The sequence below is a fragment of the Oricola sp. genome (genome assembly GCF_022763245.1).
Taxonomy (GTDB): domain Bacteria; phylum Pseudomonadota; class Alphaproteobacteria; order Rhizobiales; family Rhizobiaceae; genus Oricola.
In genome coordinates, this window is the sequence record NZ_JALEGV010000040.1 from 115344 (window position 1) to 338815 (window position 223472).

At 64.8% G+C, this 223472-nt stretch carries 219 protein-coding genes and 5 tRNA genes (2 of these 224 cut by a window edge); 76 read left to right on the forward strand and 148 right to left on the reverse strand.

Going from position 1 to position 223472, the window contains the following annotated elements; translation table 11 throughout:
- Both MRY80_RS17950 and MRY80_RS17955 read right to left on the reverse strand, forming a co-directional pair.
- Positions 1-4070 carry the start of an autotransporter outer membrane beta-barrel domain-containing protein gene (locus MRY80_RS17950; protein WP_293292439.1) on the reverse strand. Its footprint begins 9304 nt before the window's first position, so only the first 4070 of its 13374 coding nucleotides appear in the window; its start codon is at positions 4068-4070; its stop codon lies beyond the left edge, outside the window.
- Between the two features lie 385 nt (positions 4071-4455).
- Positions 4456-6000: a winged helix-turn-helix domain-containing protein gene (locus MRY80_RS17955; protein ID WP_293292440.1), complete on the reverse strand. Its 1545-nt coding sequence runs from the start codon at positions 5998-6000 to the stop codon at positions 4456-4458.
- Positions 6001-6191: 191 nt separating this feature from the next.
- Between MRY80_RS17955 and MRY80_RS17960 the strand changes: the two genes are divergently transcribed.
- The 7 genes from MRY80_RS17960 to MRY80_RS17990 all read left to right on the forward strand — a co-directional run bounded on the left by MRY80_RS17960 (position 6192) and on the right by MRY80_RS17990 (position 14178).
- A complete protein-coding gene (locus MRY80_RS17960) occupies positions 6192-7559 on the forward strand; it encodes an extracellular solute-binding protein (protein WP_293292441.1) in 1368 nt (455 codons plus the stop codon).
- Positions 7560-7638: 79 nt separating this feature from the next.
- A complete protein-coding gene (locus MRY80_RS17965) occupies positions 7639-8952 on the forward strand; it encodes a sugar ABC transporter permease (protein WP_293292442.1) in 1314 nt (437 codons plus the stop codon).
- A gap of 9 nt (positions 8953-8961) precedes the next feature.
- The gene (locus MRY80_RS17970; protein ID WP_293292443.1) at positions 8962-9789 is read left to right on the forward strand and encodes a carbohydrate ABC transporter permease; all 828 of its coding nucleotides are present in this window, start codon (positions 8962-8964) and stop codon (positions 9787-9789) included.
- The gene (locus MRY80_RS17975) at positions 9789-10844 is read left to right on the forward strand and encodes an ABC transporter ATP-binding protein (RefSeq protein WP_293292444.1); all 1056 of its coding nucleotides are present in this window, start codon (positions 9789-9791) and stop codon (positions 10842-10844) included. Before MRY80_RS17970 ends, MRY80_RS17975 begins: the two co-directional genes overlap by 1 nt.
- Complete coding sequence (locus MRY80_RS17980; RefSeq protein ID WP_293292446.1) at positions 10844-12316, forward strand: glycerophosphodiester phosphodiesterase family protein; 1473 nt, start codon at positions 10844-10846, stop codon at positions 12314-12316. Before MRY80_RS17975 ends, MRY80_RS17980 begins: the two co-directional genes overlap by 1 nt.
- Before the next feature lie 59 nt (positions 12317-12375).
- Positions 12376-13368 (forward strand): LacI family DNA-binding transcriptional regulator, encoded by a 993-nt coding sequence (locus MRY80_RS17985; protein WP_293292447.1) that lies wholly within the window; start codon positions 12376-12378, stop codon positions 13366-13368.
- 9 nt (positions 13369-13377) lie between these two features.
- Positions 13378-14178 carry an inositol monophosphatase gene (locus MRY80_RS17990; RefSeq protein WP_293292448.1) on the forward strand — a complete coding sequence of 267 codons (801 nt, stop codon included), beginning with the start codon at positions 13378-13380 and terminating at the stop codon, positions 14176-14178.
- Positions 14179-14226: 48 nt separating this feature from the next.
- On the opposite strand, the gene MRY80_RS17995 is transcribed toward MRY80_RS17990, so the two are convergent.
- The 7 genes from MRY80_RS17995 to MRY80_RS18025 form a co-directional block, all read right to left on the reverse strand.
- Positions 14227-15372: an iron-containing alcohol dehydrogenase gene (locus MRY80_RS17995; RefSeq protein WP_293292449.1), complete on the reverse strand. Its 1146-nt coding sequence runs from the start codon at positions 15370-15372 to the stop codon at positions 14227-14229.
- Positions 15369-16754 carry an aldehyde dehydrogenase family protein gene (locus MRY80_RS18000; protein WP_293292450.1) on the reverse strand — a complete coding sequence of 462 codons (1386 nt, stop codon included), beginning with the start codon at positions 16752-16754 and terminating at the stop codon, positions 15369-15371. Before MRY80_RS18000 ends, MRY80_RS17995 begins: the two co-directional genes overlap by 4 nt.
- 2 nt (positions 16755-16756) lie before the next feature.
- Positions 16757-18133: a glutamine synthetase family protein gene (locus tag MRY80_RS18005; RefSeq protein WP_293292451.1), complete on the reverse strand. Its 1377-nt coding sequence runs from the start codon at positions 18131-18133 to the stop codon at positions 16757-16759.
- A gap of 21 nt (positions 18134-18154) precedes the next feature.
- Positions 18155-19477 (reverse strand): TRAP transporter large permease subunit, encoded by a 1323-nt coding sequence (locus MRY80_RS18010; RefSeq protein ID WP_293292452.1) that lies wholly within the window; start codon positions 19475-19477, stop codon positions 18155-18157.
- Positions 19477-20094 (reverse strand): TRAP transporter small permease subunit, encoded by a 618-nt coding sequence (locus MRY80_RS18015; protein WP_293292453.1) that lies wholly within the window; start codon positions 20092-20094, stop codon positions 19477-19479. The genes MRY80_RS18010 and MRY80_RS18015 overlap by 1 nt, the downstream gene beginning before the upstream one ends.
- A 75-nt stretch (positions 20095-20169) precedes the next feature.
- Positions 20170-21228 carry a TRAP transporter substrate-binding protein gene (locus MRY80_RS18020; protein WP_293292454.1) on the reverse strand — a complete coding sequence of 353 codons (1059 nt, stop codon included), beginning with the start codon at positions 21226-21228 and terminating at the stop codon, positions 20170-20172.
- Positions 21229-21293: 65 nt separating this feature from the next.
- Positions 21294-22067, reverse strand: a complete 774-nt coding sequence (locus MRY80_RS18025; RefSeq protein ID WP_293292455.1) for an SDR family oxidoreductase — start codon at positions 22065-22067, stop codon at positions 21294-21296.
- A gap of 217 nt (positions 22068-22284) precedes the next feature.
- Here MRY80_RS18025 and MRY80_RS18030 point away from each other — a divergent pair, with 217 nt between their 5' ends.
- Complete coding sequence (locus MRY80_RS18030; RefSeq protein WP_293292456.1) at positions 22285-23133, forward strand: helix-turn-helix transcriptional regulator; 849 nt, start codon at positions 22285-22287, stop codon at positions 23131-23133.
- Positions 23134-23155: 22 nt separating this feature from the next.
- Here MRY80_RS18030 and MRY80_RS18035 read toward each other — a convergent pair whose 3' ends face one another.
- Positions 23156-23971 (reverse strand): N-formylglutamate amidohydrolase, encoded by an 816-nt coding sequence (locus tag MRY80_RS18035; protein ID WP_293292457.1) that lies wholly within the window; start codon positions 23969-23971, stop codon positions 23156-23158.
- A 122-nt stretch (positions 23972-24093) separates the two neighbouring features.
- On the opposite strand from MRY80_RS18035, the gene MRY80_RS18040 reads away from it, so the two are divergent.
- The gene (locus tag MRY80_RS18040) at positions 24094-24939 is read left to right on the forward strand and encodes a MurR/RpiR family transcriptional regulator (RefSeq protein WP_293293026.1); all 846 of its coding nucleotides are present in this window, start codon (positions 24094-24096) and stop codon (positions 24937-24939) included.
- Between the two features lie 38 nt (positions 24940-24977).
- Here the strand turns inward: MRY80_RS18040 and MRY80_RS18045 are convergent, their stop codons facing one another.
- The 7 genes from MRY80_RS18045 to MRY80_RS18075 all read right to left on the reverse strand — a co-directional run bounded on the left by MRY80_RS18045 (position 24978) and on the right by MRY80_RS18075 (position 30771).
- Positions 24978-25292, reverse strand: a complete 315-nt coding sequence (locus tag MRY80_RS18045; protein WP_293292458.1) for an antibiotic biosynthesis monooxygenase — start codon at positions 25290-25292, stop codon at positions 24978-24980.
- A gap of 45 nt (positions 25293-25337) precedes the next feature.
- The gene (locus tag MRY80_RS18050; protein WP_293292459.1) at positions 25338-26459 is read right to left on the reverse strand and encodes a TonB family protein; all 1122 of its coding nucleotides are present in this window, start codon (positions 26457-26459) and stop codon (positions 25338-25340) included.
- The gene (locus MRY80_RS18055) at positions 26456-26848 is read right to left on the reverse strand and encodes a biopolymer transporter ExbD (RefSeq protein WP_293292460.1); all 393 of its coding nucleotides are present in this window, start codon (positions 26846-26848) and stop codon (positions 26456-26458) included. The genes MRY80_RS18050 and MRY80_RS18055 overlap by 4 nt, the downstream gene beginning before the upstream one ends.
- Before the next feature lie 9 nt (positions 26849-26857).
- Positions 26858-27235 (reverse strand): biopolymer transporter ExbD, encoded by a 378-nt coding sequence (locus MRY80_RS18060; RefSeq protein WP_293292461.1) that lies wholly within the window; start codon positions 27233-27235, stop codon positions 26858-26860.
- Positions 27225-27941 carry a MotA/TolQ/ExbB proton channel family protein gene (locus tag MRY80_RS18065; protein WP_293292462.1) on the reverse strand — a complete coding sequence of 239 codons (717 nt, stop codon included), beginning with the start codon at positions 27939-27941 and terminating at the stop codon, positions 27225-27227. The genes MRY80_RS18060 and MRY80_RS18065 overlap by 11 nt, the downstream gene beginning before the upstream one ends.
- The gene (locus MRY80_RS18070) at positions 27938-28348 is read right to left on the reverse strand and encodes a hypothetical protein (protein ID WP_293292463.1); all 411 of its coding nucleotides are present in this window, start codon (positions 28346-28348) and stop codon (positions 27938-27940) included. The genes MRY80_RS18065 and MRY80_RS18070 overlap by 4 nt, the downstream gene beginning before the upstream one ends.
- Before the next feature lie 284 nt (positions 28349-28632).
- A complete protein-coding gene (locus tag MRY80_RS18075; RefSeq protein ID WP_293292464.1) occupies positions 28633-30771 on the reverse strand; it encodes a TonB-dependent hemoglobin/transferrin/lactoferrin family receptor in 2139 nt (712 codons plus the stop codon).
- A gap of 315 nt (positions 30772-31086) precedes the next feature.
- On the opposite strand from MRY80_RS18075, the gene MRY80_RS18080 reads away from it, so the two are divergent.
- The 6 genes from MRY80_RS18080 (at position 31087) to MRY80_RS18105 (ending at position 36732) form a co-directional block, all read left to right on the forward strand.
- The gene (locus MRY80_RS18080) at positions 31087-31239 is read left to right on the forward strand and encodes a hemin uptake protein HemP (RefSeq protein ID WP_346433414.1); all 153 of its coding nucleotides are present in this window, start codon (positions 31087-31089) and stop codon (positions 31237-31239) included.
- 10 nt (positions 31240-31249) lie between these two features.
- Positions 31250-32308, forward strand: a complete 1059-nt coding sequence (locus MRY80_RS18085; protein WP_293292467.1) for a ChuX/HutX family heme-like substrate-binding protein — start codon at positions 31250-31252, stop codon at positions 32306-32308.
- An 8-nt stretch (positions 32309-32316) separates the two neighbouring features.
- Positions 32317-33168 (forward strand): ABC transporter substrate-binding protein, encoded by an 852-nt coding sequence (locus MRY80_RS18090; protein WP_293292468.1) that lies wholly within the window; start codon positions 32317-32319, stop codon positions 33166-33168.
- On the forward strand, positions 33155-34246 hold the full coding sequence (locus MRY80_RS18095) for an iron ABC transporter permease (protein ID WP_293292469.1): 1092 nt from the start codon (positions 33155-33157) through the stop codon (positions 34244-34246). The genes MRY80_RS18090 and MRY80_RS18095 overlap by 14 nt, the downstream gene beginning before the upstream one ends.
- Before the next feature lie 8 nt (positions 34247-34254).
- The gene (locus tag MRY80_RS18100; protein WP_293292470.1) at positions 34255-35058 is read left to right on the forward strand and encodes a heme ABC transporter ATP-binding protein; all 804 of its coding nucleotides are present in this window, start codon (positions 34255-34257) and stop codon (positions 35056-35058) included.
- 120 nt (positions 35059-35178) lie between these two features.
- Complete coding sequence (locus MRY80_RS18105) at positions 35179-36732, forward strand: FAD-dependent monooxygenase (RefSeq protein ID WP_293292471.1); 1554 nt, start codon at positions 35179-35181, stop codon at positions 36730-36732.
- Between the two features lie 14 nt (positions 36733-36746).
- Here the strand turns inward: MRY80_RS18105 and MRY80_RS18110 are convergent, their stop codons facing one another.
- A complete protein-coding gene (locus tag MRY80_RS18110; protein ID WP_293292472.1) occupies positions 36747-37469 on the reverse strand; it encodes a sulfite exporter TauE/SafE family protein in 723 nt (240 codons plus the stop codon).
- Positions 37470-37648: 179 nt separating this feature from the next.
- Between MRY80_RS18110 and MRY80_RS18115 the strand changes: the two genes are divergently transcribed.
- Positions 37649-37990, forward strand: a complete 342-nt coding sequence (locus tag MRY80_RS18115; RefSeq protein ID WP_293292473.1) for a metalloregulator ArsR/SmtB family transcription factor — start codon at positions 37649-37651, stop codon at positions 37988-37990.
- A 12-nt stretch (positions 37991-38002) separates the two neighbouring features.
- On the opposite strand, the gene MRY80_RS18120 is transcribed toward MRY80_RS18115, so the two are convergent.
- From MRY80_RS18120 to MRY80_RS18185, 14 genes are all read right to left on the reverse strand, one after another.
- A complete protein-coding gene (locus MRY80_RS18120; RefSeq protein ID WP_293292474.1) occupies positions 38003-38230 on the reverse strand; it encodes a sulfurtransferase TusA family protein in 228 nt (75 codons plus the stop codon).
- Positions 38231-38340: 110 nt separating this feature from the next.
- On the reverse strand, positions 38341-38835 hold the full coding sequence (locus MRY80_RS18125) for a DsrE/DsrF/DrsH-like family protein (RefSeq protein WP_293292475.1): 495 nt from the start codon (positions 38833-38835) through the stop codon (positions 38341-38343).
- Positions 38836-38869: 34 nt separating this feature from the next.
- Entirely contained in the window at positions 38870-39313 is a 444-nt protein-coding gene (locus MRY80_RS18130) for a glycine cleavage system protein H (protein ID WP_293292476.1), read from the reverse strand.
- A gap of 19 nt (positions 39314-39332) precedes the next feature.
- A complete protein-coding gene (locus MRY80_RS18135; protein ID WP_293292477.1) occupies positions 39333-39806 on the reverse strand; it encodes a hypothetical protein in 474 nt (157 codons plus the stop codon).
- The gene (locus MRY80_RS18140) at positions 39803-40726 is read right to left on the reverse strand and encodes a CoB--CoM heterodisulfide reductase iron-sulfur subunit B family protein (RefSeq protein WP_293292478.1); all 924 of its coding nucleotides are present in this window, start codon (positions 40724-40726) and stop codon (positions 39803-39805) included. Before MRY80_RS18140 ends, MRY80_RS18135 begins: the two co-directional genes overlap by 4 nt.
- Positions 40723-41472, reverse strand: coding sequence for a 4Fe-4S dicluster domain-containing protein (locus MRY80_RS18145; RefSeq protein ID WP_293292479.1), 750 nt, complete (start codon positions 41470-41472; stop codon positions 40723-40725). The genes MRY80_RS18140 and MRY80_RS18145 overlap by 4 nt, the downstream gene beginning before the upstream one ends.
- Positions 41472-42347: a hypothetical protein gene (locus MRY80_RS18150; protein WP_293292480.1), complete on the reverse strand. Its 876-nt coding sequence runs from the start codon at positions 42345-42347 to the stop codon at positions 41472-41474. Before MRY80_RS18150 ends, MRY80_RS18145 begins: the two co-directional genes overlap by 1 nt.
- The gene (locus MRY80_RS18155) at positions 42347-43399 is read right to left on the reverse strand and encodes an FAD-dependent oxidoreductase (RefSeq protein WP_293292481.1); all 1053 of its coding nucleotides are present in this window, start codon (positions 43397-43399) and stop codon (positions 42347-42349) included. Before MRY80_RS18155 ends, MRY80_RS18150 begins: the two co-directional genes overlap by 1 nt.
- On the reverse strand, positions 43396-44766 hold the full coding sequence (locus MRY80_RS18160) for a heterodisulfide reductase-related iron-sulfur binding cluster (protein WP_293292482.1): 1371 nt from the start codon (positions 44764-44766) through the stop codon (positions 43396-43398). Before MRY80_RS18160 ends, MRY80_RS18155 begins: the two co-directional genes overlap by 4 nt.
- A 43-nt stretch (positions 44767-44809) precedes the next feature.
- Positions 44810-45556 (reverse strand): 4Fe-4S dicluster domain-containing protein, encoded by a 747-nt coding sequence (locus MRY80_RS18165; RefSeq protein ID WP_293292483.1) that lies wholly within the window; start codon positions 45554-45556, stop codon positions 44810-44812.
- Positions 45557-45595: 39 nt separating this feature from the next.
- Positions 45596-45976 (reverse strand): DsrE/DsrF/DrsH-like family protein, encoded by a 381-nt coding sequence (locus MRY80_RS18170; RefSeq protein ID WP_293292484.1) that lies wholly within the window; start codon positions 45974-45976, stop codon positions 45596-45598.
- Positions 45977-46106: 130 nt separating this feature from the next.
- Entirely contained in the window at positions 46107-46778 is a 672-nt protein-coding gene (locus MRY80_RS18175) for a hypothetical protein (RefSeq protein ID WP_293292485.1), read from the reverse strand.
- 23 nt (positions 46779-46801) lie between these two features.
- Positions 46802-47878 carry a lipoate protein ligase C-terminal domain-containing protein gene (locus MRY80_RS18180; protein WP_293292486.1) on the reverse strand — a complete coding sequence of 359 codons (1077 nt, stop codon included), beginning with the start codon at positions 47876-47878 and terminating at the stop codon, positions 46802-46804.
- 112 nt (positions 47879-47990) lie between these two features.
- Positions 47991-48284: a hypothetical protein gene (locus tag MRY80_RS18185; protein ID WP_293292487.1), complete on the reverse strand. Its 294-nt coding sequence runs from the start codon at positions 48282-48284 to the stop codon at positions 47991-47993.
- Between the two features lie 134 nt (positions 48285-48418).
- Here MRY80_RS18185 and MRY80_RS18190 point away from each other — a divergent pair, with 134 nt between their 5' ends.
- Positions 48419-49354, forward strand: a complete 936-nt coding sequence (locus MRY80_RS18190; RefSeq protein WP_293292488.1) for an endonuclease/exonuclease/phosphatase family protein — start codon at positions 48419-48421, stop codon at positions 49352-49354.
- Between the two features lie 16 nt (positions 49355-49370).
- Here the strand turns inward: MRY80_RS18190 and MRY80_RS18195 are convergent, their stop codons facing one another.
- From MRY80_RS18195 to MRY80_RS18205, 3 genes are all read right to left on the reverse strand, one after another.
- Entirely contained in the window at positions 49371-51023 is a 1653-nt protein-coding gene (locus MRY80_RS18195; protein WP_293292489.1) for a sulfatase-like hydrolase/transferase, read from the reverse strand.
- 80 nt (positions 51024-51103) lie between these two features.
- Entirely contained in the window at positions 51104-52117 is a 1014-nt protein-coding gene (locus MRY80_RS18200; RefSeq protein ID WP_293292490.1) for a TAXI family TRAP transporter solute-binding subunit, read from the reverse strand.
- On the reverse strand, positions 52114-54030 hold the full coding sequence (locus tag MRY80_RS18205; RefSeq protein WP_293292491.1) for a TRAP transporter fused permease subunit: 1917 nt from the start codon (positions 54028-54030) through the stop codon (positions 52114-52116). Before MRY80_RS18205 ends, MRY80_RS18200 begins: the two co-directional genes overlap by 4 nt.
- Positions 54031-54151: 121 nt before the next feature.
- Here MRY80_RS18205 and MRY80_RS18210 point away from each other — a divergent pair, with 121 nt between their 5' ends.
- A complete protein-coding gene (locus tag MRY80_RS18210; RefSeq protein WP_293292492.1) occupies positions 54152-54976 on the forward strand; it encodes a helix-turn-helix domain-containing protein in 825 nt (274 codons plus the stop codon).
- On the opposite strand, the gene MRY80_RS18215 is transcribed toward MRY80_RS18210, so the two are convergent.
- The 3 genes from MRY80_RS18215 to tpiA form a co-directional block, all read right to left on the reverse strand.
- Positions 54977-56605 carry a CTP synthase gene (locus MRY80_RS18215; protein WP_293292493.1) on the reverse strand — a complete coding sequence of 543 codons (1629 nt, stop codon included), beginning with the start codon at positions 56603-56605 and terminating at the stop codon, positions 54977-54979.
- A gap of 96 nt (positions 56606-56701) precedes the next feature.
- Complete coding sequence (secG, locus tag MRY80_RS18220) at positions 56702-57085, reverse strand: preprotein translocase subunit SecG (protein WP_346433408.1); 384 nt, start codon at positions 57083-57085, stop codon at positions 56702-56704.
- A gap of 70 nt (positions 57086-57155) precedes the next feature.
- The gene (gene tpiA, locus MRY80_RS18225; protein WP_293292494.1) at positions 57156-57926 is read right to left on the reverse strand and encodes a triose-phosphate isomerase; all 771 of its coding nucleotides are present in this window, start codon (positions 57924-57926) and stop codon (positions 57156-57158) included.
- A gap of 130 nt (positions 57927-58056) precedes the next feature.
- On the opposite strand from tpiA, the gene MRY80_RS18230 reads away from it, so the two are divergent.
- The 6 genes from MRY80_RS18230 (at position 58057) to lexA (ending at position 64341) form a co-directional block, all read left to right on the forward strand.
- Positions 58057-59949: a peptidylprolyl isomerase gene (locus MRY80_RS18230; RefSeq protein WP_293292495.1), complete on the forward strand. Its 1893-nt coding sequence runs from the start codon at positions 58057-58059 to the stop codon at positions 59947-59949.
- 10 nt (positions 59950-59959) lie between these two features.
- Positions 59960-60979, forward strand: coding sequence for an anthranilate phosphoribosyltransferase (trpD, locus tag MRY80_RS18235; protein ID WP_293292496.1), 1020 nt, complete (start codon positions 59960-59962; stop codon positions 60977-60979).
- A 14-nt stretch (positions 60980-60993) separates the two neighbouring features.
- On the forward strand, positions 60994-61809 hold the full coding sequence (gene trpC / locus MRY80_RS18240; RefSeq protein WP_293292497.1) for an indole-3-glycerol phosphate synthase TrpC: 816 nt from the start codon (positions 60994-60996) through the stop codon (positions 61807-61809).
- Between the two features lies 1 nt (position 61810).
- Entirely contained in the window at positions 61811-62317 is a 507-nt protein-coding gene (moaC, locus tag MRY80_RS18245; protein WP_293292498.1) for a cyclic pyranopterin monophosphate synthase MoaC, read from the forward strand.
- Positions 62314-63540 (forward strand): gephyrin-like molybdotransferase Glp, encoded by a 1227-nt coding sequence (gene glp, locus MRY80_RS18250; protein ID WP_293292499.1) that lies wholly within the window; start codon positions 62314-62316, stop codon positions 63538-63540. The genes moaC and glp overlap by 4 nt, the downstream gene beginning before the upstream one ends.
- A gap of 84 nt (positions 63541-63624) precedes the next feature.
- The gene (gene lexA / locus MRY80_RS18255) at positions 63625-64341 is read left to right on the forward strand and encodes a transcriptional repressor LexA (RefSeq protein WP_293292500.1); all 717 of its coding nucleotides are present in this window, start codon (positions 63625-63627) and stop codon (positions 64339-64341) included.
- A gap of 3 nt (positions 64342-64344) precedes the next feature.
- Here lexA and MRY80_RS18260 read toward each other — a convergent pair whose 3' ends face one another.
- Positions 64345-66678, reverse strand: coding sequence for a ComEC/Rec2 family competence protein (locus MRY80_RS18260; protein WP_293292501.1), 2334 nt, complete (start codon positions 66676-66678; stop codon positions 64345-64347).
- A gap of 124 nt (positions 66679-66802) precedes the next feature.
- Here MRY80_RS18260 and gltX point away from each other — a divergent pair, with 124 nt between their 5' ends.
- Both gltX and gltA read left to right on the forward strand, forming a co-directional pair.
- Entirely contained in the window at positions 66803-68221 is a 1419-nt protein-coding gene (gene gltX, locus MRY80_RS18265; protein WP_293292502.1) for a glutamate--tRNA ligase, read from the forward strand.
- Between the two features lie 180 nt (positions 68222-68401).
- Positions 68402-69694, forward strand: coding sequence for a citrate synthase (gltA, locus tag MRY80_RS18270; protein WP_293292503.1), 1293 nt, complete (start codon positions 68402-68404; stop codon positions 69692-69694).
- Between the two features lie 85 nt (positions 69695-69779).
- Here the strand turns inward: gltA and MRY80_RS18275 are convergent, their stop codons facing one another.
- The 14 genes from MRY80_RS18275 to MRY80_RS18340 form a co-directional block, all read right to left on the reverse strand.
- Positions 69780-70958 (reverse strand): lipid-A-disaccharide synthase, encoded by a 1179-nt coding sequence (locus MRY80_RS18275; protein ID WP_293292504.1) that lies wholly within the window; start codon positions 70956-70958, stop codon positions 69780-69782.
- Positions 70955-71839: a UDP-2,3-diacylglucosamine diphosphatase LpxI gene (gene lpxI, locus MRY80_RS18280; protein ID WP_293292505.1), complete on the reverse strand. Its 885-nt coding sequence runs from the start codon at positions 71837-71839 to the stop codon at positions 70955-70957. The genes MRY80_RS18275 and lpxI overlap by 4 nt, the downstream gene beginning before the upstream one ends.
- A gap of 3 nt (positions 71840-71842) precedes the next feature.
- A complete protein-coding gene (lpxA, locus tag MRY80_RS18285) occupies positions 71843-72679 on the reverse strand; it encodes an acyl-ACP--UDP-N-acetylglucosamine O-acyltransferase (protein WP_293292506.1) in 837 nt (278 codons plus the stop codon).
- 3 nt (positions 72680-72682) lie between these two features.
- A complete protein-coding gene (gene fabZ, locus MRY80_RS18290; protein ID WP_293292508.1) occupies positions 72683-73162 on the reverse strand; it encodes a 3-hydroxyacyl-ACP dehydratase FabZ in 480 nt (159 codons plus the stop codon).
- An 11-nt stretch (positions 73163-73173) separates the two neighbouring features.
- A complete protein-coding gene (gene lpxD, locus MRY80_RS18295) occupies positions 73174-74241 on the reverse strand; it encodes a UDP-3-O-(3-hydroxymyristoyl)glucosamine N-acyltransferase (protein WP_346433415.1) in 1068 nt (355 codons plus the stop codon).
- Positions 74242-74277: 36 nt separating this feature from the next.
- The gene (gene bamA / locus MRY80_RS18300; RefSeq protein ID WP_346433409.1) at positions 74278-76656 is read right to left on the reverse strand and encodes an outer membrane protein assembly factor BamA; all 2379 of its coding nucleotides are present in this window, start codon (positions 76654-76656) and stop codon (positions 74278-74280) included.
- Positions 76657-76982: 326 nt separating this feature from the next.
- The gene (rseP, locus tag MRY80_RS18305) at positions 76983-78131 is read right to left on the reverse strand and encodes an RIP metalloprotease RseP (RefSeq protein ID WP_293292510.1); all 1149 of its coding nucleotides are present in this window, start codon (positions 78129-78131) and stop codon (positions 76983-76985) included.
- 66 nt (positions 78132-78197) lie between these two features.
- Positions 78198-79010 (reverse strand): phosphatidate cytidylyltransferase, encoded by an 813-nt coding sequence (locus MRY80_RS18310; RefSeq protein WP_293292511.1) that lies wholly within the window; start codon positions 79008-79010, stop codon positions 78198-78200.
- A complete protein-coding gene (locus tag MRY80_RS18315) occupies positions 79007-79750 on the reverse strand; it encodes an isoprenyl transferase (RefSeq protein ID WP_293292513.1) in 744 nt (247 codons plus the stop codon). The genes MRY80_RS18310 and MRY80_RS18315 overlap by 4 nt, the downstream gene beginning before the upstream one ends.
- 53 nt (positions 79751-79803) lie before the next feature.
- On the reverse strand, positions 79804-80364 hold the full coding sequence (frr, locus tag MRY80_RS18320) for a ribosome recycling factor (RefSeq protein ID WP_293292514.1): 561 nt from the start codon (positions 80362-80364) through the stop codon (positions 79804-79806).
- 22 nt (positions 80365-80386) lie between these two features.
- Positions 80387-81118, reverse strand: a complete 732-nt coding sequence (gene pyrH, locus MRY80_RS18325) for a UMP kinase (RefSeq protein ID WP_293292516.1) — start codon at positions 81116-81118, stop codon at positions 80387-80389.
- Positions 81119-81238: 120 nt separating this feature from the next.
- Positions 81239-82153 (reverse strand): translation elongation factor Ts, encoded by a 915-nt coding sequence (gene tsf / locus MRY80_RS18330; RefSeq protein WP_293292517.1) that lies wholly within the window; start codon positions 82151-82153, stop codon positions 81239-81241.
- Between the two features lie 134 nt (positions 82154-82287).
- Entirely contained in the window at positions 82288-83088 is an 801-nt protein-coding gene (gene rpsB, locus MRY80_RS18335; RefSeq protein WP_293292518.1) for a 30S ribosomal protein S2, read from the reverse strand.
- Positions 83089-83286: 198 nt separating this feature from the next.
- A complete protein-coding gene (locus MRY80_RS18340; RefSeq protein WP_293292519.1) occupies positions 83287-84105 on the reverse strand; it encodes a cell envelope integrity EipB family protein in 819 nt (272 codons plus the stop codon).
- A 105-nt stretch (positions 84106-84210) separates the two neighbouring features.
- Between MRY80_RS18340 and MRY80_RS18345 the strand changes: the two genes are divergently transcribed.
- The 4 genes from MRY80_RS18345 (at position 84211) to MRY80_RS18360 (ending at position 87142) form a co-directional block, all read left to right on the forward strand.
- The gene (locus MRY80_RS18345; RefSeq protein ID WP_293292520.1) at positions 84211-84687 is read left to right on the forward strand and encodes a RidA family protein; all 477 of its coding nucleotides are present in this window, start codon (positions 84211-84213) and stop codon (positions 84685-84687) included.
- 1 nt (position 84688) lies between these two features.
- The gene (locus MRY80_RS18350) at positions 84689-85396 is read left to right on the forward strand and encodes a glycerophosphodiester phosphodiesterase family protein (protein WP_293292521.1); all 708 of its coding nucleotides are present in this window, start codon (positions 84689-84691) and stop codon (positions 85394-85396) included.
- A 40-nt stretch (positions 85397-85436) separates the two neighbouring features.
- The gene (locus MRY80_RS18355; RefSeq protein ID WP_293292522.1) at positions 85437-86654 is read left to right on the forward strand and encodes a GNAT family N-acetyltransferase; all 1218 of its coding nucleotides are present in this window, start codon (positions 85437-85439) and stop codon (positions 86652-86654) included.
- 65 nt (positions 86655-86719) lie between these two features.
- Positions 86720-87142 (forward strand): HIT family protein, encoded by a 423-nt coding sequence (locus tag MRY80_RS18360; RefSeq protein WP_293292523.1) that lies wholly within the window; start codon positions 86720-86722, stop codon positions 87140-87142.
- 42 nt (positions 87143-87184) lie between these two features.
- Here the strand turns inward: MRY80_RS18360 and MRY80_RS18365 are convergent, their stop codons facing one another.
- The 6 genes from MRY80_RS18365 to MRY80_RS18390 all read right to left on the reverse strand — a co-directional run bounded on the left by MRY80_RS18365 (position 87185) and on the right by MRY80_RS18390 (position 93378).
- A complete protein-coding gene (locus MRY80_RS18365; protein WP_293292524.1) occupies positions 87185-88648 on the reverse strand; it encodes a cytochrome P450 in 1464 nt (487 codons plus the stop codon).
- 195 nt (positions 88649-88843) lie between these two features.
- Positions 88844-89194, reverse strand: a complete 351-nt coding sequence (locus tag MRY80_RS18370) for an AzlD domain-containing protein (RefSeq protein WP_293292525.1) — start codon at positions 89192-89194, stop codon at positions 88844-88846.
- Positions 89191-89946, reverse strand: coding sequence for an AzlC family ABC transporter permease (locus tag MRY80_RS18375; RefSeq protein ID WP_293292526.1), 756 nt, complete (start codon positions 89944-89946; stop codon positions 89191-89193). Before MRY80_RS18375 ends, MRY80_RS18370 begins: the two co-directional genes overlap by 4 nt.
- Before the next feature lie 105 nt (positions 89947-90051).
- Positions 90052-92505, reverse strand: a complete 2454-nt coding sequence (clpA, locus tag MRY80_RS18380; protein ID WP_346433410.1) for an ATP-dependent Clp protease ATP-binding subunit ClpA — start codon at positions 92503-92505, stop codon at positions 90052-90054.
- The gene (clpS, locus tag MRY80_RS18385; RefSeq protein ID WP_293293029.1) at positions 92505-92840 is read right to left on the reverse strand and encodes an ATP-dependent Clp protease adapter ClpS; all 336 of its coding nucleotides are present in this window, start codon (positions 92838-92840) and stop codon (positions 92505-92507) included. The genes clpA and clpS overlap by 1 nt, the downstream gene beginning before the upstream one ends.
- 208 nt (positions 92841-93048) lie before the next feature.
- Positions 93049-93378 (reverse strand): phasin family protein, encoded by a 330-nt coding sequence (locus MRY80_RS18390; RefSeq protein ID WP_293293030.1) that lies wholly within the window; start codon positions 93376-93378, stop codon positions 93049-93051.
- Between the two features lie 264 nt (positions 93379-93642).
- Here MRY80_RS18390 and MRY80_RS18395 point away from each other — a divergent pair, with 264 nt between their 5' ends.
- Positions 93643-94959, forward strand: coding sequence for a D-alanyl-D-alanine carboxypeptidase (locus MRY80_RS18395; RefSeq protein WP_346433411.1), 1317 nt, complete (start codon positions 93643-93645; stop codon positions 94957-94959).
- A 53-nt stretch (positions 94960-95012) separates the two neighbouring features.
- On the opposite strand, the gene MRY80_RS18400 is transcribed toward MRY80_RS18395, so the two are convergent.
- From MRY80_RS18400 to MRY80_RS18420, 5 genes are all read right to left on the reverse strand, one after another.
- Positions 95013-95711 carry a DnaJ domain-containing protein gene (locus MRY80_RS18400; protein WP_293292527.1) on the reverse strand — a complete coding sequence of 233 codons (699 nt, stop codon included), beginning with the start codon at positions 95709-95711 and terminating at the stop codon, positions 95013-95015.
- Entirely contained in the window at positions 95708-96445 is a 738-nt protein-coding gene (locus MRY80_RS18405; RefSeq protein ID WP_293292528.1) for a VWA domain-containing protein, read from the reverse strand. The genes MRY80_RS18400 and MRY80_RS18405 overlap by 4 nt, the downstream gene beginning before the upstream one ends.
- A 65-nt stretch (positions 96446-96510) precedes the next feature.
- The gene (locus tag MRY80_RS18410) at positions 96511-96948 is read right to left on the reverse strand and encodes a DUF1489 family protein (protein WP_293292529.1); all 438 of its coding nucleotides are present in this window, start codon (positions 96946-96948) and stop codon (positions 96511-96513) included.
- 60 nt (positions 96949-97008) lie between these two features.
- Positions 97009-98409: an L-serine ammonia-lyase gene (locus tag MRY80_RS18415; RefSeq protein WP_293292530.1), complete on the reverse strand. Its 1401-nt coding sequence runs from the start codon at positions 98407-98409 to the stop codon at positions 97009-97011.
- A gap of 501 nt (positions 98410-98910) precedes the next feature.
- Positions 98911-99714 (reverse strand): YdcF family protein, encoded by an 804-nt coding sequence (locus MRY80_RS18420; RefSeq protein WP_293292531.1) that lies wholly within the window; start codon positions 99712-99714, stop codon positions 98911-98913.
- A 111-nt stretch (positions 99715-99825) separates the two neighbouring features.
- Here MRY80_RS18420 and MRY80_RS18425 point away from each other — a divergent pair, with 111 nt between their 5' ends.
- From MRY80_RS18425 to MRY80_RS18435, 3 genes are read left to right on the forward strand one after another with little or no spacing between them, the layout of a single operon-like run.
- Positions 99826-100722, forward strand: a complete 897-nt coding sequence (locus MRY80_RS18425) for a DMT family transporter (RefSeq protein ID WP_293292532.1) — start codon at positions 99826-99828, stop codon at positions 100720-100722.
- Between the two features lie 54 nt (positions 100723-100776).
- On the forward strand, positions 100777-101784 hold the full coding sequence (locus tag MRY80_RS18430) for a heparan-alpha-glucosaminide N-acetyltransferase (protein ID WP_293292533.1): 1008 nt from the start codon (positions 100777-100779) through the stop codon (positions 101782-101784).
- Positions 101774-102262 (forward strand): isoprenylcysteine carboxylmethyltransferase family protein, encoded by a 489-nt coding sequence (locus tag MRY80_RS18435; RefSeq protein WP_293292534.1) that lies wholly within the window; start codon positions 101774-101776, stop codon positions 102260-102262. Before MRY80_RS18430 ends, MRY80_RS18435 begins: the two co-directional genes overlap by 11 nt.
- A 13-nt stretch (positions 102263-102275) precedes the next feature.
- Here the strand turns inward: MRY80_RS18435 and MRY80_RS18440 are convergent, their stop codons facing one another.
- The 4 genes from MRY80_RS18440 to MRY80_RS18455 all read right to left on the reverse strand — a co-directional run bounded on the left by MRY80_RS18440 (position 102276) and on the right by MRY80_RS18455 (position 105076).
- Positions 102276-102662, reverse strand: coding sequence for a MerR family DNA-binding transcriptional regulator (locus tag MRY80_RS18440; protein ID WP_293292535.1), 387 nt, complete (start codon positions 102660-102662; stop codon positions 102276-102278).
- 102 nt (positions 102663-102764) lie between these two features.
- The gene (gene mgtE / locus MRY80_RS18445; RefSeq protein ID WP_293292536.1) at positions 102765-104198 is read right to left on the reverse strand and encodes a magnesium transporter; all 1434 of its coding nucleotides are present in this window, start codon (positions 104196-104198) and stop codon (positions 102765-102767) included.
- Between the two features lie 110 nt (positions 104199-104308).
- Complete coding sequence (yidD, locus tag MRY80_RS18450) at positions 104309-104611, reverse strand: membrane protein insertion efficiency factor YidD (RefSeq protein WP_293292537.1); 303 nt, start codon at positions 104609-104611, stop codon at positions 104309-104311.
- Between the two features lie 21 nt (positions 104612-104632).
- A complete protein-coding gene (locus MRY80_RS18455) occupies positions 104633-105076 on the reverse strand; it encodes an iron-sulfur cluster assembly scaffold protein (protein WP_293292538.1) in 444 nt (147 codons plus the stop codon).
- A 207-nt stretch (positions 105077-105283) separates the two neighbouring features.
- Here MRY80_RS18455 and folE point away from each other — a divergent pair, with 207 nt between their 5' ends.
- From folE to MRY80_RS18470, 3 genes are read left to right on the forward strand one after another with little or no spacing between them, the layout of a single operon-like run.
- Positions 105284-105922 carry a GTP cyclohydrolase I FolE gene (gene folE, locus MRY80_RS18460; protein ID WP_293292539.1) on the forward strand — a complete coding sequence of 213 codons (639 nt, stop codon included), beginning with the start codon at positions 105284-105286 and terminating at the stop codon, positions 105920-105922.
- A gap of 31 nt (positions 105923-105953) precedes the next feature.
- On the forward strand, positions 105954-106421 hold the full coding sequence (gene hisI, locus MRY80_RS18465) for a phosphoribosyl-AMP cyclohydrolase (protein WP_293292540.1): 468 nt from the start codon (positions 105954-105956) through the stop codon (positions 106419-106421).
- Positions 106422-106476: 55 nt separating this feature from the next.
- Positions 106477-107463: a patatin-like phospholipase family protein gene (locus MRY80_RS18470; RefSeq protein ID WP_293292541.1), complete on the forward strand. Its 987-nt coding sequence runs from the start codon at positions 106477-106479 to the stop codon at positions 107461-107463.
- Between the two features lie 8 nt (positions 107464-107471).
- Here MRY80_RS18470 and MRY80_RS18475 read toward each other — a convergent pair whose 3' ends face one another.
- Together MRY80_RS18475 and MRY80_RS18480 are read right to left on the reverse strand one after the other, a co-directional pair.
- Positions 107472-107903 (reverse strand): CBS domain-containing protein, encoded by a 432-nt coding sequence (locus MRY80_RS18475; protein WP_293292542.1) that lies wholly within the window; start codon positions 107901-107903, stop codon positions 107472-107474.
- Positions 107904-107978: 75 nt separating this feature from the next.
- Entirely contained in the window at positions 107979-108719 is a 741-nt protein-coding gene (locus MRY80_RS18480; protein WP_293292543.1) for a rhomboid family intramembrane serine protease, read from the reverse strand.
- A gap of 305 nt (positions 108720-109024) precedes the next feature.
- On the opposite strand from MRY80_RS18480, the gene MRY80_RS18485 reads away from it, so the two are divergent.
- The 3 genes from MRY80_RS18485 (at position 109025) to MRY80_RS18495 (ending at position 111249) form a co-directional block, all read left to right on the forward strand.
- Entirely contained in the window at positions 109025-109672 is a 648-nt protein-coding gene (locus MRY80_RS18485) for a PAS domain-containing protein (protein ID WP_293292544.1), read from the forward strand.
- A 118-nt stretch (positions 109673-109790) separates the two neighbouring features.
- Positions 109791-110390, forward strand: coding sequence for a PilZ domain-containing protein (locus MRY80_RS18490; RefSeq protein WP_293292545.1), 600 nt, complete (start codon positions 109791-109793; stop codon positions 110388-110390).
- Positions 110391-110697: 307 nt separating this feature from the next.
- Positions 110698-111249, forward strand: coding sequence for a transglutaminase-like cysteine peptidase (locus MRY80_RS18495; RefSeq protein WP_293293033.1), 552 nt, complete (start codon positions 110698-110700; stop codon positions 111247-111249).
- A 99-nt stretch (positions 111250-111348) separates the two neighbouring features.
- On the opposite strand, the gene MRY80_RS18500 is transcribed toward MRY80_RS18495, so the two are convergent.
- The gene (locus MRY80_RS18500) at positions 111349-111882 is read right to left on the reverse strand and encodes a gamma carbonic anhydrase family protein (protein ID WP_293292546.1); all 534 of its coding nucleotides are present in this window, start codon (positions 111880-111882) and stop codon (positions 111349-111351) included.
- A gap of 60 nt (positions 111883-111942) precedes the next feature.
- Positions 111943-112248 carry a hypothetical protein gene (locus MRY80_RS18505; protein ID WP_293292547.1) on the reverse strand — a complete coding sequence of 102 codons (306 nt, stop codon included), beginning with the start codon at positions 112246-112248 and terminating at the stop codon, positions 111943-111945.
- Positions 112249-112350: 102 nt separating this feature from the next.
- Between MRY80_RS18505 and MRY80_RS18510 the strand changes: the two genes are divergently transcribed.
- On the forward strand, positions 112351-113106 hold the full coding sequence (locus MRY80_RS18510; protein ID WP_293292548.1) for a hypothetical protein: 756 nt from the start codon (positions 112351-112353) through the stop codon (positions 113104-113106).
- Between the two features lie 7 nt (positions 113107-113113).
- Here MRY80_RS18510 and MRY80_RS18515 read toward each other — a convergent pair whose 3' ends face one another.
- The 3 genes from MRY80_RS18515 to MRY80_RS18525 all read right to left on the reverse strand — a co-directional run bounded on the left by MRY80_RS18515 (position 113114) and on the right by MRY80_RS18525 (position 115148).
- A complete protein-coding gene (locus MRY80_RS18515; RefSeq protein WP_293292549.1) occupies positions 113114-113329 on the reverse strand; it encodes a DUF3126 family protein in 216 nt (71 codons plus the stop codon).
- Positions 113330-113467: 138 nt separating this feature from the next.
- Positions 113468-114289, reverse strand: a complete 822-nt coding sequence (cysE, locus tag MRY80_RS18520; protein ID WP_293293044.1) for a serine O-acetyltransferase — start codon at positions 114287-114289, stop codon at positions 113468-113470.
- A gap of 103 nt (positions 114290-114392) precedes the next feature.
- Positions 114393-115148, reverse strand: coding sequence for an alpha/beta hydrolase (locus MRY80_RS18525; RefSeq protein ID WP_293292550.1), 756 nt, complete (start codon positions 115146-115148; stop codon positions 114393-114395).
- 125 nt (positions 115149-115273) lie between these two features.
- Here MRY80_RS18525 and MRY80_RS18530 point away from each other — a divergent pair, with 125 nt between their 5' ends.
- Complete coding sequence (locus tag MRY80_RS18530; RefSeq protein WP_293292551.1) at positions 115274-115522, forward strand: zinc-finger domain-containing protein; 249 nt, start codon at positions 115274-115276, stop codon at positions 115520-115522.
- A gap of 33 nt (positions 115523-115555) precedes the next feature.
- Positions 115556-116731: an FAD-dependent oxidoreductase gene (locus MRY80_RS18535; protein WP_293292552.1), complete on the forward strand. Its 1176-nt coding sequence runs from the start codon at positions 115556-115558 to the stop codon at positions 116729-116731.
- Here the strand turns inward: MRY80_RS18535 and MRY80_RS18540 are convergent.
- The 6 genes from MRY80_RS18540 to MRY80_RS18565 all read right to left on the reverse strand — a co-directional run bounded on the left by MRY80_RS18540 (position 116713) and on the right by MRY80_RS18565 (position 122997).
- On the reverse strand, positions 116713-117387 hold the full coding sequence (locus tag MRY80_RS18540; RefSeq protein ID WP_293292553.1) for a TIGR02117 family protein: 675 nt from the start codon (positions 117385-117387) through the stop codon (positions 116713-116715). The two genes, MRY80_RS18535 and MRY80_RS18540, sit on opposite strands and share 19 nt — an antisense overlap.
- Positions 117384-118187 (reverse strand): amino acid ABC transporter ATP-binding protein, encoded by an 804-nt coding sequence (locus tag MRY80_RS18545; protein WP_293292554.1) that lies wholly within the window; start codon positions 118185-118187, stop codon positions 117384-117386. The genes MRY80_RS18540 and MRY80_RS18545 overlap by 4 nt, the downstream gene beginning before the upstream one ends.
- Positions 118188-118199: 12 nt before the next feature.
- The gene (locus tag MRY80_RS18550; RefSeq protein WP_293292555.1) at positions 118200-119537 is read right to left on the reverse strand and encodes an amino acid ABC transporter permease; all 1338 of its coding nucleotides are present in this window, start codon (positions 119535-119537) and stop codon (positions 118200-118202) included.
- 1 nt (position 119538) lies between these two features.
- Positions 119539-120753 carry an amino acid ABC transporter permease gene (locus MRY80_RS18555; RefSeq protein WP_293292556.1) on the reverse strand — a complete coding sequence of 405 codons (1215 nt, stop codon included), beginning with the start codon at positions 120751-120753 and terminating at the stop codon, positions 119539-119541.
- Positions 120754-120899: 146 nt separating this feature from the next.
- Positions 120900-121919: an amino acid ABC transporter substrate-binding protein gene (locus MRY80_RS18560; protein ID WP_293292557.1), complete on the reverse strand. Its 1020-nt coding sequence runs from the start codon at positions 121917-121919 to the stop codon at positions 120900-120902.
- A 277-nt stretch (positions 121920-122196) separates the two neighbouring features.
- The gene (locus MRY80_RS18565; protein ID WP_293292558.1) at positions 122197-122997 is read right to left on the reverse strand and encodes a phosphatase PAP2 family protein; all 801 of its coding nucleotides are present in this window, start codon (positions 122995-122997) and stop codon (positions 122197-122199) included.
- 126 nt (positions 122998-123123) lie between these two features.
- Between MRY80_RS18565 and MRY80_RS18570 the strand changes: the two genes are divergently transcribed.
- Positions 123124-124299 (forward strand): cystathionine beta-lyase, encoded by a 1176-nt coding sequence (locus tag MRY80_RS18570; protein WP_293292559.1) that lies wholly within the window; start codon positions 123124-123126, stop codon positions 124297-124299.
- Positions 124300-124376: 77 nt separating this feature from the next.
- On the opposite strand, the gene MRY80_RS18575 is transcribed toward MRY80_RS18570, so the two are convergent.
- Positions 124377-124461: transfer RNA gene (locus tag MRY80_RS18575), tRNA-Tyr, on the reverse strand.
- 100 nt (positions 124462-124561) lie between these two features.
- Positions 124562-124635 (reverse strand) — tRNA-Gly (locus MRY80_RS18580).
- 192 nt (positions 124636-124827) lie between these two features.
- Here MRY80_RS18580 and MRY80_RS18585 point away from each other — a divergent pair.
- Together MRY80_RS18585 and MRY80_RS18590 are read left to right on the forward strand one after the other, a co-directional pair.
- Positions 124828-125922: a YeeE/YedE family protein gene (locus MRY80_RS18585; protein WP_293292560.1), complete on the forward strand. Its 1095-nt coding sequence runs from the start codon at positions 124828-124830 to the stop codon at positions 125920-125922.
- A gap of 75 nt (positions 125923-125997) precedes the next feature.
- Positions 125998-126483, forward strand: coding sequence for a hypothetical protein (locus MRY80_RS18590; protein ID WP_293292561.1), 486 nt, complete (start codon positions 125998-126000; stop codon positions 126481-126483).
- A 171-nt stretch (positions 126484-126654) separates the two neighbouring features.
- Here MRY80_RS18590 and MRY80_RS18595 read toward each other — a convergent pair.
- Positions 126655-126728: transfer RNA gene (locus tag MRY80_RS18595), tRNA-Gly, on the reverse strand.
- Positions 126729-126752: 24 nt separating this feature from the next.
- Positions 126753-126837 (reverse strand) — tRNA-Tyr (locus MRY80_RS18600).
- 162 nt (positions 126838-126999) lie between these two features.
- On the opposite strand from MRY80_RS18600, the gene MRY80_RS18605 reads away from it, so the two are divergent.
- Complete coding sequence (locus MRY80_RS18605; protein ID WP_293292562.1) at positions 127000-127833, forward strand: RNA methyltransferase; 834 nt, start codon at positions 127000-127002, stop codon at positions 127831-127833.
- 87 nt (positions 127834-127920) lie between these two features.
- On the forward strand, positions 127921-128571 hold the full coding sequence (locus MRY80_RS18610; protein WP_293292563.1) for an OmpA family protein: 651 nt from the start codon (positions 127921-127923) through the stop codon (positions 128569-128571).
- A gap of 58 nt (positions 128572-128629) precedes the next feature.
- Here MRY80_RS18610 and MRY80_RS18615 read toward each other — a convergent pair whose 3' ends face one another.
- The gene (locus tag MRY80_RS18615) at positions 128630-128923 is read right to left on the reverse strand and encodes a hypothetical protein (RefSeq protein ID WP_293292564.1); all 294 of its coding nucleotides are present in this window, start codon (positions 128921-128923) and stop codon (positions 128630-128632) included.
- Positions 128924-128946: 23 nt separating this feature from the next.
- Entirely contained in the window at positions 128947-129564 is a 618-nt protein-coding gene (locus MRY80_RS18620; RefSeq protein WP_293292565.1) for a TetR/AcrR family transcriptional regulator, read from the reverse strand.
- Between the two features lie 276 nt (positions 129565-129840).
- Here MRY80_RS18620 and MRY80_RS18625 point away from each other — a divergent pair, with 276 nt between their 5' ends.
- Both MRY80_RS18625 and MRY80_RS18630 read left to right on the forward strand, forming a co-directional pair.
- Positions 129841-130788 carry a homocysteine S-methyltransferase family protein gene (locus tag MRY80_RS18625; RefSeq protein ID WP_293292566.1) on the forward strand — a complete coding sequence of 316 codons (948 nt, stop codon included), beginning with the start codon at positions 129841-129843 and terminating at the stop codon, positions 130786-130788.
- Positions 130789-130841: 53 nt separating this feature from the next.
- Complete coding sequence (locus MRY80_RS18630) at positions 130842-131486, forward strand: methyltransferase domain-containing protein (protein ID WP_293292567.1); 645 nt, start codon at positions 130842-130844, stop codon at positions 131484-131486.
- Positions 131487-131493: 7 nt separating this feature from the next.
- Here the strand turns inward: MRY80_RS18630 and MRY80_RS18635 are convergent, their stop codons facing one another.
- The 7 genes from MRY80_RS18635 to MRY80_RS18665 form a co-directional block, all read right to left on the reverse strand.
- Positions 131494-132459, reverse strand: a complete 966-nt coding sequence (locus tag MRY80_RS18635; RefSeq protein ID WP_293292568.1) for a formyltransferase family protein — start codon at positions 132457-132459, stop codon at positions 131494-131496.
- 104 nt (positions 132460-132563) lie between these two features.
- The gene (locus MRY80_RS18640; RefSeq protein ID WP_293292569.1) at positions 132564-133619 is read right to left on the reverse strand and encodes a 4-oxalomesaconate tautomerase; all 1056 of its coding nucleotides are present in this window, start codon (positions 133617-133619) and stop codon (positions 132564-132566) included.
- Positions 133612-134304 (reverse strand): 4-carboxy-4-hydroxy-2-oxoadipate aldolase/oxaloacetate decarboxylase, encoded by a 693-nt coding sequence (locus MRY80_RS18645; protein ID WP_293292570.1) that lies wholly within the window; start codon positions 134302-134304, stop codon positions 133612-133614. The genes MRY80_RS18640 and MRY80_RS18645 overlap by 8 nt, the downstream gene beginning before the upstream one ends.
- On the reverse strand, positions 134304-135035 hold the full coding sequence (locus tag MRY80_RS18650) for a PIG-L deacetylase family protein (RefSeq protein WP_293292571.1): 732 nt from the start codon (positions 135033-135035) through the stop codon (positions 134304-134306). The genes MRY80_RS18645 and MRY80_RS18650 overlap by 1 nt, the downstream gene beginning before the upstream one ends.
- Before the next feature lie 18 nt (positions 135036-135053).
- The gene (locus MRY80_RS18655) at positions 135054-136019 is read right to left on the reverse strand and encodes a VOC family protein (protein WP_293293045.1); all 966 of its coding nucleotides are present in this window, start codon (positions 136017-136019) and stop codon (positions 135054-135056) included.
- Positions 136020-136215: 196 nt separating this feature from the next.
- Complete coding sequence (locus MRY80_RS18660) at positions 136216-137097, reverse strand: NAD(P)-dependent oxidoreductase (protein ID WP_293292572.1); 882 nt, start codon at positions 137095-137097, stop codon at positions 136216-136218.
- An 18-nt stretch (positions 137098-137115) separates the two neighbouring features.
- A complete protein-coding gene (locus MRY80_RS18665) occupies positions 137116-140334 on the reverse strand; it encodes a 2Fe-2S iron-sulfur cluster-binding protein (RefSeq protein ID WP_293292573.1) in 3219 nt (1072 codons plus the stop codon).
- Between the two features lie 125 nt (positions 140335-140459).
- On the opposite strand from MRY80_RS18665, the gene MRY80_RS18670 reads away from it, so the two are divergent.
- The 3 genes from MRY80_RS18670 to MRY80_RS18680 all read left to right on the forward strand — a co-directional run bounded on the left by MRY80_RS18670 (position 140460) and on the right by MRY80_RS18680 (position 143658).
- A complete protein-coding gene (locus tag MRY80_RS18670) occupies positions 140460-141137 on the forward strand; it encodes a GntR family transcriptional regulator (RefSeq protein ID WP_293292574.1) in 678 nt (225 codons plus the stop codon).
- 165 nt (positions 141138-141302) lie between these two features.
- Positions 141303-142127, forward strand: coding sequence for a hypothetical protein (locus tag MRY80_RS18675; RefSeq protein WP_293292575.1), 825 nt, complete (start codon positions 141303-141305; stop codon positions 142125-142127).
- A gap of 184 nt (positions 142128-142311) precedes the next feature.
- Complete coding sequence (locus MRY80_RS18680; RefSeq protein WP_293292576.1) at positions 142312-143658, forward strand: SpoIIE family protein phosphatase; 1347 nt, start codon at positions 142312-142314, stop codon at positions 143656-143658.
- Between the two features lie 6 nt (positions 143659-143664).
- Here the strand turns inward: MRY80_RS18680 and MRY80_RS18685 are convergent, their stop codons facing one another.
- From MRY80_RS18685 to MRY80_RS18705, 5 genes are all read right to left on the reverse strand, one after another.
- Entirely contained in the window at positions 143665-144078 is a 414-nt protein-coding gene (locus MRY80_RS18685) for an ATP-binding protein (RefSeq protein WP_293292577.1), read from the reverse strand.
- Between the two features lie 7 nt (positions 144079-144085).
- A complete protein-coding gene (locus MRY80_RS18690) occupies positions 144086-144421 on the reverse strand; it encodes an STAS domain-containing protein (RefSeq protein WP_293292578.1) in 336 nt (111 codons plus the stop codon).
- A 126-nt stretch (positions 144422-144547) separates the two neighbouring features.
- On the reverse strand, positions 144548-146254 hold the full coding sequence (gene ilvD, locus MRY80_RS18695) for a dihydroxy-acid dehydratase (RefSeq protein ID WP_293292579.1): 1707 nt from the start codon (positions 146252-146254) through the stop codon (positions 144548-144550).
- Between the two features lie 120 nt (positions 146255-146374).
- Positions 146375-147136, reverse strand: coding sequence for an SDR family NAD(P)-dependent oxidoreductase (locus MRY80_RS18700; RefSeq protein ID WP_293292580.1), 762 nt, complete (start codon positions 147134-147136; stop codon positions 146375-146377).
- Entirely contained in the window at positions 147133-148992 is a 1860-nt protein-coding gene (locus MRY80_RS18705) for a feruloyl-CoA synthase (protein WP_293292581.1), read from the reverse strand. The genes MRY80_RS18700 and MRY80_RS18705 overlap by 4 nt, the downstream gene beginning before the upstream one ends.
- 147 nt (positions 148993-149139) lie before the next feature.
- Between MRY80_RS18705 and MRY80_RS18710 the strand changes: the two genes are divergently transcribed.
- From MRY80_RS18710 to MRY80_RS18735, 6 genes are all read left to right on the forward strand, one after another.
- A complete protein-coding gene (locus MRY80_RS18710) occupies positions 149140-149934 on the forward strand; it encodes a crotonase/enoyl-CoA hydratase family protein (RefSeq protein ID WP_293292582.1) in 795 nt (264 codons plus the stop codon).
- A 1-nt stretch (position 149935) separates the two neighbouring features.
- Positions 149936-150418 (forward strand): MarR family transcriptional regulator, encoded by a 483-nt coding sequence (locus tag MRY80_RS18715; RefSeq protein ID WP_293292583.1) that lies wholly within the window; start codon positions 149936-149938, stop codon positions 150416-150418.
- Entirely contained in the window at positions 150415-151290 is an 876-nt protein-coding gene (locus tag MRY80_RS18720; protein WP_293292584.1) for an amidohydrolase family protein, read from the forward strand. The genes MRY80_RS18715 and MRY80_RS18720 overlap by 4 nt, the downstream gene beginning before the upstream one ends.
- 30 nt (positions 151291-151320) lie before the next feature.
- Positions 151321-152445 (forward strand): C4-dicarboxylate TRAP transporter substrate-binding protein, encoded by a 1125-nt coding sequence (locus MRY80_RS18725; RefSeq protein ID WP_293292585.1) that lies wholly within the window; start codon positions 151321-151323, stop codon positions 152443-152445.
- Positions 152446-152511: 66 nt separating this feature from the next.
- Entirely contained in the window at positions 152512-153006 is a 495-nt protein-coding gene (locus MRY80_RS18730; protein WP_293292586.1) for a TRAP transporter small permease, read from the forward strand.
- A complete protein-coding gene (locus tag MRY80_RS18735; RefSeq protein WP_293292587.1) occupies positions 153003-154304 on the forward strand; it encodes a TRAP transporter large permease subunit in 1302 nt (433 codons plus the stop codon). The genes MRY80_RS18730 and MRY80_RS18735 overlap by 4 nt, the downstream gene beginning before the upstream one ends.
- 79 nt (positions 154305-154383) lie before the next feature.
- Here the strand turns inward: MRY80_RS18735 and pobA are convergent, their stop codons facing one another.
- Positions 154384-155556, reverse strand: coding sequence for a 4-hydroxybenzoate 3-monooxygenase (gene pobA / locus MRY80_RS18740; RefSeq protein ID WP_293292588.1), 1173 nt, complete (start codon positions 155554-155556; stop codon positions 154384-154386).
- An 86-nt stretch (positions 155557-155642) separates the two neighbouring features.
- On the opposite strand from pobA, the gene MRY80_RS18745 reads away from it, so the two are divergent.
- Entirely contained in the window at positions 155643-156551 is a 909-nt protein-coding gene (locus MRY80_RS18745; protein ID WP_346433412.1) for a helix-turn-helix domain-containing protein, read from the forward strand.
- On the opposite strand, the gene MRY80_RS18750 is transcribed toward MRY80_RS18745, so the two are convergent.
- The 19 genes from MRY80_RS18750 to MRY80_RS18840 all read right to left on the reverse strand — a co-directional run bounded on the left by MRY80_RS18750 (position 156539) and on the right by MRY80_RS18840 (position 180064).
- Positions 156539-157360 carry a hypothetical protein gene (locus tag MRY80_RS18750; RefSeq protein ID WP_293292590.1) on the reverse strand — a complete coding sequence of 274 codons (822 nt, stop codon included), beginning with the start codon at positions 157358-157360 and terminating at the stop codon, positions 156539-156541. The two genes, MRY80_RS18745 and MRY80_RS18750, sit on opposite strands and share 13 nt — an antisense overlap.
- Before the next feature lie 90 nt (positions 157361-157450).
- The gene (locus MRY80_RS18755; RefSeq protein ID WP_293292591.1) at positions 157451-158395 is read right to left on the reverse strand and encodes an endo alpha-1,4 polygalactosaminidase; all 945 of its coding nucleotides are present in this window, start codon (positions 158393-158395) and stop codon (positions 157451-157453) included.
- Complete coding sequence (locus MRY80_RS18760; RefSeq protein ID WP_293292592.1) at positions 158392-159735, reverse strand: polysaccharide biosynthesis/export family protein; 1344 nt, start codon at positions 159733-159735, stop codon at positions 158392-158394. The genes MRY80_RS18755 and MRY80_RS18760 overlap by 4 nt, the downstream gene beginning before the upstream one ends.
- Position 159736: 1 nt before the next feature.
- Positions 159737-161242 (reverse strand): exopolysaccharide Pel transporter PelG, encoded by a 1506-nt coding sequence (gene pelG, locus MRY80_RS18765; protein ID WP_293292593.1) that lies wholly within the window; start codon positions 161240-161242, stop codon positions 159737-159739.
- A complete protein-coding gene (pelF, locus tag MRY80_RS18770) occupies positions 161230-162759 on the reverse strand; it encodes a GT4 family glycosyltransferase PelF (protein ID WP_293292594.1) in 1530 nt (509 codons plus the stop codon). Before pelF ends, pelG begins: the two co-directional genes overlap by 13 nt.
- Positions 162756-163364, reverse strand: coding sequence for a hypothetical protein (locus MRY80_RS18775; RefSeq protein WP_293292595.1), 609 nt, complete (start codon positions 163362-163364; stop codon positions 162756-162758). The genes pelF and MRY80_RS18775 overlap by 4 nt, the downstream gene beginning before the upstream one ends.
- Positions 163361-164380 (reverse strand): hypothetical protein, encoded by a 1020-nt coding sequence (locus MRY80_RS18780; protein WP_293292596.1) that lies wholly within the window; start codon positions 164378-164380, stop codon positions 163361-163363. Before MRY80_RS18780 ends, MRY80_RS18775 begins: the two co-directional genes overlap by 4 nt.
- A complete protein-coding gene (locus MRY80_RS18785; RefSeq protein WP_293292597.1) occupies positions 164377-165789 on the reverse strand; it encodes a hypothetical protein in 1413 nt (470 codons plus the stop codon). The genes MRY80_RS18780 and MRY80_RS18785 overlap by 4 nt, the downstream gene beginning before the upstream one ends.
- On the reverse strand, positions 165786-167954 hold the full coding sequence (locus MRY80_RS18790) for a hypothetical protein (protein WP_293292598.1): 2169 nt from the start codon (positions 167952-167954) through the stop codon (positions 165786-165788). The genes MRY80_RS18785 and MRY80_RS18790 overlap by 4 nt, the downstream gene beginning before the upstream one ends.
- 739 nt (positions 167955-168693) lie before the next feature.
- Positions 168694-169152: a carbon monoxide dehydrogenase subunit G gene (locus MRY80_RS18795; protein WP_293292599.1), complete on the reverse strand. Its 459-nt coding sequence runs from the start codon at positions 169150-169152 to the stop codon at positions 168694-168696.
- Between the two features lie 15 nt (positions 169153-169167).
- Positions 169168-169317, reverse strand: coding sequence for a hypothetical protein (locus MRY80_RS18800; protein WP_293292600.1), 150 nt, complete (start codon positions 169315-169317; stop codon positions 169168-169170).
- On the reverse strand, positions 169317-170156 hold the full coding sequence (locus MRY80_RS18805; RefSeq protein ID WP_293292601.1) for an XdhC/CoxI family protein: 840 nt from the start codon (positions 170154-170156) through the stop codon (positions 169317-169319). Before MRY80_RS18805 ends, MRY80_RS18800 begins: the two co-directional genes overlap by 1 nt.
- An 11-nt stretch (positions 170157-170167) precedes the next feature.
- Positions 170168-171352 carry a VWA domain-containing protein gene (locus MRY80_RS18810; RefSeq protein ID WP_293292602.1) on the reverse strand — a complete coding sequence of 395 codons (1185 nt, stop codon included), beginning with the start codon at positions 171350-171352 and terminating at the stop codon, positions 170168-170170.
- Positions 171353-172228 carry a MoxR family ATPase gene (locus MRY80_RS18815; protein WP_293292603.1) on the reverse strand — a complete coding sequence of 292 codons (876 nt, stop codon included), beginning with the start codon at positions 172226-172228 and terminating at the stop codon, positions 171353-171355.
- A 58-nt stretch (positions 172229-172286) separates the two neighbouring features.
- Positions 172287-174707, reverse strand: coding sequence for an aerobic carbon-monoxide dehydrogenase large subunit (locus MRY80_RS18820; protein ID WP_293292604.1), 2421 nt, complete (start codon positions 174705-174707; stop codon positions 172287-172289).
- Entirely contained in the window at positions 174704-175195 is a 492-nt protein-coding gene (locus MRY80_RS18825) for a (2Fe-2S)-binding protein (RefSeq protein WP_293292605.1), read from the reverse strand. Before MRY80_RS18825 ends, MRY80_RS18820 begins: the two co-directional genes overlap by 4 nt.
- A gap of 14 nt (positions 175196-175209) precedes the next feature.
- A complete protein-coding gene (locus MRY80_RS18830; protein WP_293292606.1) occupies positions 175210-176064 on the reverse strand; it encodes a xanthine dehydrogenase family protein subunit M in 855 nt (284 codons plus the stop codon).
- Positions 176065-176339: 275 nt separating this feature from the next.
- Entirely contained in the window at positions 176340-177497 is a 1158-nt protein-coding gene (locus MRY80_RS18835; RefSeq protein WP_293292607.1) for an MHYT domain-containing protein, read from the reverse strand.
- A gap of 200 nt (positions 177498-177697) precedes the next feature.
- Positions 177698-180064, reverse strand: coding sequence for a Wzz/FepE/Etk N-terminal domain-containing protein (locus tag MRY80_RS18840; protein ID WP_293292608.1), 2367 nt, complete (start codon positions 180062-180064; stop codon positions 177698-177700).
- Between the two features lie 2 nt (positions 180065-180066).
- On the opposite strand from MRY80_RS18840, the gene MRY80_RS18845 reads away from it, so the two are divergent.
- From MRY80_RS18845 to MRY80_RS18860, 4 genes are all read left to right on the forward strand, one after another.
- Positions 180067-180642 carry a polysaccharide biosynthesis/export family protein gene (locus MRY80_RS18845; protein ID WP_293292609.1) on the forward strand — a complete coding sequence of 192 codons (576 nt, stop codon included), beginning with the start codon at positions 180067-180069 and terminating at the stop codon, positions 180640-180642.
- Positions 180643-180661: 19 nt separating this feature from the next.
- The gene (locus MRY80_RS18850; RefSeq protein WP_293292610.1) at positions 180662-181810 is read left to right on the forward strand and encodes a glycosyltransferase family 4 protein; all 1149 of its coding nucleotides are present in this window, start codon (positions 180662-180664) and stop codon (positions 181808-181810) included.
- A gap of 72 nt (positions 181811-181882) precedes the next feature.
- On the forward strand, positions 181883-183421 hold the full coding sequence (locus MRY80_RS18855; protein WP_293292611.1) for an undecaprenyl-phosphate glucose phosphotransferase: 1539 nt from the start codon (positions 181883-181885) through the stop codon (positions 183419-183421).
- On the forward strand, positions 183418-184677 hold the full coding sequence (locus tag MRY80_RS18860) for a hypothetical protein (RefSeq protein ID WP_293292612.1): 1260 nt from the start codon (positions 183418-183420) through the stop codon (positions 184675-184677). Before MRY80_RS18855 ends, MRY80_RS18860 begins: the two co-directional genes overlap by 4 nt.
- 3 nt (positions 184678-184680) lie before the next feature.
- Here the strand turns inward: MRY80_RS18860 and MRY80_RS18865 are convergent, their stop codons facing one another.
- The 9 genes from MRY80_RS18865 to MRY80_RS18905 form a co-directional block, all read right to left on the reverse strand.
- Positions 184681-184926: a hypothetical protein gene (locus MRY80_RS18865; protein ID WP_293292613.1), complete on the reverse strand. Its 246-nt coding sequence runs from the start codon at positions 184924-184926 to the stop codon at positions 184681-184683.
- A 110-nt stretch (positions 184927-185036) separates the two neighbouring features.
- Positions 185037-185113, reverse strand: a tRNA-Pro gene (locus MRY80_RS18870).
- Positions 185114-185195: 82 nt separating this feature from the next.
- Positions 185196-187031 (reverse strand): glutaminase A, encoded by a 1836-nt coding sequence (gene glsA / locus MRY80_RS18875; RefSeq protein ID WP_293292614.1) that lies wholly within the window; start codon positions 187029-187031, stop codon positions 185196-185198.
- A gap of 134 nt (positions 187032-187165) precedes the next feature.
- Positions 187166-187723 carry a MerR family transcriptional regulator gene (locus MRY80_RS18880; RefSeq protein ID WP_293292615.1) on the reverse strand — a complete coding sequence of 186 codons (558 nt, stop codon included), beginning with the start codon at positions 187721-187723 and terminating at the stop codon, positions 187166-187168.
- A 138-nt stretch (positions 187724-187861) separates the two neighbouring features.
- A complete protein-coding gene (locus MRY80_RS18885) occupies positions 187862-188194 on the reverse strand; it encodes an integration host factor subunit alpha (protein WP_293292616.1) in 333 nt (110 codons plus the stop codon).
- A 95-nt stretch (positions 188195-188289) separates the two neighbouring features.
- Complete coding sequence (locus MRY80_RS18890; protein ID WP_293292617.1) at positions 188290-189261, reverse strand: beta-ketoacyl-ACP synthase III; 972 nt, start codon at positions 189259-189261, stop codon at positions 188290-188292.
- A 10-nt stretch (positions 189262-189271) separates the two neighbouring features.
- Positions 189272-190336 (reverse strand): phosphate acyltransferase PlsX, encoded by a 1065-nt coding sequence (plsX, locus tag MRY80_RS18895; RefSeq protein ID WP_293292618.1) that lies wholly within the window; start codon positions 190334-190336, stop codon positions 189272-189274.
- Positions 190337-190461: 125 nt separating this feature from the next.
- Positions 190462-191034 carry a DUF177 domain-containing protein gene (locus MRY80_RS18900; protein ID WP_293292619.1) on the reverse strand — a complete coding sequence of 191 codons (573 nt, stop codon included), beginning with the start codon at positions 191032-191034 and terminating at the stop codon, positions 190462-190464.
- Positions 191031-191588, reverse strand: coding sequence for a ubiquinol-cytochrome C chaperone family protein (locus tag MRY80_RS18905; protein ID WP_293292620.1), 558 nt, complete (start codon positions 191586-191588; stop codon positions 191031-191033). Before MRY80_RS18905 ends, MRY80_RS18900 begins: the two co-directional genes overlap by 4 nt.
- A 121-nt stretch (positions 191589-191709) precedes the next feature.
- On the opposite strand from MRY80_RS18905, the gene MRY80_RS18910 reads away from it, so the two are divergent.
- Positions 191710-192213: an outer membrane protein assembly factor BamE gene (locus tag MRY80_RS18910; protein ID WP_293292621.1), complete on the forward strand. Its 504-nt coding sequence runs from the start codon at positions 191710-191712 to the stop codon at positions 192211-192213.
- Positions 192214-192320: 107 nt separating this feature from the next.
- Here MRY80_RS18910 and MRY80_RS18915 read toward each other — a convergent pair whose 3' ends face one another.
- The 11 genes from MRY80_RS18915 to MRY80_RS18965 all read right to left on the reverse strand — a co-directional run bounded on the left by MRY80_RS18915 (position 192321) and on the right by MRY80_RS18965 (position 203206).
- Positions 192321-194456: a sodium-translocating pyrophosphatase gene (locus tag MRY80_RS18915; RefSeq protein ID WP_293292622.1), complete on the reverse strand. Its 2136-nt coding sequence runs from the start codon at positions 194454-194456 to the stop codon at positions 192321-192323.
- Positions 194457-194622: 166 nt separating this feature from the next.
- Positions 194623-195849, reverse strand: coding sequence for an MFS transporter (locus MRY80_RS18920; RefSeq protein WP_293292623.1), 1227 nt, complete (start codon positions 195847-195849; stop codon positions 194623-194625).
- A 10-nt stretch (positions 195850-195859) separates the two neighbouring features.
- Positions 195860-196348, reverse strand: a complete 489-nt coding sequence (gene nusB / locus MRY80_RS18925; RefSeq protein ID WP_293292624.1) for a transcription antitermination factor NusB — start codon at positions 196346-196348, stop codon at positions 195860-195862.
- A complete protein-coding gene (gene ribH / locus MRY80_RS18930; RefSeq protein ID WP_293292625.1) occupies positions 196341-196787 on the reverse strand; it encodes a 6,7-dimethyl-8-ribityllumazine synthase in 447 nt (148 codons plus the stop codon). Before ribH ends, nusB begins: the two co-directional genes overlap by 8 nt.
- Before the next feature lie 39 nt (positions 196788-196826).
- Complete coding sequence (locus MRY80_RS18935) at positions 196827-197453, reverse strand: riboflavin synthase (RefSeq protein WP_293292626.1); 627 nt, start codon at positions 197451-197453, stop codon at positions 196827-196829.
- Positions 197453-198562 (reverse strand): bifunctional diaminohydroxyphosphoribosylaminopyrimidine deaminase/5-amino-6-(5-phosphoribosylamino)uracil reductase RibD, encoded by a 1110-nt coding sequence (ribD, locus tag MRY80_RS18940; RefSeq protein ID WP_293292627.1) that lies wholly within the window; start codon positions 198560-198562, stop codon positions 197453-197455. The genes MRY80_RS18935 and ribD overlap by 1 nt, the downstream gene beginning before the upstream one ends.
- Before the next feature lie 8 nt (positions 198563-198570).
- Positions 198571-199059 carry a transcriptional regulator NrdR gene (gene nrdR, locus MRY80_RS18945; RefSeq protein WP_293292628.1) on the reverse strand — a complete coding sequence of 163 codons (489 nt, stop codon included), beginning with the start codon at positions 199057-199059 and terminating at the stop codon, positions 198571-198573.
- An 8-nt stretch (positions 199060-199067) separates the two neighbouring features.
- Entirely contained in the window at positions 199068-200387 is a 1320-nt protein-coding gene (glyA, locus tag MRY80_RS18950; RefSeq protein WP_293292629.1) for a serine hydroxymethyltransferase, read from the reverse strand.
- Positions 200388-200527: 140 nt separating this feature from the next.
- A complete protein-coding gene (locus MRY80_RS18955) occupies positions 200528-201805 on the reverse strand; it encodes a L,D-transpeptidase family protein (protein ID WP_293292630.1) in 1278 nt (425 codons plus the stop codon).
- A 319-nt stretch (positions 201806-202124) separates the two neighbouring features.
- Positions 202125-202637 (reverse strand): MarR family winged helix-turn-helix transcriptional regulator, encoded by a 513-nt coding sequence (locus MRY80_RS18960; protein WP_293293048.1) that lies wholly within the window; start codon positions 202635-202637, stop codon positions 202125-202127.
- Positions 202638-202780: 143 nt separating this feature from the next.
- Entirely contained in the window at positions 202781-203206 is a 426-nt protein-coding gene (locus MRY80_RS18965; RefSeq protein WP_293292631.1) for a DUF6163 family protein, read from the reverse strand.
- A 104-nt stretch (positions 203207-203310) separates the two neighbouring features.
- Here MRY80_RS18965 and hemB point away from each other — a divergent pair, with 104 nt between their 5' ends.
- From hemB to MRY80_RS18980, 3 genes are all read left to right on the forward strand, one after another.
- Positions 203311-204312, forward strand: a complete 1002-nt coding sequence (hemB, locus tag MRY80_RS18970; protein ID WP_293292632.1) for a porphobilinogen synthase — start codon at positions 203311-203313, stop codon at positions 204310-204312.
- 60 nt (positions 204313-204372) lie between these two features.
- On the forward strand, positions 204373-204864 hold the full coding sequence (locus MRY80_RS18975) for an RDD family protein (protein ID WP_293292633.1): 492 nt from the start codon (positions 204373-204375) through the stop codon (positions 204862-204864).
- Positions 204865-204962: 98 nt separating this feature from the next.
- Positions 204963-205706, forward strand: a complete 744-nt coding sequence (locus MRY80_RS18980; protein ID WP_293292634.1) for an arginyltransferase — start codon at positions 204963-204965, stop codon at positions 205704-205706.
- Positions 205707-205710: 4 nt separating this feature from the next.
- On the opposite strand, the gene MRY80_RS18985 is transcribed toward MRY80_RS18980, so the two are convergent.
- The 3 genes from MRY80_RS18985 to MRY80_RS18995 are packed head-to-tail and all read right to left on the reverse strand — an operon-like array spanning position 205711 to position 208297.
- Complete coding sequence (locus tag MRY80_RS18985; protein ID WP_293292635.1) at positions 205711-206214, reverse strand: flavin reductase family protein; 504 nt, start codon at positions 206212-206214, stop codon at positions 205711-205713.
- Positions 206215-206228: 14 nt separating this feature from the next.
- Positions 206229-207134 (reverse strand): aldo/keto reductase, encoded by a 906-nt coding sequence (locus tag MRY80_RS18990; RefSeq protein ID WP_293293050.1) that lies wholly within the window; start codon positions 207132-207134, stop codon positions 206229-206231.
- A gap of 5 nt (positions 207135-207139) precedes the next feature.
- Positions 207140-208297, reverse strand: a complete 1158-nt coding sequence (locus MRY80_RS18995; RefSeq protein ID WP_293292636.1) for an LLM class flavin-dependent oxidoreductase — start codon at positions 208295-208297, stop codon at positions 207140-207142.
- Between the two features lie 240 nt (positions 208298-208537).
- On the opposite strand from MRY80_RS18995, the gene MRY80_RS19000 reads away from it, so the two are divergent.
- Positions 208538-209257: a GntR family transcriptional regulator gene (locus tag MRY80_RS19000; protein WP_293292637.1), complete on the forward strand. Its 720-nt coding sequence runs from the start codon at positions 208538-208540 to the stop codon at positions 209255-209257.
- 12 nt (positions 209258-209269) lie between these two features.
- Here MRY80_RS19000 and MRY80_RS19005 read toward each other — a convergent pair whose 3' ends face one another.
- From MRY80_RS19005 to MRY80_RS19015, 3 genes are all read right to left on the reverse strand, one after another.
- Entirely contained in the window at positions 209270-210244 is a 975-nt protein-coding gene (locus tag MRY80_RS19005; protein WP_293292638.1) for a GH25 family lysozyme, read from the reverse strand.
- A gap of 411 nt (positions 210245-210655) precedes the next feature.
- Complete coding sequence (locus MRY80_RS19010) at positions 210656-211621, reverse strand: fumarylacetoacetate hydrolase family protein (RefSeq protein WP_293292639.1); 966 nt, start codon at positions 211619-211621, stop codon at positions 210656-210658.
- A gap of 13 nt (positions 211622-211634) precedes the next feature.
- Positions 211635-212309: a TetR/AcrR family transcriptional regulator gene (locus tag MRY80_RS19015; protein WP_293292640.1), complete on the reverse strand. Its 675-nt coding sequence runs from the start codon at positions 212307-212309 to the stop codon at positions 211635-211637.
- 111 nt (positions 212310-212420) lie between these two features.
- Here MRY80_RS19015 and MRY80_RS19020 point away from each other — a divergent pair, with 111 nt between their 5' ends.
- From MRY80_RS19020 to MRY80_RS19035, 4 genes are read left to right on the forward strand one after another with little or no spacing between them, the layout of a single operon-like run.
- Positions 212421-213494, forward strand: a complete 1074-nt coding sequence (locus MRY80_RS19020) for a C4-dicarboxylate TRAP transporter substrate-binding protein (RefSeq protein WP_293292641.1) — start codon at positions 212421-212423, stop codon at positions 213492-213494.
- Between the two features lie 49 nt (positions 213495-213543).
- Positions 213544-214098, forward strand: coding sequence for a TRAP transporter small permease (locus MRY80_RS19025; protein WP_293292642.1), 555 nt, complete (start codon positions 213544-213546; stop codon positions 214096-214098).
- Positions 214085-215398 carry a TRAP transporter large permease gene (locus MRY80_RS19030; RefSeq protein WP_293292643.1) on the forward strand — a complete coding sequence of 438 codons (1314 nt, stop codon included), beginning with the start codon at positions 214085-214087 and terminating at the stop codon, positions 215396-215398. Before MRY80_RS19025 ends, MRY80_RS19030 begins: the two co-directional genes overlap by 14 nt.
- A 12-nt stretch (positions 215399-215410) precedes the next feature.
- The gene (locus tag MRY80_RS19035; RefSeq protein ID WP_293292644.1) at positions 215411-216415 is read left to right on the forward strand and encodes an MBL fold metallo-hydrolase; all 1005 of its coding nucleotides are present in this window, start codon (positions 215411-215413) and stop codon (positions 216413-216415) included.
- A 66-nt stretch (positions 216416-216481) separates the two neighbouring features.
- Here MRY80_RS19035 and MRY80_RS19040 read toward each other — a convergent pair whose 3' ends face one another.
- Positions 216482-217192: a hypothetical protein gene (locus MRY80_RS19040; RefSeq protein WP_293292645.1), complete on the reverse strand. Its 711-nt coding sequence runs from the start codon at positions 217190-217192 to the stop codon at positions 216482-216484.
- Between the two features lie 180 nt (positions 217193-217372).
- Between MRY80_RS19040 and MRY80_RS19045 the strand changes: the two genes are divergently transcribed.
- The gene (locus MRY80_RS19045) at positions 217373-218635 is read left to right on the forward strand and encodes a CapA family protein (RefSeq protein ID WP_293292646.1); all 1263 of its coding nucleotides are present in this window, start codon (positions 217373-217375) and stop codon (positions 218633-218635) included.
- Between the two features lie 107 nt (positions 218636-218742).
- Positions 218743-219351, forward strand: coding sequence for a BA14K family protein (locus MRY80_RS19050; RefSeq protein ID WP_293292647.1), 609 nt, complete (start codon positions 218743-218745; stop codon positions 219349-219351).
- Positions 219352-219486: 135 nt separating this feature from the next.
- On the opposite strand, the gene parC is transcribed toward MRY80_RS19050, so the two are convergent.
- A complete protein-coding gene (gene parC, locus MRY80_RS19055; protein WP_293292648.1) occupies positions 219487-221769 on the reverse strand; it encodes a DNA topoisomerase IV subunit A in 2283 nt (760 codons plus the stop codon).
- Positions 221770-222005: 236 nt separating this feature from the next.
- Here parC and MRY80_RS19060 point away from each other — a divergent pair, with 236 nt between their 5' ends.
- The gene (locus tag MRY80_RS19060) at positions 222006-223427 is read left to right on the forward strand and encodes an EAL domain-containing protein (protein ID WP_293292649.1); all 1422 of its coding nucleotides are present in this window, start codon (positions 222006-222008) and stop codon (positions 223425-223427) included.
- Here MRY80_RS19060 and galE read toward each other — a convergent pair.
- Positions 223405-223472, reverse strand: the 3' end of a protein-coding gene (galE, locus tag MRY80_RS19065) for a UDP-glucose 4-epimerase GalE (RefSeq protein ID WP_293292650.1). Its footprint extends 922 nt past the window's final position; only the last 68 of its 990 coding nucleotides appear in the window; the start codon falls outside the window, past its right edge; its stop codon occupies positions 223405-223407. The genes MRY80_RS19060 and galE overlap by 23 nt on opposite strands.

The following is a 223472-nucleotide window of genomic DNA, read 5'->3' on the forward strand; positions in this document are numbered from 1 at the left end:
TCGCCCTTGGTCACGGCCGACCCTGTGAGATCGAGCGTGACGTCGTCGCCATCACCGCCGTCGCCGCCCGATCCGCCGACACCGACGCTGGCGCTGCCGGAATAGGTGCCCGTCGCGGTGAGCCCGCCGGTGACGTTGAACGCGCCGGATCCTCCGCCCCCGCCAACGCTTTGCGCCAGCGCGCCGTAAGAGCTGGCGCCTTCAGTGTAGATGTCGCCGTCGATCGTGGCGTCCACGGTGCCGGCATTGCCGCCACCACCACCGCTGCCGCCCACGCCGATGCCAACATAGCCGCTGCCCGTTCCGGCGAAGGTCGCGCCGCCGGTGATGTTGAACGCGCCCGCACCGCCGCCGCCGCCGAGGCTCTGGGCGGTGAAGGCCGCCGATTCGTCGCCATAGGTCGAGATCGACGCCGCGTCCGCCGTCACCGAAGAGGCGTTGCCGCCGCCGCCGCCCGATCCGCCGACCCCGACACCGACAGCGCCCGCGCCGGTGCCGGCCATCGCGACATCGCCGCTGATGTTGAACGCACCCGCGCCGCCGCCGCCGCCGAGGCTCTGGGCGACGAAGCCGCGCGACTGGTCGCCCTGCGTCTCGATGTCGTCTTCGGCGTCGGCGTCGACAGTGCCCGCGCTTCCGCCGTCTCCGCCGGCTCCGCCGAGGCCGACGGACACGCTGCCGCCGCCCGTTCCCGAAATCGAAAGGTTGCCGGACACGTTGAAGCCACCGGACCCGCCGCCGCCGCCAAGCGACTGCACCACCAGCCCGTCCGACTGCTCGCCTTCCGTGAGGATCACGCCGCCGACACTGCCGCTGACATTGCCGCCATTGCCGCCGCCACCGCCCGTTCCGCCCAGACCGACGGACACGCCGGCACCGACCGTGCCGCCGACGCTGACGGTGCCGGCGACATTGACGCCTCCCGAGCCGCCGCCGCCGCCGACCGACTGGATGACCGCCCCGGACGACCGATCTCCGCTGGTGTAGATGTTGCCGCCGATGTCGCCATCGACCTTGCCGCCATTGCCGCCGCCGCCGCCGGATCCGCCAAGTCCCACGGCCACGCCGCCGCCCACGACGCCGCTCATCGCGACGGCACCCGACACGTTGTAGCCGCCCGCGCCGCCACCGCCGCCGACCGACTGGATCAACGCGCCGGCCGCATCGTCGCCGGCCGTCGAGATGGTTCCGTCGAACGCCACATCCACCGTGCCCCCGCGGCCGCCATCGCCGCCGGAGCCGCCGATACCGATGGGAACGCCCAGCGCGAACGTGTCGGACAGCGCGACCGCGATCGAGATGTTGTAGCCGCCCTTGCCGCCGCCGCCGCCGACGCTTTGTCCGAGGAGGCCGGTGGAAAAATCGCCGGTGGTGACGATCGACCCGCCGGAATCGATGTCGACCGTTCCGCCATTGCCGCCGCTGCCGCCCGAGCCGCCGATGCCGACGGAAACGGATGCGCCGACCGCGATGCCGCCGGCGACCGACGTCGCGATGGAATAGCCGCCCGAACCGCCGCCGCCGCCGACGCTTTGGGCGTAGATGCCCTCTGAATTGTCGCCATAGGTGACGACGTTGACGTCACCGTCGATCGAGACCGTACCGCCCTTGCCGCCGCCGCCGCCCGATCCGCCGATCGCGACGCTGACGGCGCCGAACAGGCCGGCGGTGACATTGGTCGCATAGCCGCCATTGCCGCCGCCGCCGCCGACGCTCTGCAGGAAGACGCCGCGCGAACGGTCTCCTTCCGTGACGACCAGCGGCTCGATGTCGGTGTCGGTACCGTCGATGTCCACGGTGCGCGCGTCGAAACTGACGGAGACCGCCCCGCCGTCTCCGCCGCCGTCTCCGCTCCCGCCGATGGCCACGCCGGCAAACAGGCTGCCGGAATCGACCGAGCCGCCATTGCCGCCGCCGCCCCCGATGCTCTCGGCGAAGACGCCGTGGGAGTCGTTGCCCTCCGTCCAGATGACGCCGCTATGGGTCACGTCCACTTGACCGCCGTCGCCGCCGCCCGCGCCGCTGCCGCCGATCGTCGTGAACGCACCGCCGGCATAGCCGCCGTCCCCGCCGCCGCCGCCGATGGATTGCGCCTGCAGCGCCGTCGCGAAATCGCCGGCTGTCTTGATGATGCCGCTGTTGTCGATCGTAACCTTGCCGCCATCGCTGCCGACACCGCCGTCACCGCCGATCGTCACCAGCGACCCGCCTTCGCCGCCCGCTCCGCCGCCACCGCCGACGGATTGGGCGAAGAGGCCGCGCGCGCGGTCGCCTTCGGTGGAGATGAAGCCGGAATTGGAGACCGTTACATTACCGCCGTCTCCGCCGGAATCGCCGTCGCCGCCCAGGGCGACAAGGCCTGCCGAATTCGACCCGGTTCCGCCGCCACCGCCGACCGATTGCGCGACAACGCCGTCGGCCCCGTTGCCGCTCGTCCAGACCTGACTCGCCGACGACAGCGAGACGGAGACGTTGCCCCCATCGCCCGCCGCCCCGCCGTCGCCGCCAAGCGCCACCACGCCGCCCGTGGCGTTGACGTCACCGCCGCCGCCGCCGACCGACTGGGCGAAGACACCCCGCGCGTCCGCGCCGGACGTCACGACCGTCGCGCCGCTCTGGATCGTCACATTGCCGCCGTCGCTGCCCGAACCGCCGGTACCGCCGACCGACCAGAAACCGCCCGTTCCCGCGGCCGCGCCGCCGCTGCCGCCGACGCTCTGCGCAAACAGCCCGTAAGACCCGATGCCGCGGGTTTCCACGTAGGCGTCATCGCTCGCCGTGATCTTGGCCGTTCCGCCCTTGCCCGCCGTCCCGCCGCCGCCGCCGATCGCATAGGCGCCACCATTCGTGGACTTGGCCGAACCACCGCCGCCGCCCACTGACTGGGAGAAAAGACCGTGCGAATTGGCGCCCTTGGTCACCGTCTCGCTGGTACTGCTGGCGACGACCTCGGCCGTGCCGCCATTGCCGGCACTGCCGCCGTCATTGCCGAATGCGACCAGTCCGCCGCTCTTGCCCGAGTTGCCGCCGTCGCCGCCGAGAGACTGCGCCATGGCGCCGTGGGACGATTCCCCCTCGGTCACGATGATGCCGCGCTGCTCGGCCTTGGCGCTGCCGCCGTCGCCGCCCTCGCTGCCGTCTCCAGCCTTTCCGACGACGCCATAGCTGTTGCCGCCCTTGCCGGAATTGCCGCCGCGGCTTTGAACGAAGAGACCGTTCGCCTCGTCGCCCTTCGTCAGCACATTGCCGTAATTGCGCCCGATCGCGGTTCCGCCGGCGGCGGAGTCACCGCCACTGCCGCCGCCGCTGAAAATGTAGCCCGATCCGCCCTTGCCGCCCTCGCCGGCCTGGCTCTGCACCATGATGCCGTGGCTGCTTTCGCCGGTCGTGGTGATGTTGACATAGTTGTTGAGGGTGACGTCGCCGCCGTCGCCCGCCTCCCCGCCCTTCTTGCCGGATGAGCCGGCATAGCCGTCGCCGCCCTTGCCGCCGTTTCCACCGACGCTCGCGGCATAGATGCCCGGCAGATCGTCGCTGACGGTCGTGATGTTGCCGTTGCTTGACGTGACGTTCAGTTCGTAATCAGGCCCGTTCTTGCCGTCATCGCCCTTCTCCGCGGGAATGCCGAGTGCGCCGTCGGCCCCTTTGCTGCCGTTGTTGCCCTTTCGGTATTCATCGACATTGTTCGCGTCCGCGCTGGCCGTCGGAAACGACGCGGACCCGTAGCTTGTCGATCCGACGCTCGGATCGGCGGTCGAGAAATCCAGGACGATGTCGCTGGTTGTGGTTGCCAGGCTGCTGTCGGCCAGTGTCACCGAAGTCACGTGACCGCCGATGCCGGTGGTCACCGCCGTGACGGTGTAGGTTTCATTGGTCGCGACGTCAGTGAACTCGTCGCCGATTTCCTGCGCCAGCAGGATGAACTGGTCATGGCTCGTGCGCACCTTGTAGACGGGGCTGCCAATGACCTCGACGACGGTTTCGTATCTGTCCGCCTCGGCATTGTAGACTTCATCCCCGACAACGACCGCGCCGATCAGCGTGTCCGCCGCGACCTGGACGGGAACCATCCCTCCCAATAGGAGCGACATTGCAACGAGCCATCGCCGGATGTCGCCGGCGCGGGCTCTCAGACGTGAATTCAAGTATCGGGCAAGTGTCCGCAGCGTACCGGTTTCGCAACTATTACAACCGTCGCTCGCGGTGTCTTCAAGCACAGGAACCGCTTCATCGAACGCGCGGCGTCCGACACAAGGGATTTCATGGTGCTTCTCACACTGCAACACCGGCACTCCCCCATCGTCCGGGCTTTCTCGCTCCGATTGCAGATGCCCCAACTCAGGGCTTTAACTGAATGCCATCTGGTAAATCATGAATCAAATGTGAAATGTGGGAAGATGAGCAGGTTTCTTTGCTTTCGAATACAGCCCGATTGAAAACTCGAGGCTTTTCCAATCAGGCGCTCAGTCCGTATCGGGGGAAAACCTGCTGAACCAGAGATTGCAGCGTCGGGGCCAGGAAGGGCAGCGACGCGAGAAAGCTGGTCTGGTCGAGACCATGATGCAGTCTCGAGATTTCACGGGCCTCCTCAACGGCGGCGGACACCTGTCCGTCGAGGTCCAGAGCCATCATCGTGGCGACGCGCTCATTGACGGAGCGCCAGGCGAATTTCCGTGTCTTCTTCGCCGCTTCCGCTGCCTTGCCGAATTGCCCAAGCGACATTTCGATCAGCGCAAGGGTCAGGAAACTCGTGTGATTGTAGGGGTCGATCGGGTTGAGGGCCAAAGCGGTCTCAATGGAGATTCGGGCGGATTGCGGGTCGCCGGCCATCACCTGCATGCGGGCAAGATCGGAATGCGCCGCCGAATAGCTCGGCGACAGGTCGATCGTGCGCTGCAATCGCCCGAAGCCCTCCATCGGATCGCCCTGCATGAGGTCCATGCGCGCCAACATCAGATTGCAGTAAGGATCGAGCGGATCGACCTCCACCGCAGCCCTGGCGATAGCAAGTCCCCGATCTGCGGCCTCCCTTGCTCCGTCCTCCTGCAGGTAGGCGAGCAGGAAATCCGCGTTGGCCAGACCGGCCCGGGCCCGTGCGAAACCCGGCTCCAAAGCCAGCGCCTGCTCAAAGTGCCGCCTCGCCTCCTCGTGCCGGCCAAGATCGGCGGAGTGCACTCGCGACAGGCCGAGGTGAAAATGCTCCCAGGCGTTCAGCGAGGCAGGCGCCTTGGAATGCGCCCGTTCCAGTTCGCGCGACGAGATGTTGGCGTCGATCTCGGCCGCGAGCTTGCGCACCACGTCCTGCCGCATCTCGTGAATTTCCCCCGGGCGCAGCGGATAGTGTTGGCGCCAGAGCGCCTCGTCGGTCGTCGTGTCCGCCACCTCGACCGTGACGTGAATCCGGTCCGCCACGAGCTCGAGGCTTCCCGAGACGCAGTATCGCACGTTCAACCGCGCGCCGACCTCGGCTGGCGTCAGCGCGAAGGAGGGAAACTGGAACGACGAGCCGCGCGCGATGACGAAGAGCGACCGCAGTTTCGAGAGGGCCGTGAGAATGTCGTCCGGAAGCGCTTCCGCCAGAAACGCCCGCGGCGGCTCCTCGCCAACGATGCGAAACGGCAGCACGGCCACCGACGGGCGTCCGGCCCTGACATCGATCTTCGTGTCGGTCTCGTCGACCGTCGCGACCTCGACTGTCGCGTGCTGCGCCAATGTCACGGCCCCGACGAATTTGACGCCACGGCCATAGACGGTTTCCACCAGGTCCCGGCCGATGGCCACGCGCAGCGAGCGGACGGTGACGGCGATCGCGGAGTCGGAGATCGCTCTCCCGCCCCACACGTTTTCGACCAGTTCGTCCTTGCCGACGAGGCGATGGCGGTTCTCCAACAGGTACTGTAACAGCGCGAGCGGCTGCGCGCGCAGGGATAGGACCTGCCCCGCCGACGTCAGTTCGAAGCGCTCGCTGTCGAACTCCATGCCGTTGAAGAAGTAACGCATGACGTCCTCATACCACATTATTGCGACGGTTCGAGGAAGGCTTCTCGGCACGGTCGTTCACTTCTGGGCGCGTGTCACACGAATTTCCCGCGAAGGTCGTCAGGACGTAATACCAGCGTCACACAGCCCCACTAGAGAGGCGTTGCACACGTGTGCAAAGTCAGACTCACCTCCAGCTTCCGGGGATCATCATGACCATCATGAAGAAGACGACGACGCTCGCCATTGCGAGTGCGCTGCTATCCGCCACGGTGTTCGGCGCCATGGCCGAAGACTACACGATTTCTGTCTGGGCCGGCGGCTCGGGCGAAGAATCCGATTACCGCGTCAAGGCGATCGAAATCGCCGCCGACCTCTACGAGCAGGAAGCCGCCATCCGCGGCGAAGAGGTCAACATCACCGTCGACACGCAGCTCTTCAGCGGCTGGGACGACTTCAAGCAGGCCGTGACGCTGGCCGCCGAATCCGGCACCGCGCCGAACATCATCGTTTCCGGCCACGAAGACATCGGCCCCTGGGCCCAGGCGGGCATTCTGCGTCCGATGGAAGACTATGTCGATTTCGACGCCTGGCCGCTCAACCAGGTCTATGACAACCTGATCCAGGTCTCCTCCTTCGACGGCAAGATCTGGGGCATCCCGCAGGACGCCGAATCCCGTCCCTTCTTCTTCTGGCGCAAGAACCTCGAAGGCATCGGCTATTCGGCCGAAGAGATCGACGCGCTGCCGCAGAAGATCCTCGACGGCGAATACACGCTCTACGACATGCTCGGCGACGCCAAGAAAATGCAGGAAGCCGGCCTGGTCGACGACATGAAGGGCTTCATGCCGCGTCCGTCCAACGGTCCGGACTACTGGCAGTTCTACCAGAGCTTCGGCGGCGAGATGGTCGATGCCGAAACCGGCAAGCTCGTCTTCGACAAGCGCGCCCTCACCGACATGTACCAGTTCTTCGTCGATGCCGTCGAAATGGGCGTCGTTCCGGCGACCTATCTGGGCGGCGACTGGGACACGTGGCACGGCAGCGTCTCCGCCGGCAAGGCGGGCGCATGGCATGGCGGCACCTGGCATTACGCCCAGTGGACCAAGAAGAACGGCCTCGACGATTTCTTCGGCAACATCGTCTACACGCTGATCCCGGCCGGCAATGAAAACGGCCGCGCCAACTCCATCACCCACCCGCTGGTCTACCTGCTCTCGACCACCGGTTCCGACGATGACGCCGCGCTGTCGGCCGATCTCGTCTCGATCGCGTCCGAGCCGCGCATCAACGCGCTGCATGCGATGAAATCGAGCCACCTGGCGATCGGCAAGGAAGAGCTGAACGTTCCGCTCTACGCCGAAAGCCGCTGGGCGACCGAGGCCACCAAGAACCTGCTGCCGCACGCCAACGCCCTGCCCAACAGCGCGGATTTCGGCGTTGTCTGGACGGCGATGTTCAAGGGCCTGGAAGCGTCCTGGACGGGCGTCTCGTCGGTTGAGGACGCGGTCAACGCCGCCGAACAAACCGTCGGCAACGCGCTTGGCGACAAGGTGGTCTACCGCAACCACGGCATGTAATCCTCAGGTGTGAGCGAGGCGCCGGGCGGAACCCGTGTCCGGCCGGCGCCGATCAAATCCCCACGACCGGAACCAAGTCATGCGATCCAGAACCAGCGGATTGGGCCTGCTGCTGATCAGCCCGGCCATGCTCCTTCTCGCCATCTTCTTCTTCACGCCGGCACTGCTGACGGGCGTTTTCTCGTTCACCAACATGAGCAGTTCCACCGGCATCAGCGGCGGCGCCTACGTCGTCACGCCCAATCTTCTGAAGGCCCTGTCGGCGCGCGGCATGCAGCCGGCGACGATCGAGGCGCTGGAAGAGGCAAGCTACAGCGTCGATGCGGACGGTCTGGCCGCCGCGCGCGCCGCGGATGTCGATCCGGCGTTCCTCGACGAAATCGAGGCGCGATATGCCGGCCGCGCCTACGCGACGGATTCCGACTTCCTCGCCGCGCTGAAAGACCTGCCGAGCCGGCCGCGGCGCATCCGCGATCTCAAGCTCGCCATGGAGCCCTTCACCAAGTCCGTTCTGAATGTGCGCTTTGCGACGGAGGAACTCGCGCGCACGGCGATCGCCGAACGCGTCGCCGGGATTTCCGACGACGAGATGGCGACGCTTCTCTCGGAGAGCTACACGGGCTGGGTCTGGACGACCGAGAATTTCGGCAAGCTCTTCGCCGGTCACGAAACCTGGCGGATCATCGCCAACACCATCTTCTACGTCGCCACGACCCTGACTCTCTTCAACGTGACGCTGGGCCTGTTCCTGGCCGTCACCACCTTCTACCTGCCCAAGAAACTGGGCGCGATCTTCACCGTGATCTGGCTCTTGCCGCGCATCACGCCGGTGGTGCTCTACGCCATCATGTGGAAGTGGTTCACATGGGACGACGGCTTCGTCGCGGTGCTCGCCGGCGAATTGGGCCTGCCGTCGTTCAACTACATGAAAGGCTCGGTGACGTCGGCCTGGACCATCGTGATCATGGTCAACGGCTTCATCGGCGCGTCCTTCGGCATGATCCTGTTCTCGGGCGCCCTGCGGTCGATCCCGATCCAGCAATTGTGGGCCAGCGAGGTCGACGGCGCGACGCGGTGGCAACAGGTGCGCTACATCATCCTGCCGCAACTGCGCTGGCCGATCCTGTTCGTGACGAGCTACCAGACCCTGTCGCTGCTGACCTCCTACCAGGAGATCTGGCTGACCACGAATGGCGGCCCCGGCAGCACCACCACGGTCTGGGCGCTGGAGTCCTTCCGCACCGCGCTCTTCAACTACAGCGGCAGCCTGCAGTACGGGCTCGGCGCGGCCATGGCGCTGTTGCTTGTCGCGGTCGGGCTGATGCTCTCGATCATCTATCTGCGGCTGTTCCGCTTCGGCGAGCTGGTCACCCAGCCGAAAATCGAGTTCTAGGAGCCGCCGATGACCCGCAATTTCAGCATCTGGCCGGTCGTCCTGATCCTGCTTCTGATCAGCGCGCCGATCGTCATCATGTACAGCTATCTGGCGCTCGGCACCGTCACCACGACCGAGCCCGGCGACCTGCTTCCGTCGAAGCTGGCGCTCGACAATTGGCGCTTCCTCTTCGACACGAGCACGGCAGCCGGAAACATCTGGATCGCGACGCTGAACACCTTCGTCTTCGCCGCATCGATCATGGTGATCGTCCTCACCGTCTCGGCGACCGGTGGTTATGCGATGTCCCGGCTCAACCTGCCGTTCAGGCGCTTCGTCCTGTCCGGCATCATGGTGATGCATGCCTTTCCGTCCGTCACGCTCATCATCGGCGTCTTCCTGGTCCTGCAATTCACCGGGCTCTACGACACGATGATCGGCGTCATCCTCGTCAAGGCGTCGCTGATGCTGCCCTTCGGCATCTGGATCATGAAGGGCTTCTACGACGCCGTGCCCTGGGAGATCGAGATGGCCGGCGTACAGGACGGCGCAAGCCGCTTCACCGTGTGGCGCAGGTTGATCCTGCCGCAGGTGCGGGCCGGCCTTGTCGCGCTCGGCCTGTTCGCCTTCCTGGATGGCTGGGGCGAATACGTGCTGCCACGCATTCTTGCGCCCACCAACGACTTCCGGGTCCTGTCGATCGTCCTCGAACTCGTCGGCAACCCCGACCGGACCAATTACGACTTCGATCTCTTCAAGACAGTCGGCGTTTTCTACACCCTGCCCGTTCTGGTGATCTTCGTGTTCTTCCAGCACCGGCTGATGGACATTTTCGGCGGAGGCACGAAAGGCTGATGCAAATCACACTCAAGAACTTCACCAAATCCTTTGACGGCAACGTCGTCATCGACCGGATGAATCTCGAAATCCGAGACGGCGAGATGCTCGCCCTGCTCGGCCCGTCGGGCTGCGGAAAATCGACGACGCTTCTCGCGATCAGCGGCATCCACAGGGTCAATGGCGGGCAGATCCTGTTCGGCGACAGGGATGTCAGCAACCTGCCGAGCCAGAAGCGCAACGTTGGGGTCGTGTTTCAGAATTACGCGCTCTATCCGCACATGAACGCCTACGAGAACATTGCCTTTCCGCTGCAGGTGCGCGGCCAGTCGAAGACGGAAATCGAGAAGGCTGTCGGGCAGATCGCCGCCCTCACCCACATCGAGCCCTACATGTCGCGCCGCCCGGGACAGCTCTCCGGCGGGCAACAGCAGCGCGTGGCGCTGGCACGCGCCCTGGTGCGACGCCCGGACGTCCTTCTGCTCGATGAACCGCTTGCCAATCTCGACGCCAAGCTGCGCCTCGAAATGCGCTCCGAGATCCGCCGAATCCAGCAGGAGACAGGCATCACGGCAATTCTCGTCACCCACGACCAGGTCGAAGCGATGTCCATGAGCGATCGCATCGCCATCATGGATCAGGGCGAGATCATGCAGATCAGCACGCCCGACGACATGTACCGCAATCCCGTCAACCGGTTCATCGCAGGCTTCATGGGCAATCCCCCGATCGTCATGGTGGACGGCCGCGTGGAGGGAACTGCTTTCGAGACGACATCCGGCTTCCGCCTTCCGCTCCCCGGTCGCCTGGGCGGTCTGAAACACGGCCGCCCCATCTCCATCGGCATCCGCCCGGAACATTTCGGCAGCACGGGAGCCCACACCGTCGCCGGCACCATCAGTTTCGTCGAGCCGCAAGGGCGCGAGTCGCATTTCGACGTTCGCGTCGGCGAAGGCGTGGTGCTGCGCTCGATCCAGCCCTCACGCAGGGATGTCGCGGTCGGCCAGCCGGTCGAGTGGCCGATCGACATCGAGAGCACGCTTGTCTTCGACGAGCAGGGAAAGACGCTGTGATGGACCGCGACACGATCCGCTATCCCTGGCGCGGGCGCACCGACGGCAAGCCCCGCGTCATCGCGCATCGCGGGGCATCGGCCCATGCGTTCGAGAACACGCTCCGCGCCTTCACGGTCGCGGCCGAACTCGGCGCCGACATGTGGGAAATCGACGTCCATCTGACGCGTGACGGTGCAGCCGTGGTGAGCCACGATTCAGGCCTCGAGCGCATGTTTGGCGCGAAGGGTGAAATCGCCGATCTCGACCTCGCCGAGTTGCGGCGTCGGGCACCGGACCTCCCGACCCTCGACGAGGTGATCGCGCTTGCCGCGAAGCTCGACCAGGGCCTCTACGTCGAAATCAAGGCGCGCGGCGCGGGTGCCGTCGCCGCCCGGCAAATGCAGGCCGCCGGCTTTGGCGATGCGGTGATCGGCAGCTTCTCGCTGGAGGAAGTGCGCGATCTGGCCGATGCGCACTGCCCCTATCCGCTGGCCATTCTCGTGCCGCTGGGTGTGGATCCGTTCGACTGGGCGGAACGGTCCGGCGCGGACATCATCCATCTGTGCTGGGAGCGTGGCGGCGAACGGCCGCAGGATCTGGTCACACCCGACCTCATGCGCGGGTCCGAGGAAGCGGGCCTCGGGATCGTGCTCTGGCACGAGGAACGCCGCAGCGTGCTCGACGACATCGAGGCGCTCCCGGTTCTCGGGATCTGCACCAACAATCCGGAAATGATGGTGCGCCTCGACGATGCGCGTGCGCTCGGCATCCAGGCCGTCTGCCATCGTGGCGCCAATCGCTTCGCCCCGGAAAACACCCTCGCGGCAGCCCGGCTGAGTTTCGAACAGGGTGCCGACTATGTGGAGGTGGATGTTCGCGAAAGCGCCGATGGCGAAATCATCGTGATCCACGACCCGACCGTCGACCGCACCACCAACGGCTCGGGCCGCGTCATCGACATGACCGCAGCAGAATTGCGCGCGCTTGATGCCGGGACATGGTTCTCGCCTCATTTCAGCGGCGAGCGCCTGCCATTGCTCTCGGACGTGATCGAACTCGCGCAAGCCTACGGGCGGAAGCTCTATATCGAGAACAAGTCGGTTCCCGCCAGGAAGCTAGTCGATTTCGTTGAGAGCAAGGGCTTTCTCGCCAATTGCTTTTTTTGGTCCGGCAATCCGGCTCTGCAGGAAGGCACGCGATCGGTCTCCGTGGACGCGCCGATCAAGTCGTCGCTCTGCGACTATCCCGACATCGCTGCGCTGCGGCAACATCTTGCCCCGGCGATCGCAGAGATCCTCTATGAGGACTACGAGAACAATGTCGAGGCCTGTATCGAGGCCGGCCTCACACCGATGCTGCAGTATTTCGGCCACGACCCGGCGGTCTTCGCCCATATCGCGACATTGCGCCCGCCGATGATCAATCTCGATCGCGCCGACCTGTTGCTTAAGGCATGCCGCACCGACGATCATCCGGCGTCGATATCTTGAGGGTGCGATTCGCCTTGGACGATCGGGACAAACGGGGAAAGACGGTCACGTCTGTAGATGTGGCAAAGCGTGCCGGCGTGTCCCGCTCGGCCGTTTCGCGGACGTTCACGGCCGGCGCCAGCGTCGCGCCTGAGACGCGGGAACGCGTCATCGCGGCCGCGCACGAGCTCGGCTATCGGGTGAACATGCTGGCCCGCAGCCTGTCACAGAAGCGGACCAACCTTGTCGCCCTCGTGGTCTCCGACATGGATCACTCCTTCCGGGCCGCGGTGATCGACCAGTTGGCGCGCAAGCTCGTGCGGCTGAACTACCGGCCATTCATGCTTCCGACCGATCCCAGGCAGGACGTCTCGCATCTGATCGACATGATGCTGCACTACAACGTGTCCGGCGCCATCGTCACGTCGGACACACCGCCGGCGGAAATCGCGGAGGAATGCGCCGCCCATGGGGTTCCGCTTGTCCTGGTGAACAAACAGCCGATGGACGGCGCCGCCAACGTGACCCTCGATTCCGACAAGGTCGGCCGGCTGGCCGCGACAGCCCTGAAGAGGGCCGGCTGCAAGCGTGTTGCCCTGGCCAGCCAGAAACGCCCTTCCCACTCGATCAACCAGCGCAAGCAGGCCTTCATGCGCCACTGCCCGGAGCTGGGACTGGATTTGGTGGGAGACTTCCAGGGGGCCGCCCAGAACTATGACGGCGGCGTGGAGGCTGCGGACGCATTTCTTAATGCGCAAACGGCCGCCGACGGCGTCTTCTGCGTCAACGACTATCTCGCGCTCGGCTTCCTGGACCGATTGCGCCACGGCAGCGACATCCGCGTTCCGGGGGATTTACGGGTCGTCGGTTGCGACGACATCGCCGAGGCGGCCTGGCTGAGTTACGACCTGACGACCATCCGACAGGATTCAGGCCTGCTGACTGACGCGGCCGTCGATGCCCTCGTCTCGCGCATCGACGACCCCGAAGCCACGCCCCTCAACACGGTCATCGACGTGAAACTGGTCGAGCGCGGCTCGACCGGCAGCATTCACGTCGGCGATGCCGGATAGAAAGCCCACATGAACCCTTCCGACACGTCGAACACTTGCGGCGCGCGCTTTGCCGTCGCTGAGCACCTCATTCGCGACGCCGGCCGGATGGCGCTCGACTATTTCGACCGCTACCAGACGCTCGCCATCGAGGAGAAATCCAGCGGTCAGGACATCGTCAGCGTCGCCGACAAGGCCGTCGAAACCTATCTGAGCGAGCAGATCCGGCGCCGTTTCCCCGATGACGCGATTGTCGGCGAGGAACATGGCGGCATAGCCGGCGCGTCCGGCTTCCAGTGGATCATCGACCCGATCGACGGCACCGGCTGCTTCCTGCACGGATTGCGGTCATGGAGCGTGGTGATCGCGATCCTCGATCACGGCACGCCGGTCGCCGGGCTGATCCTGGAACCCTGCGCCAACCGTCTCTACTCCGCTGAGCGCGGCTCCGGCGCCTTCTGCGACGACGCGCCGATCCGGGTCGATTCGATGACACCATTCGACGCCGGCCTATTCGCCGTAGGTGCCAGCCTCCCTGAACAGAGCGCGCATATCGGCTCGATCATCGCCGGCATCCTGGCCAATGGCGGCAGCTACATGCGCAACGGATCGGCGGCGCTGTCACTCGCCCATGTCGCGGCCGGCCATTATCTCGGCTTCTACGAACCGGTTCTCAATGCATGGGACTGCGTCGCGGGCCTCTTGATCGTCTCGGAAGCAGGCGGAGAGGCCGACGACTTTCTGGCAGGAGGCGACATCACGGCGAAGCGGCCATGCTTCGCCGCCTCGCCCCGGGTCGCGCCGGAATTTCGCGCGATTATCGGGACGTAGAGGCGGCTGATAGTGAGCGCCCGCCCCTTGGAAGCGCGGGCACCCGGATCAGATGGTGGCCTCGAAGAGCGCCCTGACATTTTCAGCGGTGAGCGTCACAGGATTTCCCCCGCAGGACGGATCGTCGAGCGCCATCGGCACCAATTCGTCCAGGCGTGACGTGTCGACGCCCATGTCCGACAGTTTCTTCGGAATGCCGAGCGAGTCGCACAATCCGGCGACAAATGCACGGAAACCGTCGAAACCGCCATCAATGCCGAGATACGCCGCGGCGCGCTCGATACGCTCCTCGATTTCCGCACGGTTGAGATCGAGCACGGCGACCATGACCACTGCGTTCGTCGTGCCGTGATGCGTGTTGTAGACCGCGCCGATCGGATGCGAGATCGCGTGGATCGCGCCGAGGCCCTTCTGGAACGCTACGGCGCCCATCGAGGCGGCCGCCATCATCTGGCCGCGGGCCTCGATGTCCGACCCGTTCCGGTAGGCGCGAGGCAGATATTCCTTCACCAGCCGCATGCCCTCCAGGGCGATGCCCTGGCTCATCGGGTGGAAAAAGGGCGAGCAATAGGCTTCCAGGCAGTGGGCGAAGGCGTCCATGCCGGTGCCGGCGGTGATCTTCGGCGGCATGCCGACCGTGAGTTCGGGGTCGGCGATCACGACCGACGGCAACACCTTCGGATGAAAGATGATCTTCTTCACATGGGTTTCGGAATTGGTGATGACGCTGGCGCGACCGACTTCCGATCCCGTGCCGGCCGTCGTCGGCACTGCGATGTTCGGCGCGATCCCGTCGGGGTCGGCACGCGTCCACCAGTCACCGATATCCTCGAAATCCCAGATCGGGCGGGTCTGGCCGCTCATGAAGGCGACCATCTTGCCGAGATCGAGCCCCGAGCCGCCGCCAAACGCGATGACGCCGTCGTGGCCGCCTTCGCGGAACACCTTCAGTCCCGCTTCGAGGTTCTTTTCCGTCGGGTTTGGATCGACCTCGCAGAACATCGCGCCGCCGAGGCCGGCAGCGGACATGAGCTTCAGCGTGCGGTTCGTGATCTCCATCGCGGCAAGCCCGCGATCGGTGACGAGCAGCGGCCGTTTGATGCCGGCGGCAGCGCAAGCCTCGCCGATCTCGGCGATGCGGCCTGCGCCGAAGCGGATGGCGGTGGGGTATGACCAGTTGGCGGTGAGGCTCATTTCGTTTTCCTGAGATGGTAGGATTTTGGCCGGGTCAGGTTGTGGAAACCGATGACGGACAGAGCGCCGCCGCGCCCGGTTTCCTTGCAGCCGGTCCAGCAGAGGGAAGGATCGAGATAGTCGGCCCTGTTCATGAACACCGTCCCGGTCTCGATCTCGCGGCCGACCCGCGCGGCGCGCGCCGAATCCTGCGTCCAGAGCGATGCTGTCAGGCCGTATTTGCAGTCGTTCATCAGCGCGAGAGCCTCCTCGTCGTCCCTGACCGACATGATCCCGACCACGGGACCGAAGCTCTCCTCGCGCATGACCTCCATGTCGTGCGTCACGTCGACGAGAATCTGTGGCGCGAGATATGCGCCACCATCATCGGCGGGAAACAGCGAAGGATCGACCAGCCCGCGCGCGCCCTTGGACAGCGCGTCGGCGACCTGGCCGCGAACGGTCTCGGCGAAACGCTTGTTCGCCATCGGACCGATCGTGGTCTCGGGATCCAGCGGATTTCCCAACTTCAGCTTTGATGCCCAAGCCGTTGCTTTCTCGACAAATTCGTCGAACAGGCTTTCGGCGACATAGATCCGCTCGATGCCGCAACAGCACTGGCCCGAATTGAAAAGCGCCGCATCCATCAACACGTCGACCGCCCAATCCAGGTCGGCGTCATCCATGACGTAGCCCGGATCCTTGCCGCCCAGTTCGAGGCCGAGCGGCGTGAAGGTGCCGGCTGCGGCGCGTTCAATTGATCGGCCGCCAGCGACCGATCCGGTGAAATTGATGAAGTCGAAGGCGCGCTCTTCGATCAGCGTCTCGGTCGTCTGATGGTCGAGAAACACATTCTGGAAGAGGTCTTCCGGAACGCCCGCGCCGACAAAGGCGCGCACCATGCGCTCGCCGGCCAGCAGCGTCTGCGTGGCGTGCTTGATCATAACGGCATTGCCTGCGATCAGGGCCGGCGCCACGGTGTTGATCGCAGTCAGGTACGGGTAGTTCCACGGCGCGATGACGAACACCACGCCATGCGGTTCGCGCTCGATACGGCGTTCGAACCCGGCACTGTCCTCGGTCACGATCGGCGCCAGCGCATCCGCGGCGATACCCGCCATGTAATCGGCGCGTTCCTTCACGCCGCCAAACTCGCCACCATAGCGCACCGGACGGCCCATCATGTGAGCGAGTTCGACGACAACTTCGTCGCCCATCGCCCCCAATGCTTCCACGCCGGCCAGGACCAGCGCGACACGCTCGTCCAGCGGCTTGGCCGCCCATTTTTTCTGGGCTGCGCGTGCGCGAGCGACCGCGCCCCTGACCGACTGCGTGGCCATGACCGGACGTTCGGCGAAAACCTCGCCGTCAATCGGCGAGAGGCATTTCAAGGCATTGGACATGTCTAGGACCTTTCGAAACCGCGCGCGATTTCCCAATCGGTGATGCGGCGGTCATATTCGAACTGCTCCCACTCTGCGGCGTGGACATAATGATCCACGACATCGTCGCCGAGAGCGGCACGCAGCATCTTCGAGCGTTTGAGTGCGACCGCGGCGTCGCGCAGGGTCTTCGGGATTTCGCGCGCGCGCCGGGCGGCATAGGCGTCGCCGCGGAACTCCGGCTCCAGCTCATACTTGCCCTCGATCCCGGCGATGCCCGCGGCAAGCTGAGCTGCGAAAGCGAGATAGGGATTGAGGTCGGAGCCGCCCACACGGCATTCCACCCGCAGCGCCTTGGTGCCGCCACCGCAGATCCGGTAGCCGGCCGTGCGGTTGTCGCGGCTCCAGATCGCCTTGGTCGGCGCGAATGTGCCTGCCTGGAAGCGTTTGTAGGAGTTGATGTTCGGCGCGAGGAAGAAGGTGAACTCCCAGGCATGCCTCAGAAGGCCCGCGAGATAGTAGCGCATCGTTTCCGACATGCCGTCCGGGTCGCCGCCGCCCTCGTCGTAGAACTCCGGCCGCTTGCCGTCGGCAGTCCACAGCGACTGATGCACATGTGAGGACGAGCCAGCAGCAGTGTAGTCCCACTTGGCCATGAAGGTCGCGGCGCGCCCGTTCGCCCAGGCGATCTCCTTGACGCCATTCTTGGTGATGACGTGATTGTCGGCCGCCGTCAGCGCGTCGGCGTATTTGACATTGATCTCCTCCTGCCCGGCCCAGGCTTCGCCCTTGGAGTTCTCGACCGGAATGCCGGCGCCGTAGAGGCCGTTGCGGATCGCCCGCATGACGGTCTCTTCCTTGGCGGTCTGGAAGATGTGGTAGTCCTCATTGTAGGCGCTGATCAGGTTGAGGTCGCGATAGCCCTTGGCATGCGCTTCCTCGAAACTCTCGTGGAACAGGAAGAACTCCAGTTCCGACGCCATCATTGCCGTCATCCCCATCTCGCGGAGCCGGAGAAGCTGCTTCTTCAGCACCGCACGAGGCGAGACTGGGATGTGTTCATGCGTGGCGTGATCGACGAGGTCGCACAGAACCAGCGCGGTGCCCTCCTGCCACGGAATGCGGCGCAGGGTGGACATGTCCGGGATCATCGTGTGATCGCCGTAGCCCTTCTCCCAGCTTGCGGTCTCGTAGCCGGGGACCGGCTCCATCTCCATGTCGACCGTCAGGAGGTAATTGCAGCAATGCGTCTCGTCCTTGGCGCTCTCGAGGAAATGCTGCGCATGGAACCGCTTGCCCATCAGACGGCCCTGCATGTCCGTATGGGCGGCGATGACCGTGTCGATCTCTCCAAGATCGACCGCGGTCTTCAGTTCCTCAAGCGTCATCATGCCCGGCATCGGGTTCTCCGTATGTGTCGATTATTTGTCATAGACATAGTCCGGCAGCCACAGCGCAATCTCCGGAAAGACCATCACCACCGCCAACGCCAAGACCATCACGAAAACGAACGGAACGATGGAGCGGTAGATATCCATGATCCCGATTTCCGGTGGCGCCATGGCCCGCATCAGGAACAGGTTGTAGCCGAAGGGCGGCGTCATGTAGGCGATCTGGCAGGTGATCGTGTAGAGCACGCCGTACCAGATCAGGTCGAAGCCCAGCGCCCTCACGAGCGGGACGTAGAGCGGCGCGACGATCACCAGCATGGCCGTGTCGTCGAGAAACGTTCCCATCACCAGGAACGAAAGCTGCATGAGGATCAGGATCACCCAAGGATCGAGGTGCAACTGACCGACGAAGAGATCCTCGATCGCCCGCACCGCACCCAAACCATCGAAGACGGCGCCGAATGCAAGGGCTGCGAGGATGATCCACATGAACATGCAGGAAACCGCCAGCGTCTGGCGCACCGACACCTCGAAGACGTCGCGGGTCATCCGGCCCTTGATCACGGCAGCGGCAAACGCCGTCATCGCCCCAATCGCCGAACTCTCCACCAGCGAAGTCCATCCGTTGACGAAGGGCACCATCATCGCGATGAAGATGACAAGCGGAAGCAGCCCTGCGCGCAGAAGACGCAACTTCTCCGCCATCGACACGTCCCGCTCGTCCTTCGACAGCGCAGGTCCGAGGGACGGTTGGAGTTTGCAACGGATGGCGATGTAGATGATGAACAGCCCCGCCATCATCAGGCCCGGGAAGACGCCGGCGAGCCAGAGCTGACCGACCGGCTGGCGGGCGATCATCGCGTAGAGCACGAGGACGACGGATGGCGGCACGAGGATGCCGAGCGACGAGCCGGCCTGGATCACGCCGGTGACCATCTGCTTGTCGTAGCCGCGTTTCAGGAGCTCGGGCAGAGCGATCGTCGCGCCGATGGCCATACCGGCCACCGAAAGGCCGTTCATGGCCGAGATCAGAACCATCAGACCGATCGTGCCGATGGCGAGCCCGCCGTTGATCGGCCCCATCCAGACATGGAACATCTTGTAGAGGTCGTCGGCGATCCGGCTCTCCGACATCACGTAGCCCATGAAGATGAACATCGGCAGCGTGAGCAGCGGATACCAGTTCATCAGCTTGATGCCGGCGGAGAAGGGTATGTCCGATCCACCCGTTCCCCACAGAAAGAAGGCCGAGACGGCGGCGACGAAACCGATCGCGGCGAAGACCCGCTGCCCGGTCAGCAGCAGCAGCATCATCGACGAGAACATCAGAAGGGCAATGAGCTCGTAGGACATCAGGCGGCTTTCCCGTCGGTTTCAGGCGTCAGGTAGCGTTCGATGTCCTTGAACAGCTCGGCAACCGACTGCATCAGCATCAGGAGAATCCCCGTGATCATGACCAGCTTGACCGGCCAGAGCGGCGGCCGCCAGACGGAGCGGGATCGCTCCAATACCCCGATCTTCTCGGCTGCTGCGTCAGGTCCTCCGGTGAAGAACGAGCCGACCAGTCCGGCAAGGAAGCTTGGCGCGTCCTGGGTAAAGTTGCCGAGCGAGTAGGCGAAGGAATTGAGACCGCCGAAGAGCAGGAAGAACAAATAGACAATCAGGAAGAACACGGTGAAGCAGTCAACGAAAGCTTTGCGCCGGAAGCTCAGATTGCCGTAGATCAGGTCCATGCGGACGTTGGATTCAAGTTGCACCGAATACGGCCCGCCGAACATGTAGTAGGCGACCATCAGGAACTGCGCCGTTTCCAGCGTCCAGAGCGAGGGCCGCATGTTGGGCATCGTCTTGGTGAAGGACGACCACAGCAGAACCGCTATCATGACGAAGATCAGATACATGGCGAAACGCCCGACCCGATAGTTGAAGGCTTCGACCCATCGAACATAGGTCGCCATGAATTTGCGCATCCTGTCGTCCTGCCTTTCCCCGGTCAAAACAGAACCGGCCCCATTTTCCAGGGGCCGGTTTCGCATGATCCCTGATTAGCTGCGGCTGTAAGGATAGCCGGCGCTGTTGATCACCTTGCGATAGTGGCGGAAGATATCAACCAGTTTGGCTTCGAGTTCGCCTTCCTGAGCGATCTCGTCCCAGAAGCTCTCCGCCGCGTCTTCGACCTGAGACCACTCGTCCTGCGGGATCGAGGTCAGTTCGAGCTTGTCGCCTTCGGCGCGCAGCTTCGCCTCGCCGCCCCAATACCACTGGTTGCGGTAGAAGTGGCCGCTCTCGACGCACGACATGACCAGCTGCTTCAGTTGATCCGGCAGGTCCGCCCAGCGCTGCTGGTTGACGAAGAACGAGCCGATCCAGGCACCCGAGATGTTGTTGGTCAGGAAGTAGTCGGTCACGTCGGCCCAGCCGACGGTGTAGTCCTCGGTGATGCCCGACCAGGCCATGCCGTCGAGCTCGCCCGTCTGAACGGCGACTTCGGCATCCTCGTAGGGAATGTTCACCGGCACCACGCCGAACTGCGCCAGGAAGCGGCCGGCCGTCGGGAAGGTGTAGAGGCGCAGGCCGTCGAGATCGGCCAGCGAGGTGATTTTCTTCTTGGTGTTGAAGTTGCAGGGGTCCTGCCCCGCAGCCGACAGCCACTTGACGCCAACCTTGGCATATTCCTCGTCCCAGATTTCCGCGAGACCGTACTGCTTGAACAGAACCGGCACGTCGAGCGCGTGACGGGTGGCGAGCGGGAAGTAACCGCCGAACTGGCGAACCGGGGTCGGCGAGGCCATGCTGTCATCGTCGGAATGCACAGCGTCGATCGTACCGCTCTGCAGGGCGCGGAAGAGTTCGCCGGTGGGGACGAGTTGGTCGGCGTAGAACAACTCGACTTCCATTTCGCCGTTGGCCGCGGTGTTGATCGCGTCGACGATCGGCTTGGTGACGTGCTGGCCGAGCGTGGTTCCCGCATAGGTCTGGAAGCGCCACTTGATCGGGGCCTGGGCCTTGACGATCGCCGGTGCCGCTAGCGTCGTCGCGCCTGCGGCGGCAGTCATGATACCGGCGTTTTTCAGGAACCGGCGCCTGGATGCGTTTCTTTCCATAGTCTTCTTCCTCTGCTTCGACAAAGAGTTGCGGGACCTGAATGCAGTGCTCCCCGATCGTGTTTTCAGGTCCCCACCAGCATTCCATTATCGACAAACAGCGTTTCGCCGTTGACGAAGCTGGATTCGGGGCTTGCGAGAAACAGTGCCGCTTGCGCGACTTCCTCGGGCTCGCAGATGCGGCCCTGAAGCTTGATGATGTCGTCCTCGGTCACGTCCACGCCGAGTTCACGCAGTTCCTTCAATTCGCGCAATCCGTGATCGGTGCGGATGAAGCCCGGGCAGACCGCGTTGCAGCGGATGCCCTCGTCCCGGTACTCGATCGCGATCGCGCGGGTGAACATGTGGCAAGCCCCCTTCGAGGTGCAGTAGAGCACCTCCTTGGGCGTCCCGGCCACCGCGGAGATGGAGGAGGTGTTGACGATCGTGCCCTGTCCGCGCGCCAGCATCACCGGCAGGACGGCGCGCGTCATCAGGAACATGGACTTGACGTTGACGCTCATCATCCAGTCCCACTCGGCCTCGGTCGTGTCGAGAAACGGCTTCACGATGACCGTGCCGGCGTGGTTGTAGAGGGTGTCGATCCGCCCGTCGAAGCGGTCCTTGATGGTGGCGACAGCCGCCTCGACCTCGTCGGCTTTGGACACGTCGCACTTGACGAAGAACGCCTTGCCGCCCTGCGCTTCGATTTCCGCCGCTCGCTGCTGACCGGCCTCGACCTGGATGTCGACGACGGCGACATGAGCACCCTCGCGTGCAAAGAGGCTGGACGCCGCGCCACCGGCGCCGGCGGCGCCTCCGCTGACAATCGCGTTCCAGCCTTCCAACCTACCAGCCATGCGCCAAGCTCCCTTTCGTCTGTTCGGACCGTTGCCAGCACGGAAGCGTAAGCGCTTTGCGCGGCTGCGAACCATTCCCTGAAAGGGTAGGCGCGAATAGTGCTGGATTGTTATGCCGCATACCCCCTAAGGTGTAGAGGCTTGGCTGCGCTGCAGCATTGCGGCACGATCGTGCCATGCGCGAAACGGACAATTCGAGCAGATTCGGGGCTCTGCGATGGACCATCCGATAGGCAACGTCGCGTCGATCGCGCGGGTTGACGAGTTTGCGCGCATCATGGCCGCGCTGGACACGACGGCCCTGCCCTCGCTGCTGGTGACGTTCCTGCGCAACACGGTCGATTTCGAGCATGCGCCGATCTTCGGCTATCCGCCGGGACGCCGTCCCGTCTTCCTGTTCGACGGCTTCTCCGACAGCCAGAAACACTCTCTCATCGCGCCCTATCTGCAGGGCACCTATCTGGTCGATCCGTTCTTCAAGGCGTGCCAGGACAGTCTCGAACCCGGCCTGTACCGCATGCGCGACCTTGCCCCCGACGAGTTCTACGCGCAGGTCGGCGCACATCCGGGATATGTTTCGCCCTGCGTCTCCGACGAGCCGGGCTATCTGGCGGAAGAGATCGGCTTCTTTGCCCGCAACGCCCATGGCGCCTACATCGTCGTCTCCCTGATGCGACCGCACGACGCCTCGCCGTTCAGCGAGTACGAACTCGACAGGCTGCGTGAAATCGAACCGCTGGTGCAGACCGCGATGGCGCGCCACTGGCAGGGTCTCGGCGGAAACCCGGCCAAGCCCGCGGCGCCCGGCTGCCTGTCGGATTATGTCGAGCACACGCTTGAGACCTTCGGGGAACGCGCTTTGACGAAGCGCGAACAGGAGGTCGCCCAGATGATCCTGCGGGGCCATTCCTCGGAATCGCTCGCCCTGCAGCTCGGCATCTCGGTCGCCACCGCGAAGATCCATCGCCGGAACCTTTATGCAAAGCTGGGCGTTTCCTCCCAGTCGGAACTCTTCGCGCTGTTTCTGGACGTCCTGTCGGGCGCTCCCGTCAGCGATCCGGCCTGAGCCACCAGCAAAGAGCCAGCTTCTACCCATGCCGCTGTCCCATTCGTCCGCGACCGACCGGATGAGCGCAAGCCTCCAATGCACGCTCGATGATCTTCGCCAGCGTTTCCGCGACATGCCCGGCACCGGCGACATCGCCGACGAGATCGTTTCGAACCTCGATCATCACGTTCAAGAGGCCGGACGGCAGCGCATGCTGCTTCAACGTGTGTGTTACGCCGTCCTGCGGCCCATAGGGCTCGTTGAGCGCCGTCTTCATCGACGTGAACGCCGGCGCCGCATCGAGCATGGCGCGGGCGAGCCGGTCGTCGGCGTCGTGCAGAAGTCCGAGTTCGACCTTGCGGCTGACACCGAAGAAGACCGGAGCGAAGCTGTGGATCGTTACGATCGCCGGGCGCTCGGGGCCCTTGCCTGCAATGGTCTCCGCGAGCAGAGCCCTGAACGGCTCGTAGACCGCGTCGATGCGCTTGCGGCGCTCCGCTTCCGTCAGATTCGCATTGGCCGGCGCCTCGATCAACTCGCTCCTGGCGGGGATCGCGTCGGGCGCCTCCGGCGGGCGGTTGCAGTCATAGACCAGCCGCGACACGCGCGAAGCGACAAGCGGCGCATCCAGCAAACCGGCCAGTCCGGTTGCGACGGACAGTGCGCCGATGTCCCAGGCGGCATGGGAAAGCCGGTCGTCCTCGCGCAGGCCCAGCCCCGCCATGCTCTTTGGCACGAAGGCGCTCGCATGTTCGCAGACAAGCACGATCGGCGCTTCACCGCCCGGATTGATCACCTCGGCGGCTGGTTCCTCGGACGGCGCGAGCACCGTGGCGTTGTGTGCGGAAACACCCATGCGTACAATTCATTACAAAAAAAAATCTTCTGTCAATATCGTTTCAGTAGACAATGTTACGGGCAGCGGATAGCCCGGGACGGAAAGGAGCGCGCGTGAGCGACACTCAGCCATCGGTGAAGATGCGCATCCGGGAGCGCATGGACACGCTGACGCCATCGGAGCGGCAGCTCGTGTCCGTCTTGCTGCAGGACTATCCGGTCGCCGGATTGGGTTCGATCACGGAACTCGCCAAACAGGCCGGCGTATCGACACCGACGGTGATCCGCACGGCGCGCAAACTGGGCTTCGAAGGCTTTCCGGACATGCAGGGCGCGATCCGCGAGGAAATCGCCGCCCAGATCAAGGAACCGATCTCGCGCCGCGATGCCGGCCGCGCCAACGCCCGCGACGACCATACGCTGAACCAGTTCGCCGACGCTGTGTCGGCCAATATCCGAAACACGCTTCAGCGCCTCAATCCGGACGCCTTCGACACGGTCGTGAAGCTTCTGGCCGATCCGAAGCGCGACGTCTATCTGGCCGGCGGGCGCATCACGCGCTCCAACGCCGACTATTTCTTCAACCACCTGCAGATCATCCGGCCGAACGTGACGCTGCTCAGCCAGACGCCGAATGTATGGCCGCAATACCTGCTCGACATGGGTCGCAAGTCGGTCCTCGTCCTGTTCGACATCCGCCGCTACGAGTCGGACCTGGCGAAGCTGGCCAAGCTGGCGCATGACCGCGATTGCACGATCGTGCTGTTCACCGACCAGTGGGGCTCGCCGATCAGCCGGCTTGCCGACCATTGTTTCCACGCGCTGGTCGAAGCCCCGTCAAGCTGGGACTCCACCATCGCGATCATGCTGATCGTGGAAGCGCTGATCGCCGACGTGCAGGCCGCACGGTGGGAGGATTCCAAGGGCCGTATCGAGGAACTGGAATCGATGTTCGGCAAGACCAAGCTGTTTCGAAACCAGGGCTGACGGCCAAACGCCGCGCCCTGATCCCGCGGGACTGGCCCCTATTCGTCGACCACGGCGACGAAGCCCTCGAAATTCGGGTGTCCGGCATACATGCCCTTGTTGTTGCCGGCGTTCTTGTGGGCATTGCGGAAATTGTCCGACCGGGTCCAGTCGATGAAATCCTGCTCGCTCTCCCAGATCGTGTGGGACGCATAGAGCGTGGTCTTGGCTTCCTCGTCGCGGGGGCCTTTCAGGAGATGAAACGACCGGAAACCAGCCATCTCGGCGAGGCTGGAGTTACGGTTGCGCCAGACGTTCTCGAAGGCCTCTTCGTGGCCTTCATTGACGCGAAACCGGTTCATTGCGACATACATTTCTGCTTCCTTTCCTGTGAAACTGGGGATCCGACGGGGCTGCGCTCAGCGCCTGACCTCGATCGGAATGACGAAACTGCGTTGCGCGCCGGCCGGCGGCGGCGGGAACGGCGCGGAGCGCCGGACATGGTCGAGGGCGACCTTGTCGATGGCGGCCGAGCCCGAACTCGCGGCGAGCCTTATGCTAGAAAGCCGTCCACTCGACGAGATCGAGAAGCGCACCCGGGCGACGCCGGCACCGCCCGCGCGCTGCTGGCGTGTGCGGCGGATCTTGGAATAGACCTTGCCGGGATAGTTCGAGGCATTGGCATTGCCGGCGGTCCGGGCCTTGCCGTCCTTCTGCGAGCCGCCGGTCTTCGCCTTCTGCGTGGTGCGGCCCGACGCGTTTCCGGCGCGGGCGTCGCGGCTGGCGTTGCCGCGGGCGGATTGAACGGCGGCCTTCTTGGCAACCTGCCTCTTCGGAGGGGCCTTCTTCTTCACGTCCCGCGCCTTCGTCTCGGCGAGATTGCGGGCGTCCTCCGGACGCGGCGGGCGGGCGACGGGGATCGGAACGGGTCGTTCTTCCGGTTCGGCCTCGACGGTTTCCGTGATCTGGGCCGGCGCGAGCGCGGCGACCTCGGTCGCCTGGCTCGGCGGGGCCGTTTCGGCGGGCTTGACGGGTGACGCCTGGAGCGGCGCCAGTTGCGGCTGCGCCGGTTCAGCCGCGGGCGCGGCGGGAGCGAGCGCCGGCTTTGCGGGGTCGGGACGCGCGGTCTCGACGAAGGGCATGTCCGCTGCGGGCGTGTTCGTCGCGGCAGGCGCGGCCTGCGCTTCGGTCGCGGGTGCGAGCGCTTCCCGGACAGGCGGCGGCGCCTGAACGGGCACCGGCCTGACGCTGGCGACCGTCAACGGACGCGTCGCCTCGATCGGCTCGCTCACCGAGGGTTCTGTCATCTCGACGGATGGCGGCGACGGCTCGACCGTCGAGGTCTCGGCGGGTTGGAGCCTGTCGCTGCCCTGCAGAAGATCTTCGAAGCCCGACCCGAGCGCGGCGATCTCGGCGGTGGTTCCGCCCTGTATCAGCGCGGGAGGATCCGAAGGCGCGACGGCCATCGCGGCGGCGAAGTGCACGCCCAGCGAGGCGACAACCGCGACCCAGACGCGCAGGGCGCGACGCGAGGTGATCATTCGAGCCCCCTTTCGGTGACGATGAAGACGCGCTGCGCGCCCTCCCTGCGCAGATCTTCGGCGATTTCGATCAGCTTTGTCGCGGCAAGCGCCCGATCCGGCACGATGCGGATCGCCGGTTCCTCGTCCTGACCCAGTTGCGCGACGATGCCCGCGGGATCGGTCGCTTCGCCGCGCCAGGTGATGGTTCCGTCGGCGTGGATGACCGCCGCGTCCGGCGGTTCGCGGCCCTCAAGCCCCGCCGTGCGCACCAGGGAAAGATCGCTGTCCAGCGGCGGCGCGAGCGTGCCAGCGATGAGGAAGAAGATCAGCATCAGGAAGACGATGTTGATCAGCGCGATGGTCGGCTCGGCCTTCTTGCTGCCCGAGGATGCCGCGGCAAGTCGCATGTCGCCCCCTCACCGCAACACTGCGACCGACAGGTCGGGCACGGCGCGCAGCACCGCGTAGAGGTCGATGAAGCGCTGCGAATCCGTCGAGTCATCGAGCTTGAGGAGCACCGTGTTCGCGCCCGCTTCCGCCTGTTCGGCGAGTGCGGCCGAGACGTCGTCAAGCGCCGTCTCGCGGCCGTTGAGCAGGATGCGGCCGGCATCGAGGCGCAGATAGACCGGCGTTGCCGCCCTGCCCGCTCCGCCGCCCGGCGCGGTCAATTCGATCTCGCCGAACCGCGTGAAGGTCGAGGACAGCATGAAGAACAGCAGCAGCAGGAAGATGACGTCGATCAGCGACGTCATCGAGATCGCGCTGCGCCTCCGCTCGGCACCGTCAAGCCGCATGGGACGCGAACTGGCTTGCCGGCGAAACCGCCGACTGCGGCAGCGCCTGCCCCGACCGCGCGAGCGGCGCGGGATTGAGGACGATCGTCAAGGCGCGTTCCAGCATCGCGCTCTCGCGCGCCACGCGGCTTTCGAACCAAGTCAGGAAGAGCGATGTCGGCATCGCGACGGCGAGCCCGACGGCCGTGGTCAGCAAGGCCACCCAGATGCCGCCGGCGAGAAGCGAAGGATCGACGCTGTTGCCGGCCTCCTGCAGCTTCTGGAACGCCTGGATCATGCCGATGACCGTGCCGAACAGGCCGATCAGGGGCGACACCTGCGCGATCGCGTCGAGCGCGCGGAAGCTGGATCGCAACCGCGCCAGATAGGCCGAAGCCTCGACGCGCAACCGTTCGGAAACGGCTTCCTTGTCGTCCGGCGCGGCGTTCAGAACCGTCGCCATGGCCTGCCAGATCAGGCGGGACGCGCCGCTGCGGCTGGCGGCGAGATCGTCGAGCGCGATCCGGTGGCCGCCGGCGAGCCAATGCGCCAGCGCGCGCTCCGCCGTTCTATGCCGGCCGACGCCGGAGGCGACGAACTGCCAGGCCTTCAGGATGACGAGCGTCGCCGCGATGACCGAGACCGCGAGCAGGACCGTGACGACCGGACCGCCGAGCGCCAGGAAGTCGACGATGCGCGCAAGCGTATCGCTGATCACGGCGCTCATCCGGCAATCTCCGCGTCGGTCTTGGAAGTCAGTTCGAGACCGTCGACGCATTCCGCGCCCGAAAGGCCCTCGCCCTCGCAGGCGGCGGCGCCGTTGATCAGCACCTGCCCGATCGATCCGCACTCGGTGTTGTCGAGATCGAACTGGCGCACGCGCTTGCGGCCGGCCGGCAGGGCCTGGAAATCGAACAGCGTGAGACGGTCGACGACGCCCTGGGTGTCGATCAGCACGGTTTCGAAGGACAGCGCCGCAAGATCGGTCCCGAGGCGGTTTTCCGCCAGGAACACGATGCGGCAGGCGCTTGCCTGTTGCTGAAGGGCATTGAGTTCGAGTAAGAGAGTCGGGACCGGCGCATTGTCCTGCGAGAAGGCCGGTCCCGACATGGCAAGGACGCACGCCAGGCTCATCGCGGCCCTGATTTGTCTGACGTGGGAGTGTCGCCCTGCCTGTTTCATTTCATTCCATCCTTCTTGCCGTGACGTTGCGCCCTTCGGGGCGGCGGCACGGTGATTGTCTCAGTGCGGTTTCCGCGAACCCGGCAAGATGGAACCGGAAAACCTGACAATTACGATCATGTATTTTCACTAGGAAACATGATCAAACGAGTCAAGTTTAATCCACCCAATGCGCGCCGGTTTTTCGAGATTTCCGGTGCCCGGCGATCGCTCGCCGGACACGCAAGGCGCATCGATCAGAAGCGCTGGGTGAGCGAGACCTTGAAGGTCCGGCCCGGCTCCGAATAGTAGGCCATGGGCTGTGCCGAGGAAGACGTCAGGTCGACGTCGCGCCACTTGACCGCGTCGTAGTATTCCTCGTCGAAGAGGTTGTAGACGCCGCCCGCGATGCGCAGGCCTTCCAGACGCGCGGGTTCCCACCAGCCGGTCAGGTTGACGATCCCGTAGCCTTCCGGCTTGAACGACGCGGTGGAGTCCTCGTCGACGGACGCAACGCCGATCAGGCGCAGATCGGTCCCCCAGCTCTCGGCCTCGTATCCGAGACCGAGGATGCCCTTCATCGGCGCGATGGAGTCGATCTGTTCGCCGGTTTCCCGGTCCTCGCCATAGGCATAGGCGACCGCGGCGCTCACCGAGAAGCCGTTGGCGAACTTCCGGTGCGCGTCCGCCTCGAAACCGTAGATGCGGACGCGATCCAGGTTCTCGTAATAGGTCGTGCCATAGGGGAAGTTGACCGGATCATCCATCACGGTCTGGGAGTCGATGAAGTTGCGGTAGGTGTTGTAGAACGCCGTGACGCGGCCGCCGAGCGCCTCGTCGCCGAAGGTCGCGCCGATCTCGAAGCCGTTGCTGGTTTCCGGCTCGAGATCCGGATTGCCGATCGTCCGATAGGCGCCATCGGTTTCGTAGGTCAGGTAGAGCTCGTTGACGTTGGGCGACTTGAAGCCCATCGACCACTGCGCGAAGAGGTTGAGCGCGGGATCGACCTCGTATTCGGCGCGGAGCTTCGGCGAGAATTGGTAGTCGCTGCGCGCTTCCGGCAGATCGGCGTCGTAGCCGTCCGTTTCCTTCGGCGAATAGTCGTACCAGTCGAACCGGACGCCCGGCGTCAGGCTGATCGGTCCGCCGCCGAAGGTGATCGTGTCATCGACGAACACGCCCAGCCGCAGAGCATCGACATTGGGCATGTCGGGTGCGTTGGCGTGAAGGAAGCCGCAGCTATAGGGCGGCGGCGAGATCTCGTCGCACGAATCCTCGCCATAGGTGAACTGGGTGAATTTCGACGACGAGAAGGCGCCGCCAACCGTCACGTCGTGGGAGGTGGACCCCGCTTCGTAGCGGTTCTCGGCAGACCCGGTCACGCCGAACGCCCGCTCCTTCATCTCGTTTTCGCGCCCATAGGCACCCGGCACCGAGTTGCTGGGCGCACGTTCGCCCCAACGCCCGGACACCGAAAGCAGGTCCTGCCAGTAGAATTTCAGGTCGGCACGATCGACAATGCTGGATGACGGATCCGGCGCCTCGTAGCTGTAGTCGAGCGAAATGCGGTCGCGCTTCTTCTCCTTGTTGCCGTCGAGCTCGACATAGGTCGCACTCAGGTCGGTGTAGAGAATGGAGTCGCTGTCCTCGTGGTAGCGCTCTGCCGTGACACCGACGGTGTGACCGCCCTCGATGTCGTGACGGAGCTTGAAGATCATGTTGTACTGGTCGAAATCCTTCGGGTTCGGCAAGGAACGGACGCTGCCTTCACCGCCGACGGTGCCCTTGTTGTCCGTCTCGTGCCCGTAAGTATAGGCGCCCTGGAACAACACCGAGGTATCGCCGGAGCGGCCCGCGATCGCCAGCGTTCCGTTCAGCGACTCGTCCTTGCTGTCATAGGCCGTACGGACGAAGCCGCCGAAATTCTTGCCGTCTTCGATCAGGTCGGCGGCTTCCAGCGTCCGCAGGAGCAAGGCGCCGCCCAGAGCGCCCGAACCGGCACGGCTCGAATCGGCACCGCGCATGATGTTGACGTCCGAGAGCGCCGAGAAATCGAAGGTGTCGATGCCGCCATCCGCATTGATGTCGTCGCGGACACCGAGGGAAAGGTAGCTGATCGGAATGCCGTCGATCGTCGTCAGGACGCGGTCGGCCTCGAGCCCGCGGATGTTGATCCCGTGACCCTCCGAACCGACATTGACACCCGGCTCGGTCGTATTGCCGAGATCCTCGAGGCTCGTGATCTGATTGTCTTCGATTTCCTCGGCCGTCGTTTCCGTCGCCGTCGGCGCATCGGCCGGCGAACCCACGGTCGCGCCACGGCCGATCAGGATGAGTTTCTGAAGAAGCGTCGGCTCACCTGTTGCGGCGTCCTGCGCCAGAATCGGCGTCGCCATGCATGTCGCGCACAGCACTACGCTGCTCGCCAAAATCGCGGATTTGCGTCCCACCAGCCCCATTTTTTTCTCCTTGGATGTCGGGAAGTCGGCTGGCTGGCGATAGCTTGCTGGCGCGGTCATCGTGAACGGTCGTTTTATAACTTGACACATTCAGTCATGTATTGCATCCGATAGAAAACATGACGACGGGTGTCAAGTTTGATTTTGATACCTTTTTTCGCCCAGCCAGCGCCGCAGCGAGCCAGGCACGCAACACGCAACAGATCGACGAAGATGATGGAGCAAGACAGCAACAAGCTGGGCGCGGAAACGATGGACAAGGCTGAGAGAACCACCATTGACGGAAAGACCGTCTACGAAAGCAGCAACCTTTTCAGAGGCTCGACCGAAATCGGCATCGAGCATGAAGGCGCGATCTATCGATTGAAGATCACGCGTCAGGGCAAACTGATCCTGAACAAGTGAGACCCAGACGATGACGATCGCAACTCCGCTGACATTTGAAGACATCCGCGCCGCCCAGGCGGCAGACCCGAAGACCCGCGAGCGCGACCTCGCCGCCAAACTTGGCATCTCGGAGGGCGAATTCACCGCCGCCTTCGAAGGACATGGCGTCACCCGGCTTCAACCGGACCTCGACCTGATCTTCCCGCGCCTGGAACAGATCGGCGAACTGATGGCGCTCAGCCGCAACGAACATGCCGTTCATGAAAAGATCGGCGTCTACGACAAATACCAGTCCCGCGAGCGGGTGCCGATGGTCCTCGGCAAGGTGATGGACCTGCGCCTCTTCAAGGCGCACTGGGTGCATGCCTTCGCGGTCGAGAAGCCTGCCGGCGACACTGTCAAACGCAGCCTTCAGTTCTTCGACGCGCATGGCGACGCGGTGCACAAGATCCATTGCCGCGCATCGAGCGACCTCGACGCCTGGCAGAAGCTGGTGACCGACTTGCGGCTGCCGGCCGACGCTTCGGTACCCGGGTTCGCGCCTCCGGCCCAGAGGGCGGCAGTTCCCGAACCGGACGACAACCAGATTGCCGAACTGCGTCAGCGCTGGGCGGCGATCGAGGACACGCACGAATTTCAAGGCATGATCGCGCGCCTCGGCTTCAAGCGCCTGCAGGCGATCCGCGTGATGGGGGATGAATTCACCTGGCGCGTCGGCGACGATGCGATGGAGACGGTGCTCACGGGCGCCGCAGCCGGCGCCGTGCCGCTGATGGTCTTCGTGCGCAATCCAGGCATCCTGCAGATCCATTCCGGACCGGTCGTCAACATCAAGCGCACCGGTGACTGGCTGAATGTCATGGATCCGGATTTCCACCTGCATCTGCGCACCACGGCCATATGCGAATGCTGGGCCATCCGCCGTCCGAGCAAGGACGGCGACGTTCTCTCGGTGGAAGCCTATGACGCCGACGGCAACCGCATCCTGCTCATCAACGGCATTCCCGGCGAGACGCAGGCCAACCGGCCGGACTGGATCAATCTGGTGCGAAGCCTGCCGTGTCACGATTCGGCGGTGGCAGCATGAGACGCCCGATGAAGACCCTTCTTGCATCCCTCGCCGTTTCGGCCGTCGCCATTTTCGGTGCGCATGCCGACCCGTCATCGCAGCGCGTCCTGTCCATCGGCGGCGCCGTCACCGAGATCGTCTACGCCCTCGGAGAAGACGGACGGCTGATCGGGCGCGATTCCACCAGCACCTACCCCGCGGCCGCGCGGGAACTGCCGGATGTCGGCTACATGCGGGCACTTGCGCCCGAGGGCGTCCTGTCGATCGAACCGGACCTCATCCTCGCGCATGAGGGCAGCGGACCGACCGAAGCGATCGACGTCCTGAAATCCGCCAGCGTCGACTATGTCGAAGTGCCGGGCGGCTTCAGCGCCGCAGGCATCGACGAGGCCATTCGCGTCGTCGCCGAAGCGCTCGGCGTCGATGCCAAGGGCGATGCGATGCGCGCCGACATCGCCGCGCAGATGGACGCGCTGGCCGAAAGCGTCGGGACTATCGCGGAGAAGAAGCGCGTGCTGTTCATCCTGTCGATGCAGGACGGCCGGGTGCTCGCATCCGGAACCGGGACCGCCGCGGACGGCATTCTCGCCCTCGCCGGCGCGCAGAACGCTATCCTCGATTTCCAGGGCTACAAACAGCTGACCGACGAAGCGATCATCACCGCCAATCCGGACGCGATCCTGATGATGGACCGTGGCGGTGGCCATGCCGCCGACAGCGCCACCGTCCTCGGCCATCCCGCCCTGGCGGCGACACAGGCGGCAAAGGACGGCGCCCTGATCCGGATGGACGGATCATATCTCCTCGGTTTCGGTCCCCGCACCGCCGATGCCGCGCTCGATCTGGCCAAGGCGCTCTACGGCAATGACCTTCGCTGACGTCCTGTCCACGGTCCAGGCCGGTCGCCGCAGCGACGGCGACCGGTCGGCGCTTGCCCGGACGAGCATCGCCGTCCTTGCGGCGCTGCTGGTCCTCTCGTTCTTCTTCAGCCTTGCCTCCGGAGCGTCGGACGCCTCGGCATGGCAGGTCTTCCTTGAAGCTGCGGGGCTGCACACCGGCACTTTGCAGCTGAGCGACCGGATCATCGTGTTCGACATCCGCCTGCCCCGCGCCGTTCTCGGCGTGCTGATCGGCGCGTCGCTGGCCGTGTCCGGCGCGGTGATGCAGGGGCTGTTCAGGAACCCGCTGGCCGATCCCGGCATCGTCGGCGTCACGGCCGGCGCCAGCCTGGGCGCCGTGAGCTTCATCGTTCTCGGCGCGACCGCGCTCGCCCCGGTTTCCGCCCTGCTCGGCCTCTATGCGATCCCGACCGGCGCGTTTCTCGGCGGGCTGGCGATCACGCTGCTCCTCTACCGCGTCGCCACCCGGCGCGGCCAGACATCCGTCGCGACGATGCTTCTCGCCGGAATCGCGCTCGCCGCGCTCGCCATGGCGGTGACCGGCGTGCTGATTTTCCATGCCGACGACCAGCAATTGCGGGATCTCACCTTCTGGGGCCTCGGCTCGCTCGCCGGAGCGACATGGACGCGCAACCTGATGGCCGCGCCGCTGATCCTGCCCGCCCTGGCCGGCACGATGCTGATCGCCCGGCAGTTGAACACGCTCGCCCTCGGCGAAGGCGCGGCGCGTCACCTCGGCACCGATCCGCAGCGCATCAAGATGATCTCCATCGTCTGCGTCGCGGCCGCGACCGGCGCGTCGGTCGCGGTTTCGGGCGGTATCGGCTTTGTCGGCATCGTGGTGCCGCATCTGCTGCGCCTCGTGATCGGCCCCGACCACCGCTACCTCCTGCCGGCTTCCGCCCTGCTCGGCGCGATCCTGCTGCTGTTCGCCGACGCGATCGCCCGCCAGATCGTCGCGCCTGCCGAATTGCCGATCGGCATCGTCACCGCGCTCGCCGGCGCCCCGTTCTTCCTGTGGATCCTGCTGCGCAAGCGCGGCATCCTCGATCTCTAGGCCGTCCCATGCTCATCGCTGAAAAGCTCGAAGTCTGGCTCGGCCGACATCGCATCCTGTCCGGCGTCGATCTACGGGCCAGACCCGGCGAACTCGTCGTCGTGATCGGCCCGAACGGCTCCGGCAAGACGACGCTGATGCGTGCGCTCTCCGGCGACCTGGACTATGCAGGCAGCGCCCATCTGCACGGTCGCGAAATCGCGCGCGCCAGGCCCGGCGACCTCGCCGCGATGCGTGGCGTGCTGCCGCAGCACTCGACGCTCTCCTTCCCGTTCACCGTGCGTGAAATCGTGCGGCTCGGCCTACGCGAAGGAGCGACCGACGCCGGTTCATCGATCGTCCCGGCGGCGCTCGACCGGGTGGACCTGTCGGGTTTCGAGGGACGCATGTACCAGGAGCTGTCCGGCGGAGAACAGCAGCGCGTGCAATTGGCCCGCGTGCTGTGCCAGGTCTGGTCGCCCGTGGTCGACGACATGGCGCGGTACCTGTTCCTCGACGAGCCGGTGTCGAGCCTCGACATCCGCCACCAGATCCAGATCATGGAGGTCGCGCGCGACTTCGCGCAGCGGGGCGGCGGCGTGCTGGCCATCCTGCACGATCTGAACCTGACGGCGATGTATGCCGATCACGTCGTGCTGCTCAGGAACGGCGCAGTCCATGCGGAGGGCAAGCCCGAGGCGGTGCTGACCGATGGAAATCTCCGGGCTGTCTATGACTGTCCCCTGTCGGTGAACCGCCCGCCGGCGCCGGGCCAGGTGTTCGTGTTGCCGCATGGCGCTCGCGGCGACGCCGGCGCCGACGCGGCACGGTAAGGCATCTGCCGGCGGCCACGATGCCCTGCCCTGCATGACCTCCCATTTTCATCCGCCGGTCTCTGTTCTTTCGCCCCTCACGCGGCTATCTGAACGGCGAAACGAAAAGCGGGGATGACGATGAAGACGACACAAGTGGCGATTGTCGGCGGCGGACCGGTCGGGCTGGGACTGGCCATCGACCTCGGGCAGCGCGGGATCGACGTGGTCGTCCTCGAGAAATACAAGACCATCCACCGGATTCCGAAGGGCCAGAACCTCACGCAGCGAACCGGCGAGCATTTCCAGGCGTGGGGCATATACGAAGCCATGAAGCAGGCGGTCCGCATTCCGTCGCAGTTCGGCACCGGCGGCCTGACCGCCTATGGCACCCTGCTTGGCGAGTATCATTACGACTGGCTGATCCGCAGCGACGTGCGCAGTTTCTACGCCGCCGACAATCTGCGGCTTCCCCAGTACGATCTGGAGGGGACGCTGCGCGAGCGGGTCGCGATGCTGGACAATGTCGAGACGCGCTATGGCGACACGGTCGAAGCGATCCGTGACGCGGGCGACGGCGTCGTGCTGCAGGTGGCCAACGGCACGGACGGCACCAGGGAACTGCGGGCCGAATATGTCATCGGGTGCGACGGCGCGCGGTCCATGGTGCGCGAGAGCGCGAAGCTGCCGCAGTCGCTGAAATCGCATTTCCGCCGCATGGTGCTGGCGGTGTTCCGCTCCGACGAACTGAACACCCTGCTCGAGCGCTATCCCGGCAAGTCCTATTTCAACGTGCTCAGCCCGGAGAAGGAAGGCTACTGGCAGTTCTTCGGACGCGTGGAACTCGGCACATGGTTCTTTCACACGACCGTGCCGGAGGATTCCACCGTCGAGACGATCGACCTCGGGGCTCATCTGGCGAAGGCGATCGGCCAGGAGATCGCGTTCGAGACGGAATATCTCGGATTCTGGGACCTGCGGATCGCCATCGCCGACACCTATCGAAACGACCGGATCTTCATCGCCGGCGACGCGGCGCACAGCCACCCGCCCTATGGCGGCTACGGCGTCAACAACGGCTTCGAGGACGTGCGCAACCTGGCCTGGAAGCTGGAAGCCAGGCTGAAGGGCTATGGAACGGAAGCCCTGCTCGACAGCTATTCGACGGAACGCCAGCCCGTCTTCACCTCCACCGCCGACGACTTCATCGTGCGCATGATCGAAAGCGATCGGGATTTCGTGGCGCAGTTCACTCCGGACACGGACAGGGCGGCCTTCGAGGCGGAATGGGCAAGGCGCGCGGAACTGACCAAGCGCGACGTGGACCACTATTGCCCGAACTATGCGGGCTCTCCCGTCGTCACCGGCGGGACGGGATCCTCAAGCGCGGTGGGCGCGCACCTTCACAGCGCGCGGCCCGGCTTTCTGCTGCCGCCCAAGGACGACGTGACGGAGCGGCTCGGTTCGGGCTTCAACCTGGTGACGGTGGGCGATCAGGCCGACGCCGTTGCTGCCTTCCGCTCCGAAGCCGATCGGCTGGGCATTCCGCTCAACGTGGTCGAGATGCCGGCGACGGACGGCACGACCGCGTGGGACGCCAGCCTGATCCTGCTGCGCCCCGACCGTTTCGTCGCCGCCTGCGGCGCGGACCTTGACGCTGCCGACGTCCTGGGAAGAGCGATCGGACGCGGCTGACGTGCCGGGCCGGATCACATGGTCCAGCCCTTGTAGATCAGCCGGACCGCGATCAGCGACACCAGGATGCGGAACAGCTTGCGGAACAGTTCCTCGGACACGTGGTGCGTGACGTGCCGGCCGGTCCAGGTGCCAGCAAAGCCCGCCACCGAGGCCATCACGATGTGCGGCACGTAGTCGAAATAGCTGAAGCCGTGGCTGACATAGCCGGTCACCTTCATCGCATCGAGCATGATCAGGCAGGCAGCGAGCGTTCCGGTGATCTGCAGTTTCAGCAGTCCGGTGCGCAGGATGAAGGGCTGCAGGACGCCACCGACGCCGAACAGCGCGCCGAGAAAACTGTGCGCGATGCCGATGAAGAAGAACGGATGCCTGATCGGCAGCGGGCGCTTCCATTTCGGCATCCAGATCAGGACGAGCAGCACGCAGCCGAGCAGGACCGAGATCGTCGCCTCGGGCAGTTCGGCGAAGGCGCGCGTTCCGAAATAGACGCCGAACAGGCAACCGAAGACAAACAGGCCGACGATGCGCCACTGAATGTGCTGCCAGAAATAGCCGATCCGCGCCACGAGCGAGACCGCCGCGAAGGCCGATTGCAGCGGCACGGCGGCCGAGATGGGCAGCACCCAGACACTGACCAGCAGCATGATGTAGACGCCGCCGGTCGCGAACGCCGCATTGACAAAAGACGCCGCGAAACTGCCCAGTGTGATGGCCAGAAGGGTATGGTCGATCATGAAGGAAGTGCTCCCGGATGGGGGCTCCTTAGCGGGATTGACCGGGTGGAGCAATCGAAGACACCCGCTGCCCCTGGGGCACCCGATCAATCCGTCGGCATGGCGGCGCTTCGAGGCGCGCGCCTTGCGTTCCGCCGGCCGCGTGCTAGATAATATGGAAGATTCACGGCAGCAGAAACATGAGTTCAGCGGACACTATCGCCATGCAAGCGGACGCGCAGGAACAGGCCGTCTCCGGCCAGATGCTGGAGAATGCGGCGCTGACGACGCAATATCTGAAGTCGCTCGCGCATCCGGCGCGGCTCGTGATCCTCTGCCGTCTTGCCGAGGGCCCGATCAGCGTCGGCGAACTGGAGAGCATGCTCGAATTGCCCCAGGCCGCCGTGTCCAAGCAACTTGCGCGCCTGCGCGAAGACGGGCTGGTCGATTGCCGGCGCGAGGGACGGTCGATCGTCTACATGCTCGCGGACGACAGAACGCGCAGAATCATCCGCGCGCTCTATGACGAATTCTGCAGCTGAGACCGGCAGGCCCTAGTTCAGGTTCTTGATCAGGAAGACGTAGGTTCCGCCCTCCTGGCGCGATTCGAGCAGTTCATTGCCCGTCGAACGGCAGAAGGCCTCGAAATCCTTCACCGAACCCGGATCGGTCGCCTGCACTTCCAGCGTCCCGCCGGTCGGCACTTCCTTGAGCGCCTTCTTCGCGCGCAGAATGGGCAACGGGCAGTTCAGCCCTTTTGCGTCGAGAACCTGGTCGGCCATTTTTCCTCCTTTGCGGGCGATCGCCCTTTAGCCTGTTGATTTGGTCTTTTCGATTGTCCGGGTCAAGCCGATGGCATCGGCGGAACGGACTTTCCCGCCCCGCCAATCATTCAGATGTAGAGGTTGATGTCGGTCTTCGACGCGACTTCGATATAGGTCGCCGCGCCGCCGAGCGACGGGCCGTCGATCATGTCCTCGCGCTTGTATTCGAACAGGTCCATGGTCATCTGGCAGGCGATCATGTTGACGTCCGCTTCCACGGCAAGTTCGCGCAGATCCTCGATGGAGGCGACACCCTTCTTCTTGATCAGGTTCTTCATCATGCCGGTCGCCATGCCGTCGACGCCGGGCAGCGCCGAGACGATGTTCGGCATCGCCATGTGCATGCCCATCATCGGCATTTCCATGGCCGGATTGCCCAGCGTCGAGATCTTCAGGTTCAGATCCTTCTTCAGAAGGCCGAGGCCGTAGAAGGTGAAGAACATCGTCACTTCCAGCCCCATCGCGGCGGCGGTCGTCGCCAGGATGAAGGGCGGATAGGCCCAGTCGAGCGTGCCCTTGGTCACGATCATCGACATCGACTTGGCGTTGGTTTCACTGCTCATTTTCGTTTCTCCCCGGCAGGACGGCCGGCCATGTTCAAGCCGCTGCGCAGCCCTCGAATTCATCGGCGGCCATCTTGGCCTCGTAGGGTCCGGCCACGTCCGAGCCAGGGGTCAGCGATGCGGCGGCGCCCGGGTCGGTCGGCCTGACCTTCACCATCCAGCCCGCCCCGTAAGTGTCGGAATTTGCGAGCGACGGATTGCCGGCCAGTTCCTCGTTGGCCTCGATGATCTCGGCCTCGAAACCGATCTTGGCGGGGCCGACCCATTTGCCGGATTCCACCGTCGCGACGGACTTGCCTTCCTTGATCGTCTTGCCCGCCTTCTTGGCGGTGAAGGCGACGAGCTGGCCGGCCATGCCGATCGCGATCATCGTCATGCCGACGGTCAGGGTTCCGTCGCCATTGTCGCGATACCAGAGATTGTTGCCGACGTCGTAGAGCAGATCGTCGGGAAGTTCACAGCCACGAACAACGGGCATGTCGTGCCTCCTTTTGCGGTTACGCCGATTCGGCGATTGGATTGAGCGTTTCGGGCTGACGGACCGGTCGCGACGAACAGCAGAATTCGCCCAGGCCGGCTTCCTGCAGCTTGCCGCCGATGAACAGCGCGAGATGCGCCACGACCATCGCGCCAAGACGAAGAGTGCGCGCGACATCCGGCGATGCCGGATCGTGCAGGATCAGGTTTCGGTGATAGACGACTTCGCGGCAGGTTTCGCGGCAGGCGTTGAAGCTCGGATCGCCCTTCGCGCCCTGGCGATGCAGCGCGAGGAGCCGGAACCCCTCGACCTCGCCGTCCGCCGGTGCCCTGCCCTTCGACGCCAGCCAGGCGAGCAGCACCGCCTCGCCCAGTTCGAGAAGCTCATCGGCGAGCGCCGTCGCATCGCGCGACAGCGCGTCATCGGTCATCGCGACAATCGCGTCGGCCCGCTGCTGCACATCGTCGATCGAGAGAAGCGCTGCGCCGCTCATGCCAGCCCCTTTTCCCTGATCAGCGGCATGGCGTCGGAGAAGTTTTCCTGCACGCCGACGGCCTTGGGCTTCAAGCCGAGCGCCATGCCGAGAAGCTGGGTGAAATAGAGGATCTTCACGCTCGTCTTGCGGCCGAGCACCTTCTCGGCGCGGACCTGGTGCATCTCCAGCCCGGTGTGACAGGTCGGGCATTCGGTCGCGATCACGTCGGCGCCGCAGGCCTCGGCCGTGGTGAGAAGATTGAGCACCAGCTTGGTCGAGGTGTCGCTGTCCGACAGCGCATGCGCGCCGCCGCAGCAGGCGGTCTTGAGCGGGTAATCGACATTCTCCGCGCCGGCGGCCGCCAGGATCTCGTCCATGAAATGCGGCTTCGATGTGGATTCGGTGCCCGGCCCCTTGTCCTTTTCGGGGAAGATGTGGCGCGGCCTCGTGTACATGCAGCCATAGTAGTTGGCGACCTTCAGGCCCTTCAGCGAGTTCTTCACGCGCTGGCGGATGCCTTCCTCACCGATGGAATGCTTGATCCAGTCGAGCGCGTGGATCGTCTCCACCTTGCCGCTTTCATAGGTCGCGTGGCCGGCCTTGCTGCTCAGCCGCTCGTTGACCTCGCGCGACGGCTCGTCATTGGCGAGATCGTATTCGGCCTTCTTCAGATTGTGGTAGCAGCCATTGCAGGGCGCCATCACGGTGTCGAAGCCCATGTCGTCGGCGATCGAGAGGTTGCGCGCCGACAGATAGGTCTGCAGCTTCGGGTCGATGTTCTTGACCTCCATCGCGCCGCAGCAGTTCCAGTTCTTCAGCTCGACCAGATCGAGACCGAGCTTCTTGCCGACCGCCTTGGTGGAGCGGTTGTAGGCATGGCCCGTGCCTTCCAGCGCGCAACCGGGGTAATAGGCGACCTTCTGATACTTGCCGGTCATTGTTCCGCTCCCTTCGCGTCGAGACCGAGCGCCTTGCGGTTGGATTGTTCGACTTCCTCGACATAGGCGTTGATCGCGTCGCGCGCCCTGCCCCAACCGCTCGTCTTCGGGCGAAACACCGTCGCCAGCCCGAGTCGGACCATGTAGAGGACCGGGAACTTCCGCATGAGCCCCTTTACCAGGGCCACCAGCCAGGGCTGCGTCAGCGGCTGGTTGGTGCCCTTGAAGAACTGGCGCAGGACCAGGCCGTCCTCGATCTTGCCGGTCTCGAAGACCTGATGGGAAAAGGCCTCGTCGAAGATCATCGAGGGCTTCTTCTCGGTGTGACCCTTCAGTTCGAGCCAATGGGCGGTCGCCTTCATCACCCCTTCCGGGTTGACGTCGCGCGGGCAGGCATAGGTGCATTTGTTGCAGGACACGCACTGCCAGATGATGTCCTTGTCGCGCAGCAGTTCCGATTCCATCCCCATGCGGATCAGGTAGATCCAGTAGCGCGGATTGAAATCCGGATTGATGGCGTTGACCGTGCAGGCATTGGTGCAGGAGCCGCATTGCCAGCAACGGTGGATGTTCTCGCCGCCGCCGAGCGCTGCGATTTCTTCCTGCATCTCCTCATTGTAGTCGCTGACGGCCCGGGTCTCGATGAAGGTCGACCAGTGGCCCGACACGTCGACGCCGTCGATGACAAGTTCCTCGTGCTCGACGAGGTTCTCCGGCCGGATCAGGGACTTCTCGTGAATCGGCATCAGGATGCCTCCGTATGTGGAATCCGCGGCTGTTCGCCCAGCACATGTGCGGTGCCGTCGATCAGCTTCAGGCGCGTGCGGCCGGTTTCGGTGTCCACGGCGTCGAGGCCGAGCATGCGGCGCGTATGCGCCATCGGATCGCCGGTGCTGGAGAAATCGGAACGCAGATACTGACCGCCGCGATCGTTGATGTAGGCGGCATAGACATGGGCGAGCAGCAGGTCTGCATAGAACGACAGGTCGCGGAAGACGCCGTTCTCCTTCAGGAAACCGTCGAGTTCATCGCCGAGCTTGGCGAAGGTCCGGTAGTCGTCCTCAACCTCGATACGCGCGAGATCGACATCGTCGGCGAACCAGATTTCGCGCAGCGCGCCCGTGCCGACACGGCGGTCCCAGACCCAGCGCGTCATCAGCGGATAACGATCGGGCGCGACGAAGTGCAGGATCTCAGCCCCCAGATCGCGCACCCAGCGATGCTCGCGATCGGCCGGGAAAGCCATCACGAAATCGCGCAGCCGCCGGTCGGCCGTATCGACATCCGACCACCCGTCCAGCAGGTCGACGATCCGCTTGTGCAGGCGCTCGAACCCGTTCGCGCCAAGCCACGGCCCGACGCGACGGCGCACCGGCGTGATGAAGGCGGCGAGATCGAGGAACTCCTGCTCGGTCATCTCGGCGACACGGCCCTTGCCGAGCACTTCCTCGAACAGCGACGCCTTGAGCGCCAGCGCGCCGACATAGCGCTCCACGCCGCCGGTCGCTTCCGCCGACTCGATCAGGTGCTCCAGCGCCCGGCGCAGCCGCGGACCGGAGAGGTCCAAGACCGGGCCTTTCGGTTCGGGCGCCGCGGCCGGCTTGCGCGCCAGGCCGAACATTATTCGGCGGCCTCCATGACCCGGTTGCGCGGCATGTTCAACGCCGCCATGGCCGCGGCTTGTCCCTGGGCGATGGAGTCGTCGATCGTTTCCGGCCCGGACGCCGATCCGGCGACGAACACACCCGGCCGGTTGGTCTCGGCCAGATGCGCGTAGGTCGAGGCCTTGTCGATGTAGCCGTATTTGTTCAGCTTGACGTCGAAGACCGCCGACAGGGTCATGTTGTCGACATTCGGGTCCATGCCGATCGCATGCACGACCATGTCGAAGGGGATCGAGATCGGCCGCTTGACCAGCGTGTCCTCGCCCTTCACCAGCAGGCGCTTGCCGTCGGACGTCACCTCGGCGATGCGGGCCTTGATGTACTTGACCTTGTACTCTTCCTGGCTGCCCCAATAATATTCGCCCTCGTAGAGGCCGAAGGTGCGGATATCCATGTAGTAGATGTAGACGTTGCAGTTCGGCAGCGCCTCGCGGATTTCCATGGCGATGTTGGCCGAGACCGTGCAGCAAATCTTGGAGCACCATTCGCGGCCGATCTGGCGGTCGCGCGAGCCGACGCAGAGGAGAATCGCGACGCGGTCCGGCGCACGCCCGTCCGACGGGCATTTCACCCCTGCGCCCGAGGACAGCATCTGTTCCACCTGGGTCGTGGTGACGACGTCGGGATAGGTGCCGAACCCCCATTCCGGCTTGTTGACGCTGTCGAAATGGGTGAACCCGGTCGCGAGGATCGCAGCGTCCGCCTCGACGGTCGTTCCGTCCTTCAAGGTCGCGACGAAGTCGCCCGGATTGCCGGCGAACGTATCGACGGAGGCGCCCAGGCGGATGTCCACGTTTTCACGGTTCTCGACGCGCGTCACCATTCCGCCGATCGCGTCCTTGGCCCATTCATGGCTCGGCACCAGCCGGGCATAGCCAGACAGGATCGGCGCGCCGCCGAGACGATCCTCCTTTTCGACCAGGACCACCTTCTGACCGGCGGACGCCACCGCATGCGCGGCCGACAGGCCGGCGGGGCCACCGCCGACGATGAGAACGGGCTTGCTCATTCAGCGCCTCCCGCAAGAGCTTTCGGTTTGACGTAGCCGGGGCCTGACGTGATGGCGCGCTTCGGGTCGTAAAGCGTCTCGATGCGGCCGGCCTTGACCTCGTCGAGATAGCTTTCGAATTCCGCCTTCGCCTTCTCCCAGTCGATGCCCATCTTCTCCAGCAGCGTCTCGAAGGGCGATGCGTGCCAGTGCAGCTGGGCCAGCTTGTAGGGGTGCGCGCCGCAGGCCAGCGCAGCGAACTGGCAATCGGCCATGATCGGCAGCGCATAGACCTTGTCGACGGCCTTGCCGATCCACTGGTTCTTGTCGAGCGTGGTGATGCAGCCGGTGTCGTGACCGATCATCACGTCGGCGCGGGCTTCCTCGACCGCGACACGCACCTTGCGGTCGATGGCGAAAGAGCGGGTGAATTCGCGCTCGCCGATGATGTGGCGGAAGCCGAAGCCGCAGCAATCGTACCAGGTCGAATAGTCGATCACGTTCGCGCCGAGCGTCTCGAGCAGGCCGGTGGTCACCGCGACCCGGTTTCCGTCCAGAACCGTGTCGTCATAGATCACGTCTTCCGGAACCATCTTGTAGACGTGGCAGGCCGGATGCACCGTCGAGCGGATGCCGCTGACGTCGACCGTCTGGTGCTCCTTGATCCGGTCGCGCACGACATGCAGCCACTCGGAGTAATGGACGATCTCTTCGGGGATCAGCAGCTTGCCGTCGACGAGGCGGCCGAGCTTGGCGAGGATCTTGCGCACTTCTTCACGCAGCTCTGCAGAATGCAGAAGGAAGCCTCTGATTTCCTTGTAGTTTCCGAACGACGTTCCGCAGTGGACGAGCGGGTAGTAGGTGCCTTCGGGCAGCCCCTGCGACTTGGCCGAGACATAGGCCTGGTGGAAATTGCGCAGAAACACGGCGGCCAGCGACACGACGTTGCCGATGCCGGAGCCGTGATAGTTCCAGGCCGTGCACGAGGTCTGATCGGTCTCGTCGAGATAGGCGACGTCGAGCTTGTTCATCAGCCAGAGGACCGAACTCGGATAGCCCGGGATGTTGCCGCACTGGCCGCAGGATTTGTGATGCCACAGATTGTTGGTCGGGATCTTCTTGTCCCAGCCATAGAGCGTCTTGGCGATGACGGGATCGTTGTGGTCGCCCACCCGGTGGACGAGGATTTCCCCGTCCTTCTCGAGCTGCCACATGATGTCGCGCACGTCTTCCTTGCGCTCTTTCGACGTCAGCAGCGCCCGCTTGTCGATCCTGGTCTCGACCCAATCCGTGGCGCGGCGCGCCTCCTCAGGCGTCAGCTTGCTGGCCTGCCAGTCGGCGCCAAAGCCGCCATAGGCGCCCTTCCCGATGTCCTGTTCGTTTGCCATGCCTTCACTCCTCCGGCATCGTTGGCGAGACGGTTACCCCGCCTCAGTCGTCATCGTCCTCGTCGTCGTCTTCATTGTCCTCGAGCCACTCCTCCCACTCCTCGCGCTTCTCATCCATCACGTCGGACACCACGTCGAAGAGGTTCTCGTCGACGGTTTCCAACTGGTCGAGAACGCCTGTGGCCTCCCAGATCGTGTAGAGCTCGACGGAGGTTTTCAGATTGACCTCCCAGGCCGTGTCTAGCGTGTGCATGGTCGGCATCGGAATGGCCTTGCGCAGGATGTTGAGCGGCGCGTCGACCTTGGCCACGTTCGGGCCCCAGTCCGGGAACGCCTCCTTGGTGATCATGTTAGGAGCGAGCTGGTTGCCGGTCGAAATCACCTTCAGGAGGACGCGGCTGAACGGCCGCAGCACTTCCTTGGCCGACTCCATCTCATGCTTGATCGCCACTTCGCGCATGATCATCACGAGCCCGCCCGGAGAGTTCTCGAACGGGCAGCGCGCGGCGCAGGTGTAGCACTGGGCGCAGGCCCAGATCTTCTCCTGCATGGCGTCGTAGATGCCCTCGAGATTTTCTGTCCACAGAAGCTGGACGATCTCGCGCGGCGAATAGTCGTAATAATGGGCCGACGGGCAGGTCGCGGTGCAGATGCCGCAGTTCAAACATCCATGAATTTCATGGTCATAGACGGCATGGCTGCGAATGTCGTCGAAGATCTCCTCCAGCTTCTCCCGCGGCACGGCGGGCGCTTCGGAGATCGGGTCGCTGATCTGGGCGTGTGCGGTCAAAGTCTCCTCCAGTCAACCGTTTGCCCGCTCGGTGGTGGCCTAGTAGGTCAGCACCTTTGCGTCGTCATTCTCCATGATCTCCTCGATCACCTTCGCACCCCCGACGATGCCCTCGCATTCGGGAATGAGGTCGTCTTCCGTCATGTCGAACAGGTCGAGATTGGGCGAGCAGCAGAAGAACTTCGCGCCCGCCTCATGCGCGTCCTTGATGAAGTCGTAGACGGTCTTCGGCGAGCCCGGCTTGACGACGAGCTTCTCGGCGACGCCCTTCTTCATCAACTGGCCGGCGGTGGCGGTGCAGATGACCTCGACCTCGTAGTCCATCGCCGCCGCGACGGTGGCCTGGAAAAACGGTGCGCCCAATTCCTCACCGTTTCTCGGATCGGTATTCACCATGACGATAATGAGCTTGTCCGCCATGTCTCTCTCCCTGTGGTCGCGAGCGCCTCCGAACTCTTTGCGGTTCGTTACAGCATGGATCGCATGCCAAAAATGATACATGTCAAAAATGGAATATGCAAACGCGATTTCGTCGCGGAACGAAAGGCGGTCACATGAGGCCGGCGTGGCGGACAATGCCGACCATCAAGGTCGAGAGCGCGCCGGCCACCGCTTGCTGGGCCTCGCCGAGCGCTTGCAGCGCCTCCACGGTGTTGTCGGGCGTTTCGGAGAATTCCATGATCACGTCCTCGGCCATGCCGCGCTTCATTCCTGGGTGTCCGAGAAAGCCGAGGCAATTCCCCCGAAGCGAAAACACCAGCGGCTCGCCCTGCCCGTCGCGCGCCAGGACCTCCGCATCCGCCGGCAGAACCGGCCGATCACGCAGATAGCAGGCCAAGGGGAACTGATCCGGCATATGGCCGCCGAGCAACCCGGCACGGACGGCATGCGCGATCGGCACCTCGAAACGCAGCGGCGCCTCTTCCGCGCCGCCGCCCGCCGCAACCGCCAGGATGACCGCGCCGAGGCCCAGCCCGACCACGGGCAGACCGGCATCGAGAAACCCCTTCGTCAGGCGCATCTCCGGCCCCATGGAGGGCAGCAGATGGCCGCTCACCATGCCATACGGCCCGCCGCCCAGCAGGATCAGCCCGTCAAACCCCTCCGGGCTCGCGGGGACTGTCCCGCCTGAGGCGAACGGGCGCTGATAGAGGAAACGCACATTGCGCCCCTCGAGATGGTCCTCCATGAGGCCGAGATATTCGGCCTCGGTATGCTGCATGACGCAAACTGTCCGCATGGCGATCAGATCGACGGATGCGCCGCCGATACGATCGCGGTGGCGATGTCCGCGCCGGCGACGCCGGGCATTTCGACGCCGAGGCGCTTCATCGCTTCATCGGCGGCCTGCGCCAATTGCTCCTGATCGACGGCGACCCCCGCCAATGCGCCGGCAAGCCGGTCGATGCCGTCTGGCGGCAGGCAGGTGAAATCGCCCGAGATCATCAGATCCTCGACCGTCTTGTCGCGCGCCAAAAGGTGCACTCGGATGAGCCCACCGGGCGCCTTGTGCGCGCTCTCGGTCAGATGCGTGCCCTCTGAGATCTTCACCCCCATCTCGACCAACTTGCGCCCCTGCATGTAGGTCCATGACGGGTCGCTCAGCGAGGCCTCTGCCTTGTCGATCGCCGCAAGCTCCTCGGCCGTCGGCTGATCCTCGACCGGCTCGACCTTCAGCACCTCCGCGCAATTGGCGAGGAACATCGCCTTCAGCGTGTCGCGCGCCGGCGCCTCCGGCAGTTCCTTCGCCATGGTCGTCATGTAGTCGTCCAGCGTCTGGCGCAGCTTGTCGCGGAACTTCTCGCTCGGCACCTTCAGGCAGCGAGCCATCGTCTCGGTGTCGAAATCATACATGAAGCTGCCGACCATCAACGTCGCCTCGCCGATCGACGCGGCTCCGGTTCCACCGATCTTTCGGCCATTCACCTGGATGTCGTTGATCGGCCGATACGCCGCTTGCACGCCGAGCTGGTTGTACGTCCGCACGACCGGCTCGATGAACATCGGGTAGAGATTGGCGGCGAATTCCGGCGCCTTGCCGCTCGGATAGATGAAGTGGGTGAAGAGCTGGTTCTCGTCGAGATAGACCGCCCCGCCGCCGACATGCCTGCGATAGACCGGCAGGTTCTGCGCCTTGCAGTAGTCCTCGTCGACTTCCTTGGCGATCTCCTGGTGCATCCCGATGCAGACATAGGGCGTCTCGGGCGACACCAGGCACAACACGGGATCGCTGTCCGCCGTTATCGTCTCGGCAATGCCGTGATAGACGGCCTGGCTGCGCAGCGCCGACACCTTTCCGAAGTCGAATACCCGAAGTCTCATAGGTTCCTCCCTTGAGAGCCGCGCGGCCGCGCGGCGTCACGAGCGAGTTTCGCCAGACACGCGGCAATGTCAAATACACATTACGGAAATGGCATATTTCGTGCGAAAGATGTCAGTACAGCGTGTGCCAGGGATGCTGCGCCGGTGTCGCTTCCGGATGCGCCTTCAGGAAGTGGTGCAGGACATGGAGCAAGGTGCGGACATGGGCGCCGTCGCCGCGTTGCTGCGCCTCGCGGATGTCATCGACGATCATCCGGCAGATGTCCTCGGAACCGTGGTCCTTGTGCGCCAGATACTGTGCATAGGCGATCGCCGCCATTTCAGGCATGTGCTCGTGTTCGGCAATGGCGAGCACTTCCTCTTCAGTCAGATCACAGAAGCCGAGGCAGTCTTCGAGCGAGATCATGGCCGATTAGACCATGAAATCCGGTTCTTGGACAGTCTGCGCACCGCTTGCCGCGACAATCCGCGCGTGACATGCACGCAAGGCGCATTCCACAATGGATCGCGGACACGCTCCAAGGACACGACCGAAGCCCGATGCGCATCGCGACATTCAACGTGCAGAACCTGCGCCTGCGCCATTCGCAGGACGGGGACATCCTCAGCGGCGCGCGCGACCGCGACGAGCCGGTCGTGGAGAGCGCGGCCGCCTATGCGGTGGACACGATCGACAGGCGGCTGACCGCCGAGATCTTGCGCCGCGCCGACGCGGACATCGTGGCGCTGCAGGAGGTCTTCGACCAGGAGACGCTCGACTATTTTCACGAGCGGTTCCTGCTGCCCTGCGGCGCGGCCGCCTATCCTCACCGCATCTGCCTGCCGGGCAATGACGGGCGGGGCTTCGACGTCGCCCTCATGAGCCGGACCGAGCCCGACGAGGTCGCAAACCACGCCGCGCTGACCGTCGCAGAGGTCGGGCTGGACGTCCTGCCGGGACGCGATCCGGGGGAGCCCGTCTTCCGGCGCGATTGCCTGAGCGCCCGGTTCGGGTCGCTGACGGTGTTCGTCTGCCACTTCAAGGCGCCCTACCCGGACCCGGACATCGCATGGTTCGTGCGGCGTCAGGAGGCCCTTGCCGTCCGCTGGTTGATCGAGCGCCGGTTTGCCGATCCGCGCGGCGCCTCATGGATGGTGCTGGGCGACCTCAACGAGCCTGCCGAAGAGCCGCGCGGCGAGCGTGCGGTCGCGCCGCTTCTCACGGATTTCGCGGTCGACCTGACGCAGCGCGTCGCGCCGGAGCGTCGCTGGTCCTATCACATGGAGGAGACGGGCATCTACTCGCGCCCGGACGCGCTGCTGGCGTCGCCGGCGCTGGCATCCGCCTTTCCTGACGCCAAGCCGTTCTACCTGCGCGAGGGGCTCGGGCACGACACGCCGCGCTTCTCGGGCGAACGCCTCGCCGGCGTCGGCTACCGCCGGCCGCACGCCAGCGACCACGCCGCCCTTGCCATTGACCTGGAAGGGCTGGCGTGACCGTTCGCCAAAGGTCTCAGCCGGCCTTGCCGCGATATTTGACCGTCAGTTCCGGATCAACTTCGCTGCCGTCATAGAGGCCGAGCAGGATGCCCATGCGGCGCGACCGGCCCCGCTTGGATATGATATCGTCGTCGGAAATCGCGGTTCGCTGCGCCATGCGCCGCGACCAGACCGCAAGACGCTCATACATCATGTCGACCACGCCGGCATGTTCAGCGCTCTCGCCGAGATCGACGAATTCCTGCGGGTCGTTCTGCATGTCGAAGAGCATCGGCCGCATGCCGCCCTCGGCGTGCATGAATTTCCATCGCTTGTCGGCGATCATGAACAGGCGCGCGTCGCGGGGCGCGACACCCAGCTTCACCGCCATCGGCGTCGCCGAATAGTCATACTCGCTGACGACGAAATCACGCCACGCCTCGGGTTTCTCGCCACGCAGGAAGGGCGCGAGCGACCGGCCCTCGACGATGTGGTCCGGCACCTTGCCGCCCGCAGCCTCGATGAAGGTCGCGGCCAGATCGATGCCCTCGACCAGTTCGTCGCAGACGGTGCCGCGCGTCGCGTCGGCATCAGCAGACGGATCGTAGACGATCAGCGGCACCTTGACCGACTGCTCGTGGAACAGATCCTTTTCGCCCAGCCAGTGATCGCCCAGATAATCGCCATGGTCGGAGGTCAGCACGATCATCGTGTCGTCGATCCGGCCCGTGTCCTCCAGGAACTTCATCAGGCGCCCGAGTTCGTCGTCGCACTGCTTGATCAGGCCCATATAGGCGGGAATGACCTTTTCGCGCACCTCGTCGCGCGAGAAGGCCTGGCCGATGGCGTTGCCCATGAAGGCCCCGTAGACCGGGTGCGGCGCCTCGCGCTCGTCCGGATGGCGCACGGCCGGCAGGATCTGGTTGCGGCCATACATGTCGTGATACGGCGCCGGCACGATATAGGGCCAGTGCGGCTTGATGTAAGACAGATGGCACATCCACGGCGCGGGATCGTCGTCGCGCGCGCCGAGGAACTCGATCATCCGATCCGTCAGCCAGGGCGTCTCGGAATCGGCTTTGTCGATATTGGCCGGCTGGTCGGCGTGTTTCATGAACCAGCCCGACGCAAGGTCGCCATCCTCGGTGACGCCGGAATTGGCGAAATCGTGCCAGGGGTTGCCTCCCGCATATCCCTTCGATTTCAGGAATTCGTTGTAGGGGGAGCGCTTGGCGTCGTAGAAGCCGTCCGGCCCCTCTCCCCACAGGCCGTCGTCGCGGATGAAGACATCGAAGCCGCATTCCGAAACGCGCGCGCCGATGACGCCGTCGCGGGCGATGCCGAGACGGTTCATGCCCTCCTCGTCGACCTTCATGTGTGTCTTGCCGATCAGCCAGGACTGCATGCCGAGCTTGCGCAAATGGTCGCCGACCGTCTGCTCGCCGACCTTCAGCGGAAAATTGTTCCAGGCCGCGCCATGGCTGCTGACATAGCGGCCGGTATAGGTGCTCATCCGCGACGAGCCGCACACCGGCGACTGCACATAGCAGCGGGTGAAGCGCACGCCGCGCGCCGCCAGCGCGTCCATATGCGGCGTTTCCAGCCAGGGATGACCGGCACAGCTCAAATAATCGAACCGGAGTTGGTCATACATGATGAAGAGAATGTTGCGGATCTTGCGCGCCATCGGAAACCAATATCGATCGTGTCAAAAATGAACGGGGCCGGCCGAAGCCGGCCCCGAAAGAGTCTCAGAAGCGGGAACCGTCACTGCATGTCGGCAGGAATGTCGATGCCCAGTTCCTTGTAGTAGCGGATCGCGCCCGGGTGCAGCGGCATGTTGGTCGAGGTCGTCAGGCCGTCCAGCGTCACCTTGCGCATGAACGGCGTGGTCTTCTGCACTTCCGGCAAGCCCTCCCAGAAGGCCTTCGTGATCTCGTAGACCGTGTCCTCGGACAGATCCATGCGGACGCCGACGCCGACCGTCGAGCCGACTTCGAAGACATCCTCTTCATTGACGACGCCTTCGCCGTAGATGCCAGCGGGGATCACGTCGAGGCTACGCCCCATGCCGCGGGTTGGCGCCAGCATGTCGTCGGAGGCCGCATCCACCTCGGCCTGGGTCGGGCCGAGAATGCGCAGCTTCGATGTCAGCGCGAGCTGTTCGATCTGCGGATAAGGCGGAATGCCGCCATTGATGTAGACGTCGATCTGGCGGTCCTGGAAGGCCTGCAGCGCCGCGCCCCAGCTCGCCTTGACGTTCTCGTAGTCCTCGCCGGCCTTGTAGCCGGTCATCGAGGCGATCCAGGCATTGGCCGTGTTCCAGGCGCCGCCGCCGGGGGGCCCGAGGAAGACCTTCTTGCCCTTGATGTCCTCAAGCTTCTCCATGCCGCTGTCGGCGTAGGTCACCACGTGATAGGCGCCATAGGGGAACCAGTAGATCAGGCCGAGATTCTCCGACAGTTCGGGCGCCTTCGACAGCTTCGAATACATCGCCTTGCCGGTCTTCATGAAGTGGTAGACCGTCGGCGAGACCATGCAGAGATCGATCTTGCCGGACGCGACCTCGACCATGTGCTTCGTTGCGGCGCCGGTGGCGTCCACGGTGATCTCGTAGTCGTCCTGGGCCTCGTTGACGATGTTCGCCATCGTCGTCATCACCAGGTAGGCCGACGAGCCGGGATCGATCGTCGCCATCTTCAGCTTCTCGGCCGCGAATGCGCCCGTGGTCATCGCGACCGTTGCAAGGCCTGCGAGAGCCATGCGGGTGAGATGTTTCATGTTTTCCTCCCTTGGGTTTGCTCCGAAAGCGCGTTCGCGCGGCCGGATTTCAGATTGTGTGTGCCGACGAGCAGGATCGCGACAAGACCGCCGGCCAGGCTGGACCAGAGGTCCGGCGTCAGGATCGCGATGGCCGCGACAAGGCGGACGCCGCTCTCCCACAGCGGGATGCGCGTGCGCTCGAACCCGGCGAGTGCCGTGCCGATCATCCAGGTTGCGAGCAGGAAGCAGGCCAGCGACCATGCCAGCCCGACCGGCGTGAACCCGTCGATGATCAGGATGTCGGGGTGGTAGACGAAGATGAACGGGATGATGAACCCGGCGATCGCCAGGCGCACCGCCTCGATCCCGGTTTCCATCGGCTTGGCGCCGGCGATCGGCGCAGCGGCGAAGGCGGCGAGCGCCACCGGCGGAGTGATCACCGACAAGACGCCGAAATAGAGCATGAACATGTGGGCCGAAATCTTGGAGATCCCCAGCCCTTCGAGCGCCGGCCCCATCACCAAGGCGAGGATCAGGTAGGCCGTCACCGACGGCACGCCCATGCCCATCACGATGCACCCTGCCATGACGAGGAAGAGGGCGATCAGAAGACTGCCGCCGGAGGCCATGCGGATCGCGTCGGCGAATTCGAGGCCGATGCCGCTCATGTTGACGATGCCGATCACGACGCCAACCGAAGTGACGATGATCATCAGGTTGGCGGCCGTCTTGCCGGCGCTGACAAGCGCCTGCCACCATGCGATCGGCCGGCGGAACTGCGGAAACAGGATCAGGCAGAGCACGGTCGCGACGATCAGCGCGTAGAAGCCGGCATTTTGCGGCGTGCGCCCGGTCAGGAGCACGGCGATGATCACGCCCAGCGGTATCCAGAACGAAAGGCTCGCGATCCAGTCGGCGCGGGTCAGGGTCTCGCGCTGGCCGACCGGCGTCGCGCCGATGCCCTGCTTGCGCGATTCGATCAGCACGACGAGGAACAGGCTGGCGTAATAAAGCACCGCCGGGATCGTCGCCGCGACCACGATCTTCAGATAGGGAATACCCGTCACGTCGGCCATGATGAAGGCGACCACGCCCATCACCGGCGGCATGATCTGGCCACCCGTCGATGCCGCGGCCTCCACAGCGCCGGCGAATTTCGCCTTGAAGCCGGCACGCTTGATGATCGGGATGGTGAAGATGCCGGTCGAGACGACATTGGCGATCGCCGCGCCGGACATCGTCCCGAACATCGCCGAGCCGACGATGGCGGCATGGGCCGGCCCGCCGGCGAAACGTCCGGTCGCGGCGAATGCGATCTTCAGGAGGACGTCGCCTGCCCCAGACGCCTGCAGCACCGCGCCGTAGACGATGAAGATCATCACGGTGGTGGCGACGACCTGAAGCGGACGGCCGAACACGCCGTCGGTGGTGAACCACTGGCGGTCGGCGATGCTCGACCAGTCGAGCGCGGCACCGCCAAGCCCGTCCGGCAGCACCGCGTAGACGAGAACCACGAAGAACACGGCCGCCATCGGCACGCCGAACAGCCGCCAGGTCATGTAGCCGATGATCGCGAAGGCCAGCCACGAAGCCATCAGGTCGCCCTGGCTGATGTCGACGAAGAACTCCTCCTGCTCGAGCATGATGCCCATCCATCGCAGCACGAGGACGGCGAAGGCGGCAAGAACGACGAGATGGAAGACTGTCAGCAACGGATGCGATCCGCGCAGCGCCGACGCGTCGCCGGCCGGCGAATCGGCGACTTCCCGCTCACCGGAATCCAGGAGCAGAATCGCGATCACGACGCCCAGCAGGGCGACGCCGCCGAAGACGATGATCGTGTCGAAAATGCCGAAGCCGGCGATGTAGATCGCGAGCGCTGCCAGAAATGCCGCGAGCGCTTCAGCTATCCGGTTGAACCATGGACGCACGGCGCCACCTCCCAATCGCACCTTGAAGCGCGATACTGCTGGAAACGCCGGAGCCAAACAATCGAAGCTTGCACAGCGTGCCACTGAGTGGCACGCTCGCGCCTTCGGAGGCTCCCTGGACATGACGAAACTCGCGAACCGCTCGCTCGATCGCGGCATATCGATTCTCGAATCGCTCGCGCGCAACGGCGCCAGTTCGCTTGCCGACCTGCATCGCGACTGCGACTTGGCGAAATCGACGATCCGGCGCCTGCTGGCGACGCTGATCAGCCACCGGCTGGTGCGGCGTTCGGTGTCGGACGGGCTCTATCGGGTGACAATCACGCTGCCGGCCGGCGCCGGCGAGCCCATTCCGCAGGACATGGCCAACCTGATCGACGTCGCCATGCCGCGTGCTGTCGAACTGACCAAGCGCGTCGAATGGCCGTCGGACGTCCATGTTCTCGACGGGCCGTGCATGCGCATCATCGATTCGACCCGGCCGCTCAGCCCGTTTCACATGTATCGCGGGATCATCAACCGGCGCATCAACATGTTCGGAAGCGCGACGGGCATGGCCTGCCTCGCCTGGCGCAGCGACGAGGAGATCGCCGAATATGACCACCTGACGCTCGGCAACATCTCGCTCGGCCTCGCCCGCTTCGGCATGAAGCTCGCGCAATACATGCCGGACATCGAGAAGACCCGCGCCCGCGGATACGGGACACGGCTCGGCGTCTATCGTGGCGAGACCGTGCTCGATGACGGCCTGGCGGCGATCGCCATTCCGATCATGGTCGCGGGAGAGCCGCAGGCGGCCATCAGCCTGCTCTGGCCGCGCGCCTTCCAGGAGCCGAAGGACTTTGCCAAGCGCTTCCTGGAGCCCCTGCAGGAGACCGCCGAACTGATCACGACCGACATGACGAGATTGTTTCCCGCCGGCCAGACCGGCCAGCGGGCGCTTTGATCAGACCAGGCGGCTCTGTTCGAGCGCCGCTTCGATAAAGCTTCTGAACAGCGGATGCGGTTCGAACGGCCGGGATTTCAGCTCAGGGTGATACTGCACGCCGATGAACCACGGATGATCCGGATATTCGATCGTCTCCGGCAACACGCCGTCGGGCGACAGGCCCGAGAACACCAGGCCGCAATTTTCCAGCCGCTCGCGATAGTCGATATTGACCTCGTAGCGATGCCGGTGACGTTCCGAGATGTCCGTCGCGCCGTAGATGCGAGCGATGCGCGTGTCTTCCTTCAGCGTGGCCTTGTAGGCGCCAAGGCGCATCGTGCCGCCGAGATCGCCCGTCTGGGTGCGCTTCTCCAGCATGTTGCCCTTCAGCCATTCGGTCATCAGGCCGACGACCGGTTCCTTGGCGGGCCCGAATTCCGTCGATGAGGCCTTCTCGATCCCGGCCAGCGAACGCGCGGCCTCGATGCAGGCCATCTGCATGCCGAAACAGATGCCGAAATACGGCACCTTGCGCTCGCGAGCGAAGGTCGCCGCCAGGATCTTGCCTTCCGCGCCGCGCTCGCCGAAGCCGCCGGGCACGAGGATGCCGTGGACGTGCTCGAGATAGGTCGCCGGGTCTTCGCTCTCGAAGACCTCGGACTCGATCCACTCGATATTGACCTTCACCCGGTTGGCCATACCGCCGTGATAGAGCGCCTCGATCAGGGATTTGTAGGCGTCTTTCAGGCCGGTATATTTCCCGACCACGGCGATCGTGACCTCGCCCTCGGGGTTGTGGACGCGGTCGGACACGTCGTCCCAGACCGCCATGCGCGGCTGCGGCGCGGGTTCGATGCCGAAGGCCGCCAGCACTTCCTCGTCCAGCCCCTCATCATGATAGGCCTTGGGCACATCGTAGATCGAGGCGACGTCGAGCGCCTGGATGACGGCTGATTCGCGCACGTTGCAGAACAGCGACAGCTTCTTGCGCTCGGCCTGCGGGATCGGGCGATCGGCGCGCACCAGCAGCACGTCGGGCGCGATGCCGATGGAGCGCAGTTCCTTGACCGAGTGCTGGGTGGGCTTCGTCTTCAGTTCGCCCGCCGCCGGGATGTACGGCATCAGCGTCAGATGCACATAGACGGCGTTGCCGCGCGGCAGGTCGTTGCCGAGCTGGCGAATCGCTTCCATGAAGGGCATCGCCTCGATGTCGCCGACCGTGCCGCCGATCTCGCAGAGCACGAAATCGAAGCCGGCGTTTCCGTCGAGGACGAATTCCTTGATCTCGTCGGTGACGTGCGGGATCACCTGCACCGTCGCGCCCAGGTAATCGCCGCGGCGTTCCTTGGCGATGATGTTCTGGTAGATCCGGCCCGTGGTGATGTTGTCGTGCTTGTTCGCCGAGCGGCCGGTGAACCGCTCGTAGTGACCGAGATCGAGATCGGTCTCGGCTCCGTCATCGGTCACGAACACCTCACCATGCTGGTAAGGCGACATCGTGCCGGGATCCACGTTGAGATAGGGGTCGAGCTTTTTCAGACGCACGCGATAACCGCGTGCCTGAAGGAGGGCGCCGAGGGCCGCCGAAGCGATGCCTTTTCCGAGAGAGGAAACCACGCCACCAGTGATGAAAACATACCGTGCCATGGGCTTTCACCGTTATCCGCTTGCAGGAGATTACGCAAAGAAAAAAACGCCTCGTGTGGAGTTGCCCACACGAGGTTGGTATTGCCTGCGCAACCGTTAGTTGTTGGGAACGCTCGGAGTTCCGGTTTCTTCGGCCGGAGCCTGTTCCGGCCCGCCGAGCAGGTCGAGCACGCCGCCCTGCGACGGAACCTCGGTCGTGTTGCCGTCCTGCTGCACCGCAGCCGGGACGCGATCAAGGATGTCCGTCGGGCTCTCGCCGTAACGCGCGAGCAGGCCGAGTGCCACGGAGGTGAAGAAGAAGCCGGCCGCCAGGATCGAGGTCGTGCGCGTCAGCGTGTCCGCTGCGCCACGCGCCGACATGAAGCCGCCCGTGCCTCCGCCTCCCATGCCGAGCGCGCCGCCTTCGGAGCGCTGAAGCAGGATGACGCCCACAAGGGCGACGACAATCATGAGGTGGATGACGATCAGGACGGTTTGCATCGGACAATTCTGTTGTTTGAGGGTCGGCGGGTCTCTACACCCTCATTATCAGGATTTGAAGGCCCTATATTCACAAGGCCTGGGCGCTGGTTCCGTCACAGATGGCGAGGAAGTCCGCCGCTTTCAAGCTGGCGCCGCCAATCAGCCCGCCATCGACATTGGCGATCGCGAAGATTTCCGCCGCGTTGCCGGGCTTCACCGAACCGCCGTAGAGAATGCGAACAGCTGCGCCCTCGCCGCCGAAACGGTCCGACAGGGTCTCGCGAATGAAGGCGTGCATGGCGGCGATGTCGTCGGTCGATGGCACCAGCCCCGTCCCGATCGCCCAGACCGGCTCGTAGGCGATCACGGTGGTGGCCGCCGTCATGCCCTGCGGCACCGACCCGGCCAACTGGGTTCCGACCACGTCCGTCGCCTTGCCGGCTTCGCGCTCTTCGCGCGTTTCGCCGACGCAGATGACGGCAGTCAGCCCTGCGCGCCAGCCGGCTTGCGCCTTGGCGGCAACATCGGCGTCGGTCTCGCCATGGTCCGTGCGCCGTTCGGAATGGCCGACGATGACCGCGCTCGCGCCGGCATCGCTCAGCATCTCGGCTGACGTATCGCCCGTATGCGCGCCGTTTTCCTTGGCGTGGCAATCCTGGCCGCCGATCGCAAGCGTGGAACCGGCCGCCTTGTTCGACGCCCGATCGACGAGCGTCGCGGGAACGCAGAGCAAAGTGTCGTACGCGACAGCCCCCTTGTCGGCGAGCGCCGCGCAGACGGCTTCGATTTCGCCGAGCGAAGCCTCGGTCCCGTTCATCTTCCAATTGCCGGCAACAAGCGGTTTCACGTCTGGCGTCATCTCAATACCTCTTTTGCGATCGGCGTTCGTGTTAACGCCTCGACGCCGGAAGGAAAAGCCCGGTGCGCGCTTGCGTCGCTCATCAAGCCCCCATAAAAAAGCGCCGAAAACGACAACGGGTGCTTCGTTCATGCTCGACAGTTTCCGCAAGGCCTCCAAATCCTGGGTCTCCAAGGCGCTGCTTCTTCTGCTTCTGGTCAGCTTCGGTGTCTGGGGCGTATCCGGACAGATGCTTGGCGGCAGCGGCACCGACGCCGTGGTGACTGCCGGGGACACCAAGGTCTCGATGATCGACTACCGCCTCGCCTATGACCGGCAGATGGCGGTTCTGTCCCGTCAGCTCGGCCAGCGGGTCTCGCGCGAGCAAGCCAGCTTGTTTGGAATCGACCAGGCCGTGCTCGGCCAGATGGTGGCCGGCGCCGTGCTCGACGAACAGTCGCGCGTCATGCATCTGGGACTGTCGAAGGATCGCCTTGCCTCGCTCGTCGCTGAGGACCCGGCCTTCCAGGTCGCCAACGGCCAGTTCAGCCGTGACGCGTTCACCCAGGTGCTGCGCAGCATCGGCATGAGCGAGGACGACTACATCCGCAACCGGCAGGAAGTCGCCATCCGCCAGCAGATCGTCGAGGCGGTGTCCGACGGCATCGACGCGCCCGCGGTGATGCTCGAAGCCTTCGCCCTACACAGCGGCGAAACCCGCGAAGTCGCCTATTTCACGGTCGGCCAGGGCGCGATCGAACCGGTGGCAGCCCCCGAAGACGACGTGCTCGCCACCTATTTCGACGCCAACAAGGACGCCTATCGCGCTCCGGAATATCGCGGCATCACCTTCGTGCGCCTGACGCCGGAAGCGATTCTCGACGCGACGTCGATTCCCGAGGACGACGTTCGCGCCGACTATGAAGCGCGCCTGGACCGCTACACCGTGCCGGAAACGCGCGTCATCGAGCAACTCGTCTTCAACGACGAGGCCAACGCATCGGCCGCCCGCGAACGCATCCTTGCCGGCCAGTCCTTCGAGGACGCGGTGGCCGACGCCGGAAAAACGATGTCCGACGTGCAGCTCGGAACGCTGGCGAAGACGGACCTGCCGGATCAGGCGATCGCCGACGCGGCGTTCGCGCTGGCCAATGCCGGGGACGTCAGCGGCGTTGTCGACGGCGCCTTCGGGCCGGTGATCGTCCGGGTCACCGCCATCACGCCTGCGACGGTGAAGCCGTTCGAAGAAGTCAGTGACGAGATCCGGCGCGAACTGGCCCTTGTCGTCGCCAACGACACGCTGCTCGACATCCATGACGCCTACGAGGACGCCCGTGCCGGCGGCGCCACCATGCAGGAGGCGGCCGAGAGCCAGAAGCTCGAGATGCAGGTGATCGAGGCCGTCGACGCGCAGGGCAACGCGCCCTCCGGCGAGGCGGTCGCCACGATCCCCGAGCAGAGCGACCTCATCGAAGCAGCCTTCGATTCCGAGATCGGGGCCGACAGCCCGCCGATCAACGCGGCCAATAGCGGCTTCATCTGGTACGAGGTCACCCACGTGACGCCGGACCGCGACCGCACCCTGGACGAGGTGCGCGACCGCGTGGTCGAGGACTGGATGGCCGAACAGACCGAACAGCGGATCGCCGAGAAGGCCAACGGGCTGGCCGATCGCCTGTCGCAGGGTGAAACGCTGGAGCAGATCGCGGAAGCGGAAGGCCTCGCCGTCGAGAACAAATACGGCCTGCAGCGCGGCGCCAACGATCCCGATTTTGGCGCGGGCGGCATTGCCGCGGTGTTCAGCGGCGGGCCCGACCACAAGGGCGCGGTCGCATCGCCCTCGACCAATCTCTATCTGGTGTTCCAGGTGACGGGCGTGTCGCAGGCCGTCGGCGGCGCTGAGGCGCTGGGCGAAGGCGTGCGCCAGGGCGTCAAGACATCGCTGGCGGACGATCTGCTTGACCAGATGGTCGCCAAACTGCAAACCGTTTTCCCCGTCAGGGTGAACCAGAGCGCGATCCAGCGCGCTTTGAGCACGCAATAGCGGAGCCGGCATGGACGATCTGAGACCCTTCATCGCACAGGTCGCCACCGGCCAGCCGCTCAGCGCGCAGGAAGCGCGCGGCGCGTTCGACGTCGTGATGTCAGGCAATGCGACGCCGTCGCAGATCGGCGGCTTCCTGATGGCGCTGCGGGTACGCGGCGAGACAATCGACGAGATCACGGGCGCCGTCACCGTCATGCGCGAAAAGATGACGCCCGTCGCGGCGCCCGCAGGCGCGATCGACATCGTCGGCACGGGCGGCGACAATTCCGGCAGCTACAATGTCTCGACCTGCGCGGCATTCATCGCGGCCGGCGCCGGGGCGACGATCGCCAAGCACGGCAACCGGTCCCTGTCCTCGAAATCCGGTTCGGCGGAAGCGCTGGGCGAACTGGGCTTCGACCTCGACGCGACGCCCGAAACGATCGGCCGCTGCGTCGCCGACGCCGGCCTGGGCTTCATGTTCGCACCCATGCATCACGCGGCGATGCGCCATGTCGGCCCGAGCCGCGTGGAACTGGGCACCCGCACGATTTTCAACCTGCTCGGCCCGCTGTCGAACCCGGCCGGCGTCAAGCGTCAGGTGGCCGGCGTGTTCGCGCCCGAATGGGTCGAGCCGCTGGCGCATGTGCTCAAGGCACTCGGGTCGCAGCACGTCTGGGTCGTCCATGGCGACGGGCTGGACGAGTTGACGACCACCGGCACGACGCAGGTCGCCGAACTGAAGGACGGCGCGATCACGACCTTCGAGCTGACGCCCGAAGAACTCGGCTTGCCCCGCATCGACATGTCGGCGCTGAAGGGCGGCGATCCGAAGGCCAACGCAGCGGCGTTGCGCGAGGTGCTGGACGGCGCGAAGAACGCCTATCGCGACATCGCCTGCCTGAACGCGGCCGCCGGCCTCGTGGTCGCGGATATCGCCGCAGACCTTGCCGAAGGCCTGACCCTGGCCGCCCAGTCGATCGACAGCGGCCGGGCGCGGACGGTGATGGAAACGGCCGCGCGCGTCTCGCGCGGCGAAGCTGCTTGAGGACAGGCCGACACGTGTCCGACATCCTGAAGAAGATCGAAGCCTACAAGCGTGAAGAGATCGCCGCGGCGAAGGCCGCGACACCGGTCTCGGAATTGAAAGCCCGCATCGGCGATGTCGAACCGCCCCGCGGGTTTCAGGCCGCCCTGCAGGCGCGCAAGGACGCCGGCACGTTCGGCCTGATCGCCGAGATCAAGAAGGCAAGCCCGTCGAAGGGTCTCATCCGCGCCGATTTCGATCCGCCGAGCCTTGCCAGGGCCTACGAGGACGGCGGCGCGGCCTGCCTGTCCGTCTTGACCGACAAGCCCTCCTTCCAGGGCGCGCCGGAGTTCCTGACGGCCGCGCGCGCCGCCTGCGCCCTGCCCGCGATTCGCAAGGACTTCCTGTTCGAGCCCTACCAGGTCTACGAGGCCCGCTGCTGGGGTGGCGACGCGATCCTGATCATCATGGCGTCGCTGACCGACGACGAGGCCCGTGCGCTGGAGGACACCGCCTTCGAACTGGGCATGGATGTCCTGATCGAGGTGCATGACGAGGAAGAGACCGAGCGCGCGCTGAAGCTCTCCTCGCGGCTCCTCGGCGTCAACAATCGCAACCTGCGCACCTTCGAGGTCGATCTCGCGACCAGCGAGCGGCTGGCCTCCCTTGTAGGCGACGACCGGCTGCTCGTCGGCGAAAGCGGCATCTTCACCCACGACGACTGCCTGCGGCTTGAGCGCAGCGGCATTTCCACCTTCCTCGTCGGCGAAAGCCTGATGCGCCAGACGGACGTCACCGCCGCCACCCGCGCGCTCCTGACCGGCGAGACGGCCGAGCGGAAGTCGGCCTGACATGTCCAGATCCGATCGGGACGACGCCAGCGGCCTGACCCATCTGGGCACGGACGGAACGGCCAACATGGTCGATGTCGGCGGCAAGGACGCCACCGTGCGCGAGGCGATCGCCGAAGGCTTCGTGCGCATGACGGCGGAGACGCTCGAAACCATCCTCGCGGGCAACGCCAAGAAGGGCGACGTGATTTCGGTCGCGCGCATCGCCGGCATCATGGCCGCCAAGCGAACGCATGAGCTGATCCCGCTCTGTCATCCGCTCATGCTGTCCAAGGTCAGCGTCGAGATCGAACCGGACCATGCCCTGCCCGGCCTTCGCGTCGAAGCGCTGGCACGGCTCACCGGCAAGACCGGGGTCGAGATGGAAGCGCTCACGGCCGCCTCGGTCGCCTGCCTGACGGTCTATGACATGGCCAAGGCCATCGACAAGGGCATGGAGATCGGCCCGGTGCGCCTTCTCTCCAAGACGGGCGGCAAGTCCGGCACCTGGACTCGGAGCGCGCAGTGAAGACCCCGCTCATCCCGGTCGCCGAAGCGCGGGACCGGCTCCTCGCCGACGCAGTGCCGTTCGAAACGGAATCCGTTGCGATATCAGACGCCTATCGCCGAATTCTTGGAACCGATCTCAAGGCCCTGCGCACCCAACCGCCACAGGCTGTGTCGGCCATGGACGGCTATGCCGTGCGCAGCGCAGACATCCAGACGGCACCGACCGAATTCTCCCTGATCGGCGAAGTCGCCGCCGGTCACCCCTTCGACGGAACGGTGGGCGCAGGCGAGACGGTGCGCATCTTCACCGGCGGGGTCGTTCCGCAGGGCGCCGACACGGTCATGCTGCAGGAAAACGTCACGGTTCTCGAAGACGGGCGCGTGCGGGCCAATCAGGCCGAGCCGGCAGGCCGGCATGTCCGCCCGGCGGGCCTCGACTTCAGGCAGGGCGAGACCGTCGTCGCCTCGGGCACCCTGCTCGACGCCGGAGCATTGTGTCTGGCGGCAGCGGCCAACCATCCGGACGTGCCGGTCATTCGCCGTCCGCGCGTTGGCATCCTGGCCACGGGCGACGAATTGCTGCTGCCCGGATCGGTGCCGGGGCCTGGTCAGATCATCGCCTCGAACTCCTTCGGCATCGCGGCCATGGCGAAAGACTCGGGCGCCGAGATCGTCGATCTCGGCATCGCGCGCGACACCGAAGCCGACCTCGTCGCCGCGCTCGACCGCGCCTCGGCCGAGAAATGCGACGTGCTCGTCACGCTCGGCGGGGCCTCGGTCGGCGACCATGACCTCGTCCAGAAGGTGTTCGTCGCACACGGCATGACGCTCGATTTCTGGCGAATCGCCATGCGACCGGGCAAGCCCCTGATGTTCGGGCGGCTTGGCGAACTGCGCATTCTCGGCCTGCCCGGCAATCCGGTCTCCGCCCTGGTCTGCGGCCTCCTGTTCATGAAGCCGCTGCTGGAACGTCTTGGCGGACGCCCTTCGGGCGAAAACCGCCGCCAAGCCGTCCTCGAAACCGCGATGACGGCCAACGGACTTCGCGAAGACTATGTGCGCGCGGAGACCTGGCGCGACGCGGAAGGCGCGCTTCATGCCCGCCCGTTCACGCAGCAGGACTCCTCGATGATCAGCACCTTCGCGCAGTCGACGGCCCTCATCGTCCGCCCGCCCCACGCGCCTGCTTCCGAGCCCGGAGACACCGTCGACGTGCTCCTTCTGAAAAGCGCCGCCTTTTAAACATTTGTTAAACGCTTGCAGAACACACATGGAACAGATATGGACTGTTCCGTGTTTGTTTGTATTTGATTCTGCGAGGGCGCGATGCTGACACGCAAACAACTCGAGCTTCTGATGTTCATCAACGAGCGTCTCAAAGAGACCGGCGTTCCGCCGTCCTTCGACGAGATGAAGGAAGCACTCGATCTTGCCTCCAAGTCCGGCATCCACCGGCTGATCACGGCGTTGGAGGAACGTGGCTTCATCCGCCGCCTTCCCAACCGCGCCCGCGCGCTGGAAGTCGTGCGCCTGCCCGACAGCCTGACCCCGTCGGGCCAACGACGCGGTTTCTCGCCAAGCGTCATCGAGGGCAGCCTCGGCAAGCCGTCGCCCGCACCGCGCCCCGCGCCACGTGCGGCCAATGAGAGCGACAATGGCGGCTCCATTTCCGTCCCCGTCATGGGCAAGATCGCGGCCGGTGTGCCGATCTCCGCGATCGAGCACCAGACGCGGATGCTCGCGCTGCCACCGGACATGGTCGGAAGCGGCGAACATTACGCGCTGGAGGTCGAAGGCGATTCGATGATCGAGGCCGGGATCTTCGATGGCGATACCGCCGTCATCAAGAAGGGCGAAACGGCCAATGCCGGCGACATCGTCGTGGCCCTGGTCGACGACGAGGAAGCGACGCTGAAGCGCTTCCGGCGCAAGGGCGCCTCGATCGCCTTGGAAGCCGCCAACCCGGCCTATGAGACCCGCATTTTCGGGCCGGACCGCGTGCGCGTCCAGGGCCGCCTTGTCGGCCTGATCCGCCGCTACTGACGCTTAGCGCCTGTCGGCCAGATTGCGGGCGGCGCGCGAGTATTGCCGGTGATTGAGCCAGGGCCGCGTCGGCCCCGGCAAGGCGTGACGGATTTCGATCGCGCTCGACCGCGAGACACGGATTTCGGCTGCGCCTGACCGCGCGAGGTCCTGCGCCGTGACCACTGGCGTACCGTCCGGACAGCCATGCGGTGACGGGGCCTTGGCGAGGATCACCAGATCATGTCCGGCGCAGAAGTCCGACAGATCGATCTCTCCGGCCTCGACGAACACATAGCCGATCCGAAGATCGCCTGCGGTCGCGCTGCAGACCGTTTTCGAGCACTCCATCAAGCCGGACTCCTTCGGCTTGACGATCGTCGCCGCGCGATAGGCTTCCTGCCATTGCCCGGTGATGAACTGGCTTGGACGGCTGCGATTGACATGCAAACGCGCCTGCCCGCCGCCTCGCTCGATCAGAGCGAACTGGCGGGCGTCCTCCGACAGGATCGCCACAGGCGCGGATGCGGCACCCCAGAGCGCGATGCCCGCGGCGAATGGCAGGAGCGCGATCCAGCGCAAGCGGCTTGAGAGAAGGCAGAAGACCATCAGACCCGTCGCAAAGGCGATCAGCGCCGCCGCCGGCATCTGACCGCTCGCGATCGCCGGCGACAGGGCTGCGACACGCTCGGCAATGTCGATGACGAGACCGACGCCCCATGCCATCGCCTTGAAGACATAGAGGTGCAACCCGAAGGGCATGGCGATCATGGCCGCGACGGCGAGCGGCATGACGAGGATCGTGACGACCGGCATCGCCGCGAGATTGGCGAGCAACCCATAGGGCGCGACGCGGCCGAAATGGTACGAGGCGAAGAGCCCGGTCGCCACGCCGGCGATCAGCGAAGTGACCACGATGCCGAGCGCATAGCGGCCCGCGGTCGCCAGGGCGGAAAGCACAAGCCCGCGCTGCGGTCGGTCCTTTGCCCGCCGGTCCCGCCCTTCGCGCCAGTCCTGCCAGCCGCCATAGACCGCGATCAGCGCCATTGTCGCGGCAAACGACATCTGGAAGCCCGGCCCGATCGCCTCGTGCGGCGCGGTCGCCAGGATGACGAGCGCCGCCAGCGCGAGATTGCGCATGGTCACGGCGTTGCGGTCGAAGGTCAGCGCCAGCAGCATGATGGCGAGCATCACGAAGGAGCGCTGCGTGGCGACGCCCGCGCCGGCGAGAAAGAGGTAGAAGCCCGTTGCCGCAAGCGCGCCGGCGGCGGCGTATTTGCGCACCGGATGGCGCGCCGACCATTCCGGCGCAAGCGCGAAGCCGAAGCGCAGGGCGGCCATCACCGTGGCCGCGACCAGCGCCATGTGCAGGCCGGAGATCGACAGGATATGCGCCAGGCCTGAAACCCGCAGCGCCTCGGTAACATCCTCCGGAATACCGGCCTTGTTGCCGGTCACCAGCGCCGCCGCGACCGCGCCTCGGCGATCCGGCGCGGCGTCGAGGATCTGCCGGCCGATCGCCTGGCGCAGGCGCTCCATCCCGGCGGCGATGCGCGCAACGATGCCCGGACCGGTGGCGAGTTCCGTCGTTGCCGGGTCCCCGAGGAAGAACCCGTTCGCGCCGATGCCGTCGAAATAGGAGTGAAAGGCGAAATCATAGCCGTGCGGATGCGCCGGGCCCGACGGCGAGGTCAGTCGCACGAGGCCCGTGATCCCGCCGCCGACGACATATCCATCCGCGCTCCCCGGCGCGGTCACGCGCACGCGGTCGGGGGCGTATCGCAGTGTCGGGCGTTCCGTCCTGACGATGTCGACCGTGAACCGGGTGCGGCCATTGGCGCGCTCCTCTAATGCCACGATGCGCCCCGTCAGGCGGGTGGTGACATCCGATCCCAGCATCGGCGTCGCCGCCCACAGGGTGTTCGCTTTCGCAATCACCATGCCGGCGATCACGACGCCGCCGGCGATCGCGGCCCAATGCAAGCCAACGCTTCGGTTGCGCAATCCGAATGCGAGCGCCGTAAACACGGCGAGGCCGGAAAACGTGTTCCACATCAGCGGCTCGGCGGGCAGCGCGAAATAGATGACGATGCCGCAAAGCAGACCGACCGGCAGGAACAGGAACGGCGTGCCGAGCCCTTCCTCGCGGGCGATCGCCGCCCGGATACCGCGCCCGATCGCCGCACGATCGATACCAAGTCGGATGCCCCTCCTTCGGCGTGGCGGCCTCGCAATCGGCGCTGTCTCGCCGGCCGGCTCGACGGGCGCCACGGGCGCATCGGGAGGCAGGTGTTCCGGCGGCCGGAAGAACAGCCTTTCGTCGATGGCGGTGCGAAGCTCGTCGTCGGGCGCGGTCATGACGGTTGGATCGCCCCCGCCCGGCGCTGCGAGTTTGCGCCGGCCCGCGCATGTGCTAAACGGGCAGCGAATTCCCCACCCGGCCGCCGATGCGGCGCCCTATTCAATACATTCGGAGCACAGCATGACTGGCGAGGTCGTCACCCGTTTCGCCCCCTCCCCGACCGGCTTCCTGCATATCGGCGGTGCCCGCACCGCCCTGTTCAACTGGCTCTACGCCAAGCACACCGGCGGCAAGATGTTGCTCCGCATCGAGGATACCGACCGCGAGCGATCGTCGCAAGCTGCGGTTGAAGCGATCCTCGACGGGTTGCATTGGCTCGGCCTCGAATGGGACGGCGAGCCGCTGTCGCAGTTCTCGCGCGTCGACCGCCACCGCGAGGTCGCCGAGGAGCTCCTGTCGGCCGGCAAGGCCTACTATTGCTACGCCTCACCGGAAGAACTGACCGAGATGCGCGAGAAGGCCCGCGCGGAAGGCCGTCCGCCGCGCTATGACGGCCGCTGGCGCGACCGCGACCCGTCCGAAGCGCCGGAAGGCGTGAAGCCGGTCATCCGCATCAAGGCACCGCGTGACGGCGAAACCGTCGTCCGCGACATGGTGCAGGGCGAGGTGCGCTTCCCCAACAAGGATCTCGACGATTTCATCATCGTGCGCTCCGACGGAACGCCGACCTACATGCACGCCGTGGTCGTGGACGATCACGACATGGGCGTCACCCACATCATTCGCGGAGACGATCACCTCACCAATGCGGCGCGCCAGACGATCATCTTCGAGGCGATGGGCTGGGCCGTGCCCAACATGTCGCACATCCCGCTGATCCACGGCCCGGATGGCGCCAAGCTCTCCAAGCGGCACGGTGCGCTCGGCGTCGAGGCCTATCGCGCGATGGGCTACCTGCCCGAGGCGCTGCGCAACTATCTCGCCCGTCTCGGCTGGAGCCATGGCGACGACGAGATCATGTCGACCGAGGACATGATCTCCTGGTTCGACGTGACCGACGTCAACAAGGGCGCGGCACGGTTCGATTTCGCCAAGCTGGAGGCGATCAACGGCCATTATGTCCGCTCGGCGGACGACGCCTATCTGGTCGACCGCATCGAGGCGCTGCTGCCGGAGCTGGAAGGCACCGAGGCGGTACGCGCCGCCTTCGAGGAACGGCGTCCGCAGCTTCTGGCGGCCATGCCCGGGCTGAAGGAGCGCGCCAAGACGCTCACCGATCTTATCGACAGCGCCGGCTACCTGTTCGCGCAGCGCCCGCTCGATTTCGACGAGAAGGCCGCCGGCATTCTGACCGACGACGCCCGCGCCGTTCTCGGCCGGATCAGGCCGTCGCTCGAAGCCGCCGCAGAGTGGAATGTGGAAGCGCTGGACGCCGCGGTTCGTGCCTTTGCGGAAAGCGAAGGGCTGAAACTCGGCAAGGTCGCGCAGCCCCTGCGCGCGGCGCTTACCGGCCGCAGCACGTCGCCCGGCGTGTTCGATGTGCTGGCTGTTTTGGGACGGGAGGAATCGCTTGCGCGCATCGGCGATTGCGAAGCGTGATGGCTTCCGCGAAGCGGTTCGGCGCATTATAGTGCATCGCAACAATAAGCCCATCGGCTGGCTTGGCAGGGCCCGGCGATTGGGTTAGCAACCAGCCCAGACCGTTCGGGCGGAGCATATTGCACTGCGATAATTGATAAGATTTCCAACACAATACGGGACCGAAAAAAGGGAGACATCATGTCTGATAAAAGCGCGAAACTGTCATTGAACGGTGGGGAGCATGAATTCTCCGTACGCGAAGGAACGATCGGGCCGAGCGTCGTGGACATCTCGTCCCTCTACAAGGAAACCGGCGCATTCACCTACGATCCCGGCTTCACCTCCACCGCCTCCTGCGATTCCAAGATCACCTTCATCGACGGCGACGAAGGCACCCTGCTGCACCGCGGATATCCGATCGAACAGCTCGCCGAGCATGGCGATTTCCTCGAGGTCTGCTACCTGCTGCTCTACGGCGAACTGCCGACCAAGACCCAGAAGTCGGATTTCGACTATCGCGTCACGCGCCACACCATGGTGCACGAGCAGATGAACCGCTTCTTCACCGGCTTCCGTCGTGACGCCCACCCGATGGCGGTGATGTGCGGCACGGTCGGCGCCCTTTCGGCGTTCTACCACGACTCGACCGACATCTCCGATCCGCATCAGCGCATGGTCGCCTCGATGCGCATGATCGCCAAGATGCCGACCATCGCGGCGATGGCCTACAAATACCACATCGGCCAGCCGTTCATCTATCCGCAGAACGATCTCGACTACGCGTCGAACTTCCTGCGCATGTGCTTCGCCGTGCCGTGCGAGGACTACAAGGTCAATCCGGTTCTGGCCCGCGCCATGGACCGCATCTTCATCCTGCACGCCGACCACGAGCAGAACGCGTCGACCTCTACGGTTCGCCTGGCCGGTTCGTCGGGCGCCAATCCCTTCGCCTGCATCGCGGCGGGCATCGCCTGCCTGTGGGGCCCGGCGCATGGCGGCGCCAACGAGGCGGCGCTCAACATGCTTGCCGAAATCGGCTCGGTCGACCGCATTCCGGAGTTCATCGCCCGCGCCAAGGACAAGAACGATCCGTTCCGCCTGATGGGCTTCGGCCACCGCGTCTACAAGAACTACGACCCGCGCGCCAAGATCATGCAGAAGACCACGCACGAGGTGCTGGGCGAACTGGGCATCAAGGACGACCCGCTGCTCGAGGTCGCGATGGAACTGGAGAAGATCGCGCTGCACGACGAATATTTCGTCGAGAAGAAGCTCTATCCGAACATCGACTTCTATTCCGGCATCACGCTGCGCGCGCTCGGCTTCCCGACCACCATGTTCACGGTGCTGTTCGCGGTCGCCCGCACGGTCGGCTGGATCGCCCAGTGGAAGGAAATGATCGAGGATCCGAGCCAGCGCATCGGCCGTCCCCGCCAGCTCTACACCGGCGAGGCGAAGCGCGATTACGTGGCGATCAACACGCGCGGATAACCGCTCCACGCACACCAGATGCAAAGACGCCGGCGACCGTCCCGATCGCCGGCGTCTTTCGTTTCAGCCCTGGCGCAGTGCCGCGCTATCGCGACGAGGCGGCGATCGCGTCCAGGATGATGCGGGCCGCCCGCGTGCCGGTCCGTTCCTCGGTCGCCAGCAGGGCACGCATGTCCGAGAAGCCGTCGATCTGCTGTTGCGCGGCCAGGCTGCCCGGCTCGACGAACTGCTCGACATGCCGCGCCAGCAGGCCGGGCCGGATCGTCCTGTCGAAATATTCCGGCACCACCGGCCTATCGCAGATCAGGTTGGGTAGCGCCGCCGTCCAGATCGTGATCAGCGGCACGACGGCCCGCATGATGAGGTCGACGCGATAGCAGCTGATCACGGGCACGCCGCACAGCCCGAGTTCCAGGAGCACGGTGCCCGATGCCGCCAGAGCGGCGTCCGCCCGACGAAACGCATCCAGCTTCTCGTCACGCGTGACGGTGACGCTCGGCTGGACCGGCCACGCGGCCGTCTCCCGCCTGACGGTCTCGGCCAGCCGCGGCAAGGTCGGAATGTGGACGCGAAACGCGTGCCCGCGCTCGTGCAGCACCTCGACCGCCTTGCCGAAATCCGGCAGCAGGGCGTTGACCTCACCCGTTCTCGACCCCGGCAGGACCAGCAGGTCGAACGGCTCGCCGGCTTCACGCTCGGGCCGCTCGGCGCGTTCTGCCCACACCTCGGCAAGGTCCGGGTCGGAGGCGAGCGGATGGCCGACATAGTGCGTGGGCGGCCCCTCGAGGCGCTTCATCACCGCCGGTTCGAAAGGAAGGATCGCGAGGATGTGGTCGATATGCGCCGCCATCTTGCGCGCGCGTTCCGGCCGCCAGGCCCAGACGGACGGCGCGACATATTTGACGATCGGCGTATCCGGTAGCGCCTGTTTGACGCGCTTGGCGACGCGATGGGAAAAATCCGGACTGTCGATCATGATGATGGCGTCCGGCCTGGCCGCGATCAGCGCATCGGCGGTCTGCCGGATCCGCATCATCAGCTGCGGCAATCGCGCCAGCACCGCGCTGACGCCGGTGATGGCGATCTCGGACGAATCGAAGACGCTGTTCAGGCCCTTCTCGCGCAGACGGTCGCCACCGACGCCAACGAGCTTTGCCGGCCTGCCCGTGACGGCTTCGATCGCTTCGAGGAGGTCGATGGCCAGGTTCTCGCCCGATTCCTCGCCGGCGACGATTCCCAGCACGAGTTCGCGGTCTGAAGTCATCCGCCCACCCTCTCCAGGTCTTCCGCTTCAGGGACGACGCCGACGAGAAACACGCCGAGATCCTTCGCCTTCGCGCAGGTTTCGTCGAATTCCGCGACGAGCGCCCGCCCGGCATGCACCGCGATGCCGCTCAGCTTGGCGCGTGCGGCGTTTTCGACGGTTGCCGGGCCGATGGTCGGGAGATCGGCGCGCAGCTCCTGGCCGGGCTTGGCAAGCTTCACGAGCACGCCTCCGCGCTGCGTCGGCAGCCGCCCCTCGTCGCGAAGCTCGGCGACGCGTCGCAGCATGGCGTCGGTTCCCTCCGCCGCCTCCAGGGCCACGATCCGCTGACCGATCGCGACACAGGCCTGTCCCGCGTCCAGCCGTCCCAGCGCCAGTGCCCCGGCAACCGCCGTCGTCAGCGCGTCGCGATCGGAGCGGGCGGGCTGCGGGCCGGCGATCTGGCCTTCCGGCGCCAGCAATTCGGGCACGAGCTCATGCACGCCCCGCACGCGGAAGCCTTCCTCCTCGATCATGTCGACGACGCCGCGCAGCAGCACGTCGTCACCTGACCGCAGCTTCGAAACGACGCGCAGAAGCAGGTGGACCGTCGCGAGGTCCGGCCGCAGGCTCGACAGGCGCGGCCGTCCGCGCACGCCGCCGACAAGGACGACGTCGGCGGGCTTGATCCGGTTGAGAGCCGACATCAGCCGGCCGATCTGGGCGGTGGTGATCGTGACGTGCTCGAAACGCTGCAGCGCGGGATCGGCTTCGCCTTCGATCGCGATCACGAAGGGCTCAGTGCCCTGCTCTCGCAATGTCTCGGCGACGAATACGGGGATGCTTCCGCTGCCGGCGATGATCGCGACGCGCCCCTTGCTCTGCGCAGCGAGGCCAGCCATCGTTCACTCGTCGCCGGCTTCGTGCGCGCTGCGGCGTGTGCTCAGCGGCGTCACCAGATGCCGCTTGCTGTCACGCAGGATGAAGGTCGCGATGTCGCGGACGGCCGCAGAATTCGGGTAGGCCTCGATCAATTCCTCGGCCCGCTCGCGCACCGATCCGCCACCGTCGAACAGCCTCTTGTAGGCATGGCGGATGGCGGTCATCTCGCTGCGGTCCATGCCCGAGCGCTTCATGCCGACTAGGTTGAGGCCGGCAAGATAGCTGCGATTGCCCATGACCATGCCATAGGGGATCACGTCTCGGACGACAGCCGCCACCCCGCCGATGAAGGCGTGATGGCCGACTTCGCAGAACTGGTGCACGGCCGCGCCGCCGCCGATGATCACCCGGTCGCCGATGACGGCATGGCCGCCGATCATCACGTTGTTGGCGAAGGTGACATGGTCGCCCAGCACGCTGTCATGGGCGACATGCGAATAGGCCAGGAACATGCAATGGTCGCCGACCGTCGTCTCGCCACGCGCATTGCCGGTGCCGATATGCATCGTCACGCCTTCGCGGATCGTGTTGTTGCGCCCGATCACCAGCCGCGTCCGTTCGCCCTTGTAGGCGGTGTTCTGCGGCTCGCCGCCGAGGATCGCATGCGGGAAGACGCGCGTCCCCTCGCCGATCGTCGTGTCGCCGGCGATGACGACATGGCTCATCAGTTCGACATCATCGCCGACCTTCGCCATGCCCCCCACATGACAAAACGGACCTATTCTCACATTGCGACCTAGTTCCGCACCAGGCTCCACAAGCGCGGTCGGATGAATAAGGGAAGGCGGAACCTGATCCACGGGTCAGTCTGCCTCTTCTTCGGAGGTCAGCATGGCGGTCAATTCCGCCTCGGCCACCTTTTCGTGGCCGACCATGGCAACGCAGGCGTAGCGGCAGACGCGGCCGCGCTTCTTCATCAGGCTGACGTGATATTCCAGAACGTCGCCGGGCACGACAGGGCGGCGGAACTTGGCGTTGTCGATCGTCATGAAATAGACCAGTGCCGGCTTGTCGTCGCCGATCGCCTGGATGCCGATCACCGCGGCGGTCTGAGCCATGCCCTCGATCATGAGGACGCCCGGCATGATCGGGCGATGGGGGAAGTGACCCTGGAATTGCGGTTCGCTCGATGTGACGTTCTTGATCCCGACCGCCGAGCGCTCGCCGTCGATTCTCTCCACCCGGTCGATCAGCAGAAAAGGATATCGATGGGGCAGCAGCCGCATGATCTTCTGGATGTCCATGGTCTCCAGGGTCGTGGACTGCGTTTCACTGTCTGACATCAATAATCCCGCTAATCGCTGTTTTTTCGCTTCTTATCTGTGGCGGACAGTTTGCGCAACGCGGCAACCTGGCGAAAGAACTGCTTGACCGGCATCGCCGGCGAGCCCACCCATCGTTCGCCATCGGGAATATCGTGCATGACACCCGACGCCGCGCCGATCTGGACGCCGGATCCGATCGTCACATGATCGGCAATCCCTACGCCTCCGCCGAGCATGCAGCCGTCTCCGATGACGACGCTGCCGGAGACGCCGCTCTGGGCAGCGATGACGCAGTGTCGGCCGATACGCACATTGTGAGCGATCTGGACGAGATTATCGATCTTCGTCCCCTCGCCGATCACCGTATCATCCAACGCACCGCGATCGATCGTGGCGTTGGAACCGATTTCCACGCCGTCCTGAATGATGACACGTCCGAGCTGCGGCACCCGTTCCAGCGCGCCGTCGCCCGGCACGAATCCGAACCCGTCCTGCCCGATCTGCGCACCGCCGTGAATGATCACGCGGTTCCCGACCAGCGCATATTGCAGCACGGCATTCGCGCCGATCCGGCAGTCCCGCCCGATCTGGGTGGAATCGGCGATGACCGCATTCGCGCCGATCATGCTGCCCCGCCCGACAGCGGCGTGGTCGCCGATCACGGCACCCGGTCCGATCACCGCGCCATCCTCGATCTCGGCCAGCGTTGAGACGCGCGCGTCCGGGAACCGGTCGCTGGCGCCATCGCTCAGGCTGACAGGGCTTGGCCCCAGGCTCGCCGGGAACAGGTGCCGGCCGATACTGGCGAAGGCACGATGCGGTTTGTCGACGACGATCTTGGCCGGCTCGGCCGGCATGCGATCCAGATCGGCCTCGACGCAGAGGATAGCGCCGACCATGGACAAACGAGCCAAATCCGCGTCTTTTGCTTTCGGCTGGGCAAACGCCAAGGCGCCCGCCTTCGGATGCTCCATGGAGCACAAGGCAGAAATGACGACCTCGCTGCCGCCTGCGACACGCCCGTCGCACAGAGACGCAATGTCATCCACGCCCAGAGCGGGACTCGATTCCAGGAAATTTGGAGAGGACGCAGACACAAGGAATTCGGCCCGGCACAAGGCCGGGCCATTCCATCAGAATGCGGTCGAGACCGAGAAGTTGAACTTCTGGACCTTGTCCGATTCTTCCTTGGCCAAGGGAACCGCGTAGTCGAACCGCAGCGGCGCGAAGGGCGACTGCCAGATCAGGCCGACACCTGCCGATGCGCGCCATTCCATGCCGGTGTTCTCGACATCCGCCGGATCCGCGTCATGCCCGAACAGCGTCGCGGTGTCGGCAAACACCGAACCCTTCAGGCCGAGGGCCCGCGGCACTGCCGGAATGGGGAACTGCGCTTCCGCCGTGGCGTGGAAATAGGTCTTGCCGCCGACATGGTCGGTGCCACCCACTTCCGTCGGACCGATGCCATTGTGTGCAAAGCCGCGAATGTGCTGAGTGCCAAGCTGGAAGTGATCGAGAGTCCGCACATCCTTGCCGAGGCCGGTGATATTGCCGGCGCCGACCTTGATCATGCCGACGAGATCAGCGCTCTCCGACAGGGTCTTGAAGTAGCGGCCGTCGAAGGTCGACGACACGTACTGCGCGTCACCGCCAATGCCGGCGAATTCCTGCTTGAACCGGAGCAGCAGGCCTTCATGCGGATCCTGCGCGCTGTCGATCGTGTTGTAGGTCAGCCCGTAGAACGCAGCGGACTTCGTCCACGTCGCATCGGCACCGTTCGAAGTCTCGGTACAGATCGAGGTCGGGGTGTCACCCGGGCAATCGAGATCGGAATACTCGTCCTGGGAGAACTTGTAACCGAAATTCGCCATCAGGTCTTCCGTGATCGGAAGGCCGAAGCTGACAGACCCGCCCTGCGTGGCGAGATTGTAGTTGTCGGTGTCCTTCGTACGACGGAACGCCGAACCGGTCACTGCCAGGCGATAGCCCAGGAAATACGGCTCGGTGAACGAGATGTCGTAGGTACGATTGTCCACACCGCCGCCGGCGCTGACGCGAACCGTCTGGCCGCGGCCGAGGAAGTTGCGCTCGACGACGCTCGCCTCGACGGAGATGCCGCCGGAGTCACCGGTCGTATAGCCGGCGCCGATGCCGAACTCACCGGTCGACTTGTCGACGGCGTTGACGACCAGCACCACGCGGTCCGGAGCGGAGCCCGGACGCGTCTGGATGTCGACGCGCTCGAAGTAGTTCAGAGCCTCAAGGCGCTTCTGCGCACGACGGAGCAGAACCTTGTTGAACGCGTCACCTTCCGACAGATCGAATTCGCGACGGATCACGTAATCACGCGTACGGGCGTTTCCGACGATCTCGATACGCTCGATGAAGGCGCGCTGGCCCTGATCGACGACATAGGTGATGTCGATCGTGCGGTTCTCGAAATTGCGGTTGCCGACCGGCGTCACCTCGGCGAACGGGAAACCGTTGCCAGCAAGGTTTTCGGACATGTCGATGAGCGTGTCTTCGACGTTCTCGGCGCTGTAGACGGAACCGCTGCGCGTCGAGATGGTGCGACGCAGATCGTCGGAGGACACGCCGCTGACCGTGCTGTCGATCTCGACGGAGCCGAACGTGTAGCGCTCGCCTTCATCGACCTCGATGGTCACAACGATGTTGCCGGTGTTCGGATCCACATCGCCAGCCGACGAGAGGATACGGAAGTCGGCATAGCCGTGATTGAAATAGAACCGGCGAAGCATTTCCTCGTCGGCAGCCAGACGCTGATCGTCATAGACGTCGTTGCGCATCAGCCAGGAAAGCGGATTGGTGCGCTTCGTGGTGATCACGGACTGCAAACGGCGATCGCTGAACGCGTTATTTCCGACGAAATTGATCTGGGAGATCTTCGTGCGGTCGCCCTCGTCGATCTGGAAGACGATGTTGACGCGGTTTTCGCCGAGATCGACGACCTCGGGATAGACGTTGACGTCAGCGCGACCGATGCGGCTGTAGGCTTCGCGGATCGCGTCGACGTCGGCGTCAAGCGTCGCCTGATCGAAGGTCCCGCGCGGCTGCAGCCGAACGACGGAACGCAGACGATCATCCTTGTTCTTCCGGTTGCCGCGGAAGATCACCTGGTTGACGATCGAAAGCTCGGACACCTCGACGACCAGAACAGAACCGGACGGATAGACGTCGACGTCGGCAAAAAGGCCGGTCGCAAAAAGCGTCTTCACCGCGTCATCGACATCGGCAGCCGAATAGTTCTTGCCGGCCGAGAAGCCGATAATGTCGGCAACGGTACCCGCGGAAACGCGAGTGTTCCCTCTCACTGAAATCGTGCGAACCACAGCTGCCTCTGCGGTCGAGACGGCACCCGCCGTCAGAACGATCGCCCCTCCGACAGCAGGAGTCAGAGCCAGAGCAATCGCCGAAACGGCGCTTAACATCTTCGATGCAGGCATCATCGGGTTAGTTCCCCTTTTCTCCGCGTCCGCCCCAGATCGGATCATAGAGCATAATCCTTTTGAATTCACCGTATTACAGGCTTTGAAGTCACACGCAAGACCTACAGCCAAATTGGATCGGCGAACATCACAGGCGTGGCAAAATCGTCACGCGAAACACGCGACAGGGCTGCCACACCCCCTCCACTTCCCGGCGGAAACCCCGGTCCGCCGCAGCAAACCATATCGCCAGAGCGTGAACAAATGCCTTTTGCGACGATCTGCGGCTGGCGAAACCCGGTCGTTTTCAGGCTCGGCTCCTGTTCCGGTCGCGTGATCGCGAGGCCAGGAACGGGTCGATTCCGTCTCCGCAGAAGACGTAACGGCACCTGTCAGCCTCCGAACAACGAGGTCACGTCGTTCCACGTCGCGAAAACCATCAGTCCGAGGATCAGGCCGAATCCGATTCGGTAACCATATTCCTGCGCATTCTCCGGCACCGGCCGGCCGCGGATCGCCTCGAAGAAATAGAAGAGCAGATGTCCGCCATCCAGAATCGGAATCGGCAGCAGATTCAGAAGTCCGATGGAGATGGACAGGATCGCGGCCAGATTGAGCAGCGCGACGAAACCCAGCGTCGCCACCTGCCCCGACATCTTGGCGACGCGAATCGGCCCGCCGATCTGGTCCGGCTTCTCCCGCCCGGAGAAAATTCCGCCGATATAGCCGCCGGTCCGCTGCACCACATAGGCCGTCTCGGTGACGGCCATGACGAAGGACTGTCCCAGCCCGTATTGTTCGATTCGCTGGCCGCCGGTCTGGCGATTGTTCAGGACACCGATGATGCCCTGTTCCATCTTGTTGCCGAATCGATCCTCGATCTCCAGCCGCTTCGGCGTCACGATGAAGGTGAGCAACTCGCCGTCGCGCTCCATCACCATTTCGATCGGTTCGCCGGAGCGAACCGAGACATAGCGCTGCACGTCGGAGAACTGCACGACCGGCTTGCCGTCGAGGCTGATGAATCGGTCTCCCGGCAGGATGCCGACGCTCTCCGCGACGCTGCCCGGACGGACTTCCGATGCGACGGGATCCGCCACGCCGCGTCCGAAGACCGAGAAGATCGCGGTGAAGATCACCACGGCAAAGATGAAATTGGCGAGCGGCCCGGCGAACACCGTCGCGGCGCGGCGCGCTACGGACTTGTTCTGAAAGGCGAATTTGCGCTCTTCGGGCGAGAGCGACGGGTCATCCTGGCCCTCCGGCATGGAGGCGGCGTTCATGTCGCCGACGAATTTCACGTAGCCGCCAAGCGGGATCAGGGACAGCCGCCACCGGGTTCCGCGCCGATCGGTGAAGCCTGCCAGTTCGGGTCCGAAGCCGACCGAGAAGATCTTGGCGCCGATTCCGCACCAGCGGCCGACCAGATAATGGCCGAGTTCGTGCACGAAGACGACGATCAGCAGGACGAAAAGGAAGGGAAGCAGGGTTCCGATCAGGAACCCGTCGGTCGCAAACACGCTCGTCACAAAATCCACCATCGCCAATCCCTGTCAGTGCCCCGGCCGATTACACATCCAATTCCGGCGGGAGCGTGACGCCAGAGGTCAAAAGAAGGCCGAGGACGGCCGTGCGAAGCCTGCGTCGAGGACGCAAAGAAGCCACAACGCGATCGCCGCGAAGACCAGGCCGTCGACGCGATCCATGAAGCCGCCATGGCCAGGTATGATGTGGCTGGAATCCTTGACGCCGTTGCGCCGCTTCAGCCACGATTCGAAGAAGTCTCCCGCCTGCGAGACCACCGACAGCACGATCGCCAGCAGGATCGCCACGCCATAGGAGCCGAGGCCCGCGACCGCGAACAGGATCAGCGCCGCGACGATCGCGGAGCCGAGGCCGCCGAAGCCGCCCGACCAGGTCTTCTTGGGCGAGATCGCCGGCGCGATCTTCGGCCCGCCGAAGTGGCGGCCCGCGAAATAGGCGCCGATATCCGTGCCCCAGACGACGCCGAACAGGAACAGCACGGCAATGAGCCCGGAGGCGTGACCGCCGGCCTCGCGCAGCATGTTCAGCGCCACCAGCGCCAGGCCCGAATAGAGAAACCCGATCAACGACCATTTGCCGCCGACCAGCGAGACCGACGACACCGCGAACGCCGCCGTGGCGGCCGCCCACACGAAGGGCATGGCGCCGTTCGGCACGAAGAGCGCGCCGATGAAGACCAGTCCGAGGAAGAAGAAGCCCAGCAGCCTGATCCGGTCGTCCCCGTTAGGGCAGACCACGTCGACCCATTCCGCCCAGACGACCATCGCAATCGCGGTGGAGATCACGGCGAAGAGCCAGCCGCCGACAAGGGTCGCGCCAAGCACCGCCACGGCCAGCACGACAGCCGACAGCGACCGTGCCTTCAGTTCGTTCATAATGCGATGTCCTTGGCGTCCGCGTCCGGAACGCCGCCATAACGGCGCGTGCGCGAAGAATACTCTTCGATCGCCTGCTCGAGCCAGGACTTGTCGAAATCGGGCCACATGCAGGGCAGGAACACGAACTCGGAATAGGCCGCCTGCCAGAGCATGAAGTTCGAAAGGCGCATTTCGCCGCTGGTGCGAATGACCAGATCGAGGTCCGGTTGCCCGCCGGTGTCGAGCGCGCCGGTGATGTCGCTCTCCGTGATCGAGGCGCAGTCCCTGCCCTCGGCCTCCATCCGGCCGACCAGGCCGATGACGGCGCGCCGGATCTCGTCGCGGCCGCCATAGTTGAAGGCGATGTTCAGGTTGAGCCCGGTATTGGCGGCCGACCGGCTCTCAGCCATGTCGATCAGCCCGAGAATGTCGCGCGACAGGCCCTGGCGGTCGCCGATGACGCGGATCCGCACGCCGTTGGCGCAGAGTTCGGCGAGATCGCGCGTGATGAACAGCTTCATCAGGCCGAGCAGGTCGCGCACTTCCTGCTTGGGGCGCGACCAGTTCTCCGAGGAGAACGCATAGAGCGTCAGGTAGGAAATGCCGAGTTCGCCGGCGGCGCGCACCGTCTTGCGGACCGCATCGACACCGGCGCGATGACCCAAAGTGCGCGGCAGGCCGCGGGCGGCCGCCCACCGGCCATTGCCGTCCATGATGATGCCAACATGGCGCAATGCAGCGCTGCTCTGGTTTTCCATCTCACCGGCCAATGCGATCGGCCTCGCTTCCCTTCACCACCCGCTCGCGCGGATCATACGTGCATGATTTCTTTTTCTTTTTCAGCCAGCAGCGAATCGATCTCCGAAATCGTCGCGTCGGTCTGCTTCTGGACCTCGTCGGAATGAACCCGGCTCTCGTCCTGGCTCATCTCGCCGTCCTTTTCGAGACGCTTCAGCGTTTCCATGCCGTCACGACGGACATGGCGCGCCGCGATGCGGGCGTTCTCCGCATATTGATGCGCGATCTTGACCAGTTCGCGCCGGCGCTCCTCGTTGAGCTCGGGCAGCGGCACGCGGACGGTCGTGCCGTCGGTCATCGGGTTAAGGCCGAGCGTCGATTCGCGAATGGCCTTTTCGACCGCGTTGACCATCGACTTGTCCCAGACGGACACTGCCAGCATGCGCGGCTCGGGAACGGTGACGTTGGCGACCTGGTTGATCGGCATCGTCGAACCATAAGCCTCGATCGTGATCGGATCGAGCAGCGATGCCGAGGCGCGGCCCGTGCGCAGGCCGCCGAGGTCTCCCTTGAAGGAGGCGACCGCGCCCGCCATGCGGCGTTTCAAATCGTCGAAATCGAAATCCTGGCTCATTGTTCTTGTTTCCTTTCCTGCCCTACGACGCCTTCTTGTCGGTCACCAGCGTTGCATGTCCGCCGCCATGGAGGATCTGCAGGAAACCGCCACGCTCGTGGATCGAGAAGACGACAATGGGAATGTGGTTTTCACGGGTCAAGGCCACCGCCGCGACATCCATCACGGACAGTCCGCGGGCGAGCACCTCGTCGTGGGTGATGGAGGAGAATCGCTCGGCGTCGGGAACCTTCTTCGGATCGGCGGAATAGACCCCGTCGACCTGGGTTCCCTTGAAAAGCGCGTCGGCACCGATCTCGGCTGCGCGCAGCGCTGCGGCAGAATCGGTGGTGAAATAGGGATTGCCCGTGCCGCCGGCGAAGATCACCACCCGGCCCTGCTCGATGTAGCTCATCGCCTTGCGCTGCGAGAAACCTTCGCACAGCTGCGGCATGGCGATCGCCGACAGCACCACCGCATCGACGCCCTTCTTGACGAGAGACGTCCGCAGCGCCAGCGAATTGATGACGGTCGCCAGCATGCCCATGTGGTCGCCGGTCACCCGGTCCCCGCCCTTGGACGCCACGGCGACGCCGCGAAAGATGTTGCCGCCACCGATGACGACGGCCACCTGCACGCCGATATCCACGGCTTCCTTGATGTCGCCCGCAATCCGGTCGGCCACCTCCACATCGATTCCGAAGCCCTGGTTGCCCATCAGGGCTTCACCGGACACCTTCAAAAGGACGCGTTTGTAGGCGGGAATAACAGTCATGAAAGAACATCAATACACATGGTTGAATCGCGCCCTTCCGATACATGAAGGGCGCCGCGTTGTCACGCGGCGCCCGACCGGGATTTGATTGATTGCACCGATTACGGTGCGAGAGGCAAATCAGCCCTTCGCGGCTGCCGCGACTTCAGCTGCGAAATCCGATTCTTCCTTCTCGACGCCCTCGCCGAGCGCGAAACGGACGAAGCCGGTGACCTTCGCAGAGGCGCCGATTTCCTTCTCGGCTTCGGCAAGCGCCTTCTCGACCGTCAGGTCCGGATTGATCACGAAAGCCTGCTTGAGGAGGCAGACCTCCTCGTAGAACTTGCGCAGACGGCCTTCGACCATCTTCTCGATGATGTTCTCCGGCTTGCCCGACGCACGCGCCTGGTCGGAGAAGATCGCGCGTTCGCGCTCGACCGCAGCCTGGTCCAGATCGTCGACGTCCAGGGCGAGCGGGTTGGTCGCAGCCACATGCATGGCGATCTGACGACCGATCGCGCGCGCGGCGTCCTTGTCACCGGCCGTCTCGATGCCGACGAGAACGCCGAGCTTGCCGAGGCCTTCGGCGACGGCATTGTGGACGTACACGGCGACCGTGCCGTCGAGACGTGCCGAACGACGCAGGTTCATGTTCTCGCCGATGGTCGCCACGGCGTCCTTGACGGTGTCTTCGATCGACTTGGCGCTGCCCGGATAGGTGGCGGCGGCAACGGCCTCGACGGAACCGTCGGTCGCGAGCGCCGCACTGGCGACGTTGCGCACGAGATCCTGGAAGGCTTCGTTGCGAGCCACGAAGTCGGTCTCGGAGTTGACCTCGACCACGACGGCGCCGTTGTCGTCGGAAGCGACGCCGACCAGGCCCTCTGCCGCGGTGCGGCCAGCCTTCTTGTCGGCCTTGGCGATGCCCTTCTTGCGCAGCCAGTCGACCGCGGCTTCGATGTCGCCGTCGGTTTCCGTCAGCGCCTTCTTGCAGTCCATCATGCCTGCGCCGGTCGTTTCACGGAGTTGTTTCACGAGGGATGCGGAGATACTCATCGGTTCGCCTCTTCATGTCGAGCGGTATCGGGGCGTCGCCCGAAACTGTGACGCCAGCTGATCGCGACCAGCCATGCGCCGATTCATGTAACGGTTTGATGACCGCGTCCGAGAACGGACGCGGTGCTGAATGATCAGGCCTGGGCTTCTTCGGCCGCCGGTTCGGCGGCTTCGGCCGGTGCCTCGGCCAGCGCTTCTTCCAGCGGAGCCTCTTCGCTTGCACCGATGTCGATGCCGGCGGCGCCCTGCTGACGCGCGATGCCGTCGATGGCGGCGCGCGAGATCAGGTCGCAATAGAGCGAAATGGCGCGCGCGGCGTCATCATTGCCCGGGATCGGGTAATCGACGACGTCGGGATCGCAGTTGGAATCGACGATCGCGACGACCGGGATGCCGAGACGCTTGGCTTCCTGAATGGCGATCGCTTCCTTGTTGGTGTCGATCACGAACATCAGGTCCGGAACGCCGCCCATGTCCTTGATGCCGCCGAGTGCACGATCGAGTTTGTCGCGCTCGCGTTCCAGGTTGAGGCGTTCCTTCTTGGTGAAGCCCTGAGCGTCGGACGCCAGGATTTCCTCGACCTTGCGCAGGCGCTGGATCGAATTGGAGATCGTCTTCCAGTTGGTCATCATGCCGCCGAGCCAGCGGGCGTTGACGTAGTACTGCGCGCTGCGGGCAGCCGCGTCGGCGACGATTTCCGATGCCTGACGCTTGGTGCCGACGAACAGGACGCGGCCACCGCCGGCGACGGTGTCGGAAACGACCTTCAGCGCCTGGTGCAGCAGCGGCACCGTCTGGGAGAGATCAAGAATGTGAACGTTGTTGCGGGCCCCGAAGATGTAACGGGACATTTTCGGGTTCCAGCGGTGAGTCTGGTGACCGAAGTGAACGCCAGCTTCCAAGAGCTGACGCATGCTGTAATCTGGCAGCGCCATCGTTTTTCCTTTCCGGTTGAACCTCCACGAAGCCAAAAAGCGGTTTCCCGCCACCGGTGGTCGAGCCGGATTTCTCCCGGCACAAACCGAACTTCGTGTGTGGAATGCGGCGCGCGATACCGCATCGGCGCGCCAATTGCAAGTGGGGCGGCGATTATGGGGCCGCGATGAAGCGCCCGCGCGACGGGCGCCTGCGGATCAGTCGCAGCTCTGACGGGGAAGCATCTCCAGGCTGACCAGAGTGCCCTGCAACGTGAAGTCGCCATAGTCCATGACGAGGTCACGGGTCACGCCGTTGTCGTAAAGCTTGAAGGCGATCTCGTAGTCCGGCAGCGACTCGCCCGCGCCTTCCGCCAGTTCCTCGTCGAAATAGGAAATCGTGACGCTGCGATAGGGTTCGTCCTTCAATTCGGAGGCGGCTTCGGCGTCGCCGTCCTGAACCGTCTTCTCGCGGCCGACGATGACGGATGTGTTCATCACCCGGTCCGCGTCCTCCGACCCGTCGAACAGCTTCGCCTCGTAGAAGGTTTCGCCCTGTTTCGCGCGCTCGATGAGATCGAGAATGTGCGCGCTTGGGAACATCGCCGGCCCCAGCACCACTTCCTCGTCCTGCGGCTTCTTCAGCGTGACGATCAGCGAACCGTCCTCGCGCTGGGCCGTGCCGGACAGTTCGCGGTCCAGCCGCTCGTCGACGAAGGATTTCGTCAGGAAGCGGAAGAAGTCGCCGGAGCCGTCTTCGTAGGTCGAGGTCTGCTGGTCGGTCAGCCGGTCGCCGCTGCTGGAGCGAATGCGCGTCACGAAGCGGAAATTCGTCGTGTAACCGTCACACTCGGACCCCTGGAACTCGTATACGATCCGACCGTCCATGCCGTTGATTCCGGAACGGTCGGACACGTCCTGCAGCGCAACGTCGTAGACGGCGCGATGGGGCGCGAGCGTTTGCGCATGGACGATTGCAGGAGTGGCGAGAAGAATGGTCGCGCAAACCGCCGACCGGGCATTTCTGAAGAGCATCATGAGACCCTGTTTTTCGACGACTATAGGAATTCTCATGGCGGAAGCGAGGCAAAAGTTGCAAGACGAAGTCCGCAGCTTTCCAAGATAGATGAAGGAGACGGCACAATGACCACCAGCATCGCCGAACGGCTCGACGCGCTCGGAATAACGCTCCCGCAGGCAGCGGCGCCGGCCGCGAACTACCTGCCGGCCGTCATCAGCGGGAACCATCTTTACACCTCCGGCCAGTTGCCGCTGCGCGAAGGCGCCCTTGTCTCGAAGGGCCTCGTCGGCCGCGATCTCGACGTGGCGGGCGGACAGGAAGCCGCCAAGTGGTGCGCGGTCAACATCCTGGCCCAGGCGAACGCCGCGCTCGGCGACCTGGCGCGCATCGAGGCGATCGTGAAGATCTCCGTCTTCGTCGCCTCCGCGCCCGGCTTCACCGAACAGCATCTCGTCGCCAACGGCGCGTCCGACTTTCTGGTCGAGGTTCTCGGAGACGTGGGCCGTCACGCCCGCTCGGCGGTCGGCATGGCCGCCCTGCCGCTCGACGCCCCTGTCGAGATCGAGGCCGTCCTCCGGTTCTCACCCGAACAGGCCTGAGATGATCGATTTCCTGACCCGTCGGCCAATCGCCCATCGCGGCCTGCATGACGGGAACGTGGCCCGCTACGAAAACTCGCTGTCGGCCTTCGAAGCGTCAGTCGATGGCGATTACGCGATCGAGCTCGACGTGCAGCTGTCGGCAGACGGCGTCGCGATGGTCTTTCACGACGACACGCTGGACCGGCTGACCGCCGAGACCGGGCCGGTCGCCGACAGGAACGCCGAGGAACTGCGGCAAATCAGGCTCGGGCCGACTTCGGACGGCATTCCGAGCCTGGCCGACACGCTGGCCTTCGTCGACGGACGCGTCCCCGTGGTCATCGAGGTCAAGGACAACGGCGCGCGCAACGCGACGCTGGCCAAGGCCGTGGCGGCGGACCTCGCCGGCTACGACGGTCCGGCCGCGGTGATGTCGTTCGAGCATGACATACTTGCCGCCTTTCGCGACACGGGATCGCGCGCACCGCTCGGCCTGACAGCCGAGGGAATCGGCCGGCCGGCGCTCGCCAGACACAAGGAGGCGCTCGCGCTCGACGTCTCCTTCGTCTCCTATCACGTAAAGGCCCTGCCCAACCCTTTCGTCACCCATGTGCGCGACGATCTGCGGCTTCCGGTCATCACCTGGACCGTGCGCACGCCCGAGGATGTGGAGACGACCCGACGTTATGCCGACCAGATGACCTTCGAGGGCTTCGATCCCGGCTGAGCGCTCTTGTTTGCAGTGCGGCATGCGATAGATTCGTGCCATGACCCCGAGCGACCAAATCACCGACACCTGCGACAGTGCCGCGGACGACAGCTTCGTCATCCGCGTGCATGACCGCTATGCGAATATCCGGGCGGACGACTGGCGGCGGCTGGGCGGCGCGTCGAAGGACGGCACGCTTGCGCCCCACAACCCGTTCGTCTCCCATGCGTTCCTGAGCGCGTTGGAGGACTCGGGCAGCGCGACGGCGGACACGGGCTGGCTCGGGCAGCATCTCGCGCTCGAGACCGCGTCGGGAGAGCTGGTCGCCGCCCTGCCCTGCTATCTGAAATCGCACAGCCAGGGCGAGTATGTCTTCGACCACGGATGGGCCGACGCCTGGGAGCGCGCCGGCGGCCGCTACTATCCGAAGCTGCAATGCTCGGTTCCCTTCACGCCGGCCACCGGTCCGCGCCTGCTGGTCTCCGACGCCATCGATCCGGATGCCGGCCGCGCCGCCCTCGCCGGCGGCCTGAAGGCGCTCACGACCCGGCTCGGCGTCTCGTCGGCGCATGTCACCTTCGCCACCAACGCCGACATCGACGCCCTCACCGAAGCCGATTTCCTGCACCGCACCGACCAGCAGTTCCACTTCCAGAACGCCGGCTACGCGGATTTCGACGCCTTCCTGGAGACGCTGTCGTCACGAAAACGCAAGAATATCCGCAAGGAACGCGCGACGGCCCTGAAAAACGGAATCGAGATTGAGTGGCTCACCGGCAGCGACCTGACCGAAACCGTCATGGACGCCTTCTACGCCTTCTACATCGACACCGGCAGCCGAAAATGGGGCCGTCCTTATCTGACCCGCGAATTCTATTCGCTCATCGCCGAGCGGATGGCCGACGACGTGCTGCTGGTCATGGCGAAGCGCGACCGGCGCTACATTGCCGGGGCGATCAACTTCATCGGCGGCGACCGCATCTTCGGGCGGCACTGGGGCTGCGTCGAGGATCATCCATGCCTGCATTTCGAGGTCTGCTACTATCAGGCGATCGACTTCGCCATCCGGAACAGACTGGACTTCGTTGAGGCCGGCGCGCAGGGCGAGCACAAGCTCGCTCGCGGCTACATGCCCGTGACCACGCATTCGGCGCATTACATCCCCCACCCGGGCTTCAGGAACGCGGTGGAGGACTACCTGGAAACCGAGCGGAGGGACGTCGCCCGTTTCTCGGAGATGCTCGCCGATCACGGCCCGTTCAAAAAAGACAACTGACCCCAGCCTGCCGGATTGAAGCCGGCCCGGGTCCGTTCTAGGAACGTCGCGCAACGGAGGCCGTCATGAGCCCAGATTACGATCCGGACAACATCTTCGCGAAAATCCTGCGCGGAGAGATCCCCAGCCACAAGGTCTACGAGGACGACGACTGCCTCGTCATCATGGACGTGATGCCACAGGCCGACGGCCACACGCTGATCCTCCCGAAGGCGCCCTCGCGCAACCTGCTGGACGCCGATCCGGCCGTGCTGGCGACGATGATGCCGGTGATCCAGAAGATCGCCCGCGCCGCGAAAACGGCGTTCAACGCCGATGGTGTCGTGTTTCGCCAGTTCAACGAGGCGGCAAGCGGCCAGACCGTCTTCCACCTGCATTTCCACGTCATCCCCTGTGTCGCGGGCGTGCGATTCAAGGCCCATGCGGCGACGATGGAAGATGCCGACGTGTTGGCGGAAAACGCCCGCAAGCTCATCGCCGCACTCTAGCACTGCCGGCTCCGACGGACCGCGATTGGCCCGCCTGACGGGTCAGCGATTGTCGATGAGAGCGCTTATGTTGCCGCGCAGCGGCGGACGGCTGCCCGACGGCTTGCGCGCGCCGCGCGGTGAGATGGCCAGGGCAAGCGCGCCCTTCGGCTGCATGACTGCCGCATAGCGATAATCGAAGCGCGCATTCACGGGCATCTCGACATCGAAATTGGCGACGACGACCGCCAGTGCATGACGCAGCATGTTGGTGGCGAAGCGGAACCCCGGACAGCGGCGTGCGCCGCCGCTGAAAGCCGGGAACTGGTAGGTGTTCGGCGAGATGGCGCGCCAGCGTTCCGGCCTGAACGACCAGGGATCGTCATAAATTTCCGGATCGCGCTGCGTCAGCAGCACGCTGAGGAACACCGTCGCTCCCTCCTCGATGTCCAGCCCCTCGATTTCGGTGCCCTTCAGGACACGAAAACCGAGAAACGGCGCCGGAGGGCAGACGCGCAGGGTTTCGTCGATGAATTCGGCCAACGGGCCCGCGTCCTCGACAGGCTCCTTGGATGCTCCCTCGGAGAAGAGCCGATCCGCCTCGTCGCGCAACGCTTCGAGATGTTCGGGGAACAACGCAACGAACATCAGTGCCCATGCGAGCGTCGCAGAGGCTGTCTCGTAGGAGGCCAGCAACAGGCCCGCGATCTGGGCGGCCTTGTCGACCTCGGAAGTCGGCATTCCGTCCGGGTCATCCGCCGCCGCGACGCACGCGCGCAGATTGTGAATGTCCGTCTCCGCCCATGGCGTGTCCAGCCAGTCGAAAAGGCCCGCGCGCACTCCCCGCGCCTTCGCGAGCAAGCCACTGTAGCGGAAGCCCGGAAGATCGAACCGGAAGAACTGCGAACTGCGGCTCCACTGGTCCTTGTGAAAGGCGTCCATCCGGCTTCCGAGCGCCAGCGCGTGATCGCATCTCGGTTCGCCGAAGAGCCCGGCGAAGGCGAGCCGCTGGATCAGCCGGCGCGCGAGGATGGAGCAGTCCACCTGCGGCCCCGTCGGCCAGGCCCTGATCTCCTCGCCCGCAATCCCGGAGAGCGCCGCATAGCCCGCATTGATGCGTGTCCGGTTGAAGGCAGGCGCAGCGACCTTGGAGAAGTGCGCGTGTTCCGCCCCCGATTGCACCAGGAAATTCTTGCGCAGCTGCTGCAGCGCCGTGCCTTCGCGCCCGCCGACGGGCCACAATCCGCTCGGCCTGAAACCACTGGCATCCGTCAGGACCGCCTTGTTCCAGTCCGCACCGATCAGGAGATAGGTGGGCGCCGCCGAGGCCGGGCGAAAGGGATGCTCGATCCTGACGCATTCGCCATGCACGCGGGCCAGGCGCCGCATACAGGAGATCGGATCACTGTAGAATTCCGCATAGGCTCTCGCGGCCCTCACGCCGGCGAGTGTGCGCGCCGAAACACGCGCTGCGACCGTCCGGCTGGACTGGTCAGCGGTGATCGCGGACTCCTCGTGATCGATCACGACCGGCGCCCCCCATTTGACCCTCTGGGATTACCCTAAGTCAAAACAGGCAGATCAAGAAACAGAATCTCGGTGCTTCAGGCTCTTGTGAACACAGTGGGCCAGAGAATACTTGCTCCGGCGCGATGAACTTCCGACGGCCGGGTCCGTTTCCAATGACGTCTTCGCCTGAGCGAAGCAAAGACCGCTTTCCCGCTAGAAACCCAGCACCATGCCCGCCGCCAACGCGGCAAGGGACACGCCCACGCCGACGACGACGCGCTGGCCGGCCAGCTTGAAGGCGGCGAAGCCCAGCACCGCGGCGACGATCCGCAAAACCACCCCGGTCTCGGCCAGAGCACCCGTCGGAAACAGGATCAGCCGCGAGATGACGGCGGCCACCAGCGCCGTTGCGACCGCGCGGACGAATTCGAACGCCTGCGAGCCTTCGTTCAGCCGCCGCCCTACAAGCACGCCGGCATAGCGCCAGAAATCCGTGGCAAACCATCCCGCGATCAGGATGAAGAGATAGGGCCACCACCAGGCGTCGATCCCCGAGAAGGTCATTGGCCGTCTCCCTTCGGGCGGAACATCGGGCTTCGCGCCAGAACGAAGGCGATGGTGCCGCCGCACAGGCCGGCGAGCAACAGGTCGAGCTCCGGCGTCAGAACATGAAACAGCGGCCCGAGCGCAAGCCCCGCCACCATGGCCAGCTTGACGACATGGGCGCGCGCCGTCGCCCAGAGCGACGTCAGGAAATAGACCGGCGTGAGGAAGAACAGCGCGCCCAGAACCATCGCCGGGATACGCGCCGCGAAGAGATAGACCAGCAGCACCACTCCGACATTGAGGAGCGACAGCGTCATGGCGAACCCGATGAAGAAGACGGTGCGGAACTGGCGCGGAACCCGATGGACGCGCTCCGTCGCCATCACCCAGGCCGTCACGGCGATGAAATGCGACAGGAAGACGAGCGTGCGCGTCCGCGTCTTGCCGGTCTTGAGCTCGGGCACCAAAGTCGTGACCATCGGCATCAGGCGAACCGAGGAGAGCGCGACGGCGATCATCGTCGCCGGAAGCGTGGCGCCCGCGGTGATGCCCGCAATGAGAACGATCTGCGCCGGCAAAGCCCAGACCATAACGGTCATGAAGACCGCGTGGGCCATCTCGATGCCGCTCTCGCGGGCAAATCCCGCAAACCCCACAAAGGCCGCCATCAGGATGAAGGTCGGCAGGGAGAAGTTGGTGCGCATGCCCCGCAGGAACCAGAGCATGCTGGTTCCCTCACTCGGCACGGTTTCGCTGACAGATTTCTGCATGGCTGCGCGCTAGCATGGCCGCGACTGATTGGCGAGTGCTGCAACGCAAAAACGGGCGGATCGCTCCGCCCGTTCATTCTTTCCGGTCCCGGCTCGCCGGCCGGATTACTTGCGCGGCACCTTCGGCACCGACGCGTTCGATTTCGCCGGCGCGTCTTCGTCGCCGCTCTTGCCGTCATCGGCAGCCGCGGCCTCCGTCTTGGCCGAAGCGGCCTTCTTCGGAGACGCCTTGCGCGTGGTGCGCTTCGGCTTGCTCTTCGGTTCGTCGGCAATCGACTCCAGCTTCAGCCGGGCCTCGCCGAGTTCGTCCTTCTCGACGGTCACCTTGACCGTGCCGCCCTTCTTGAGCTTTCCGAACAGCACTTCCTCGGCCAGCGGCTTCTTGATGTGCTCCTGGATCACGCGGCCAAGCGGACGTGCGCCCATCTTCTCGTCGTAACCGCGCTCCGCCAGCCACGAGACGGCTTCCTCCGACAGGTCGAAGATGACGCCACGGTCGGAGAGCTGCGCCTCCAGCTGCATGACGAACTTCTCCACCACGCGGTGAATGACCGGCACCGGCAGCGGCCCGAAGGGAATGATCGCATCGAGACGGTTGCGGAACTCCGGCGAGAACAGCCGGTTGATCGCTTCCACGTCGTCGCCTTCCCGCTTGGAAGACCCGAAGCCGATGGCGTTCTTCGCCATGTCGGCGGCGCCCGCATTGGTCGTCATGATGATGATCGTGTTGCGGAAATCGACCTGCTTGCCGTTGTTGTCGGTCAGCTTGCCGTGATCCATCACCTGCAACAGGATGTTGAACAGGTCCGGATGCGCCTTCTCGATCTCGTCAAGCAGCAGCACGCAATGCGGATGCTGGTCGACGCCGTCGGTCAGCAGGCCACCCTGGTCGAAACCGACATAGCCGGGCGGCGCGCCGATGAGACGCGAGACGGTGTGTCGCTCCATATATTCCGACATGTCGAAGCGCAGCAGCTCGACGCCGAGCGACAGCGAAAGCTGCTTGGCGACTTCGGTCTTGCCGACGCCGGTCGGGCCGGAGAACAGGTAGGAGCCGATCGGCTTCTCCGGTTCGCGCAGGCCGGCACGCGCCAGCTTGATCGCCGACGACAGCGCTTCGATCGCCAGGTCCTGGCCATAGACGACCCGCTTCAGCTCCTTCTCAAGATTGGCGAGAACTTCCTCGTCATCCTTGGAGACGGTCTTCGGCGGAATGCGCGCCATGGTCGCGATGGTCGCCTCGATCTCCTTCACGCCGATCGACTTCTTGCGCTTGTTCTCGGGCAGAAGCATCTGGCTCGCGCCGGTCTCGTCGACCACGTCGATCGCCTTGTCCGGAAGCTTGCGGTCGGAGATGTAGCGCGCCGACAGTTCGACGGCCGACTTGATCGCGTCGTCGGTGTACTTGATCTTGTGGAATTCCTCGAAATAGGGCTTCAGCCCCTTCATGATCTCGATGGCGTCCTCGAGCGACGGCTCGTTGACGTCGATCTTCTGGAACCGGCGCACCAGGGCGCGGTCCTTCTCGAAGAACTGGCGATATTCCTTGTAGGTGGTCGAGCCGATGCAACGGATCGCCCCGGACGACAGCGCCGGCTTCAACAGGTTCGACGCGTCCATCGCGCCACCGGAGGTCGCGCCGGCGCCGATGACGGTGTGGATCTCGTCGATGAACAGGACGGCGTGCGGGAACTCCTCGAGCTCCTTGACGACCTGCTTCAGCCGCTCCTCGAAATCACCGCGATAGCGCGTCCCGGCGAGCAGCGCGCCCATGTCGAGCGAGAAGATCGTCGAAGACGCCAGCACTTCCGGCACGTCGCCGTCGACGATGCGCTTGGCGAGACCCTCGGCGATCGCCGTCTTGCCGACGCCCGGATCGCCCACATAGAGCGGGTTGTTCTTGGAACGGCGGCACAGGATCTGAATCGTCCGGTTGACCTCCGCCATCCGGCCGATGAGCGGGTCGATCTTGCCGGTCCGCGCCTTCTCGTTGAGGTTGACGCAATAGGCGCTCAGCGCGTCCTGCTGCTTCTTCTTGCCCTCTTCGGCTTCCGGCGTCGCGCTGTCGTTCTGGCCGCTTTCGTCGGCGCCTTCCGGCGAACGGGCGATCGACGCGCCGGGCCGCTTGGCGATGCCGTGCGCGATGTAGTTGACCGCGTCGTAGCGGGTCATGTCCTGCTCCTGCAGGAAGTAGGCGGCATGGCTTTCGCGTTCCGCGAAGATGGCGACCAGCACGTTCGCGCCGGTGACTTCCTCGCGGCCGGAAGACTGCACGTGGATGACGGCCCGCTGGATGACGCGCTGGAAGCCGGCGGTCGGCTTGGCGTCCTCGTCGTAGCCGGTGACCAGGTTTTCCAGTTCGTGATCGACATAGTCCATCACGGTCTTGCGCAGCGCCTCGGTATCGACCGAACACGCATCCATCACCGCCTTGGCGTCCTGATCGTCGATCAGGGCGAGCAGCAGGTGCTCGAGCGTCGCATATTCATGCTCGCGCTCATTGGCATAGGTCAGCGCCTGGTGAAGTGATTTTTCCAGACTGGGGGTAAATGTCGGCATTATTTCTTCTCCATCACGCACTGCAACGGATGCTGGTTCTGCCGTGCAAAATCCATCACCTGCGTCACTTTGGTTTCGGCGACCTCATATGTGTAGATGCCACACTCCCCCACGCCGTGATTATGCACGTGCAGCATGATCCGCGTCGCCTGTTCGCGGTTTTTCTGAAAAAAGCGTTCGAGAACGTGCACGACGAATTCCATCGGCGTGTAATCGTCGTTCAGCAACAGAACACGGTAGAGGCTCGGCTTCTTGACCTTGGGCTTCGTGCGGGTGATGACCGCCGTCCCGCGCTCGTTGTCGCCGCCGCCTTCCTTGCCGTCTCCGGCCTGCATTTCGTGCCGCATATAGCCCATCATGCCCTGTAGTTTGATTGCCCCCGGAGCGTGCTCCGAACAGGATACTTAGGAACTCCGACGTCGATTTTAAGCCCCCTTCCACGCGGTTCAAGGCGTCAATTCGGAACATCACAAACAAACAGGCCCGTGTGAACGATCACACGGGCCTGCAGGCATTCGCGAGTTGAGTGGCGTGCCACCCGGCTTATTTGGTAGCCGAAGCAATCACGCCCTCGAACGGCTTGTAGGCTTCCTTGGCCAGATCGGCGTAGAGTTCGCCCATCTTGGTCGCTTCGGCGACGAAGGACTCATAGGCCGACTTCACGTAGTCGGTCTGGATTTCCATCGCCTTTTCAATCGACTTGGAAGCGGCGAGCTTCTCGAAAGCGGCGACGCCGTCCTCGTAGGACTTCTTGGAGTAGTCGGTGGCCTCGGAAGCGATGGCCTGCACGCCCTTGGTCATGGCGGCGTAGCTCTTCAGGGAGTGGTCCATCATTTCCTTGCCCATCGTGTTGGCATCTTCGAAGGATTTCATCATCACTGTGCACCTTTCGCGGTCAGTCATTGCGTTGTCGGTCTGCGCCCGGTACGGGATTGCAGGAATATAGTGTGCACTGCACAAAAAATCAACGGCAACTTGTTGCGTCGCACAATTTGAGATCAATTTTCGACGAAATCGGAAACCCCCGGTAACTTCCCGGTCACCATAAACGAGTTGGTAACGCTGTTTCGCTAGCGTTTCTCCAGTTCGCGTCCGCACAGACGGGCGACGCCAGTAGCGTAACAACAGGTGTCCAACGTGTCCTTCATCAAAACGCCATCGGCCAAATCAGCGGCGCATCTGATATCGGCGCTGCTTTTCGCGATCTTTTTCGTCGCCGCGCTCGCTCCCGGCGCGCACGCAAATCCCAAATATGCTTCGATCGTCATCGATGCCAACACCGGCAAGGTCCTGCACGCCCGCTACGCGGATTCGCCGCGCTATCCGGCCTCGCTGACCAAGATGATGACGCTCTACATGGTGTTCGAGGCGCTCGAGCAGGGCAAGATCAAGACGAGCACGCGCGTGCCCTTCTCCGCCCATGCCGCGTCCATGCAGCCGACCAAGCTCGGCGTTCCGGCCGGCAAGAGCATCTCGGTCGAAACAGGCATCTATTCGCTGGTCACGAAATCGGCGAACGACGCGGCCGCCGCGCTCGGCGAACTTCTCGGCGGCACCGAGAGCAATTTCGCGAAGATGATGACCGCCAAGGCGCGCCAACTCGGCATGTCCAACACGACGTTCCGCAACGCGTCCGGCCTGCCGAACTCCAAGCAGGTGACGACGGCGCGCGACATGGCGACGCTCGGCATCGCGCTGCAGGAGCACTTCCCGCGCCAGTTCAAGTATTTTGAAACGCCGAGCTTCAAATACGGACGCACGACCATGCGCAACCACAACCGGCTGCTCGGTCGCGTCGCCGGCGTCGACGGCATCAAGACCGGCTACACCCGCGCCTCGGGCTTCAACCTCGTGACCTCCGTCCACAAGGACGGCCGCAGCATCGTCGCCGTGGTGATGGGCGGCAAGACCGGCCGGTCGCGCGACGCCCACATGGAAGAGCTGCTCGCCGCCAATGTCCGCAAGGGCTCCAAGCGCCGCGGCAACATGCTGATCGCCCGCGTCGGCGGCACCACCTTCTCCGGCCTGCCGGCCACCATCGCGCAGATCGACATCGACGAGATCCCGCTGCCCGCTTCGCCGCAGCGCTCGGCCACGATCGGCGCGCCCGTCGCGGCCTCGGTCGTCACCGCCTATGCGGCCGAACCGGCGCCGCGTCCCGCCGCCGGCATCGACACGATGAGCACGGCCTCGACGCAGTCGCGTGACGGCTGGGTGATCCAGATCGCGTCGCTGCCCAGCCAGGACGAAGCCGTCGCCTTCCTGCGTCAGGCACAGGACCGCGCCGGCTCGGTGCTCGACGGACGCAGCCCCTTCGTCGAGGAATTCCAGAAGGGCAGCACGGTCTATCACCGCGCACGCTTCTCGGGCTTCGGCTCCAAATCGGCCGCGTGGAACGCCTGCAAGGCGCTCAAGAAGTACAACTACTCCTGCCTCGCATTCGACAATTCATGACAAGGCAGGCAGGCCGCCTTCAACCAGTGGAACGTGTTCGAGTATCAAGGAAGTCAGTCGGCATGATCACGCAGAAGAACGTCACGCGCTTCGTTAACCCTCTGCGCCAGAAAGGCGTTGCCTCCGAGGTCGGGGTGGACGCGCTGCATCAGGCTGCGATGCGCCTTTCTGATCTCCACGGCGGACGCTCCCGGTTCAAGGCCAAGGACCTGGTAAGCCTCCTCATGTGTCATGGCGCCCGTGCGATGCGGTCCTCCCTGCCCCGCACCAACATCCGGGTCCACGTCGTCACGCCAACCCGGCATTCGGCGGTCAAAATACGCCTCCAGTAATTCCGCGCTCTCGCGGTCGTCCTTCAGGTCGGCCGCGAGTTCGTACAACTCCCCGTCGTCCATCTCGAACAGCCTGCGCCCCTCGAAGCGCCCGACGAGCACCATGCCGTCCATGTCGCCGCTGTCGTGATCGAGTTCCATCTCCAGCCACGCCGACCGCACCGTCGACTTGCGCCCGCTCGGGCCCCTGACGGCTGACTGCCGTCGCTGCTTCCCGTACCAGGCGACCGCCATCATGATCAGCGGCGCGCCCACGCTGATCCGGCCCGCCAGGCTCAGGACAAGGCCGACGCCGCCCAGAAGAACGGGCCCGATCACGCGCAGCAGCCGCGCGATCTGCGCAGGCGGCGCCGACGAGGCATAGATCAGCGTCAGGATGACGAAGGCGGCAATGCCGACGAGCAGGATGAGGACGCTCACCGCGTGCCGCCTCCGCCGGGCCGGCCCGACATTTGCTCAAGCAGCAACCGGTCCTCGCGCGACCCGCGCGCCTCCAGCGCCTTCAGGCCGCCGGTCGCGTAGACGGCGATGGCCGAAAGCAGCCGGGCCAGAACCGATGCCGACGACCGGTCGAAACGGAACCAGCCGCCCTTGGTGACGCGGGCGATCTCGCGGAACGCCTGTTCGGCGCGCGGATCATGCCCTTCCTGGAAGACGAACACCGGGATGCCGCGTAGGCCGAGTTCTCCGGCAGCCTGCACGAGGTCATCGACATTCTCTTCCATCGCGTCGCCGATATAGACGAGCGCGTTGAGACGCTTGCGCGCGTGTTCCTTGGCCGCATGCCGAAGAACCTTGAGGATCTGGGTGTGCCCGCCCCTGCAATCGATGCGCGTCATCATCGACGCCAGCGACTTGCCGTCGGCGGCCCATTTGGACGCCCTGCATTCGCCCAAGCCGCGAAAATAGACGAGTTGCATCGACAGACGGCCACTGCCGGCCGCGCTTTGAAACATCTCCGCCTGGATGGAACAGGCGAGATCCCAGGTCGGCTGCCGGCTCATCGTCGCGTCGAGCGCAAGCACGATGCGGCCGTCCCCGGCGCCCCCCTGAACGGAAGACTTCGCTGCCGATAGGAACGCGTCGATTTCGTTGCGCGAGGATTTCGCCGGCGCAATCTCGTCCTTCGGCGTGTTGGTGATCGATCTGGCCATGGGGAAAAATGTGGCACTTTCGCCGATTGTTGCAAGGTGCAAGCGAACCCGCGCCGGTTCGGCGGTCAGATCAGGCCGAGATCGGCCAGTTCGTTGCGCATGTCCACGGGAAGCGCCTCCAGTCCCTCGTCGCCGTCGCGCATATCGGCGGGAGCGTCTTCCGGCTTGAGGTAGCGCCATCCCTGGAACGGCCGTTTCGGCTGCGATCGGGTCAGCACCACGTCCGGATCCAGCACGATGCGACAGCGCGAGACGCCCTCGCCATCGACGAAGGGACGAATGTCGACGATGCGTTGGCGGCATTGGACGCGCCCCTTGATCACCCAATAGAGCGATCCCTCGCCGACGATCTCGTCGGCGCGCTTGGGGATCATGCGGGTCGTGTGCCAGTGCTCGGCGCGTTCGCCGGCCTCCCGCTTCTCCGCCAGGCGGAAATCGATCCAGGCGCGCAAATCCTCGACGCTGTCGGCGCCGACACAAAGCTTGATCAGGTTCAAGGCCATGCGACATGGTTTAGGCGCGTGGCGGGCGCGGTCAAGCGGACCGCGCGGTCGTCCACAGGCTCAGCACTCCGGCATGTTGACCGCGAGGCCGCCCTGGCTCGTTTCCTTGTATTTCTCGCTCATGTCGAGACCGGTCTGGCGCATGGTCTCCACGCAGGCGTCCAGCGGCACGAAATGCGTGCCGTCGCCCTTCAAGGCGAGCGACGCCGCCGTCACGGCCTTCACCGCCGCCAGCGCGTTGCGCTCGATGCAAGGCACCTGGACGAGCCCCCCGACCGGATCGCAGGTCATGCCGAGATGGTGTTCCAGCGCGATCTCGGCGGCGTTCTCGACCTGTGCCGGCGTTCCGCCCAGCACTTCGGCCAGCCCCGCCGCGGCCATGGCGGCAGCGCTTCCCACCTCGCCCTGACAGCCGACCTCGGCGCCGGAAATCGAGGCGTTGTGCTTGATGAGCCCGCCGATCGCCGCAGATGTGAGGAGGAAGTTGTGCACGTCTTCCGGCTTCGTCAGCTCGTGGAACCGCACCATGTATTTCATCACCGCGGGCACGACCCCGGCGGCGCCGTTGGTCGGCGCGGTCACGACCCGTCCGCCGGCGGCGTTTTCCTCGTTGACCGCCATCGCATAGGCCGCGAGCCAGTCATTGGCGAGCATCGGGTTGGGGCGGTTGGAGCGCCAGTCGGCCTCGAGGCTCTCATGCACCTGGCGCGCCCGTCGCTTCACCTTCAGGCCGCCCGGCAGGATGCCCTCGCCCCGCAATCCGCGATCGATGCACCCGTCCATCGCCTTCCAGACGGCGTCAAGGCCCGCATCCAGTTCCTCGCGCGTGCGGCCGACTTCTTCATTCGCGCGCTTCATGGCCGCGATCGAGAGGCCGCTCTTCTTGGCCATCGACAGCATCTCGGCGGCCGTCCGGAAGGGATATGGCACCTCGACGCGCCGCACCATGCGCGGTTCGGCCTTCATCTGCGCCAGTTCGTCCTCACTGACGACGAAGCCGCCGCCGATCGAATAGTAGACGCGGCGCAGCAAGATGCGCTCGTCAGCGTCGCGCGCGAAGAAGGTCATCCCGTTGGCATGGCCGGGCAGCGGGTCTTGCCGGTCGAAGACCAGATCCGACGACGGATCGAAATCGTAGCGCGGATGCCCTGCCGGCGAGACGGCCTTCTCGCGCTCGATGCGGCGCAGGATGTCCTCGACGGCGTCCGGATCGACGCCGTCCGGCTGATGGCCGTCGAGACCGAGGATCGTCGCCCTGTCCGTCGCGTGACCGACGCCGGTGAAGGCGAGCGAGCCATGCAGGGAGACCGAAAGCCTAGTCACTTCCGCACCCGCCGGACGCGGCCAGTCGCCGTTGAGAACCTCGTCCAGAAAGCGCGCGGCGGCGCTCATCGGCCCCATCGTGTGCGAGGAGGACGGTCCGATACCGATCTTGTAGAGTTCGAAAACAGAAAGAAACATGCGTGCCGTTCTCGCGAGAATGGCGACACGCTAGCAGACCGTCGCGGAGAGGAGAACGGGGTTCCGACGCGGCTTGGCCCCGTTACGACATGAGCCGTACGAAATGGACCGAGCCGCGTCGAAGGATGTCTTGCTAAGCCGAATGCTACCGCTGGACTGCGGAGGCGACCTCGGCGACTTCATTCATGCCTGTCAGGTATACGACGACCATGACGCAGGCGAAACCGGCCACTGCCCAGGCTGTAAGACCCCAGCTGGGCTTCTGCACGTGTTCATCCATGTCTGAATGTTCCCTGTCGAATTGGGCGCATTGGGTTCGCGCTCTCTTGGAGCGGGCGCTCTAACGGGTCATTTCGCATTTCGCAACTGCGAAATCGCCCTTCAGCGCGCCCGGCGGCAATCGGCCACGTCATTCCGCGCTGATTCTCCGCGCCATTTCAAGGCTCTGACAGGGTCGTTAGCCTTGTTCCACTTTCGTCGTAGAGCCCTCTGAAGTTCGCTTCAAAGCGGCAGAACGCCCTCGGCGCGCCCCGTCGCCGAATAGACGACGATCCCGATCCATTCGCGCAGAGCGAGGCTCAGCTCCATGAGGCCTTCCGCCGGATCGTTGCGTCCGATCTCGAACCCTTCGTCGCCGGCCGTCCGGTAATCCGCCGGCCAGGGAATGATGTCGATCGCCTGCTTGCGAAAGATGCCGACCGAGCGCGGCATATGGAAGGCGGAGGTCACGAGGAGCCATTTGCCCGGCGGAAGATCGGCGATCGCGGCCTTGGTGAAGACCGCGTTCTCGTAGGTGTTCCTCGACCGGTCCTCCAGCACGAGGCGCTGCGGATCGACGCCGAATGCCGCGTAGAACCGCCGGGCAACCGTCGTGTCGCCTTCGCCCTGGCCGATCAGCGACGCGTCGCCGCCGGTGATGACCAGCGGCACCTCCGGCAGCGTTTCGGCCAGACGCAGGGCTTCAACGAACCGGTCGCCGGCCTCGTTCAGTTCGTAGCCGCCACGGCCGCGCGTCACGAAACCGTTGAAGCCGCCGCCGAGCACGATGATGCCGGCGACCTCCTCGACCGCGGGAACCTCGGCCGGTCGCGGAATCGCGTTTTCCAGGCGCTGGATGAGAAGCCGTCCGGCATTCGTCTGCGTGGCGACGAGCAGAAAAAGCACTTCCAGGACGACGAGCCGGCGCACGGTGCGATGCGCCTTGAACAGGGCCGCCAGGAGGATCAGCAGCAGGCCCAGCGTCAGCAGTCCGACGGGCTGGATCACGAGCCACGCCACTTTCGAAACGATGAAGAAGACCGACATTCAAACGCCCGGATCGATTGCACTCCAAGTGCCTTCCCCTTACACGGCTTCTGCGCCCCGCGCACTTCCCGATCCACGTGCCCCGCTTGCCGGGGCGGAAGGTTTCCGACCGTGAGCGCCATACGAAAACCGACCCCGATCGACATGATTCTGCTGCTCACGGCAGCGGCGATCTGGGCGAGCGTCTTCGTCGCGATCAAATACGCCGTCCCGGAGACCGGACCGCTGTGGCTCGCGGCGATTCGCGTGACGATCGGCGCGGCAATCCTCGCTCCCTATGCCATCTGGCGCGGCGTCGTGCTGCCGCGCGAGTTGATGGTCTGGGTGCTCATCGTCGCCATGACGCTCTTCAACATCGTCATCCCGTTCTTCCTGATCTCTTGGGCCGAGCAGACGCTGGCAGCCGGCGTCACCTCGATCCTCATGGGAACCGGCCCCTTCGCGGCGCTGATCGGCAGCCACTTCCTCACCCATGACGACAAGATAACCGGTCCGAAACTCGTCGCCGTCCTGCTCGGCTTTTCCGGGATCGTCCTGGTGGTCGGGCTCGACGCGCTGGGCGGCGTCGCCCACGGGAACCTGAAGGCGCAGGCCGCGGCCCTTTGCGGGTCGCTATCCTATGTCGTCGCCGGGCTGCTCATCCGCCGGATCGACGTGCCGCCCGTGCGGCTGTCGTTCATCGCGCTGACGATCGGCGCCATCATCCTCGTCGCCGCGGCCTTGGCGATCGACGGGCCGCTGACGGCGATGCCCTCGCGCAGCGCGTCGATAGCGCTTTTGCTGATGGGCATCTTTCCGACCGGGATCGCCTATATCCTGCGCTTCCACCTGATCCGCACGGTGGGCTATTCGACCTTCGCCTATTCGATCAACCTGATCCCCGTCTTCGGCGTCTTTCTCGGCGTCATCCTGCTGGGAGAGCCCCTGCACCCGCAGGTGCTCATCGCCCTCGCCCTCATTGTCACCGGCCTGTTCGTGGCGCGCATCGAACCCAAGAACCGCGACTGATCTGCGCCCGCAACGTCGCTTTGCTTGCGCGCGAGGGCGTGCTTATTTGCGGCCATGGCAAATGGTGACGATTCGGGTGCGCCTGCAGTCGCAGCCGGTCCGGCGGGATCGCGACGGATCGACTGGATCGACCTCGCGCGCGGCGTCGCGCTGGTCGCCATGGCGATCTACCACTTCAGCTGGGACCTGGAATTCTTCGGCTATCTCGACCCCGGAACGGCAGGCACGGGGCCGCTGAAATGGTTCGCCCGTTCCATCGCCTCCAGTTTCCTGATCCTCGTCGGCGTCAGCCTCGTTCTCGCCCATGGGCGGCAGATACGCTGGCGGCCGTTCGGCAAGCGCCTCGCCACCGTCGTGGCGGCCGCACTGCTCATCACCGTGGCGACATGGTGGTTCACGCCCGACGCCTTCGTGTTCTTCGGCATCCTGCACCAGATCGCCTTTGCCAGCCTTGTTGGCCTGGCGTTCCTGCGCCTTCCGGTGCCCGTTCTTCTCGTGCTTGCCGCCGCATGGTTTTCCGTGCCGTTCTGGGGTCAGGCCTATGTCTTCGCCCAACCCTGGCTGCTGTGGATCGGCCTTTCGCCGATCCCGCCGCGCTCGAACGATTTCGTGCCGGTGTTTCCGTGGTTCTCCGCGGTGCTGACCGGGGTCGCCGTCGGTCGCCTCATGACGATCACCCAGGCGACAGACCGCCTTCGCCGACATCCGCCGACAGACAACATCGTCACGCGAGGCCTGCTCTTCATCGGGCGGCACAGCCTCGTCACCTATCTGGTCCATCAGCCGATCCTGATCGCCGGGCTCTACCTCTTCTCGCTCGTCATCCCGGCGGCGGAGCGGCCGCCGGAGGTGGTGTTCGCGTCCTATTGCGAGCGCGACTGCACGACCGTCAACACGAAGGCGTTCTGCGAGGCGTTCTGCGGCTGCGCCATCACGGGGCTGCAGGAAAAGGGCTTGTTCGAGGCCGTGTTTGCAGGTGAAATCAACCAGACCTCCGACCCGCGGGTCGCCGAGGTGATTGACGAGTGTTCCTACGAAGCGAATACGATCGATGACAACTGACACTCATGGTTTCACCGAGCGGCCCAACAGCTTTCCCTGGCCGCCGGTCATCTATGTCATCGCGCTCGTCGCCGGGTGGCTGCTCCAGCGCCTGCTGCCGCTGCCGTGGTTCGGCGGGGCCACGGGCGAGGTCATGTTCGCAGCCGGGGTGCTCGCGATTCTCGGCGCGCTGGCCGTCGATCTCACGGCCATGCGCACGATGCATTCCGTGAGGACCACGATCCTGCCGCATCGCAAGGCCGACCATCTCGTGACCAAGGGCGTCTTCGGCCTGTCGCGCAATCCGATCTACGTCGCCAACACGGTTCTGGTCATCGGCGCCGGCCTGATATCGGGCATCGCCTGGTATTTCGCGCTCGCCTTCGTCGCCGCCTTCGCGACGCAGAAGCTGGCGATCGAGCGCGAGGAGAAACACCTCGAGGCCCGGTTCGGAAAGACCTATCGCGATTACAAGAAGCGGGTGAGCCGCTGGCTCTGACCGTGTACGGGCGTCAGGACGTGACGCGCAGTTCCGCCAGCCGGCCGAGACAGGCCTCTTCGACCTGCTCCAGTTCGGCGAGCGTGTCCTCGATGTCCTTGCGCTTCTGGCGCAATTCCTCGCGCTTCTCGCCGGCCTTGTTGATGATCGCGCGCAACTGGCCGACCTCGCCGGGCGGCGCCTTGTACATCTGGATGATCTCGCGGATCTCCGCGATCGAGAAGCCGAGCCGCTTGCCGCGCAGGATCTGCTTGACGAGGAGCCTGTCGGCCGGCCGGAACAGGCGCGTGCGACCGCGTCGCAGCGGATGGATCAGCCCTTCATCCTCGTAGAAGCGCAGGGTGCGCGTCGAAATCCCGAACTCACGGGTGAGCTCGGTGATGGTGTAATAATCCCGCATGCACCGAATCTTTCCGGATCAAAGACTTACGTCGCCGCATGATTGCGACGCTCTTACGTAAAAGTCAAATAACGCGCCGCGCGACGCGGTGCGTATCCCCGGTCAAATCCCGAACCACCAGGCGGCAAGGCCAAGGAAGGCGAAGAACCCGACTATGTCGGTGACCGTCGTCACGAAGACGCTGGAGGCGATCGCCGGGTCGATGCCGAACCGGTCGAGCAGGAGCGGAATGAGGATCCCGGCCAGCGCCGCGCTGACCATGTTCAGCACCATCGCGGCCGCGATGACGCCGCCCAGGGGAATATTCCAGAACCAGAGCGCTGCGACGAGGCCCAGCACCGCTGCGAAGACGACGCCGTTGATGAAGCCGACCGTCAACTCGCGCCGGATGATCCGCGCGGCGTTGTAGATGTCGATGTCGCGGGTAGCGAGCGCGCGCACGGCGACCGTCATGGTCTGCGTGCCGGCATTGCCGCCCATCGAGGCGACGATCGGCATCAGCACCGCCAGCGCCACCATCTGCGAAATCGTCGCGTCGAACAGGCCGATGACGACCGAGGCCAGCACGGCAGTCGCCAGGTTGATCAGCAGCCACAGGAAACGCGACTTGGTGGTCTCGATGACGGTGTCCGACAATTCCTCGTCACCGACACCGCCAAGGCGCTTCAGATCCTCTTCCGCTTCTTCCTGGATGACGTCGACGACGTCATCGATGGTGAGAACGCCGACCAGCCGCTCGTTTTCATCGACGACGGCGGCGGAGAGAAGGTCGTATTGCTCGAAGAGCTGCGCGGCCTCTTCCTGGTCCGTCTCGGCGGGAATGGCGTGCCGGGTCTCGCGCATGATCTCCTCGATCCTGACCGGACGCGGGGTTCGCAGGATGCGGTCGAGATCGACGGCGCCGACGAGATGGAAGGTCGGATCGATGACGAAGATCTGCGCGAAGGTTTGCGGCAGGTCCTCGCTGTCGCGCAGATAGTCGATCGTCTGACCCACCGACCAGTAAGGCGGCACGGCGACGAATTCCGTCTGCATGCGGCGGCCGGCGCTCTCTTCGGGATAGTCGAGAGAGCGGCGCAGCCGGATGCGTTCGGTGAAGGGCAGCTTGGCGAGAATCTCGGCCTGGTCGTCCTCGCCCAGATCCTCCAGAATGTAGACCGCGTCATCGGAATCGAGCGCCTGCAGCGCGATCGCGACCTGTTCGTTCGGCAGCGCTTCGACGATGTCGAGACGGATCGCCTCGTCGACCTCGGTCAGCGAGGAAAAGTCGAAGCGGTCGCCCAGCAGGCCGACGAGCTTGAGCCGCTGTTCGGCTTCCAGCGTCTCGATCAGGTCGCCGAGTTCGGATTCATGCAGGTGCGAAACGGCGTCGGCCAGAACCTCGACGTCGCCGGCGTCGATCGCGGAATCGACATGGTCCAGGAAGTCGGCGCGGATCGAGCCGTCTTCGCTGTAGATGTCGTCCGCATAGGCATCGCTGCCCTGCTCGACATATGCCGTCTGGGTGTCGCTCACCGATCGCTCCGTCACGCTCATGCGCGAGTCACACAACTAATCCACTGTTGTGAAAATACAATTGCCGCCGGGGCATTGGACCCTGATTTTCAAGGCGCCGAGCGAGGGAAACGCCGCAAGCAGCGCGGCCGTCAGAGTTTTTCCGGCACGTTGTCGATGCCACATGTGCCGCCCGGGCCGCAGCGTGCAACACGCTTCAAGGTGAGCCAGCCGCCGGCGAGAAGTCCGTGGCGGGCGATCGCCTCGTAGCCATATTCCGAGCAGGTGGGCATGTGCCGGCAATTGTTGCCGATGAAGCCCGACAGGGTGAGCTGGTAGAGCCGGATCAGGGACGTGCCGAAAAGACGGCCGGGCGTCTTCGGCCACGCGCCCTGCCAGTTGCGGCTGCGCGGCCTGGCCGGTTTCGGTGCATGGTCGGTTTCGTGGGCGCACATGGTGTCAGCTCGGCGGGCGGATCAGGCCGCGCTCGCGCGCTTCTGTTCGATCTGGTCGAGCGCGTCGACGACGGCGTCGAACACGAGCAGCGTCGAAGCGTGGCGCGCCTTGTAGTCCTTGACCGGCATCAGAAACTGCAGGTCGGCGAACCGTCCCGTCGGCGCGGGACCGTCGGCCTTGAGCATTGCGATCATCTGCTCGCGCACGTCGCGCAGTTCCTGCGCCGTCGCGCCGACGATCGTGCGCGCCATGATCGAGGAGGATGCCTGGCCAAGCGCGCAGGCCTTCACCTCCTGGCCGTAATCGGACACCACGTCGCCATCCAGTTTCAGGTCGATGGTGACCGTCGAGCCGCACAGTTTCGAATGCGCCTTGGCCGACGCGTCGGCATCGGCAAGCCGCGTCGTGCGACCGATATTCCCGGCGAACTCCAGGATCCTGGCGTTGTAGATGTCGTCGATCACTCTTCGCTCCATGGCCCGGATCGCAAACCGGGATGACGGATCGCGGCCTGTTCTTGCGCGCGATGCTACATATATATTTTACATCGAAGCGCGAACAAGGCATATGCCCTCGCCGTTGACGGGTCGGCGGCGTTTCCGCATTTTCGGGGATGCGCGGCCCGTGCAATTCGTTTCGGCGCCAATGCCGGAACCACAGGAGACTATCTGATGGACGCCATTGTCAGCACCTTTCTCGAGGACGCGGAGAAGGAACCGTTGACCAGCAATCCGAAGCGCCCGACCCGGGAGGAAGCCGAAGCCGCCGTGCGGACGCTCCTGTTGTGGGCAGGCGAGAACCCGGACCGCGAGGGCCTGGTCGAAACCCCGCAGCGGGTCGTCAGCGCCTATCGCGAGATGTTTTCCGGTTACGACATGGATCCGCACGAGGTGCTCGGTCGCACCTTCGAGGAAGTCGCCGGCTATGACGACATCGTGCTCGTGAAGGACATCGGCTTCCATTCCCATTGCGAGCACCACATGGTGCCGATCATCGGCAAGGCGCATGTCGCCTACCTGCCGGACGGCAAGGTGGTCGGCCTGTCGAAGATCGCCCGCGTGGTCGACATCTTCGCGCAGCGCCTGCAGACGCAGGAATCGATCACCGCGCAGATCGCGGCCACCATCGACGAGGCGGTGGCGCCACGCGGCGTCGCCGTGCTGATCGAGGCGGAGCACATGTGCATGGCCATGCGCGGCATCCGCAAGCAGGGTTCGACCACGCTGACGACCCGCTTCACCGGGGCGTTCCTCGACAATCCGCAGGAACAGGTCCGCTTCATGACCATGGTGCGCGGCCTCGGCGCTTGATCGTGTCGCCCGGGCGGCGTAGAGCCGCCCCATGACCGATGCTTCTTCCGATTTCTTCGCAACGCCCGGCTCCAAGTCCGAACTGGAGGCGGGTGACGTGCTGTCGCCGCGCTTTTCCGCCGACGGCCTGATCACCGCCGTGACGGTGGACGCCTCCGACGGCACCGTGCTGATGGTCGCGCACATGAACGCCGAGACCCTGCGGCTGACGATCGAGACCGGCATCGCCCATTACTGGTCGCGGTCCCGCCAGTCGATCTGGAAGAAGGGCGAAACCTCCGGCAACATGCAGGCGATCAGGGAAATCCGCGTCGATTGCGACCAGGATTGCGTTCTCCTGAAGGTCGAGACCGCCGGAGACGGCGCGAACTGCCATACCGGTCGGCGCAGCTGCTTCTATCGCATCGTCGCGACTGGCGACGACGGCAAGCCGCGCCTGGTCCTTGACGAGGCGGACGCGCCGCGCTTCGATCCGCAAAGCGTCTACGGTCAGAAATAGCGCTCCCGCGCTTCAGGCATTTGACACCAATTCGCCGCAAACTGCGGACACCAAGATGTCGGGTCTCGAACGTGTCATGCAGGTAACCAGCTTTAAGAGGCGCAAGCCCGATCTTGCCGAAACGCCGGCGCCGGTCGATGACGAGACCGCGCCGGAGCCGCGCGGCCATGGCATCGCGCTCGCGCTGGGCGGCGGCGCGGCCCGCGGGTGGGCGCATATCGGCGCCCTGCACGCACTGGACGAGGCCGGCCTGCACATCGACATGATCGCCGGCACCTCGATCGGCGCGCTCGTCGGCGGCTGCTACCTTGCCGGCAAGCTCGACGAACTCGAGAAATTCGCACGGTCGCTCTCCAGGCGCCGCATGCTCGGCCTGCTCGACATCCAGTTCGTCGGCAGCGGCCTCTTCGGCGGAATGCGGCTGACGCGCGAACTGGAAGCGCATATGCGCGGCATCCAGATCGAGGACCTGCCCCGGACATTCGTCGCCGTCGCAACCGAAATCTCCACCGGCCACGAGATCTGGCTGACCCATGGCGACCTGACCGTCGCGATGCGGGCGTCCTATTCCCTGCCCGGCATCTTCGAGCCGGTCGAGTGCAACGGGCGGACGCTCGTCGACGGCGCGCTGGTCAATCCCGTGCCGGTCTCCGTCTGCCGGGCGCACGAGCAGCCCCGCGTCGTCGCCATCAACCTGAACTACGACATTTTCGGCCGGTCGGGCGTCGTGAAGCACGGCGCTCCCCGCGCCGAGATGAATGTCCGCGCCACAGACACCTCGTCGAAGCCACAGCGCAAGAAGAACCCGGAACAGCCGGTGCGCCTCGGCATCACGGGCGTGATGGTGGAGTCCTACAACATCATCCAGGACCGGATCTCACGGGCTCGCCTCGCCGGCGATCCGCCGGACTATTCGCTGCATCCCCGCCTGTCCGACATCGGACTTGCGGATTTCCATCGCGCCTCGGAAGCGATCGATCGCGGATACGAGGCGACGATGGAGCGCCTGCCCGACATTCAAAGGCTGGCGGAAATGGTCTGAGGCCTGCGTCAGGCCGAGGCGATGTAGGACCGGATGTCCTCGGCTTCGCGCTCGATCTCCTCGATGCGCCGCTTGACGATGTCGCCGATCGAGACCACGCCGACAAGCTTGCCGTCACGCTCGACAGGCAGGTGGCGGAAACGGCCCTGGGTCATCGTTTCCATCAGTTCGGGCACCGTGGATTCTTCGTGGCAGGTCCGCACCTTGGCCGTCATGAGCTCGGAAACGGGCCTGTCGAGCGTCTCCGGGCCGCCGCGATTGAGCGCACGGACGATGTCGCGCTCCGACAGAATGCCCTTGATCACCATGTCCGGCGTCGCCACCACCAGCGCGCCGACATTATGCGTTGCGAGCGCCTTCACGGCATCCTGTCCGGTGGCATCCAGCGGCAGGGTGAACACGTCCGCGCCCTTTTCGGCGAGTATGTGCTTGACCATCATAGCGAATGTTCCTCCTCACATCGCCTGAAAGCATGCGCCGAAGGTCGAAGATTTGCAAGAACGGGTCACGCAGCGTCATTGGCGCCGGACGAAAAGCGGCACCAGCAGGAAGCCGGCGACGAGCCCGCCGATATGGGCTTCCCACGCGACCCCGTCCTCCCCCATGGCGCTGAAGAGATTGAGCCCGACCACGACGTTCATGACGATCCAGATGCCGAGGAACGGCAACACGCCGCGCGCGCGCAGGGACTGAACAATGGACAGAAGCGGCCCGTCGAAACCGCGCCGGGGCACGCGGCGATTGGCGCGCAGACCGAAGCGCGCGGCCGCGCCCATGAACCCGGAGACGGCGCCGGACGCCCCGATCACGGGCACCGGGTCGCCGTAATAGACGGCGAGATGGGTGGCCGCCGCAAGCGCGGCCGTCACGACCCAGAACACAAGGCTGCGCCACCACCCGATGCGGTATGCCAACGGCGAACCGAACACGCCCAGCCAGACCAGGTTGACGCCGAGATGCACCCAGTCGGCGTGCAGGAACGCGTAGGTGACGGGAGAAAACAACGTCGGCAGGTCGAGCACGAACATGTCCGGCGTGTAGCGAAGCGGAAAGAAGGCCGTCGCGACCAAAAGTTCGGTGTCCAGCCTCGGTGACAGGACCTGCGTCCGCAGCAGGTGAACGGCGACGCAGATCAGCGACAGCATCACGATGGAGCCGTGCAGGTTGAAGACCGGCGGCGATGCAGCCGGTTCCTGCGGGCGTGGGAGTTCGGTGTCGGAAGCGTCGGGTGTGTCGTTTCGGGCGGGGTCGGTCATGGCAGCCTTCGGAGGGTTTCCTCCTGATATCGCGTAAAAAGAAGGCCATTCAAGTCATTGACTTGAATGGCCTGGGCGAGTCCCCACCCACCAATTCGGTCCGTGCTGTGAAACGGGTCCGCGTGTTGACGAGACGGTCGCAAATCGGTGCCACGGCCGCAATCGAAACAACTCGTTAACCTTAACTCGCGGGCGCCGCCCCGTTGGCCCGAAAGATGCTTCAGTTAACAAAGGATGAATGGAAACATGCCGGCATGTGCCAGCCTGGCACATGCGCGGAGGCGATCGACGGGGGCAACCGGAACATGCGTCATGAGCAAACGCTGAGACTGTATTCTTACTGGAACGAGAAGCGTGCCGGCCGGCCGGCGCCGGACCGCTCCGAAATCGCGCCCGCCGCTCTCGGCGCCCTCCTCCCCTCGGTCATGCTCCTGGAACGGGACAAGCGCGGCGACATCGTCATGCGGCTCGCGGGCAGCCAATTGTGCTCGCTTCGATGCACCGAGCTGCGCGACGCGTCGTTTGCGAGCCTGTTCATCCCCGATTCGCGCACCGGCGTGCGCAAGATCCTGACTTCGCTGGAGAACGGCAACAGCGTCGTCGTGATGGACGTCTTCGCCCGGCGCACCGGCGGCTCGGGTTTCCGGCTCGAAATGGCCCTCTTCCCGCTTGCCGACGAGAAGGTCCGGATCCTGGGCATCGCGACGGCCAAGCGCACGCCCGAATGGTTCGGCCTCGTGCCGACCCAGCTCGAACTGCACGGGCTGCGCCACATCAACCCCGACGCGGACCTCGCCTTCCTCCAGAGCCGCCCCTCGATCCCGCTGCGAAACCGGTCGGAGGACACGCAGAACGCCTACCCCCACGGCCTACAGGTCATCAACGGAAAGGGCGTTTTCGGGCCCAAACGGGCCATGCGCGCCTTCCGTGTGCTGGAAGGCGGGAAGAAGTAAAAACACAGTTCAGACACTGCAAGATCTAGCATTGGAATTCGAGTGCGAATAACCGGCCGTTAACCAGACGCCCCCTATCTTTCGACTGTCCTCTCTGTCGAACCGGTCTGACCCCATAATGCTCGGCGCACAGCAACCCGTCTCAGATTACGATCGCCGCCAACACCAGCGCGTGCAAGTGATGCTGCATGGCCGGTTGATGCTGTCGGACCGGTCCGAGTATCGCTGCCAGGTCGTGGACATGTCGCCCGGCAGCGCGTTCTTCGCCACCGATGCTCCCGGCAAGATCGACGAGCGCGTCGTCGCCTATGTGGACCATATCGGCCGGCTGGAAGGCATTATCGCCCGCATCCGCACCGACGGCTTCGCGCTTCAGCTCAACACGACGCCGCGCAAGAAGGCCAAGCTCGCCGCGCAGCTGACCTGGCTCGCCAACAAGCATGAGCTGGACCTTCCCGAGGATCGTCGCCACGAGCGCATTCTGCCGCGCAATCCGTCGGGCGTCCTGACGCTCGAGGACGGCCGGCAATATCGCTGCAGGATCATCGACTTGTCGGTCTCCGGCGCCGCCGTGGAGATCAATGTGCGGCCCGCGCTGGGCACGCAGGTCACGCTCGGCAACATGCGCGGCCAGGTCGTGCGCCATTTCGAGGACGGGATCGCCGTCGAATTCGCGGTCATTCAGCGTCGCGACACGTTGAAACAGTATCTCGGCTAGGCTCTTTAGCCGACCTCCAGGGAAGGCGCCTCGCATCGCGGGGCGCTTTTCTTGTTTGAGCGACCGCACTCGAAGCCAGCCGGCCGATCCGTCGCATTTGAATCAAATCTTGCGCGAATTCAAATCGAGTTTGTCGCGTCTTTGATCCGCTTTCGATTCGTTTGTGAATCGACTTTGCCTCAAACACCGCTGCCCGCCTTCGTTCTACCTCAAACAGTTCATGCCATCGTTACGTCACTTGGGAGACGGTGGAATGGACGGACAGGGAAAGAAATCCCGCTTGCGGGCGACGAGCGTGGCTTCGGTCATGCTGTTGTGCGGGACGATAGGCGCGCTTGCCGCGCCGATGACGACGGGGCGCATCACCAGCCAGCCCATCGGGCATTACGAATTTTGCCAGCAGGCGCCGGCGGAGTGCCGGGCGACGGGCCGCAATGTCGCGCCCGACCGCATGACCACGAAGGCGTGGGCGACGATGGTCGAGATCAACGACCGCGTGAACACGACGATCATTCCGCGCACCGACATGGAAATGTGGGGCAAGGAAGAGATCTGGTCCTATCCGGTCAAGTATGGCGACTGCGAAGACTACGTCCTCCTGAAGCGCCACGAGCTCATCGGCGCCGGCTTCAAGCCGTCGAACCTGCTGATCACCGTCGTGCTGCAGCCGAATGGCGACGGCCACGCGGTGCTGACCGTGCGCACGGATCAGGGCGACTTCATTCTGGACAATCTCGTCAGCTCGGTGATGGACTGGCGCGATACGCGATACCGCTATCTGAAACGCCAGTCGGTCGCCAATGCCGGCAAATGGGTCGACATCGTCGACGAGCGCAGAAACGTCGCGAGCAGTTTCTGAGAACAAGGAATACAGGTCCCCGGTCGAGTCCCCAAACCATCCCATCCCCAACGACCGGGTCAGGAGCCGGCCATCCCAGATGGCCGGCTCTTTCTTTTGTCAGGCCTCGGCGCGGCGGAGGCCCGCGGCGAAGCGCCGGGCGTTTTCCACGTAATGGGCGGCCGAATCGCGCAGCGCCTGGATGGCGGCGTCGTCGAGCGTGCGCGCCACGCGCGCCGGCGATCCGATGATCAGGCTGCCGTCGGGAAACGACTTGCCCTCGGTGACGAGCGCCCCTGCCCCGACGAGGCAATTCGCGCCGATGCGCGCGCCGTTCAGCACGATCGCGCCGATGCCGATCAGGCTGTTGTTGCCCACCGTGCAGCCATGCAGCATCGCGCGGTGCCCGATCGTGCATCCCTCGCCGAGCGTCAGCGGGAAGCCCATGTCGGTGTGCATGACGCAGTGCTCCTGCACGTTGGTGCGTGCGCCGATGGTGATGCGCTCATTGTCGCCGCGCAGGACGCAGCCGAACCAGACGCTCGAGTCCTCGCCGAGTTCCACATTGCCGATGACGCGGGCGTCCTCGGCGACGAAGGCAGCGCCGATGCCCGCCTGTTCGGGCGTCGTTCCGTCCAGTGTGTAGAGCGTCATGCGCCTCCCCCAAGCCTCTCGTTGCGGTCAGCGCCCGTCTTCCCACGCGCCGTCCGCAGCTTACAAGAGCGCCCGCGCGCTTTCCACGGCGACGACGCCGAGCGCGCCGCTCCACAGGAAGATGAGACCCGTCAGAGCGAAGGCGCTGCCGGCCCGGCGCGCCGCGGTCTCGGCGCCCGCATGCTCGAAGGCGCGCATCAGCAGTGCCGGCCCGGCGCAGCAATAGATTGTGAAGGCCGCGAACAGGCCGATTCTGTCGAGCGTGTCCCTGTCGAAGGCCGGCGTGAAACCCGCCAGCCCGCGGGCAAGGTGAAAGAACGACAGCGAAACCGCCACCCCGGTCGCCAGCACCATCAATGCCATCATCCACGCATCTCCCGATTTACCGAATGTTTACCATAACGGTGTCGAGTGATGCACGTTCGATGCCAGATCGAATGTGCCATTTCGGGTCACGTGGAAGGTACCATGCCAGCGATTGCGGCGAGCGCCGACGAGGAATACGACATCCGCAAGGGCATATCGGGCATCGCCTACCGCCTTTTCATCGGCTTCGGCGTGCTTGCGCTGCTGTCTGTCGCGATTCTAATCGCCGGCAAGCTCTACGGCCGGTCCCTGGTGCATGCCGGCCACACATCCGCGACACAGCGCTTCCAGGTCACCATCGACGGCGACACCGTCTCGGCACCGGCCAACATGATTCGCATCGAGGCGCAGCGGCGCGACGGCCCTTCAAGCCGCCTCGACCTCTATGTCCACTGGCCCACCCTTTCGGGCTTTCGCGACAATCTCGCCCGCGCGTTCAACGACATCGAACCGGCGACCAATTCGATCGTCTTCGCCTCGCTTCTCCAGCGCGCCACGACCGCCGACATGGCGGGCCGCTTCGACGCGGTCTATCGCAACGTGATGGTCGGGCCGATCACCGATGCCGGAGACGGATTGATGCGGGCGCGTCTTTCGCCCGAACATGGCTATGTCGACGAATATGTCGTCTTCGGTCCGCCGGACCGGGTCACCGGCCGCCGCTTCGTCGTGCGCTGCCAGGACGCCGAGGCCACGGCGCAGACCGTCGTCGCACCCTGCGAGACGGAAATCCATCTCGGCGAGACGCTGACGGCGGAAATACGCTTTCCGTTGCGGCTTCTTGGGGATTGGCGCGAGCTGAATGCCGAATTGCCGGCATTCCTCGACAGCCTTCTGGTCGGACAGGGCCGCCCGTAAGCGGGCCTTATTCTTCTTCCAGGTCGAAATCGAGGATGGACATCGACAGGTCGTAGGAGACCTCGCCCTCGTCCTCGATGCGGGTCACGATGCCGAGGAATTCCTCGCCGATATAGAGCTCTGCCGAATCCTTGATTCGCGGACGCGGTTTGACCGCCAGCGTCGCGTTGCCGAAGGTTCTCTGGAAAAAGCGCGACAGTTTCGACAGTTCTTCGGGTGTCACGGAACGGCTCCTTGCCAATGATTGTGATTGTCTTTTTGCGTAGGGCGGCACGCAAAACACGAATGCGTGGCGGGCGCAAGCCTTGCCGCCGCCCTGCCCGCCGCGCGCAGGCCTCGCGTCAGTGAATGCCGGTGCGGATCAGTCCGATTCGAGGAGCTGGTCCATCGCCCGCGAGGGCTCGTCGCAACCGGAGGCGCCGACGAGGCGCGCCGGCACGCCGGCAACCGTCATCGACGGCGGCACGTCCTTCAGGACGACCGAGCCCGCGGCGACCTTGCTGCAATTGCCGATCCTGATGTTGCCGAGGATCTTCGATCCCGCGCCGAGCAGCACGCCGTCGCCGATCTTCGGATGGCGATCGCTGCCCTCCTTGCCGGTCCCGCCGAGCGTGACGGAATGCAGGATCGAGACATTGTCCCCGATCACCGCCGTCTCGCCGACGACCAGCCCGGTGGCATGGTCGAGGAAGATGCCCTTGCCGATGCGCGCGACCGGATTGATGTCGGTCTGGAACACGGCCGAGGAGCGGCTCTGCAGATAGAGGGCGAAATCCTTGCGGCCCTGCTTGTAGAGCCAGTGCGCCAGCCGGTGCGTCTGGATCGCGTGGAAGCCCTTGAAATAGAGAAGCGGCTCCAGGAACCGCGTGCATGCCGGATCGCGGTCGTAGACGGCCTGCATGTCGACGCGCACCACGTCGCGCCAGGACGGATCGTCCTCCAGCATGGCGCGGAAGGACTGGCGCAGCAGCACCGCGCTCATGTCCGGATGGTCGAGACGTTCCGAGATGCGGTAGATGACCGCTTCTTCCAGCGACTGCTGGTTGATGATCGTCGACAGCATGAAGGCGCCGAGCGCCCTGTCGTTGGCGATCGCGGCTTCGGCGTCCTGACGCACGGCGTACCAGATCGGGTCCACCGCCTCGAGTTGCGCCGTTCCGGCGGTTTTCTTGTGCTGGGCCATGCGGGCCTCCGTCAGCTTGATCTCAGACGCCATAAATAGCCTATCGGCGGCGATTTTTAAACGCGCCGCTTTCAACTCTTCGCGACAGTCGGAAAATGCGCGGTTAATGCGCCGCGAGAAACTCCAGCACGCCGCGCTTGAAGACACGGTCGCCCACGGCCAGCATGTGGTCGCGGCCGGGAATGTCCATCGCGGTGGCGTTCGGCATCAGGGCGGCGAGTTCCTGGCCCGAGCCGGCGATGTCGTCCTTCGTGCCGACGGCGATCAGCGCCGGCGCCTTGATCGCGCCCGCCTGTTCCGGCGAAAGCTTCTTGCGCGACGTCTCGATGCATGCCGCCAGCGCGAGGCGGTCGCTGCCGGTCTGGTCGGCGAAGGCGCGGAACATGCGCGGGCGATCCTCCGTCACCACGTCGATGGACGGCGCGCGCAGCGCGTCGGCGATGCCCTCCCAGCCGCCGAGCCCTTCGACCATGCCGATGCCCAGGCCGCCAAAGACGACCGAGCGGACCCGGTCCGGTGCCGCCAGCGACATGAAGGCGCTGATGCGCGCGCCCATCGAATAGCCCATCACATGGGCGGTCTCGATGCGAAGATGGGTCAGCAGCGCGACCGCGTCGCCGGCCATGGCTTCGGGCTCGTAGGCCTGCCTGTCATGCGGCTTGTCGCTCTCGCCATGGCCGCGATTGTCGATCGCGATGACGCGGTATCCGGCCTCTCCCAGCGTCTTCAGCCAGCCGGGCCCGACCCAGTTGACGGACTTGTTGGAGGCGAAGCCGTGAATGAGCAGGATCGGCTCGCCGGCCGGCTCGCCTTCGTCGAAATATGCGAGGTTCAGATTGTCGTGCTGGAAATGGGGCATCGCTTCTTGTGATCCGTCAAAACGCAGGCCAGAGAGTTGTCGCGACTGGCTACCAATTCCCGTTTCAAGTCGCTAGTGTGGGCGCAGACATTGGCACACAGATAGGTTTCGCGCGAAGGACGACCATGGCAGGCCACGCAACACCCCATTTCCAGAACGACGCCGGACACGCCAAGATCGAGATCGGCGTGAAGGAATTCATGTGCGTCGGCGCGCTGCCGCCGTTCGACCATCCGCATGTCTTTCTCGACATGGGCGACGACAGCGAAAAAGTCTGTCCCTATTGCTCCACGCTCTTCGTCTACAATCCCGCGCTCGCCGCCGAGGAAACCGTTCCGACCGGCTGCATCTACGAGACGCGCGACGCCGCCTGATCCCTCCCTCCAACGCCGGATTGCCAGCCAGCATTGACTGAGGAAACCGAAATCCTGATCGCCGGCGCCGGCATTGCCGGGCTTACCGCGGCTCTCGCCCTGGCGCAGCGCGGCTGCAGCGTGACGGTCGTCGATGCGTTCGAGGAACCGTCCGAAGTGGGTGCAGGCCTGCAGGTCGCGCCCAATGCCAGCCGCATCCTGCGCACGCTCGGCGTGCTCGACGCTCTGGTCTCCAAGGCGATCGCACCGGAGGCCATCCGGCTCGGCGACGGGCAGACCGGGGACATGCTCCTGGAGATGCCGATCACGCCGGCATGGCTGGAGCGCATGGACGCGCCCTATCTGACGGCGCATCGCGCGGCGCTGCACAGCGTGCTTTACACCGCCGCCGTCGCCAATCCGGCGATCACTTTGAAAACGGGCCATGCGGTCGCGGATGTCCGCGAGGACGGCGAGCACGTCACGACGGTCCTGAAGACGGCCGACGGCGAAGCCGTCATCGTCTCGCGCCTGCTCATCGGGGCCGACGGCATCTGGTCGAGGGTGCGCGAAAGCGTGCCGGGGGCCGCGCAGCCGCAGGCGACCGGCCGGATCGCCTGGCGCGCCATCGGCCCGGCCAGCGGCAATGGCCCGAACGTCACGGCGTGGATGATCCCGAACGGCCACATCGTCACCTATCCGGTGCGCAACGCCGACACGCTCAACGTCGTCGCCATCACGCAGGGGCGCTCCGAAAAGGGAGACTGGGCGCAGACGGCCGATGCCGACATGCTGGTCCGGCTGCTCGGCACGACGCACCCGATCCGCGGGTTCGAGGGCATGGACAAGGCGCATTGGACGACCTGGCCGCTGAACGCCGTCGCGCCGGAGGCGCCGTGGAACAGCGGACGCATCCTCCTGATCGGCGACGCCGCGCACGGCATGGAGCCCTTCGCCGCCCAGGGCGCCGCGATGGCGATCGAGGACGGGTTCGCCGCCGGGATCTGCCTGGCCAACGCCGTCGACAATCCCACCCCGGCCTTCGCCCGCTATGACGGGCTGCGCCGTGGCCGCGTCCGCAAGGTCGCCAAGCGCACCGAGTTCAACCGCTGGGTCTACCACCAGAGCGGCCCTGGCCGGACTGTGCGCAACTTCCTCTTCTCGAAGCGCTCGCCGCAATCCTTCCTGTCGGATCTCGACTGGCTCTACGGCTACCGCATCCCCGAGTGACCGACCGCGACCCGGTCGAGCCCGAATTCCAGCGACTGGGCAAACGGGGTCCACAGGCCGACACCCACTCCCGCTCCGCGAAGGCGGCGGCCCGTCCACACATTGCATCCCATGATCGGCGAGAACCGTCCCCGCGCGCGGTAGAAGCGGTCGCCGAAACCGTGCGTGATGCCGGCGATCGGCCGCTTGTCACTGGCGAAGGAATGGCGGATGTCGGCCACCAGGCGATCAAAGTCCGCCGCGGACAGATCGAGCGCATAGACGCCCTGCCCGCCGGCGATTTCGCCGACCGGCTGGACATGCATGACGGTGGTGTCGAAGGCCAGCGCGCGGGCGATGGTCCCCGGCGTCAGATCGGAAACGCGGCGCAGGCTGGTGTAGGCCGTGCGCGATCCCCAGCCGATCGCCCAATGGCGCACGCGGCCGGGGTCGACCGGAAAATCGGCTGCCGCGAGGCCGAGCCGGGACAGCGTCTCGCCGTCGCGATCGGGCAGGACGAGATCGGAATGAAAGCCGTTGGAGAAGACGTGGATGCGCACGGCACCCTGTTCGTCGGTGTCGGCGCGGGGGCCGACCGGCGCCGGGACGGCGCCGAGCACGATAGCCGTCGCGACGGCCAGCAGCGACGCCGCCAGCCATCGGACCGCGTGGATCAATGCAGGATTTGGCTGAGGAACAGCTTGGTACGCTCGTGCTGCGGGTTGTCGAAGAACTCGTCGGGCTTGTTCTGCTCGACGATCTGGCCCTGATCCATGAAGATCACGCGGTTGGCGACCTGGCGCGCGAAGCCCATTTCGTGGGTCACGCAGAGCATGGTCATGCCTTCCTCGGCGAGGCCGACCATCGTGTCGAGCACTTCCTTGATCATCTCGGGGTCAAGCGCGGAGGTCGGCTCGTCGAACAGCATGATGCGCGGGTTCATGCACAGCGAACGGGCGATCGCCACGCGCTGCTGCTGACCGCCGGACAGCTGGCCCGGATACTTGTTCGCCTGTTCGGGGATCTTGACGCGGGTGAGGAAGTGCATGGCGCGCTCCTCGGCTTCCTTCTTCGGCATCTTGCGCACCCAGATCGGCGCCAGCGTGCAGTTTTCCAGAATGGTCAGATGCGGGAACAGGTTGAAGTGCTGGAACACCATGCCGACCTCGCGGCGCACCTCGTCGATCTTCTTCAGGTCGTTGGTCAGCTCGTTGCCGTCGACGATGATCTGGCCCTTCTGGTGTTCCTCCAGACGGTTGATGCAGCGGATCATGGTGGACTTCCCCGAGCCGGACGGGCCGGCGATGACGATGCGCTCGCCGCGCATGACCTTCAGGTTGATGTCGCGCAGCACGTGGAAGTCGCCATACCATTTGTGCATCTCGACGATCTCGACGGCGACGTCGGTCTCCGAGACCGTCATCTTGGAGCGGTCGGCCTGCAGCTCTTCGGGCGAAACGGCGTTTTCAGACGTCATGATCAGTAATCCTTAGCGTTTGTGTCCCGTGTCGAGCTTGCGCTCCATGAACATGGAGTAGCGCGACATGGCGAAGCAGAAGACCCAATAGGTGAGCGCGGCGAATGCGTATCCCGACATCGCCTGCACCGGTGACGACCAGGTCGGATCCGAGAAGGACGACTGGATCTGGCCGAGGAAGTCGAAGAGACCGATGATGAGGACGAGCGTGGTGTCCTTGAACAGGCCGATGAAGGTGTTGACGATGCCCGGAATGACCAGCTTCAGCGCCTGCGGCAGGATGATCATGCGCATCATCTGGCCCCAGTTCAGACCCAGCGCCATGGCGCCTTCGTACTGGCCCTTGGGCAGCGCCTGCAGGCCGCCGCGCACCACCTCCGCCATGTAGGCCGAGGAGAACAGCGCCACGCCGATCAGCGCGCGCAGCAGCTTGTCGAAGGTCACGCCCTCCGGCAGGAACAGCGGCAGCATCACCGAGGACATGAACAGCACGGTGATCAGCGGCACGCCGCGCCAGAACTCGATGAAGACGATGGAGAAGAACCGCACGATCGGCAGTGCCGAGCGGCGGCCGAGCGCCAGCGCGATGCCGAGCGGCAGCGACGCGGCGATGCCGGTGACCGCGATCACGAGCGTCACGAGCAGCCCGCCCCAGACCTCCGTCTCCACCTCTTCGAGGCCGAAATCGAAGCCGAGGATGAACAGCAGCACGAACAGCGCTGCAAAGAAGATCGCCACCGCCCTCACCCGGGGTATGGGATCGGAGTCCGACAGCTTGGCGAACATAAAGGCCAGCACGAGGCCGAGAACGGTGATGATGGCGAGCGGCACATAGAGGCCGCCGACCGAGAAGTGACCGCCGGTCAGGAGGATCAGCGTGGCGATCGGGAAGACGATCGTCATGAACAGGATGTTCTCACGCTTGAACGGCGCCGACGGGATCAGGAGCGGCGCGAGACCGCCGAAGAACATCAACCCGACGATGTTGACCCGCCATTGTTCCTCGTCCGGATAGCGGCCGTAGATGAACTGGTTGGCATAGTCGCCGACATAGGCCCAGCACGCGCCGAACCAGCCGTCTGGCTGGGTGCCGCCCTGCACCTGCGTGGCGCAGACCGCGCGGTCGGTGCCCGACCAGACCGCGTTGGTGATCAGGAAGCTCACGATCGGCGGAATGATCACATAGAGCACGTAGATGCAGAAGAGCGTCAGGATCGTGTAGGGGATCGACGAGAACAGGCTTTCGCGCAGCCAGGCGACGATGCCCTTCGAACTGGCCGGAGCCGACTGCTGCGGCAGCATGTCCCGGCGCACAAAGGCGATGTCGTTGGTGGAGGGTGTGGTGACCATCTTATCTCTCCACCAGCGCGACGCGGTTGTTGTACCAGTTCATGAACAGCGAGGTCAGCAACGAGATCGCCAGGTAGGTGAGCATCGTCAAAAGGATGATCTCGACGGCCTGGCCGGTCTGGTTGAGCGCAGTGCCGGCAAAGACCGAGGTCAGTTCCGGATAGGCGATCGCCACGGCCAGCGACGAGTTCTTCGTCAGGTTCAGATACTGGCTGGTGAGCGGCGGAATGATGATGCGCATCGCCTGCGGCACGATCACCAGGCGCAGCGTCGGTCCGCTGCGCAGGCCGAGCGCGTTGGCCGCCTCCGTCTGCCCCCTGTTGACCGCCAGGATGCCGGCGCGGACGATCTCGGCGATGAAGGACGCCGTGTAGGTCGACAGCGCCACCAGCATGGCGATGTATTCGGGGATGATGGTCATGCCGCCGCGCGGCCGGAACCCGCCCATTTCGGGGATGTCCCAGGTCAGCGGCGCTCCCATCGCGAGGAAGACGACCAGCGGCAGGAAGACGATGATGCCGAGCCCGACCAGGAAGGACGGGAACGTCTGGCCGGTCTGCATCTGCCGGCGATAGGCCCAGCGCCCGATCGCCCAGGCGACGACGCAGCCGATGATGAAGGCGTAGAAGGCGTAGCCCGCCCCCTCGCCCCAGACGGGCTTCGGCGCGAAATAGCCGCGGTTGTTCAGGAGGCCGAGCGGCCCGAAATCGAAACCGTCGCGCGGCTGCGGCAAGAGGCGCAGCACGCCGAAATACCAGATGAAGATCTGCAGCAGCAGCGGCACGTTGCGCAGGCTCTCCACATAGACCGTCGCCAGCCGGCTCACGAGCCAGTTCTTCGACAGCCGGGCGACGCCGACGATGAAGCCGATGATGGTTGCCAGGATGATGCCGACGAACGCGACCGCGATCGTGTTCAACAGGCCGACGATATAGACGCGGCCATATGTCGACGACGCCTGGCTGTATTCGATCAAGGACTGGCTGATCGCGAAGCCGGCATTGTTGCCCATGAAGGCCCAGCCCGACGCGATGCCGGCGGCCTGCAGGTTGGCGTTCATGTTCATCCAGCCCTGCAGGGCCAGGTAGGCGATCAGAACGGCGAGGATGATCTGGAACAGCCAGCCCCTGATCTCCGGATTGTTCAGAAGTGCGACCTTCGGGGCGCCTGTATCGGCACTTTGCGGTCCACTCGGCGGCGCTTCGCTAACGGCCATATCGCTTGTTCACCTGATCGTCGTGGCGGACGTGTCATCCCAGACATCAGAGCCGCTCAGCCACGGTCCCCACCGGCTGAAATGGCACATCCCCACCTTGAAGCAATTCACCCGGCTGCAAGCAGCCGGGTGAGATCGTTTTTCGCTTAGCGGATCGGCGGGCCGTACATCAGGCCGCCCTTGGTCCAGAGCGCGTTCACGCCGCGGGCGATGCCGAGCGGCGTGTCCGGGCCGACGTTGCGGTCGAAGATTTCGCCGTAGTTGCCGACGGCCTTGATGACCTTGGCAGCCCAGTCGTTCTCGAGGCCGATGCCGGCACCGAATTCGCCCTCGACGCCCAGCAGGCGCTTCACGGACGGATTGTCGCCACCCATCATCTCATCGACATTGGCGGAGGTGATGCCGAGCTCTTCGGCGTTCACGGTCGCGATGTGGACCCACTTGACGATGTTGAACCACTGGTCGTCACCCTGGCGGACGACGGGGCCGAGGGGCTCCTTGGAGATGATTTCCGGCAGAACCTTGTGCTCGCCCGGGTTCGTCAGCTTGAGGCGCTGCGCATACAGGCCGGAAGCGTCCGTGGTGTAGACGTCGCAGCGGCCGGCGTCATAGGCGGCAACCACTTCGTCGGCCTTTTCGAAGGCGACCAGCTCGTATTCCATGTTGTTGGCACGGAAATAGTCGGCCACGTTCAGCTCGGTCGTGGTGCCGGTGTTGGTGCAGATCGACGCGCCGGACAGTTCGAGGGCGGAATTGATGCCCATCTCGGTGCGGATCATGAAGCCCTGGCCGTCATAGTAGTTGACGCCAGCGAAGTTCAGACCGAGCTGCGTGTCGCGGCTCATGGTCCAGGTGGTGTTGCGCGAAAGCAGGTCGGTTTCACCAGACTGAAGTGCGGTGAAGCGCTCTTTCGCGGACAGCGGGGTGAATTTCACGGCATCGCCGTCGCCGAAGATCGCCGCAGCGACCGCGCGGCAGAAGTCGACGTCGAGGCCGCTCCAGTTGCCGTCAGCGTCCGGGTTCGAGAAGCCGGGCAAGCCCTGGCTCACACCGCACTGCACAAATCCCTTTGCCTTTACGTCGTCGAGCGTTGCTGCGGACGAGGCGCTGCCGGCAATCGCCAGAGCTGCCACACCGAGAACGCTGCTCAGCATCAGTTTTTTCATTGAGTTCAACCTCTTCGTTGCTCACGTTGCGTCAGAATGGGCACGAGCATCAGCCTCAGGACGCCATGACAATGACCGCCGAGAAGCAATACTTCCCCGGGAAGCGGCATTGTCGCCTCCTCCCACCGAGACCAGACAAGTGCAATTTCGAAACACCGTCAAGGGCCAACGACACAATTATGTCGCAATCTGCCGCAGCCCCCTCTTCCCGCGCGGTTGCGGCTCCCATAGCGCTTTGGGAGGGGCTCTGCGAACGGGATGCCGTTCCGAGCTTCCGTTACGCCTTGAGCCTCGGGAGGGCAGCGTCCCCGTCCGTCACGAAAACCGCCCGGCGCCGCGCCAGCCACCGCGCCAGCACCAGCGCCATGATCGCGCCGAGGGAGAAACCCGCGGCGACGTCGGAGGGGTAATGGGCGCCTGCGGGAATGCGCGCGCAGGCAAGCAGCGCCATCAGCGTGAACATCGGCCACTTCAGGCCGGGATGCCAGAGCATAAGGATGACGGCCAGGGATCCGGCGGTCGCGGCATGCCCCGAGGGAAAGCCCTGGAAGGAATGCACGAACTCGAACGGATGGAACGCGTAGACGCCGACCTCGTCGACGACGCGCGGCCGCGCCCGGCCGACGACCTGCTTGATGATGTTGACCGTGATGCCCGGAACGGCCACCGCTCCCAGAATGTAGGCGGCGCGGCCATAGGCCGTCAGCATGGTGCGGCGCGAGGCGGTGCGCAGCGCGCCCCAGTCCATCAGGCCGATGATCGCGATCAGGATGACCGCCGGCACGATGTACCAGACCGATTTCATCGTGTCGGTCACGTCGCGCAGGAACTGCAGGGCAAGGTTCGGCGCGGGCCCGGCAAAGGGCCTGAAATAGGGATCGAAGATCGCCGCGAACGCCGTGACGACGACCGCCAGCACGACGTTCCACGTCATGCGCGGCGTCCAGACCGGCGGCGTGCCCGCGGGCACCGGGCGCGACAGGCGAAAGCGCAGCCGGCGCGCCGTCGCGGCGCCGCGACCGTAGATGCGGCGAAAGCCCTGCGCGACACGGATCGCGGCGGCGGTTATCCTGGCCATGGTCCTTCCTGGCGGGCGGTTTGAAGCCGCTCCGTGCGAATTTCGCATGGCGAGTAGCGTCTTCCTTGTTTTTTCGCAAGAAATCAGCCACGCAGCGCGCCGGTACAACATTGGGGAAAACGGTCGATGAACGGTCCGAAGACGACGAAACAACGCGGCATCAACACACAGCTCACCCATGGCGGCTACGATCCGCGGGACTTCCACGGCTTCGTCAATCCGCCCGTCGTGCATGCCTCCACCGTCCTCTTTCCCGACAGCCAGACGATGCGGACGCGCAACCAGCGCTACACCTACGGGACGCGCGGCACGCCGACCACGGACGCGCTGTGCACGGCGTGCGACGAGCTGGAAGGCAGCGCCGGAACGATCGCGGTGCCGTCGGGCCTGGCGGCCGTCACCGTGCCGCTGCTCGCCTTCCTGTCGGCGGGCGACCACGCGCTCTTCGTCGACACGATCTATCATCCGACGCGCCGGTTCGCCGACACGATGCTGAAGCGCCTCGGCGTCGATGTCGAATATTACGATCCCGAGATCGGCGCCGGCATCCGCGCGCTGATCAAGCCCAACACCAGGGTCGTCTTCACCGAATCGCCCGGCTCCAACACGTTCGAGATGCAGGACATCCCCGCCATCGCCGCGGTCGCGCGCGAAGCCGGCGCGGTGACGATGATGGACAACACCTGGGCGACGCAGATCTTCTTCCGGCCGCTCGAACACGGGGTCGACATCTCGATCAACGCGGCGACGAAATACCAGGCCGGGCACTCCGACATATTGCTGGGCACCGTTTCCGCGAACGAGGCCACTTGGGAGCGGTTGAGCGACGCCCAGTTGACGCTTGGATGCTGCGCCGGCCCGGACGACGTCTACCAGGTGCTGCGCGGCATGCGCACCATGGGCGTGCGGCTGGATCGCCACCAGGCCTCCGCGCTGGAGATCGCCCGCTGGCTCGAAGGCCGTCCCGGCGTCGTCAGCGTGCTCCATCCGGCGCTGGAGAGCCATCCCGGCCACGATCTCTGGAAACGCGACTTCTCGGGCGCGAGCGGCCTCTTCTCCTTCGTGCTGGAGGGCGACGCGCCGGAAGCCGGCGCCTTCCTCGACGCGCTGGAGATCTTCGGCCTCGGCTATTCCTGGGGCGGCTATGAAAGCCTCGCCGTGCAGGTCTCGCTCAGCGACCGCACCGTGTCGGCGCGCGACTTCGGCGGCGCCGTGATGCGGCTGCAGATCGGGCTGGAGGACACGGCCGACCTGATCGCCGACATCGAGAAGGGATTGGCCGCCGCGGCCGCCCTGCGCTGAAGAACGAAAAGCCCCTGCCCGCCGGCGCGCCGTGCGGGCCGGGCGCTGCAGCGGATGAAGGGAAATCGCCTGCCGGATGGTGGGGGAAGTAGGACTCGAACCTACGAAGCATTACGCAGCGGATTTACAGTCCGCCCCCTTTGCCGCTCGGGACATTCCCCCATACCGGTCAAGTGCGGAGCGCCTTATGGCGGGACCGTTCCGACGTGTCAATTCGAACGTGTCGCCTGACACGGTCTTGGTCTTGATGAAGCGGCAAGTCTGGAGCGGGTGAAGGGAATCGAACCCTCGTCGTAAGCTTGGGAAGCTTCTGCTCTGCCATTGAGCTACACCCGCGCAAGGCAGATCGGTAGCGAAAATCAGGCGCGAAATCCACGAAAATCTGCATGGGCCGATTGCCGCCGCCATCCGGCGCGAACTTTACATTGAAATGCCGGGATGCCTTCATGGTTCGCGCAGGATTACTCTTTGCGCGCGCGCGTCAAAACGCGATAAAAGGCGGGCGGCGCGGAAACGGGGAGGTCAGGAATGATCGAGACATGGCGTGAGATCGTGGTTGAGTCCGCGGCTTTCTACATCGGCTGGGGCGGACTGCTGATCGGGGTGGTCTTCGGCTTTCTCGTCTACACGACGAATTTCTGCACGATGGGGTCGATCTCCGACATCATTTCCTTCGGCAGCTACAACCGGTTCCGCGCCTGGCTGCTCGCCTGCGCCGTTGCGATCATCGGCGTCGCCTTCATCGAGGGGCACGGCGTCGCCGACACCGCCGAATCGATGTACCAGACGCCCAACCTCGCCTGGCTCGCCAATGTCGTCGGCGGCCTCCTCTTCGGCTTCGGCATGGTGTTCGCCGGCGGCTGCATCAGCCGCAACCTGGTGCGCGCCGGCGGCGGCGACCTGCGCTCCGTCGTCGTCCTGATCATCACCGGGATATTCGCCTTCATCACCATCGGCGGCATCCTCGGCCCGCTGCGCGTCGCGCTGTTCGACCCGATGACCGTGGACCTCACGCAGATCGGCATGGAAACCCAGCGCATCGGCGAGTTCGTCGGCCTGCAGACCGGCGTCGACGTCGAGACGGCGCGTCTGTGGACGGTCTTCATCATCGCCGGCATCCTGCTCATCTACTGCTTCGCCGACCGCAACTTCCTCGCCTCCCCGCGCGATCTCATCGCCGGCCTCGGCATCGGCCTGTGCATCGTCGCCGGCTGGTTCCTGACCGGGCTCGCCGCGGACGAGTTCGCCGACATCCCGGTGCAGCTGATTTCGCTCTCCTATGTGCGCCCGACCGGCGACACGCTCGACTACCTGATGCGCTTCACCGCCCTCGGCGCGCCGGGCTTCGGGATCGCGACCACGGCCGGCGCGCTGCTCGGCGGCTTCCTCGGCGCCGCATCCTCCGGCCGCCTCGGCCTGACGAGCTTCGCCGACGCGCAGGATTCCGTGCGCAACATGTTCGGCGCGGCGCTGATGGGGATCGGCGGGGTGCTGGCGCTCGGCTGCACGGTCGGACAGGCGCTGACGGGCTTTTCGACGCTCGCCATCGGATCCGCGATCACCTTCGGCGCGATCCTCGTCGGCGGCATGATCGGGGTCAAGACGATGGAACGCATTGCCTGAGCGCCCGGCTGTTCAGGCAGCCGATCACCGCATAGAGTTCACGCCACGCCAGTTCCACCAACCGGAGCCAAGCCCTTGTCCCGTATCTCGTCCCGCCTTCTGTGCCTTGGCCTCGCCGCGCCGCTTCTTCTGTCCTGGTCGGTCTTCGCCGAGGCGGATTGCGCCCTGCCCGAGCCGACCGAACAGGCCGGGGGCTGGACCGTCGACGAAGGCGACGGCGACTATCGCTTCATGGCGACAAACCCCGACTACCCGGACCTGGCCGTCGCGCTCGAAATGAATTCGCCCTCGAAGCCGAGGGTCCTGGATTGGCAGCTCGTGCCCGGCTACGACGGCAAGATCGCCATCCTGCGCTATTTCTCGGGCGAACCGGGCACGTCCCACCTCGTCACGCTGGTGACCGACGCCGTCGTGGACCTGCGCACCAACGAGGAGATCGGCCAGGCCTTCCATTCGCAGGACTGCGTCCCGAACGAATGGACATGGTTCGACGACCGGGTGGAAATCCACGACGTCGAACAGGATCTGACCGACACCTTCGCGTTCGCGCCGGTCAACTGACGCCGGCCGGTGCCCACGCGGGCTGATGGCCGGTCCTTCACGATCAAGATTGCAGGCTGCAGCGACCGACAGGCGCTGACGCAACGTCGCGCGCACGCCTGCCAGCGGAACCGGACACTCGGACCATCAAGGAATCGAGACAACAAAAAACCCGCCGAAGCGGGTAGCCCTTGGAGCGGGTAGCGGGAATCGAACCCGCATATTCAGCTTGGAAGGCTGCTGCTCTACCATTGAGCTATACCCGCCCGCGAGTTCGTGTGCCCGGCCAGTGGTGGAGGAGGTTGGATTCGAACCAACGTAGCCATAGGCAACGGATTTACAGTCCGTCCGTTTTAACCACTCACGCACTCCTCCGTTCACTGGCGCCGGAGGCACATCAGCGGCCTTGCGACCGCGGCCCGCCTTATGGCGGGACGGATTCACACTGTCAACACGCCTGACAGGTTTTTCGTCGCAAAGCTGTCATCGCGCAGATCGTGATCGTATTGCGCGCGCAAATCCGCTATTGGCCGAACCATGAACGACAAGAACAATAACGACAGAAAGACCAGCGGCGGCGGCAAGGACGGGCACTATGCGCGCCTGCGCCGCGCCCATCGCGCGGCCAATCCGGCGGAGCCATCCGACGGACGCATCCTCCTCTACGGGCTGCACACCGTCAGGGCCGCGCTGCAGAACCCCGCCCGCAAGCCCCTGCGCCTGCTGGCGACGCGCAACGCCCTTGCCCGGCTGGAGCTGGACGATGAGACGCTGGCGCGCTGCCAGCCCGAGATCGTCGAGCCGAAGGCGATCGACCGGCTGGCGGGCGAAGGCGCGGTGCATCAGGGAATCGCGCTTGAAACCATGCCGCTGAAGCCGAAGCGGCTCGACGCGCTCGGCGCGGTCGATCTCGTGCTCGTCCTCGACCAGGTGACCGACCCGCACAATGTCGGCGCGATCCTGCGCTCGGCCGTCGCCTTCGACGCGGGCGCCCTGATCACCACGGCGCGCCACAGCCCGGTCGAATCGGGCGTGCTCGCCAAGGCCGCCTCCGGCGCGCTGGAGCACATCGACCATATCGAGGTGCGCAACCTCGCCGAGGCGCTCGAAACGCTGTCAGCGGCCGGCTTCCAGACCGTGGGCCTCGATTCCGAGGGGCCGGCGATCCTGGAAAAGACGGTCTCGGCGCAAAAGGTCGCGCTGGTGCTCGGCGCGGAGGGCAAGGGACTGCGCCAGAAGACGCGTGAGACCGTCAACGCGCTTGCCCGCCTCGACATGCCGGGGGCGATCAGGTCGCTCAACGTGTCCAACGCGGCGGTCCTGTCGCTTTATGTCGCGCGCCGCGCTATGCTCGAATCCGGGAAACGCTGACCGTTCGGCCGGAATTTTGCCACAAAGGTCACGCGGAACGTCTTTCAGACGCAGATGGGAACCGGTTTCCGAGGGAAGGACTACGACATGAACAAGGCGACGATCACGGCTATGGCGGGCGTTCTCGCCTTCACCGCGGCCTGCACGACCGATCCGTTCACGGGGCAGCAGAAGGTATCGAACACGGCCGGCGGCGCGGCCATCGGCGCCGGCGTCGGCGCGCTGGCGGGTCTTGCGGCCGGCGGCGACGACCGCCGAAACGCGCTCATCGGCGCTGGCATCGGCGCGCTGGCAGGCGGCGCGGTCGGCACCTTCATGGACCGGCAGGAAGCCGAATTGCGCGCCCAGCTCGCCTCCACCGGCGTCTCGGTCACGCGCGTCGGCAACAACATCATCTTGAACATGCCGTCCAACATCACCTTCGCGACCGATCAGGACCAGGTGATCCCGGCCTTCCACGCGACGCTCGATTCGGTGGCGATCGTGCTCAACAAGTACAACCAGACGCTGATCAACGTGTTCGGCCACACCGATTCGACCGGCTCGGACAGCTACAACCAGGCGCTGTCGCAGCGCCGCGCCAACTCGGTCTCGGCCTATCTGTCGACCCGCGGCGTCAGCCCGCAGCGCATGATCGCGCAGGGCTATGGCGAAAGCCGCCCGGTGGCCGACAACGGCACGGAGACCGGCCGCGCGCAGAACCGTCGCGTGGAAATCCAGATCGTCCCGCTGACCTGACCGGCCGGCGCGGGGAATTGAAGAAAGGCGGCCTCCGGGCCGCCTTTTTTGTCGCGCCTCAGCCCGTCGTCTCGTCTTCCAGCTCGCCGGCGTCGCGGGCGCGCATTTCCTCGATGTCGTCGGCGATCAGCGCGAGGTGCTGTTCGATGAGCGAGAGATTGGCGATCAGGCCGCAGACCAGCGCCGCGACGATCAGACCCGCGACCACGCCGAGCCCGGCGCCGAAGGTCAGGTTCTCACGGGCGCCCTCGGCCCAGCGATAGCCGCCATAGCCGCAGGCCGCCACGATCAGCGCCGCCAGCGCCGGATTGACGGCCTCGAGCAGTTCGGCAAGGAAACGGGAAAACCTCATGCGGGCACCTCACGGTTTGCGGGTCAGTTCTGCACCGGCAAGAAAAGCAGTTTGATGTAGGAACGCAACATCATGATCTGCTCGGCCAGCACTTTCGGCTCGCGGACGGCCTTGGACATCACGATCCCGCCCTCCACGATGGTCGACACCATGTCGGCAAGCGCCTCGAAATCCACGTCGTCGCTCGGCGGGTAGACCGCGGCGATTTCCTCGAACACCGCAAGGAAACGCGCCCGCCAGCGCAGCACCGCCTCGCGGTTGATCTCCTGCACGTCGCGGTCGAACAGCCGCTCATTGTAGCAATAGGTGGCGACGAGGCAGCCCGGATGCCCGCTCGGCAGGTCCGCCATCATCTCCGACATCAGCTTCAGCCCGATCAGGAAGGCGTGCAGCGGATCGTCGTGCAATTCGCTCGCCCGGTCGAACAGGTTGTCGAGAATCCGGTCCTCGGTTTCGAGATAGCGCTGCAGCAGCGCGCGAGCCAGTTCGTTCTTGTCCTTGAAATGATAGAAGAAACCGCTTTTGGTGATCTCGGCTTCGGCGATGATCTCCTCGATCGAGGTCGCGCCGAAGCCCTTCGACAGCACCGCCACTTCAGCGATGTCCATCAGTTTCTCGCGTGTGGCGCGGCCCTTGCGCATGTCGCCCCCTTTTACTGCACCGCCGGTGCGGTTTTTCACGGCCTTCCCAGGTCGAGGAAAGCTTCCGTTCCAGTAACGCGTTGAAATAGCGGCACAAACGCCGCACGAGACTTCCTTACCGCGTTCTTTCTATCCCTTCGCGCCCCGAAAATCCAAGTTCAGGGCGAGCAAATGACGGTGTCGGAACCGCGAAGACGGCGTGTGCGCCAAAGCACATCCGGTCCGCAGATCGGCTGATACCCGCGCTCCTCACGTCAAGACACGAAGGAACAAACAATGACGACCGCACGATACAGAGACGATCTTCCCCAGCGCAACGGCCAGACCCTGCTGACCGACGGCGGCATCGAAACCACGCTGATCTTCCACGAGGGCTTCGACCTGCCGCTCTTCGCGGCCTATGTGCTGCTCGACAATGACGAGGGCCGGCAGGGCTTGCGCGACTACTACGCGCGCTTCATCGAGATCGCCCGCGACACCGGCTCCGGCTTCGTGCTGGAGAGCCCGACCTGGCGCTGCTCGCAGGACTGGGGCGCCCAGCTCGGCCACGACGCCGAGGCCATCGCCCGCTACAATCGCGACGCGATCGCGCTGATGGCGGACCTGCGCGGCAATGCCGCCACCGACGCGCCGGTCGTCATCTCCGGCTGCATCGGGCCGCGCGGCGACGGTTACGCGCCGGAGACGCAGATGGAGGCCGACGAGGCGCAGGCCTACCACGCCCACCAGGTCGCCACCTTCGCCGCGACCGAGGCGGACATGGTGACCGCGGTGACCATGACGCATGTCGGCGAGGCGATCGGCATCGCCCGCGCCGCGAAGGCCGCCGGCATCCCGTCGGTCATCTCCTTCACGGTGGAAACCGACGGCCGCCTGCCCTCCGGCCAGCCGCTCGCCGAGGCGATCCGCGAGACCGACGCCGCCACCGGCGGGGCGCCGGCCTACTACATGATCAACTGCGCCCATCCGGACCATTTCGCCGACGTGCTCGCCGATGACGGCAGCGGCTGGACGGCGCGCATCCAGGGCCTGCGTGCCAATGCCTCGCGCATGAGCCACGCCGAACTGGACGAATCGGAGACGCTGGACGACGGCGATCCGGTCGAACTGGGCCAGGACTACGCGGCTCTGACGGCCGCCCTGCCCAACCTGCGCGTCTTCGGCGGCTGCTGCGGCACCGACCACCGGCATGTCCGCGCCATCGCCAGCTTCTGCTGCAACTGAGACCAGCCCGGCCGCCCGGCGGCCGGGCCGCTCCCCCCTTCCGGATCATTCCCATGAACGCGCATGCCACCATCTCCAGCGACGTCACGCTCGTCCCGCGCTACGGACGGATCGCACCGGCCTATGACCGGCTCCACGCCCGCTGGCTGCGCCATGCCGGCGGCGAGGCCCAGAGCGCATTCGAAGGCGCTGTCACGGCGCTCATCCGCCCGAACATGCGCATTCTCGACGTCGGCTGCGGCACGGGCAGCCTCGCCCGCCGCCTCCAGCGCCAGTTCGGCGACGACATCGACCTGACGCTCGTCGACGCCTGCCCGCAAATGCTGGACCGCACCAGCGACATCGCGGTCACCCGCGTGCTCGGCTCCATCGAGAAGCTGCCGATGCCGGACGCGACGTTCGACCTGGTCACCTGCTCATGGGCGCTCGAGACCACCACGCGCACGCATCGCGCGATCGGCGAACTGATGCGCGTCGTCCGCCCGGGCGGCCGCGTCTGCATCGTGTTCTGCGCCGACCTGCCATGCGCCCGCGTCTCGCAGATCGTCCTGAAGACCGCCGTGCAGTGGCGCGGCACCGGGCGCTTCCTGCGCCTGCGCGACGTCGAGGACGCCCTCTCGCGCCTCGACATCGAGCGCGTGCGCCGGCTTCCCTGCAACGGCCCCGCAGCCGTGCTCGTCCTCGACAAGCCCGCCTGAACGCGGCCTAGCGGACCATTCCCCTGATCCGGCAAGCGAGCAGGCCGATGAAGGGCGCGCCGAACGTCGCGCGGTGGAGCGGCCGGCGGTTCAGGCGAAGCCTCGCATCGGCGATGTCCGCCTCGATCCTGAACGGCCCGACCCTGGGGGCGCGGCCCGTCGGCGGACCGAGCACGGCGGCGATCGACTTCACCGAATGGCAGGAGACCGTGCCGTCGGCGTTCTCGTGGCTCCAGCGCGTCCACGACCCCGGATAACACGCGAGCAGGTGGCGCACCGTCGCGAGCGGCTTGTCGCGCGTGACATGGAACTCGGTCGCGCCGACCGTGCGGTAGAACCGTTCGGCGGGATCCTGCTCGACGGCCTCGATCTCGCCGCCGAGATAGGCCTGCAGCTCCCTGCGCGTGATGTCGCCCGCGGCCCGCGCCGCCGCCAGGTTCCAGGCGTGAAGATGCGGCGTCTCGGACCAGGGCAGGCTGCGCTGCCCGACGATCGGCCCCTCGTCGATGCCACGGGTCACCCTGTGGAACGTGACGCCGCCATGAAGATCGCCCTTGCCGTCGAAGAGCATGGAGAGGCGCGGCTTCCGGCCCCCGTATTTGGGCAGCAGCGAGGGGTGAACGTTGACCGCGCGGCGTCCGAAATGATCCAGCATGATGTCGGGAACGATGAGTTGGCTCATCACCGTCAGCAAGGTGTCGGCGCCGGTCGCCTCGACCGTCCGCATCAGGTCGGGCATGTCGGGCAGCCGCCCCACCTGCCGGACGGGGATGTCGTGGCGCCGGGCGATCCCGGCCAGCGTCCGCGTCCCGCCGGCGCGCGCCTCCAGCACCTGGCTCAGCCTCGGACGGGCAAGCCGCGGCGATTCGCTCCAGATTTCGGCGATACGCCCCCCGCTTTCCAGCCACGCTTCAGCGACGTGGCCGGACACCAGGCAGGGATCGGCGATCAGGAGGGCAGTAGACGGGGGCATCACAATTGGATTCGCCCGGGCACGTCGCGGCCGGGTCGGCCGCGATAATGGTGTCCGGACAAGGTGTTATCAATGGCAAGTTCTAGCGGGAGGGGCGAAGGCCCCTACCCGAACACCACCCCGTCCATCAGCTTGCGCGCCGTTCTCAGCACGCCGGCCGAGGCCAGGTCGCCATTGTCATCGAGCGTCGCGACGACGGAGAATTTGCCGGTCGGATGCTCCACCGACAGCGTCTTCGGGTTGCCGTCGGGGATCTCGGCGACCTTGGCCGCCGGGCCGCTCTTCAGCATGCAGGCGGTGCCGACGCTGACCGCGCCGAGAACGCCGATCGCCTTGTGGCAGCGATGCGGAATGAAGGTGCGCGTCGAGACGCAGCCGCCATTCTTGGCGCGGCTCACCATGGTCATCTTCGGGACGGATTTTTCCTTCACGTCGCCGAGATTCATCAGCGGTCCGCATTGCAGCCGGATCGCCTCCAGCCGTGCCCGCAGCTCCTCGTTGGCTTCCAGCTCCTCCGGCGTCTCGTCGCCGGTGATGCCCATGTCGTCGGCCGACATGACGACGCAGGGCATGCCGTTGTCGATCATCGTCACTTCGACGCCGTCGATCAGGTCGCTGTCGTTCCCGGTCGGCAAAAGCGCGCCGCAGGTCGAGCCGGCGGTGTCCTCGAAGACGATCGGCTGGGCCGCGGACGTGCCCGGCACGCCGTCGATGCTCGCGTCACCCGCATAGTCCACCACGCCGCCCGGCGTGTTGACCGTCGCGATCGCGAGCTGGTCGGTGTTTTCCATGAAGATGCGCACGTCGGTCGTGCCGTCCTGCGCCTCGACAAGGCCGCGCTCGATGGCGAAGGGCCCGACACCGGCGAGGATGTTGCCGCAGTTCTGCGAGTCCGTGACGATCGGCTGGTCGACGAAGACCTGCAGGAACAGGTAATCGACGTCGACGCCCTCGCGCTCGGACTTCTTCACGACGGCGACCTTGGAGGTCAGCGGATCGGAGCCGCCCATGCCGTCGATCTGCCGCGGGTCGGGAGACCCCATCACCCGCAGCAGCAACGCGTCGCGCGCCGCCGTGTCGGCGGGCAGGTCCTCGGCGAGGAAGTACCCCCCCTTCGAGGTCCCTCCCCGCATCCACATGCAGCGCACGCCGTCAGACATATTTGAGACCTTTCTCGGCCAGCCGCTCGCGCATCTTGTAGATGTCGAGGCCGAGTTCGCCGGCCTCGAAGCGCGCGCGCTTCTCCGCCTCGTTGGCCTCGCGCGCCCGGGCCTTTTCAAGCACCGAGGCCGCCTCTTCGCGGCGCACGACGCAGACGCCGTCATCGTCGGCGACGATCACGTCGCCTGGATTGACCAGTTCGCCCGCGCAGACGACCGGCACGTTGACCGAGCCCAGCGTCTCCTTGATCGTGCCCTGCGCGAAGACCGCCTTCGACCAGACCGGGAATTCCATCTCGGTCAGGTCACGGGTGTCGCGCACGCCGGCGTCGATGATCAGGCCCTTGCAGCCGCGGACCTTCGCGGACGTCGCCAGCAGGTCGCCGAAATAGCCGGCGTCCGACGGCGATGTCGGCGCGAGGACGAGGATGTCGCCGGCCTTGATCTGCTCGATGGCGACATGGATCATCCAGTTGTCGCAGGGCGGCGCCGAGATCGTCACGGCGGAGGCCGCTAGGCGCGCGCCGGAATAGATCGGCCGCATATAGGCGGCGAGCAGGCCCTTGCGGCCCTGCGCCTCGTGAACGGTGGCCACGCCGCATTCGCCGAGGCCGTCGATCACCGCCTGGTCGGCGCGTTCGATGTTCTGGACGACGACGCCCTCTCCGACTGTCGAGCCCGCCATCAGAGTTCGTCCACGGTGCGCGGGAAGATCGACTGGAAGCCCTCTGCATATTTGCAGTCGCGGCCGCCGGACTGGCCGCCGGAGTTGCGGCGGAAGTGGTTGCCGCGGTTCTCGGCGACGTTCTCGTAGAAGTGCCACAGATGCTCCTGGCCCTGCATGCACTGGATGGCGGCCCACTTCTTGTCCCAGACCTCGGTGATGTCGAGGAACACGTCGGGCTTCCATTCCATCTGCTCGGTCTGGTGCGGCTCGAACAGGTAGAGCTGCGGCGCGCCGAGCACCTTCTGGCCCGGATTGTGGCCCCAGGCCTGCGCGATCATGCGGCAGGTCAGCGCGAAATCCGTCGTGTACATGTGGTCCGTGTTGTACGGGTCCCACTTGGAGTGGCTCATCATGAAGGCCGGCTGAACGGCGCGGATGACGTCGACCATGCGGTCCTGCGTCTCGCGGCCGAGATCGAGCGGGTAGTCGCCGACGTCGAAGAACTGGATGTCATGCACGTCGAGCGCGGCGGCCGCGTTCTCGGCTTCCTTGCGGCGCTCGGTCTTGACCTTCTCGAGCGTCATGCCTTCCTGCTTCCACAGCTTGGCGCTCTCGCCGCGCTCGCCATAGGACAGGCAGACGACGGTGACGTCGTAGCCACGTTTCTGATGAAGCGCGATCGCTCCGCCGCAGCGCCAGACGAAGTCGGCGGAATGCGCGCTGATCACCAATGCGGTCTTGTTTGCCATGTGAGGCTCTCCCGTTTCTTATTCCTTGCCGGCAACCGGCGGGGTTCCGTGGGTATGAAAGGTTTCGATGGTCTTCAGGCCCCAGGCCTGGCCCTTCTTGCGGTCCGTTTCCGACCATTCGACGGCCTGCCAGTCGGGATCGAGGATCAGCCGGGCGCCGGCATTGGCCAGTTCGACACGGTTGCCGGCCGGTTCCCAGACATAGAGGAAGAACGAACCCTGGATCGCGTGCTTGTGCGGCCCGGTCTCGATGTGCACGCCGTTCTCCAGGAAGATGTCGGCGGCGCGCAGGATGTCCTCGCGCTGGTCGGTGGCGTAGGTGACGTGGTGCAGCCGGCCGCTTCCGCCGCCGCGCTCCTCGGAACAGACCGTGTCGTAGGTCTTGTTGTTGCAGGAGAACCAGACGCCGCCGAGCCGGCCGTTGTCGAGCTTGATGTATTCGGTCATCCGGCTGCCGAGGCAGGTCTTCATGAATTCGCCAAAGGCGCGCGCGTCCTCGCCCAGCAGGTTCACGTGGTCGATCCTGCGCGGGCTGACGCCCTGCGCGTGGAAGCGGCTCGACAGGTTCTTCAGCGCCGAGGCGTCCTCCGGCGGCGCGACGTATTTCTTCGCGTCCCAGTAGATCTCGAAGACGTGGCCGAACGGGTCCTCGAAGCGGAACGCCTTGCCGCCATGGCCGAGATCGCCGTCCACCCAGCCGATCACCTTGTAGGGGCTCGCCTCGATCGCCGCGACGCGGCGTTCCAGCGCTTCCGGCGACGTGGTCCGGTAGGAGACGTGGCCGATGCCCGTCGTGTCGGATTTCGTCAGCTTCAGCGAGTGGAACTCGTAATCGTCCCAGGCGCGCAGATAGGCCGACGTGTCGTCACGCCCGCTCTCCTTGAGGCCGTAGACGCGGGTGAAGAAATCGAGGCTTTCCTCGAACTTGTTGGTCAGAACTTCCACATGCGCCAGATGCGCAATGTCAAAACACGGTTCGGTCATACCCGCCAATCATGTCTGCTTCGGTTGCGTTTCAATGCGAAACCCCGGACCGGGGCGCGCGTCCTCCTCCGTTCGCGGCGCGAACAGCAATGCGTGATGTAGCGCAGCGCCCGGCCCGTCGCCAATTCGAGCGCGGCCCGTACTATAATATTTCTCTATAGGCTTGAACGGACACAGAATAGCGGCCCCGGCCGCGTCAGTCCCGTTCCTTCCGCCCGGCCAGCAGCGTGTCGACGATCGCCGCGAGGTCGCCGCCTTCCGGCGGGAGGCATTCCAGGCCGCCCACCTCGTCGTGCCAGGCCGCGATCGCGTCGGCCAGGTCGCCGCCATTGGCAAAGCCCAGTTCGCGCATTGAATTGGCCGATTCGCGCATTTCTGCGGCACGACGCACGCCGTGGCGCATCATCCGCTCGAATTCGTATTCGGCGAATTTCGGCCAGCCGAGCATGTCGAAGGAACCGGAGAGCGATTCGTAGACCTCGTCGTAGCAGCCGGCCTGCCGGGCCGCCGAGATCGCCTGCACGGTGATCGCCTCCAGCCCCTTGACGAAGAGCGAGCGGATCATCTTGATCGAGGTCGCCGCCCCCACCTCCTCGCCGACGCTGCGCCAGGAGAAGTCGAACTGGTTCAGCGTCGCGACGATGTCGTCCTGCTGGTCGCCGGCGATCAGCACCGGCGTCTTGTGGCCGCGCGGATGCACCGGCGCCATCACCGCCATGTCGACGTAGCGGGCGCCGCGTCCGCGCACCAGGGCGGCGGTGTCCTGCTTGCGCTTGGCCGAGACCGAGTTGATGTCGACATAGATCTGGCCGGGCGCGAGGCCGTCCTCGACCGATTGCGCGGCCTCCAGGCTCGACGCCGCCGTCACCGCCGCGATCACCCAGTCGGCGCCGCGCACGGCCTCGACCGGGCCGTCGGCCAGCGTCACGCCGAGTTCGTCGGCGGCCGCCACGACGCCGCTTTCGGCCGGCGTGCCCTGCTTGATGTCATAGGCGGTGAAGCGGCCGTTGCCGAGCGGCGGCATGCTCGATGTGAAGGCGCGTGCGGCTTCGCCGAAGCCGATGAAGGCAATATGCATGATGTCCCGTCTCGAAATCTAAAGATCGACCTCGATCATACCGCCATCCTCGGCGGCGCGCGACTGGCAAAGAATGATCGCGCTCTCGCGCTGCCTCTTCGACAGGACGAAATCGCGATGCTCCACCTCGCCGGAAACGAGGCCGCATTTGCACACGCCGCAGATGCCGTCGGAGCATTTGACGTGGATATGGATGCCGTTTTCGGCCAGCACGTCGGTCGCCGTCTTGTCTTCCGGCACGAGGAATTCACGTCCCGATTTCGCCAGTTTCAGCGTGAAGGGGTGGTTCTCCCATTCCGGCAGTTCCGGCACCGAGAAATATTCGAGATGCCGCGCCTCTTCCAGGAAGCCCTGCCGCTCGGCGGCCTCCATCACGCCCTGCATGTAGCGGTCCGGCCCGCAGGTGTAGACGTGCCAGCCCGGCTCGTAGCCCGACAGCACGTGGTCGAGATCGGCGCGGGTGCCTTCCGCGCTGACATGCACATAGACGCGGTCGTGCCAGGTCATCGCCGCCAGATCGTCGAGATAGCCGGCGCTCTCGCGCGTCTTGATCGAGTAATGCACCGCGAAATCGGCGCCCAGCGCGTGCAGTCGGTGGGCCATGGCGATCATCGGCGTGATGCCGATGCCGCCGCCCATCAGGAGGGTGCGCGTCGCCGTCTCGTCGAGCGGGAAATGGTTGATCGGCCGCGAGATGAAGATCTTGCGCCCCTCCGAGAAGATGCGGTGCATCAGCTTCGAGCCGCCGCGGCCCTCGTCCTCGCGCAGCACGCCGATCTGGTATTTCGACCGGTCCGCCGGATCGCCCGACATCGAATATTGCCGCAGGAACTCCGGCGCCACCACGATGTCGAGATGCGCGCCCGCCTCCCACGCCGGCAGGTCCGAACCGTCGAGCGCGCGGAACTCGTATTTCGTCACGTCGCCGGTCATCTTTTCGGCCTTCGTCACCTCGACGCGCAGCACCGGGCTTTCGCCGGCGGCGGTGTAGCGATGCACATGGCTCTCGTCGCCCTTTGCCAGCCGATCGCGATACTCCTTGGCCGTGACCATCGCCTGATAGGCCTCGATGCCCTTTTCGCGGTCCATCGGAAACGGATAGGGCCAGGGATGCGGCGCGAGGTCGGCGGGATAGACGGCCAGCGTCTGGTCTTCATATTTCAGGTCAAGATCGCGCTGCAAGTCCCTGCGATTGACGGGATTGCGCGTTGGGCGATAGCCGCCGTCGGCCTCGATCTCGATGTCCCACCACCATTTCTTGGCGTCGTTCAGCCCGCCATTGCCGACCGCGTCGTCGAGCCTTGCGAGGTAAGGCGCCGCTGACGGAACGTTCGAGGCCATCCAGCGGAACGGCGCCTCGGCGAACAGGCCTTCGAGGTTCCAGGGGCAGGTCTTCATGCAGCGCCCGCACATCGCCCCGCCCGGCGTGGTGATGCGGTAGGTGGCGCATTTCTGGCTGTCCGACTTCCAGATCTCGTAGCCGTTGAACATCAGCTTCGGCCCGGCCGTGATCGCGCCCGACGGGCATTCGCGGGCGCATTTGTTGCAGTTCTCGCAGAAGTTCTGCAGCCCGAAATCGATCGGCCTGTCATGCGCCATCGGCATGGTCGTGGTCACCACGCCGGATTTCAGCCGCGGCCCCAGATAGGGGTTGAGGATCACCTCGCCGATGCGGCTCACCTCGCCCAGCCCCGACAGCAGCAAGAGCGGCGGCTGCAGCACCTCGCCGTCCATCACGGTGTGCGCCTTGGCCTTGTAGCCGAGATTGCGGATCTGCTTGGCGATGACGCCGCCCAAGAGCGAGAAGCGCAGATAGGCGCGCATCGACTGCGCCACCGAGATCCAGTCGTCGCCAGACGCGCCCTCCATGGTCTCGTAGCCCTGGTCGATGATCATCGAGATCGCCTGGTCGTGCGGCGGCACCAGCTCCGCGCCGGTGGCGTCGTGGGAATACCAGCTCCAGTCCGGACAGCGCGACAGCCCGACCGCGTCGACGCCGAGGAAGTAGGTCGCCGCCTTGATCGCCTCGGCATTGCGCTGCGCGTCGCGCGTCGAGGCAGCGACCTCGGCCGCCGCCTCGCCGTCCTGCAGCAGCACGAAGGCGCCGAGCACCCGGCGCTGGCCCATCGAGGGCGCGGCCTTGCGGGCGTAATGGCCGCCCTTGGCGCCGTCCTGGCAGGGCTTGCCCATGTCGCCGAACTGGGCGCGGGCGAACATGTCGGTGCGCTTGGGCACCCGCGCCACGCGCGCCTCGTCGATATAGGTGGTCGGATCGTCCACCCGCTTCAGCTTCTCGAAGGGATGCGCCCCGTCGACGAAGCGGCGGTTGGCGAAGGGCTCGCGGTTGAAGGCGTTCTTGGCAAAGCCCGCCCCGGCCCACCAGGCCGGCCCCTTGGCGCGGAACCACGGCTGGTCGGCCATCGGCGCCAAGGGCCGGTCGGGCGCGAGAGCAAATGTGGTGGTGATCGCGGCGACGCCGAAGCGGCTGCCGACATAGGGATTGACGAGGTCGCCCCCCTCCACGCTCGCCAGGCCGGCGGCCACGGTCAGCCGGTTGAGATCGACATCCGACGACGCGCCGGTATGCGCCTTGGCGTCATAGCCAAGGAGCCGGATGTAGTTGGCGATGACGACGGCGGTCTCGGAGGCCCGCAGGCAGGCGCGCTCGGCCTGCGCGTCCATGATCCAGTCGGAACCCGGCTCGTCCTGTTTCGGATCGCGCGGATATTCGTAGAGGAAGACGATCGCGTGGCTGTGCCCGTCGATGGTCGAGGGCGGCGCCTCCATCGATTCCTTCAGGTCGGCCATGATCATGTCGATGCCCGAGGCAAGCGTCTTGGTCTGGCGGGTGCGCAGGTCGTGCTTCAGCCGGTCGATGCCGGGATTGCGCATCGGTTCGTCCAGCAACGCGTCGGCGGGCAAGGCGCAGGTGCCGATCATGCTGGCGTCGGAAAAATAACCGAAGCCCTTCAGGTGGTTGGCGCGCTCCAGCGGATCGTCCGGCACCTCGGCCATCGCCTTGTTGACCAGCCCGTCGCGGATCGCATCCATCATCGCCTGGTATTCGGCCATGGCGTTGACCAGGCTTTCCGGCTTGTCCGGCCGCTGGAAGGTGAGCTGCCTCATCGCCGGCGCCGCGGCCAGGTCGGGCATGGCGTCCGCCCGCGCGAGACGCTCCAGCGGATACGGCCCCATGTGCACCGGCCGATGCCGATCGGAAAAGAAACGAATGCCCACGACAGTCCTCCCTGCCGCCGCGCGGCGGCTTCCCCTCATTAATGGATACGTTTATGATGGATTTCCGCCATCGTCACGCGTAAATTGGCGCTTCAGGCAATTATTGTATCCATAATGAGGCCGGCATGTCCTCCCACGAACAGCGCGTCCTGGCGATCGTCCGCCGCAAGGTGGTCAATGGCGACTATGCGCCCGACGAGCGCATCTCCGAGGTCGCCATCGCCGAGGAACTTGGCGTCTCGCGCACGCCGGCGCGCACCGCCCTTGCCGCGCTGGAAGCCGAGGGGCTGATCGAGAAGCGCCAGGGCCGCGGCTATACCGTGCGGCCGATCTCGCCGGACATGGTCTCCAACGCCATCGCCGTGCGCGCCGCGCTTGAGGCGCTCGCCGCGCGCACCATGGCCGAGAACGGCATGTCGGCCGACACCGAGGCGCGGCTTGCCGCCTGCATCGCCCGCAGCGCCGCCGTGCTGGAAAGCGAGGACCCCGATGTCGACCTGATGGGCGGCTACCAGGAGGCCAATGTCGAGTTCCACGAGATCATCATGAGCGAGTGCGGCAACGACCTGATCGCGCATGCCTATGAACGCATCCGCCACATGCCCTTCGCCGCGCTCGGCACGCTCGCCTTCGAGCGCACGCTGCAGCGGCGCGACCGCATCCGCCTCACGGTCGGCCATTCCCAGCATGTCATCATCCTAGAGGCCATGCGCCAGCGCGACACGGCCCGCGCGGAGGCGATGATGCGCGAGCATAGCCTCGCGACGCTCAACTATTCCGACCTCTTCGTCGCGGCAAGCTAGAGGCGTTTCGCCGCGCCGCGCGGTTGGATGGATTTCTGCGATTCTTCGTCCAACCCTCTAGCATGACTTCGATTTTCGGCCCGCCCATCTCCTGTCGATCCACCGCCGCATGGCCGCACCGACAATGCCCGCATCGTTTTCGCAGGCAGAAGAGGCGCGAGAGAAGTGGACTGGGACCTGGCCATCGCCCGCAATCGTGAGGCGCTTCAGCGCATCATCGGCAGGCTGTGCGCCATGGTCGGGCTGACCGAAGGCGAGATCCAGACGACCCTGCCCCGGCATGTCCGTCATTACGTCGCGCGCGTCTTGAAACCGGCCGAAGCCGCCATGCGACGCCTGATGGTGATCGCGGCCCTGCAACTCGTCGTCCAGATCAGGACGGCGCAAGCCGCGGCACAGCGCTCCGGCGGCCGTGTCGCCACCGCCGCAAGACCGACACGCGTCGAGACAGCGACACATCGCCAGGCCCTTGCCGCCGACGCGCCCGTCATCGTCCGTATGGCGCATGAGGAGCCGTTCGCCATCGCGACGCCGCCTGCCCGCCGCAAGATCGCGGCAAGGACGGCAGCCCGGACTGGCGGCGACAAGACACCGTGCTTTCCGCTTCTCGATGCGCTGAAGACCTACTCCTTCGCCCCGCGCCGCCGCTACGCGCGCACCTTCCCGCGCTTCACCGTGCTCGGCCTGACCGAACCGCGCCCGCTGCCGGTCGTGTCCGAACCGATGCCCGACGATCCCGTTCCGGCCGAAGCGCTCTGCCGCCGCCTGCTGGCGGTGCAACTGGCGCTCGAGACGCTGCCGGCGCAGGCCCGCCGGCTGGCCCGATGGCAGGCGCGTCGCCTTGCGTCGCACCGTCCGGGACGCCGCTTCGCCATGCGGCGCGGCCGCCCGCCCGGCCACCGCAAGAAGCCGAGGCACGAGGCCGACATGATCCTGCGCGAATGCCACACGCTGGCGCTTCACGCCTGGCGGCTGGCCGACACGTCCTGACCGCCGCGAACCGTCCTTGCTCGACCGTCGCTCTCCCCGAGGCCGGCGGCGCTTTTCCATGTCTGCTCCCCGCCCACACCTTGCGCCGCGCCTCTTGCCCCTGCGTCCAGTCCGGGCATTATGAGGAAAATCAACTTCCAACCGGCAAGCGGCGGGCGATTCGGGGCAGACCCGGCGGAGCACGATGACAGGCAAGTCTCACAATCCACCGGGGCACGATGCCGAGGCGGTTCGCGCGCTCCTGAAGCAGAGCAGCAGCTTTTCGGGCTTCAACGACCAATGCCTGGACCTGCTCGCCGGCCGCTGCACGGTCGAGGAAGCGGATGCCGGCGTCACCTTCTTCGAACAGGGCGAGATGGGCGATTTCGCCTTTCTCGTCCTGGAAGGCGAAGTCAGCGTCGAGGTCTCCACCGATGTCGGCCCGGTGACAGTGGCGGTCATCGGCCCCGGCGAACTGGTCGGCGAGATCGCGGCCTTCGCCGCGACGCCGCGCACCGCCGCCGTCCGGTCGCGCGTCCCGGTCCGGCTCCTGCGCATCGAGCAGGCGACCATCCGCGAAATCCTGCGCCAATCGCCGGAACTCGCCATGTCGATCATCGCCGAACTCGGCACCCGGCTGCAAAGCCTGAACGCGTCGATCGCGGCGCTCACCCAGGCGACCCGTGCGCTCGGCGCCGGCGAGTTCGAATCCTCCATGCTCGATGTGCTGCGCAACCAGGCGACACGGTTCCGGCAATTTGCCGACACGTTCGATCAGATGGCCCGCGAAATCACCTCGAAGCGGCTCCACGGCCAGGAGATGAAGCTCGCCTTCGAGATCCAGCAATCCTTCCTGCCGAAGAGCATTCACGCCGGGCCGGTCCTCGGTCCGCGCTTCAAGGTGTCGGCGTCCATGCAGCCCGCCAAGGAGGTCGGCGGCGACTTCTTCGATTACTTCATGATCGATGACGAATGGCTGGCGATCGCGGTCGGCGACGTCTCCGGCAAGGGCGTGCCCGCCGCGATGTTCATGAGCGTCTCGCGCATGGTGCTGAAGTCCGTCGCGCGCGAGGGCGGCAGCGCCGGCGAGGTGCTCACCGGGGTCAATTCGCTGCTCGCCGAGGACAATCCCGAAGGCATGTTCGTGACAGTCGCCTTCGCCCGGCTCAACCTGGTGACCGGAGAGTTCAACCTGTCGAGCGGCGGTCACGAGGAGATCTTCGTCATCGAACCGGACGGCAGCCTGCAGAAATTCGGTTCCAACGGCCCGGCGCTCGGCCTGTTCGACGGCCCGGTCTACAAGGAACTGACCATGCAGCTCGCCCCCGGCTCGCAGGTGGTCTTCGCGACCGACGGGGTGACCGAAGCCTTCGATGCACAAAAGAAGATGTTCGGGATGGAGCGGCTGGAAAGCCTCCTGGCCGACCGTCCGCCCGCCGATCCGGACGATCTCGTCGCCATGCTGCAGGACGCGGTCAGTTCGTTCGCGGACGGTTGCCCGCAATCCGATGACATCACCAATCTGGCGCTCGCCTATTACGGCGCGGCCTGACCGGGATCACCCCCGCGGAAAGGTCATGGACAGCCGGTTGCGGCCGTCGATGCGCTCATAGGCCATGCCGCTGGACATCTCGCGCATCAGCTTCACGCCGAAGCCGCCGATCTGGGCGGTCTCCAGGCTTTCGATCTTGCGGGCTTCCGGCACGTCGAGCGGATTGAAGGCGATCGCGTCATCCACCACCAGCGCGGTGATGATATCCTCGCCGATATCGAGTTCCACCGCGATCTCGCCATCGCTTTCCGGTTCGGGATAGCCGTGGGTGATCGTGTTGGTGACCGCCTCGTTCAGGCTGAGCTTCACCGGCCCGGCGCGCTCCGGCGGCAGGCCCGCCTCGTCGAAGCGGTCCTTCAGCCAGTCGTTCAAACGAGCGATGTCGGCAAGCTCGGCGCGCAGTTCGAGACGCCGACTCACCGGGGAATCAGGAAACGGCCGCGATCGCAGCGGCTTCGTCGTCCGTGACGAAGATGATCGTGTCGACGCCGGTCGAGGCCATCACAGACCGTGCCGCCTCGTTCGGATTGTAGACGGCGAGCCGCCCGCCGCGATTGCCGACCGCCTTGGCTGCCTTGACGAGAACGCGAATGCCGATCGATGCCAGGAAGTCGACATCCGTGAAATCCACGATCACCTTGTCATTGGTCCCGGAAATGACGCTGAAGGGCATGTCGACCACGCCCGAGCCCTCGACATCCAGGGATCCGACCAGCGTGACCTTCACGATGCCGCCGTCGATGTCTTCCTGTGCGATTTTCATGCAGTCCCCCGTGCTCGACGAATGGTGCGCCGGGCGCACCGCCCGCCGCGTCACATGCGGTCAGTCGATAGCACGCACTATATGACAGTATTGCAACACGGCCATGCCGCATTGGACGAATTCGGCCTATCCGTCGCGCCGGCGGGCGCTGTCGATGAGGGATGCGCCCTGCGACAGCGGCGAAACCGTCCGCTCGTAGATCGACAGCCAGCCCGAATCGGCGGTCGGCGCCGGCGGAACGAAGGCGGCACGCCGCCGGTCGATCTCGGCGGCGTCGACCAGCAGGTCGATCCGCTTGGCGTTGACGTCGATATCGATCTCGTCACCGGTCTCGACCAGCGCGATCGGCCCGCCCTCGGCCCATTCCGGCTGGACCTCTCCGACGACGAGCCCCTTGTTGACGAGGCCGGACAACTGCCCGTCCGTCACAACGGCGACGTCCGGTCCGAGCCCGGCTCCCTCGACCGCGAAGACCAGCCGCGAGGCGCCGCCCATGCCGGGGCCGCCCTTGACGCCCTGGCGGCGCAGCACCAGCACGTCGCCCTTCTCGATCAGGCCGGCCTTCAGATCGGCCTCAGCGTCGAGCGAGCTCTCATAGACCTTGGCCTTGCCCCGAAAGGCGAGCTTGCGGTCGGCGGTCCGGAGCCCGACCTTGACCACGCCGGTCTGCGGCGCCAACGTTCCGCGCAACAGTACGATCGGCGCGTCCTGGCCCCACGGATCGTCCAGCGGACGGATGACGTTGGCATCACCGATCTCGATGCCTTGCAGGTTCTCCGCGAGCATCTTGCCCGTGACCGTCAGGACGTCCGAATCGAGCTTCGGCTCCAGCCGCTTCATCACGCCGCGCGCGCCGCCGGCCGCTTCGAATTCCTCGATGGAGAGCGGCCCGATCGGACGCACCGCGGTCAGCACCGGCGTCCGGTCGCCCTCCTCGTCGAAGATGCGCTGCATGTCGAGATCGAGCCCGGCTTCCAGCGACAGCGCCTGCAGATGCTTGATGCAGTTGATCGAGCCGGCCTGTGCCAGCACCACCCGGGCGGCATTGCGGAACGCGCCTTCTGTGAGGATCTGGCGGGGCTTCAGGTCCTCCCAGATCATGTCGACGATCCGGGCGCCGCTTTCGCGCACATGCTCCCACATCTGCGGCGAATTGGCCGCGATCGGCGCGCCGCCGGGCAGGCTCATGCCGAGCGCCTCGGTCACCGAATGCATCGAATTCGCGGTGCCCATGCCCGAACACACGCCCGGCGAGGAGATCGCGACCTCGCTCATCTCCTTCAGCCTCTCGAAGGACGTCGTCCCCTGGGCGTGATAGCCGGCATGCAGGAACACCTCCTCGATATCGACATGCTCGTTGCCGATATGGCCGGAGGACTGGTAGCCGCAGATGACCATCAGCGAGGGAATGTCGAGCCGGGCGGCGGCCATCAGCTGGCCCGGGACGGTCTTGTCGCAGGAGGTCAGCAGGATCATGCCGTCGAGCTGCGATCCCTCGACCTGCACCTCGATGTCGTTGGCGATCAGGTCGCGGGTCGGCAGGATGTAGGTGGCGCGACGGCCGGCCGAAATGATGAAATCCGACGGCGCGGCGGTGCGGATCTCGAAAGGCAGCCCGCCGGCGTCGCGGATCGCCTGCTTGACCTCAGCCGCGATGCCGTCGAGATGCGAAAAGCAGATCGCCATTTCGGACGAGGTGTTGACCACCGCGATCTTCGGCTTGGCCATGTCCTCGTCGGTCAGCCCCAGCGCGCGCCATTGCGCCCGCCTCACGGCCCAGCGCGACGTACCCGGCTCGAAATTCGAGCGCAATCTCGACGGATCCCTGCTCACCTTTTGTCTCCTCCCGTTGGTGTGGCGCGGCACGCTGGCGCATCGCGCGAATCCCGGCAAGACAGGATTCGCGCCGTCTGTTTTCGCAAAACGAGAAAGACGCAGCGCCGCGCGCGCGGCTTATTTCGGCGCCATGCGGATGGCGCCGTCCAGCCTCACGACCTCGCCGTTGAGATAGCGATTGCCGATCATGAAGCGCACGAGATCGGCGAACTCCGCCGGATCGCCGAGTCGCGACGGATAGGGGATCGCCGCGCCGAGGCTTTGCTGAACGTCTTCCGGCAGCCCCTTGAGAAGCGGCGTCATGAAGATGCCGGGCGCGATCGTGTTGACGCGGATGCCGAAACGCGAAAGTTCGCGCGCGGCCGGCAGCGCCATGGAGACGATTCCGCCCTTCGAGGCGGCATAGGCCGCCTGCCCGATCTGCCCGTCGAACGCCGCGACCGAAGCCGTGTTGACGATCACGCCGCGTTCGCCGTCCTCCATTGGATCCTGCATCGACATGCGATTGGCGGCGACCCGGAGCATGTTGAACGAGCCGATCAGGTTGACCCGGATCGCCTTCTCGAATTCGCCGAGCGGCATCGGGCCGTCACGGCCAACGATGCGTTTCGCCGGGCCGATGCCGGCGCAATTGACCAGGATGCGCAGGTTGCCGAAGCTCTCGATCGCCTCGTCGACGGCGCGGTCGGCGTCCTCCTCGTTGGCGACGTCCCCGGCGACGGCCACGCCGCCGAATTCCTTTGCGGCCTCGGAGGCGGCTTCCGCGTTGAGGTCGAAGACCACCGGCTTGGCGCCGGCTTCGGCGAGCATTTCGACCACGGCCCGGCCAAGCCCGGACGCGCCACCCGTTACGATCGCGCCTGCACCTTCGGTTTTCATGCGGCCTCCCTCAGCTTGCGCGCCAGGAACACGCGCCTGTCATGATTGTTGTAGAGCGATTCCGCCAGTTCCTCGCGGTTGCGCAAGACGGCCCGCTGGTTGATCGAGCCCTTGTCGGTGATCTCCCCGGCATCGAAGGACAGTTCGTCCGCCAGGAAGATCGCGCGGACGACCCGCGTCGCCGAGCCGGTGGACTTGCTCACATGCCCGTCGAGGAGTTCCTCGATCTTCGCGCGTACCGTGTCGTGGGCCAGCAATTCGCGGTCGCTCATGTCGTCGGCCCCGCCCAGCAACTCGCGCAGCTTGGGATAGAAGGGCACGATGATGGCGCCCAGCTCGTCACGGTTCTCACCGACCAGGACCACGTCGCGGACATAGCCCTGGAACTGGTCGACCAGCTTGGCGCGCAACGCGCCGACGCCGACCCAAGTGCCGGTCCGCAGCTTGAAGTTTTCGGTGATGCGGCCGTCGAAATAGAAGCCCTTCGAGGCATCGCCCGGCACGGCGAAACGCAGCGCGTCGCCGAGCTTGTAAAAGCCTTCCTCGTCGAAGGCCTCGCGGGTCATCTTCTCGTTGCGCCAATAACCGGGCGTGACCAGCGGTCCCTTGATGCGGACCTCCAGCTTGTCGCCATGCGGCACGAGCTTCAGGACCACGCCCTGGGACGGGATGCCGACATTGCCGGCGATCTCCTGCTCTTCCATGCACATCAGCGCAAACGGCGCGGTCTCGGTCGCGCCGAGGCCGGTGCCCAGGAAGATGCGGTGGCCGGTCGTCTGTACCGCCATCTCGTTGAGGCGGTCCCAAGTATGCTGCCCCATCGCGGCGGCGGCATACATCATCATCTTGAGGTTCTTGAAGAAGCTCTCGCGAAGGGCGTCGTCCGTCTCCATCGCGTTGACCAGCAATTCGTAGCCGGACGGCACGTTGAAGTACCAGCTCGGCGAAACCTCGCGCAGGTTGCGGATGGTTTCCTTCATGCCGGCGGGCGACGGCTTGCCGTGGTCGATATAGAAGGTGCCGCCATTGGCAATCATCAGGTTGAAGACCTTGTTGCCGCTGGCGACATGGCTCCACGGCGCCCAGTCCACGACGACCGGGGGCTCCTCGCGCATGAAGGCGTAGCAATCCGTGACCATCTCGATGTTGGAACACAGCATGCGATCCGTGGTGATGACGGCCTTCGGCGAGCCGGTCGTCCCCGAGGTGAACAGGAACTTGGCGACCGTGTCCGGCCCCACCTTCTGGTAGGCCTCGTCAACTTCGGGACCCGGCACCGTCTGCAGCACTTCGTCGAAGACGGCGCAATCGCGCCCGTCGATCGGCTCGGTCACGACGATGGCCGGCACCTCGGGTCCGAACACCATGTCGATCGCGCGCTGATAGGAGGGGCCGTCCTGCGCGAACACCATGCCGGGCGTCAACTGGCCGGCGATGTCCTTCAGCTTGGCGCAATCCTCGGAGATCAGCGAATAAGCGGTGGATACTGCGGAGGACGGGATGCCCACATGCTGGGCGCCGAGCGCCATCAGCGCGTGTTCGACCGAATTGTGAGACAGAATCAGGAGCGGCCGCTCGGCCGAGAGGTTCTTGTCGATCAGGAAGGCGGCGATCGCCCTCACCTTCTTCAGGGCCTCTCCGTAGGTGACCTTGCGCCATCCGCCGGAGCCGTCCCGTTCGGCCATCCAGGCCCGGTCCGGCGCCTGCTCGGCCCAATAGACCAGACGCTCGGTCACCCGGTCCGGATAGGCGCCCAGTTCGTCAGCGCGGCTGATGATCCACGTTCCGTCGGGACGTTGCTCGGTGACGATTTCCGGAGACCACATTGCGATCTCTCTCAGCGGTGCGGTGGACATCCATTCCTCCCAGATCGGTCCGCGAAGTGTCGGCGCCGAATTGCGGTTGACGCAACGACGCGGCTTCGTATAATTCAAAACAGTTTCCTAGTAAACAATTTCATCGGCGCAAAAAGACGCCGACCAGACATGAAAACGGGAGGACGCATGAGTACCGACGCGGACGACGGCTTCGTCACCTATGAGATTGACGGCGATGTCGCACTGATCGGGCTCAACCGCCCCGTCAAGCGCAACGCGATCAGCGACAAGTTCGTGGAAGCCATCGCGGTCGCTGTCGCCCGGGCCGAAAAGGAAGCCAAGGCCGGCGTGTTCTTCGGCCATGGCGATCACTTCTGCGCCGGGCTGGACCTTGCCGAACATGTCAAGAAGACGCCGTTCGAAGGCGTCCACGGCTCGCGCCGCTGGCACGCCGTCTTCGGCATGATCGAACATGGTGCGATCCCGTGGTTCGCGGCGCTGCATGGCGCCGTCGTCGGCGGCGGCCTGGAACTGGCCTCTGCCGCGCATATCCGCGTTGCCGACAAGACGGCGTTCTTCGCCCTGCCCGAGGGCCAGCGCGGCATCTTCGTCGGCGGTGGCGGTTCGGTGCGCGCCGCGCGCCTGATGGGTGTCGCCCGCATGACGGACATGATGCTGACCGGCCGCGTCGCCTCCGCCGAAGAGGGCGAGCGCTGGAACCTCTGCCAATACGTGGTCGAGCCCGGCGAGGCGAAAGCCAAGGCGCTGGAACTGGCCCGCGCCGCGGCGACCAATGCGGAACTCTCCAACTATGCCGTGATCCACGCGCTGCCGCGCATCCAGGACATGGCGAAGGAAGACGGGCTGTTCGTCGAATCGCTGATGGCGTCCTTCACGGCCACCAGCCCGGAAGCCGAAGAGCGGCTGCGCGCGTTTCTGGAGAAGCGCGCCAAGCGGCTGAACATTCCGAAGAAGGACTGACATGCCGGCCTCCGCCCTGAAAGAACAGTTGACGGAAGACGCGGTCGACATGAGCGACCTGACGAATTCCGTCGGCTTTCTGACGCGGCTGGCCCAGGTGAAGACCTACGAGACCTTCTTCGAGGATCTCGGCGAATACGGCCTGCGCCCCGGCGAGTATTCGACGCTGCTGCTGATCGGCCGCAATCCGGGGATCCGCCAGGGCGTCCTGGCACAGACATTGCGGGTGAAGCCGGCGCATATGACCAAGCTCATCCGCGCCTTCGAGGATCGCGGCCATGTGGAGCGGACGATTCCCGACCATGACCGCCGTTCGGTGGAACTGTCGCTGACCCAGGCGGGCCGCGACTTCATCGAGAAACACCGAACCGCATTCACCAAACACGAAGCCAGCCTAAAATCGTCCCTGACGGAAGCGGAGCTGGTGACGCTTAAGCGGCTCCTGCGGAAGTATTCCGGGTTTGCCGCGGAGGAAGAAAATTGAATTTCGACGCACTGACCGCCTTCGATTTCCACACCCATGCCGAGGAGCCCTGCTGCGGCCCGCGCGATGACGGCTATGACGAGTTCCAGTCCGGCATGGCCGCCTATTTCAAGAACCCGGCCGGCCGCGAGGGCATGCTTCCGAGCGTTCAGGACACTGCCGCCTATTATCGCGAGCGCAATGTCGGCTGCGTGATCTTCCCGGTGGACGGCGAACGCGAGACCGGCTTCCGGCGCTATTCCAACGAGGAAGTCGCGCAGATCGCCGCCGAAAATTCCGACATCATGATCCCCTTCGCCTCGATCGATCCGGCCAAGGGCAAGGCCGGTGCGCGAGAAGCGCGCCGCCTGGTGCGCGAGTTCGGCGTGCGCGGCTTCAAGTTCCATCCGACCATGCAGGGCTTCTTCCCGAACGACCGGTGGGCCTACCCCCTCTACGAGGCGATCGCCGAGGAAGGCGCCATCATGCTGTTCCACTCCGGCCAGACCGGTGTCGGTTCGGGCATGCGGGGCGGCATGGGCATGCGGCTCAAATATTCGAACCCGATGCATGTGGACGACGTCGCGGTCGATTTCCCCGACACGCCGATCGTGCTCGCTCATCCGTCCTTTCCGTGGACGGAAGAAGGTTTGTCCGTCGCCCAGCACAAGCCTAATGTCTATATCGACATGTCGGGCTGGTCGCCGAAGTATTTCCCGCCGATCTTCGTGCATTATGCCAACACGATCCTGCGGAAGAAGATGCTGTTCGGCTCCGACTGGCCGGCGATTACGCCGGACCGGTGGCTGGCCGACTTCGAAAAGATCGAGATCCGGGACGAGGTGCGCCCCCTGATCTTGAAGGAGAATGCGAGGAGGCTTCTCGCTCTCTGATCCTTGTCACGCACCATGGGAGGCTTACTGATGAAAAAACTGATCACTGCCCTTATGGCGGCGTCGGCGATTGCGCTCGGCGGCGTCAGCATGTCGGATGCTCGTGAACTGCGCGTCGCGCCGGCAGCGCCGCCGCCGCATCCGGCGAACGGCGTCATGTACACCAACTTCATGAAATACCTTCCGGAAGAATCCGAAGGTCGGCTGACCGCCACCATGCTCGGACCGGAAGTCGTCAATCTCGGCCAGATGAAGGACGCGCTGCAGAGCCAGATCGCCGAAGTCGGCAACCTGCTGCCGCTCTATTTCCCGGCCGACCTGCCGATGATGTCGGTGACGGGCCAGCTCTCGCTGACCAGCAAGAACCCGCATGCCATGGGTGCCGCGATGACCGAGTTCATCGTGAACTGCGCGCCCTGCCAGGCGGAAATGAAGGCGCTGAACTTCGTCTATCTCGGCTCGGGCGCGTCTGACCTCTACGAGTTCATCACGACCAAGCCGGTCCACAGCGCTGCCGATCTTCAGGGCCTGCGGCTGCGGTCGGGCGGTGCGCCCTGGGCGCGTCTGGCCGAGCATTTCGGTGCGGTTCCGGTGCAGATGTCGGTCTTCGACCAGTTCGAGGCGATGAACTCCGGCACGATCGACGGCACCATGGCGTCCGTCGGCGACCTGCTGTCCTTCCGTCTCGTCGAGGTCGCGAAGCACATCACCTTCGCCCCGATCGGCGGCTACATCTCGACGTCGAACTTCACCGTCTCGAAGGCGACCTGGGACGATCTCACCGCGGAAGACCGTGCGGCGATGGCCCGTGCGGCCAACCGCGCCAATGCGGACTTCACCAATCGCTGGGGCTACGAGATCCCGGAGATCGCGGAAGCGGCCGCCAAGGATGCCGGCATCGAGTTCATCGATGCCGATCCGGAGCTGGTGTCCGAAATCCAGTCCTTCGTCGATGCCGACATCGAGACGGCCGGCACCTACTCGCAGGAGCAGTTCGGCATCCAGGACGCCCCGGAGCAGATCCAGTCGTTCCTGGCCCTCGTGGACAAGTGGACCGCGATCGCTGACGAAGTGAACAGCGACCCGCTGGCCATGGCCGAGCGCGTGCAGGAAGAAGTCTGGTCCAAGGTCGATTACGCCACCTACGGCCAGTGATCGAATTGCCGGTCCGGGAGCCTTCGGGTTTCCGGACCGGTCCAACCCGCCACCCGAGGACACGTCATGCGCATGCTTTCCCGTGTGCAGAATGGACTGCTCGCCCTGCTCGCGCTGATCGGGGCCCTGGCCATCCTCACATTGATGATCCACGTGGTCACCGATGTGGTGTTGCGCAACACCGTCAACACCCCGATACCCGCCACCTATGAGATCGTGACCAACTATTACATGGTCGCGCTTGCCTTCATCCCGCTGGCCTGGGTGGAGCGCGGCGGCGGCATGGTTCAGGTGGAGGTCATCGATCCCTTCCTGAACGACCATACGAGGCACTGGTCCGACCGGCTGGTCGCGCTGATCTCGACCGTCATCTATGCCGGCCTGACCTGGGTGACGTTCCTGACCGCGATGAAGAACTTCAAGACCGGCACTTTCGTGATGGCGCAGAACGTCTCGCTGCCCACCTGGCCGGCCTATTACCTGCCGCCGCTGGGCTTCGCGCTGGCCACGCTGATCGTGGCGCTGCGGATCATCCAGCCGAAAGCGGAGCCGAAATCATGAGCGTCGAAACCGGCTTCATCGGCGTCCTCGTCCTCTTCGTCCTGCTGGCGCTTCGGGTGCCGGTCGCGCTCGCCCTGATCGCGGTCCCGGTCGGCGGCATCGCCTGGATGCTGGGCTGGACGCCCGCCATCGGCCTGTTGTCGTCGACGCCCTTTTCCTTCGTCGCGAACTGGACGCTGTCGGCGGTTCCGATGTTCCTGCTGATGGGCTTCATCGCGTTCCACACGGGCATGACGGGCGGGCTGTTCGACGCGGCCAAGGCGGTGCTGCGCCGCATTCCCGGCGCACTCGCCATTTCGTCCATCTTCGCGTGTTCCGGCTTTGCCGCCGTCTGCGGGTCGTCGCTTGCGACGGCCGCGGCCATGGGCCGGATCGCCATTCCCGAGATGGTGAAGTCCGGCTATTCGCCGAGCTTCGCGTCCGGCTCAATCGCGGCCGGCGGAACGATCGGCGCGCTGATCCCGCCCTCGATCCTGATGATCGTCTATGGCGTCTTCGCCGAGACCTCGGTGATCAAGGTCTTTGTCGGCGGCGTCTCCATCGGCATCATGACTGCGCTGGCCTATTCGGCTGTCGTGCTTGTCACCTGCTGGCTGCGCCCGGACATCGCACCACCGCGCCCGCTGGACGCCAGCAACATCGATACCCGCAAGGCCGTGATCGACATCTGGCCTGTGCTTCTGTTGATGCTCGTCGTGTTCGGCGGCCTGTTTTCCGGCGTGTTCACCGCGACCGAGGCCGGCGCCGTCGGCGCGTTGGGATCGATCGTCATCGCGACGGCGACGCGGCGGCTCACCTGGGACGCATTCAAGACATCGATGATCGAGACCTTGATGACATCGTCATCGCTCTTCATCATCGGCGTCGGCGCTTCCATGTTCACCCGCTTCCTCGGCCTCACCGGCCTGACCGGCTTCATTTCGAGCACGGTGAGCGGCGCCGAACTCGGCTACGTCGAACTGATGCTCATCGTCGTGGTGCTCTACCTGATCCTCGGCATGTTCATGGAGCCGTTCGGGGCGATGCTGGTGACGCTGCCGGTGCTGCTGCCGATCTTCGAGGCCGAACAGATCAACCTCATCTGGTTCGGCGTGCTGTGCGTGAAGCTCCTCGAGATCGGGATGATCACGCCGCCCGTCGGGCTCAACGTCTTCGTCATACGCAACGTGGCGAGCGAATACGCGACCGTGGTGCAGATCTTCAAGGGCGTGATCCCCTTCCTGCTCGCGGACCTCGTGGTCGTCGCGATCGTGATCGCCTTCCCGTCGATCGTGCTGTTCCTGCCCTCACTCTTGTAAGACAGAATTCCGAACCAACAAAAAAAGAGCCCGGATGCCGAAGCATCCGGGCTCTTTTCGTTTGGCTGGCGGCCCCGCGTCAGAACGGCAGGCCCACATAGTTCTCCGCAAGCGAACTCAGGGCTGCCTCCGAAGAGAACAGATATTCGAGATCGGTCTGCTGGAGCTTCTGATCGTAGGGGATGCTGTCCGGGAAGGTGTGGAGCAGCGTCGTCATCCACCAGGAGAAGCGTTGCGCCTTCCAGACCCTGGCCAGAGCCTTGGCCGAATAGTTCTCCAGGCCGCTGTCGTCGCCGTCCTTATAGTGGGCGACCATCGCGTGATAGAGATAGTAAATGTCCGAGGCGGCGCTGTTGAGCCCGCGCGCACCCGTCGGCGGCACGATGTGGGCGGCGTCGCCGGCGAGGAACAGATTGCCGTAGCGCATCGGCTCGGCGACGAAGGAGCGCAGCGGCGCGATCGATTTCTCGATGGACGGCCCGGTCTCCATCCGCGCGCCGACCTCGTCGGGCAGACGGCGCTTGAGTTCGGCCCAGAACGCGTCGTCGGACCAGTCCTCGACGGTGTCGGTCAGCGGCACCTGGATGTAATAGCGGCTGAGCACCTGCGAGCGCAGCGAACACAGGGCGAAGCCGCGTTCGTGTTTCGCGTAGATCAGCTCCGGCGACACGGGCTTCGTGCGCGACAGGACGCCGAGCCAGCCGAACGGATAGACCTTCTCGTATTCCGTCAGCACGTCGCGCGGGATCGACTTGCGGCTGACGCCGTGGAAGCCGTCGGCGCCGATGACGAAGTCGCAGTCGATGCGCACGATCTCGTCACCCTCGCGATAGGTCACGAAGGGCGCGTCCGAGGTCAGGTCGTGCGGCTTGACGTCGTCGGCATTGTGAATGACCACGCCGTTCATCTTGTCGCGGGCCTCGTAGAGGTCGCGCGTCAGCTCTGTCTGGCCGTAGACGACGACCGAGGAGCCGCCGCTGTATTTCTGCAGATCGACGCGGTCGAGCACGCCGTCATGGGAGATGAAGAAGCCGTCGTGGATCTCGCCCTCGCGGTCCATGCGCTCGCCGCACTGGGCCTCGCGCATCAATTCCGCAAAGCCGTGTTCGAGAACGCCGGCGCGAATGCGCGCCAGAACATATTCGCGGCTGTGCTTTTCGAGCACGACCGTGTCGATCCCCTTCAGATGCAGAAGCTGGGAAAGCATCAGCCCGGACGGGCCGCCGCCGATGATGCAGACTTGTGTTTTCATTGGGCGTTTCCTCCTTTTGGACGAACCTAGCATTTCGCCTTTCGGGGTGAATGGACGCGCCCGCCCCTCTCTTGTACAAATCGAACATGAAGCAGATCGACACGTCCGGCACGATCCTCAACTGCAATCTCTTCGGCGAGGCCGGCGATCTGCCGGACGTCGTGCATTGCGAGACCATCGAGGCGCGCTCCAAGCTGCATGACTGGGAGTTCGCGCCGCACCGCCATTCCCGTCTGCACCAGATCCTGCTGATCGACTGGGGCGGCGGACGGGCGATGCTCGAAGACCGGGCGCATGCGCTCGACCCGCGGACGCTTGTCAACGTGCCGGCCGGGACCGTGCACGCCTTCTCGTTCACGCCCGGCACGCATGGCTGGGTGCTGACGATCGCCGAGGAGATGTTGGACGAAACGCTCGAACCGTCCGAAGGCCTCCGCCAGGCGCTGGCGCAGCCGTCGGTGTTTCCGGCCAGCAAGCTCGCCCGCCCCTTGATGGAAGAGATCTTCCGCGAACATGCGGGGCGCGATTTCGCGCGCGCCCACATCCTGCGCTCGCTCACCGGCACGCTGCTCGGACGCGTCGCCCGCAGTCTCGCCGGAGACAGCCTGGCATCCGGAAAGCCCGTCGATGCAACCCTCTTCCAGCGTTTCGAAGCCCTGCTGGAAGAGCATCTGCTCGACCATTGGTCGGTGGGCGACTATGCGGATGCGCTCTCCATTTCGCCCACCCATCTCAGCCGGGTCGCGCGCGCGGCTGTCGGACGGCCGGCATCCGGTGTCATCGAGGACCGCATGATCCGCGAAGCGCGCCGCAACCTTGTCTATACGAGCCTGCAGATCTCGCAGGTCGCCTATCTTCTGGGCTTCAACGACCCTGCCTATTTCAGCCGGTTCTTCACCCAGGCGACAGGCATGTCGCCCCGCGATTTCCGCAATTCCATCAACGGGCAGGACGCGACCGCCCCCGTCGAACGTCCTGTCCGTCAGGCCTCGTAGCGCACGAACGCGAAGCGCCGCGAATCCGGCGACCACGACGGGACGTTGATAGTCCCCTGCCCGCCATTGAACTCCAGAAGGACGCTCGGCGCGCCGCCTTCCGCCGGCATGGCGCGCAGCTGCACGGTTCGATCGGCCGGGTGGCCCAGCGTCCCGCTCTCATAGGCCAGATAGACGACCAGCCGCCCGTCCGGGGACGGATGGGGAAACCAGTTGACCCGCTCGTCATCCGTCATGACCCGCAGGTCGCTTCCGTCCGGCCGCACGCGCCAGAGCTGAACCGAGCCTTCCCGTTCGCCGTTGAACCAGATCCATTCGCCATCCGGCGTGTAGTCGGGTCCGTCGCAATGGTCGAACGTCTCCGTCAGTTGCGTCTCCGGCCCGCCAGCAACCGGACAGATGAAGATCTGGAAGGTCGGCCCGCGTTTGGCGGTGTAGGTCAGCGTCGCCCCGTCCGGCGACCAGCCGTGCCAGTAGGACGGCACTTCGGCCGTCACGCGTGTCGGCTCCCCGCCCCCGAACGGAAGCGTGTAGATGCAGCTCTTGCCCGTTTCGGTCTTGTCGCTGACGACAAGCAAGCGCCCATCCGGCGAGATGCCGTGGTCATTGTTCAGATTGACGGCAAAGCCCGTGTCGATCGGCTGAAGCTCCGGCATGTCCAGCGGCACCCGGAACAGCTGCCCCCCGCCGTTGACGATCAGCGCGCCGCCGTCCGGCGTCCAGTTGGGCGCCTCCACGTGGCGATCCGTTTCCAGGACGGTCTCGGCCGATCCGCTCTCCATATCGAATGTGGCGACGATGCTCTTCATGCGCTCCCCCCTCCTGCCTGGCGGTGACGCACTATACGTGACGGCTCGCCAGCGTCGAGCGCGCGCGGGCATTCCGTCAGCGCGGTCGGATCATTCCGGCGAACGGTCGAGCGCGCTCACCCCGAAGAAAGGCGTGTAGCCAAGCTCCCGAATGGACGTCCTGACCTGTTCCTTGAGCGCTTCGTTTTCGAGATACTCCGTGACGAAGATCTTGATCCCGGCACGTTCCGCCAGCGCGAGCCGGTCGAGGCTCCAGCGGATGTCTGATTCGGCATTCAACCGGTCACGTCCCTGCAGCCCGGTCAGAAGCGACTCCTTGTTGAGCGCGTCGATCGCCCCGCGATAGCGGGCGTTCTTCAGGAGGTCTTCCGCGTTTTGCGGCAGCAGCATGAACCCCGGGTGACGGGCCCGCGCCCGCTCGGCGATCGCCGCGACAAGCGAGGCCATCTCCTCGCCCGCATTCGGGTTGGCCGGCGACCACTCGACATAGGAATCGACCCGGTCGAGCAAGGCCCCGTCATAGCCGGCCGCGAGCAACTGATCGAGAAGCCCGAAGACGAGTTCCTGCCATTCGGGGTTCCAGAACTGCACGGGAAATGCGCCAGGCCAGTTCCTGTTCTCGGGGCCGAGCCATTCGGGCGGCCTGCGGCGCCAGGCCTGCGGCCAGAACCAGCGCTTCACGTCGGCCTCGCCGACCGACAGATAGGCGAAGACGAGCCGGCGGCTGCCGTCGGGCTTGCGCTTCAGCGCGGCGATCTCGTCCGGCGACATGAACCGCCCTGCGTAATCGTCCAGGCTGTGCTCGACGACGATCAGATCGAGCGGTGTCGCCGCGAGCTCGCCGATGTCGAGGTTCTGGTACTGGCAGCCCCATCGGCGCACCTTGCGCAGCAGGCGCAACGCCTCGGCCCGCCCGAGACGCTGGTCGGCGCCGGCCGCGAAGCCCGGGCGCCAGACGCTTGCCGCGAGCAGTCCGAGGATACCGCTGACCACCCCGCGACGCGCTTCCGAGAAAGGCAGCCAGCGACGAGTCATTGGATGTAGCGCGTCGGCGGAAGCAGGGTGTCGTTGACCTGCACTTCTATCACATCGCCCGGTGCAAGGCTGGTCGTCGGCTGGGCGGCAAAGGTCACGGTTCCGTCCTGCGTGCTGCGGATGATGCGCAGCTCGAACGCGCCGATGTCGCGTGTGGTCTGCACCGTTCCAGGCACCGAAAGCGAGATGCGACGCGCGGCCTCGACTGTCGTTCTCAGCCGCGCGATCTCGTCCGTCGTCTTGAGCAGGTCACGCGAGACTTCCGCCATGTAGTCGAGCCCGATCTTGTCTCGCGCCGCCGTGTCGCGGGCGATGCGCTGTTCGGTTTCGAGAATGGAGGCCGTCCATTGCTGGCGCTGCGTTTCGAGCGACGCGATCTCCGCGCGCAGGGGAATGATCAGGTTTTGCTTGGTCAGGCGCGGATCCGGCTCCGTCAGGTCGGCGATCATGGCGTGGCGGGTCCGGATCGCCTGCGCGGCATTGTCGATGGAAGCCTGCATCGCGCGCACTTCGTCGCGCGAGGCCCGAAGGATCGCGTCGAACTGGGCGGCCTGGCTGGAGCGGGCGCTCGCCGCGCGACGGCTCGCCTCCGCCTCCGTGTTGATCAGGCGTTCGGCAAGATCGAAGCCGACCAGGTCGACCAGCGCGTCGGGAACGCGAAGATCGCGCCCGTCGCCTTCCGCTTCCAGTCGCTCCAGATGCGCGATCAGGCCGGTCAGGCGGGTCATGGCGTCCTGCGAGCGTTCCGCCTCGCGGCCCGCCTCTATGACGGAACCCGCCTGGTTCTCACCGGCGCCGAGACCGCCTGCCAGCGCGATCGCCTGGATGGCGACCATGCCCGAGAGATAGCGAAACTCGCCGGGCTTGCGGACCGGACCGACCACATAGACCGGACGCCGCTCGAGGATGGCGATGTGCACGTCCACAGGCTGGTTGGTCTGTTCCTCATAGGCGGTCACGATGTCGTCCCGCACCTCTTCGGATGACCGTCCGGCGACCGCGATCGGCCCGAAGCGCGGCAGGTTGATCTCGCCCCGGGCATCGACCACGTGATCGGCGGTCAGATCCACCCGCTGGTAAAAGGTGCGCAACGCCGCCTCTTCGGCCGATTTGCCGCTGCCCGGCAGGTCGAGCTGCTCGAAGAAGCTGATCTTCAGCTTGTCGCCGACCGCGAAGTCGCCCGACAGGGCGGGCGGCGCCTGGTTGAGAGACTGGGTATGCAGGCCGTCCTGCGTCGCCTGCGCCCCGGCAAGCGAGGGCGCGATCACGAATGACAGGCCGAGGAGAGCGGATTTCAAGCCGGGCATGCGAAGCCGCGGTGATGTCTTCGTGGTGGTCATGTCATGCTTCCCTTTCCGGGCGTCCGGCATGTCGGACGCGAAAAATGGCGGTGATGGATGTGAGACGCGCGCCGGTTTTGCGAGCGGGCTTCGGCGTCCAGGGCCGTCGCTCGGCCCGCGCCGAACGCAGCGCGTAGCTGAAGGTGAGGAACACGAGCCGGTCGAGCGTGTCGTTCAGGGTGGCGAGCGCGATAACCGCGGCGATCGCCGAAGCCGCGAAGAAGCCGAAACCGAGATAGTCCTGGCCGAAGCGCAGGAACAGCAGGGTCGCCGCGACATTCAGGACAAGGAACAGGGCCTGCAGCGAAAGGAAGGCGCGATCGCGGCCACAGTTCAGGACGAGGGTCGTCGCCGCGAAGAACACCACATAGAAGGCCGCGCCCAGCGTCCCGACCCGGAAGAGCGCGATCTGCTGATACTGCAGGGCGAGCGGCTCGACCAGCGCAGGCGCGAGCACGGTCAGCACCAGCGCCGCGATCATCTGGGCGCCGACCAGCCGGAAGATGCCGGCCTCGGCGCCGTGCTTCAGCTCCGCCGAGCGCGCCTCGATGTGGTCGAGGGTCTCGTGGTTGCGCATCGCGCCCAGGAAAGCCTGCATGCGCACGAACCAGTCGGAATCGACGGAGGTCAGGAACACCACCAGACCGGGCAGCATGGTCAGGCGCGAAATGAACATGGCGCTGTCGTAGAAGGGCGAGGTCGGCAGGCCGTTGAGCGCGGCATCGCCGAACGGGCTGAGCCAGACGACGATCGAATCGATCCAGATCGCCAGCACGCCGAACCCCGCACCGGCGCCGATCGCGCGATAGCGCGACATGGCCGAGAGCAGGCGCTTCAGCGGCCGGGACACCGAAACGACCGGCGCGGCGAAATGCGACAGGATCGATGAGGAGAGCCATAGCGATGCCAGGCCGAGGCCGAAGGCGAAGGCGAGCGTCTGCACCGCGATCCCGCCGCCGAGACCGACGACCCCGATGGTCGCTGCCACGGAGAAACCGAAGCCCAGGACGAAGGCGACCGTGACGGTGCGATAGTCCTGCATGGCGGCGCAGAACGCGGCGGCGGGCCAGACCATCGAGATGACGGCTGCCGCCAGGATCGCAGCCGCGAGCGCCTCGCCCTTGAGGTCGAAAACGCCTGCATAGATGCAGAACGCCAGCACGGCGCCGGTCAACGCCGCGGCAATCAGCGACAGGAGGTAGATCGCAGAGACATCCGCCTTGCGATCCTCGAACAGATCGTCGGACACCAGCCGGATCGCGAACGCGGTGATCGGCGCCGCCGCGACAAGCGAGATGAAGAAGAGATAGATCAGCGTCGCCTGCAGCGAGAACGCCTGCTCGACCATGTCGGAGTGGATGAGGTTCAGGTTGATGAGCTTCAGCGCGACCACGGCGAGCAGCCACGGCCCGGCGATCACGGCCGCGCCGTGGCCGATCGAGGCGACCGGGCCGAGCAGACCGTCCTCGCGCGACAGCCGGTCAAGCCGGAACCCTATGCCCGCCATGACCGCGCCCTCCCCGTCTCGTTGCGGCGGTCCGCGGAATCGTAGAGGCCCTGATATTCGGCCGCGGCCTTCTCGGAGGTGTAGAGTTCGCGGACGCGCTGCTTGAGGTTGTTCCCCAGTCTTTCACGCAACGCGCCGTCGCTCAGCAGCGCAACGATGTGCGCGGCGATCTGGTCGTCGGCGAGCAGGTCGGCGATGAAACCGCCCCGCTGCGGAAAGTCGCCGTTTTCCTCCGGCCCCTCAAGCATCTCGCGGCACGCGCCGACATTGGTCGTGACACAGGGCCGACCTGCCGCGCCGGCTTCCAGAACGGCCAGCGGCTGCGCCTCGCTGAGGCTGGTGAGCACCACCACATGCGAGTCCGCCAACAGGTCCGTCACATTGACCCGGCCGGTGAAGGTCAGCGTCTCGCCGAGGCCGAGTTCGGCGACGAGATCGCGGCATTCGGCGGCATAGGCCGGATCCTCGTCGGTCGGTCCGGCCACCAGAACGCGGACATTTGGGATCTGCGCCCGGATCTGGTCGGCAGCACGGATGAAGGTCTTGATGTCCTTGATCGGCACGATCCTGCCGACCAGCGAAACGGTCGGCGGGTCTTCGGGCGCCGGCGGAATCGCGCCGAAGCGGTCGATGTCGATCCCGTTCGGAATGATGCGCATGCGGGCGTCGTCCGCGCCAAGCATGCGCTGCATCGCCTGATTGTCGCCGAAGAGCGTCGTGATGTGGTCGCAGCCCTCGTAGCAGGCTCGGGCATAGGCCCTGAAGGTGGTGATCCAGAGATCGCGCAGATCGAGGCGCGGATCGTCGAACGACAGCCCCTTGTCGACCGTGTCGGTGATCCAGCGGGCCATCAGGATCTCGATCTGCCGTTCGTTCGTGTAGATGCCGTGTTCGGTCAGCATCACCTGGGTGCCGCCCTCGATCGCGGCGCGTGCGGCCAGAAGGCCGGCGTAACCCGTCGAGATCGCGTGATAGGTCCGTGCCGGCGGGATCGGCGCCTTCATGACGGCGAACAGTCCCCCCATCAGCGCCTGCCAGGCCCAGAAGAAATCCTTGAACGAGGCCTGCGGCATCAAGGCACGATAGGCCCCGACGCAGAGCTGCCAGGCAAAGGCGGAGTCCATCAGCGCCTTCAGCGAAACCGGCCGGTGCGGATCGTTGATCAGCCGGTCGATCCCGGCCAGACGGTCGAGAGACCCTGTCTGGACAAACGAGACGATGAGACCGGACAGTTCCGTTGCGTCCGGCAGCGCCTTGCCGCGGCCCGCACCGGCACTCGTGTCGTCGAGGATGATTTCCGTCAGGCTTTCGAGATTGTTCGGAAACGCATAGCGCGGCGTGCGGTCGTCGGCCGACATGGCGATCGACACGACGGAGAACCGCGTCCCGGGACAGGAGCGCATCAGCCAGTCGAGCCAGGTGGACACGCCGCCCGCGACATGCGGGTAGCAGCCCTCGACGATCAGGCAGACGTCGGCCGGTTCCCCGGCCCGGTTGCGCAGGAGCGCGTTGCTCATGCCACGCCCTCCCGCGGCAGCGCGCGGGCCGCGCGCGCGGCCTCGTCGCGAAGTCGCGCATGGACCGCGGCGGCCGATGCGCGAACGGCGATTTCGTCGCTCTTCAACGCGATCTCCAGCAGCGTCGGCGGGAACGCGTCGGACCGGTCGGCAATCTCGGCGAGCGCCTCGAGCCGCTTCGGCACCGGCGCGTATTTGAGGATCGCGTCGAAAGCTTGCGGCATCGCACCCGGGCGATAGGCGCGTCCCGACACGATCTTGAGATAGAGTTCGCCCGCCCGGTCCCCGTCCGCACCGCCCTTCAAGCGGCGATACCAGGGCGCATCCTCGGAGAACCCGCCGGATGCGAATGCCAGACGCAGCAGCAGCAGCATCGCACCGAACGCGCCGACCGGCCCCATGGTCAGCGTGGCCAGCCCGGTGACGATCGCAGCGGTCAGATCGGCAGCCCGAATGGTGAGCATCAGAACGCAAGCAACCACAAGCCCGAGATGGATCGCGGCCCAGACCGGCGGGGTCAGCCCACCTGCCCAGACCACGGCGGCAAGCACGGTTTCGGCGATGAAGGCCACGAATGTGACAGCGAGAGCGAAAGGCGTGTTCATTCCTGCCTCTCGAATTGCAACAGGCTCTGCGGCCGCTTGCGCCGCCCCGGCAGACCGCCACCCGGGTGAAGCGGCGCCGTGCCCGAGAGGGCTTCGGATGCGGCCAGCGCGCGAGCGATCAGCTCGGCCAGCAGCAGTGCCGCACGCATGTCGCCGTCACGGGGACATCCCTCCATCACGAGGATCGCGTTCATCGCGGTGGTTTTCACGTCGATCACCGGTGCCGCGACCGTGCAGTCCGGCCGGTCTCCGTCGGCTCCAGGTTGACCCGGAAATGCATGCGCGACGCGTCCCTGCTCGAGCCTGGCGGCAACGAGCCGTGCCATCGGCACCGCTGCCGATCCGGCCGGTCGGGCGATCCAGTCGTCTCCTTCGCGCACCAGGAGCGATGCGTCCCGACAGCCCGTCGCCAGGCGGCAAAGCCGGACGAGCGTCTCGTCGCGATCCGTGCCTGCGCCCGTCTCACCCAGCCGGGACAGGAGCTCGCGGAACTCGGGAAGCGAACCTTCGCTCCGGATCGCCGCCGCGTATTCCAGCTTGCGGATATGCTCGCGAAGCTCTTCGGCATAGTCGGCGATCGTTTCGCGCTGGGTGTCGTATTCCCTGACCGTGCCGGCCAGGGCCACGATGCGTCCGCGCATCCGGTCGCGATAGGCTCCGAGCATCGCGGCGGCCGAGAACCACAGAACCGGCTCCTTCGCCAGGGCCAGTGCCTGATCGTAGTAATCGGCACCGATCCCCGGCTGCACGCCCGAGAGCGCCCAATGCAATCCGGCGGCCACGGCTGCGGCCGCGAGGCCAGGCACAAGGCCGTGGACGGTCGCGAACAGCAGCACCGGCACCCAGAACGGATGCGGGTTGAATGCAAGCAACGCTCCGCCGCCGAAGATTCTGGAGAGGAAAACGAGGCCGGCGAAGACGAGGCCGAGCTCGACGATCCATCCGCCCTGCGCCCAAAGCGCTCGCATCGGATGGCCGGACCGCTCTTCGGCTCTGTTGTCCTGAAAAATCGTCATCTCAGCCGCGTCCTTTCCTGCGGTTCGGCGGTGATCGCGCCCGTCAGCACCGGTTTCCAGATGTCCAGCTTGGGGTCGTAGCGATCCGACCACGTGGCCGCGCGCTGGAGCGCGGGCACCAGAGCCGGCGGCAGCGTTCCGGACCGCCAGCGCTGCATGAGATTGGCGAAGAGCTCGTCCGGCTTGAACGCGTCTTCCGCCATCGCGGCCCAGGCGACGGCTTCGTCTTCCGCCAGATCGCCCAGTTCCGTCTGGGCGAGGAAGTAGCGCAACGCGATGTCGTTCTTTTCCGCGCGTGCCAGAGCGGCGCCGAACATCGGCTCATAGGCAAGCAGCCGCGCCGTCAGCAAAGGGCGCAGGCCCGCTATCGCGCCGTAGCCCTGGTGTTCGTAAAGCGCGCGCGCAAGCGCCACGGCTCGGGCCGGGTCCGTCGCGCCGTCACCGCCGCGAATGCCTGCGAGCACTTCCATAAGGACGGTTCTTGCCTGGCCCGTGGAGATGGCGAGGTCGACATAGAGCCTGATCGCCTGGCGTGCAGTCGCCCGGTCCGCATCGGCCAGCCACCGGTCGACCACCGAGCGCGCCAGAGGCAGCCCGCCCTCGCGACCGATGGTCCAGGCGAGGTCGCCGATCTCGCTCGTCTGTCCCTGGGCCACTGAGGCAGCGAGATCGACGGCCTGATCATTCGCGCCCGCACGGACGAGCCTCAGGACGAACAGTCCGAGTTCTTCGGGCTTCAGGTCTGACTTCACCCACTCTTGCGCGAGGTCCGACGCCGCATCGAACTCACCCGTTTCGACCATCGAATCAAACAGCAACCGCCGCGCCATGAGCTGGTGCATGCCCGGCTCCCCGACGACCTTGGCGAGCACGTCCCGGGCATCCTGATAGTCCTGCTCGCGCACGAGGAGTTCTCCAAGACGCAGGGCGAGATCGGCCTCCAGCCGCGTGTCGCGGAAGCGGTAGAGAAGATCGTACTCCTCCTGATACCGACCATAGACCCGGTAGAGCCGGGCGAGCTTGGCGACGCTTTCGGCATCCGAGGTGACGTCGATCAGATGGCGCAGCGTCTCGACCAGCGCATCGACGTCCTGGCGATAATCGTAGAACTCGACGGCGCGCTGCAGCATCAGCGGATCGTCGGGATGGCTCGCGAGATAGCTGCGAATTGCAGCCTCCGCGACCGCCGGATCGCCCGACCGGCTGTTCAGGTCCACGACGGACGATAGGAGCAGACGGTCATGATCGCCCTGCCGGAAAGCCTCGGTGCCAACCCGGACGGCAGCCTCGTCACGCCCGTCACGGCTCAGCATGGCGACTCGCTCCGTGACGCCAGGCACGCTCAGGGCCGCCCCGGCCGTGGCGATCACGGCGAAGATCGCGACAAGGCTGACGGGAGACGGCCTCATGAGCGCCCCTCCTCTGCCTGGCAGCGAACGCTGATCGCGGCAGGCTCGAAGCCGTTGAAGGGCAGAGCGAATGACAGTTGCCCCTCGTCATCCGCGGTGACGGCCGCCGACTGAAGTTCCGTGCCGTCGCGCGTTGCCCGGACTGTGTATGTGCCTGCGGGCAGGTCCGACCATTCGAACTCGCCGCGTCCGTATCCGCGTGTCTCGAAGGAGAACCCGCACGCGTCGCGCTGCATGTCGCTGACGAGCCAACGACTTTGCGCCAGCAGAACCTGCCCGGCATCTGCGGGTGCCTCGCGCTCTCCGCGCGGCTTCAGCGTGACCACGGCCTCCGGCGTCGCGGCATCAAGGGCGACATAGAGCGACTGCGCGTGCCGGCTCGTTCCAAGCACACCGACGCTCCCGGCGAGATCGATGGCCAGATCGTCCGCCGCGTCGAAGCGTACCGTGTTCAGGCCGTCGCGATCGCTCACCTTCCAACTCCTGCCGCCGAGCCATTCGATCCGAGTGGAGAAGAAACCGTCGGCAATCGCGGCGTAGCGGGACGCCTCGATCGGAATGACATCAGCCTCGCGCGCCCAGTCGAGCAGCGATTTCACCGCGTTCAGGGATGCTGTCCGCTCGGCAGAATAGGCGTGGTAGTAGACATTCGTTCCGCGCAGCCGGACCGGATCTTCCGTCCGCTTGAAGGTCTCGCTCAGTTGCGCGTAGCCGTTGAAGCGGTCCCGCCAGAGATTGGTGTAGACATTCTCGTTCGTGTTGACGGCGTAGATCTGGCGCTGATCGCCAGCCGGCCGCGAGATCGGCGAGACATAGCTCACGGAAGGACTCTGGGCGTCGAAGCGCGAGCTGCCGCCGTTCAGATTGCGCACGCCCGCCTTGCGGGTCGCCGCGATCGCCGCTTCGAACGGCAAGGCGTCGCCGCTCCACAGATAGACGGCGATCTTCTTGCCGGGCGGCGCAAGCTTCTCTGTCTCGCTCAGCGCATCGCCCACCTCCGTCTCGACGCTGAACGGCTTGTTCATGTAAGCGCGCGGCAGCGCGTCGCTCATCGCGAGGAAGGGATTGCGCGGCCGGCGCCAGACGGAAGCGACCGCGTCTCCGACCTGCTCGATGACCGACTTGGATTCCTCCGTCGGCGTGCCCTTGATCAGCGCGAGCTCGCGCTGCCGATCGTAATCCTCGAAGAAGCCCCATTCGAACGGATGGGTGTTCGTGTGGGTGGCGACCTCCACCTGCGGCAGAGCGAAAAGCTGGCCGGCGATCTCGGCTGCCGCAACACCGCGCTTGGTGCTCTGGTCGATGTCGCTCAGCACCGGCCCGATCGTGACCGGCAGGTCCGGATAGGGTTCCACGAGATCCTTCAGCATCACCTCGGCCGACGTTGTCGGCTTGTCGCGATACCGCTCGATGCGGGTGATGCTGTTCCAGCCGTCTCCGTCCACGTGGCTGAAAAACAGCCTTCGTCCGGAGACGGTGGTCGTGTCGGGAACCGGAAACACCGGCTCACCAAGCGCCCGGGCGAAAAAGGTGAACGGATCGACGATCCAGCGCTGCATGCCGATGCCGGATTCGTAGTGGATGTAGAACCCGCTGGCGGCATATCCGCCGCCCGGGCCGGTCGCGACCACGACGCTGCGCTGGAGACGCGTGCGCTGCGGCGTCTCGTATTCAAGCGCCACGCTCGCGGTGTCCCCTTCCCGCTCGACTATCGGGTGGCTTTCGGGGATCGGATCAGGCCCGCGCTCGAAGCCGATCACGGACGCGTCCTGCGTCACGACCCGCGCTTCCAGCACATTGGAAATCTCGCCGGCCTTCAGCTTCAGGCCCATGCGTGAGAAGACGGCGTTGAGCCGGCGCGCCTCGAGCGGCGATGGCGCGCCGCCGATGTCACCCATGACGATCACGCGCGGCACCTTCGGCGCAGCGACATCCACCAGCCATCTGAAATAGGCGCGGTAGTTGCTGACCTGTCGGGGAAACGCCGTCAGAACCGCTGCGACCCCGTCGAGGCTGTCAGCTGTCGGTAAACCGTCCTGCAGGTCGTGGTAATGTACGATGAAGCCGAGATGGTTCAGCGGCATCTCCGCGTTCAGATGGATGCCGGTCTCGTCGATCGCCGGTTCGAGGGCGCTGTCGTAAAGGGCCAGGATGTCACGGCGCACGGGCTCACCGGCCCCCGGCGCGCCAACTCCGGACACCAGCAGACCCAGGACCGCCAAAAGAGCCAGGCCGAACTTCCGAACCGTAAACACGTCTCCCACCTGCGCGACTGAAAGTATTAACAATAGCCTAACAGACTATAGACAAGCCCTTCAAGCGCAAATGAACTTATGATTAATTACTCAATACTGATCCAAAATGATCCGTTCTTTGTTATTAGATGTTCTTAAATGACACAAACCACGCCTCGCGAATGTCTTTTTACAACTAAAATACGTTAACATGGGGATTCTAGACTGATAAACATTCTCAAACAGACTGAATTCAACCCGATCAGACAAATTCAGGACTTGGCGACCGAGGCGGCCACAACGGCTGCGCTTGGCTTCGCATGCCCAACACCCACGATGGAAGAAAATCGGACTATTGCGCCCCGCACTCCGACGAACGGGGAGGCCACCGTTTCAGCCCGTGCGCGCACTCATGGCGCGACTCGCAGAGGGAGACATCACGACAGGTGGCTGTCGTGGAGATGGACGTGAGTCAACTTGATAGGGGTCAATCCACGATAGACCTGTTGGATAGATTCTTCGGGAGAGCAACCTGTCGAGCGAATATCTGAGGCAGATCACCCCTTGGCGGCACTACGCCATATCTGCCTGTCCGGGCGGCACGCCGGAGTGGCCGGCGGGAAGCGATGGCCTCCCGCGGCGAAGTGGATTGACGGAAAGAAGCGATCGGTCAGGTTGTGGCGGCGTTCTCCATTTCCACCGTCTCCTTGAACGTCTTGAAGAATTGTCCGGCCAGCCTGTTGGCCGTCGATACGATCAGCCGGCTGCCGAGTTGGGCGATCTTGCCGCCGACATCGGCCTTGGCCGTGTAGCGCAGCAGCGTTGCGTCGCCGTCTTCCACGAGTTCGACGTCCGCGCCGCCCTTGGCGAAGCCGGCAACTCCGCCGCTGCCCTCGCCCGCCAGCGAGAAACGTTCCGGTGCATCCGACTTGTCGAGCGTGACATTGCCGCCGAACTTGGCCTTCACGGGACCGATCTTCAGCACCACCTTGACTTCCAGTTCCGTGTCAGAATGCTGGATCAGCTCCTCACAACCGGGGATGCACTGCTTCAACACGGCCGGATCGTTCAACGCTTCGTAGACCCTGGCCCGCGGCGCCTCGATCCGGACTTCGTCATGCATTTCCATCGTTCTTCTCCTCGATCACCCGCAGCAGGATCGCCCATTCAGCAGCGCGTCCAGTACGAGCTTGTCTTGATTGTCATTTCCGATTTCTTGGCTTCTCCGCGAACGCACGGCCGGCGCCAAAGCGATCCCGAAGAAGGCCAGCAGGCGTCGCATGAGGGCGGCCATCACTGCGCTCCCGCCCGCGTCGCGTCAGCGCGCTGGCGGGTACGGCGACGCTGGACGATTTCGGCCAGGATGGACAATGCGATTTCGTCCGGGGTGATCGCGCCGATATCCAGTCCCGCCGGCGCCTTCAGCGTAGCCAGGCGCGCCTCGTCGGCACCCTTCTCGCGCAGCTTCGCGGACAGCGCCGAAGCCTTGGCCTTGCTGCCGACGAACGCGACATAGTCCGCGGGAACGGAGAGCCCGGCGCGCAACGCCACCTCGTCGCCTCGCCCCTGGCTTGACACCACGACAAAGCGCTCACGATCGCCGGCGGTTTCGATCATGAAGCCCTCGACGCGCGTGTCTGCAACCGCGAAGGCCGGCTGATCCTCGGCAGGCGCGCAGACGGTCACGTGGAAACCGAATTGCGGCGCCGTGTCAGCCAGCGCGACCGCTACCGGGCTCGAACCCAGGATGATGATCTCCGGTCTGGGCAGCACGGGTTCGATGAAGACTTCCATCGTACCCTTGCTCGGGCACATGTTGCGCGCGAACCGCACGCCTTCCTTCTCCGTGCCGGCTGATACGCCCCGTTCAACGAGCAGATCCTCCGGCTGTACGGACACGAACCGCGCCTGCCCGTCGGAAATCGCGTCCTTCGCGGCCTTCAGCACCGCCCCGCGCGCGCATCCGCCCCCGATCCAGCCCTCGACGATCGTGCCGTCGGCGCGGATGATCGCCTTCGCGCCCGCCTTGGCCGCTGTCGCCGCAACCGTCCGGACGACCGTCGCCAGCACGAATGCTTGGCCGGCATTCCGCATTTCGGCCACCTGGTCGAGTATGTCGGACTTCTGACCCATGGGTTCCTCCGTCAGATCCCGTTCAACCACGGCTCCAGCGCCGCGAGATCGTTGAGCGTGTTGGCCGCCGCGAAATGATCGAGATAAGGCAGCGCCGCCGCCATGCCGCGCGCCACCGGCTCGTAGCCTTCCCAGCCTTTCAGCGGGTTGAGCCAGACGATGCGCGCGCCACGCCGTTTCAGCCGCGCCAGCGCTTCCGCGATCATCTCCGGCGGGTCGGTGTCGTAGCCGTCGGAGAGGATGATGACGACCGAGCGCCCATTGACCGATTGCGCGGCATATTGCGCGTTGAACAGCTTCAGATTGGCGCCGATCTTCGTGCCGCCACCGAAACCCTGCGCCATGATCGAAAGCCGGTTGACTGCCCGCATCGTGTCACCGTCGCGCAACGCATCGGAAATGCGCACCAGTTGCGTATGGAACAGATATGCGTCGGTGCGGCTGTCCGCCGAGACCAGCCCTTTCAGGAAGGCCAGGAAGACACGGGCATGGACGGTCATCGAGCCGGAGACATCCAGCAGCGCGACGATATGCACCGGCCGGTCCGGTCTGGCCTTGCGGAACAGCTCGATCGGCTCGCCGCCCCGCTGCACGCTCTTGCGCAGGATCTTGCGCATGTCGAGCGCCTCGCCATGCAGCGCCGCCTTGCGCCGGCGCGAGCGCCGGTCGTGGATGCTTCTGGCGATCCGCTCGGCAACCCGTTCCGCCCGCTCCAGATCCTCCGGCGTCATCAGCTTGCGCAGGTCGGTCTTCTCGGTCGTCCGGATCCGGGAGGCGACGAGCCGGCCCGTCCCCGGCCGGCCCGTCTCCCCCGCTGACTCGTCATCGGGCGTATCGGCTTCGCCCGCCTCATCGCTCGCGCCCGAAGCCATCCGGTAGTTGCCGGCGCCCCTCGCCTGCATCTGGTGCGCGGAACTTGTCGTAGCCACGCTGTCGCGCCTGGCGCCGCGATTGCGCCAATAAGCGTCGAACAGATCGTTGAACCGCTCTTCCTGATCGGCGTCGCCGGCGCAAATGGCCTTCAGCGCAAGACGCACCTCGGCCATGTTCCCGGGATCGATCGCGCAAAGCGCGGCCAGCGCCGTCTCGGTTTCGCCGAGCCCGGCAGGGATGCCGTTCATCCTCAGATGCGCCATGAAGCCGGCGAGCCTGTCGGCCGGACCCGCGGCGCGTTCGGGAAAACGGGTAACCTGCATCTAGGCCGCCTTTCCGACGAGGCGTTGCTGCACCTCTTTCGGCACGGCTGCGCGGTCGCGTTCGGTCTTCAGCAGGCAGACCAACGTCGCCTGGGTCTGTTCCGGATCGTCTGCCAGATCGTTGACGCCGAGGCCGGCCAGCGCAGCAGCCCAGTCGAGCATCTCGGCGATACCCGGTTTCTTTTCGAGCTCCTCCTTGCGCAAGGCCTGCACGAAGCCGACGATCTGTTCCGCCAGCCGATCCTCAAGCGCCGGACACCTTTTGGCGAGGATCGCCATTTCGGTGCCCCGATCGGGATAATCGACATAATTGTAGAGGCAGCGCCGCCTGAGCGCGTCCGACAGGTCGCGCGCACCATTCGCCGTCAGGATCACATGCGGCCGCGACGTCGCCACGATGGTGCCGATCTCGGGAATTGTGATCTGGAAATCAGACAGGATTTCCAAAAGATAGGCTTCGAATTCCTCGTCCGCCCGGTCGATCTCGTCGATCAGCAGGACTGCGGGCTTCTCCTGCCTGATCGCTTCCAGCAACGGACGTTGCAGCAGGAACTTCTCCGAAAAGATATGATCCTCGACCTCGCCGGACGGCTTGTGCTCCTCCGCGCTGGCGCGGATCGACAGCAATTGCCGCTGGTAATTCCATTCGTAGATGGCGTGGCTGGCGTCCAGCCCCTCATAGCATTGCAGCCGGATCAGCTTCGTCGCCTGCAATTCTGCAAGCGTCTTGGCGATCTGGGTCTTGCCGACGCCGGCCGGACCTTCCAGCAACAGCGGCTTGCCCAGCGTCACCGCCAGGAAAAGCGCCATCGCCAGATCGTCGGACGCGACATAGCCCGTATCGGACAGGTCGGCCTGCAGTTTCTGCCAGGACATGGTCATAGCTCCGAAGACGTCCGGGCCGGGCCCGGACGCCATTGGTTCCGGCTCGCGCTCAGCCGTGCAGGCCGAGGTCGCGCGCAACCGTCCAGATGCGCCACTGGTCATGCGGCATGTGCGATTGCACGAGGCCGAACGCCCGGAACGCATCATGGACGGCGTTGGAGAAGGCCGGCACCGAGCCGACATTCGGGCTTTCACCCACACCCTTCGCGCCGATCGGGTGATGCGGGCTCGGCGTCACCGTGTGATCGGTCGTGTAATGCGGCGTCTCCCATGCCGTCGGCAGGAAGAAGTCCATCAGCGTGCCGGTCTTGACGTTGCCCATGTCATCATAGGCGATCTCCTGGCCCATCGCGATGGCGTAACCCTCGGTGGCGCCGCCATGCACCTGCCCCTCGATGATCATCGGGTTGATGCGGGTGCCGCAATCGTCCAGCGCATAGAACTGCCGGATTTCGTGCTCGCCCGTATCGGCGTCGATTTCCATGACGCAGATATAGGCGCCGAAGGGATAGGTCATGTTCGGCGGATCGTAATAGCTCACCGCTTCCAGACCCGGCTCGACGCCCGGGATCGCCTGGTTGTAGGAGGCGAACGCGATCTCCTTCATGGTCTTGAAGCGCTCGGGGGCGCCCTTGACCACGAACCGGTCGACATCCCACTCCACGTCGTCGTCATGCACTTCGAGGAGGTAAGCGGCGATCATCTGCGCCTTCGCTCGGATCTTGCGGCCGGCCATGGCCGTGGCTGCGCCGGCGACCGGCGTCGAACGAGACCCGTATGTGCCGAGACCGTAAGGCGCGGTATCGGTGTCGCCTTCCTCGATGGTGATGTCGTCGGCCGGAAGACCGATCTCGGAGGCTAGAATCTGCGCGAATGTCGTCGCATGCCCCTGCCCCTGGCTGATCGTGCCGAGCCGGGCGATCGCCGAACCCGTCGGATGGATGCGGATTTCGCAGCTGTCGAACATGCCGAGACCGAGAATGTCGCAATTCTTGACCGGACCCGCACCGACGATTTCGGTGAAATGCGTCAGCCCTATGCCGAGCAGCTTACGTGTTTCACCGCGCTTGAACGCCTCGACCCGTTCGGCCTGCTCCTTGCGTAGCCCGTCATAGTCGACGGCCTTCAGGGCCTTTTCCCAGGCGGTGTGATAGTCACCCGAGTCATATTCCCAGCCGAGCGCCGACTGATACGGGAACTGGTCCTTGCGGATGAAGTTCTTGGCCCGAAGCTCCGCGGCGTCCATCCCGAGCTTGATGGCGAGAACTTCGATCATCCGCTCGATGAAATAGGCGGCTTCGGTCACCCGGAACGAGCAGCGATAAGCGACTCCGCCCGGCGCCTTGTTGGTGTAGACGCCGTCGACCGCCAGATAGGCCGTCGGGATGTCGTAGGATCCGGTGCAGATATTCATGAAGCCGGCCGGGAACTTCGACGGGTCGGCACAGGCGTCGAACGCGCCGTGATCCGCCGTGGTGTGACACCACAGACCGGTGATCTTGCCGTCCTTGGTCGCCGAGATCTTGCCCTGCATCCAGTAGTCGCGGGCAAAGGCCGTGGCCATCAGGTTTTCCATCCGGTCCTCGATCCACTTCACCGGCACGCCGGTGACGATGGATGCGACGATAGAGCAGATATAGCCCGGATAGACGCCGACCTTGTTGCCGAATCCGCCGCCGATATCCGGCGAGATGATGCGGATATTGTGCTCGGCGATGCCCGAGATCAGCGACGCCACCGTGCGCACGGCATGCGGTGCCTGGAAAGTGCCGTGGACGGTCAGCTTGCCGTTGACCTTGTCCATCGAGGCGACGCAGCCGCAGGTTTCCAGCGGACACGGATGCGTCCGGTGGTAATAGATCATCTCCTCGGCCACGACGTCCGCCGAGCCGAGAACGCTCTCTGTCGCGTCCTTGTCTCCCTGTTCCCAGGTGAAGATGTGGTTGTGATGCCGGCGCGCGCCATGCGCACCCTCCATCTTGCCTTCCAGATCCTCGCGCAGCACCGGCGCGTCGTCGGCCTGCGCCTTGAACGGATCGACGACGACCGGAAGCTCTTCGTATTCGACTTCGACCAGTTCCACCGCATCGGCGGCGATATAGCGGTCCTCGGCGACGACGAAGGCGACTTCCTGCCCCTGGAACAGCACCTTGCCGTCGGCAAGAACCATCTGCTTGTCGCCGGCCAGCGTCGGCATCCAGTGCAGGTTGAGCGGCGCCAGATCGGCCGCCGTCAGCACTGCGACGACGCCCGGAAGCGCCTTCGCCTTGTCGGCATTGATCGACTTGACCCGAGCATGCGCATAGGGGGAGCGAACGAAATCGCCGAACAGCATGCCCGGCAGCTTCAGATCGTCGACATAATTGCCCTTGCCCTGGGTGAAACGCGCATCCTCGACGCGCTTTCGCGACGAACCAAGGCCCTTGAGCGCTTCCGCGCGTTCGGTTTTCGGGGGTGTCATCTCGTTCATTGTGCTGCCTCCTTCGCGGCATTCATTTCAGCCGCGGCGGCGAGGATCGCCTTGACGATGTTCTGATAGCCCGTGCAGCGGCAAAGATTGCCGGCCATGCCGAAACGGACCTCCTCTTCGGTCGGATCCGGATTTTCCTGCAGGAAGCGGTAGGCCCGGGTGATCATGCCCGGCGTGCAGAAACCGCACTGCAAGCCGTGATGCTCCTTGAACATCTGCTGCAGCACATGCAGCCCGTCCGGATTGCCCAACCCCTCGATCGTGGTGATGTTTGCGCCGTTCGCCTGGGCGGCGAAGACGGTGCAGGACTTGACCGACTTGCCGTCCATGTCGACCGTGCAGGCGCCGCAATGCGAGGTCTCGCAGCCGATATGCGGGCCGGTGATCCCCAGTTCCTCGCGCAACACATGGATCAGCAATTCGCGCGGCTCGGCCAGCAGTTCATGCTGCTTGCCGTTGACCGTCACCTTGATATGCATCTTGCCCATTGAATTCCTCCCGATCAGGCGCGCGACGCGGCGCGCTCGATTGCCCGGCGCAAAACAACGCCGGCGACATGTTTCTTGAAATCGACCGGACCGCGATTGTCCTCCTGCGGATCGATCGCCCCGGTCATGGCCGCGACGGCGGCATCGACGGCCGCCTTGTCGAGGCTCGTGCCGACGAGCGCCTCCGCGGCAGCCTCGCACCAGACCGGCGTGTCGGACAGATTGGTCATCGCGATCGAAGCCGACGAACAGGTGCCCCCGTCCTTGGCGATCAGCACGGCCGCGGCGGCCGTCGCGTAGTCGCCGATCTTCCGCTTCTGCTTCTCATAGGCGTAACCGCCTTTCGGCGCGGTGAAGCGGATCGAGACCAGCAGCTCGTCGTCGCTGCGAGCGGTGAAATAGGCCGCCTCGTAGAAATCGCGTGCCTGGACGTCGCGCTTTCCCTCCGGGCCGACAAGGACATAGGTCGCGTCGAGGCATTGCATCAGGCCGGGCATGTCGTTTCCGGGGTCGCCATTGGCGACGTTGCCGCCGATCGTGCCGACATAACGGACCTGAGGATCGGCGATCTGCAACGCCGCCTCGCGGATGATCGGTGCCGCCTGGGCGAGCGCCTCGCTTGCGATCAGTTCGTGCTGTGTCGCCATCGCACCGATCGTGACCGTGCCTCCATCGACCTTGATCCCCTTCAGATCGGTGATGCCCTGCAAGTCCACGAGATGTTGAACCTCCGCCATACGCAATTTCATCATGGGGATCAGGCTGTGACCGCCCGCAATCGCGCGTGCCTCGTCACCGTGCTCGGCGAGCAGCGCCACCGCCGCCTCGACGGAGTCCGGCCGGTGGTAATCAAATGTACCAGGTATCATGCATATCCTCCCGCTGCGGATCGTGCCGGAGCGTTCCGGCGTCCGCGTGATCGGGAAGATACGAGGCGATCCGACGCAGGCGACCGCAAAGACATGGCGGGCGCAGTTCGTTTCACGAGATGCGAATAGGCTGCACGAACTGCGACAGACGGGGTTAGAGGCTCGGTCCCGTTCCCTGCGAAGATGTGGGGTCAGAAAATGTCAGCATGCAGGATGAGCCCTCGCTCACGCGCACGCCAGGGACAACCGCAAATCTTGTCACTGTATAGATGTCGCTAAAGGCCGAGCGCCTCACGCACGCCCGCGACATTGCCGCGGCTGACCGGCGCGAATTTCAGCGACTGGACGCCGTCAAAGTGGCAGGAGCCGCTGTCCTTGTGGCGCTCGAATGCCGTGACCTGGTGGATGTTGACCAGGTAACTGCGGTGCGTGCGAAGAAAGAGCGAATCGGGCAGACGCCTTTCCGCTTCAGAGATCGACCAGGGGCAGAAAAGCTTTTCCTCGCGGGTGTAGAGTACCGTGTAATGGCCCTCGGCGCGCAGGGCGATCACCTGATCGGCGGGAACGAAGCAGGTCAACTTGTCGCGCTCATAGGGGATGCGTGGCGCGTCGCCATGCGGGGCGAAGGCCGCGGACAGCGCCTCTTCGGGCAGTGGTTCCTCGCCGCCCTCGAGCGTACCCGCGAAGGTGTCGGCTGTTCCATTCGCCGTGGCTGCCTGTCCGATTCCTGAGAAGACGTAGTTGGTCGATACGAGAAGAAACGTGCCGCAAATGACGAAAGCCGAGAACATGACCAGCAGCGCAAGCGTGCCGTTCTCGATCAGCGGCGTGATGCCCGCCGCGCCGCCCGACGTCTCGAACGAAGTCCAGGCAATCGCCACGAAGTGCACGACGACGACGGATGAGCCGAAGATCATCGTGCTGGCCAGGATATGGGCGGTGTCCCGCTTGGCGTAGGCAACGCCGACGGCGACAATACCCATGATCGTCGCGCCGACGATCGCCAGAACCACGCCGATCGGTTCGTAGAGCGCAAGACAGCCCCGGATCGCGGACATGCCTACATAATGCATGACGACGATCCCATTGCCCAGAATCACCCCGGCGGCGACCTGGCTGATCCAGGTGCGTGGCGCGAAGTGCATGATCAGCAGCGCGGTGCCTGCCATCAGGATCGCGATCAGAGCAGAGCCGAGCGTATAGAGCGCGTCATAGTCGATCGGCAGCGGAAACCGCATCGCGAGAATCGCGACAAAGTGCATCGACCAGATGCCGCCCCCGAGCGCGAGCGACGCCATGACGATCTGCACCTTGCGCCGGCCTTCCGGCAGAGCGGAGATGCCCTTCGTCAGGGTCAGCCCGGTAAACGAGGCCATCAGCGATACAAGGACGGACGCCGCTATCAGCAGGTAGTCGTAAGTGGGAACTATCATGAGAGTTCCGTGCAGGCTCCTCCAATCCAACACAGACTTCATCCAATGTAATGCGACGCGCGACGTTCTGCCACCCTCTGACGAGAGGCAAGCTCTTCAATTCTCAAGGGCAGCAGATCGCGAACGGAGGTCGTTCGGCGGCACAGTACGGATCGTGTCAGACGGGTCTGAACGCGCGCAGCGGCAGCGTCTGCATCCGCCTATCGGGCATAGGCCCGGTAGGCCTGGGGTGCGATAGCGGCCTCGTCGGCGATGTCTGCCGTGACCAGAAGAATGTCCTCATAGCCACCCTCGACGAGGTTCTCGGCCGCTTCGACGATCTCCGGGGCGGCGGGGTCGAACACGCTCAGCACGATCTGGCCGGCTTCGCCGACGAGTCGGTTCAACGCATCCGCATTGGTCGGCCCGCATTCGACGATCACGATGTCATAGGCCGAGACCAGCGCGTCGAGGATGATCGGCAAGCGGTCGATTGCCTTCATCGCTTCCTCTGCGTCGGCCGTGCCTGTCGGGATGACATGGGCGCCCGTCGCGAAATCCGGATAGATGACCTCTGCATAGGACGCGGAAGCGGCGAGCAGGTCCGTGATGCCCTGCCGGTCGAGATCGTGCAGCATGCGCCGGGTCGCGGCGCCGGAAACCGTGAGATCGACGAGCACCGTGCGAAGTCCCTCGCCGGCCAACCGGCGCGCTAGGGCAACCGAAGCGGCTGCACCCGCATCGCCTTCCGGCGATATCATGATCGCACGGTCCGAGCCGCTTTCCGTCAGGTGGGCCGCAAGCGCATCCACGCCGTAATTGTCATCGAAACCCTGTTCCGATGTTGACGTGTCGGTGAACCGTCGCTCGGCATGCCCGATGCCGTGTTCGGAAGGCCAGTTCTGCACCGTTCTCGGGGGGACTGCCGAAACAACGGGATGCGACATCGCAACCTGCTGGGCCGGTGCCGGCACGGCCGCGGAGACGAAAGCGCGGCCCGAGAACAGCTCACGCATCAAGGTCGCGAGAATCATCACGATAAGTGAGACGAACGCGGCTGCAGCCAGCATCGGGACCATCTTGGGAAACGAAGCCTCCACGGGAACGACAGCGCTTGAAATGAGCCGTGCGCCGGCGGGCGCGTATTGCCCCTCGTCGCGAGACTGCGCCTCGCGGTAGCGGACAAGGTAGTTTTCCAGCAAGGCGCGCTGCGAAGCGGCCTCGCGTTCGAGCGCGCGCAACTCGACTTCATTGTCGCCGGCATTGGCAGAGGCCGCCTTGAGCTGGCCGATATCGGCCACCAACTCCTGCTCACGCGCCCGCTCGATTTCGGCCTCGTTCTCCAGCCCGGAGAGGATCTTGCGCGCCTCCGTTCGGATCTGGCTCGAGAGGTTCTGCAGTTGCGATTGCAGCCCCTGTATGCGGGGATGACCAGGCAACAGGGTCGCCGACAGATCGGCGATCTGCGCCTCCAACGCGATTTCACGCTCGCGCAGGCGGCCGATCAGTTCGGACTGCACGATGTCCGACAGCGAATCGATCGACGCGCCGCGATTGAGGGCTGCCTTCACATTGCGGGCACGCGCCTCGGCACTGGCGCGCTCAGCGCGGATTCGCGACAACTCGGTGGTGAGCTCACCCAATTGCTGAGTGGCCAGCACGGAGCTGTTCTGGCCGATCAGCAGGTCGGAACTGGCGCGAAAGCTCGCGACGGCGGCTTCGGCCTCGCGGACGCTCTTCTGAAGATCGGAAACTTCCTCCGCAAGATAGCTCGCGGCCTTGCCGGTGGTGTCGAGCTGCGCACGGCTCTGCAACGCCAGGTAGGCTTCGGCCAGCGCATTGGGCACTTTCGCCGCCAATACCGGGTCCTGCGAACGGAATTCGATGACGATGACGCGCGACTTGGCGATGGGATAGACGGTCAGGCGCTCGCGCAACCCGTGGAGAACGCGCTTCTCGGCCGACAACAATGACGGATCCTCGACCAGCCCAAGCGCGACCAGTCCCGCCTTCAAGCTGGACATGGACCCGACAGGATTGAACTCGTCATTCTGTTCGAGCTTCAGATCCTGCGCAACCTGCGCCAGAAGATCGCTTGACGTAAGGATCTCGACCTGGCTGGCAACCCCTTCCGGGTCCAGCAAGGCAGCATTGTCTGCCGAAGCGTTCTGCTCGTTCTGCGGCCGGGTGAAGATGGACTCGCCGGACTCGATGAGGATGCGCGCGTCGGAACGGTATTGAGGCGTCGCCATGGAGAGCGCGGCGAATGCCAGCCCGGTCAGGACGATGACGCCCAGCACGATACGCAGCTTGTCCCGCCACAATGCCGCGAACAACCGGCCGATATCGATGTCGGCATCCTGCGCTGCGTAATCCATTCGCGACATGAAACTCTCCGATACTCCAAACACGCAGGACGACAGTAAAGGAACATGGTTTCTTCCCGGTAAATGACCGCGTAACGCTTTGTTCAGTACGCGGAACCCCGGATACCCGGGCAAAAGCGCGCCTGCTTTACCAGCCATTAACCCTAACAGACGGATAACGACGCCATGGCGGCACACTGCCAAGGCACTTTGAGGTTGCATCGATGTTTCGGCCGAAACGCAAAGGATCCGCTCTCGCAGCAGCGCTCGTCGTGACGGCGGCGCTCGTCGGCTGCTCGGGCTACAGACCTGCTCCGGCCGCCTTTCACGAAGCGATCAACCAGCCCTACATGCTGGACGCCGGCGACCGGATCCGCATCACCGTGTTCGACCAGGCCGACCTCACGAACTCCTATTCCGTCGATCAGTCCGGCTATATCGCCTTCCCGCTCATCGGCGCGGTCCCGGCACGCGGCAGGACAGTGCAGCAGTTGGAGGGCGAGATCGCCGCCAAGCTGCGCAACGGCTTTCTACGCAATCCCGACGTCTCCATCGAAGTGGACCAGTACAGGTCGATCTTCGTGATGGGTGAAGTCGGCGCCGCCGGACAATACGCCTACACGCCCGGCATGACCGTACAGAACGCGATCGCAGCCGCCGGCGGGTTCTCCGCACGCGCCAACCAGGCGAATGTGGACATCACCCGCAAGATCAACGGCCGGGTGATCACCGGACGCGTCGTCATCAGCGACCCGTTGATGGCCGGCGACACGATCTTCGTTCGCGAACGACTGTTCTAGCAGGCGGACCAGGCGAAAGATGGCCAATGGCGATCCCCTTCGCATCGTTCACGTCCTGCGCGCTCCCATGGGCGGCCTCTTCCGCCATGTCAGCGACCTTGCTCTCGCCCATCAGGACAGGGGGCATCAGGTTGGCGTCATTTGCGACATCGCCGGCTCGCCGGGCTACAACGAGACGATGGCAAGCGAGCTGTCGGAACGGTTGGCTCTGGGCTTGCATCGCACGCATATGCGCCGCTCGGTCGGCCCGGGCGATGTCGCTGATGCACTCAAGGTCCTCAGGATCATCAAGGAATTGCAGCCCGACGTCCTTCACGGACACGGCGCCAAGGGCGGTGTCTTCGCCCGTGCGCTGGGCTCACTGTCACGGGTTGAAAGGTCTCGCGTCGCCCGTCTCTATTCGCCGCATGGCGGCAGCCTGCATTATGCGCCGGAAAGCCGGTCCGGCAGGCTCTATTTCCGGATCGAGCGCATTCTGGAACGCCTGACGGACCAGATCCTGTTCGTCGCGGACTACGAGCAACAGACCTACGCGCGCAAGATCGGCGCACCGAGTTGCCCCTGGACCGTGAACTACAATGGCTTGCGGCCGGCAGAGTTCGAACCGGTCAAGCCGAGCGACGGTGCGGCCGACTTCCTGTTTCTGGGCGAATTGCGCCTTCTGAAGGGTCCCGACCTGCTGCTGCATGCGCTCGCCACCCTGCGCGCGTCCGGGCGAAGTGCCGTTCACGCGGTCTTCGTTGGCGACGGGCCCGATGCAGCGGCGATCCGTACGCTCGCCGAAGACCTCGAACTTCAGGACAATGTCGCGTTTCACCCGCCTATGCCGGCCCGTGACGCCTTCGCGCTGGCCCGCTGTTTCGTCATGCCGTCGCGTGCCGAAGCCCTGCCCTATGTGGTGCTCGAAGCGCTTGCCGCCGGCATGCCGGTGATCGCGACACGCGTCGGCGGCATCCCGGAGATCTTCGGCAAGGACAATCCGTCTCTGGTCTCACCGGATTCCAACGAACTGTCACGACAGATGTGCGTTGCCCTGGACGAACCGCACACGCTGAAAGACTGGATGCCCTCCCAGGGCGATATGCGCGGCCGGTTCTCAGTCGATGTGATGGCCGCGAACGCCCTGCACGCCTATCGCGAGGCCCTCGCGTCGCGCCGACACGGCTAACTGAAGCGGTTTCATCAAACGTTTCTTAGGGGCTTTGTGCCTATACGAGCGCAAACAATCGTGTTGGCGCCCATGAACGAGATCGATCACCGCCTGCAATTGTCGAGCCAGGCGATCCGTGACTATCAGACCGGCGAACGGCCGAGTGCGCAGGAGTCGCAACTCGACCCGCTCGTTGAACGCATTGCCGCGGAATATCAGGGCGACACCGTTTCGCCCGCGATGGTGAGCGGGCTTCTGCGAATCGGCGAGTTCCTCGGACTGGCCGCGATCGGCGCCGCGATCATGATCAGCTATGTCGGGTTCGATCCCGATCTGGCCTTGATCTATTCGGCCGCCATCTTCGGTGGCAGCCTGCTCTTCGTCGTCCTCAACGAGACCGGCGGCGGCTATGCCGTACGGGCTCTGCGCAAACCGATGAAATGGTTTCCGCGTGTCATCATCGCCTGGGCAACGACGTTCGCCCTGCTCGCCGTCACCGGCTTCATGCTGAAGATTTCGTACGAGTTCAGCCGTGTGTGGAGCGCCTCCTGGTTCCTGAGCGGCCTGCTGTTCCTGCTATCGACGCGGCTCCTGCTGTCGCTGCGCATTCGTCGCTGGGCACGCGACGGCACGATGGAGCGGCGCGCGGTGATAGTCGGCGGCGGCAAGCCGGCCGAAAAACTCATTCGCGCGCTGGAAAAGAACCACGACAACGACATTCGCATCTGCGGTATCTTCGACGATCGCGACGACTTGCGATCTCCGCCCGTTGTCGCCGGATATCCGAAGCTGGGCAACATCTCCGAACTCGTGACGTTCACGCGCCGCGCCCATATCGACATGCTGATCGTGTCCCTGCCGCTCGACGCAGAGGACCGCGTTCTAGCCATGTTGAAGAAGCTCTGGGTGCTGCCCGTCGATATTCGCCTGTCAGCCCACTCCAACAAGCTGCGCTTCCGATCACGGGCCTATTCCTTCATTGGGTCTGTGCCGATGCTCGACGTCCTTGACCGTCCGATCCGTGACTGGGACTCCGTCGCCAAGCGCGCCTTCGACATCGTTTTCTCGTCGTTCGCCATCGTCGCGTTCTCGCCGATCATGCTGGCGACCGCGATCGCCATCAAGCTCGACAGCAAGGGTCCGGTCATCTTCAAGCAGAAGCGCCACGGCTTCAACAACGAGGTGATCGAGGTCTTCAAGTTCCGCTCGATGTACACGGATCAATGCGATCCGACGGCCCGGGCTCTCGTCACCAAGGGAGATCCGCGCGTGACCAGGGTCGGCCGCATTATCCGCAAGACGTCGATCGACGAATTGCCGCAGTTCTTCAACGTCCTGCGGGGCGAGTTGTCTCTGGTCGGCCCCCGCCCGCACGCCATGGGCGCGCAAGCGGCCAACGGGCTTTATGGCGAGGTCGTGGACGGCTATTTCGCCCGCCACCGCGTCAAGCCGGGCGTCACGGGATGGGCGCAGATCAATGGCTGGCGTGGCGAGACCGATACCGACGACAAGATCCGCCACCGCACCGATTTCGACCTCTACTACATCGAGAACTGGTCGATCTGGCTCGATCTGAAGATCCTGTTTCTGACGCCCTTCCGCCTGCTCTCGACGGAAAACGCCTATTGACCGACGCCGCCCTCGCGCCATCGAACGCGTCCGTCAATCGCGCTCTCGGGGCCATGGTTGCGGGAAGCGCGATCTGGGTCGGTGTCTTCCTCTCCGGCTTCGTGCTTCACGAGCCTGCGCCCTATGAACTCTACATGGCGGGACTGATCGGCGCATGGGCGCTGACGGGCCTTCTGACGATTCCGCGCAGCGTGATCTTCCCGCTGACCCTCCTGCTCGTCTTCAACATCGGCGGGGTGATTGCGGTCACTCAACTGGCGGAGTGGGGCGACGCGCCGCTCTACATGGCGAGTTCGCTGTTCCTGGCGCTGAGCGCCGTTTTCTTCGCGAGCGTGATCGCAGCGGATTCGCGGCGCCTTTCACTGGTCTTCAACGCTTGGACGATCGCGGCGCTGCTGACTGGCGGAGCGGCGATCATCGGCTATTTCGACCTTGTGCCCGGCACGCAGCAATTCACGCTTTACGGACGCGCGAAGGGTCTGTTCGAGGACCCGAACGTCTTCGCGCCCTACCTCCTGATGCCGACGCTCTTCGCCATACACGGCGTATTGACTCGCCCTGCACGCCAGATGATCCCATCAGCCGCGATCGCAGTCGTGCTCTCGATCGCGCTGTTCCTGTCGTTCTCGCGCGCCGGGTGGGGATTGCTCGCAATGGGCAGCATGTTGCTGGTCGTCGCCCTCTTCCTCAACAGCAGTTCCAGCCGCTTCCGTTTGCGGATCCTGATCCTTTCCATCTTCGCGATCGCCGGGATTGTCGCCGCGCTGATCGTGGTTCTGCAGATCGACGCGGTACGCGCGCTGTTCCTGGAACGCGCCCAGCTTCTGCAGGATTACGACGCCGGCCATATGGGCCGGTTCGAGCGTCACCTGATGGGCTACATGCAGGCGACCGAGACGCCGCTCGGCATCGGACCCGGGCAGTTCGCCCGCATCTATGGCGAGGACCCGCACAACATCTGGCTGAAATCGCTGTTCGCCTATTCGTGGCTCGGTTTCGCAGCCTATGTGACGCTGGTCATCGTGACACTTGCCGGCGGGTTCCGGATTCTGTTCCGCGACCGACCGTGGCAGCCCTATCTGCTGTGCGCCTATATCGCCTTCTTCGGACATGTGGCGATCGGCAATGTCATCGACACCGACCACTGGCGCCATTTCTACCTGCTGCTGGGCATCGTCTGGGGCTGCATCGCACTGGAGGCGAAGCACATGCGCGCCGTCGAACCAACGGCGCGCCCGTTGGCGCAGTTGGTATGAGGCTCAGCGCAGGGCCGTCTTCCCGGCCCTTGCATGCGGCACCAAACCGCCAGGCGCCACCCGCACGGCGGTGCAGTTGCGGCTGACCCAGGACATGTTGTGGCCTTCAGGGCTCTCGGGGCAGTCCACATCCGTGGGCTTGCCGGCGAAGACGACGGTGTAGACCTTCGCGAAGGCCGGGGCGGTCGCTGCACCTACAGTCATCGCGGCGACGGTCATGGCGACAAATGCTTTTGGAAACTGTTTCATGGCGTGTTCTCCCTTGTTGTCCAGATACTGGCGATGCCGACCTGAACGCGGAATGAACGCCCGACCGCACCCGAGGTGGCGGTGACTGCACAGTCAAAGAAGGAGAAAAATGGTCGGAGCGGCGGGATTCGAACCCACGACCCCTTGACCCCCAGTCAAGTGCGCTACCGGGCTGCGCTACGCTCCGAACCGCGCAAAGCCCTAGATTATCGGGCAAAGCGTGGCAAGCGGTAATTCCGCCCTATTCCAATTTCCCACCTGCAAGGCGCCTATTGCAGCGCGCGGATCTCGTCATTGGCCAATCTCAGGCGATCCGACATGATGCGGACGAGATTGCCCAGGATCGTGGTCATGATCGTCGGCGAATCGACGCTGATCTCGCGAATGCCGTCGACCGAGAATCCGTAGCAGATGACCGGCACGTCGGCGATCACGTCGGCAGAGCGCTTGCCGCCATCCAGCAAAGCCATCTCCCCGAAGGGACCTCCCTGCCCGACCGAACCGATGCGGCGTGGCCGGCGCCCGTCCACATTGACCCAGATGCTGACAGATCCGCGCCCGACGACGAAGAAGATGCGGGCGTCGTCGCCCTCGTTGATGATCTTCTGCCCGGCATCGAACTGGAACGTCGTCACCGCGGCGGACAGGGTCCGCAGGTCGTCGCTGGAAAGCCCGTTGAAGATGTCGATCTCGTCAAGCGGGATGATGCGGTCGTTGCGACGCATTTCCGCTTCCTCAAGGATCGCGTCCTCGAACTGCTCGATCGCGATGTCGGTGTCGTCGAGCCGGCTGAAACCCGTTTCCGGACAGACACGCTCGTCAAGCGCGCGGCGCAGCCGCTCGAGCTCGGGGTTCTCGGACAACTCGGTGAATATGAGCTCGCAGTTCCTGCCGGACAGCGCCCTCGCCGTCTGGCAGATCAGTTCGATCGCCGTGCGGTCCGCATAGGCGACCCGCTTCATGTCGACGACGATCGTCTTGCCGTCCTGCGCAATCTCCGTCAGCCGGCGCAGGAAGTTCTCGGCGGAGCCGAAGAACAGTGCGCCCTGGACCTCGATGACGTTCAGGCGTTCACCGAACTTGGCGAGGAACTCGCGCTCGGCGGCGGAGCGAACGCGCTTCGAGGGTACAGCGCCGGTGTATTCGCGGCGGATCACCGAATGCACATCCGTGCGGCCGTCAAACAGGTGCAGGCTGAAATCATGCGACAGCTTCTTGCAGGCCTCGACGCCGCGCACGCTGTTGCCGACGCGATCCAGAGGCGGAGAATAGACCGCAACGCCGAGCTGGCCCGGGATGACCGCGATGACGCCGCCGGACACGCCGCTCTTGGCCGGGAAACCCACGTCATAGGCCCATTGGCCGGCATAATCATACATGCCGCAGGTGCTCATGACCGTGAGCACGTCACGGACATTGTCGACCGCCAGCACCCGTTCGCGGGTCAGCGGGTTGACGCCCTGCGCCGCCAGGGTCGCCGCCATGACTGCCATGTCCTTGCAATCGACGCTGAGCGAGCACTGACGAAAATACAGGTCGAGCACGTCCTCCGGATCGCGCTCCAGCATGCCGGTGTTCAGCATCATGTAGGCGATGGCGCGGTTGCGGTGACCCGTCGCCTGTTCGGAGCGGAAGACGGACTCGTCAATGTCCAGTTCGCGCCCGGCGAACCGACTGAACCAATCGACCATCTCCGTGAGCCGGCGCTCGGGCGTGTCGCCCTCGACCAATTCGGTAACGGCGATGGCTCCGGCATTGACCATCGGATTGAAGGGACGATTGGTGAGTTCGTCGAGAACGATGGAGTTGAAGGACTCGCCGGTGGGTTCCACGCCGACCTTCTTCTGCACCTTTTCCTGTCCGTGCTGCTGAAGCGCGTACCCGTAGATGAACGGCTTCGACATCGACTGGATCGTGAAGCGGATATCCACGTCGCCCGCCGTGTAGACCTGACCATCGACAGTCGCGATGCAAATGCCGAAGGATGACGGGTCTGCCAGGCCCAGTTCGGGGATGTAGGTGGCGATTTCGCCTTGAGTGTTGTTGTGGAGCGTCTTGTACAGCGTTGCCAGATAGTCGCTGATTGGCGAGACCGCTGATGCCATGCAAATTGCCCTCAATCGTCCATGAAGTTCATGCCGGCCCCCCGACGTCATGTTGCAACGCAACCTGACCAGTTAACGCGGCAAATGCACGTGATGGCAAGCACTTAATTGGAGACGGTCGAGCGCCGTTCAGTTCAGCGGCACTGATCGAGAAGCCGCTTGCACTCCAGGAGATCGAACAAGGCTTCCTGCAGCAATGTGCGGTTTTCCTTCGAGAGCTGCAACTCATCGGCCGGATGAGCAGCCTCGCCACCGCGGCCACCGACGCCGAAAATTCCTTTGCTGCGTGCCTTCGGCTCACCGACCAGAACATTGGCATGCGTGTCCGCCGGCGCGGCACGCTCCTCGCGCTTTCCGCCGCTCTCCGCCGCTCGGGCAGCATCGGCGTTCTTGCGCGTCATTTCCTCAAACGCGGACATGTCGCCGGTGCCGATCGCCACGGCGAATTGCACGCCGTTCTCGCGCAGCAGCTTCTGGACGCCCTTGATGGTGTAGCCCTCCTCGTAGAGGAGGTGCTTGATGCCGCGAAGCATATCCACGTCGTTGGGACGATAGTACCGGCGACCACCGCCCCGCTTCATCGGCTTGATCTGCGAGAAGCGGGTCTCCCAGAAGCGCAGGACGTGCTGGGGAAGGTCCAGTTCGTCGGCGACTTCGCTGATGGTGCGGAATGCGTCGGGACTCTTTTCCATCGGCTCTCAGGCTCCTCGCGAATCCGCGGGATTGTACCGCCGGCTCGACCCTGCGCAAAGCATTACCGTGATTTGACCGTAACTTGCGCACCGAAATTAGCACATCGGCTGAGCATTGCCCGCCGCGCGCGACCGCGCTCAATCGCCGGCGGAATCAGCCTTTGGCGCCCGCGCCGCATGCGCGTCGGCGATCTTCTGTTTCAGCACATTGGAAGCTTTGAACGTCATAACACGCCGCGGCGAGATCGGCACTTCCTCGCCCGTCTTGGGGTTTCTGCCAATGCGCTCCGCCTTGGAGCGGACCTGGAATGTCGCAAACGAGGAAAGCTTGACCGTTTCGCCACGCACGACGGCGTCGCAAATCTCATCGATGATCATCTCGACGAGCGCCGCGGATTCACTGCGCGACAACCCGACGTTGCGATACACCGCTTCTGCCAGATCCGCTCGTGTGAGCGTCTTGTCACCCATCTGACCTGGCTTCCCTCAACACACTGAAAAGTCAGAAAAAAGGCTACCTTGTGACCGACTGCCGGTCAAGCAACGTCGCCGTTATCTGCGAATTTTTACCAGCGCAGCAGAACTGCTCCCCACGTGAATCCGCCGCCCATCGCCTCGAGCAGGATCAGATCGCCCTGCTTGATACGCCCGTCGGCAGCCGCGACGGAAAGTGCCAAAGGAACCGAGGCGGCCGACGTGTTGCCATGCCGATCGACGGTGATCACAACCTTTTCCTCAGCGATTCCAAGCTTCTTCGCCGAGGCCTCGATAATCCGGCGATTCGCCTGATGCGGGACGAACCAGTCGATATCGTCAGCGGAAATGCCGGCAACCGCGAAGGAATCCTCGATGACATCCGTGATCATGCCGACGGCATGCTTGAACACCTCGCGGCCCTGCATGCGCAGATGGCCGACGGTCTTGGTCGTCGACGGGCCGCCATCGACATAGAGTTTCGACTTGTGGCAGCCGTCCGACCGCAGCTTCGCCGCGAGAACACCGCGATCCGATGTCAGGCCGACGCCGTCACCCGCTTCCAGCACCAGCGCCCCCGCCCCGTCTCCGAAGAGAACGCAGGTCGTCCGGTCTTCCCAGTCGAGAAGGCGCGAGAAGGTCTCGGCTCCAATCACCAGCACCCGGCGGGCCATGCCGCCGCGAATGTAGAGATCGGCCGTCGTCAGGGCAAATACGAAACCCGAGCACACTGCCTGCACGTCGAAGGCGGCGCCATGATGCATGCCGAGCCGGTTCTGAATGTCCACGGCCGTTGCCGGGAACGTGTTGTTGGGTGTCGAGGTGGCGAGAATGATGAGGTCGATGTCAGCCGGCTCGAGCCCGGCCGACTCGAGCGCCTTGCGCGCTGCCTCCTCGCCGAGCGAAGCCGTGGTCTCATCGTCATTGGCGATGTGGCGTTGGCGAATGCCCGTGCGCTGGATGATCCACTCATCCGTCGTGTCGATGATGTGCTCGAAATCCTGGTTCGCCATGACGCGCTTCGGCAGGGCGCTTCCGATTCCGGTTACGGTCGATCTGATCATGCGAACTCTGTCACTCCGAATTCCCGGTCACTGTCGCTTCTTCGGCGATGACCTGATCGAACCGTCCATGGAAATTTCGCAGGTCGGTTTCGATCTTCTGCAGCAATGCGTTGCGGACCATGTCGTAGCCGACGTCGATGGCGGCGGAAAAGCCCTCTTCGTCGGTCCCGCCATGGCTCTTGATGACGATGCCGTTCAATCCGAGGAAGACGCCGCCATTGACCTTGCGCGGATCCATCTTGTCGCGCAGGCGGCGAAACGCGCCGCGCGCCAGAAGATAACCGATGCGCGCCATGATAGTCCGACTCATGGCGGCACGCAGATATTCGGCGATCTGCTTGGCTGTTCCTTCCGCGGTCTTCAACGCGATGTTGCCGGAAAAGCCTTCGGTCACGACCACGTCCACCGAGCCTTGACCCAGATCGTCGCCCTCGACGAAACCGCGATAGTCGAGTGTCGGCAGATCGGCAAGCCGCAGCAGCCGTCCGGCCTCCTTGACCTGTTCCTGCCCCTTGATCTCCTCGACGCCGACATTGAGCAAGCCGACCGTCGGGCGCTTAACCTCGATCAGGGCGCGCGCCATCGCGGCTCCCATGACCGAGAAATCGACGAGTTGGCGGGCGTCGGCGCCGATCGTCGCGCCAACATCCAAGACAATGCTCTCGCCACGCAGCGTCGGCCAGATCGCCGCGATGGCGGGCCGTTCGATCGAAGACATGGTGCGCAGGCAGAATTTGGACATCGCCATCAGCGCGCCGGTATTGCCTGCCGAAACGCAGACATCGGCCTCGCCGTTCTTGACCGCCTCGATCGCCTTCCACATGGAGGACTTCCAGCGCCCCTGCCGCAATGCCTGGCTGGGTTTGTCGTCCATGCGCACCGCGACCTCGCAATGCTCGAAGCGCGACGCCGCCTTCAGGCGTTCGAAGCCGTCGAGCACCGGCGTCACCTTGTCTTCCTGGCCGAAGATCACGAAACGCAGTTCAGGATGGCGCTCAAGTGATTTGGCGGCGCCCGGAATGATGACCGCCGGCCCGAAATCGCCGCCCATTGCGTCAATCGAGATTGTTATCAAGCCGTTCGGTCCCGTCTTCGCGCCCGTTTCACAGGCCATTGGCCGGAGGCGCTGGGCCTCTGGCGGGGCGAACATAGCTTTTCTTCCGGCGGTCTCAACACCTTATTTTCCCGAAGTTTCCGGTTTCACAGCTTATCGCGCAACGCGGCCAGACCGGAAAACGGAGATTCTGACGCCTCGTCTTCCGATCCGTCCGCCTGCGAGGCCGTGCCCTCCTCCATCGCTGCGCCCGGCGCACGCGGATAGGGATCGATCGCCAATTCGAAAAACTCCTCGGCGACCAGCCCGGCGTCGATGACGCCACCTTCGAACATCTCCGGAATATCGGCGCCTTCCGGATCGACGATCAACGCGCCGTCCTCGTCGAGCGGACGCGCCATTCGCGACCCTTCCGGCAGGAAGACGGCATCCACGGGAGCGTCGAGATCGGAGATCACCGTTTCCAGCGTGACCACGCATGACTGAACCACGCGGGCATGGACTGTTCCAACAACGCGCACGCCGTCCTTGCGCCAGCGCTTCACCTCAAGGTCAGCGACAAACGACTCTACCGCGTCCAGCCCGTGCGCTTCGGCGAGCGCGGCGCGTTCCTTCTCGTCGGCGTCGATTCGGACGGGAAATCCGGCCGACGGCAGAACCGAGACGACGACCGGTCGCGAAACGGAACTCGCGCCCCCTTCTGAGATCCGTTCAGTCATGCGCTCGCGCCCTCCGCCACAGGCTCGGGGAAACGCACGCTGCCGCCAAACAACTCGTCGTCCGATATTGCCGCCAGATGATCGGCGGCGCGCATCATGTAATCGGAGATTGCCTTGCCATCGATCGTTTCCGGGGTTTCCGGCGCGACGTTCTTCGCAACGGCTTCGCCGAGAGCGGCTGCATCCTTGGCGTCGATCGCCGTCCAGTAACGCTCCATGCGGCCATAGAACATGCGCGCCAGCTTTTTCATGCGTTTCGGCACCGACGGATCGCCGACGCCGAGTTCGCGGATCGAGTGATCGACCTCGCGGAAGAACTCATCGAGGACGTCCTGGGAGAGCTCGTCGGCAGGGCTCGGGGCACCGCGCATGCGATGCAGGTAGAGGATCAGATGCAGGCCGATCGCCTCGAACCGGCCAAGCGGCGTGTCCGGAACGCCCCAATCGGCAAAGAAGACCGGATTGCGCGCGCCAGCGACGATCGAAGCGAATGTCGTATCGACAATCTTTTGGTTGCGGTTCCGCGACGTGCGCCGAAACAGTGACATAATCATCGTGCAAAGGCACCTTTCATCGCTTCGGCCGAAAGGCGCCGGCGCGCTTGCAACCGGGCAGGACTCGGGTTACCGAACCAGTCCCAATACGGGCCGAAGGCCATTACGATTGACGGAGATGATGGTGAAGCCGCAAAAAATCAAGAAGAGAATACATTTCACGACGGCTCTACCCATCCTGCTTGGCTGCAGTGCGTTCGCTCTTGGCGGATGTTCGACGGCCAGCGTTCTCTCGCCAAGCGAAACCTACAAGCAGGGTTTCGTCATCGACGAGCAAACCCTGCAGCTCGTGCCTCCCGGCTCCAGCCGTGAACAGGTCCTGCTGACGCTCGGCACGCCGACGACCAAGGAAGTGTTCGACAACGAGGTGTTCTACTACATCTCGCAGACGCGGCGCCGCGGAGCGGCTTTCCTGAAGCCGAAGCTGATCGACCAGCGTGTCCTTGCCGTTTATTTCGACGGCGAAGACACGGTGCAGCATATCGCGAATTACGGCATGCAGGACGGCCGGGTGTTCGACTTCATTTCCCGCACCACGCCGACGGGTGGCAGCGACCAGACCTTCCTGGTTCAGATCCTGTCCGGCTCGCTCACGCCGAACGCCGACACGCTCACGAACCGCTAGGTTCACCAGCTTCCAGCGCACAAGAAAACGGCGGCGGGATATCCCGCCGCCGTTTTTCGTCGTGTCGTTTGATCGGGCGAAGCGTGTTCGCCTCGCCCGATACTCCGTCAGTGTGCGAGGATCGCCAGCAGAAGCAGGGCCACGATGTTGGTGATCTTGATGGCCGGGTTGACGGCCGGACCGGCGGTGTCCTTGTAGGGGTCGCCAACCGTGTCACCCGTCACGGAGGCCTTGTGCGCTTCCGAGCCCTTTTCGTGCTTGACGCCGTCCTTGTCGACGAAGCCGTCTTCAAAGGATTTCTTGGCGTTGTCCCACGCGCCGCCGCCCGAGGTCATCGAGATGGCGACGAAGAGGCCGTTGACGATGACGCCGAGCAGCATGGCACCGAGAGCGGCGAAGGCGGACGCCTTGGAGCCGGAAATCAGCAGCACGCCGAAATAGACGACGAGCGGCGCCAGCACCGGGAGCAGCGACGGAATGATCATTTCCTTGATCGCGGCCTTGGTGAGCATGTCCACAGCGGCGGCATAGTCCGGACGGTCCTTGCCTTCCATGATGCCGGGCTTTTCCTTGAACTGCCGGCGCACTTCCTCGACGACTGCGCCGCCGGCACGGCCAACGGCCGTCATGGCGATGCCGCCGAACAGGTAGGGGATCAGACCGCCGAAGATCAGGCCCGCCACCACATAGGGATTGGACAGCGAGAAGGAGATGTCACCCATGCCTTCGAAGTAGGTGAACTCCTCCGGATTGGCGGCGAAGTAGCTCAGGTCATTGGAATAGGCCGCGAACAGCACGAGCGCACCCAGACCGGCAGACCCGATGGCATAGCCCTTGGTGACGGCCTTGGTCGTGTTGCCGACGGCGTCGAGCGCGTCGGTGGATTTGCGCACCTCAGGATCGAGACCCGACATCTCGGCGATACCACCGGCATTGTCGGTGACGGGGCCGAAGGCATCGAGTGCGACGATCATGCCGGCAAGGCCGAGCATGGCGGTGACGGCGATGCCCGTGCCGAAGAGGCCGGCGAGCTGGTGGGTGACGATGATACCGCCGACGATGACGATTGCCGGGAGCGCCGTCGATTCCAGCGAAACCGCGAGGCCCTGGATCACGTTCGTGCCGTGGCCGGTGACCGAAGCCTGCGAGATCGAGTTGACCGGACGCTTGTTGGTGCCGGTGTAGTACTCGGTGATGATCACGATCAGGCCGGTGACGATCAGGCCGACGATACCGCAGATGAACAGGTTGGTTCCGGTGATCACGATGTCGTTGACCGTGCCGATCTCACCCCAGCCGACGGTCAGCGACGTCGCGCCGCCGAGGCCGAGGATCGACAGCAGGCCGGTCGCGATCAGGCCCTTGTAGAGCGCGCCCATGATCGAGCCATTGGCACCGAGCTTCACGAAGAAGGTGCCGATGATCGAGGTGATCAGGCACGCTGCGCCGATGGCCAGCGGATAAAGCATCACCGAACCGAGCGCCTCGCCGCCGGTGAAGAAGATCGCGCCGAGAACCATCGTGGCAACCACGGTCACCGCATAGGTCTCGAACAGGTCAGCCGCCATGCCGGCGCAGTCGCCGACATTGTCGCCCACATTGTCAGCGATGGTGGCCGGGTTGCGCGGATCGTCCTCGGGAATGCCCGCCTCGACCTTGCCGACGAGATCGCCGCCGACATCGGCACCCTTGGTGAAGATGCCGCCGCCCAGACGGGCGAAGATGGAGATGAGCGACGCCCCGAAGCCGAGCGCGACCAGCGCGTCGATCACGGTGCGATCGTCGGACGCCATGCCCATCAGGCTGGTCAGGATGTAATAGTAGACCGCGACGCCGAGCAAAGCGAGGCCGGCGACGAGCATGCCGGTGATCGCGCCGGACTTGAAGGCGATCTCGAGACCGGCAGCGAGGCTGTGCGACGCAGCCTGCGCGGTACGCACGTTGGCACGCACCGAAACGTGCATGCCGATATAACCTGCAGCGCCGGACAGAACCGCGCCAATCAGAAAGCCGAAAGCGGCTTCAGCCGTCAGCAGGAACCATGTCGCAATGAACACCACCGCACCGACGATCGCGATCGTCATGTACTGGCGATTGAGATAAGCCTGCGCGCCTTCGCGGATCGCGCCCGCGATTTCCTGCATGCGCGCATTTCCCTGGTCAGAGGCCAGGACCGATTGCGTCGCCCAGATCGCATAGACGATCGAAAGCAATCCGCAAACGATGACAGCTAGAAGAACCATTCCCGTTTCCTTTTGATTTCCTCGGGCAGGAAATCCCCTCCCTGACCCAATGAGACTCCTCCTCAAGCGCGAAAATCACGCACGAAGTGGCCGCATTGGTAGTTTAAGGCGCAAGTGGAGGTCAAGCGGCGTAAAGCTGCCACTCCCGGGATTCGGGACTATTGCTCTAGACGATGGTCTTACGGCGTGCGCCGAGAACGAGCAGCCCCAGCAGCACGAGACAAAACACGACAACCGGGAAGACGATCCAGTTGACCATTTCCCAGCCGAAAGCATTCAGCGTGAAACCGGCCATGAGCGATGCGAAGGCAACAGTCGAGAAGAGCAGGAAGTCATGCAGGCCCTGCACCTTGTTGCGCTCGCTGGCGTTGTAGGTTTCGATCAGCATCGTGGTCGACCCGATGAAGCCGAAATTCCAGCCCACGCCGAGCAGGATCAGAGCCGACCAGAACTGCCACAGCGCAACGCCCGAGAGCGCGACGATGGCACAGCCGACGAGCAGGATCAGGCCGACCGCGACGATGCGTTCCTTGCCGAAGCGAGCGATCAGGCGGCCCGTCACGAAGCTTGGCGCGAACATCGCCATGACGTGGAAGGAAATGCCCATCGCCGCTTCGTCGGGCGTAAAGCCGCAGCCGACCATGGCGAGCGGGGCTCCGGTCATGACGAAGCTCATCAGCGCATAGGACCCGACACCGCAGGCAAAAGCGACCATGAAGCGCGGCTGCAGCAGGATTTCCGCCAGAGGGCGAATGGGCTCGTCCGCAACAACGGCCTCTTTATTCTTGTCGCGCGCGATGTTCAGCGTGGACAGAATCAAAGTGCCGATCAGTCCAAGCCCGATCATGGCGACGAAAGAGCCAGCAAAAAGGATCGGATCGAAGAGGTCGCGTGTCCACACGACCGTCTGCGGACCGATCACCGCGGCGAAGATGCCGCCGCCGAGCACCCAGGAAATCGCCTTCGGGCGGAAGTGGGGCGGCGCGTTGTCGGCCGCGGCAAAGCGATATTGCTGGACGAAGGCGCCGCCGAGGCCGGTCACGATCAAGCCAAAGGCAAACAGCCAGAAGGAAGAACGGAACAGCGCGATGGCGGCGATCGCGCCGCCAAGCGCGGTGATCACCGCGCCGGTCATGAAACCTGACCGCCGCCCGACCGCGCGCATGAGCATCGCGGCCGGAAGTGCGCCGATGGCCACGCCGACATTGAAGCCCGTTACGGGCGCCGTCGCCAGCGACGTGTCGGCACCGCCGAGTTGCAGGAGATGAAAGCCGGCAAGGCCACCGAGCGAAATCGAGATCGGCGCGGCCGATCCGACGACCGATTGTGCCGCGGCAAGCGTCAGCGCGGTGCGCTTGGCGCTTGCTTCGGTGATTTCGATCGGCTGGTGCATGGCAGGGCCGTTATGACCCCGTCGAGCGGTTTCTGGCAATGCGGTCCAACACCGCATTGACAAGGCGCGGCTCCTCGCCGTCCTCGTAGAAGGCCCGGGCGATATCGACATATTCGGAAATCGCGACCGCCTGCGGCAGGTTCTTCACGGTCGTCAGCTCCCACGTGCCCGCACGCAGGATCGCGCGCAGGGTCGAATCCAGCCGCGAGAGCGGCCAATCCTCGGTCAACGCGTTGCGAATCATGGGATCGAGCTGCTTCTGGCGTTCCACCACTCCAGCGAGGATCGACCGGAACCAGGCTGGGTCCGCCTCGCGGTAGAGTTCGCCGTCGATTTCCTTGCCGAGCCGAAACGTCTCGTATTCGGCAGCCGTTTCCAGCACGCCACCGCCGGAGACATCCATCTGGTAGAGCGCCTGGACGGCGGCAAGCCGCGCCGCGCCACGTTTGTTGGCTGGCTTCGGACCCGCCGACGTCTTCTTGTCTTCCACTTTAGGCATCTGCACCCATCTGTTCGCGCAGCGCGATCATGGTCAGCGCCGCACGCGCGGCGAAGCCGCCCTTGTCCTTTTCCGAACGGCGTGCGCGCGCCCAAGCCTGGGCCTCGTTCTCGACAGTCAAGATCCCGTTGCCGATCGCCGCGCACTCATCGACCGCCAGATTTGTCAGCGCGCGGCTGGATTCATTGGCGACGATCTCGAAGTGATACGTCTCACCCCGGATGACGACACCCAGAGCGACGAAACCGTCATAGTCCGCGTCGCCTTCCAGCGCGTAAGCGATCGCGGCGGGAACCTCCAGGGCGCCCGGAACCGTGACGACGTCCCAGGTCGCGTCGGCCTCTTCGAGCGCAGCGGTTGCGCCTTCCAGAAGCGCTTCCGACAGTCCCTCATAGAAGCGTGCCTCGACGATGAGCACGTGCGGTCGATCTTTGGCCATGAATGGCGGTCTCCGGCGAGTTTCGATTGCGGGCGTGGCCTACGCCTCTTTGGCAATCTCCGCAAGGCGTTTGACATATCGCTCGACGTAACGCGCGATCTGATCGACCTCCAGATTGACGGCGTCGCCGACTTGACGCTCGCCCCAGGTGGTGACCTCAAGCGTGTGGCGTATCAACAGGACGTCAAAGACGTCGCCTTCGACGCCGTTGACCGTCAGGGAGGTGCCGTCGAGGGTCACCGACCCTTTGGGGGCGATGTATCGCGACAGTTTTTCGGGCGCCTCGATCACGAAGCGGACCGCCTCGCCCTCCTCGATCCGGTCTATGATGCGCGCCATACCATCGACATGCCCGGACACCATGTGGCCGCCATATTCGTCGCCTGCCTTCATGGCGCGTTCCAGGTTGATGCGCGTCCCTTCACGCCAATCGGCGACCGTCGTCAGACGCAGCGCCTCTTCCCAGGCCTCGACCTCGAACCAGCGCACATTGGATCCCTCGTCGGGCAAGGCGACCACGGTCAGACACACGCCGGCGCAGGCGATGGACGCGCCGAGGTCGATCGTCTCGGGGTCATAGGCGGTTTCGATGCGCAGCCGACGCCCCTTCTCCCGCTCGGACACCGATGCGATGCGACCCATGTCAGTGACGATCCCGGTGAACATCAGCTTCTCCGAACGAATTCGTTACAGCGATCCGCACCGAACAGCCATTCGCCGCTGGCCGCATAGTCGGCCGACAGGTTGGCGCGTGTGAAAGGCGCGGCGATACCATTGGCGCCGACGACAACGTCGCTCTCGAAAAGGATGACGCGATCGGCAAGAGCTTCGTCGAGAAACGCCTTCGCGACAGCCGCGCCTCCCTCGACCAGCAGGCTCGACACGCCCTGCGCCGCCAGATCGTCCAGCAATTCCGGCAGGGCGATGCGGCCGTCATGCTCCTCGCACGCGATCAGCCTGGCCCCCGCCCCTTCGAGAAGCTGCGCCGACGGCGTACGCGGCATCGTGGTCGCGATCGCCAACGGCGCGTCCGACACCGATTGCATCAACCGGGACGTCAGAGGCAACCGCGCATGCCGGTCCAGAACGACCCGCAACGGCGAGCGCTGGCTCAGACCGGGAAGCCTACAGGTGAGTTGCGGATTGTCCTCCAGAGCCGTTCCAATGCCGATCAGAATGGCATCCATCTCGGCGCGAAGGACATGGCTTTGCGCTCGCGCGACATCGCCGGTGATCGGGACCTGGCCGGCATCCGCGCGGCCGATCATCCCGTCCGCCGAAACCGCGAGCTTCAGCGTGACCTCGACCCGCTTCTTTTCGGATCGGGTCAGGTAGCTCGACAGGACAGAACGGGCCTCGTCGGCCAGAACGCCCGGCACAACCTCGATGCCGGCACTGCGCAGGATTTCATAGCCCCTGCCGGAGACACGATCGTCCGGATCGGTCGCGGCAACGACGACGCGGGCGACGCCGGCGCGTACCAGCGCCTCCGCGCAGGGTGGCGTGCGGCCGTGATGGGCGCAGGGCTCAAGCGTGACATAGGCGGTCGCGCCGCGTGCGCGTTCGCCGGCCTCGCCTAGCGCAACCGGCTCGGCATGCGGACGGCCGCCCAGGGCCGTGACGCCGTGGCCGACGATGATCGGCCCCTTGCCCTCGTCAGCGACGATGAGAGTTCCCACTGACGGATTGGTGCCGGTCCGGCCCAGGTGGCGCCGCGACAGACGGATGCAGGCCGCCATGAAGCGACGGTCAAGATCTGTGACGGTCGAACTCATTGCGCCTGTCACGATTCCGCGACCGGCTCGTCGCCCTGCGGCGGCAGATTGCCGCCGAGCTCGCCAAGCAGATCCTGGAAGTCCTGCGGTTCACGGAAATTCTTGTAGACGGACGCAAAGCGCACATAGGCGACGTCATCCATCCCCTTCAGCGCTTCCATGACCAGCGTTCCGATGTTGTCGGCCGGGATGTCCTGCTCACCGGAACTTTCGAGCTGACGCACGATGCCAGAAACGGCGCGTTCGACCCGGTCAGGATCGATCGGCCGCTTGCGCAGCGCGACCTCGAAAGAGCGCGCGAGCTTGTCGCGGTCGAAGGGCACTTTGCGGCCGTTCTTCTTGATCACGTAGAGATCGCGAAGCTGGACGCGCTCGAAGGTGGTGAAGCGACCGCCGCAATCCGGGCAGACGCGGCGGCGGCGGATGGCCGCCCCGTCTTCCGCGGGGCGACTGTCCTTCACCTGGGTGTCGAGTGACTGGCAAAAAGGGCAACGCATGCCGCGCGTCAGTCCATGTAGCTGTAGAGGGGGAACCGCTCGGTCAGGGCGATCACGTCCTTCTTCACCGCTTCCTCGATGCCGGAATTGTCGCCCTCCGGGCCGGCCTGACGCAGGCCGTCGAGAACGCGCGCGATCATCTGGCCGATCTCGCGGAACTCGGCCTGGCCGAAGCCGCGCGTCGTTCCGGCCGGGCTGCCAAGTCGGACACCGGATGTGACGAAGGGCTTCTCCGGATCGAACGGCACGCCGTTCTTGTTGCAGGTGATGTTGGCGCGGCCAAGCGCCGCCTCGGCGGCCTTGCCCGTCACGGTCTTCGGCCGCAGATCGGCCAGCATCAGGTGGTTGTCGGTGCCGCCCGAGACGATGTCGATGCCCTGCTCCTTCAGGCTCTCGGCGAGCGCCTTGGCATTGGCGACGACCGACTGCGCATAAGAGCGGAATTCCGGACGCAGCGCTTCGCCGAAGGCGACGGCCTTGGCGGCGATGACATGCATCAGCGGTCCGCCCTGCAGGCCAGGGAATACAGCCGAGTTGACCTTCTTTGCGACGCCCTCGTCATTGGTCAGGATCATGCCGCCGCGCGGGCCGCGCAGCGACTTGTGCGTGGTCGTGGTGACGACATGGGCGTGCGGGATCGGAGACGGATGCACCCCGCCGGCGACGAGGCCGGAGATGTGCGCCATGTCGACCATCAGCCACGCACCGATGGAATCGGCGATCTCGCGGAAGCGCTCCCAATCCCAGATGCGCGAATAGGCGGTGCCGCCGGCAATGATCAGCTTGGGGCGGAACTTCTCGGCCTTCTCGGCGATATCGTCCATGTCGAGCAGGTGATCGTCTTCGCGCACGCCGTAGGACACGACGTTGAACCATTTGCCGGACATGTTGACCGGCGAACCGTGCGTCAGGTGACCACCGGAATTCAGATCGAGCCCCATGAAGGTGTCGCCCGGCTCAAGCAGCGCCAGGAACACCGCCTGGTTCATCTGCGAACCGGAATTCGGCTGCACATTGGCGAAATTGCAGCCGAAAAGCTTCTTGGCGCGCTCGATCGCCAGTTCCTCGGCGATGTCCACGAACTGGCAGCCGCCATAGTAGCGCTTGCCCGGATAACCCTCGGCATATTTGTTGGTCATCACCGAACCCTGCGCTTCCAGCACGGCCCGCGAGACGATGTTCTCCGAAGCGATCAGCTCGATCTCGTGACGCTGGCGACCGAGTTCCTTGCTGATGGCGGAGAAGATTTCCGGATCACGGTCGGCAAGCGTCTCGGTGAAAAACGCGTCCGAATACGCCTTGCTCTCAGCCGCAGTCATCTGGGACATGGGGTTCTTTCCTTTCCGGAGGGTGATCACGCCGATTTGCGCCGCGCATTACCACGTCTGCGATGAGACTTCCAATGCCTGGAGGCGAAGCGCTCCGACGTTTTCAGGCCACGCGGTGCCGCGGGCCATATGTCGCAGTGTCAGAGCGTCGTGGTGGAGAGCTGCAACTCGTCGACGCCGTCGCGTGCATAGATGTCGTCGCGGAAATGAACCACGCCGTCACCCGTCGACCAGGCGCTGATATAGACGAAGTAGACCGGCACGGGCGTCGTCAGCTCGATTTCGGTGTTCTCACCGGTCGAGATCACGCCCTCGATCTGGTTGCGGCTCCAGCCCGGCGTGTCGCGCAGCAGCCAGCTCGTCAGTTCGCGCACGTTGTGCACGCGCACGCAGCCCGACGATTCGAACCGCAGAAGCTGGCCGAAAATGCTCTGCTGCGGCGTATCGTGCATGTAGACGGCATGCGGATTGTTGAAATTGATCTTGGTGGACGACATCGCGTTGATCTTGCCCGGATCCTGGCGGAAACGCAGGTTCATCGTCAGCGCCTCGTCGGTCGACCAGTCGACCAGCTCCGGCGGCACCTCGTTGCCCTGAGGATCGAACAGGCGGATCGAATTGCGCGTCAGATAGGTCGGATCCTTGCGCATCAACGGAATGATGTCCTTCTCGATGATCGACTTCGGCGCCGTCCAATACGGGTTCAGGATCACCTCGTAGATCTGCGAGTTGAGGATCGGGGTCTGGCGATCCACCTTGCCGACAATGGCCTTGTGGTTCTGCGCGACGCGACCGTTCTCCACCGCCTCGATCTCGGCGGCGGGAATGTTGACCATCACGTAGCGGTCGCCGAGGAAGCCGGACATGGAGCGAAGGCGCACAAGGTTGGTCTCGAGCTGACCCAGCCGAACAGGCGCGCTGACATTCAGCGCGGCGAGCGTGACATTGCCGATCACGCCGTCCGCAGGCATGCCGTGCCGCAGCTGAAACCGCTTCACGGCCTCGTCGAGCAGCGTGTCGAACACATCGCTGTCGCCGGCATTGCGCGGCAGGTCGCCGGAGATGATCAGGCGGCGGCGCAATTCGCGCACAGCCGGATCCTTGGAGCCGACTTTCAGCCGGGTCGTCAGATTGACGCGCGGCCAGCCGCCCTGCGCGACGATGTTGCGATAGGTGTAGATGGCCTGCTCGACATAGGAGACGGTGGCGATGCTGAGAATCGGCTGGCGGGTCTTGACCTCGGCCACACGTCCGCCGGTTGCGTCAAACTGGTCATCCCAGTTGCCACGACGCGGAGACTGGAAAATCTCGGTCAGGGGCTCCTGCGCGAGCGCGCTCGAATAGCTCGCCGCCAACGCCCCGATCGCGCCCATCCCCTTCAGGAAAGTCCGACGATCTTTTTTTCCAAATCCGCTCATGAATCACCTGCGTGTACGCTTTCGGAGAGACCGCTCGGCTAACCTTATGTTGGCCCGCGCGCATTGCCGTCAACCTAGGAACTCAAAAACCGCTGTCACGGTTCCGCGATCAACGCGACAAATCCGGCGGCCATTTTCGGCGCGCAACGACGGCCTCTCCACCGGGTTGGCAGCATTCACGGGATTATGGCCAATTGATGTTGGGTGGAGGGTCGCGGCCCCAGGGAGCTGATTGGTCGCAACACCCCACAGCGTACGAGCAGAATCAGAAAAGGCGCAGCCAAGGCCGCGCCCTCCATCTCCGGCGAATCGCCCCGCCTCAGAGGCGGTAGAGGATCGTGTCGTTCCAGAACCGGTCGAGACGTTGCATGGCGCGATTCATGGCCTGGAACTCCTCGGCGCCGATGCCGCCGACCGTCTCGATGGAAAGGATGTGCCGGTTGTAGAGCTCACCCACGGTGGCGGCGACCTCCCGGCCCTTCTCCGTCAGGCTGATGCGCACGGAGCGACGATCCGTCTTCGACTTCTTGTGATCGACGAAACCGAGTTCCACCAGCTTCTTCAGATTGTAGGAGACGTTGGAACCGAGATAGTAGCCGCGCGAGCGCAACTCGCCTGCCGTCAGAACGCTGTCGCCGATATTGAACAGAAGCAGGGCCTGAACGGCGTTGATGTCGCTGCGGCCGGCCCGGTCGAATTCGTCCTTGACGACATCAAGCAAACGGCGATGAAGCCGCTCCACGAGCTGCAGGGACTCCAAGTAAAGTTCGCGCACGTCGGATTCGGACGCGTCTAGGGGCGGTGCGCCCACCGTTTTGGTCGCATTCATCATCATCGGGTTGCCTCACTGTCATGCCGGTGACTTGTTTTTTCTTCACCGTTGGGCGGCAAACTACCCAATGCGACTAAAATTCGACTTAAACGTCAAAGTTAATGCGCGCTTACCCGCTGTTCCTTTCCAGATACGGTTAACATTCAGTGTAACCGTTCGCGATAACGCTGGATCGCCATGGTGACGAGGATCAGCGCCAGAAGGGTAAGCGCCGCGGCATGGCCGACAACCACGGCAGGCCGGGAAATATAGCTTTCGGACCAGACGCCGTAGACGCCGATCTCGATGAAACTGGCGATCACCCACAAGACGATCCCCCAGGATGTCAGCATCCACAGTCCCATTGCGGCACAGGGCAGCAAAACGGCCAGAACGACCCACGGGACCTGCCAGTGAACCGGAAGCTCGTCGAAACGCGGAAGATCGGCTGCGCCCAGCCCGGTGAGCTGCGCCCAGTAGGACAGACCGGAGAACAGAGCGACGGTCGCCATCAGCCTCAGGAACCAGACGAACAACATCTGGATCAGGCTGAACGGTTCTTCCTTCATTTCGCCGCTGATTGCGACCAATTGCTGCCCCCATCCCCTCATCGCTCGTCGGCGTTGGCCTGCGCGATGTCGCCATGCTAGGCAAGCGCGAACTCGAAACAAGCGTGAATCGACAGGTAGCGACCATGACACGAAGCGTCGACGAAATCACCGGTGGAAAACGGCTGCGCCGGATGCGCAAGGCCGATTGGTCCCGTCGCCTGGTGCGCGAGAACGACCTGACGGTCAACGAACTGATCTGGCCGATCTTCCTGATCGACGGGGACGATCGCACCGAGACGATCGAGGCCATGCCGGGCGTGGAGCGGCTGACCGTCGACCGGGCGGTGCGAGCGGCCGAAGAAGCCGCGAAACTCGGCATCCCGGCGATCGCGACATTCCCCAACATCGCCGTGGACAAGCGCGACACGACCGGGAGCCACGCGCTGGACGACGACAATCTCATCAACCGCGCGACACGGGCGATCAAGGCAGCGGTGCCGGAGATCGGCATCATCACCGATGCCGCGCTCGATCCCTTCACCGATCACGGCCATGACGGGGTGTTGCGCGACGGGATCATCGTCAATGACGAATCGGTCGAGCAGATCGTCAAAGCCGCCGTCAGCCAGGCAGCGGCCGGGGCGGACATCATCGCGCCCTCCGACATGATGGACGGGCGCATCGGGGCCATCCGCGACGCACTCGACGACGCCGGTTTCCAGGATGTGGCCATCATGTCCTACGCGACGAAATTCGCGTCGGCCTATTACGGCCCCTATCGCGAGGCGATCGGAACCGCAGGGCTGCTCAAGGGCGACAAGAAGACCTACTACATCGATCCGGGCAACACCGAAGAAGCCTTGCGCGAGACGGAAGCCGACCTCGACGAGGGCGCCGACATGGTGATGGTCAAACCCGGCCTGCCCTATCTCGACATTTGCCGGCGCGTGAAGGAGACCTTCCAGGTTCCGACCTTCGCCTACCAGGTGTCCGGCGAGTACGCGATGATCGAGGCGGCGGCGGCCAATGGCTGGATCGACGGCGAGAAGGTGATGATGGAGACCCTGCTCTCGTTCAAGCGGGCGGGATGCGACGGCATCCTGACCTATTTCGCCCCGCGGGTCGCACGGTTGCTGCAGGGCTGAGGCCCACCGCTCTTGATCGCGCCGGCATGGCCACCCACCTTTCTTTCGAAAGGAACAACCATGCCGAACACCCAGACCATCGACGCCTATGACGACATCGGAACCGACCGCTACGACGACTGGCGGCTGTTCGAGGGCGTCCGCACGCGCCGGATCTTCGCGTTCCTGATCGATTACGCGATGGTGTTCCTGCTGATCGTGCTTGCAGTGCCGGTGATCTTCGTTCTCGGTTTCGCGACCGCCGGCCTGATTTGGCTTCTCTATCTCGTTCTCGGCCCTCTCGTGGCGCTGACCTATATCGGCTGGACTGTCGGCGGGCCGAGCCAGGCGACGATCGGCATGCGGATGACGGGTATCCATCTGGAGCGCTATGACGGCCGCCCGGTCGATTTCCTGACCGCGGTCGTCCATTCCGTGCTGTTCTGGGCCTCGACGGCGCTCAGCACACCTCTCCTGTTGATCCCCGTTCTTGCGGCGCCGCTCTTCCTCGAACACAAGCGCACGCTGCATGACCTGCTCATGGGGACGGTCGTCGTACGGTCGGCTCGCTGATCACGCCAACTGGCCTCGACCGCAAGAAGTTGGCCATTGGGCATATTGACGTTTGGTCCGTTCTCGCCAAATCTTCTCGCTGAAGCGAGACGGGCTTAATGACTCAGCATTCTCCGAAATCACCGCAATTCTTTCTGACCTCGCCGTCGCCCTGCCCCTATCTCGATGGTCAGCACGAGCGGAAGGTGTTCACCCATCTCGTCGGCGAGAAGGCTGCCGAGATGAACGACCTGCTGACCCAGGGGGGCTTCCGCCGCAGCCAGAACATCGCATATCGGCCGGCCTGCGAAACCTGCCGGGCCTGCGTCTCGGTTCGCATCCTCGCCGACGAATTCGAGGCGTCGCGCAATCTGCGCCGCATCAACGGGATCAACAGCGACCTGATCGGCCGCGAGAGCCGGGCCGAGCCCACAAGCGAGCAATACTCCCTGTTCCGCCGCTATCTTGACGCCCGCCACAGCAAGGGCGGCATGGCGGAGATGACGGTGCTCGATTACGCGATGATGGTGGAGGACACGCATGTTCCCACCCGGCTGATCGAATATCGCCGGCGCGGACCGGACAGCTTCGTTACCGGCGCAGGCGAAGGCGAGCTGGTCGCGGTGGCGCTGTCGGATCGCATGGGTGACGGCTATTCGATGGTCTATTCCTTCTTCGACCCCGCCCTGACGTCGCGGTCTCTCGGAACCTGGATGATCCTCGACCATATCGAGCGCGCCCGCGCCGAGGGCTTGCCGCATGTCTATCTCGGCTATTGGGTCGAGGGTTCACGCAAGATGGAATACAAGACCCGGTTCCAGCCGCAGGAACACCTGACGGCAGCCGGATGGGAACGCTACTGACGCCTCAGGCGCCGAGTTCCATGAACTGTCCGCGCAGATAGCCGAGCGCCGGGCGGTCGTTCGACGCAAAGTCCAGCACCCGACCGATCAGCACGTCGTGATCGCCTGCCGGCACGACATTGTCGAGCGCGCAGTCGAACCAGGCAACAGCCCCATCCACCACGATCCGACCCGAATCCAGACGGTGCGTCGCCACGCCGGAAAACCGTTCAGCCGGCGTGCCGCGTGTGAAATGCATCGCGATGTCGCGCTGATCGGCCGCCAGCAGCGACACGCTGTAGCCGGAGGAGCGCGTGAAGGCGGCGTGGCTGGACGCGGTCTTCTGCACGCTCCACAAGACCATGGGCGGATCAAGCGAGACGGTATTGAAGGAATTGCAGGTCATGCCGAAATCGCCGCCCTCATACTGCGTCGTCACGACGGCGATGCCGGTGGCGAAACAGCCCATCGCCCGCTTCAGGGCGGCGTGGTTGAGCGTTTCGAGATTCAAATGGGCGTCGGCATTCATCGTTTCGGTTTTCCTCAAGGAACGTCCTTGCCTTCCGCGAGAACCCATAATTCGTACCAGAGCTCGCGATCGAAGCCGACTTTCAGGCTGTCGGCTATTTTGGCGATGCGGTCGTGGTTGTTCGTTCCCACGATCGGCATGATGTTTGACGGATGCGCCATGACCCAGGCCAATGCAACCGCGTCTGATGAAACATGGTGTTCACCGGCGATTTCGGCAAGTCGTCCGGACAGGCGCGCGCCGGCCGGATTGGACGCGTCGAAGAGCGCGCCGCCTGCCAGGGGCGACCATGCCATCGGCGAAATGCCCTTCATCTGCAATTGCGCGATCTGACCGTTGGTGAAGGAGCCGTGTTCAAGCAGGCTGATCTCGATCTGGTTCGTGAGCAGCGGATGCTTCATGGCAGATTGCAGAAGATCGAAATCCCACGGCATGAAATTGGACACGCCGATGCCGCGCACGAGACCGTCATCCACAAGCGCGTCGAGTGCCGCTCCGGTCTCCTCGTGATCCATGAACGGATCGGGCCGGTGGATAAGCATCAGATCGACGACATCAAGGCCAAGCCGTCGGAGCGAAGTCTCGGCCGACGCCCGAATATGCGCCGCCGACGTGTCGTAGTATTTCACGCGCCGATCCGGAAAGGCCGGTGTTTGCAGCATGATGCCGCATTTGGTGACGACCTGGATGCGCTGCTTCAGGCCCGGGTCGCGGGCGAGCGCGGCGCCGAAGAGTTCCTCGCAGACATAGCCGCCATAGATGTCCGCGTGATCAAAGGTGGTGATCCCCTGGTCGAGGCACATGCCGATCTTCGTCGCCACGGCCTGGGGGGACGAGTCGGCGCTGTCGGAAAGCCTCCAGCAGCCATAAACCAGCCGGCTCATGTCCGGCATCCCCTGGCCCAGCGTGATCATCGGCATGTCGGTCATCGGCGCACTCCCACACCCAGCGGCGTCGCCGGCGTTTCGGCGGGGACGCGTCCATAAATCTCGGGCAGCGAACAGGTGCTCAGCTGCGGCAGCACCTTCTCGCCGAAAATCTCGCATTCGCGCTTGTGCGGATAGCCGGACAGGATGAAGGCACGGATGCCCATGGCGCGGTAGCGCTCCAGCTTCGTCATCACCTGATCCACCGACCCGACCAGCGCCGCGCCGCAACCCGACCGGGCCCGGCCGATGCCGGTCCACAGATTGGGTTCGACGAAGCCGCCCTCGTCGGCCTTGTCACGATTGGCCGCCTGCAACGACACGCCGAAGCTCTTGGCGTCGAGCGCCCGGCCGCGGATTTCCGCGCCGGCTTCGTCATCCAGCATGGAGACGAGCTCGTCTGCATATTCGCGCGCCTCGGCTTCGGTGTCGCGCACGACAACATGCACGCGCAGGCCGTAATCGATCACACGATCATGGGCTTCGGCGCGAGCGTGGACGGTCTTCATGCGCTCGGCGAGCAGTTCTTCCGGTTCAGGCCACATCAGGTAGACATCGCAGTGGTGGCCGCACAGTTCAACTGCATCCGGCGAATAACCGCCAAAATAAAGCAGTGGCCCGCCATTTTGCTGATACGGCTTCACAGGATCGGTCGACAAACCCTTGATGGAATAGACCTCTCCCTCGTAGTCGATACGATCCCGCGTCCAGGCCTGCCGGAGGATTTCGACCACTTCCGTGGAGCGGCGGTAGCGATATTCGCTCGAGGCCTCCTCGCCAGGGAAGTTCGACGAGATGACATTCAGCGTCAGCCGGCCCTTCATCATGTGATCGACGGTGGCGACGGCCCGCGCCAGCATCGCGGGGTGGACCTCGCCACAGCGGATCGCGGCCAGCATGTTGATGTGCTCCGTCAGCGGCGCCATGGCGGAAACGAAGCTCCACGTGTCCTGCCCCACCTGATAGGAGGACGGACAAAGGATGTTGCGATAGCCGAGCCTGTCGGCGGTGCGGACGATTTCACTCGTATGTTCCCACGAAGAACGCAGATCACCCTCGGGGACGCCCAGATGGCGATAGTCATCGGAGCAGATCGGCGCGAACCAGGCGACCTCGGCGGCATCGAGATCGGCGCTTTTCACCGGCACGACAGTCATGCAGACCTCCTTCGGAGCGGCAGCGAGCGGGCAATTCCGACGCTGCGACGATGTGTATCAATAGTGAATGAATTGAATGTCGAAGACAAGCGAAATCGGCAAGTGCCAGAGCCGTTCGGCCCTGCGCTGATGACGAAGAACAATCACTTCCTTTTTTGTAGCGGTTCCGGACAGTGAACAGGTTTCCACTCAACCTGGAACCGCTCTAGTGTAGCGCGGGTTTCGTGCCGGGGGACGAATTTGGCCGATCAAACTTCGAAGGGCGGCAGCCTGCCGCTCTATCTCCAGATCAGCGAGTTGCTGAGCCGCGAGATCGCGGCCGGGCTTTGGCCCGACGGTTCGCGGCTTCCGACCGAGGCGGAGCTTGCCGGCAAACTCGGCGTGGCAATCGGCACGCTGCGCAAGGCGCTGGCGCTATTGGAAAAACGCGGACTGCTCGAACGCATCCAGGGGTCCGGCACCTATGTGCGCCGCAAGGGCAAGGCCGGATCGATCTACGAGTTCTTCCACCTCGAACTGAAGCAGGGCGTCGGCCTGCCGACCGCCGAGGTGCTGTCGCTCGACCTCTGCGACACGCCGGAATTCCTGCCCGCCTTCGGCGACGGCCGCTCCAAGCAGGCCTGGCGGGTGCGGCGGATGCGGCGGCTGGGTGGCGTGCCGGCGGCGCTCGAGGAAATCTGGTTCGACGCCCGCCATGCCCCCGACCTCAAGATCGCCGACATGCTGGAATCGCTGCATTACTTCTACCGCGAGCGGCTGGGCTTCTGGATCGCGCGGGTGGAGGACAAGGTATCCGTATCCCCCTGCCCCGATTTCGGCCCGAGCGACGGGCCCTTCACTCCGGGCGCCCCGTTCGGCTTTGTCGAGCGGGTCTCCTGGGGCAATGCCGACACGATCGAGGAATATTCGCGCAACTGGTTCGATCTGGAGACCGTCTGCTACTCGGCGCGCTGGGTGTGAGCGGAAGCGGGCTCAAATCGCCCGCTTGCCAACCCATCGCTGCCAGCTTTCCGCCGTGCCGTTGAAGACGTTGAGGTCGATCTTGCCCTCGACGCCGCCCGACGTCCCGGTGCCGGAATATTGCCAGAAGGCCCAGTCGCGATCCGGATAAACCTGCTTGGGGTGGGCAACCACGGAGCGCAGCCAGAAGGAATGTTCGGAGAACTGGCCGCGCAGATTGTCCTGGTAGAAATCAGGTGCGGTGTAGATGATCGGCCGAACGCCGTAATGGCGCTCGAGGATGTCCATGAAGATGCGCATCTCGCTGAGCACCTTGGTACGGCCGGGACGCGTGCGGCAGTTGCGCGAATGGGCGTTCCACTCGACATCGATCACCGGAGGCAGCGCTCCGGCTTCCTTGGGCACATTGCGGATGAACCACTCGGCCTGGTCCTTGGCGGTCGAGCACCAGTAATAGAAGTGATAGGCGCCGCGCGGAATGCCGGCCTCGGCGGCAGCGCGCCAGTTGCGCATGAAGGCGTCGTCCTTGTGGTCGTCGCCCTCGGTCGCCTTGATGAAGGCGAAGGACGCGCCGTGGCGGCGCAGGTCCGGCCAATCGATCTCGCCCTGGTATTTCGAGACGTCCACGCCGTGGACTTCAAAGGGTTTCGGTGACGCGCCCTTGAAGGTGACGGGCTTCGCGTCGCTGAAGCGTGCGCGATAGATCGTCTGGCGGCTGCCCTTTTCGCGTAGCGCACGGGCCGGCGGCGCGAAGGCGTGTTCCTCAGAGGGCATTGAGTCGGTCGAAAACGGAACGGACCGAGCCGGCGACGGCGCGTCCGGCGTGCCGCCGGCAAGCGCGGTGACGACCTCCGAGTCGCTCGCCGAACCGTTCGAGATCGAGCCGACGATCTCGCTTGAGGGCGTGAGGTTGAGCGCGTCGAGTTTCGACGAACCGCTGCAACCGGCGACAGTCATCGCGAGAATGGCAGGAAGAAGAAGACGCATGATCACCCGCTACGCACAGACAGAATGGGTTCGGCGCGTCCCCCAACGCCGAAAGCAGAAGCGTTAACGGAACTTTACTAAGACCCCGTCAATGCGGATGATTAACGGGCGGTTAACCAGCGGAAATTCGCGTTAACCTGCGCTTTTTCCGTGGTTTTCGGGCCTTCTCGCTTGGAAAAGGCGAGACGCGATCTGTGCCATTTCGAGCGGAGCCACAGCCGCGTGGCGAAGCGAGCGATGCACGGCCTCTCCACTGTCAGCCGTCGTGCACTCGGATCTCCACGCGAAGCGGGAACAAGCATACCGGCGGCAGGCGGGCGGTGGATCGGTTCTTGGAGAGAGATTGTTGTCTGCAGCGCGTTCGGCTGCACCGAGGACGCATCGGGACAAGCGCCCGATGCGTCGGGCTCGTCAGTTCTTGACGATGCGATTGCGCAGGATGCCGATGCCCTCGACCTCCAGTTCCACCACGTCACCGGGCGACAGGAACCGCATCTGTTCCAGCCCGCAGCCATTGCCGACCGTGCCGGAGCCCAGGAATTCTCCGGAATGGATGGTCTCGGAAGCCGAGATATGCGCGACCAGGTCCTCGAAGGACCAGTACATGGTGGAGGTCGAGCCGCGGCCCCATTCCTCGCCATTCACCCGGCAGATCATCGTCTTGTCATAGGGATCGCCGAATTCGTCGGCGGTCACAAGGCACGGGCCCATGGGGTTGGCCGTGTCGAAATCCTTGCCCTTGGCGGGACCGAGCGATCCACCCATCTCGGCGGTCTGGGCGTCGCGGGCGGTCACGTCGTTGAATATCGTGTAGCCGAAGATGTGCGCCCGCGCGTCTTCCTTCTTCACGTCCTTGGCGGGCTTGCCGATATAGACGCCGAACTCCAGCTCGAAATCCATGAAATTGGAGTAGCTCGGCCAGATGACGTCGTGCTCGTGGCCGACGACCGCGAAACGGTTCGCCTTGTAGTAGATCGGCTGGTCATAGAAGGTTTGCGGCACCGACAGGATGCCCTTCTTTTCCATGTCCCGCTCGGCGGCTTCCGGATCATCGAACTGTTTTGCGCGCAGCTTGCGGGCCTGCTGAAAGGCCTGGATCAGATGAGTCTCGAAGCAGAGGCAGTCACGCATCTGCGGCGGTGGCTGGATCGGGGCATGCAAGCGCACGGAATCGACTGCGACCAACGCGTCGCCCGTCGCGGACTTCGCCGCCTCTTCGGCCTGGGCGAGCGCGCTGTCGCCACCCTCGGCGATCCATAGCACGGAGGCGACCGCCCCGCCTGACGCGGCCGCCAGATCGGCGATTTGCGTGCCGTCCGAGACAAGCGCGCCTGGACGTTTCACTCCGTCGCCCGTGTCAAAGGTCACCAGTTTCATGCAGTCCTCCCTGTTAGGTCTTGCCGCTGCGCGTCAGCGAGCGGTCGCGATGCTTGAGCCCGGCGGCGAGGATCGAGCAGACATGGCGCGCCGCCTCTTCCCAGTCGTCCGAAGAGCACGCCCCGCCCGACAGCCGCGCAATGCGCCCGTTATCGACCAGTACGATGGTCATGGCGCCGAGCATGGTGTGATAGGCCCAATGAACTTCCGCCTTGGTCCAGTCGGGAAAACACTCGCCGATCGCCTCAATCAGCATGTCGGCGATCGGGTCGAACATCTCGCGGAAGATGCCGCGCGCCTCGGCCTGCGGATCGGACATCTCGCGCGTGACGATGCGGCCGAAATCGGCGGACGGGTTCGCGCCACGCAGCGAATACATCGGCAGGATGAGCGCGCGGACGACGAGATCCACCCGGCGTTCGAGATCCGGCTCTGCCCGCGCCATCTGAAGCCCGGCGATGCGCTGATCGACGATGGTCGGTGCGCGACGCTCAAACACAGCCCTGTAGAGGCCGAGCTTGGAACCGAAGTGATAGTTGACCAGCGCGACCGGCGTGTCGGCCAGCTCCGCGATCTTGCGCACGGTGGCGCCGTCATAGCCGAATTGCGCGAAGACGGGCTCGGCGGCGGACAGGATCCGGTCGCGCCGCGATTCCACGTTTTCGGATTTCTTTTTGTCTTGTTCCACGGTCATCGCACGCCAATTGTTGAACACGATAATAATAATCTTGAACAGATGTTCAAGTCCGATTAAGGTCGCCTCCTGAGAAAATGGCATCCATCAATCTGGGAGGAGAACATGAAGCATTTTCAAACCACACTTTCCGTACTCGCAATCAGCGCGGCCGTCTTCGGCACGCCGGCGCTGGCGCAGGAGAAGCTGCGGATGACCGTGGCGACCGGACACCCGGCGGTGTTCCTGTGGGTGAAGCATTTCAACCAGACCTTCATTCCCACGCTTGAGGCGGAGCTCGCCAAGACCGGCGAAGTCGAGATCGAATGGACCGAGGCCTATGGCGGGACGCTGGTGAAACTGGGCGGCGAAGCGCAGGCCATGCAGGACGGGCTGATCGATGTCGGCCAGGCGATGGGCGTATTCGACCCTGCCAATATGGGCATCTTGAACATGACCTATTCCATGCCCTTCGGCCCCGTCGATCCGGTGCTCGTCACCGCGGCGGCCGAACATGCGCTTATGGAGACGGACGGCTTCCTCGACCAGCTCGCAGACACGACCGGCGTCGTCTATATCGGCGGCGGGATTGCGATCGACGGCTACAATATCGCCTCGACCAAGGCGCTCTCGACGCGCGAGGACATGGCCGGCGTGAAGATCTCCGGCGCGGGTCCGAACCTGTCCTGGCTTGACGGCACCAATGCCGTCGGCGTGCAGGGAAGCTATGTGAGCTTCTACAACGACATCAAGACCGGCGTTTCCGACGGCCTGATCGGCTGGATCACCGCCAACGCGCCCTCCAAGATCTGGGAGGTGGCTCCCTACTACAACAAGGTGAATTTCGGCGCGATGTATATCGGCGGCATCGGCGTTTCGCAGAGCCGCTGGGACACGCTGTCCGACAGCACAAAGGACGCCTTCAAGGTAGCGGCCAAAGCCTATCAGGACGCCTATTTCGCCGAACAAGCCGCCAACATCGAAGCGGGGACGCGGGGGATGCTGGATGGCGGTGGCGAAGTTGTCGAATTCGACGATGCCGAGCGCAACGCATGGATTTCGGAGATGGCCAATCCGGTGACGGCGTGGAGCGAGGCGGCGCGGGCGCGCGGCGAGCCGGTGGACGAGTTGCTGGCGGCCTATGTGGCCTATCTGAAGGACGCGGGATTCACCTTCCCGCGCGACTATCTCGCCGAATAAGCGACACAGCCCCGGCGCCGGGCGCCGGGGCGACACCACGAGCCAGAACGTGACGGAACTCAACGACATGAAGCCGACGCAGCGCGACGGCGGCACGGCCGGGCCGCTCGGACCCGTCGTCGCCGGGCTGAACGCGCTCGGCTCGGTGTGGATCATCGGACTGATGCTGCTGGTCTGCGCCGACATCGCCATGCGCACCCTCTTCAACGCGCCGATCGCCGGCGTCGCGGAGATGGTGGCATTTTCCATTGTGGGGATCGTCTTCCTGCAATTGTCGCACACGCTGCGCTCGGGCGCGCTGACGCGGTCGGACCTGCTCATCCTGCTGGTCGAGCGGCGGTCGCCGAAAGCGGCGCGGGTGATCACAGCCCTCTTCAACCTCGTCGGCGCGGGCGTGCTGGCGCTGGCTTTCTGGTATTTCCTGCCGTCGCTGACCAAGGCCTGGACCCATCCGGAACGCAATTTCATGGGCAATCCCGGCTTCTTCCAGATTCCCACCTGGCCGCTCTACCTCCTGATGGCGATCGGCATGGCGGCGACGGTGCTGCAATACCTGGCCTCGGCCTGGCAGAGCCTTGCGGGAGCGTCCGATGAGCGGTCTTGAGATCGGGTTCGCCTCCATCGCGGTGATGCTGGTCCTGATCTATTCGGGCCTGCATGTCGCCATCACGCTGATCCTGGTGAGCTTCGTCGGGGTCTGGCTGTTGCGCGGCAATTTCGACCTCGCGGCCAACCTGATGGTCGCGGCCTTCAAGGATTCCATTTCCGACTACCTGTTCGGCGTGGTGCCGCTGTTCGTGCTGATGGGGCTGGTGGTCTCGGTGGCCGGCTTCGGCCGCGACACGTTCGACGTGGCGCAGCAGGCCTTCCGGCGCATTCTCGGCGGGCTCGGCGTCGCCACCGTCGCGGCGAACGCGATCTTCGCGGCGATCACCGGCATCTCGATCGCCTCGGCGGCCGTCTTCACCAAGGTGGCCGTGCCGGAAATGCGCCGCCACGGCTACACGCCGCATTTCTCGGTCGGCGTGGTGGCAGGCTCCGCCGTGCTCGGCATGCTGATCCCGCCCTCGCTGCTCTTCATCCTCTATGGCGTGCTGACCGAGCAGTCGGTGGGCGACCTGTTCATCGCCGGCGTGATCCCCGGCCTTGTCCTGTCAACGATTTACGCGCTCGGCATCGTGGCGATGGGCAAGTGGACGCCGGGCTTCATCGGCGGCCAGGGACAATCGACCGACGACATGCCCGACATGGGCGGCGCCGAGATGGCGCGCAAGCTCGCGCCAATCGCGGTGCTGGTCGCGCTTGTGCTGGGCGGGATCTATGGCGGCGTGTTCACGCCGACGGAAGCCGGCGCGGCGGGTGCCGCGGGCGCGCTGATCATCGCGGTGGCGCGGCGGCGGCTGAGCTGGGGCGATTTCTGGCAGGTGCTCGTGCAGACCGGGCACACCACCGCCTCGATCTGCTTCCTGATCATGGGGGCGAGCCTCTATTCGCGGATGCTGGCGCTCTCCGGCATGCCGACATGGCTGGGCGACACGGTGCTGGGCTCGGGCTTCGGCGTGAACGGCGTCGTGATCTCGATGATCCTCGTCATGATCATCCTCGGGACGATCCTCGACAGCGCCTCGATCATGCTCCTCGTGCTGCCGATCGCGGTGCCGATCCTGACGGGCCTGAACGTCGATCTCATCTGGCTCGGCGTCATCGCCATCCTGGCGGTCGAGATCGGGCTTCTTACGCCGCCCTTCGGCCTCGCCGTCTACGTCATCAAATCCACGCTTGGCCCGGACAGCGACATCACGCTGGGCCAGATCTTCAAGGGCGCCGCCCCTTTCGCGCTGATGATGGGCCTCGTGCTGATCCTCGTCTTCGTGTTCCCGGCGCTCGCCACCGCATTGCTGTAACGGAGGAGTCTCATGGCGAACTGGAAAAACCGCAAAGGCCTGCAGGAAGTCGCCAACGGCGTCTGGGTCTATCTGCAGCCGGACGGCTCCTGGGGCTGGTCCAATGCCGGGATCATCGCCGACGGCGAGGCCAACCTGCTGGTCGACACGCTCTTCGACCTGAAATACACCAAGGAAATGCTGGACGAGATCAAGGCCAACGTTCCCGGCGGCGACAAGATCGACATCCTCGTCAACACCCATGCCGACGGCGACCACACCTTCGGCAACCAGCTCGTCGAGGGCGCGCGGATCATCGGGACCGAGGGCACCGTCAGCGACTTCGACCGCTTCGACCCGAAGATGCTCGCCGCCGTGATGGCGGACCCCGGAAAGTTCGGCGCGTCGGGCGAGTTCATGGCGGAATGCTTCCGGCCCTTCGATTTCGACAACATCGTGCTGACGCCGCCGACCGAGACCTTCAAGGACAAGATGACGATCCAGGTCGGCCACAAGACCGTCGAGCTGCTCGAGGTCGGACCGGCGCATTCGCTCGGCGACGCGCTGATCTACGTGCCGGACGACAAGGTGGTCTATACCGGCGACATCCTGTTCAACGAGGGCACGCCGATCGCCTGGTACGGCCCAGTGGTGCGCTGGGTGAACGCCTGCAACACGATCCTCGACATGGATGTCGACGTGGTGGTCGCCGGGCACGGGCCGATCGCGACCAAGGAAGACGTGGTGCGGATGCGCGACTACCTGCTCGACATCACCGAAAAGGCGCGGCCCTTCTACGAACAGGGCGTGGACTTCCTCGACGCCGCCTACAAAATCGATCTGGGCGAGTATCGCGACTGGCCGGACGCCGAACGGGTGATCGTGACCATTCGCACGCTCTATGACGATTTCGCCGGCGGGGAACGTCCGGTGCACGCCCCTGTGCCGTTCTTCGAGAAGATGATGGAAATGCGCCATCACCTCGGCAAGCCGCGCGTGCATGACGAATGGTGCCAGGCGCACGGCCACGCCCACTAGGCACAAGCACAGGCGGCCGGCCAGCGGATGCGGGCCGGGCGACAGGCGACGGCGATGCCGTTCCGGTCACGACGTGTCGGGCGCCTCGCGCGCCATGACGGCGAGTTGGTGACACTCGGCCAGGATGCCGTCGACCGAATGGGTGTGCTGCCGGCGCAGGCCGGGCGGCCGGCCCTGGCGCAACGGCGCAAGACGGCCGCGCCGCCGGTCGGGCAACGCCCGGTCGCGGGCGCGCCGCGCCTCCCAGCGCGCCATCCTGCGGGCCGCGCGCGGCAGATCGCCGAGAACCCCCTGCAGCGCCGTCAGCCTGCGGCGCAGCCCGACGGCATCGACCGGATCGCCCGGCATCGCGACCACGATTTCGGGCAGCGGTCGCGGGTCGTTCAGGCCGAGCCAGGTGGCGCGGGGCATGGTCGTGGCGTAGCGCCGCGGCGGGTTCGGCGAATAGCGTTTCAACGCGTCGAGAAGGCCGAAGGACGGAACCCTCTGGCCGCTGCCCGACGCGTTGCCCCGCCCGACGATCCCCGGCGCCGCGGCGTTTGCCGGCAAGGAGACGACGAGACCGCGCGCCAGGATGAAGACCAGGCGGCGCGCGGCGGATTCCGCCGGCTTCAGCACGCGCAGCACATGGGTGCGCAGGCGGCGCGGCATGGTGCCGGCGGCCCCCTCGCCGTCATCGCCCAAAGCCGCCATGGCGAACAGTCCGGCGACGATGCGCAGAAGCGCGGCGCGGTTACGCTCGATCGCCAGTGGCCAATCGAAACCGGTCTGTTGCATCCCTCGCCTTGCCTCCGCCCTCCGAAATTCGATGTCGAAAGGATACGCGACGCGCCGAAACGTTGGACAAGTTTCGGCGAACGGAAGCTTCATTCCATGGCGCGACCGGATTTCCCCTTGCGTAAACCTTGGCGGTCGCGGCAATCAAAGGGTCCGCATCGGTGAGGGTTTGACGATCACGTGAGCGACACAGAGATCAGCCTGTTCATCGCGGGCGACGCCATCATTACCGTCCCCTGGTCGGATTGCGACGAGCCGGCGTTTCGGGCTCTCGTGGACGAGATGCGGGCGTGCGACCTGACGCTCATGAATCTCGAAACAGTCATCCGGTCCGACAAGGGCTATCCGCAGGCCGACAGCGGCGGCACATGGACGAGTTCGCCGCCCGAGATCGCTTCGGAACTCGCCTGGGCGGGTGTGAACATGGTCTCCCACGCCAACAACCACGCCTTCGACTACGGAACCGGCGGCATCCTCGAAACGCTGCATCATGTCGAGCAGGCCGGCATCGTGCTGTCCGGCTCCGGGCCCGACCTGCAGGCCGCGCGCGCGCCGCGCCATGTGCAGGCGAAGGGAGCGATGGTCGGCCACGTCTCGCTTGCCGCCAGTTTCGTGCCCTATGGCCGGGCGTCCCATTCGCGGCCGGACGTCGCGGGCCGGCCGGGCATCAACCCGCTGCGCATCGACAAGGACACGGTGTTCGTCGTTCCGGACTACGTGGTCGGCCTTCTGAAGCGGTTCGACGCGATGTGCGGAAAGAGCACGCACCGATATGTCGAGAAGCGCTTCACCAAGGCCCATCTGACGCTGGAGGCCGGCGACCGGTTCGGCGTTCTGAAGCGCGGGCGTCTGCGCGAAAGCGACCGGGCTGGAAACCTGGAGGCGATCCGGTCCTGTTCCGATGCGGCGGACCTGACCATCGTCTCGATCCATTCGCACGATCAACGCAAATGGCTGCGCCGCTTCATCCTGGAAACGATCGAGGCGGGCGCGGACATCGTTCTCGTCCACGGCGTCCACCATGTGCGCGGCGTGGAGATCGTCTCCGGCAAGCCGGTCTTCCACGGGCTCGGAGATTTCGTCTACCAGACCGGACGCATTTCAGCGTTTCCCTCCGACGCCTATGAGAAACTCGGCATGGATGCCGGTTCTTCGCCAGAGGATTTCATCAAGGAATCGCGGCGACGTTCCAGGCTGTGGCGCAGGAGCACCTATGAGGGTTGCGCCGCGCGGATCGACTGGAAAAACGGAGAGCTCATCGGACTGCAGCTCCTGCCCGTCGATCTCGGCTTCGACGGCCCGGACACCCGGCTCGGGCGGCCGCACCGCGCGGATCCGCACCTGTCACGACGCATCATCGAGCGCATCGCCGCCGCGTCGAGAAAGCTGGGCACACGCGTGCGTTTCGTCGAGAGCGAGAGTGTCGGTCGGGTGGAGCTTTAGGCCACCTTCGGCCAGCCGGCAGCCACTTTGGCGAAGTTTTCCTGTGACCCTGCGGAACTTCTCCCACTTCCGGGCATTGTTTCTGCAACGCACAGGGAGACAAAAAAATGAAGCGGTTCCTGATGGTCATTGCCGGATTTGTGACGACTTCGGTCGTCTTCGCAGCCGGGGCAAGTGTGGCGATGGTGTTGTTCCTCGTCGATCCGGAAGACGGGTTCGAACCCGGGCAGGAAACGGCGGCCCTGTGGAACCCCAACCCGAACGCGTCCGACGTGCGCGTGATCTCGACGAACCGCTTCGAGGCCACTGACGAAGCCGACCTGGAAGACAGGCTGGCCGAGAGCGATGCCGGCAAGCCCGTGCTGGTCGCGAGCCTTGCGACGCCGGTTCTCGACGAACCGGAAGCGATGACCGACGCCTCCCCGGCCCTGCCCGAGGCGCATCTTGCCTGGTGCAGCGGCACCTATCGCTCCTACGACGCCAGTTCCAACACCTACACGCCCTATGGCGGCGGCACCGAAACCTGTGTCTCCCCCTATCTGGACGGCACCGCGACGGCCTCGACCGAACCCGTGCAGGTTGCCGACAACGGCGCACCGCGCCTCACCGAAGCGCATATTCGCGACTGCATGAACCGCTACCGGTCCTACCGGGTGTCGGACAACACCTACCAGCCCTATGGCGACGTGCCGCGCCGCGAATGCGTCCGCCGCTAACAGGTGAGACGCCGGCGCCCTGCGCGCCCTGAACAGGCAAGGCCGGTCGCGAGACCGGCCTTGTTTCTTGCGTGAAGCCCCTGGACGTTCAGCCGCATCGGCCGGTTCCGTCGCCTCGAGCGACGGTGCGTCTCGTCAGGAGAAGCGACCGTTGCGCGGGAAGCCCTTCGGCACCATGCGGCCCGCGCCGGCGCGCGCGCCGAGCCATTCGGCGAGCTCGTCCTTCGTCCGGGTGAAGTTGCGGCCGGACGCGTCCTGCCAGGTCAGCCCTTCCTGAAGCGCGAAGACACGCAGATCGGCGATGCCGCCATCCTTGTAGCGCTGCAGGCGAACGCCCTTGCCGCGCGCCATTTCGGGGATCTGGACCAGCGGGAAGACCAGGAGCTTGCGGTTCTCGCCGACGACGGCGACCTGGTCGACCGCCGGCCCTTCCTCGCCGTCGAGCGGCAGGCGGATGCAGAGCTTGGCCTCGTCGGGCAGCTTGACGTTCATCACCTGCTTGCCCTTGCGGGTGTTGGCGATGATGTCGGCCTCCGGCACGACGAAGCCATTGCCGACGGCGGAGGCCACCAGGAGCCTGCCCTTCGGCCGGTAGACGAAGGCGGTGACGATGTCCTGGTCGTTGTCCATGTCGACCATGATGCGGATCGGCTCGCCGTGGCCGCGGCCGCCCGGCAGCCGATCGGCGCCGATCGTGTAGACCTTGCCGCCCGTGGTGAAGACGAGGATCTTGTCCGTCGTCACCGCGTGGAAGGCGAGCTTCAGCTTGTCGCCCTCCTTGAAGGACAGCGTCGACATGTCGGCCAGGTGGCCCTTCATGGCGCGCATCCAGCCCTTTTCGGAGACGACGACGGTGATCGGCTCCTTCTCGATCATCGCCTGCTGGACGGCCTCCAGGTCGATCTCGCCGGCCTCGCCGAAGGTGGAGCGGCGGGCGCCGATCTCGGTGTCCTTGCCGAACTTGTCGCGGACCTGGCCGATCTCCCAGGCGACCGTCTTCCACTGCAGTTCCTCGGAGGCGAGCAGCTTCTCGATGCCCTCCTTCTCGGCCATGAGGGCGTCGTGCTCCTTGCGGATCTCGATTTCCTCGAGCTTGTTGAGGGCCCGCAAGCGCAGATTGAGGATCGCGTCGGCCTGGACCTCCGTCAGGTCGAAGCGCTCGATGAGCTTCGCCTTCGGATCGTCCTCGAAGCGGATGATGCGGATGACCTCGTCGATGTTGAGATAGGCGACCAGGAAGCCGCCGAGCACCTCGAGCCGCTTCTCGATGATGCCGAGCCGGTTGCGCGACCGGCGCAGCAGCACGTCGCGGCGATGGTCGAGCCATTCGCGCAGCACTTCGCGCAGGTTCATGACCTTCGGCACGATGCCGCCCGACAGGACGTTCATGTTGAGCGGAACGCGGCTTTCCAGATCGGTCAGCTTGAACAGCGATTCCATCAGGATGTTCGGATCGACGGAGCGCGACTTCGGCTCCAGCACGACGCGGATGTCCTCGGCGCTCTCGTCGCGGACGTCTTCCAGAAGCGGGATCTTCTTGGCGATCAGCAATTCGGCGATCTTCTCGATCAGCCGCGACTTCTGCACCTGGTAGGGGATCTCGGTGACGATGATGACATAGCCGCCCCTGCCCGTGTCCTCCTTCTCCCAGCGGGCGCGGACGCGAAACGCGCCGCGGCCGGTCTTGTAGGATTCCAGGATCGAGGGCGCGGATTCCACGATGATGCCGCCGGTGGGGAAATCCGGGCCGGGCACGAATTCGACGAGCTTCTCGATGGAGGCGTTGGGATGCTTGATGAGATGCAGCGCGGCGTCGCACAGTTCGGCGGCGTTGTGCGGCGGGATGTTGGTGGCCATGCCGACCGCGATGCCGGACGAGCCGTTGGCGAGCAGGTTCGGGAAGGCGCCCGGCAGGACGATGGGTTCCTCGTCCTCCTCGTTGTAGGTCGGGCGGAAATCGACCGCGTCCTCGTTGATGCCTTCGAGCAGCAGCGTCGCGACCTCGGTCATGCGCGCTTCGGTGTAGCGCATGGCGGCCGCGTTATCGCCGTCGATATTGCCGAAATTTCCCTGCCCATCGACGAGCGGATAGCGCACCGCGAAATCCTGGCTCAGGCGCACCAGCGCGTCGTAGATCGCCTGGTCGCCATGCGGGTGGAACTTACCCATGACGTCGCCGACGATGCGGGCGCATTTCTTGTAGGCCTGTTGCGGATCGAGCCGCAGCAGGCGCATCGCGTGCAGGATGCGGCGGTGGACGGGCTTCAGGCCGTCGCGCGCATCGGGCAAGGCGCGATGCATGATCGTCGACAGCGCATAGGCGAGATAGCGTTCCTCGAGCGCCGACTTCAGATCGACCGGCTCGATTTCCTTGCCGGGACCGTCACCGGAACCGGGCGGGTTGACTTGCTTGGACATGCCAACCGGATAGCGGCGGCAGCGATTCGCGGCAAGTCGAAAGCCCGGAAACGCCGGGGTTTCGCCCAGCAATCGGCACCGGCGCCGACTGCGCGGCCCGCACCCGGCGACCGCGCGCCCCACCGCGCAAGACGGCATTGTAATAACGTTACGTCAGATTGCTAAGTTCCGTGGCCCCTAAACAACCAAGCGTTAAGACCGGACTGATACAGATCGATCGATACAGGGATTGTACCATGACGTATTCTGGCTCCGGCCTCGGACTGCTTTCGGATGAGCGCATCGACATTTCCGAGCGGCTTATTCGCAGCGAGGAAGACGGGCTGAAATCCCTCACCGACCCGGTGACGGGGCTCGGCAACCTGCGCCGGATGAAGACCAAGGCCGAAAAACTGATCGAACAGCGCGCCGACGATCCCGCGCCGTTCTCGCTCGGCCTCTTCAACATCGACCGGTTCCGGCCGGTCAACGACCTGTTCGGCCGCAAGGCCGGCGACGAGATCCTGTCGCAGGTCGCGCTGCGCATCTCGGCCGCCCTGCCCGAAGACGCGCTGCTGTCGCGCATTTCCGGCGACATGTTCGGCATGGTGCTGCCGACCTGCTTTTTCGAAAAGGACGCCGACCGGGTCGGCAACCTCCTGCGCGACGTCTTCACCGCCCCGTTCGACCTGGGCGAGCGCATCGTGCGGATGTCGGCCTCGTTCGGCTTCTGCCAGCATCCGTTCGCCGGCACGACCTTCGACGAGCTCTACGACAAATGCGAATCCGCGCTCTACCAGGCGCGTGAATCCGGTCCGGGCAGCGTGCGCGTGTACACCCACCAGATGGCCCGCGAGATGCGGCAGCGCACGCAGATGGAACAGGCGTTGCGCAAGGCCGTGGCGGCGCGCGAGATCGAGGCCCATTTCCAGCCGATCGTCCACCTGCAATCGAAGAAGGTGACCGGCTTCGAGTGCCTGGCGCGCTGGACGGACGCGGAACTGGGCGACGTCCCGCCGTCGGACTTCATCCCGATCGCGGAACAGGCCGGGTTCATCGACACGCTGACCAAGCTCCTGTTCGAAAAGGCGATCCGCTGCGCCAAGGAGTGGCCGGAAGACACCTTCCTGTCGTTCAACCTGTCCTCCGTGCAGCTCATCGACCCGACGACGGCGTTCGCGGTTCTGTCGATGGTGCAGAAGATGGATTTCGATCCGCGCCGCATCGAGATCGAGATCACCGAGACGGCGATGATGTCGGATCCGCGCACCGCCGCGATGATCATCAACGAGATGCGCGCCGTCGGCATGCGCGTCCTGCTCGACGATTTCGGCACCGGCCAGTCAAGCCTCGGGCGGCTGCGCGACTTCACCTTCGACAAGGTCAAGATCGACCGGTCCTTCATAGCCGCGCTGGACGAGACCGACGAGGCGAACCACATCGTGCGCGCCATCGTCAACATGTGCCAGGCGCTGCACCTGTCGGTGATCGCCGAGGGCATCGAGACGGCGGCGCATGCGGCCAAGCTGGTCGAACTCGGCTGCGAGGAAGGTCAGGGCTATTATTTCGGCCGGCCGGCCAATGCCCAGGAGACGCTGGCGCTGTTCTCCCAGGAATCCGTGCTGCGCGACGGCTATCTCGACTGCACGACCACCGCTAACGGTTGTTGCGGCGGCTGAGGCTGTCTTCCCAGGCAAGCGCCGAAGACACGATTTCCTCCAGAT

What these genes read in the sequence shown, in the direction of transcription:
- MRY80_RS18530 (WP_293292551.1), top strand. Translation starts at nt 115,274, where the DNA reads ATGGCAGGCCACGCAACACCCCATTTCCAGAACGACGCCGGACACGCC.
- parC (WP_293292648.1), bottom strand. Translation starts at nt 221,769, where the DNA reads ATGTCCAAGCAAGTCAACCCGCCCGGTTCCGGTGACGGTCCCGGCAAG.
- MRY80_RS18360 (WP_293292523.1), top strand. Translation starts at nt 86,720, where the DNA reads ATGAGCCCAGATTACGATCCGGACAACATCTTCGCGAAAATCCTGCGC.
- MRY80_RS19020 (WP_293292641.1), top strand. Translation starts at nt 212,421, where the DNA reads ATGAAGCATTTTCAAACCACACTTTCCGTACTCGCAATCAGCGCGGCC.
- MRY80_RS18025 (WP_293292455.1), bottom strand. Translation starts at nt 22,067, where the DNA reads ATGGCTGGTAGGTTGGAAGGCTGGAACGCGATTGTCAGCGGAGGCGCC.
- MRY80_RS18605 (WP_293292562.1), top strand. Translation starts at nt 127,000, where the DNA reads ATGAACGACAAGAACAATAACGACAGAAAGACCAGCGGCGGCGGCAAG.
- MRY80_RS17995 (WP_293292449.1), bottom strand. Translation starts at nt 15,372, where the DNA reads ATGAGCCTCACCGCCAACTGGTCATACCCCACCGCCATCCGCTTCGGC.
- MRY80_RS18510 (WP_293292548.1), top strand. Translation starts at nt 112,351, where the DNA reads ATGCCAGCGATTGCGGCGAGCGCCGACGAGGAATACGACATCCGCAAG.
- MRY80_RS18260 (WP_293292501.1), bottom strand. Translation starts at nt 66,678, where the DNA reads ATGACCGCGCCCGACGACGAGCTTCGCACCGCCATCGACGAAAGGCTG.
- MRY80_RS18050 (WP_293292459.1), bottom strand. Translation starts at nt 26,459, where the DNA reads ATGATCACCTCGCGTCGCGCCCTGCGCGTCTGGGTCGCGGTTGTCGCC.
- mgtE (WP_293292536.1), bottom strand. Translation starts at nt 104,198, where the DNA reads ATGAGCGTGACGGAGCGATCGGTGAGCGACACCCAGACGGCATATGTC.
- gltX (WP_293292502.1), top strand. Translation starts at nt 66,803, where the DNA reads ATGACTGGCGAGGTCGTCACCCGTTTCGCCCCCTCCCCGACCGGCTTC.
- MRY80_RS18135 (WP_293292477.1), bottom strand. Translation starts at nt 39,806, where the DNA reads ATGAGCGGCGCAGCGCTTCTCTCGATCGACGATGTGCAGCAGCGGGCC.
- MRY80_RS18215 (WP_293292493.1), bottom strand. Translation starts at nt 56,605, where the DNA reads ATGGCACGGTATGTTTTCATCACTGGTGGCGTGGTTTCCTCTCTCGGA.
- MRY80_RS18000 (WP_293292450.1), bottom strand. Translation starts at nt 16,754, where the DNA reads ATGTCCAATGCCTTGAAATGCCTCTCGCCGATTGACGGCGAGGTTTTC.
- MRY80_RS18115 (WP_293292473.1), top strand. Translation starts at nt 37,649, where the DNA reads ATGAGTTCAGCGGACACTATCGCCATGCAAGCGGACGCGCAGGAACAG.
- MRY80_RS19005 (WP_293292638.1), bottom strand. Translation starts at nt 210,244, where the DNA reads ATGCGTCTTCTTCTTCCTGCCATTCTCGCGATGACTGTCGCCGGTTGC.
- MRY80_RS18440 (WP_293292535.1), bottom strand. Translation starts at nt 102,662, where the DNA reads ATGCGGGATTATTACACCATCACCGAGCTCACCCGTGAGTTCGGGATT.
- MRY80_RS18690 (WP_293292578.1), bottom strand. Translation starts at nt 144,421, where the DNA reads ATGAAAATCGCACAGGAAGACATCGACGGCGGCATCGTGAAGGTCACG.
- fabZ (WP_293292508.1), bottom strand. Translation starts at nt 73,162, where the DNA reads ATGTCAGACAGTGAAACGCAGTCCACGACCCTGGAGACCATGGACATC.
- MRY80_RS18145 (WP_293292479.1), bottom strand. Translation starts at nt 41,472, where the DNA reads ATGCCGATTCACGAGAAGTCCCTGATCCGGCCGGAGAACCTCGTCGAG.
- MRY80_RS18775 (WP_293292595.1), bottom strand. Translation starts at nt 163,364, where the DNA reads ATGAACACGCCTTTCGCTCTCGCTGTCACATTCGTGGCCTTCATCGCC.
- MRY80_RS18785 (WP_293292597.1), bottom strand. Translation starts at nt 165,789, where the DNA reads ATGAGGCCGTCTCCCGTCAGCCTTGTCGCGATCTTCGCCGTGATCGCC.
- MRY80_RS18160 (WP_293292482.1), bottom strand. Translation starts at nt 44,766, where the DNA reads ATGGCAAACGAACAGGACATCGGGAAGGGCGCCTATGGCGGCTTTGGC.
- MRY80_RS18855 (WP_293292611.1), top strand. Translation starts at nt 181,883, where the DNA reads ATGAACGAGATCGATCACCGCCTGCAATTGTCGAGCCAGGCGATCCGT.
- MRY80_RS18125 (WP_293292475.1), bottom strand. Translation starts at nt 38,835, where the DNA reads ATGAGCAGTGAAACCAACGCCAAGTCGATGTCGATGATCGTGACCAAG.
- MRY80_RS18825 (WP_293292605.1), bottom strand. Translation starts at nt 175,195, where the DNA reads ATGGGCAAGATGCATATCAAGGTGACGGTCAACGGCAAGCAGCATGAA.
- MRY80_RS18525 (WP_293292550.1), bottom strand. Translation starts at nt 115,148, where the DNA reads ATGCCCCATTTCCAGCACGACAATCTGAACCTCGCATATTTCGACGAA.
- MRY80_RS18390 (WP_293293030.1), bottom strand. Translation starts at nt 93,378, where the DNA reads ATGAAATCCTTCGAAGATGCCAACACGATGGGCAAGGAAATGATGGAC.
- MRY80_RS18310 (WP_293292511.1), bottom strand. Translation starts at nt 79,010, where the DNA reads ATGAACGAACTGAAGGCACGGTCGCTGTCGGCTGTCGTGCTGGCCGTG.
- yidD (WP_293292537.1), bottom strand. Translation starts at nt 104,611, where the DNA reads ATGTGCGCCCACGAAACCGACCATGCACCGAAACCGGCCAGGCCGCGC.
- MRY80_RS18805 (WP_293292601.1), bottom strand. Translation starts at nt 170,156, where the DNA reads ATGGGTCAGAAGTCCGACATACTCGACCAGGTGGCCGAAATGCGGAAT.
- MRY80_RS18635 (WP_293292568.1), bottom strand. Translation starts at nt 132,459, where the DNA reads ATGCCCCCGTCTACTGCCCTCCTGATCGCCGATCCCTGCCTGGTGTCC.
- MRY80_RS18170 (WP_293292484.1), bottom strand. Translation starts at nt 45,976, where the DNA reads ATGGCGGACAAGCTCATTATCGTCATGGTGAATACCGATCCGAGAAAC.
- MRY80_RS18405 (WP_293292528.1), bottom strand. Translation starts at nt 96,445, where the DNA reads ATGGCCAGATCGATCACCAACACGCCGAAGGACGAGATTGCGCCGGCG.
- MRY80_RS18210 (WP_293292492.1), top strand. Translation starts at nt 54,152, where the DNA reads ATGACGAAACTCGCGAACCGCTCGCTCGATCGCGGCATATCGATTCTC.
- MRY80_RS18085 (WP_293292467.1), top strand. Translation starts at nt 31,250, where the DNA reads ATGACGATCGCAACTCCGCTGACATTTGAAGACATCCGCGCCGCCCAG.
- MRY80_RS17975 (WP_293292444.1), top strand. Translation starts at nt 9,789, where the DNA reads ATGCAAATCACACTCAAGAACTTCACCAAATCCTTTGACGGCAACGTC.
- MRY80_RS18015 (WP_293292453.1), bottom strand. Translation starts at nt 20,094, where the DNA reads ATGCGCAAATTCATGGCGACCTATGTTCGATGGGTCGAAGCCTTCAAC.
- MRY80_RS18375 (WP_293292526.1), bottom strand. Translation starts at nt 89,946, where the DNA reads ATGCAGAAATCTGTCAGCGAAACCGTGCCGAGTGAGGGAACCAGCATG.
- MRY80_RS19010 (WP_293292639.1), bottom strand. Translation starts at nt 211,621, where the DNA reads ATGAAACTGGTGACCTTTGACACGGGCGACGGAGTGAAACGTCCAGGC.
- MRY80_RS18150 (WP_293292480.1), bottom strand. Translation starts at nt 42,347, where the DNA reads ATGTTCGGCCTGGCGCGCAAGCCGGCCGCGGCGCCCGAACCGAAAGGC.
- MRY80_RS18570 (WP_293292559.1), top strand. Translation starts at nt 123,124, where the DNA reads ATGAACGGTCCGAAGACGACGAAACAACGCGGCATCAACACACAGCTC.
- bamA (WP_346433409.1), bottom strand. Translation starts at nt 76,656, where the DNA reads ATGATCCGATCTGGGGCGGACGCGGAGAAAAGGGGAACTAACCCGATG.
- MRY80_RS19060 (WP_293292649.1), top strand. Translation starts at nt 222,006, where the DNA reads ATGACGTATTCTGGCTCCGGCCTCGGACTGCTTTCGGATGAGCGCATC.
- MRY80_RS18820 (WP_293292604.1), bottom strand. Translation starts at nt 174,707, where the DNA reads ATGAACGAGATGACACCCCCGAAAACCGAACGCGCGGAAGCGCTCAAG.
- MRY80_RS17990 (WP_293292448.1), top strand. Translation starts at nt 13,378, where the DNA reads ATGAACCCTTCCGACACGTCGAACACTTGCGGCGCGCGCTTTGCCGTC.
- MRY80_RS18550 (WP_293292555.1), bottom strand. Translation starts at nt 119,537, where the DNA reads ATGGTCACCACACCCTCCACCAACGACATCGCCTTTGTGCGCCGGGAC.
- MRY80_RS18650 (WP_293292571.1), bottom strand. Translation starts at nt 135,035, where the DNA reads ATGGCAAACAAGACCGCATTGGTGATCAGCGCGCATTCCGCCGACTTC.
- nusB (WP_293292624.1), bottom strand. Translation starts at nt 196,348, where the DNA reads ATGCCTAAAGTGGAAGACAAGAAGACGTCGGCGGGTCCGAAGCCAGCC.
- MRY80_RS18545 (WP_293292554.1), bottom strand. Translation starts at nt 118,187, where the DNA reads ATGACGTCTGAAAACGCCGTTTCGCCCGAAGAGCTGCAGGCCGACCGC.
- MRY80_RS18140 (WP_293292478.1), bottom strand. Translation starts at nt 40,726, where the DNA reads ATGACCGGCAAGTATCAGAAGGTCGCCTATTACCCCGGTTGCGCGCTG.
- MRY80_RS18640 (WP_293292569.1), bottom strand. Translation starts at nt 133,619, where the DNA reads ATGTCTGACGGCGTGCGCTGCATGTGGATGCGGGGAGGGACCTCGAAG.
- MRY80_RS18880 (WP_293292615.1), bottom strand. Translation starts at nt 187,723, where the DNA reads ATGGAAAAGAGTCCCGACGCATTCCGCACCATCAGCGAAGTCGCCGAC.
- MRY80_RS18555 (WP_293292556.1), bottom strand. Translation starts at nt 120,753, where the DNA reads ATGGCCGTTAGCGAAGCGCCGCCGAGTGGACCGCAAAGTGCCGATACA.
- MRY80_RS18730 (WP_293292586.1), top strand. Translation starts at nt 152,512, where the DNA reads ATGCGCATGCTTTCCCGTGTGCAGAATGGACTGCTCGCCCTGCTCGCG.
- MRY80_RS18615 (WP_293292564.1), bottom strand. Translation starts at nt 128,923, where the DNA reads ATGAGGTTTTCCCGTTTCCTTGCCGAACTGCTCGAGGCCGTCAATCCG.
- lexA (WP_293292500.1), top strand. Translation starts at nt 63,625, where the DNA reads ATGCTGACACGCAAACAACTCGAGCTTCTGATGTTCATCAACGAGCGT.
- MRY80_RS18105 (WP_293292471.1), top strand. Translation starts at nt 35,179, where the DNA reads ATGAAGACGACACAAGTGGCGATTGTCGGCGGCGGACCGGTCGGGCTG.
- MRY80_RS18815 (WP_293292603.1), bottom strand. Translation starts at nt 172,228, where the DNA reads ATGTCCTGGCAGAAACTGCAGGCCGACCTGTCCGATACGGGCTATGTC.
- secG (WP_346433408.1), bottom strand. Translation starts at nt 57,085, where the DNA reads ATGCAAACCGTCCTGATCGTCATCCACCTCATGATTGTCGTCGCCCTT.
- MRY80_RS18700 (WP_293292580.1), bottom strand. Translation starts at nt 147,136, where the DNA reads ATGAAAACCGAAGGTGCAGGCGCGATCGTAACGGGTGGCGCGTCCGGG.
- MRY80_RS18060 (WP_293292461.1), bottom strand. Translation starts at nt 27,235, where the DNA reads ATGCGGCTTGACGGTGCCGAGCGGAGGCGCAGCGCGATCTCGATGACG.
- MRY80_RS18470 (WP_293292541.1), top strand. Translation starts at nt 106,477, where the DNA reads ATGTCGGGTCTCGAACGTGTCATGCAGGTAACCAGCTTTAAGAGGCGC.
- ribD (WP_293292627.1), bottom strand. Translation starts at nt 198,562, where the DNA reads ATGAGTTCGACCGTCACAGATCTTGACCGTCGCTTCATGGCGGCCTGC.
- MRY80_RS17960 (WP_293292441.1), top strand. Translation starts at nt 6,192, where the DNA reads ATGACCATCATGAAGAAGACGACGACGCTCGCCATTGCGAGTGCGCTG.
- MRY80_RS18960 (WP_293293048.1), bottom strand. Translation starts at nt 202,637, where the DNA reads ATGATGAATGCGACCAAAACGGTGGGCGCACCGCCCCTAGACGCGTCC.
- MRY80_RS18120 (WP_293292474.1), bottom strand. Translation starts at nt 38,230, where the DNA reads ATGGCCGACCAGGTTCTCGACGCAAAAGGGCTGAACTGCCCGTTGCCC.
- rseP (WP_293292510.1), bottom strand. Translation starts at nt 78,131, where the DNA reads ATGGTGGATTTTGTGACGAGCGTGTTTGCGACCGACGGGTTCCTGATC.
- MRY80_RS18915 (WP_293292622.1), bottom strand. Translation starts at nt 194,456, where the DNA reads ATGGTTCTTCTAGCTGTCATCGTTTGCGGATTGCTTTCGATCGTCTAT.
- MRY80_RS18890 (WP_293292617.1), bottom strand. Translation starts at nt 189,261, where the DNA reads ATGATCAGATCGACCGTAACCGGAATCGGAAGCGCCCTGCCGAAGCGC.
- MRY80_RS18090 (WP_293292468.1), top strand. Translation starts at nt 32,317, where the DNA reads ATGAAGACCCTTCTTGCATCCCTCGCCGTTTCGGCCGTCGCCATTTTC.
- MRY80_RS18985 (WP_293292635.1), bottom strand. Translation starts at nt 206,214, where the DNA reads ATGAATGCCGACGCCCATTTGAATCTCGAAACGCTCAACCACGCCGCC.
- MRY80_RS18075 (WP_293292464.1), bottom strand. Translation starts at nt 30,771, where the DNA reads ATGGCGACGCCGATTCTGGCGCAGGACGCCGCAACAGGTGAGCCGACG.
- hisI (WP_293292540.1), top strand. Translation starts at nt 105,954, where the DNA reads ATGACCGATGCTTCTTCCGATTTCTTCGCAACGCCCGGCTCCAAGTCC.
- MRY80_RS18480 (WP_293292543.1), bottom strand. Translation starts at nt 108,719, where the DNA reads ATGACCGACCCCGCCCGAAACGACACACCCGACGCTTCCGACACCGAA.
- MRY80_RS18065 (WP_293292462.1), bottom strand. Translation starts at nt 27,941, where the DNA reads ATGAGCGCCGTGATCAGCGATACGCTTGCGCGCATCGTCGACTTCCTG.
- MRY80_RS18910 (WP_293292621.1), top strand. Translation starts at nt 191,710, where the DNA reads ATGGTGAAGCCGCAAAAAATCAAGAAGAGAATACATTTCACGACGGCT.
- MRY80_RS18560 (WP_293292557.1), bottom strand. Translation starts at nt 121,919, where the DNA reads ATGAAAAAACTGATGCTGAGCAGCGTTCTCGGTGTGGCAGCTCTGGCG.
- pelF (WP_293292594.1), bottom strand. Translation starts at nt 162,759, where the DNA reads ATGAGCAACGCGCTCCTGCGCAACCGGGCCGGGGAACCGGCCGACGTC.
- MRY80_RS18415 (WP_293292530.1), bottom strand. Translation starts at nt 98,409, where the DNA reads ATGTTTCTTTCTGTTTTCGAACTCTACAAGATCGGTATCGGACCGTCC.
- trpD (WP_293292496.1), top strand. Translation starts at nt 59,960, where the DNA reads ATGGACGATCTGAGACCCTTCATCGCACAGGTCGCCACCGGCCAGCCG.
- MRY80_RS18080 (WP_346433414.1), top strand. Translation starts at nt 31,087, where the DNA reads ATGGACAAGGCTGAGAGAACCACCATTGACGGAAAGACCGTCTACGAA.
- MRY80_RS18370 (WP_293292525.1), bottom strand. Translation starts at nt 89,194, where the DNA reads ATGACCTTCTCGGGGATCGACGCCTGGTGGTGGCCCTATCTCTTCATC.
- MRY80_RS18045 (WP_293292458.1), bottom strand. Translation starts at nt 25,292, where the DNA reads ATGTATGTCGCAATGAACCGGTTTCGCGTCAATGAAGGCCACGAAGAG.
- MRY80_RS18040 (WP_293293026.1), top strand. Translation starts at nt 24,094, where the DNA reads ATGCGCATCCGGGAGCGCATGGACACGCTGACGCCATCGGAGCGGCAG.
- MRY80_RS18350 (WP_293292521.1), top strand. Translation starts at nt 84,689, where the DNA reads ATGATCGATTTCCTGACCCGTCGGCCAATCGCCCATCGCGGCCTGCAT.
- MRY80_RS19040 (WP_293292645.1), bottom strand. Translation starts at nt 217,192, where the DNA reads ATGCAACAGACCGGTTTCGATTGGCCACTGGCGATCGAGCGTAACCGC.
- folE (WP_293292539.1), top strand. Translation starts at nt 105,284, where the DNA reads ATGGACGCCATTGTCAGCACCTTTCTCGAGGACGCGGAGAAGGAACCG.
- glsA (WP_293292614.1), bottom strand. Translation starts at nt 187,031, where the DNA reads ATGGCATCAGCGGTCTCGCCAATCAGCGACTATCTGGCAACGCTGTAC.
- MRY80_RS18610 (WP_293292563.1), top strand. Translation starts at nt 127,921, where the DNA reads ATGAACAAGGCGACGATCACGGCTATGGCGGGCGTTCTCGCCTTCACC.
- glyA (WP_293292629.1), bottom strand. Translation starts at nt 200,387, where the DNA reads ATGTCCCAGATGACTGCGGCTGAGAGCAAGGCGTATTCGGACGCGTTT.
- MRY80_RS19030 (WP_293292643.1), top strand. Translation starts at nt 214,085, where the DNA reads ATGAGCGGTCTTGAGATCGGGTTCGCCTCCATCGCGGTGATGCTGGTC.
- MRY80_RS18780 (WP_293292596.1), bottom strand. Translation starts at nt 164,380, where the DNA reads ATGACGATTTTTCAGGACAACAGAGCCGAAGAGCGGTCCGGCCATCCG.
- MRY80_RS18830 (WP_293292606.1), bottom strand. Translation starts at nt 176,064, where the DNA reads ATGATACCTGGTACATTTGATTACCACCGGCCGGACTCCGTCGAGGCG.
- MRY80_RS18710 (WP_293292582.1), top strand. Translation starts at nt 149,140, where the DNA reads ATGAGTACCGACGCGGACGACGGCTTCGTCACCTATGAGATTGACGGC.
- MRY80_RS18660 (WP_293292572.1), bottom strand. Translation starts at nt 137,097, where the DNA reads ATGCATATTGCCTTCATCGGCTTCGGCGAAGCCGCACGCGCCTTCACA.
- MRY80_RS18850 (WP_293292610.1), top strand. Translation starts at nt 180,662, where the DNA reads ATGGCCAATGGCGATCCCCTTCGCATCGTTCACGTCCTGCGCGCTCCC.
- MRY80_RS18585 (WP_293292560.1), top strand. Translation starts at nt 124,828, where the DNA reads ATGATCGAGACATGGCGTGAGATCGTGGTTGAGTCCGCGGCTTTCTAC.
- MRY80_RS18490 (WP_293292545.1), top strand. Translation starts at nt 109,791, where the DNA reads ATGCTCGGCGCACAGCAACCCGTCTCAGATTACGATCGCCGCCAACAC.
- MRY80_RS19050 (WP_293292647.1), top strand. Translation starts at nt 218,743, where the DNA reads ATGAAGCGGTTCCTGATGGTCATTGCCGGATTTGTGACGACTTCGGTC.
- MRY80_RS18845 (WP_293292609.1), top strand. Translation starts at nt 180,067, where the DNA reads ATGTTTCGGCCGAAACGCAAAGGATCCGCTCTCGCAGCAGCGCTCGTC.
- cysE (WP_293293044.1), bottom strand. Translation starts at nt 114,289, where the DNA reads ATGGCCCAGCACAAGAAAACCGCCGGAACGGCGCAACTCGAGGCGGTG.
- frr (WP_293292514.1), bottom strand. Translation starts at nt 80,364, where the DNA reads ATGAGCCAGGATTTCGATTTCGACGATTTGAAACGCCGCATGGCGGGC.
- nrdR (WP_293292628.1), bottom strand. Translation starts at nt 199,059, where the DNA reads ATGCGTTGCCCTTTTTGCCAGTCACTCGACACCCAGGTGAAGGACAGT.
- MRY80_RS18185 (WP_293292487.1), bottom strand. Translation starts at nt 48,284, where the DNA reads ATGATCTCGCTCGAAGACTGCCTCGGCTTCTGTGATCTGACTGAAGAG.
- clpA (WP_346433410.1), bottom strand. Translation starts at nt 92,505, where the DNA reads ATGCCGACATTTACCCCCAGTCTGGAAAAATCACTTCACCAGGCGCTG.
- MRY80_RS18795 (WP_293292599.1), bottom strand. Translation starts at nt 169,152, where the DNA reads ATGGAAATGCATGACGAAGTCCGGATCGAGGCGCCGCGGGCCAGGGTC.
- MRY80_RS17965 (WP_293292442.1), top strand. Translation starts at nt 7,639, where the DNA reads ATGCGATCCAGAACCAGCGGATTGGGCCTGCTGCTGATCAGCCCGGCC.
- hemB (WP_293292632.1), top strand. Translation starts at nt 203,311, where the DNA reads ATGACACGAAGCGTCGACGAAATCACCGGTGGAAAACGGCTGCGCCGG.
- MRY80_RS18315 (WP_293292513.1), bottom strand. Translation starts at nt 79,750, where the DNA reads ATGGAAAACCAGAGCAGCGCTGCATTGCGCCATGTTGGCATCATCATG.
- MRY80_RS18995 (WP_293292636.1), bottom strand. Translation starts at nt 208,297, where the DNA reads ATGACTGTCGTGCCGGTGAAAAGCGCCGATCTCGATGCCGCCGAGGTC.
- MRY80_RS18745 (WP_346433412.1), top strand. Translation starts at nt 155,643, where the DNA reads ATGAAGCAGATCGACACGTCCGGCACGATCCTCAACTGCAATCTCTTC.
- MRY80_RS18865 (WP_293292613.1), bottom strand. Translation starts at nt 184,926, where the DNA reads ATGAAACAGTTTCCAAAAGCATTTGTCGCCATGACCGTCGCCGCGATG.
- clpS (WP_293293029.1), bottom strand. Translation starts at nt 92,840, where the DNA reads ATGCAGGCCGGAGACGGCAAGGAAGGCGGCGGCGACAACGAGCGCGGG.
- MRY80_RS18020 (WP_293292454.1), bottom strand. Translation starts at nt 21,228, where the DNA reads ATGGAAAGAAACGCATCCAGGCGCCGGTTCCTGAAAAACGCCGGTATC.
- MRY80_RS18010 (WP_293292452.1), bottom strand. Translation starts at nt 19,477, where the DNA reads ATGTCCTACGAGCTCATTGCCCTTCTGATGTTCTCGTCGATGATGCTG.
- MRY80_RS18725 (WP_293292585.1), top strand. Translation starts at nt 151,321, where the DNA reads ATGAAAAAACTGATCACTGCCCTTATGGCGGCGTCGGCGATTGCGCTC.
- MRY80_RS18670 (WP_293292574.1), top strand. Translation starts at nt 140,460, where the DNA reads ATGTCCTCCCACGAACAGCGCGTCCTGGCGATCGTCCGCCGCAAGGTG.
- gltA (WP_293292503.1), top strand. Translation starts at nt 68,402, where the DNA reads ATGTCTGATAAAAGCGCGAAACTGTCATTGAACGGTGGGGAGCATGAA.
- MRY80_RS18095 (WP_293292469.1), top strand. Translation starts at nt 33,155, where the DNA reads ATGACCTTCGCTGACGTCCTGTCCACGGTCCAGGCCGGTCGCCGCAGC.
- MRY80_RS17955 (WP_293292440.1), bottom strand. Translation starts at nt 6,000, where the DNA reads ATGCGTTACTTCTTCAACGGCATGGAGTTCGACAGCGAGCGCTTCGAA.
- MRY80_RS18835 (WP_293292607.1), bottom strand. Translation starts at nt 177,497, where the DNA reads ATGATAGTTCCCACTTACGACTACCTGCTGATAGCGGCGTCCGTCCTT.
- MRY80_RS18715 (WP_293292583.1), top strand. Translation starts at nt 149,936, where the DNA reads ATGCCGGCCTCCGCCCTGAAAGAACAGTTGACGGAAGACGCGGTCGAC.
- MRY80_RS18475 (WP_293292542.1), bottom strand. Translation starts at nt 107,903, where the DNA reads ATGATGGTCAAGCACATACTCGCCGAAAAGGGCGCGGACGTGTTCACC.
- MRY80_RS18565 (WP_293292558.1), bottom strand. Translation starts at nt 122,997, where the DNA reads ATGGCCAGGATAACCGCCGCCGCGATCCGTGTCGCGCAGGGCTTTCGC.
- MRY80_RS18175 (WP_293292485.1), bottom strand. Translation starts at nt 46,778, where the DNA reads ATGCAGCATACCGAGGCCGAATATCTCGGCCTCATGGAGGACCATCTC.
- MRY80_RS18435 (WP_293292534.1), top strand. Translation starts at nt 101,774, where the DNA reads ATGACAACTGACACTCATGGTTTCACCGAGCGGCCCAACAGCTTTCCC.
- moaC (WP_293292498.1), top strand. Translation starts at nt 61,811, where the DNA reads ATGTCCAGATCCGATCGGGACGACGCCAGCGGCCTGACCCATCTGGGC.
- lpxI (WP_293292505.1), bottom strand. Translation starts at nt 71,839, where the DNA reads ATGGCTGGCCTCGCTGCGCAGAGCAAGGGGCGCGTCGCGATCATCGCC.
- MRY80_RS18110 (WP_293292472.1), bottom strand. Translation starts at nt 37,469, where the DNA reads ATGATCGACCATACCCTTCTGGCCATCACACTGGGCAGTTTCGCGGCG.
- MRY80_RS18430 (WP_293292533.1), top strand. Translation starts at nt 100,777, where the DNA reads ATGGCAAATGGTGACGATTCGGGTGCGCCTGCAGTCGCAGCCGGTCCG.
- MRY80_RS18975 (WP_293292633.1), top strand. Translation starts at nt 204,373, where the DNA reads ATGCCGAACACCCAGACCATCGACGCCTATGACGACATCGGAACCGAC.
- MRY80_RS18055 (WP_293292460.1), bottom strand. Translation starts at nt 26,848, where the DNA reads ATGCGACTTGCCGCGGCATCCTCGGGCAGCAAGAAGGCCGAGCCGACC.
- MRY80_RS18955 (WP_293292630.1), bottom strand. Translation starts at nt 201,805, where the DNA reads ATGAGCGGATTTGGAAAAAAAGATCGTCGGACTTTCCTGAAGGGGATG.
- rpsB (WP_293292518.1), bottom strand. Translation starts at nt 83,088, where the DNA reads ATGGCGCTGCCAGATTACAGCATGCGTCAGCTCTTGGAAGCTGGCGTT.
- MRY80_RS18155 (WP_293292481.1), bottom strand. Translation starts at nt 43,399, where the DNA reads ATGAGCAAGCCCGTTCTCATCGTCGGCGGTGGCCCCGCCGGCCTGTCG.
- MRY80_RS18100 (WP_293292470.1), top strand. Translation starts at nt 34,255, where the DNA reads ATGCTCATCGCTGAAAAGCTCGAAGTCTGGCTCGGCCGACATCGCATC.
- ribH (WP_293292625.1), bottom strand. Translation starts at nt 196,787, where the DNA reads ATGGCCAAAGATCGACCGCACGTGCTCATCGTCGAGGCACGCTTCTAT.
- MRY80_RS18760 (WP_293292592.1), bottom strand. Translation starts at nt 159,735, where the DNA reads ATGACCACCACGAAGACATCACCGCGGCTTCGCATGCCCGGCTTGAAA.
- MRY80_RS18195 (WP_293292489.1), bottom strand. Translation starts at nt 51,023, where the DNA reads ATGGCGCGCAAGATCCGCAACATTCTCTTCATCATGTATGACCAACTC.
- MRY80_RS18070 (WP_293292463.1), bottom strand. Translation starts at nt 28,348, where the DNA reads ATGAGCCTGGCGTGCGTCCTTGCCATGTCGGGACCGGCCTTCTCGCAG.
- MRY80_RS18345 (WP_293292520.1), top strand. Translation starts at nt 84,211, where the DNA reads ATGACCACCAGCATCGCCGAACGGCTCGACGCGCTCGGAATAACGCTC.
- MRY80_RS18920 (WP_293292623.1), bottom strand. Translation starts at nt 195,849, where the DNA reads ATGCACCAGCCGATCGAAATCACCGAAGCAAGCGCCAAGCGCACCGCG.
- MRY80_RS18130 (WP_293292476.1), bottom strand. Translation starts at nt 39,313, where the DNA reads ATGCCCGTTGTTCGTGGCTGTGAACTTCCCGACGATCTGCTCTACGAC.
- MRY80_RS18630 (WP_293292567.1), top strand. Translation starts at nt 130,842, where the DNA reads ATGAACGCGCATGCCACCATCTCCAGCGACGTCACGCTCGTCCCGCGC.
- MRY80_RS18620 (WP_293292565.1), bottom strand. Translation starts at nt 129,564, where the DNA reads ATGCGCAAGGGCCGCGCCACACGCGAGAAACTGATGGACATCGCTGAA.
- MRY80_RS18810 (WP_293292602.1), bottom strand. Translation starts at nt 171,352, where the DNA reads ATGCAGGTTACCCGTTTTCCCGAACGCGCCGCGGGTCCGGCCGACAGG.
- pobA (WP_293292588.1), bottom strand. Translation starts at nt 155,556, where the DNA reads ATGAAAACACAAGTCTGCATCATCGGCGGCGGCCCGTCCGGGCTGATG.
- MRY80_RS18705 (WP_293292581.1), bottom strand. Translation starts at nt 148,992, where the DNA reads ATGTCCACCGCACCGCTGAGAGAGATCGCAATGTGGTCTCCGGAAATC.
- MRY80_RS18885 (WP_293292616.1), bottom strand. Translation starts at nt 188,194, where the DNA reads ATGGGTGACAAGACGCTCACACGAGCGGATCTGGCAGAAGCGGTGTAT.
- MRY80_RS18005 (WP_293292451.1), bottom strand. Translation starts at nt 18,133, where the DNA reads ATGCCGGGCATGATGACGCTTGAGGAACTGAAGACCGCGGTCGATCTT.
- MRY80_RS18750 (WP_293292590.1), bottom strand. Translation starts at nt 157,360, where the DNA reads ATGAAGAGCATCGTCGCCACATTCGATATGGAGAGCGGATCGGCCGAG.
- MRY80_RS18935 (WP_293292626.1), bottom strand. Translation starts at nt 197,453, where the DNA reads ATGTTCACCGGGATCGTCACTGACATGGGTCGCATCGCATCGGTGTCC.
- MRY80_RS18680 (WP_293292576.1), top strand. Translation starts at nt 142,312, where the DNA reads ATGACAGGCAAGTCTCACAATCCACCGGGGCACGATGCCGAGGCGGTT.
- MRY80_RS18410 (WP_293292529.1), bottom strand. Translation starts at nt 96,948, where the DNA reads ATGGCCTTGAACCTGATCAAGCTTTGTGTCGGCGCCGACAGCGTCGAG.
- MRY80_RS18755 (WP_293292591.1), bottom strand. Translation starts at nt 158,395, where the DNA reads ATGACTCGTCGCTGGCTGCCTTTCTCGGAAGCGCGTCGCGGGGTGGTC.
- MRY80_RS18900 (WP_293292619.1), bottom strand. Translation starts at nt 191,034, where the DNA reads ATGACTGAACGGATCTCAGAAGGGGGCGCGAGTTCCGTTTCGCGACCG.
- MRY80_RS18840 (WP_293292608.1), bottom strand. Translation starts at nt 180,064, where the DNA reads ATGCAACCTCAAAGTGCCTTGGCAGTGTGCCGCCATGGCGTCGTTATC.
- pyrH (WP_293292516.1), bottom strand. Translation starts at nt 81,118, where the DNA reads ATGACTGTTATTCCCGCCTACAAACGCGTCCTTTTGAAGGTGTCCGGT.
- MRY80_RS17970 (WP_293292443.1), top strand. Translation starts at nt 8,962, where the DNA reads ATGACCCGCAATTTCAGCATCTGGCCGGTCGTCCTGATCCTGCTTCTG.
- MRY80_RS18505 (WP_293292547.1), bottom strand. Translation starts at nt 112,248, where the DNA reads ATGATGGCATTGATGGTGCTGGCGACCGGGGTGGCGGTTTCGCTGTCG.
- MRY80_RS18180 (WP_293292486.1), bottom strand. Translation starts at nt 47,878, where the DNA reads ATGAGACTTCGGGTATTCGACTTCGGAAAGGTGTCGGCGCTGCGCAGC.
- MRY80_RS18420 (WP_293292531.1), bottom strand. Translation starts at nt 99,714, where the DNA reads ATGTCGGTCTTCTTCATCGTTTCGAAAGTGGCGTGGCTCGTGATCCAG.
- MRY80_RS19035 (WP_293292644.1), top strand. Translation starts at nt 215,411, where the DNA reads ATGGCGAACTGGAAAAACCGCAAAGGCCTGCAGGAAGTCGCCAACGGC.
- MRY80_RS18230 (WP_293292495.1), top strand. Translation starts at nt 58,057, where the DNA reads ATGCTCGACAGTTTCCGCAAGGCCTCCAAATCCTGGGTCTCCAAGGCG.
- MRY80_RS18495 (WP_293293033.1), top strand. Translation starts at nt 110,698, where the DNA reads ATGCTGTTGTGCGGGACGATAGGCGCGCTTGCCGCGCCGATGACGACG.
- MRY80_RS18035 (WP_293292457.1), bottom strand. Translation starts at nt 23,971, where the DNA reads ATGGGTGTTTCCGCACACAACGCCACGGTGCTCGCGCCGTCCGAGGAA.
- MRY80_RS18990 (WP_293293050.1), bottom strand. Translation starts at nt 207,134, where the DNA reads ATGCCGATGATCACGCTGGGCCAGGGGATGCCGGACATGAGCCGGCTG.
- MRY80_RS18275 (WP_293292504.1), bottom strand. Translation starts at nt 70,958, where the DNA reads ATGACTTCAGACCGCGAACTCGTGCTGGGAATCGTCGCCGGCGAGGAA.
- pelG (WP_293292593.1), bottom strand. Translation starts at nt 161,242, where the DNA reads ATGGCGGGCATAGGGTTCCGGCTTGACCGGCTGTCGCGCGAGGACGGT.
- MRY80_RS18355 (WP_293292522.1), top strand. Translation starts at nt 85,437, where the DNA reads ATGACCCCGAGCGACCAAATCACCGACACCTGCGACAGTGCCGCGGAC.
- MRY80_RS18800 (WP_293292600.1), bottom strand. Translation starts at nt 169,317, where the DNA reads ATGGCCGCCCTCATGCGACGCCTGCTGGCCTTCTTCGGGATCGCTTTG.
- MRY80_RS18500 (WP_293292546.1), bottom strand. Translation starts at nt 111,882, where the DNA reads ATGACGCTCTACACACTGGACGGAACGACGCCCGAACAGGCGGGCATC.
- tpiA (WP_293292494.1), bottom strand. Translation starts at nt 57,926, where the DNA reads ATGACGCCAGACGTGAAACCGCTTGTTGCCGGCAATTGGAAGATGAAC.
- tsf (WP_293292517.1), bottom strand. Translation starts at nt 82,153, where the DNA reads ATGAGTATCTCCGCATCCCTCGTGAAACAACTCCGTGAAACGACCGGC.
- MRY80_RS18030 (WP_293292456.1), top strand. Translation starts at nt 22,285, where the DNA reads ATGGACCATCCGATAGGCAACGTCGCGTCGATCGCGCGGGTTGACGAG.
- MRY80_RS18645 (WP_293292570.1), bottom strand. Translation starts at nt 134,304, where the DNA reads ATGGCGGGCTCGACAGTCGGAGAGGGCGTCGTCGTCCAGAACATCGAA.
- MRY80_RS18655 (WP_293293045.1), bottom strand. Translation starts at nt 136,019, where the DNA reads ATGACCGAACCGTGTTTTGACATTGCGCATCTGGCGCATGTGGAAGTT.
- MRY80_RS18340 (WP_293292519.1), bottom strand. Translation starts at nt 84,105, where the DNA reads ATGATGCTCTTCAGAAATGCCCGGTCGGCGGTTTGCGCGACCATTCTT.
- MRY80_RS18190 (WP_293292488.1), top strand. Translation starts at nt 48,419, where the DNA reads ATGCGCATCGCGACATTCAACGTGCAGAACCTGCGCCTGCGCCATTCG.
- MRY80_RS17980 (WP_293292446.1), top strand. Translation starts at nt 10,844, where the DNA reads ATGGACCGCGACACGATCCGCTATCCCTGGCGCGGGCGCACCGACGGC.
- MRY80_RS18735 (WP_293292587.1), top strand. Translation starts at nt 153,003, where the DNA reads ATGAGCGTCGAAACCGGCTTCATCGGCGTCCTCGTCCTCTTCGTCCTG.
- MRY80_RS18625 (WP_293292566.1), top strand. Translation starts at nt 129,841, where the DNA reads ATGACGACCGCACGATACAGAGACGATCTTCCCCAGCGCAACGGCCAG.
- MRY80_RS18980 (WP_293292634.1), top strand. Translation starts at nt 204,963, where the DNA reads ATGACTCAGCATTCTCCGAAATCACCGCAATTCTTTCTGACCTCGCCG.
- MRY80_RS18485 (WP_293292544.1), top strand. Translation starts at nt 109,025, where the DNA reads ATGCGTCATGAGCAAACGCTGAGACTGTATTCTTACTGGAACGAGAAG.
- MRY80_RS18200 (WP_293292490.1), bottom strand. Translation starts at nt 52,117, where the DNA reads ATGAAACATCTCACCCGCATGGCTCTCGCAGGCCTTGCAACGGTCGCG.
- MRY80_RS18905 (WP_293292620.1), bottom strand. Translation starts at nt 191,588, where the DNA reads ATGATTATGTCACTGTTTCGGCGCACGTCGCGGAACCGCAACCAAAAG.